Source organism: Streptomyces sp. 63XJN7_1_ISO-PGPR-S23-121 (assembly GCF_056173025.1).
In genome coordinates, this window is sequence record NZ_CM149653.1 from 4537237 (window position 1) to 4767922 (window position 230686).

The following is a 230686-nucleotide window of genomic DNA, read 5'->3' on the forward strand; positions in this document are numbered from 1 at the left end:
AGCACGTCGGTGACCGCCGTCATCGCCGCCAGCGGGGTGCGCAGCTCGTGCGAGACGTCCGCGGCGAAGCGCCGGGCCCCTGCCTCCATGCGCCGCAGTTCCGCTACCGACCCCTCCAGCGCCTCGGCGGTCTCGTTGAAGGTGCGGGAGAAGCTCGGCGAGTTCGTCGGTGCCCTGCACCGCGAGGCGGGTGTCGAGCCGTCCCTCGGCGATGCTGCGGGTCGCCCGGCGCAGCTCCCTGACGGGCCGCAGCACCCCGCGCGCGGCCAGCAGGGCGAGGACGACGGCCAGGGCGAGGGCGGGCACGGTGGCGCGTTCCGCGGCGGCGACCAGGGCGTCGACGTATCCCTGTTCCTCGGTCTGGGGCACCGTGAGGTAGACCTCGAGCCCGGACGCCGGCCGCGAGGTGACGTACGGGCCGGCGAAGGTGACGGGCATGCCGACGACCAGGGAGGACCTGCCGTCCCTCGTCACCCGCTGGAAGACCGTGGCGCGGCGCGACCGGACGGCCTCGCGCATTCCCGGGGACAGTTCGGCGAAGGCGTCGCCGGGGACGGAGGTCGCGCTCGACACCCGGTAGACGGCCAGCACCCGCCAGTTCTGGGACCGTCCGCCGCGCGCCACGTCGGCGGCGAACGACTCCAGGTCGGTCCGGTCGGGCGGGAACCGGTAGTTGGGCACCAGGGTGTTCACCCGGTCCCGGAAGTCCTCGATCACCGTGTCCTGGCTCTGCTGGAGGATGCCGGTCCGCGCCTCGCGGAAGGTCAGGGCGCCCGTGGTGACCGTGGCCACGGCGGCGACGAAGGCGAAGGCCACCACCAGCCGCACCCGCAGTCCGCCCAGCGTGCGCAGCAGCCCGACGGTCCTCACCGGGCACCGAAGCGGTAGCCGAAACCGCGCACGGTGTGGATGTGGCGCGGCCGGTCGGCGGGCTCGCCGATCTTGGACCTGAGCCGCTTGACGCAGGCGTCCACGAGCCGCGCGTCCCCGTGGTAGTTGTGCTCCCACACGGCTTCCAGGAGCTGCTGGCGGCTGAACACCTGGCCGGGCGAGGCGGACAGGGTGAGCAGCAGCCGCAGTTCGGACGGCGCGAGGGCGACGGGCCGCCCCTGGTGGGTGACGGTGAGTCCGGCGCGGTCGATGGTCAGGTCGCCGTGCTGCTCGGGGCGCGGGCCGCCGTGCTCGTCCGGCGGCCCGCCGGCGCGGCGCAGCACCGCCCGGATGCGCGCGTCCAGGACGCGTGCGCGGACGGGCTTGACCACGTAGTCGTCCGCTCCGGCCTCGAGGCCGACGACGACGTCGGCGTCGTCGCCGCGGGCGGTGGCCATGATGATGGGCACCTGGTGGCGGTCGCGGATGCGGCGGCACACCTCCAGGCCGGACATGCCGGGCAGCATCAGGTCGAGGACGACGGCGTCGGGCCGGAACGACCGCAGTTCCCGCAGTCCGTCCTCGCCGGTCGCGGCGGCGGCGACCTCGTGCCCCTGGCGGCGCAGGGCGAGGCGGACGCCCTCCCGGACGGCGCGGTCGTCTTCGATGATCAGGACCCGTGGCATGGGTCTCAGTATGCGTCGGGACGAACGGGTGTTCGCGCACGGGTGGGTGGCTGTTACAGAGCGGTCCACAAGCGGTCCACGGGCCATCACACGGCCGGGGCACGCTGCGTGATCATGAACGCGCACCGATCGACGCCCGCACCGTCCGCCGACAGGGCCCGCCGCCGCCGGCGCGCGGGACGCGCCCGCCGGCGGCGGGGCCGGAAGACACCGGCACTCTGGGCGGGACTCGCGGCCGCCGTCGTGCTGCTGCTCGCCGGGGGGCTGGCCCTGAAGGGCGGTACGTCCGCCCCCGGGCGTCCCGCCGGCGCCGCCGGACCGGTCACGACGGTCGAGGCCCTTCCGCCCGCCGGTGCCCCCTCCCCCGCCGGGCGCCCCGTGCCGGGCACGGCGGCGCAGGAGGAGGAAGAGGTCCGGCCGGAGGACTCCGGGACCCCCGGCCCGATCCCGTCGTCGGGGCCGGGGACGTTCGTCACCGCGCAGGGCGGTGGCGACCGGGTCGGCGGGAGCGGGCGCACGCTGACCTACGCGGTCCAGGTCGAGGACGGCATCGGGCTGCCGGCGGGGGACGTCGCCGCGGAGGTCGAGCGGATCCTCGCCGACGGCCGGGGCTGGACGGCCGACGGCGAGGTGGGCTTCCGCCGCGTGTCCGGCGGCGCGTCCGACTTCCGGGTGCGCCTCGCCACGGCGGGGACGGTGGACGACATCTGCGGCAGGTACGGCCTGGACACCGGCGGCGAGGTCAACTGCAACGTCGGCCAGGACGTCATGGTCAACCTCAAGCGGTGGCTGCTGGCGACGCAGTACTACGCGGACGACGTGACGTCGTACCGGGCGCTCATCGTCAACCACGAGGTCGGGCACTTCCTGGGCCACGGCCACGAGGGGTGCCCGGGCCCCGGGCGGCCCGCCCCGGTGATGATGCAGCAGATCAAGGGCCTGCACGGCTGCACCACCAACGTCTGGCCCTACGACGAGGCCGGCAGGCCGGTCACCGGCCCCGGCGTCGGCTGAGTCGACGTCGCCCGCCGGCCCGCGCGAGCCACCGCCGGCCGCTTCGGGCGCGCGCCCCGCGGGTACCCGTGGCAGGCTCCAGGGGAGGACGGGCCCCCGGGACCGAGGAACCGGACGTCACGGACGACAGGGGCGTGGAGGTACGGGCATGACCGAACAGAGCGCCGGCGCCGGCGGCCGTACGAAGCACACCCACCGGCTCTCCGGGCCGGAGCCCGACGTGGCGGCCGCGGCCGGTCATGCCGACCCCCCGCCCCGCGTCGGCTTCTTCACCGACACGTCCGTGTGCATCGGCTGCAAGGCCTGCGAGGTGGCCTGCAAGGAGTGGAACGCCGTCCCCGAGGACGGCCTGCTGCTCACCGGCATGTCCTACGACAACACGCAGGGGCTCGGCGCCGACACCTGGCGGCACGTCGCCTTCGTCGAACAGCGCAAGCCGCTCGGCGGCCAGGAGCCGGGGATCGGTCACGGGAGCGTGGACGTCTTCGAGGCCGCGCGGAGTCTCGGGCCCCCCGAGGCGGCGACGGTGACCGCCCCGCCCGTGGCACCGGACGGGCGCACCGAGCTGCGCTGGCTCATGGCCTCCGACGTGTGCAAGCACTGCACACATGCCGCGTGCCTGGACGTGTGCCCCACCGGATCCCTGTTCCGCACCGAGTTCGGCACGGTCGTCGTGCAGGAGGACATCTGCAACGGCTGCGGCTACTGCGTGCCCGCCTGCCCCTACGGCGTCATCGACCAGCGCCGGGACGACGGACGGGCCTGGAAGTGCACGCTGTGCTACGACCGGCTCGGCGTGGGCATGGAACCGGCCTGCGCCAAGGCGTGCCCGACCGACTCCATCCAGTTCGGCCCGCTGGACGAACTGCGGGAGCGGGCGGCGTCGCGGGTCGCCCGACTGCACGCGGCAGGCGTGACCGACGCCCGGCTGTACGGGGAGAGTCCGGACGACGGGGTCGGCGGCGACGGCGCCTTCTTCCTGCTGCTGGACGAGCCGGAGGTGTACGGGCTGCCGCCCGACCCGGTGGTCACCACCCGGGACCTGCCCTCGATGTGGCGGCACGCGGCGGTGGCCGCCGCCTCGCTCGCCGCGCTCGCCGCCGCCGGTTTCGCCGGGAGGTCCCGATGAGCGGTTCGGACGTCACGCGCGACGGGGTCCGGGGCGCGCGGCCCGGCCGGGACGCCCCGACGGGAGCGCACGCCGGACGCCGCCGGCGCCGCCGTGGGCGCGGCGAGCAACCGGTGGTGCCGGACGCCGAGTTCTCCTCGTACTACGGCATGCCGGTGCTGAACGAGCCGAGCTGGGCGGCCCTGGACATCGCGGGCTACCTCTGGCTGGGCGGGCTCGCGGGCGCGTCGTCGCCGCTGGCGGCCGGCGCGCACGCCACGGGGCGTCCGGCCCTGGCGCGGACGGCGAAGCTGGGAGCGGCGGGCGCCGTCTCGCTGTCGCTGGCCGCGCTGGTCCACGACCTGGGCCGGCCCGCCCGCTTCCTCAACATGCTGCGCGTGTTCAAGCCCACCTCGCCGATGAACGTGGGGTCCTGGCTGCTGGCCGGTTACGCACCGCTCGCCCTGGCCGCCGCGGCCGCCGACGTGACGGGCCGCTTCCGGCCCGCCGGGGCCGTCGCCACGGCGGCGGCCTCCGTGCTCGGCCCGGCGGTCGCCACGTACACCGCCGTGCTGCTGTCGGACACCGCGGTGCCCTCCTGGCACGGCGGCTACCGGGAGCTGCCGTTCGTCTTCGCCGGTTCCGCGGCGACCGCGGCGGCGGGGCTGGCGCTGACCGCCGTGCCGTCGGCGCAGACGGGGCCCGCGCGCCGGACGGCGGTGCTCGGGGCGGCCCTGGAACTGGGGGCGTTCCGGCTGATGAAACGGCGGATGGGACTGGTGTCCGAGCCCCTCGAGCGGGGCAGGGCGGGCCGGCTGCTGCGCGGGGCGGAGGCGCTGACGGCGGGCGGCGCGGTCCTCGCCGTCGTGGCGGGCCGGCACCGCGGCGCGGCCGCGCCGGCCGGGACCGCGCTGCTGGCGGGTTCGGTGGCCCTGCGGTTCGGGGTGTTCCACGCGGGCGTGGCCTCCGCCCGGGATCCGAAGTACACCGTCGTTCCGCAGCGGGAGCGGCTGGAGGCCCGCACGGACTGACCGGTCCGCGCGGGCCGCGGGTCCGCCGGACGACAGGAGCAGGGGATTGGACCGCCGGAACCGGGACACCCGGGGCCGGCAGAACACACCGCGAGAGGGCGGAGGGACGGCATGGGCGTGCGGACCTGGATCGACTCCTGGCCGGTCTACCGCCAGCTCAAGGGAACCGATCCCCTGGGCCGCGGAGCCGCCGCCAGGAGCGCGGCCACGGCACGGCTCACTCCCCGGGTGGCCTCGGCCGACCGGGTGGTCAAGTCCGTCTGCCCGTACTGCGCCGTGGGCTGCGGCCAGAACGTGTACGTCGAGGACGGGCGCGTCACCCAGATCGAGGGCGACCCCGACTCCCCGATCTCGCGCGGCCGGCTGTGCCCCAAGGGCTCGGCCAGCCTCCAGCTCACGACCGGCGGTGCCCGCGAGCACCACGTCCTGTACCGGCGCCCGCACGGCACCGACTGGGAGCGCCTGGACCTGGACACGGCGATGGACATGATCGCCGACCGGGTGATCGAGGCACGGCGCGCGGGCTGGCAGTGGGAGGTCGACGAGACCCGTACCCGCCGCACCCTGGGCATCGCGAGCCTCGGCGGGGCGACCCTGGACAACGAGGAGAACTACCTGATCAAGAAGCTGTTCACCGCGCTGGGTGCGGTGCAGATCGAGAATCAGGCGCGTGTTTGACACTCCTCCACCGTTCCCGGTCTGGGAACCTCGTTCGGCCGCGGCGGCGCGACCACCTTCCAGCAGGACCTGCAGAACTCGGACTGCATCGTCATCCAGGGCTCGAACATGGCCGAGTGCCATCCGGTCGGGTTCCAGTGGGTGATGGAGGCCAAGGCACGCGGCGCGAAGGTGGTCCACGTCGACCCGCGGTTCACCCGCACCAGCGCCCTGGCCGACGTGCACGTGCCGCTGCGCGCGGGCTCGGACATCGCCTTCCTCGGCGGGATCGTCAACCACGTCCTCTCCCGGGACGGGTACTTCCGCGACTACGTGGTGGCCTACACCAACGGCCCCGTGGTGCTGCGCGAGGACTTCCGCGACACCGAGGACCTCGACGGCCTCTTCTCCGGCCTCGACCCCGACAGCCGCAGCTACGACAACGGCAGCTGGCAGTACGAGGGCACGGAGATGCAGGCCGCGTCCGGTGAACGGGACCTGCAGTACGGCAAGCGCGCCGGCGGCGGCTCCTCGGTCACGGAGGCGGCGCGCGGCGAGTCCCACGGCTCGGGCGGCGCCGACATCGGCGAGGGGGAGATCGAACGGGACGAGACCATGACGCACCCGCGCTGCGTCTTCCAGGTGCTGAAGCGGCACTACGCCCGCTACACACCCGACATGGTCGAGCGCGTCTGCGGGGTGCCGCAGGACCTGTTCCGGCAGGTGTGCGAGCTGGTCACGGAGAACTCGGGCCGCGACCGGACCACCGCCTTCGCCTACGCGGTCGGCTGGACGCAGCACACGGTGGGCGTGCAGTACATTCGCGCGGCCTCCGTGCTGCAGACCCTGCTCGGCAACATCGGCCGGCCGGGCGGCGGCATCCTGGCCCTGCGCGGACACGCCTCCATCCAGGGGTCCACGGACATCCCGACCCTGTTCAACCTGCTGCCCGGATACATCCCGATGCCGCACGCGCACCAGCGGGAGGACCTGGACGCGTTCGTGCGGGCCGAGGCGGCCCGGAAGGGCTACTGGGGCAACATGCGCGCCTACCTGGTGAGCCTCCTGAAGGCCTACTGGGGCGACGCGGCGACGGCCGAGAACGACTTCTGCTTCGACTACCTGCCGCGGCTGACGGGCTCCCACTCCACGTACGAGACGGTCGTGGAGCAGATGCGGGGGACCTGCAAGGGCTACTTCCTGATGGGCGAGAACCCGGCGGTCGGCTCGGCCAACGCCAAGATGCAGCGGCTCGGCATGGCGAACCTGGACTGGCTGGTGGTGCGGGACTTCTCGCTCATCGAGTCGGCGACCTGGTGGAAGGACGGCCCGGAGATCGAGACCGGCGAGATGCGCACGGAGGACATCGGCACCGAGGTGTTCTTCCTCCCGGCCGCCGCCCACACCGAGAAGGACGGCAGCTTCACCAACACCCAGCGGCTGCTGCAGTGGCACCACCAGGCGGTCCCGCCGCCGGGCGAGGCGCGCAGCGACCTGTGGTTCACGTACCACCTGGGGCGGATCATCCGCCACAAGCTCGCCGGGTCGACCGACCCCATGGACCGGCCGCTGCTCGACCTGGCCTGGGACTATCCGGTGAAGGGTGAGCTGTCCGAGCCGGACGCGGAGGCGGTGCTGGCCGAGATCAACGGCTACGACGCCGACGGCGGACCCCTGTCCTCCTACGAGCAGCTGAGCGGCGACGGTTCCACGGTGTGCGGCTGCTGGATCTACTGCGGTGTCCACGCCGACGGCGTCAACCAGGCCGCCCGCCGCAAACCGGGTGAGCAGCAGGACTGGGTGGCGAGCGAGTGGGGCTGGGCGTGGCCCTCCAACCGCCGTGTGCTGTACAACCGCGCCTCGGCCGATCCCGACGGCAGGCCGTGGAGCGAGCGCAAGGCGCTGGTGTGGTGGGACGAGGGCCAGGAGAAGTGGGTCGGGCACGACGTCCCGGACTTCTCGCCCGGCAAGTCGCCCCACTACGTGCCCCCGCCGGACGCGACCGGGCCCGAGGCCCTGTCCGGCACGGACGCGTTCGTCATGCAGGCCGACGGCAAGGCGTGGCTGTACGCGCCCACCGGGCTCACCGACGGCCCGCTGCCCGCGCACTACGAGCCGCAGGACTCCCCCTTCCCCAACCTGCTGTACGGGCAACAGCGCAACCCCGTACGGCACTTGCTGCCACCTCACCCCGACAACCGCTACCAGCCGAGTGCGGGCGCGCCCGGCACCGAGGTGTTCCCGTACGTCGCCACCACGTACCGGCTCACCGAGCACCACACAGCGGGCGGCATGTCGCGCTGGCAGCCGTATCTCGCGGAGCTGCAACCGGAGTTCTTCTGCGAGGTCTCCCCCGAGCTGGCCGCCGAACGCGCCCTGGAGCACACCGGCTGGGCGACGATCGTCAGCGCGCGGGGCGTGATCGAGGCGCGGGTCCTGGTCACCGACCGCATGGCTCCGCTGACCGTGCACGGCCGGACCCTGCACCAGGTGGGGCTGCCCTACCACTGGGGCCCGAACGGCTACAGCACGGGCGACGCGGCCAACGAGCTGGTGCACCTGTCCCTCGACCCGAACACGCACATCCAGGAGACCAAGGCGCTCGCCGTGGACATCCGGCCGGGACGGCGCCCGAGGGGACCGGCGGCCCCGGAACTGGTGCGGGAGTACCGGGCCCGTGCGGGCATCGACGAGCACACCGGCACGGAGCTGTGACGCGCGTCCGGCGGGCGCGCACCGGTCAGCGCAGGACGACCGAGTGCGGCCCGCGGGCGACCAGTTCGCCGATCACCGGCGCCCCCGGCACCTCGCCGGCCACGAGCAGTCCGCCGGAGGTCTGGGCGTCGGCCAGCAGCAGGCGGGTGTCGGTGTCCGTCTCCCCGAAGTCGGTGAACGGCGCGACCCACTCCAGGTTGCGCCGGGTGCCACCGCTGACGTAACCGTCCCGCACCGCCTCCCGGGCGCCGTCCAGGAAGGGCACGGCCGCGGTGTCGAGCACGGCGGTCACGCCGGAGGCCCGGGCCAGCTTGTGCAGATGGCCGAGGAGACCGAAACCGGTGACGTCGGTGGCGCAGACCGCTCCGGCGTCCAGGGCCGCCGCGGCGGCGTCCCGGTTGAGGGCGACCATGGTGGCGACCGCCTGCTCGAACCGCTCACCGGTCGCCTTGTGACGGTTGTTCAGCACCCCCAGGCCGAGCGGTTTCGTCAGCGACAGCGGTACGCCGGGCCGGCCGGCGTCGTTGCGCAGCAGCCGGCCGGGGTCGGCCAGGCCGGTGACGGCCATGCCGTACTTGGGTTCGGGGTCGTCGACGCTGTGCCCGCCGCCCACGTGGCAGCCGGCCTCGGCGGCGACGTCCAGGCCGCCGCGCAGCACCTCGCGTGCCAGCTCGAAGGGCAGGACGCCGCGCGGCCAGGCCAGCAGGTTGACCGCGAGGACCGGGATGCCGCCCATCGCGTAGACGTCGGAGAGCGCGTTGGCGGCGGCGATGCGCCCCCAGTCGTAGGGGTCGTCGACGACCGGGGTGAAGAAGTCGGCCGTGGACACCACGGCCCGTGCGGGACCGCCGGGCGGTGCGGGCAGGGTGACGACGGCCGCGTCGTCGCCGGTGGCCAGTCCGACCAGGAGCGGGAAGTCGCCGGTGGCGGTCCGCGTCCGGGCCAGCGGGCCGAGTACGTCCTCGAGTTCGCCGGGCGGGATCTTGCAGGCGCAGCCGCCGCCGTGGGCGTACTGGGTCAGGCGGACGGCGGTGTCGCGCGTCGATGTCATGCCGGTGCTCCTTGGTGGTGAGGGACCCGGTGGTGACGGGACCCGGCGGGTGACGGGCCGCGGTGGTGCCGGGCCGGTGGCCGGGGGTCCGTGTAGCCTGGCCGGGCGGTGGAGGCGTGTGGGTGCCTGGTGGCCCTCCCGGTCTTCAAAACCGAGGTGTCCGAGGATCTCGGGCAGGCGGGTTCGATTCCCGTCCGCCTCCGTCCCCGCCGCTCGCGGGGGCCGGCCGGCAGCGCCGGCGCCGGTCGTCCACCCGCTCCGTCAGTCCTCGCGCGTCCAGGTGCTCCAGCAGCGGTACGGCCACCCGGCGGGTCGTGTCCAGCGCCCGGCGGGCCTCGCTGAGGGTGAACGGCTGGGGCAGCCGGGCCAATACCGCGGCGGCCTCGGTGTCCGCACCCGGCAGCAGCACGGTGTCGCCGACCCGCAGGAGCGCCCCGGCGGTGACGGCCGCGGCCAGCGCCTTGCGGGTGAGGCCGAGTTCGCCCAGCCGGTCCGCCTCGGGCGCTCGGAAGGGCGCGCGGGCCAGGTCCCGGCGTACGGCGTCGACGGCGTCGCGCAGGCCCGGCGGCACGGTGGGCCCGGTGGCGGACCCGTACAACCTCCCGTTCCTGTAGTGGACTTCGGGGCGTCCGGGGGTCCGGGCGAGGGCGTCGATCAGCGTCCGGTCGGGCAGGCCGAGCAGGCGGCGCGCGGCCTCGGCGGGCAGCCCCGGCTCCATCGGGTGCTGCCGGGCGTGCCGCTCGACCTCCTCGGCGAGGCGCGCGCGCAGCCGTGCCCAGTGGCCGGCGTCGGCCAGCCAGTCCCCGGCGACGGGCTCGGCGGGCGGGGGCACTCCCATCGCGAGCAGTTCCGCACGCCGGACGAGCCGGCGCCGCCGGAGCTCGGCCGCGCCGTCCGGGCATCCGGTCGTCGCGGCCAGCTCCTCGGCGCGGGCGCGGCCGGCGCCCCGCCGGGTCAGCGGTGGCGGACGCACGTCGAGGACGGTCACCGCGCAGGGGACGCGGGTGCCGCCCGGTTCGCGCAGGACGGCGCGGTCGCCGACGCGCAGGGGCAGCGGGCGGCTCAGCGTCAGCCTCGCGGTGTCGGCGCCCAGCGGGCGGACGGTCACCGGCACCGCGGCCGTCCCGATGTGCAGGGTCGGGTTCCGGGGCAGTTCGGCGACCGGTTCCCCGGTGACGCGGACGTCGGTCAGCGCGGTGAGCAGCCAGCGGTCCGGTGACAGCAGGACCTGGCCCCGGCGCAGGCCGGCCTCGGCGGCCCCGTGCACGTCGACGGCCACGCGGGCCACTCCGCTCACGGCGGTGCGTTCCTCGTGCAGGCACTGCAGCCCGCGCACCCGCAGCTCCCCCGTGCCGTCCCCCGTGAGCAGCCGGTCGCCGACGCGCAGGGTGCCCGCCCCGAGCGTGCCCGTCACCACCGTGCCGCGTCCGCGGACCGTGAAGGCCCGGTCCAGCCACAGCCTGACGTCCGCGTCGGCCGGCGGGACGGGCAGCGAACGGGCCATCCGCCCCAGCTCGCCGCGCAGCTCGTCGAGTCCGGTACCGGTGACCGAACTCACCGCGACAGCAGGCACCTTGCCGAGCGAGGTGGCGGCGAGGCGTTCGACAGCGTCGGCCCGTGCGGGTCCGGGGTCGGCGAGGTCGCTGCGGGTCACCGCCAGGACGGCGTGCCGTACGCCGAGGGCGTCGATGATCGCGAGGTGTTCCTGCGTCTGCTGCTGCCAGCCCTGGTCGGCGGCGACCACGAAGAGCACGGCGGGCACCGGTCCGACGCCCGCCAGCATGGTGGCGACGAACCGCTCGTGTCCGGGCACGTCGACGAAGGCGAGGTCCCCGTCGTCTTCCGTACGGGTCCAGACGAATCCCAGGTCCAGGGTGAGTCCGCGCCGGCGCTCCTCCTCGTGGCGGTCGGGCTCCATGCCGGTCAGCGCCCGCACCAGAGCGGACTTGCCGTGGTCGACGTGACCGGCGGTGGCCACCACCCGCATGGCGCTCACCTCTCCGCCGCGGCGCGCACGGCCTCGGCCAGCCGCTCGTCGTCCTCGGCCGGTACGGCGCGCAGGTCGAGCAGGCAGCGGCCGCCTTCCAGCCGCCCGACCACGGGGGTCCGCCCGGTGCGCAGCGCGGCGGCGTACGCCTCGGGCAGGGACAGCGCGGCGCTGGGCAGCGTCACACCGGGGGCCCCGCCGCCGCCCACCGTCGCGTCGCTCGGCACGGCCCGCGCGTCGACCCCGTCGGCGCCCAGGGCGGCGGCCAGCCGCTCGGCGCGCCGCGCGAGCCGCGCCGGGTCGGCGGCGAGGGCGTCGGCGGTCGGGGTGGCGGGTCCGGTCAGGGTGGCCTGCAGCGCGGCCAGGGTCAGCTTGTCCACCCGCAGAGCACGGGCGAGGGGATGCCGGGACACCGTCCGCACGAGGTCGTCGTCGCCGAGCAGCAGTCCGCACTGGGGCCCGCCGAGCAGTTTGTCGCCGCTGGCCGTCACCAGGGAGGCACCGGCCCGCAGGTGGCTCTCGGCGTCCGGTTCCTCGGGCAGCACCGGGTGGGGCGCGAGCAGTCCGGAGCCGACGTCGACGACGACCGGGACGCCCAGCGCGGCCAGTTCGGCGGTGCCGGCGGCGCGGGTGAATCCGCTGATGCGGAAGTTCGAGGGGTGCACCTTCAGGACGAAGCCCGTCTCCGGGCCGAGGGCGTCGGCGTAGTCGTCGACGGAGGTGCGGTTGGTGGTGCCGACCTCGCGCAGCCGGGCGCCGGTCGACACCAGCAGGTCGGGCAGGCGGAAGCCGTCGCCGATCTCCACCATCTCCCCCCGGCTGATGACGATCTCGCGGCCCGCGGCGAGCGCGGTCGCCGCCAGCACCAGCGCGGCGGCACCGTTATTGACGACGTGCGCGGCACCGGCCGAGGGCACCCGGGCCCGCAGCGCGGCGAGGGCGGTGCGTCCCCGGCGGGCGCGTACGCCGGTGCACAGGTCGAGTTCCACGTCCGTCGGACCGGCGGCGTCCCGCACCGCGCGGAGGGCCGCCTCGGACAGCGGGGCACGGCCGAGGTTGGTGTGCAGCAGCACCCCGGTCGCGTTGATCACCGGCCGCAGTCCGCCGGCCGTGGGCGGCAGGAGTCCGAGGGCCGTGTCCGTCACCTCCTCGGGCGGGACCGTTCCCGCCCTGGCCTGCTCCTGGGCCTGCCGGACGGCAGATCCCACCGCCTCGGGGCCGAGCCGGCGCACCGCCTCCGCGATCCTCGGGTCCCGCAGCACGGCGTCGGTGCGGGGGATGCGCCGCCGGGCGTCCGTCGCCCCGCCGCCCCGCGTGCGGGCCGGGGCCGGCCCGCGTCCCGGCGCGGCTGCCTCCCGTACGGCCCGCTGGTCCACGTGCCCTCCCTGTCCGGCCGGTCCCGTGTGTCTGCCCGGGGAACCTCCATCGTCCCTCAGCGCCCAGCGGGGACGACACGACACGCCGGGACGTTGCGACGCCCCCCTCGGCGTTCATGATGATGAACAGGAATCATGTACACATCCATTGACGCGTTCACGGCAAGCCCTTTACGGTCCCGCTTGAAAGCGCTTTCCCCCCACTGTTCCCGCTCACCGAGTCCTGGTGTGCCCCGACCCACCTGGAGACACGATGCACGTGAGACCCCTGGCCGCATGCGCCGGCCTGCTGGCCGGCACCCTCGTCGCCCTGTCCGGACCCACGGCGCAGGCCGCGTCCGTCCGCCAGGAGGCCGAGAACTCCCCGGCGGTCTGTACCGGCACCATCGACTCCGACTGGACCGGCTACTCCGGCAGCGGATTCTGCAACGGCACCAACAAGACCGGCGCCTACGCCCAGTTCACGGTCGACGCCGCCGCCGCGGGCACGGCGACGCTGAAGGTCCGCTTCGCCAACGGCACCACCGGATCACGGGCCGCGGACATCATCGTGAACGGCACCACCGTCACCTCGGCCGCCTTCGAGACCACCGGCACCTGGACGGCGTGGACGACGAAGACGCTCACCGTGCCGGTGAGGGCGGGCGGCAACACCGTACGGCTCAGCCCCACCACCTCCGCCGGCCTGCCCAACGTCGACTACCTCGACGCCGAGGTGGCGGGCGACGACACGACACCGCCGCCGGCCGGTTCCGCGCTGTACGTGTCGCCCACCGGCAGCGACGGCGCGGCCGGCACGCTGTCCGACCCCACGACGCTCACCGCCGCGATCGGCCGCGTCGCCCCCGGCGGCACGATCCACCTGCGCGGCGGGACCTACCGCTACGCACAGACCGTCACCATCCCGCAGGGTGACGACGGCACCTCCGCCGACCGCACGGAACTGTCCGCCTACCCGGGCGAGACCCCGGTGCTGAACTTCTCCGCGCAGAGCGAGGACCCGGCCAACCGCGGCCTCGCCCTGAACGCCTCGTACTGGCACATCAAGGGCCTCGTCGTCGAACACGCCGGGGACAACGGCATCTTCGTCGGCGGCAGCGGCAACGTCATCGAGCGCACCGTCACCCGCTTCAACCGCGACACCGGCCTCCAGCTCTCCCGGACGGCCTCCACGACGCCCCGCGACCAGTGGCCGTCGAACAACCTGATCCTGAGCGCGGAGTCGCACGACAACGCCGACTCCGACGGCGAGGACGCCGACGGCTTCGCCGCGAAGCTCACCGTCGGGCCGGGCAACGTCTTCCGCTACGCCGTGTCCCACAACAACATCGACGACGGCTGGGACCTCTACACCAAGACGGACACCGGCCCCATCGGCCCGGTGACCATCGAGGACTCCCTCGCCTACAGGAACGGCACCCTCTCCGACGGCACCCAGAACTCCAGCGGTGACCGCAACGGCTACAAGCTCGGCGGCGAGGACATCGAGGTCGACCACGTCGTCCGGCGCAGCATCGCCTACGCCAACGGCAAGCACGGGTTCACCTACAACAGCAACCCGGGTTCGATGACGGTGTCGGACAACGTCAGCGTCGACAACGCCCAGCGCAACTTCTCGTTCGACAAGGGCACATCGGTGTTCCGCGGCAACACCTCGTGCCGCGGCGACGACGGTTCGAACGACAAGACCGTGGGCGACGCCGACGGCACGAACCAGTTCTGGACCGGCTCGAACGGCTCCCGGTGCTCCGCCTACAGCGGTGCCCTGAAGTGGTCCTTCGCCTCGGACGGCCGCCTCGTCGTGACCTTCGGCGGCACCGCGGTGGCACCCTGACCGACCCGGGCCGCCGGCCGGGCGCCCGCTCAGCCGGCGGTCCGCTCCACCGGGATCCACACCTCCGCCTCCGCCCGGGTCCCGTCCCCGGACACACGGACACGGAGGATCTCGGGGCCCGGCCTGCTCCGGTACGGGTTCGAGGGGAACCACTGCGTGTACACGTCGCGCCACAGGTACTGGAGGGCCAGCGGGAACGGGCCGGAGCTGTCGAAGACCGCCCACGTCCCCGCGGGCACCTCGAGGACGTCCATGTCCCCGGGGGCCTCGGCCCCGGTCACCACCGCGTGGTAGTAGTCGAGTTCCGTGCCCTCGGCCCGGCTCGGGTCGAGCTGGTCGCTCACCCCCACGACGCCCTCCGGTTCCTGGTCGGACAGTTCCTCCAGGCGCCGCAGCGTCTCGGGGCCGACGCCCCGGACGAACTCGGCGATCGCCGGATTGACCCCCTCGTGGACCAGGGGCACCCGGGTCTTCCTGCCGACGACCCGGAACTCCTTCTTGTCCAGGATCCGGTACCGCATGCTGCTGCTCCCTTCGACGACGATCCGGAAGGACATCCGGGGCTGGGAGCGCAGCGCCGCACCGGTCCGCCGGGCCTCGCCGGGTCCGACACCGTGCATGGCGCGGAACGCCCGCGCTCCTTCCCTTTGGACCGCTCACGCTACGGAGCGCGCGCGGGGGCGGACCCGACATCCTGTGCCCGGTCCGGTCGGGTCGGTGGAGCCGGGGGTGCGGGGAGGGGCGGGGTGGCGAGGGAGCGGCGGCGCCCGTGCCGGCCGGGGGCGGGGGGCCGGCTGGGAGTGCCGGGCGTCACCGCGTGCCGCGCTCCTTGCGGGCCTGCTGGAAGGCGTCCGAGATGGTCTCCGCGGCCCCGGACAGGATGCCCTTGGTCGCGCCGTGGGCTCCCGACTCCTTCATGCGGCCCGGCAACTCCGCCAGCCCGGCCGGCTTGCGCGGTCCCGACTCCAGGTCGAGGCGGTTGCAGGCCTCGGCGAAGCGCAGGTAGGTGTCGACGCTGGCCACCACGATGCGTATGTCGATCTTCAGGATCTCGATGCCGACGAGGGAGACCCGTACGAAGGCGTCGATCACCAGACCCCGGTCGAGAATCAGTTCCAGCACGTCGTAGAGGCCGCTGGAGCCGCCCCCGCCGCCCTGCCGCGCCACTGTGGTCACCGCGACCAGTCCCTTCCCCAGATGGTGGGGGTCCGCCTCGGCGGCCTGCCGGCCTCCCGGTCCGCCGCGCGCGGGAGGCGGCCGCGGCCGCGGGCGCCCCACGGCTCTCGGCTGCCCGGCGGGCAGCGTCCCCCATGCGGATAACCGTTGCCCCGCCGGTCAAACAGGTGTCCGGGTCCGGGCGGAGTGCCCATCGGGACCGGCCCGACTCAGTTCTGCTCCGGATGCAGTCCCGGGCCGTCTCCGTGGCCGGTGAGCGGGGTCGGGGACAGGGCCGTCTGCTCCTCGCCGGGCTCCAGCAGGGTGTCCGCCGCACCGACGATCAGCGGATCGGGCTTGCCGACGACGTCCAGGTCCTTGGCCGGGTAGTCGCAGCGGTAGAGCAGGCTCCGCATGGCCTCGAGCCGTCCGCGGCGCTTGTCGTTGTTCTGCACCACCGTCCACGGCGCGTGCACGGTGTCCGTGGCGCGGAACATGTCGACCTTGGCGGCCGTGTAGTCGTCCCAGCGGTCCAGCGAGGCCAGGTCGGTCGGTGAGAGCTTCCAGCGGCGCACCGGGTCGACCTGCCGGATGGCGAACCGGGTGCGCTGCTCGGCGCGGGAGACGGAGAACCAGAACTTGATCAGCATGACGCCGTCGTCGGTCAGCAGTTGCTCGAACATCGGCGCCTGAGCCAGGAAGTGCCGGTACTCGGCGTCCGTGCAGAAGTTCATGACGCGTTCCACGCCGGCCCGGTTGTACCAGGAGCGGTCGAAGAAGACGATCTCCCCGCGGGCCGGCAGATGGGAGACGTACCGCTGGAAGTACCACTGCCCGGCCTCGCGCTCGGTGGGCTTCTCCAGGGCGACCACCCTGGCGCCGCGGGGGTTCAGGCGTTCGGTGAAGCGCTGGATGGTGCCGCCCTTGCCGGCCGCGTCCCGGCCCTCGCACACCACGACGACACGCCGTCCGGTCTCCTTCACCCAGCGCTGCATCTTCAGCAGTTCGATCTGGAGCACGCGCTTGGTCCGCTCGTACTCGCTCCTTCGCATCTTGCGGTCGTAGGGGTAGTTCTCCCGCCACGTCTCGACGGGACTGCCGTCGGCGTTCAGCAGGAGCGGCCGCTCCGGCCGCCGGTCGTCCACGCGCAGCCCGTCCAGCAGTTCCGACTCCGCCGTACCGTCATCGGACCCGCCGGTCCCCGTGCTCACCTTGCCGTCGTTCGCCACCGCACCGCCCTCTCTGCTCACAGCCCCAGTGCCCCGCAGGACGCCTGCGAACCGTGGCGCCGGCCCGGCGGCCGGGGCGCGCCCATGGCGTTCCCGCGCGTGACCTTCGCTGCCGCAAGACCGATACTGCCGAGAGCGGCACCCCAGCCGGGACCCGCCCGTCCGTCCGACCGCCGGAATCCGTTCCCACCGTCGCGCGCGCCGGGAGCACGACTGTCCGTGACCGCTCCGACCAGCACGAAGACTTCCCAGGAGGTACCCGTGAAGATGCTCATCAACGTCCACGAGACCGTTGTCGCGGACGCGCTGCGGGGTATGGCCGCCGCCCATCCCGAGCTGACCGTGGATGTCGAGAACCGGGTGATCGTGCGGCGGGACGCCCCCGTGGACGGGAAGGTCGCCCTGGTGTCCGGCGGCGGGTCGGGGCACGAGCCGCTGCACGGCGGGTTCGTGGGCCCGGGGATGCTGTCGGCGGCCTGTCCGGGCGAGGTGTTCACCTCGCCGGTCCCCGACCAGATGGTGCGTGCCGCGACTGCCGTGGACAGCGGGGCCGGGGTGCTGTTCGTCGTGAAGAACTACACCGGTGACGTGCTCAACTTCGACATGGCCGCCGAGCTGGCCGAGGACGAGGGCATCCGGGTCGCGAAGGTGCTGGTCAACGACGATGTGGCGGTGACGGACAGCCTGTACACGGCGGGGCGGCGCGGCACGGGCGCCACGCTGTTCGTGGAGAAGATCGCGGGCGCCGCGGCACAGGAGGGCCGTCCGCTGGAGCAGGTGGAGGAGATCGCCCGCCGGGTCAACGAGTCCTCCCGGAGTTTCGGCGTCGCGCTCAGTGCCTGCACCACGCCGGCCAAGGGCAGCCCCACCTTCGACCTGCCCGCCGGTGAGCTGGAGCTCGGCATCGGCATCCACGGCGAGCCCGGCCGGGAGCGGCGGCCGATGATGACCTCGGGCGAGATCGCCCAGGCCGCCGTGGAGGCGGTCCTGACCGACCTCGCCCCCCGCGGTCCCGTGCTGGTCCTCGTCAACGGCATGGGCGCGACGCCGCTGCTGGAGCTGTACGGCTTCAACGCCGAGGTGCAGCGGGTGCTCGCCGAGCGCGGCGTCGCCGTCGCCCGTACCCTCGTCGGCAACTACGTGACGTCCCTCGACATGGCGGGTGCCTCGGTCACCCTGTGCGAGATCGACGAGGAGCTGCTCGGGCTGTGGGACGCGCCGGTGAGCACGCCCGGGCTGAGGTGGGGCATGTGACGGTGGACGGGGAAAGGATCCTCACGTACCTACGAGGCAAGGAGACCCAGTGCTCGACGCCGACTTCTTCCGCCGCTGGATGACGGCGACCGCCGCGTCGGTCGACCGCGAGGCGGAGCGGCTCACCGCCCTCGACTCGCCCATCGGCGACGCCGACCACGGCAGCAATCTGCAACGCGGGTTCAGGGCCGTGACGGCCACGCTGGAGAAGGAGGCCCCCGGCACGCCCGGTGCGGTCCTGACGCTCGCCGGGCGGCAGCTCATCTCGACGGTCGGCGGCGCCTCGGGGCCCCTGTACGGCACGCTGCTGCGCCGCACCGGCAAGGCGCTCGGCGACGCCGCCGAGGTGAGCACGGAGCAGCTGGCCGAGGCGCTGCGGACGGGGGTGGACGCGGTCCGGGCCCTCGGAGGCGCGGCGCCGGGCGACAAGACGATGATCGATGCCCTGGTGCCGGCCGCGGAGGCACTCGGTGACTCCTTCGCCGCGGCCACCGCCGCCGCCGAGGAGGGTGCCGTGGCGACCACTCCCATGCTGGCGCGCAAGGGCAGGGCGAGTTATCTGGGCGAGCGCAGCATCGGGCACCAGGATCCCGGTGCCACGTCGGCGGCGCTGCTGATCGCGGGACTTCAGGAGGCGTCCGGTGAGTGACGAGAGGCTGGTCGGGATCGTGCTGGTGTCGCACAGCGCCGAGGTCGCCGCGTCGGTGGCCGAGCTGGCGAAGGCGTTGTCGGGCGGTGGCGTGGCGGTGCCGGTGGCGCCGGCGGGCGGCACCGCGGCCGGCGGGTTCGGTACCAGTTCCGAGCTGGTGTCCGCCGCCGCCGCGTCCGTGGACCGGGGTGCGGGCGTCGCCGTGCTGGCCGATCTGGGCAGCGCGGTGCTCACCGTCAAGGCCCTGCTGGCCGAGGGGGACGAGCTGCCGGACAACACCCGCTTGGTGGACGCCCCCTTCGTCGAGGGCGCGGTGGCCGCGGTCGTGACGGCGGCGACGGGCGCGGACGTCGCGGCGGTGGAGGCGGCGGCCGCGGAGGCGTACTCCTACCGGAAGGCGTAGCGCGCCGGGGCGGGCGGTCGTCGCCCCGGCCGCTCAGTCTCCGTCGACGAAGTGGCGGGCCAGCCGCTCCCCCGTCCGCCGGGTGGCGGCCGTGTCCTCGACGGGTCTGGTCCCGGTGTCCTTGAAGACGATGTACGTCACCCCGGAGGCGACGCCGCCGGTGCTCGGGTCGGCGGGCACGCCGAGGGCCTCGGCGGCCGCGTAGGACGCCTCGCCGATGATGTCGCGCGGGCCGACGTCGCCGACGACCGCGTAGCCCACCCGGTCCCCGTGGACGAGCGCCACGACCGAGCCGCCCTGCACCCCGTCCGCCCGGTGGTCCCAGATGCCGCTGGGCTGGGGCACGACGACGTAGGGCAGCTTCTCCGCGTCCAGCGGGCCGCCGTCGGACCGGGTCCAGGCCGTGGCGTCGGTGAAGTGCGGGTCGGTGCGGGCGTTGCAGTGCCTGCCGCGCCGGCCGTCGCAGTCGATGTCCAGGTCGGCCTGCCAGAACACAACGTCCCGGGTGCCGCAGACCGGGATGTCCGCCGGGGTGCCCGCGTCGCTGCGGTAGCGGCCGCGGGAGACGGGCGTGCAGTCCCGGGTCCTGGCCAGCAGGTCGGCGGCGCGGACGGGCTCCTCGGACGCGCCGTCCGCCGGCCGGGGACCGGCGTCGCGGCGCGGTACCGGCCGGACCCCGGAGCGGGAGCCGGCCCCGCGCTCCGGCCTGAGGCGGGAGAGAACCTCGGGCACGGACGCCGCCCGGGGACGGGGGCCGGCCTCCGGCGTGAGCCGGGTCTGCGAGTGCGGCCCCGGCCGGGACGGCAGGGGTGCGGCGGGGAACGCCGTGGGGGCGAGCAGGGCGGCGCTGGCCGCGACCAGTGTCAGCGACTGGACACGCACGTTGGGGCCTCTCCTGGGGGACATGGACGGACACTCGGCCCCATCTGTCCCCGGATCGGGCGCGCGGACCACCAGGACAGGGCCAGACGGTGCACACCCGGGATGCGTCGGGCGGCGGGCGGGCCGGCTCCGGTACCGGTCACGGCCCGCCCGGCCGCCCGTGCCGGCGCGGGATCAGCGACGACAGCGGCCCGCGCCGCCGGCCGCAACTCCCGTGTCCTCGCGGGCAGTCGGGCCGTCAGTGGGTTCAGGATACGTAACCCCTCCGGGTGATCGCTCAGGACCACCCCCTTGATGTGATCGCGTCACAGCGGCATATTGGTCCGGACCATTGCCGTCTGGCCGCCCCGGGAGGCAGAGCCGTGCGAGGCGTTCCCGTTCCCGCCGTCCACCACGTCCCGCGCGGCTCCGCTCTGCGCCGCGGTGTCCTGCTCTGCGGCGCCCTCGCGCTCGTCTCGTCCTGCGGCTGGGGCACGGGCGGAGACAGCGGGGGCGGCCGTCCGCCCGGGGCGCCGACGGGCGTCACCGCCGCGGCGGGCAGCGCGACGAGCGTGCACGTGATGTGGAACGCCGTCGGCGAGGCCGAGGCGTACGAGGTATATCGCGGCACCACCAAGGTGAAGGAGGTGCCGGCCGCCGACCGCATGACCGACGTCACCCGGCTCCGCCCGTCGACCGCCTACGTCTTCACCGTGCGGGCGCGCGACGCCGGCGGGCGGCTCGGGCCGAGCAGCGCGGAGGTCCGGGCGACGACCCCGGCGGCCGCGGCGGCAGACCGCACCGCTCCCACGGCTCCGACGGGTGCGCACGGCCGGGCGGCGGGCAGCCGGGCGGTCCAGCTCACCTGGTCCGCCGCGACGGACGACCGGGGCGTCGTCTCGTACGACGTCTACCAGGGCGGCGCGAAGGTCCACAGCGTCGGCGGCGCCCAGACCGCGGCCGTCGTCACCGGACTGCGCCCGGCCACCCGCTACGCGTTCACCGTCCGGGCGCGGGACGCCGCCGACAACGTCTCCCCCGCCAGTGCCGCGGTCCGCCTCACCACCCCGGGCTCGGACGACGGCCGCGCCACCGCGCCCACCGGCCTGCGCGCGGCGACCCACCGCGCCGACGGGGCCTACTACATCGACCTCGACTGGGTGCCGCCGCGGACGGACGGTGTGGTCACCGAGTACGAGATCCACCTGGACGGCAGCCGGGCCACCTCGCTCGTGTACGGCGGCGACGCGCCGCGCGACCGGGCCGAGTACAGCTTCTACGCCGGGCAGGAGGCCGGCGTCTCGCACCGGGTGCGGCTCCGCGCCAGGCTGCCCGACGGCACCTGGGGCGGTTTCTCGGCGGAGCGGACGGTGACGACGGGCGGGCAGCGGTGACGTCCCGCCGGCCGCCCGCACGGCCGGCGGGCGCGTCACCTGGCCGGTCCCGTTCCGCATGCGGGCCCGGCCGCCGCACTGTTGGCTGCCTCTGAGGGGCACGGGCGATCCGATCGGGCGGCGCAAGGCATGTCCCGACCGTGCCGCCGGAGGGCAGTCCACATGCGCATCCCGTCACCACTTCTCCGCTCCGGCCTGACCGTCGCGGCCGCCGCGGTGCCCGTCGCCCTGGCCACCGGGCCGGCCGCCGCGGGTCCGGGGATCTCGGTGAGCACCACCGGGAGCACGGTCTCGGTCACGACCACCGCCTGCGCACAGCTGAACGGAAGCTGGGGCACGGCCTCGCTGCTCACCGGCGGCCAGAGCAGCTTCGCCGAGGGCCGTCAGGTCGCGCTGTCGGGGAGCGCCGCGGGCCAGTCCGCCGCGTGGTCGGGCATCGCACCGGGCACCTACACGGTCGTCGTGGTGTGCTCGAACAACAGCACCGCCGGCACCCAGACGGTCATCGTGTCCTCGGCGCCCTCGCCCTCCACCTCCCCCGGCCGGTCCGCCTCCCCCTCGCCGTCCGCCTCGCGCGGAGTCCTCGGCGGTCTCGGCGGGGCCGTCCAGGACTACGGCACGGCCACCCTGGTGGCGGGCGGCGCACTGGTGGGGAGCGGGGTCATCGCGGCGGCCTGGTTCCTGCGCCGCCGCTCGAAGCCGTACCGGTTCTGAGCGCGTCCGGCGGGCGTCAGGACGGGCCGTCGCCCGGCAGTCCGGTCAGTTCCGCCAGCGCGTGCCGGAGCCACTGGGTCCAGAAGGTCTCGAGGTCGATGCCGGCGCGCAGCACCAGGTGCCGCAGCCGGTCCTCGGCGCTGTCCTTCCCGGGCGGGAAGTCACGCTTCTCGATCTCCTCGTACTCCGACAACTGCCTCTCGTGCAGCTCCAGATGGCGACGCAGGTCCGCCTCGATGCCGCTGGTGCCGACCACGGCGGCGGCCCGCAGCCGCAGCAGCATGGTGTCCCGCAGGGGGCGCGGGTCCTGCGGGGCGGCGGTCCACCGGGCCAGTTCGTCCCGGCCCGCGGGCAGGACCTCGTAGCTCTTCTTCTGTCCGCGCGCGGGTGCCTGCGCGGGCAGTGCGCGGATCAGCCCCTGGGCCTCCAGCTTTCCCAGCTCGCGATAGATCTGCTGGTGCGTCGCCGACCAGAAGTAGCCGATCGACTTGTCGAACCGGCGGGTCAGCTCCAGCCCCGACGACGGCTTTTCGACCAGGGCGGTGAGGATCGCGTGCGGGAGTGACATGGGCTCATCCTAGGGACGGCCCACGCCGCTCCCCCGCGCCTCCTACAGCGCCGCCGCCACCTCGGTGCCCTGCTTGATGGCGCGCTTGGCGTCCAGTTCGGCGGCCACGTCGGCGCCGCCGATGAGATGGGCGCTGCGCCCGGCGGCGACCAGCTCCTCGTACAGGCCGCGGCGCGGCTCCTGTCCGGTGCACAGGACGACCGTGTCGACCTCGAGCACCGTGGACTCGTCGCCGATCGTGACGTGCAGGCCGGCGTCGTCGATGCGGTCGTAGCGGACGCCCGGGACCATGGTGACGCCGCGGTGCCTGAGCTCGGTGCGGTGGATCCAGCCGGTGGTCCTGCCGAGTCCGGCGCCGACCTTGGAGGTCTTGCGCTGGAGCAGGTGGACGGTGCGCGGCGGGGCCGGGCGCTCGGGTGCGGCGAGGCCGCCGGGCGCGCGGTACTCGGTGTCGACGCCCCACAGGCGGAAGTACGTCTCGGGGTCCTCGTGCGCCTTGTCGCCGCCGTCGGTGAGGAACTCGGCGACGTCGAAGCCGATGCCACCGGCGCCGAGGATCGCGACCCGGTCGCCGACGGGGGCGCCGTCGCGCAGGACGTCCAGGTAGCCGACGACGGAGGGGTGGTCGACGCCGGGGATGTCCGGCGTGCGCGGGGTGACGCCGGTGGCGACGACGACCTCGTCGTGGCCGGTGAGGTCGTCGACTCCGACGCGGGTGTTCAGCCGTACGTCGACCCCGTGCGCGTCGAGCTGGGTACGGAAGTAGCGCAGCGTCTCGTCGAACTCCTGCTTGCCGGGGACCTTGCGGGCGACGTTCAGCTGCCCGCCGATCTCGCTCGCGGCGTCGAACAGGGTGACCTCGTGGCCGCGTTCGGCCGCGCTCACGGCACAGGCCAGCCCGGCGGGTCCGGCGCCGACGACCGCGACGCGCTTGCGCCGCCGGGTCGGGGAGAGGACCAGCTCGGTCTCGTGGCAGGCGCGCGGGTTGACCAGGCAGGAGGTGATCTGCCCGCTGAACGTGTGGTCCAGGCAGGCCTGGTTGCAGCCGATGCAGGTGTTGATGGCCTCGGGCCGGCCGGCCTCGGCCTTGGCGACGAAGTCGGGGTCGGCGAGCATCGGGCGGGCCATCGACACCATGTCCGCGGTGCCCTCGGCGAGCAACCGCTCGGCCACCTCGGGGGTGTTGATGCGGTTGGTGGTGACCAGTGGCACCGACACCTCGCCCATCAGCCGCTTGGTCACCCAGGTGTACGCGCCGCGCGGCACGGAGGTGGCGATGGTGGGGATGCGGGCCTCGTGCCAGCCGATGCCGGTGTTGATGATGGTCGCTCCGGCGGCCTCGACGGCCTTGGCGAGCGTGACGACCTCCTCCAGCGTCGAGCCGCCGGGGACCAGGTCGAGCATGGACAGCCGGTAGACGACGATGAAGTCCTCGCCGACCGCCGCGCGCACCCGGCGGACGATCTCGACGGGGAAGCGCGTGCGGTTCTCGTAGGAGCCGCCCCAGCGGTCGGTGCGCCGGTTGGTGCGCTCGGCGATGAACTCGTTGATCAGGTAACCCTCGGAGCCCATGATCTCGACGCCGTCGTAGCCGGCCTCGCGGGCGAGGCGGGCGGTGCGCACGTAGTCGTCGATCGTGCGCTCGACCTCGTCGTCGGTCAGCTCGCGGGGCACGTGCGGGCTGATCGGCGCCTGGAGCGCGCTCGGCGCGACCAGGTCGGCGTGGTAGGCGTAGCGGCCGAAGTGCAGGATCTGCATCGCGATCCGGCCGCCCTCACGGTGCACGGCCTCGGTGACGACCCGGTGCCGCGCGGCCTCCGCCTCGGTGGTGAGCCTGGCGCCGCCCTCGTAGGGCCGGCCCTCGTCGTTGGGGGCGATGCCGCCGGTGACGATGAGGCCCACCCCACCGCGGGCCCGGGCGGCGTAGAAGGCGGCCATGCGCTCGAAGCCCCGCTCGGCCTCCTCCAGGCCCACGTGCATGGAGCCCATGAGGACCCGGTTGGGCAAGGTGGTGAAGCCCAGGTCGAGCGGGCTCAGCAGGTGGGGGTAACGGCTCATCGGGCCCTCCGTGCGCGGTGTCGTGCCTCTGTTGTAGAGGACGGCCGCCTCTTTGTGCAACTAGTTGCACAAAGAGGCGGCGCACGCCACACCGCCGCGTCCGGCGGGCCTCGGTCAGCGGCTCTCCAGCCGTACGTGCAGTTCGCGCTCCTGGTCGCCGGAGGCCGTGCTCATGTCCTGCACGGTGAACAGGGAGTCGAGGGTGGTGCGGAACCGTTCGATCGCCCAGTAGCCTCCCTGCACGTCGGCCTCCACCGACGCATGGAGCCGGGTCGGACCGCACTCGCCCTGGTGGGTGTCGGCCACGTCGAAGGTGCCGAGCCACACGGTCGGGCGCACCTCGTCGTACTCCCGGGTCACGTCGCCCGCGTGCCGGTCGGACGAGAAGCACGCGCACAGGGCGTCGAACACGGTGCGGGCGTCCTCCTTGTCGCACCCGCTCAGCTCCACCGAGACGGACTCCGGATGCATTCGCTCGCCGTCCATCGTGATCGCTCCTCTCCTGGCCGCGGTGCGGTGCCGCGGGCCGCTCCACGGCGTGGACGTCCCACGGAGACCGCACCCGTACCCCCAGAAAAGCACCACCCGGGGCGGAGCACTACCGGCGCGGGCCGGCGGCCGGCTCAGCCGCGCGTGAACCGGTACGTCCTGCTGTCGGTCAGCACGCAGAAGCCCGGGGAGACGACGATCACGCGCAGGGTGCCGGTGCGGCGGTCGTAGTCGATGCCCTCCGCCTCGAAGCTGCCGGAGCAGGAGCTGCGCAGCGGCAGCTGCCGCAGGGCGGTGACGTGGCCGGTGACGTCGGCGGCGCCGGTCGGCGCGGCCGAGAGGTCGATCCTCAGCAGCGGCTTGGTGAGCCCGAAGAGCGTGCCCTCGGGGTCGTCGGAGGAGCACAGCAGGGTGGTCGCGTCGAGGAAGTCGCAGCCCTGGACGTCGCGCACGGCGTGGTCCAGGCGGACGGTGGCCGCCTGCGGGAGGTTCACGGAGGGCGAGGTGGCCGGGTTGACGCCGGGCGTCGGGAAGACCAGCAGCCGGTCCATGGTGCCCCACTCGCCGGAGAGCATCCACCGGCCGTCCGGCGAGATCGCGACCCAGGAGTTGTTCAGCGCCTCACCCGCGCTCAGCGTGTGCACGTACTCCGACCGGCGCCCGTCCGGCGCCTGCACGCGGAACAGCTTCGCGTTGCCGTCGTCGCGCTGGTACGGCTCGACGTAGTACCCGTCGTAGGACGCGTCGGGATCGCCGACGTGGTTCCAGCCCCTACCGGCGAGGCCCCAGTCGACGGTGCCGATCCCGGTGTAGCGGTTGGGACTGCCCGCCGGCACTTCCACCGAGGCCAGCCCCTGGCTCTCGGTGAGCGGATCGGCCCGGTCCGAGCCGGCCTCCGTCCAGGTGCCGGCGGCGGGGGCGGCGGCCGTGGCGGGCGGAGCGGCGAGGAAGAGGGCGAGGGCGGCGAGTCCGGTCAGGACGGCATGACGGCGCAGCCGGGCGCGCAGAGGCATGGGTCGGCTCCTCGGTGGGGGGTGGGCGGCACGCACTCGGCGCACAGTGTGACCGGCCCCCCACAGTCATGTACAGACCGAAACGCACCGGATGCGGACGTCCCGTGGAGCGGTCGCCGCCGCGCGGGGAGATGCTGGAGGCAACGGCGGATGCCTCGGAGAAGGGGCTCCGTGTGCGGTGGAACGCGGTAGAACGGGGAGTCGGTACCGGTAGGACGTGCCGCGTGGAACGGCGAAGGCGGGGCGTGGGATGAATGCGACCGGGTCTGCCGGATTCGAGGGCGCCGTGCCACCGCGCGGACCGATGCGCCCCAGTGGTCTGCTCGACGTGCTGAAAGTGGCCTCGGTGGTGCTGGACACCGAGGGCAGGATCGTCCTGTGGAGCCCGCAGGCCGAGGAGTTGTTCGGTTACTCCGCCCAGGAGGCACTGGGCGAGTACGCCGCCCGGATCATGGTCCACGAGGAGCACGTCGACCTCGCCGTGAAGCTGTTCACCGACGTGATGCGGACCGGCCGGAGCTGGGCCGGAGCCTTTCCCGTCCGCCGCAAGGACGGCGGCACCCGGCTGGTGGAGTTCCGCAACATGCGGCTGCTCGACGACCGGGGCGACGTCTACGCGCTCGGGCTCGCCGCCGACCGGTCGACCGTGCGCCGGCTGGAGCGCGACGTGGCACTGTCCGCCCGGGTGATCACGCAGTCCCCGATCGGGCTGGCCGTCCTGGACACGGAGCTGCGGTACGTGTCGGTCAACCCGGCGCTGGAGCGGATCAACGGTGTCCCCGCGGAGGCCCACATCGGCCGGACGGTCCGGGAGGTGCTGCCGCAGGTCGACACCGACGCGCTGGAGGGTGCGGCACGCGGGGTGCTGGAGACCGGGCGGCCGGTCATCGACCGGTCCGCGACCGGCCGGACCCCGGCCGACCCGGACCAGGACCACGCCTGGTCGGTCTCGCTGTACCGGCTGGAGGACGCCTTCGGTGCGGTGCTGGGCGTGGCCGTCTCGATCGTGGACGTCACCGAGCAGTACCGGGCGGGCGTGGAGGCCGAGGCCGCGCGGCGCCGGCTCGCCGCCGTCGCCGACGCCTCCGCCAGGATCGGCACCACGCTGGAGCTGGACCGCACGGCCCGTGAACTCGCCGAGGTGGCCGTGCCGGGCCTCGCCGACATAGCGGCGGTGGATCTGCTGGAGGCCGTGGTCAAGGGCCGGCGCAGCACCCTGAGCCCGGCCGAGCCGGCGGTGATCCGGGCCCTGGCCGTCCAGGCGGACGACGCCCCCGAGGCGCTGCGGGCGGCCGACCCGCCCGGACAGGTCGCCCGGTACGGGCCGGACCGCCTGGTCACCGAGTGCGTGCGCACCGCCCGGCCCGTGCTGGTGACACGGGTGACGGACGAGGACCTGGGCCGCATCGCCCGTTCCCCCGAGGCGACCGGGATGCTGCGCCGGGCCGGCGTGCACTCGTACCTGGCCGTGCCGCTGATCGCGCGCGGCGAGGTGCTCGGCGCCCTGGACCTGAAGCGGATCGGCAATCCGCTGCCGTTCGACGAGGACGACCTGCTGCTGGCCCGGGAACTGGCGTCGCGGGCGGCGGTGCAGATCGACAACGCCCGTTGGTACCAGAACGCCCGCGACGCCGCCCTCACCCTGCAGCGCAGCATGCTGCCGAGCCACCCGCGGGAGACGGGCGGTCTGGAGGTCGCCTCCCGCTACCAGCCCGCCGAGGCCACCAGCGAGGTCGGCGGCGACTGGTTCGACGTGATCCCGCTGGAGGACCGCAAGACGGCGCTCGTCGTGGGCGACGTGATGGGCAGCGGCATCGCGGCGGCGGCGTCCATGGGGCGGCTGCGCACCGCGACGAACACGCTGGCCGCCCTGGACCTGGACCCGGCGCTGCTGCTCGAACACCTCGACCGGACCACGGCGGGTCTGGACCATGCCATCGCGACCTGCCTCTACGCCGTCCACGACCCGCACGCCCGGCAGTGCCGTATCGCCAACGCCGGGCACCTGCCGCCGGTGCGGGTGCGCGCCGGCCGCCCTCCGGAGCTGCTGGACCTGCCCACCGGGGTGCCGCTCGGGGTGGGCGGCGTCGCCTTCCGCACCACCACGGTCGATCTGGACCCCGGCGACCGGCTGGTGCTCTACACCGACGGACTCGTCGAGACGCGGCAGCAGCCGATCGACGAGCGGCTGGCCGCGCTCCTGGCCGTGCTGGAGGGCCCGGACCGTCCCCTGGAGGAGGTCTGCGACCTGCTCCTGCGCACGCTGCACGAGCCGCGGAACTCCGACGACGTGGCCCTGCTGATCGCGCGGGCCACGCCGCCGGAGTAGACCCGCGCCCCGTTACCGCCCGACGCCGACCACCACATGGGCGTAGAACTCGTCGCTGACGGCGAGGCGGGTGGTCAGGCCGGCGCGGGTGAAGGCCTCGACGGCGGCCTGAGCCTGGCGTTCGCTCGTCTCGACCAGCAGGCAGCCGCCGGGGGCGAGCCAGCCGGACGCCTCGGCGGCGACCCGGCGCAGCACGTCGAGACCGTCGGAGCCGCCGTCGAGGGCGACCAGCGGTTCGTGGTCGCGGGCCTCGGCGGGCAGCAGGGCGACCTCACCGGTGGGGACGTAGGGCACGTTGGCGGCCAGTATGTCGATCCGGCCGCGCAGCGCGGCGGGCAGCGCCTCGAACAGGTCGCCGGTGTGCACCTGGCCGCCGGCGGCGGCGAGGTTGCCGCGGGCGCAGCGCACCGCGGCCGGGTCGACGTCCGCGGCGTGCACCTCGGGCCGGTCGAGGGCGGCGGCCAGGGCCGCTCCGACGGCGCCCGAGCCGCAGCACAGGTCCACCACGACGCCCGCGTCGGGCGCGTGGGCGAGGGCCTCGGCCACCAGGAACTCGGTACGGCGCCGGGGGACGAAGACGCCGGGGGCCACGGCGATGCGCAGTCCGCGGAACCCGGCCCAGCCGAGGACCAGTTCGAGGGGCAGGCCGGAGACGCGGCGGTCGACCAGGGCGGCGAGTTCGCCGGGGGTGCGGGCGGCGCCGATGATCAGCTCCGCCTCGTCCTCGGCGAAGACGCACCCCGCGGCGCGGAGCGCGGCCACGACGGAGTCACGGGAGGGGAAGGCGGAGTCGGAGGAGGACGCGGAGAAGAGTGGAGGCATGGAAGCCGGGAGCCTTTCGAGAACCGAAGGGCGCTCTCCCGGTCACCCGTTGCCGGTGACCGCGCTGCCGAGAGGTGAGAGCACCCGGGCCGACACAGCGGTAATGGGTCTCACCTCCCAGGTGTCCGGCGGCCGGGACGGTCCGCGGCCGTCGGTCACACTACCCCAACGATCAGACGCCGACGGTCTCCTCGGCCTCTTCCTCCGCCTCCTCCCGCTCCTCTTCCCCGGCCTTCTCGCCTGCTGCCGCTCCCGCCTTCTCCCCGTCCGGCCGCGCGTGCTCCGGACGGTCCGGGGCGACGGCCCGCTCGCGGAGGGCGGCGACACCGGTCACCACGAGGCCGAGCAGCAGCCAGGCGACCAGCGTCCAGACGCTGCGGCCCAGTCCGTCGCCGTCGAAGTACAGCAGGCTGCGGACGCCCTCGACGAAACCGGCGCCGTTCCAGAAGGCGTGCAGGGTGCCGAAGAAGCCGTTCTGCAGCTCGGGCCGGAACAGGCCGCCGGAGGAGGTGAAGTTGAGCATCACGAACAGCACCATCATGGCGAGGGTGGTCCACCGCTTGAGGAAGGTGTGCAGACCCACGCCGATGAACAGGATGCCCGCGGCGTAGAGCCAGGCCATGCCCCACAGGCCGGCCAGGTCGTGGTGCGCGAGGTGGAACACGGGCCCGGCGAGCAGGGCGCCGATGCCGGCGACCACGGCCGAGACGCCGAGCGTCAGCAGGGCGCGGATCCGCATCGGCAGCGCCGACCCGGCGGCGCCGAGCGCGGCCACGGAGGCGTAGGAGCCGATGCTCACCGCGATCAGCAGGAAGAACAGGCCCTGTCCGGTGGGGTCGTCGTCGACCGGGACGGCGACGTCGGTGACCTTCAGCGGGACACTCTGCCGCTCGGCGAGCGGGGTGAAGACCTTCTCCACGGCCAGGGCGCCCATGTCGGAGGCGGCGGTGGCCACGACGACCTCGGGTGCCTTCCCGCCGGGCACGTAGGCGCCGGTGATGTCACGGTGCCGGAGCAGGTCGACGGCGTCGGCCCGGGTCGGGACGGTCCGCACGTCGAGCGCGTCGCCGCCTTCGTCCTTGATCGTCTGGGCGAGCACCTTGGCCTCGGGGCCGGAGCCGACGACGGCGACCGGCAGGTGGTTCGGCTCGGGGGTGACGAAGGCCCCCATGTAGGCGAGCCCCATCCCGATGCACATCAGCAGCGGAGTGATCAGGTGGGTGAGCACGTGGCGCAGGGCGTGCGACCTCATCGGCCCGCGACCTCCAAAGGTTGGCTTATACAACTCGTCTTCAAGTTGTACTGTACAACCAACACTGCGAGGGAGGATCCGTGACGGCAGCCGACAGGCCCGACGAGACGACCGCCACCTCCGGCGCCCGTGCGGCGGACGCGGCCGTGGAGACCATCCAGCGGGAGATGACGGCCTTCGCCCGCCGTGCCCGCGCCTCGGCGGGGCGCATGCACCCCGAGCTGTCGCTGGTGTCGTACACGCTGCTGGGGCACCTGGAGGAGCGGGACGGCTGCCGGGCCACGGACCTGGCCGCCCACTACGCCCTGGACAAGTCCACCGTGAGCCGCCAGGTGGCCGCCCTGGAGCGCATCGGCCTGGTCGAGCGGCGCGTCGACCCGGACGACCACCGCGTCCAGGTCCTGCACCTGACGGACGCCGGCCGCAGCATCCTGGCCCAGGTCACCGAGAGCCGCAGGACCGCCTTCCGGGAACGGCTCGCGGACTGGCCCGCCGAGGACCTGACCCGCTTCGCCGCGTACCTGGAGCGCTACAACGCGTGGCAGCAGGCCGGGCCCGGCGAGGACCGGGACTGAGGTGCCCTCCGCGGGCACGTACCGTTGACCGCGTACGCACCGATCACGCCGACCGCGGGCCATCCTCCCCGTCGGCCGAAAGGCCCCGCCGCATGAACACCACCCGAGGCTTCACCGGGCGCGCGCGCTCCGCCCGGCCCGGGCTTCCGCCCGGCCAGTACGACGCGGGCGACGACTGGCCCGTACTGTCCGCCGAGGTCACGCCAGACCTGGCCCCCGACGACTGGTCCTTCCGCGTCGGCGGGCTGGTGGCCGGGCCCCGCACCTGGAAGTGGGCCGACCTCGACGCTCTGCCCGCCTCGGCCTACGCGGGCGACATCCACTGCGTGACCGGCTGGTCGAAGTTCGGCGTGCGGTTCGCGGGCGTGTCCCTGGACACCTTCCTGGACGCGGCCGGTCCGCTGCCGGCCGCCACGCACGCCGTCGCCTACGCCCACACCGGCTACACCGCGAACCTGCCGCTGGCGGACCTGACCGGCGGGCGCGCCTGGATCGTGCGGGAGTACGACGGGCGGCCGCTGGCCCCCGAGCACGGCGGTCCGGCGCGGCTGGTGGTGCCGCACCTGTACTTCTGGAAGAGCGTCAAGTGGATCGCGGGCCTGGAACTCCTCGACCACGACGAGCCGGGTTTCTGGGAGCAGAACGGCTACCACGCACGCGGCAATCCCTGGGAGGAGCAGCGGTACTCCGGTGACTGAGACGGTGACGACACACAGGGCACCCGCCTTCACCCCTCCGACGCGGTTCGCCGTGCCCGGGCGCATCGAGGTGGACGGCGGGGCGGCCGGGACGTGGCAGACGGCCACGCTGACGGAGATCCGCCGCGAGACGCCCCGCGCGGCCACCTTCCGGCTGGCGGTGCCCGGCTGGGCGGGCCACCTGCCCGGCCAGCACCTGATGCTGCGGCTGACCGCGCCCGACGGGTACGTGGCCCAGCGCCACTACTCCCTGGCGTCCGCGCCCGACGACTCGGGGCACATCGAGCTGACCCTCGACCACGTGGCGGACGGCGAGGTGTCGGGCTGGTTCCACACGGTGGCCCGGCCCGGTGACCGGATCGAGGTGCGGGGCCCGCTGAGCGGCTTCTTCGCCTGGCCCGGCGACCGTCCCGCACTGCTGCTCGGCGCCGGCTCCGGCGTGGTGCCGCTCATGTCGATGGTGCGCCACCGGCGGGCACGGGGACTGCGGGTGCCGGTGCGGCTGCTGGTGTCGGCGCGCAGTCCTGAGGAGCTGATCTACGCGCGGGAGTTCGGCGCGGAGACGACGCCCCTGTTCACCCGGAGCGCTCCGGAGGGGACGCCGGTGGGGCGGCTGGCGGCCACGCACCTGGCGCCCCTGCTCGCCGACCCGCCCGCCGGGGGCTGGGAGGCGTACGTCTGCGGCTCGAACTCCTTCGCGGAGCACGCCTCGCGGCTGCTGGTGGCAGCGGGACAGCCGGTGGACCGGATCCGCATCGAGCGCTTCGGCTGACCCCGCGGCGGGCCGTGTTTCCCCGGCTCTCCGGTGGGGCACTTGGGCGGCGGCACGGCCGTCCGGCGACGCGGCGCGAGCGACGCGCCGGACGGTGAGCGGGACCTGCCGGACGGGCATCCGACCTGTGCGGACACTCGCACGCGTGACGCGACGGGGACGGCGGCGGCCCACGCACGGCCACCCGTCCGGTCCTCCGGTCGCGGTGATCGCGAGGAGGTCGACATGCGAACAGGGGTGCGCGGCTGGCGCTGGCGGCGCAATCCGCTGCGGCGCCGGTCGGACGTCGTCGAGGCGTGGACCGCTCTGGTCGTCGCCGTCCTGCTGGTCGTCGGCGCCCCTCTGCTGGGTGCGGTCGCGGCCCGGTGGGCCCAGGGAACGGCGCAGGCGGTCGCGGCGCAGCAGCGCGCCGAGCGCCACCGGGTCCAGGCCACGGTGGTCGAACACCTCCCCGAGACCCTGTCGTCGGTGGAGGGCGGCGGGCAGCAGACGTACCACGCGACCGTGCGCTGGACCGCGCCGGGCGGCGACGCGCGGACCACCACGAGCCAAGTCCCGGCCGGTGCCCGGCGGGGCGACGTGGTCGCCCTGTGGCTCGACGCCCGCGGCCGGAACGTGCCGCCGCCGGCGGGCGAGTCCGCGGTCTGGGAGCACACCGTCACCGTCGGCGCGTTCACGGCGCTGGGTGCCGCCCTCACGGTCCTGCTCGGCAACTGCGTCGTGCACCGGACGGCGCTCCGGCGCCGGATGGCCGAGTGGGAGCGCGACTGGGCGCGCACGGAACCGCGGTGGACGCACCGCCGGGCATGACGCCGGCGCAGCCGCCCGCACGCCTCGGGGCGGATTCCGGCACGGGTGACCCGACGACCTGGCCCGGCCCGGCCGGGCGACCGGCGACGACGTGACCGCTCCCGCAACCGGCGCGCCCCTGTGACCAGTGACGTCGCGGGGTCACTCGGTCGCTGCACCGCGCCCGGGGCGGAGCCGGGTCCCGGCAGGACCTGGCCAGTCGTCCGACCATTCACGTACGGTGTGATCATCAGTACGGTCCGGCACTGTCTCCCCGCAAAGGCGGTTCTCGATGGCCCTGTTCGACCTCTCGCGCGAGGAACTGCGCGCGTACCGCAGCGAGTCCGCCGAGCCCGGGGACTTCGACGCGTTCTGGGGCAGGACGCTCCAGGAGGCACGCGCGCACGACCTCGACGCCCGCTTCGAACCGGTCGACACGGGACTGTCCACGGTACGGGTGCACGACGTGACGTTCGCGGGCTTCGGCGGTCACCCGGTGAAGGGCTGGCTGACCCTGCCCGCCGCGGCCGAGGAGCCGCTGCCGCTGGTCGTGGAGTTCGTCGGGTACGGCGGCGGGCGCGGGCTGCCGCACGAGCACCTGCTGTGGGCGTCCACGGGCCGGGCCCACTTCGTGATGGACACCCGCGGCCAGGGCAGCGCGTGGGGCGGCGGTGGCGGGACCGCGGACCCGGTCGGGGGCACGCCCGCGTACCCGGGCTTCATGACCCGCGGCCTCGACGCCCCGGAGAACTACTACTACCGCCGTGTCTTCACCGACGCGGTGCGCGCGGTCGAGGCGGCCCGCTCGCACCCGCTGACCGACCCGGCGCGGACCGTCGCGCTCGGCAGCAGCCAGGGCGGCGGAATCGCGATCGCGGTCGGCGGTCTGGTGCCGGACCTGACGGCCGTCGCGCCCGACGTGCCGTTCCTCTGCGACTTCCCCCGAGCGGTGACGCTCACCGACCGCCACCCGTACCGGGAGGTCGGCCTGTACCTGAAGACGCACCGCGGCCGTACCGAGGACGCCCTGCGCACGCTGTCCTACTTCGACGGCGTGCACTTCGCGGCGCGCGGCCGGGCTCCCGCCCTGTTCTCGGCGGCCCTGGAGGACCAGACCTGCCCGCCGTCGACCGTCTTCGCGGCCTTCAACGCGTGGGCGCAGGAGGACAAGGCGATCGAGGTCTACGACTTCAACGACCATGAGGGCGGCGGTCCCTACCAGGAGGCCGCGAAGCTCCGCTGGCTGCGCTCGTACGCCTGATCCCGGGCGGGCGGTGTTCGCGGGCTTCCGCCCGGTCCGACCAGTCGGTACGTTCTTCGGGCCCGGACCGTGACACGGCGGTCCGGTTCCCGGCGTACGACGGAGGGCCCATGGCAGAGCACGAGGCACCGGTTCACGGCCGCTGCGACGCCCGCTTCGCGGCGGTGCGCACCGCGTTCGAGGAGAACTTCCGGGAGCGGGGGGAGCTGGGCGCCGCCGTGACCGTCACCGTCGACGGCGCGACGGTGGTGGACCTGTGGGGCGGCTGGGCCGACGGCGCCCGCAGCCGTCCCTGGGAGCGCGACACCCTGGTGAACCTGTGGTCGACCTCCAAGGGCCCGACCGCCCTGTGCGCCCACATCCTCGCCGACCGCGGACTGCTCGACCTCGACGCGCCGGTGGCCGCCTACTGGCCCGAGTTCGCCGCGTCGGGCAAGGAGAAGGTGCTCGTACGGCATCTGCTGTCGCACCGCGCCGGACTGTCCGGCCTGCGGGAGCCGCATTCGGTGGCCGAGCTGTACGACTGGGCGGCGACCACCGCGCGCCTGGCAGCCATGGAGCCCTGGTGGGAGCCGGGCACCCGGTCCGGCTACCACGCGGTCACCTACGGTTTCCTGGTCGGCGAGGTCGTGCGGCGGGTGTCGGGGCTGCTGCCCGGCGCGTTCCTCGAGCGCGAGGTGACCGGACCGCTCGGGATCGACTTCAGCGTCGGACTGCCCGAGCGGGAGGCGGGCCGGGCGGCCGAGCTGGTGCATCCGCGCGCCGCGGCCGGCAGCGAACAGGCCGCGGTCCTCTCCCAGTTGGCTCCGGCGGCGCTCGCCGCGCTGGCCAATCCCCCGGTGGGTGCGGCGGAGGCCAACACGGCCGCGTGGCGGGCCGCCGAGATTCCGGCGGCCAACGGGCACGGTACGGCGCGCGCGGTGGCCGCGCTGTACGGGATCTTCGCGGGGCGGGGCGTGTACGGGGGCCACCGGGTGCTGTCCCCGGAGGCCGCCGAGCGGGTGCGCGAGGGGCAGGGCGCCTGCCGCGACCTGGTGCTCGGTGCCGGTTTCGCGCACGAGACGGAGATCGGGCTCGGACTGTGGCTCAGCGGCCCGAACGGCTCCTACGGACCCAACCCGCGCGCTTTCGGACATGACGGCTTCGGCGGGTCCTGCGGTCTGGCGGATCCCGAAGCCGGGGTCTCGCTGGGCTACGCGATGAACCGCATGGGGCCGCACATCGCCGACGACCCCCGGAAGATGGCGCTGGTGGAGGCCCTGTACGGCGCCCTGTGAGTGGCCCGGGAGGGGCGGGCGGCACGGTGGCGCACCCGGACGGCGTACCGTGCGGGCGGCCGGTTCCGGCCGAACCGGCGGGCCGCACTTCCCTACTGGTTTAGACCAATGGTACTTCTGGTGGCGCACCGAGCCGGCACGGCTACCGTACGTCACCCACAGGAGAGCGCGGCATGGCCCGCACCACCCCGCACGACCACTCTCTCCCCCACGCGCCGTCACCCCTGTACCGGCAGGTCGCCGGACGGCTGCTCGACGAGCTGCGGTACGCCACGCCCGGCGGACGGCTGCCCGGCGAGCGGCGGCTGGCCGAGCGGTTCGGGGTCAGCCGGGAGACGGTGCGCCAGGCGCTGGAGGTGCTGCGCCGGGACGGCCTGGTCGTCACCGACCGGCGCGGCACCCATGTCACCCTGCCGGGGCCGCCCGCCGGGAGTCCGGCGGCCCTCGCCTTCCCGGTCGGCTCCCGGGCGGCCGAGCCGTGCACCGGCGACCGGGCCGGCGTCACCTGGGAGGTCCCGCCGCCGGAGCACGCCGCGGCGCTGGGGCTGGCGCCTGGCCGGCCGACCCTGGTGCACCGCTACGTGTCCGCGGCCCCGGACGGGAACGGCCGGCGGACGGCCGTGACCTCGTTCTCCGCCGTGGCGCTGGCCGAGGTCGAGGAGCCGGCCCGCTATCGCGGCCGCGCCGGCGGCCGCGCCTGCGCGCAGCTGCGCCGGGCCTACGACTGGATGCGCGGGGCGGGGCTGACCCTGCACCACCGCGACACGATCACCCGGCTCGCGGATACCCCGGCGGTCCGGGTCACCAGGCGGGTGCACGACCAGTACGCGCGCCCCCTGGAGATCACCGATCTGGTGGTGGACGCCCGGCAGGACGCGCTCGTCTACGAGTTCGTCCTGCCGGCGGCGGGCTGATCCGGACCGTGGCCCTCACGGCAGCCGGCGGGCCGTGACCAGCCGGGCACGGGGGCTTCCGTCGGGCCGCACCCCGAAGGCGGGCAAGGCGTGCAGGTCGGCCCGGAATCCGGCGCGTGCCAGCTCGCGGCCCACGTCGCCGAGCCGGAACGTCCGGTAGTACATGACGAACGGCGGCTTCCACAGCGCGTTGCGCACGCGCATCGCCGCGTCGAAGCCCAGCAGCGTCCAGTACGCCCGGGAGCCGGGGCGGGACGGGGCGCCCACGGGGAAGGCGAAACAGCCGCCCGGCCGCAGGACGGAGCGCACCTGGGTGAACAGGCCCGGCAGTTGGCGGGGCAGGAAGTGCCCGAACGCCCCGAAGCTCACCACGAGGTCGAAGACGGGCCCGAACGGCAGGGCACGGGCGTCCCCGCGCACCCAGGAGACCTCGGGGCCCTCGGGCAGCGGGCGCCCGCGTGCGGCGGCCAGCATGCCCGCGCTGAAGTCGACACCCGTGACGCGCTCCCGGCACACCCGGCCGAGGACGCCCATGCCGGCGCCCGTGCCGCAGCACAGGTCGAGCCCGGTGCCGAACGGCCCCATCGGCTCCAGCGCCGACGCCACGGCGTCCAGCACCCGGTCCGGCGTGCGGTACGGGGTGTGGTCGAACTTCGGGGCGAGCAGGTCGTAGCCGCGCTCGACCGACGACAGCGCCTGGACGGCGAGTTCGCGCAGGGTGGGGCCTTCGGGGCTGAACATCCGGTCAGCCTAGGGGCTGTCGCGCCGACCCCGCGGGAGCGCGCCGTTCCAGCACCGCGAGGACGCGCTCGCACCAGCGGACGTTCTCCTGCTCGAAGGTGATTCCGGCGGCCAGGGTGAGGTAGGGGCCCACGCGGTCCGCGTCACGCAGGTGCTCCTCCTCCGTGCGGCCGCCGAGGAGGCGCTCGCGGACGCGTTCGTAGCGGGCGAGCTTGCCCAGGGCCCAGGACCTGCGCTCCTCGACCAGCCCACGGACCTCCGCGGGGTCGACGCCGTCCATGGCCTGGATCTTGATCAGGAACTCGTCGCGGACGGCGGTGGGACGCCTGGTCGGCGCGGCGGCGAAGGCGTTCAGCCGCTCCCGGCCGGCCCGCGTCAGCGAGAACAGGCGCTTGGTGGGCCGCCGCTCCTGCGGCACCGTCCGGGACTCGATCAGCCCCTCGGCGGCTAGGCGGTCCAGCTCCCGGTAGAGCTGCTGGGGAGTCGCGGGCCAGAAGTTGGCGAGCGAGACGTCGAAGACCTTGGACAGCTCGTAACCCGATGCCTCGCCCTCCAGCAGGGCGGCCAGGACGGCGTACTTGAGAGACATGTCGACACGCTAGCAAGAACTGGCTACCCTACTCCGCACTTATTCAAATAGTTTAATAGGGAGGAACGATGCGGGCATTCCGCGCGGCCGTCGAGGCGCACGACATGGACGCCGTCGAGGCGCTGCTGGCCGAGGACGTGGTCTTCACCAGCCCGGTCGTGTTCAAGCCGTACCGCGGCAGGGCGATCACGGCGGCGATCCTGCGCGCGGTCGAGCGCGTCTTCGAGGACTTCCGGTACGAGCGGGTCATCGGCGAGGCGGACGGCCGCGACCACGCACTGGTGTTCAGCGCGCGGGTCGGCGACCGGGAGATCGGCGGCTGCGACTTCCTGCACCTCGACGAGGCCGGCCGCATCGACGAACTGACCGTGATGGTGCGGCCGCTGTCGGGCGCCCAGGCGCTGCAGGCCGCCATGGCCGCACAGTTCGAGCGGATCGCCGAGGAGGCCGGCGGCGCCTGACGGTCGCGCACCGTCCAGGGCCCCGCCGGGCGCCGCGCCCCGGCGGGGCTTCGGCCCGCGCGGCACGGAACACGCGCGGCACCGGCCGCGTTCCCCGGGTGCGACGGTCCGGCCGTCCCGCCCTCCCACCACTCATGGTGGTACAGTGCGACGAGCACTTGTGTACGCCCCTCCCTCTTCGGGTCTCTCCGGGCGCCGGTGCGATTCTCCCTTAGGTTCGCCGACCCGCCCGTCCTGATGCGACCGGCGCGTCCGCTTCCCGGCACCACCTCGTGAGCAGGGTTCCCCCTCGAGGTCCGAGGTGCCGTTCCCCGCCGTCACCAGGGCGTCGTCCGACCCCACGCACGGCTTTCCCCTCCTCCTCCGTATGCCTTGTGCCCGCGTCCGCGTCCGCGAAAGGACCGACCACCATGACCACCACACTCGAACACCCACCTGTGCAGCAGTCCCCGGCCGGCATCGCCTCCGGTGTCCTCGACATCGACGCGGGAGGCAAGGGGCGCCTGCGCACCGGAGACCTGCTGCCCGAGCCGTCCGACCTCGCGCTCTCCCCGGCGCTGATCCGCCGTCACGGCCTGCGCAGGGGCGACCTGGTCGAGGGCGTACGCGGCGACCGCCGCGCCCTGACCGACGTCGTCCGGGTCAACGGGCGCACGCCCGCGGGACAGGGCGGCCGACGGCACTTCCGGGACCTGACCCCGCTGCACCCGCACGAGCGGCTGCTCCTGGAACACCCCGCCTCCGGCCTGACCGGACGCCTCACCGACCTGATCGCCCCGGTCGGCAAGGGCCAGCGCGGCCTGATCGTCGCCCCGCCCAAGACCGGCAAGACCGTCCTGCTCCAGCAGATCGCCGCCGCCGTCGCCGGCAACCATCCCGAGGCCCACCTGATGGTGGTGCTGCTCGACGAACGGCCCGAGGAGGTCACCGACATGCGGCGCTCCGTCCGGGGCGAGGTGTACGCCTCGACCTTCGACCTGGGCGCAAGGCAGCACATCGCGCTCGCCGAGCTGGTGATCGAGCGGGCCAAGCGGCTGGTCGAGGCCGGCGAGGACGTCGTGATCCTCCTCGACTCCCTCACCCGGCTGTGCCGGGCGCACAACAACGCCGCCGCCTCGGGCGGCCGCACGCTCAGCGGCGGTGTCGACGCCGGGGCGCTGCTCGGGCCGAAGCGGTTCTTCGGGGCCGCCCGGAAGGCGGAGGAGGGCGGGTCGCTCACCGTGCTCGCCACCGCACTGGTGGAGACGGGCTCGCGCGCGGACGACTTCTACTTCGAGGAGCTCAAGAGCACCGGCAACATGGAGCTGCGGCTCAGCCGCGAGCTCGCCTCCCGGCGTGTCTTCCCGGCCGTGGACCTGGCCGGCTCCGGCACCCGCCGCGAGGAGCTCCTGCTCACCACCACAGAGTCGACGACCGTACGGGGGCTGCGGCGGGCCCTGCAGTCCCGGGACGGGCAGTCCGGCCCGGAGGCGCTGCTCGAACGGATGCGCCAGACACCGGACAACGCCACGTTCCTGCGGCTGGTCCGGCCGACGCTGCCGGCCGACTGACGGCCCGGCGGGCGGCGCCGGCCGGGACCGGCAGGGCCATCCGGGTGCTCGCGGGCGCGGCTCGGCCCGGGCAGCGTGGCGTCGCACGGGCATATTCCTACGTTTGCGGTATGACTATCGGCTTTTCATCACGGACGACTCGGTCCACCTGCGTGCTCTGCGTCGCGGGTCTGCTGACGCTGGCGCCCGCCGCCGCGGCCGCCCGTCCGGTGCGGCCGGACGCCGGTGCGTCCGGTGGGCCGAGGGCCGCGGCACCGCAGCCGTCCCTGCTCGACCGCCCCGGTACACAGGTCCGGCTCCACCCCGGCGCACCGGCGGTCCCCGATGTCTCCGCGCTGGCCTGGGTGGTGGCCGACGCCGGCAGCGGCGACGTGCTGGCCGCGCACGACGCGCACCGCAAGCTGCCGCCCGCCAGCACCCTGAAGACCCTGTTCGCGCTCACGGTGCTCCCGGTCCTGCCGGGCGGCTTCAGCCACCGGGTGAGTACCGAGGAGCTGTCGGACATTGGCCCCGGCAGCAGTCTGGTCGGCGTCGTGGAGGGCCGCACGTACCAGGTCTCCGACCTCTGGAACGGCGTGTTCCTCAACTCCGGCAACGACGCCGTCCACGTCCTCGCCTCGCTCGTCGGCGGCTGGAGCGCCACCGCCGCCCGGATGCAGGCCGAGGCCCGTGCCCTCGGGGCCCGCGACACGCACGTCCTTTCCCCCGACGGCTACGACGCGCCGGGGCAGGTCTCCTCGGCGTACGACCTGGCGGTCTTCGGGCGCGCGGGGCTGCGTGACCCGGACTTCGCGCGGTACTGCGCCAGGATCGACGCGATGTTCCCGGACGGCGACGGGGACTCGTACGGGATCATGAACACCAACCGGCTGCTCACGGGCGCGGACGGGGTGGAGGCCTACCCGGGGCTGATCGGCATCAAGAACGGCTACACCAGGAGCGCCGGCAACACGCTCGTCGCCGCAGCCCGGCGGAGCGGGCTCACCCTGGTGGTGACCGTGATGAACCCTCAGGAAGGCGGCGGCCTCGCCGTGTACGAGGAGACCCGCTCGCTGCTCGACTGGGGGTTCGGCGCCACCGCACGGGTCGACCCGGTCGGTTCGCTGGAACCCGGCGGCATCCGGCCGCGGCCGGGCCCCGAATCCGCGCCCACGACGACAAGCGCGGAACCGGCCCCGGGCGAGCCGGGCCGGCCGGAGACCGGCGTGCTGCTGGGCACGGCGGGGCTCGGCGCGGGCGCCCTGGCACTGGCCCTGTGGCTCAGGTTCGGCCGGCTGGAGCGGGACTGACCGGCCGGCCGTCGGGCCGGGTCAGAACACCGACAGTCCCGTCAGCGTCGTGAAGCGGTCCAGGGCCGCCACCCCGGCGACCGAGTTCCCCCGCTCGTCCAGACCGGGGCTCCACACGCACAGCGTGCAGCGTCCCGGTACGACCGCGATGATGCCGCCGCCGACCCCGCTCTTGCCCGGCAGGCCCACCCGGTAGGCGAAGTCGCCGGCCGCGTCGTACGTCCCGCAGGTCAGCATCACCGCGTTGACCTGCTTGGCCTGGCTGCGGCTCAGCAGCCGGGAGCCGTCGGCGCGGACCCCGTGCCGGGCGAGGAACCCGGTGGCGAGGGCTAGGTCGGCACAGGAGGCGGCGACGGAGCACTGGCGGAAGTACTGCTCCAGCAGCACCGGTACGGGGTTGTCGATGTTGCCGTAGGACGCCATGAAGTGGCCGAGGGCGGCGTTCCGGTCGCCGTGGGCCGTCTCGGACGCGGCGACCTCCTCGTCGAAGGTCAGCTCCGGGTTGCCGCTCTCGGCGCGCAGGAAGGCGAGGAGTTCGCCCGCCGCGTCGCCGGTACGGGTGTGCAGCCGGTCGGTGACGACCAGCGCACCCGCGTTGATGAACGGGTTGCGCGGGATGCCGTTCTCGTACTCCAGCTGCACCAGCGAGTTGAACGGGTTGCCGGAAGGTTCGCGGCCGACGTGCTCCCACAACGCGTCGCCCTCGCGGGACAGGTCGAGGGCGAGGGTGAAGACCTTGGTGATGGACTGCGCGGAGAACGGCTCCCGCCACTCCCCCACGCCGTACACCGTGCCGTCCGGCTCGGCGACGGCCATGCCGAAGCGGCGGGGGTCGCAGGCGGCGAGCGCCGGGATGTAGTCGGCGGGCCGGCCGCTGCCCGGGGTGCGCTCGATCTCCTCGGCGATGCGCTCCAGGACCGGCTGGAAGGTCGTCGGCGTGCTCATGGTCACCATCTTCCCTCCGGGTGCGACCCGGCGTCCGGGAGGTGGGGCCAGCCACACCGTCCCTTCGGGGGCAGACGTCATTCTGCGGGCGGCCGGCCCGTCACATACTGAGGCGCATGGCCAATCCAACGGTGCTCATCGAGACGTCAGACCCCCGCGAGAAAGAGGAGCGACGGGAGAAGGGAAGCGACTTCGCCGAACTGTCACGGCGCATAGCCGGAGCGGGGCTGCTGCGGCGGCGCCCGCTGTATTACACGGTGCGTTTCGGTACCGTCGCCCTCGCGCTCGCCGGCGTCGTCGCGGCCTTCGCCGTCCTGGGTGACAGCTGGAGCCAGCTGGCCGTCGCCGCGTTCTCCGCCGTCGTCTTCGGTCAGCTCGGACTCGCCGCCCACGACCTCGCCCACCGGCAGGTCTTCTCGCGCCGGCGTCCGAGCGAGGCGGGCGGCCTGTTGGTGGCCAACCTGTTGCTGGGCATGAGCTACGGCTGGTGGATGAACAAGCACACCCGTCACCACGCGCATCCCAATCACGAGGAGAGGGACCCGGACGTCTCCCCCGACATCCTGGTCTGGTCACGGCGTCAGGCGAGCAGGGCCACGGGGCTTCCGCGTTTCGTCGGAAGGCATCAGGCGGCCCTGTTCCTCCCGCTGCTGACACTCGAGGGCCTGAACCTGAGTTTCAGCAGTTTCAAGGCGCTGCGCAGCCCGTCGATGAAACGACCGGTGCTGGAGGGGACACTGCTCGTCGCCCATTTCGTCCTCTACTTCGGCGGCCTCTTCACGGTCCTCTCCCCCGGCCGGGCGCTCGCCTTCGTCGCCGTGCACCAGGGCCTGTTCGGGATCTACCTCGGTTCGGTCTTCGCGCCCAACCACAAGGGCATGCCGATGATCGAGGAGGGCACGCGGCTCGACTTCCTGCGCCGGCAGGTGCTCACCTCCCGCAACGTGCGGGGCGGCGCTTTCGTCGACGCCTTCATGGGCGGTCTCAACTACCAGATCGAGCACCACCTGTTCCCCAGCATGCCCACGCCCGCCCTCGCCGAGGCCCAGGTCCTCACCGAGCGGTACTGCGCCGAGCTGGGCGTCCCGTACCACCGGACCGGACTGCTCGCCTCGCACCGGGAGGCGCTGCGTCACATGCGCAGCGTCGGCGAGCCGCTGCGCGACGCCCGCTGAGGCACCTGGCCGTCGGGGGCCCGGCGCGCGGCGGTCAGCTGTGCAGCACGCCCGTGCCGAGCAGCCCGAACAGCAGGACGCCGACCACGATCCGGTAGACGACGAAGGCGTCGAAGGAGTGCTTGGCGACGAATTTCAGCAGCCAGGCGATGGAGGCGTAGGCCACGCCGAAGGACACGAGCGTGCCGACGGCCAGCGGGGCCGCGCCCGCTCCGGTGCCGAGGGCGTCCTTCAGCTCGTACAGACCGGCGCCCGTCAGGGCGGGGATGCCGAGGAAGAAGGAGAGCCGGGTGGCGGCCACCCGGTCGAGGTCGAGCATCAGCGCGGTGGACATGGTGGCGCCGGAGCGGGAGAAGCCGGGGAAGAGCAGGGCGAGGATCTGGGATCCGCCGACCAGCATGGCGTCCTTGAACGAGGTGTCGTCCTCGCCCCGCTTGTGCCGGCCGGTCCGGTCCGCCACCCACATGACGCCGCTGCCGGCGATCAGCGAGCCCGCGACCACCCACAGCGAGGCGAGCGGGCCTTCGATCAGGGGCTTGGCCGCCAGGCCGACGACGACGATCGGAACGGTCGCGAGGATGACCCACCAGGCGAACTGGTAGTCGTGGTGGTAGCGCTCCTCGCGGTCGCGCAGGCCGCGCAGCCAGGCGGAGACGATCCGCACGATGTCCTTGGAGAAGTAGACGAGCACGGCGGCGATGGCACCGACCTGGATGACGGCCGAGAAACCCACGACGGCGTCGTCGTCGACGGGAATGCCCATCAGTCCCTCGACGATCTTGAGGTGACCGGTGGAGGAGACGGGCAGGAACTCGGTCACCCCCTCGACGGCTCCGAGGACGACGGCCTGACCGATGCTGATGACGCTCATGGGATCCAGTTCTGCTCGGGGCGGGCGCGGGGCGACAGTCGCGGACGGGCCAGTCCTACTACACGCAGGTCAACGCCACGTCTTACGCCCAGAGCGCGTCGGCCAGCGTCACCCCCGCGAAGGCCGCGCCGAGGCCGGCCGCCACACTCGCCGCCACGTTGACGGCGGCGTGCAGGCGCGCTCCCGTCCCGGTCAGCCGCAGCGTCTCGTAGGAGAAGGTCGAGTACGTCGTCAGGGCGCCGCACAGGCCGGTGCCGATCAGCAGCTGGGGGCGGGAACCGGCGGCCCCGGCCAGCACCGCGCCGGTCAGCACGCCGAGGACGAGGGATCCGGCGACGTTCACCGTGAAGGTGCCCCAGGGGAAGACCGAGTCGTGCCGGGACTGCACCGCGCGGTCGGTGAGGTAGCGGAGCGGAGCGCCGACCATGGCACCCGCGACGACCAGCAGCCAGTTCACAACGACTTCTTACCCTTCGTGTCCGTCCCGTCCGGCCCCTCGGGCGCCTGTCCGCGGCCGGTGTACCGGACGACCTCGCAGTCGTCGAGGATCACCAGGCCCTCGGTGACGAGCTCGTCGAGCTGCGGCAGGAACGCGCGTACGCGCTCCTCGGTGTCCACGACGACGACGGCCACCGGCAGGTCCTCGCTCAGGGACAGCAGCCGGGTGGTGTGGATCAGCGACGAGGCGCCAAAGCCCTCGACGCCCCGGAACACGCTCGCGCCGGCGAGGCCCGCCCGGTGGGCCCGGTGGACGATCTCCGTGTACAGGGGCCGGTGGTGCCAGGTGTCGTTCTCGCCGACGAGGACGGTCATGCGCAGGGCGTTGCCGGTGAGCCGGGTCATGGCTGCCTCCGCTCCAGGACGCGGCGGGCCGCCCATGCGGCGAGGCCCACCGCCGTGAGGGCCGCGACCGGGGTCGCGGCGAGGTAGGCCAGGCCCGTGCCGGCGTGGCCGGTGGCGAACAACTGCCTGCTGTCGACGGCGTAGGTGGAGAAGGTGGTGAAGCCGCCGAGCACGCCGGTGCCGAAGAACGGCCGGACGAGGCGGTGGGCGGCCCACACGTCGGTGATGACGACCATGAACACGCCGATCACGGCGCAGCCGGTGACGTTGACCCAGAAGGTCGCCCAGGGAAAGCCGCCGGGGTGCGCGGGCCATCCCAGCGAGACCGCGTAGCGGGCGACGGCGCCGATGCCGCCGCCGAGCGCCACGACCGCGACGACCGGTGCCTGTGCCCGTACACGCCGGCGTCGTGGTGGCGGGGCGGGGCGCGTCCGGCCGAGGCGGTCCGTCTCCGGGGCTGTCATGGTCGTACGTCTCCTACTCGCCGGGCATGGGGGTGCCCCCGTTCGCAAGTAGGGACCGTTGGCGGCCGCTGTGCCGCGGTTCGGGTACGGCGGGCCCCACCGCCGCGCCGCGCGCACCGGCGCGGCTGCCGGCCAGCCTAACGCCGGGGACCCGCCCGGGGCACCTCGGGGGCGGGGCCGGCGCCCGCGGCCACCGGCCCGGCCGGCGATGGCACGGGCGGCGTTCCTGGAGTGGACGGCCGCCCGTCGGGTAACCGGACGACGAAACAGTCCGAAAGCGGCGAAAGTGGCGAGTGCGGCAAGGAGGCCTCGCGCGGCCACCCCGCCGAGCCCGGCAGGAGGCAGCCGACATGAGCACCGACGAGCACGTCCCGCTGTGCTACGGCGAGGCTTGGGGGCAGGGCGCGGCCCGCGCCGCCGACGCCCGACGGGCCCTGCGCGTCTTCCTCGACCACGCCCCGGACGCGGGCCGCGCGGCCGTGCCGGCCGACGTGGCGATGGACGCCGAACTCGCCACCAGCGAACTGGTCACCAACGCGCTCCGGCATGCCGCGGGGCCCTGCGGAATGAACCTGCGCCTGTCCGGCGACCTGCTGACGATCACCGTGTGGGACGGCTCCACCGGCGCGCCGGCGGCCCGGAAGGCCGACCCGCGCCGCATCGGCGGGCACGGACTGCATCTGGTGCACACCGTCAGCGCCGGGGTCGCCGTGGCCTTCCGCGCCACGGGCAAGCTGATCACCGCTTACCTTTCCCTGGCGCCGCGCCACGCCGGCGGGACCGCCTCCCCGGCCGCCCCCTCGCACTGAGCGCCCGCCACCACACCGCTACCGGGTACCGCCGGCACCGGCCAGGCGGGGTGACAGGCTGCCGGGCCGCGCGCGGTCGGTCTCGTCCTGGACGAGCAGGGAGAGCAGCGCGGCGACCGACAGTCCCGCCTCCGCCGGGTGCCGCAGCACCTTGTCCGGCTCGATGCGGTAGGTGTTCGTACGTCCGTCGCGCGTGTGCGAGAGGTATCCATCCTGCTCGAGGTCGGAGATGATCCGCTGGACGGCGCGCTCGGTGAGCCGGCAGTGGGCGGCGATGTCGCGGATCCGGACGTTCGGATTGTCGGCGATGGCCGCCAGTACACGCGCGTGGTTGGTGACGAACGTCCATCCGGTGTGAGATCCAGGCACTTCAACCATGCACAGCATTCTACGGACCGCACTTGCCTGACACTGGTTACCTGACATATTTTTCGTGCAACGGATGACAGGATCCGGTGGAGCGGCACAGGAGGGACCCGAGGGTGTCTTTGGACGAAGCGGTCACGAGGTGCTCCGGCCGAGCCCGCGGGAGCCGGGCGCAGGCTCCGGACCAGACCGTGGTGGTGCAGTACGAGCGGTGCGGCGCCCGGGTCGTCGGCGCACGGGGCTCCTACGACATGTACTCGGTGCCGCCCCTGGCGGACGCGCTGGACGCCGCGGCCAGGGAGCGTCCGAAGGTGGTTCTGGACGCCTCCGGCATCACCTTCGCGGACTCGGCGCTGGTGAACCTGCTGGTCCTCACCCACCATGCGGCGGACCTGCGCATCGCCGCGCCGACGCAGCAGGTGCGGCGGCTCCTGGAGCTCACCGCGCTCGACACGGTGCTGAAGGTGCGGGCGACGGTGGAAGAGGCCGCCGCTTGCTAGGGCGACGGGCGGCGGGTGGACGGGCGGCCGAAAAAGCAGTGCGCGCCGGGGCGTGGACGCCGCGTCGCGGGGCATTCGAGTCTCTGCTTGACGCTGCCCGGTGATGAACCGCGGTCGTCAGACGCCATGGAGACAGTCACTTCCCCGCGGGCGGCGGTCCGCCGCGCGGGAAGCGATTCCGAGGGGAGAGGTAACATCATGATCCTTCCGGCGGAGAAGGAACTGCGTGCGGTGCTGGCCCGGTTCGCTCAGGCGCGCATCGAGCACGATGTCCGCCCCACCGGCTACACCAGCCGGGCGCTCGAGGACGCCACGTACACGTTGTGCGTGATGACCGGCTCCCGCACCGCCGATGAGGCCCTGCTCGCGGCGGACACCCTGCTCGCGCGGTACGGCGGCCGTACGGGCGTCTCCCGCGAGGACGAGACGCTGGCCGCCTAGGCCCGCATCCCGCGGGAAGCGGGAGCGTCCCGGCAGCGCGCGGCGTCGTCAGGCGACGAGACCCCACACGAGTGCGGCCAGGACGGTGAGCGCGGCGACGGGCAGTCTCACGTCACGCACCCGCGCCAGCCGCTCCTCGATGCCGCGCCCCCCGGCGGAGCCGGCCGGTCGCGGGCTCTGCGAGAGGTGCAGGGCGGCGCGCACCACTCGCACGGCGGTGCGGTCTCGTCCGGCCAGTGGGCTCCCGCCGCTCGGGCGTGGGCCACCTCGACCGGGTCGGTTTCCTTGAGGGGCATGCCCGGACAACGGGCGGCACGGGCGCCGGTACCGCTGTGGCGTCCTGCTGTGATGGTTTCGCGTCCGGACCGTGACCCCGGCCGGTCCGGCCGTGGGCGGAACAGAGCGTTCCTCGCATCCACAGTAGTTGCACGATCAACGACCGCCGGGTCCGGTGCTACGGTGCAGGTATGGCAGCCAAGACGGCCGGGGCGCGGCTCGAGGAGCGCTGGCGGGAGATCCTCTCGGTACACGCCCGCACGATGTGCGAGATAGACCGCGTGCTGCATCCGCACGGCCTGGGCGCGAGCGACTTCGAGGTGCTCGACATCCTGGTGGCCGAGGCGCCGGAGGAAGGCACCCAGTGCCGGGTGCAGAACCTGGTCGGCCGGGTCCATCTCAGTCAGAGCGCGTTGTCCCGCCTCATCGCCCGGCTGGAGAAGGACGGGCTGGTGGAGCGCTCCATGTGCGCTGAGGACCGGCGGGGTGTGTATGTCGCACTGACCCGCAAGGGACGCGACCTGCACTCCGAGGTGCTGCCGCTGCAGCGGTCCGTGCTGGCCCGGATGCTGGGCGACCTCTAGCCGGTAGCAGCCGGAAACGGGCCGGCCCGGTCTCCCGCGGTGGCCGTGGGCGGGCCGGCTCCCGCTTCCCTAGTGACGGGCCAGCAGTGTGCGCACGCCGTCCGACGTGAGGGTCAGTCGGTGCTCCGAGCCGGCGTCGATGGAGAGCGACAGGTCGTCGGCCGGCCACTGCGCGGCGAGCGCGCCGAGCGGCACCATGCGGTAGCGCGAGACGTACGGCAGCAGGTCGGCCATCTCCAGTTCCGAGGTGAACACGGGCACCACCTGGCGCCCGCCCTGCTGCTCCAGTACCGGCAGGGCCAGCATCCCGGGGTCGGCGTCCGGCTCGTTCGCGTCGTCCGGTACCGGGACCAGTACGTCGCTGCCTGCGAGGGTGTCGAGCGCCGCCGTGTCCTCGGTGTTCTCGGCGAGCGCGTCCAGAGCCCGCTGGGCGGGCGTGACGGGGTGGTCGTTCGCGGGTGTTTCCATGGCACATTCCCTGGTAGCGGCGGTGGGGTGGAGGCCCGCGCGGTGATCGGCACGGGCACGGTTCAGCCACGCGTACCCGATCGCCCACGGCGCAATCATGTTCGAGGAGCCGCGGCCGGACGTCGGCGTGCCCGCGGGCGGGGCCCTCGGGGAAGGTTGCAGCGCGTGGTGCGGGGTGTTTCGCTGGCGCGAGAGCCGAGTGCCGTGGCTGTCGGTGCACGTACCGCCCGAGGAAGGCATCGTCATGACCGTTGAGGCCTGTGTGGACGCCGTGCTGGCCGGGCTGGACGGCATCCGGTCCGACGTGGAGGACCTCTACCGCGACCTGCACGCCCACCCCGAGCTCGGCTTCCGGGAGCACCGCACCGCCGGGAGGGCGGCCGATGCGCTGCGGGGGTACGGCTACCAGGTGACGGCGGGCATCGGCGGCACCGGTGTGACCGGGGTCCTCGCCCGCGGGGACGGCCCCACGGTGATGCTGCGCGCGGACATGGACGCGCTGCCCGTCCCGGAGGTGACCGGCCTGCCGTACGCGTCCACCGCCACCGCGACGGACGGCGACGGCGTCGAGCGGCCCGTGATGCACGCCTGCGGTCACGACGTGCACGTGGCCTGCATGGTCGGCTTCGCCCGGCTCATGGCGGCGGCGACCGAGGCGTGGCGGGGCACGCTGATCGTGCTCTTCCAGCCGTCGGAGGAGAACGGCGACGGCGCCCGCGCGATGATCGAGGACGGCCTCACCGGGAAGGTGCCCCGGCCCGACGTGGTGCTGGCGCAGCACGTACTGCCGTATCCGGCCGGCCTGGTCGGCACCCGGGCCGGATCGTTCATGTCCGCCGCCGACAACCTGCGCGTCACCCTCCACGGTCGCGGCGGCCACGGGTCGATGCCGCAGGCGGCCGTCGACCCGGTCGTCATGGCGGCGATGTGCGTGGTGCGGCTCCAGACGGTCGTCTCGCGGGAGATCGCGGCGACCACGCCCGCCGTCGTGACGGTGGGCAGCATCCGGGCGGGGACCGGCCCGAACATCATTCCCGACCATGCCGTCCTCGAGCTGAACGTCCGCACCTACGATCCGGCCGTGCGCGAGCGCGTGTTGGCCGCGATCGAGCGGATCGTCCGCGCGGAGGCCCGGGCGTCCGGCGCCCCGGCCGAGCCGACGGTCGAGCACCTGACGTCGTTCCCGCCCACGGTCAACGACGCCACGGCCACGGCGACGGTGGCCGGCGCCTTCGCCGCCCGCTTCGGCGCCGACGCGCGGACGCTGGAACTCCAGACGGCCAGCGAGGACATGAGCGAGATCCCGGCGGCGTTCGGCGTGCCGTACACGTACTGGGGCATCGGCGGGACCGCGCCGGAGCTGTACGCCGACGCGGAGCGCCGCGGGACCGTGCAACGGGACGTGCCGCACAACCACAGCCCGGCGTTCGCCCCGGTCCTCCAGCCCACGCTGGACACGGGCGTGCGGGCGCTGACCACGGCCGCGCTCGCCTGGCTGGCGGCCGGCGGCGGCCCGGACCGGGCGTGATCCGGTACTCATCTGATCGACCGGGGGCCCACTTGATCGATCAGAGAGGCGGTCGGGTTAGCATATGAGCGCCGCCTAGCTCGAAAGATAAGAGACGTGACTGTCAACGACGACTCGTTCACCAATTGGAAGAACCGCGAGGAGATCGCGGAATCGATGATCCCGATGATCGGGAAGCTGCACCGCGAGCGGGACGTCACCGTCCTGCTGCACAGCCGCTCCCTGGTGAACAAGTCGGTGGTCAGCATCCTCAAGACGCACCGCTTCGCCCGGCAGATCGCCGGTGCGGAGCTGTCGGTCACCGAGACGCTCCCCTTCGTCCAGGCCCTCACCGCGCTCGACCTCGGTCCCTCCCAGATCGACATCGGCATGCTGGCCGCGACCTACAAGGCCGACGACCGCGGCCTGTCGGTGGCGGAGTTCACCGCCGAGGCCGTCGCCGGTGCCACCGGCGCCGACAAGATCGACCGCCGTGAGCCGCGCGACGTCGTGCTGTACGGCTTCGGCCGCATCGGCCGGCTCGTCGCCCGCCTGCTCATCGAGAAGGCCGGTTCGGGCAACGGCCTGCGGCTACGTGCCATCGTCGTCCGGGGCGGTGGCGACCAGGATCTCGTCAAGCGGGCCTCGCTGCTGCGCCGCGACTCGGTGCACGGCCAGTTCCAGGGCACGATCACCGTCGACGAGGACAGCAGCACGATCGTCGCCAACGGCAACGCGATCAAGGTGATCCACGCCGACGACCCGACGCAGGTCGACTACACGGCGTACGGCATCAAGAACGCCATCCTCATCGACAACACCGGCAAGTGGCGTGACCGCGAGGGCCTGTCGAAGCACCTGCGCCCCGGCATCGACAAGGTCGTGCTGACCGCGCCGGGCAAGGGTGACGTCCCGAACATCGTGCACGGCGTCAACCACGACACCATCAAGCCGGACGAGCAGATCCTCTCCTGCGCGTCCTGCACCACCAACGCGATCGTGCCCCCGCTGAAGGCGATGGCCGACGAGTACGGTGTGCTGCGCGGCCACGTGGAGACCGTCCACTCGTTCACCAACGACCAGAACCTGCTGGACAATTACCACAAGTCGGACCGCCGTGGCCGGTCGGCGCCGTTGAACATGGTCATCACCGAGACCGGTGCCGCCTCCGCCGTCGCCAAGGCGCTCCCGGACCTCGAGGCGAAGATCACCGGCAGCTCGATCCGCGTCCCGGTGCCGGACGTCTCGATCGCGATCCTCAACCTCCAGCTGGCCCGCGAGACGACCCGCGAGGACGTCCTCGACCACCTGCGCGAGGTGTCGCTGACCTCGCCGCTCAAGCGGCAGATCGACTTCATCAGCGCCCCCGACGCGGTCTCCAGCGACTTCATCGGCTCGCGCCACGCCTCGATCGTCGACGCCGGCGCGCTCAAGGTCGAGGGCGACAACGCCATCCTCTACCTCTGGTACGACAACGAGTTCGGCTACTCCTGCCAGGTCGTCCGCGTCGTCCAGCACGTCTCCGGGGTGGAGTACCCGACCTACCCGGCCCCGGCGGTCTGATCCACAAGCACCCCGACCGGCACGAGCACGCGCGAGGGGCGGCGGGACCCGGAGGTTCCGCCGCTCCTCGCGCGTCCCGTGCCGGGTCAGGGTGCCAGGGCCTGGGCGAAAAGCCGCGTCAGCGCGGTCGGTGCGGTGATGGCGGTGCCGACGACGACGCTGTGCGCCCCCGCCGCGAGCGCCCGGGCGGCCTGCTCGGGAGTGGCGATACGGCCCTCGGCGATCACCGGGGTGTCGAGCGCGCCGGCGAGGTCGGTCACGAGAGCCAGGTCGGGGGCGCTCTGCACCGGGGAGCCCGGCACGTAGCCGGACAGGGTGGTGCCGATGAAGTCGGCCCCCTGGTCGGCGGCCGCACGGCCCTCGCCGAGGTTCGACACGTCGGCCATGACCTGGGCGCCGGCCGCGTGCACGGCCTCGACCAGCTCCGCGAAGGTGCTGCCGTCGGGCCGCGGGCGCGCGGTCGCGTCGGCGGCGACGACGGCGGCACCGGCCTCCACCAGGGCGAGCGCGTGGCGCACGGTCGGGGTGATGAAGACGCCGCTGTCGCCGTCCTTCCACAGGCCGATCACCGGCAGGTCGACGGCCGCGACGGTGGCCGCGACGACCTCCGGGTCGTTGACGCGCACGGCCGCCGCGCCGCCGGAGCGCGCCGCCAGCGTCATGCGGACCAGTGTGCCGGTGTGGCGCATCGGGTCGCCGGGAGGTGCCTGGCAGGACACGATCAGGCGGCCCTTCCACGCGTCGGCCAGGGACAGGGGCGGGGTCATGACGGTGCTCCGGTGGTCTCGGGCTGGTGCAGGGGCAGGGTGCGGGGCAGCGCGGCCGCCCCGAGGACCGCGGCGTCGGCGCCGCCCCTCGGATGCCGCGGGCGCAGTGCCCGCAGCGGGGGCATGAGCTCGGCGGTGAAGGCCGCGCACAGGGCGTCCCAGTACAGGGCGCCGATGCGGGGCACGCCACCGGCGACGACGACACGGTGCGGGCCGAGCGCGTTGGCGAGGCCGCCCAGGGCGCGGCCCGTCGCGCGGGCGCCGAGCGTGATGGCCTCCGTCGCGTGCGGGTCGCCCTGCGCGGCGCGCTCGGCGACGGTCTGGAGGCGGTCGGCCGGTTGCCCGCCGAGCCGTGCGCAGTGCGCGGTGATGGCGGGGCCCGCCGCGATGGCCTCCAGGTGGCCGGTGGCTCCGCAGGTGCAGGGCAGCCCGTCGGCCTCGGGGCTGGGCAGGTGCCCGAGGTGCCCGGCGATTCCGGCGGCTCCGTGCAACATGCGTCCCGCGGCGGCGACGGCGCCGCCGACTCCGGTGCCGACGGCGGCGTAGATCAGCGTGCCGTCGTCGTCCGGGCCGTCCAGTTCCGTCGCGGCGGCGGCGCGTACGTCGTTGTCGCAGGCCACGGGGAGACCCGTACGGCCGGCGAGGCCCGCCGCGAGGCCGGTGCCGGCCCAGCCCCGGATCGTGTCGGTGGCGCTGGTGACGGTCCCGGTGACGGGGTCGATCACGCCGGCCGCGGCGACGCCGATCGCGGTGGCGCCGGGCGCCCACACCGCGCGGGCGGCCTCCGCCATCGTGTCCAGGACCACCCCGGCGCCCCGGGTCGCCGGGGTGGGCAGGGTGTGCCGGGCCAGTACGGTGCCGCCGGCCCCGACGAGGGCGGCGGCGATCTTCGTGCCGCCGAGATCGAGGCCGATCACCGGACCGTCGAGGTGCCGTGCGGTCATCGGACCGGCAGCAGCCCGGCGCCGCGCAGGTGCCGCTCGACGTGGGCGACGGACTCCTCGCCCAGCTGGACCTGCGAGGCGGCGGTGGTGCCGTGGGTGATCACACCGAGCAGCCGCAGCGCGTGCTTGAAGGCGCCGATGGCCGAGGAGTTGCGCCCCATCTCGCTCTCCGGGCCCGCGTCGACGAGGCCGAACAGCTCCACGAGCCGCTCCTGTTCCTTCACCGCGCCGTCCAGGTCGCCGCCGCGCACGGCGTCGTAGAGGCGGACGTAGCCGGCCGGGTCGACGTTGCCCAGTCCCGGGACGACGCCGTCGACGCCGGCCAGCAGGGCGGCGTCCACGGTCAGTTCGGAGCCGGTGAGGATGCTGAAGGAGGGGGCGGGACCGTCGGCGCGGCCGTGGCGTCCGCCCAGTTCGACGACGAGCCGGCGCAGGCCGCCCTCGTCGCCGCTGCTGTCCTTGAGGCCGGCCAGCGTGCCGTCCTCGGCGAGTTCGCGCACCAGGGCGGCGGAGAGCTTGCTGTGCACCGAGACGGGGAGGTCGTAGGCGTACAGGGGCAGGTCGACGGCGGCGCGGAGCGCGCGGAAGTGGGCGGCGATCTCGCGCGGGTGGGTGCGGGCGTAGAAGGGCGCGGTGGCCACCAGGGCGTCGGCGCCGGCCTCGCGTGCGGCCTCGGCGTGGACGAGCATCCGGGGCGTGGTCATGTCGATGACGCCCGCCAGCACGGGGACGCGGCCCGCGACGGCCTCGACGACCGTCTCCAGGGCGACGGCCCGCTGCCGGTCGGTGAGGAAGGCGACCTCGCTGCTGGAGCCCAGGGCGAACAGCCCGTGCACTCCCCCGCCGACGAGGTGCTCGACGAGTCGGGTGAGCGAGGCGGTGTCGACTTCGCCCGACGCGTCCAGAGGAGTGCAGACGGGCGGCACGACGCCGCTCAGGGGCTGGGACGAGGACATGGTGTTTCTCCTGGGCTGTGCGAGTGGTGGTACGGGTGGAACGGGCCGCCGGGTGCCGGGATGCCGGCGCCGGGCGGCCCGTGGCCGGGCTACGGCGCGGTGACGGTGAGCGTCTCGTCGCCGTAGGAGTGCCGGCTGCCGCGGACCTCGTAGGTCGCGGTCGTCGACACGGTGCCCGCGGTGGCGTTCGCGGGGACCGTGACGGGGATCTTCACGTTGGCGCCCTGGCCCGGGTTGAGCGCCGGCATGGTGACGGTGGGGGCGCTCCAGCCCGCGGGCAGCGTGAGCGAGACCGTGCCGGCCGGGAGCGCCACGTCGTTCTGGCTGACGACGCGGACGGTGACGTCGGTGGTCCGGCCGGCGGGGAGGGACGCGGGCGGGGTGACGGTGACCGGGGCGCAGACTCCGCCGAGCCACTTCAGGTCGAAGGACGAATAGGTGATGTGCTGGTAGTTGGCCCGCTCCCACAGGAGGCCCATGCCGGGGTTGCCGCCGGTGCCGTCGCTGAGCGGGGTGAGCGTCGAGTAGGCGGCCGCGCCGGACTCGACGGTCTTGCGCACCGGCCAGGTCTCCCCGTTGTCGCAGGAGAGGCGGACGGTGAGGTTGCTGCGGCTGTTGGTCGTCGCCGTGTTGCTGAACATCAGCCAGGAGGCGCGCGGGTGCGAGGCGGCCACGCCCGACGCGAAGCGGGTGATGGATCCGTTGTTCGCCGGGTCCGGCAGCTCGGTGTCCTGCTTGAAGGGGGTGTAGGTGACACCGCCGTCGGAGGAGTACGCCACCGTGCGGTACGGCGCGGAGCGGTTGTTGAGCATGATGCGGCCGTCGGACAGCTCGACGGTCTTGTTCTCGTCGCCGCCGGGGCCGACGGGGGTACCCATCCTCCAGGTGGCACCGTGGTCGTCGCTGTAGGCGCTGACCGCGTAGTTGGCCCCGTTGTCGCGGATGGCGTACTGCTGGACGAGACGGCCCTTGTGGGTGCCGTGGCGCAGCTGGATTCCCTCGCCGGAGGCGGCGAACATGCCGCCCCAGGCCGGCTTCTTGATGTCGGCGGTGATCCGCTCGTGCTTCCAGGTCACTCCGTCGTCGTCGGAGTAGCTGTAGTCGGCCTGGACGATGTTCGGGTCGCTCTCGTCGTTGCCGGTGGCCGAGCCGAAGAAGCCCTGGTTCACGGAGGCCGCGTAGAAGACGAAGACGCGGCCGGTCTCGCGGTCGACGAGCAGGCTGGGGTCGCCGTAACCCTTGGGGGCGGCGTCCTTGCGCACGACCTGCTGGGCCTGCCAGGTGGCGCCGCCGTCGGTGCTGCGCCTGAGGACGATGCCGATGTTGCCCGGCAGGTCACCGAGGGTGGGGCGGGCGTCGTACGCGGCGATCAGCGTGCCCCGGATGGTCCGGGTCAGGGCGGGGATGCGGTAGTAGGGGGATCCGGTGCCCGCCGTGGCGATGTCCTGGGAGGTGAGGGTGCCGGTGGCCTCCGCCGCCGAGGTGGCCCCGTGGGCGGCGGGGACGGTGACGGCCAGGACGGTCAGGGCCGCGGTGGCGAGGGCGAGGGTGACTCTTCGCTGCATGAACAGGCCTCTTCTCGGTTGAGGGGTCAGGCGAGTTGGGGGTCGTGCAGGGCGGAGAGAGCGGTGGGGGCCTCGGGCCGGGGTGCGCGGAGCAGCTCCCGTACCCAGGCGAGCTGCTCGCGGCGGTGGTGGCCGCCGCCGCCTTCGTGGCCGTTGAACTCGTAGACGCGCAGGTCCTTGGAGCCGCCGTAGCGGTGGTAGGCCGCGAAGCTCGTCGAGGGCGGGCAGACCTCGTCCATCATCGCGATGGAGAAGAGGGCCGGGGCGGTGGCGCGCGCGGCGAGCAGTGCCGCGTCGACGTAGGACAGGGTGGTGAAGACCGTCCCGGTTCGGTCGCGGTGCAGGCGCAGGTACTCGGCGACCTCGGTGTAGGGCGGCTGGGCCGCGATCGTCGCGCCGCGCCGGATGTCGCAGAGGAAGGGGACGTCGGGCATCACCCCGGCCAGGCCCGGCACGAGCCCGGCCACCGCGAGGGCGATGCCGCCGCCCTGGCTGATGCCGGTGACGACGACCCTGTCCGGGTCCACGGCCGGATGGGCGAGGGCCGCCTCCACGAAGCGCACGGCGTCGGTGTGGACCCGCCGGTAGTAGTGGTCGTGGGGGCTTTCGACGCCGCGGGTCAGGAAGCCGGGGACGGTGCCGTTCAGGGCGGCGGTGTCGGGGGTGTCCCCGCCTGCGGTGGACCAGCCCTGACCGCGCGTGTCCATGATGAAGTGCGCGTAGCCGGCGTTGGCCCAGAGCACCTGCTCGTGCGGCAGTCCGCGACCGCGTCCGTAGCCGAGGAACTCCACCACGCAGCCGAGGGGCCCGCTCGCCCGTGCGGGCAGGTGCAGCCAGCCCCGGACGGGCTCGCCGGCGAAGCCCGGCGCCGTGACGTCGTAGGTCGTCACCTCGGTCAGGCCGGAGTCCACGGGGGTGAAGCCGGGTGCGCCGCCGTGTTCGCGGGCCTCCCGCAGGGTCTGCTCCCAGAAGGCGTCGAGGTCGGCGGGCTCGTCGAGGTCCGGCCGCAGTGCCAGGCACTGGGCGAGGGTGAGGTCCGTCAGTGGCATGAAGGGGCCCTGGTGGGTGAGGCGTGCGCGCGGCGCAGCGCGGAGAACGGGAGGGCCGGCCGGAACCGGCCGTCACAACAACAGACGTCTGATGTCTGTTGATCGAGGACACTAGAGACCGCGGCGGCGACCGTCAAGTGTCCCGCTCCGGGGATGTCCGGCACGTCCGGAGGCGCGCACGAAAAAGGCGCCCCCTGGCGGAGGGGCGCCTCGGTCGTCGGCGGGACGGTCAGCTACGGGCGCGGGCCTCCTCGATCCGCTGACGCACCGGAGCGTAGTGTTCCGCGAGGGCCACCGCGAACTCGACCGGATCACGGTCGCGCACGGCGTTCACGATGCGCTGGTGATTGGCGATGGTGGCCGCCTCGTGCTCGCGCGTGAACACGTCCAGGTGCGGTGCGACGATGACGTAGACGTCCCAGAACGCCGTGGACAGCTGACCGATGAGGTCGTTGCCGAGCGGGGCGAGGAGCAAGGTATGGAACGCCCGGTCGGCCTCGACGAACCCGTGCCCCTCCCCCGCGCCGGCTCTGCGCATCTCGTCGACGTGCTCCGCGAGGCGGTCGATCTGCTCCTCGGCCAGGGAGGAGACGAGCCGGTCGGCCATGCCCCGCTCGAACAGCTCGCGCACCTCGATGAGGTCGCTCATCACCTGGAAGTCGTCGTCGGGACTGAGCAGACCCCGGAAGGTCAGGCTCTCCACCAGGGCGGACAGGCTCAGCCTGCCGACGTAGGTGCCGTGACCGTGCCGCACCTCGACGATGTCGAGCGCGGTGAGGATCCTGATCGCCTCCCGCACGCTGGAACGGCTCGCCCCGAGCGCCTCGCACAGGGCGGGCTCGGTCGGCAAGGGATCCCCCGGGCGCAGGTCGTTGCGCAGGATGTAGGACTTGATGCCGTCCACGACCTCCTGTCGCAACGGTTGTCGTACCGTCTTGGGCTCCGGCACTCTCTGCCGAATCGCCCTTTGCCCCACCGCCACCTCTTGACCCCTCTCATTTGCCCGGCTACGTTCCCACGTTATCAAGCATCAGACATCAGACGTCTGATGCACAGTCGGTGAGGCGCCGACCACATCCGCCTCCTCCACCTTGCTCGACATCTCTCATCTCCCGCCTGGAGGACTCCTTGTCCGCGCGCAGTGCAGCCGGCGTCGATCGCCGCACCTTCATGAGATATACCAGTGCCATCGGTGTGGCGACCGCGATCACCACGGGCCTGACGGCCTGCGGAGGCCCGGCCTCCAGTGGAGACGGTACCGGTGACTCGGGCAGTGGCGGCGACACCATCGAGGCCGGCCTCTCGTACCCGCTCTCGACCGGCTTCGACCCGATGATCACCTCGGGCGCGACCCCGTACGCCGCCAACATGCACATCTTCGAGGGGCTCGTCGACCTCGACCCCGTCACGCTCGTGGCGCGGCCGGCGCTCGCCACCGGGATGCCCAAGAAGATCAACGCCACCACCTACCGGGCCACCCTGCGCGAGGGCGCGACCTTCCACGACGGCTCGGCGGTCACCGCGGACGACGTGGTGTTCAGCTTCGAGCGCGTCCTCGACGAGAAGAACGCCTCGCTGATGGCCCAGTTCGTCCCGTTCATCGACCAGGTCACGGCTATCGACAAGTCGACGGTGGAGTTCAAGCTGAAGTACGCCTTCGCGCTCTTCCCCTCCCGCATATCCGTGGTGCGGATCGTGCCGGAGAAGATCGCGGGCGCCGACGCCAAGTCGTTCGACGCCAGGCCCGTGGGCACGGGCCCGTACAAGTTCGTGTCGGCGGTCCGCGAGGACAAGATCGTCATGGAGGCGTACGACAAGTACAACGGGCCGCGCCCGGCCAAGGCCAAGAAGATGATCTGGCGGCTGATGTCCGACCCGTCCGCGCGGGTCAGCGCGCTCAAGTCCGGCCGCGTGCAGGCCATTGAGGACGTGCCCTACATCGACGTCAAGGGCTTCACCGGCAAGGACAAGGTGGAGTCGGTCCAGTCGTTCGGGCTGCTCTTCCTGATGTTCAACTGCGCCGACAAGCGGTTCGCGGACAAGCGGGTGCGCCAGGCGCTGCACTACGCCCTGGACACCGAGAAGATCATCTCCACCGCGCTGCTGGGCAACGCGGAGGCCGCCTCCGGGTACGTCCCGGCCACCCACCCGGACTACCACAAGGCCGCCACCGTCTACACGCACGACCCGGCGAAGGCCAAGAAGCTGCTCGCCGAGGCCGGCGTGGGCAAGCTCTCCTTCACGCTGATGCTCACCGACAACGGCTGGGTCAAGGACATCGCGCCGCTGATCAAGGAGAGCTGGGCCGCGGTCGGCGTCGACGCCGAGCTGGACATCCAGCAGTCCGCCGCCCAGTACGCCGAGATCGACCAGGGCAACTTCGAGGCACTGGCCGCGCCGGGCGACCCGTCCGTCTTCGGCAACGACGCCGACCTGCTGCTGCGCTGGTTCTACTACGGCTTCTGGCCGGAGAACCGCTACGCGTGGAAGGGCAGTGACGCCTACAAGCGGACCAAGGCGCTGCTCGACAAGGCCGCGGCCGAGGCCGACGAGGCGAAGCGCAAGGAACTGTGGGGCCAGGTGACCGACCTCGTCGCCGACGAGGCCGCCCTCTACCCCATCCTGCACCGCAAGCTGCCCACCGCCTGGCGGGAAGGGACGCTGACGAACTTCAGGCCGCTGCCCACCACCGGGCTGTCCTTCATCGACGTCGGCCGGGGCTGACCCCCGCACGCCCACGCCGTCGGGCCGCCGCCGCGCCACCACGGGCTGCGGCGGCCCCCGCCCCAATCGCTAGGAACCTCACGATGGTTGCATTTCTCCGGCTCGCGCTGCGCCGCGTCGCGATGATGCCGGTGATGGTCCTCGGCATCGCGCTGCTGGTCTTCGTGGTCCTCCAGTTCTCACCGACCGACCCCGCGTACAACGCGCTGGGCGAGTCGGCGAGCCCGGAGGCGCGAGCGGCGTTCGCCGAGGCGAACGGACTCAACGACCCCCTGCCCGTGCGCTACTTCGCCTTCCTGGGCGACCTGCTGCGGGGGGACCTCGGCGTCACCATGTCGCCCAGCCAGCCCGTCACCGACCGGATCGCCACCGCGTTCCCGCTCACGCTGCAGCTGACCCTGCTCGGCCTCGCGCTGGCCGTCGTGCTGGCGCTGGTCTTCGGCGTCCTCAGCGCCGTCTACCGCGACCGCTGGCCGGACCAGGTCTTCCGGGTGCTGTCGATGGCCGGCATCGCCCTGCCCTCGTTCTGGATCGGCGTGCTGCTCATCCAGCAGTTCTCGCTGAACATGCCGATCTTCCCGACCGGCGGCTACATCAACCCGGCCGACTCCTTCTCCGGCTGGATCGAGAGCATGACGCTGCCCGCGATCTCCCTCGCCCTGCCGGTCGCCTCGTCGCTCGCCCGGCTGATCCGCACCTCGATGGTCACCGAACTCGACCGCGACTACGTGCGCACCGCCCGGGGCAGCGGCCTGCCGCCGTCCCTGATCATCCGGTCGGTGCTGCGCAACGCCCTGGTCACCCCGCTGACCGTACTCGGCGTCAAGGTCGGCTACATGCTCAGCGGCGCCGTCGTCATCGAGGCGATCTTCGACCTGCCCGGCATGGGCAAGCTGATCCTCGAAGGCGTCAACGGAGGCGACGTCGGGCTGGTCCAGGGCACCGTGCTCACCATCGCGATCGCCTTCCTCGTGGTCAACGTCGTCGTCGACCTGCTCTACCTGCTCGTCAACCCGCGCATCAGGACGGTGTGATGTTCGCTCCACGCTCCCTCGCCGGGCGCCTCGCCCGGCCCGGCACCCGCCTGCGCCGGTTGCCCGTGCCCTCCCGGATCGCCCTCGGGGTCCTCCTCGTGGTGGTGCTCGGCGCGGTGTTCGCCCCGCTGCTCACCCAGGACCCGCTCGCCACCGGCATCCCCGCCCAGGCGCCGGGCGCCGACCACTGGTTCGGCACCGACCGGGCCGGCCGCGACGTGTTCGCCCGGGTCGTGCACGGCGCCCGCTACTCCCTGGTCATCGGACTCGGCGCCACCCTGCTCGCCCTGGTCCTCGGCTCCGCCCTGGGCGCGCTGGCGGCCACCTCGCGCAAGCTCGCCGACGAGTCGGTGATGCGCACGCTCGACGTCGTCATGTCCTTCCCGCCGATCGCGCTGGCCGCCGTGCTCGTCGCGGTCTTCGGACCCAGCGTGCCGGTCATCATCTTCACCATCGCGTTCGTCTACTCACCCTCGCTCGCCCGCGTGGTGCGGGCCAACGTGCTGGAGCAGTACGGCGAGGACTACGTCGCCGCCGAACGGGTCATCGGCGCCCGCCGCGGCTACATCGTGACCCGGCACGTCGCGATCAACTGCGCGGCGCCGGTGCTGGTGTTCGCGACGGTCATGGTCGCCGACTCCATCATCTTCGAGGCGAGCCTGTCCTTCATCGGCGCCGGTGTGCAGGACCCCGACCCGAGCTGGGGCAGCGTGCTGGCCTACGGCCGGCAGATCCTGCTGTCGGGCGGCTGGTGGGCGACCCTCTTCCCCGGCCTGTGCGTGCTGGTCACGGTACTCGCGCTGAACGTTCTCTCCGAGGGCATGACGGACGCCGCCGCCTCCCCGGACAAGTCCCGCACCGGCGGCACCGACTCCGACGACAACGCCGCCGTCCCGGCGCCCGCGGCGGACGACGCCGAGGTGAACGCCGCGCTCGCCGAGCTGGCGACCCGGCTCGAGGCCATGGAGCCCGCCGTGCCGCCGCTCGCCGAGGACGCGGCCGAACTCCTGGTCGTACGCGACCTGTCCATCCGCTTCCCCGACCGCTACGGCGACACCCGCGTCGTCGACGGCATCTCCTTCACTGTCCGCGAGGGCGAGACCCTCGGCCTGGTCGGCGAGTCGGGCTGCGGCAAGTCCATCACCAGCCTCGCGATCATGGGCCTGCTGGCCCGCAACGCCGAGGCCGAGGGCGAGATCCTGTACCGGGGCCGCGACCTGCTCGAGCTCGCACCGAAGGAACGCCGGGCGCTGATGGGCCCGGAGATCGCGATGGTCTACCAGGACGCCATGTCGTCCCTGAACCCGTCCGTGCTGATCGGCACCCAGCTGAAGTGGCTCACCTCCCGCGGCGGCACCCGCACCCCCGCCGAGCTGCTCGAACTGGTCGGCCTGTCCCCCGAGCGCACCCTGCGCAGCTATCCGCACGAGCTGTCCGGCGGGCAGCGCCAGCGCGTGCTGATCGCGATGGCGCTCTCCCGCAGCCCGCGCCTGCTCATCGCCGACGAGCCGACCACGGCCCTCGACGTCACCGTGCAGGCCCAGGTGGTCGAGCTGCTGGTCCGGCTGCGCGACGAACTCGGCTTCGCGATGGTCCTCGTCTCCCACGACCTCGCCCTCGTCGGCGACCTCGCCCACCGGGTCGCGGTCATGTACGCCGGACAGGTCGCCGAGGCCGGCGGCACCCGCGCGCTGCTGACCGACCCGGCGCACCACTACAGCCGGGGGCTGCTCGGCTCGGTCGTGTCGCTGGAGTCGGGGGCCCAGCGGCTGCACCAGATCCGCGGTGTCGTGCCGGCCCCGAGGGCGTTCGGTCCCGGCTGCCGGTTCGCGTCCCGCTGCGCCGCCGCCACCGACCTGTGCGCCACCACCCCGCCGCCCGCCACCGACCGCGACGCCGGTCTCGACCACGTCTTCGCCTGCCACCACCCGGCGTCCGCCAACCGTGCGGCGAAGTCGCTGGAGAGTGCCCGATGACCGCCACCGAGGACAGCACCATGGACCCACTCGTCCGGCTCGACCGCATCCACGTACGGCACAAGGCACGCAGCGGCGGTGTCTTCCGCCGGGACGCGGTGCACGCCCTCACCGACGCCTCCCTCGAGGTCCGGCGCGGCGAGATCCTCGGGCTGGTCGGCGAGTCGGGCTGCGGCAAGTCCACGCTCGCCCGCGTGATCACCGGGCTCCAGCGCCCCACCGAGGGGCAGGTGTACTTCCGGGGGCGGGACCTGTGGACGATGGGCGCCGCCGAGCGCCGTACCGGGTTCGGGGCCGCCGTCGGCGTGGTCTTCCAGGACGCGTCGACCGCGCTGAATCCGCGGCTGCCCGTGCGCCGGATCCTGCGCGATCCGCTGGACGTCCACAAGCGCGGCACACCGGCCGAGCGGGAGAACCGGGTCGAGGAGCTGCTCGACCTGGTCGGGCTGCCCGGCCACACCCTCGAGGCGCTGCCGGGTCAGCTGTCCGGCGGGCAGCGCCAGCGCGTGGCCATCGCCCGGGCCCTGGCCCTCGAGCCGGAGCTGATCGTCGCCGACGAGCCCACCAGCGCCCTGGACGTGTCGGTGCGGGCCCAGATCCTCAACCTGCTGGTGGATCTGCGCGCCCGTCTCGGCCTGGGCATGGTGTTCATCTCCCACGACGTCCAGACGGTGCGCTACCTGGCGGACCGCATCGCGGTGCTGTACCTGGGGCGCGTCGTCGAGGAGGGCGGGGCCGCACAGGTCTCCGGTGCCTCGCGGCACCCGTACACCGAGGCGCTGCTGTCCGCGACGCCGAGCCTGCTGGAGCGGCCCGACCGGATCGTGCTGCACGGTCCGGTGCCCTCGGCCACCAACCCGCCGTCCGGCTGCCCGTTCCGCACCCGCTGCTGGAAGGCCGACGACGCGTGCGCCACCGTCTTCCCGGCGGCGACGGACGGTCCCGACGGCCATCGCTGGCACTGCGTCCATCCGCAACCCGCCGAGGCGCGCGCCACGACCACGGGGTGAACCGTTCCGGCCGTCCGGCCGTCCGGAGACCAGGAGGGCGGACAGGGGTGACCTGTCCGCCCTTCGGGGTACGAGGTACCGGACCTGCGCACGGACCCGCAGGTCACCCCGCCGGCAACCGTCGCCGCCGCGGGGGCGGAAGCGGTGGCCGGCGCGGGGCCGGCGGGAACGAGAATGGGCGCCATGGAAGGACTGGTTCGCCGCTCGGCCCGCATCCGCGTGCTGGCCTGGACCGTGGCCGTGCTGAGCCTGACCGTCCTGGCCGCGGCGGCCGTCGTGCGCAGCACCGTACTCGACCCGTCCTTCTACAGCCGGGTACTCGAGGACGAGCACGCCTACCAGCGGTTCTACGACGAGGTGCTGGTCGACCCGCACAGCACGCCGCTGGCCCAGGAGCTGCTGGACCGGCTGCCGGTTCCGCAGTCCACCATCACCTCGAACCTCAAGGTCGTGATTCCGCCGGAGACGCTGCGGAGCATGGGCGACCGGCAGATCGCCGAGGTGATCCACTACCTGGAGGGCGACCGCGACGGGCTGCGCGTCACGGTGGACCTGGAACCCGTCGTCGCGAACGTCGAGCGGCTCAGCCGGGCGTACTTCGGCGATGCCGTCGCCGCCCTGCAACAGCGTGCCGAGCCCGACTTCCAGGCCTTCGTGCTGCGCCTGTCGGAGGTGGCCGCGCAGGTGGTGGCGGGCGAGGCGCCGCTCGAGGACCTGCCGACGCTTCCGCTCTCCCCCGACCAGGCCGCCGAGGCCACCGGAGCGCTGCTGCGGCTGGTGCCGCCGGACGCGCGCCCGGGCATCCGCCCCACCGTGGAGAGCGCGCTGGACCGGGGCGACGTGGCCGCGGCGCTGGCCGCGCTCACGCCGGTCGCCCTGACCGACCAGGTCCGGGCGACCGCCGCGGAGCTGCTGCGCGAGGCCCGCGACGGCACCTGGGTCATCACCGTGCGCCTCGATCCGTCCCGGGACGAGCTGGCGCCGGTGCACCGGGCACGCGCGGTCACCCGCCTGTTCCGGGAGGTGGTGGAGCCGGTCGCCGCCCTCCTGTGCGCGGCCGCGCTCGCTCTGCTGTGGTTCTCCACGCCGTCCCCCGTCAAGCGGCGGCTGATGCCGCTGGGCTGGGTACCGGCCGCCGCCGCCTCGCTCACGGCGCTGGCGGTGTTCCTCCTCCGGCTCACGACGGGGGACGCGCTCTTCGCGGCGCCGCCGTCGTGGCCCCCGTCGGCCGCCCGCCTCCTCGCCGACGTCCAGGCCACCGCTCTCGACCGGCTGCTGACCACGGCCACGGTCGTCGCCGCGATCCTCCTCGCCGCGGGAGCGCTGCTGGTCACCGTCGCCTGGGTCTGGCAGACCAGGCCGACGGTGCCGGTGTTCACCGACCCGCGGCACGGACCGGCGCTGACCGTCGTCGTGTCGGCGTGCGCGCTGGCCGGGACGGTGTTCGCCCCCCTGGCGCTCACCGGCCCCTCCCCGCGGATCTGCCAGGGCAGCGCCGAGCTGTGCGACGTCCGCTACGACGAGGTCGCCCAGCTCGCCTCGCACAACGCGATGGCCACGACGGCGGACCGCTTCATCGGCCCCCTCCAGGATCCCGACATCGTCGGCCAGCTGGACGCCGGGGTGCGCGCCCTGCTCCTCGACACCCACCGCTGGGAACGCCCCGAGGAGGTCGCGGACCGGCTGAGCACCTCCGAGTTCTCCCCGGAGCTGCGCCGGCGGCTCACCGGGATCCTGGAGCGGGTGAACCCGCCCCACCCGGGCCTGTGGCTGTGTCACTCGGTGTGCGGGGCGGGCGCCCTGGAACTGACGCCCGCCCTGCGTCAGATCGGCGACTGGCTGCGCGCGCACCCCTCGGAGATCGTCACCCTGATCGTGCAGGACGGGGTCGACGCCGTGGCCACCCGGCAGGCCTTCGAGCGGGCCGGACTCGGTGGGCTGCTGTACGTGCCGGACGCCGATCCGGACCGTCCGTGGCCGAAGCTCGGGGACATGATCGACAGCGGCCGGCGCCTGGTGGTGTTCGCGGAGAAGGCTGACGGTCCGGCCCCGTGGTACCGCAACTTCTACCGGTACGGCATGGAGACGCCGTTCGCCTTCCGCAGCCCCGGCGCGATGACCTGCCTGCCGAACCGGGGCGGCACGGACAAGCGGCTGTTCCTGCTCAACCACTTCGTCACGGCCGGCGGGGGCAGGCGGCTGGACGCCGGCACGGTCAACTCCCGGCAGCGGGTGCTGGAGCGGGCGCACGACTGCGAGCAGCGGCGGGGCAGACCGGTCAACTTCGTCGCCGTGGACTACGCCACGATCGGAGACGCCCGGGGCGCGGTGGACGACCTCAACACCGAACGGCTCGAGGACGATCCGCGGTTTCCCGTGCGGCGGTCGCCGGAGGGGTCCACCGGTGCGGTGCCGACCGGTACCGCGGGACGGCGGGCCGGTGACCTCCGTGCGCCTCGCCGGCGTCCGCGTGACACCGCCCGGTGACCGGACGCACGATGCGGCCCTGCCGTGGGACGGCAGGGCCGCGGGCGCGGCGTCGTGCGTTCCGGGCCGGACCGGCGCCCGCTCAGGCGGTGGCGCGCACCGCGTCGAGGACGATCCGCGCGACGGCCCCGGGCTGTGAGACGGCGACGGCGTGCGAGGCGCCGTCGAGCTCGACGACGGTCGCCGCGGCACGCTCGGCGCCGAAGCGCTCCACGTCCGGGTCGATGGCCCGGTCCGCGCCGGCCACCAGGGCCCACGACGGCTTGGTCTTCCAGGCCGCCGCCGCGGCCTTCTCCTCGAACGCGCCCAGGGCGAGGGGGCGTTGCGCGGCGGCCAGGATCCTGGTGACCTCGGCGGGCACGTCGGCGGCGAAGACCGACGGGAACGCCTCCTCCTCGATGGTGACCTCGGTGGCCGTCCCGCCGTCGGCGGTGGGGTAGGTCCACTGCTTGAGGCTGCTCACCAGCGGTGAGTCGGGGAAGCGGCCCTGCAGTTCGCCGAGGCTCTCGCCCTCCTCCAGGACGTAGGCGGCGACGTACACCAGGCCGACGACGTTGTCGGTGGTCCCGGCGACGGTGATCAGGGCGCCCCCGTAGGAGTGGCCGACGAGGACGACGGGGCCGTCGATCTGGGCGGCGACGGAGGCGATGTAGGCGGCGTCGGAGGCGAGACCGCGCAGCGGGTTCGGCGGGGCCACGACGGCGACCCCTTCACGCTGGAGTTCCTCGATGACGCCGGACCAGGAGGCCGCGTCGGCGAAGGCGCCGTGCACCAGGACGACGGTGGGCGTGGAAGCGGACATGAGAGGGCTGCTCCTCGGTGGTCAGGCTGCGTGGAGGGCGGTGCGCAGGGTGGCGACCGCCTGGGCGATGGCGGCCTGGGCGGCGTGGGTCTCGCGCAGGGCGTTGAGCATCACGAAGTCGTGGATGACGCCCTGGTGGCGGACGGCGGTGACGGGGACGCCGGCCTCGCGGAGCTTGTTGGCGTAGGCCTCGCCCTCGTCGCGCAGCACGTCGGCCTCGCCGGTGATGACCAGGGCCGGGGGCAGGCCGGTGAGCTGCTCGGTGGTGGCGCGCAGCGGGGAGGCGGTGATCTGGGCGCGCTCGCTCGCGTCGGTCGTGTACTGGTCCCAGAACCACTGCATGCCGTCGCGGCGCAGGAAGTAGCCCTCGGCGAACTGGTGGTAGGAGGCGGTGTCGAAGCTCGCGTCGGTGACCGGGTAGAACAGCACCTGCTGCACCAGGGGGACGCCACCGCGCTCCTTGGCCATGAGGGTCAGCGCCGCGGTCATGTTGCCGCCCACGGAGTCGCCGGCCACGGCGATACGGGTGGCGTCCAGGTTGTTCGCGCCCTGCTCGACGATCCACCGGGCGACGGCGAAGTTCTGCTCGATGGCGACGGGGTAGCGGGCCTCGGGCGAGAGGTCGTACTCGGGGAAGACCACGGCCGCTCCGGCGCCGACGGCCAGTTCGCGGACCAGTCGGTCGTGGGTGTGGGCGTTGCCGAAGACCCAGCCGGCGCCGTGGATGTAGAGGATCACCGGCAGGGTGCCGGCGGCCCCGGCCGGCCTGACGACGCGGGCGCGGACGCTGCCCGTGGGGCCGCCGGAGACGGTGATCCACTCCTCGTCGACGTCCGGCATCCCGACCGGGCCCGACTGCACCTCGTCGACCGCCTTGCGGCCCTCCGCGGGCGGCAGTTCGAAGAGATAGGGCGGGTTCGCCGTCGCCTGCGCGAACGCCGCCGCCGCGGGCTCCAGCACCGGCCGGACCGGCTCGAAGACGTCTGACACAACAACCTCCTGGTGATGCACGGGACTCGCCGGACCGTGCCGGCGGAACCGGACCCGTGGAGCGCGTGAGGCGCTGCTGCACGAGTCCGTCCTTCGGCACGCTAGGTCCGGGAGGTGCGGGCGGATCGACCAGGAGTGCACCACCGCTGCTCCGCCCGCGAACCGCTCCGCGTCAGGCCAGTTCGCCCTTCAGCCAGTGGCGCACCTCGGGGGTGACGGGATCGGTGATGACGGCGAACTCGTCGTGGGTGCGCAGGTACTTCGCCACGTACGGGCAGACCGGCACGATCCGCATGCCCTGGGCGCGTACGTCGGCCAGCGCCCGGCGCACCAGTTCGCCGGCCAGGCCGCGGCCGCCGAAGGCGTCGTCGATTTCGGTGTGGTAGAAGACGCGCTGGTCACCGTGGTCGCGGTAGGCCGTCAGGCCCGCATGCTCGCCGTCGACGAGGATCTCGTAGTGGTGGCGGTCGTCCCTGCGTTCGACGGTCGGGGCGGTGGCGGGGGTGTTCATCCGGGTACCTTTCGCATGCGGTTCGGCGGCGCGGGTCGCGACGCGGTGTCAGGGGTGGCTCAGGCAGTGCGGGGGCGGGCGGCCGGTCTCCGGGGTGGCCCGACCCGCGCCAGCGTATCCGCACGTCAGCGACGTCCGGCACGCCTGTCGGGGAACGGACTGGCGGCATCGCTCACCCCCGAGGCGGCGACGGGGGCCGTGTGTGTCGTGGCGGGGCACCGGCGGCAGTACTGCGTGGGGAGTACCGCAAGCGCGGTAGGGAGATCGGCATAGTGCCTCCGTACGCACATCGACGCGGCGACGACTCCTCGTGAGGATTGGACTCAACGCTCAACGACTCGAGGAGAGACGATGCCGACCGAGACCCCCCGCACGGACGGAGCTCTGGCGGGGCTAGCCCGGTTCTGTTACCGGCGCCGCCGCATGGTTCTGGTGAGCTGGATCATCGGCGTGATCGCGCTGGCGTTCGTGGGCTTCCGCTTCGGAGCCGATCCGGACAACGATTTCACCGGCGGTGACTCCGGGTCGGCCAAGGCTCAGGCTCTGATCGAGAAGCACTTCCCCGAGCAGCAGGGGGACACGCTGACCCTCGCGATCAAGGCGGAGAAGGGCATCGACGACCCGGCCGCCCGGCAGAAGATCGAGAAGGTCATCGCCGAGCTGGACGCCTCCTCGGTCACCGGACCGGTGATCTCGCCGTACGACGACCGGCAGCTGGTGACCGAGGACCGCCGGATCGCCCGTACGACGATCCCGCTGACCGATCAGGACGTGAAGAAGACCGAGGTCAAGCCCCTAGTCACCACCGTCAAGGACGCCTCCGGCGACGGTGTGACCCTGGGCCTGGGCGGAGACAAGGCCGAGAAGGCCGAGACGCCTCCGCAGGGCCCCGCCGAGAGCGTGGGTGTCCTGGCGGCGGCGGTCATCCTCTTCATCGCCTTCGGGTCGCTGGTGGCCATGGGGCTGCCGATCGTGACCGCGCTGATGGCGATCCTCGGCGGAATCGCTTTCATCAAGCTGGCCGGGCACATCGTCCCCTCGCCGGACTTCACCGTGCTCGTCGCCGCGCTGATCGGACTCGGCGTCGGCATCGACTACGCCCTGTTCATCGTGACGCGGTACCGGGAGAGCCTGGCGGAGGGCGACGAGCCGGAGGCCGCCACGGTCAAGGCCATCACCACCGCCGGTCACGCCGTGCTGTTCGCCGGCACGACCGTCGTGATCGCGCTGCTGGGTCTGATCACCATGGGACAGCGGCTGATGACCGGCGTCGCCATCGGCGCGTCCGTCACCGTCTTGGTGACGATGATCGCCGCGGTGACGCTGCTGCCGGCGTTCCTGGGCTTCACCGGCTACAAGATCAACTCTCTGCGGCTGCCCCGTCGCACCTCCCGCGGGCGGAGTGCCGAGGGCGTCCCGTCGACGGAGCGTCGCACGGCCGCCGAGCGCTGGGCCGGTGCGGTGCAGCGCAAGCCCCTGCTCGCGGCGGTGCTGGCCGGAGCCGGTCTGCTGGTGCTGGCCGCCCCCGCGCTGTCGATGCGGCTGAGTCTGCCCGACGCGAGTGTCCAGCCCCGTGACCGGAGCAGCTACACCTCGTACGAGATCCTCTCCGAGGGCTTCGGCCCGGGGTACGGCGCGCCTCTGGTCTTCGCCGCCGAGGTCGATTCCCAGGGCGCCGGGCTGGGCCCGGTGGTCGAGGCGGTCAGGAAGACGGAGGGGGTCGCCTACGCCACGGAGCCGCGGGTCAGCGAGGACCAGCGGGCCGCCCTCTTCATGGCCTTCCCCGAGACGGGTTTCCAGGACGAGGCGACCGCGGACCTCGTGCACGAGCTGCGCGACGACGTGCTCCCCCAGGCGTCCGGCGGCGAGAACGTCCGCATCGGCGGCCCGAACGCCGGCGCGATCGACTTCGCCGAGGAGACCAGCACCCGGCTGCCCTGGATGGTCGCGGTGGTCATCCTGCTGTCCCTGCTGCTGCTCGTCGCGCTGGTCCGGTCGGTGACGATCGCCCTCCAGGCCGCCGTGATGAACCTCCTGTCGATCGGCGCCGCCTACGGTGTGCTCGTGGCGGTCGTGCAGTGGGGCTGGCTCGGCTCCGCCCTCGGGTTCCCGACCGAGATGCCGGTCACCACGTGGGTGCCGATGATGATGTTCCCGGTCCTGTTCGGTCTGTCGATGGACTACGAGGTCTTCCTGATCTCGCGGGTCCGCGAGGAGTACGAGCGCACCGGTGACACGCGGACCGCCGTCACCCAGGGGCTGGCGAGGACCGCCAAGGTCATCACGGCCGCGGCCGCCATCATGGTCGCCGTGTTCACGACCTCGCTGCTCGGCCACGACGTCTCGATCAAGCAGATCGGTCTGGGCATGGCCGTGGCCGTGTTCATCGACGCCACCATCATCCGGATGGTTCTCGTGCCCGCGGTGATGGAACTGTGCGGCAAGGCCAACTGGTGGATGCCCGGCAGCCGGGCCAAGAAGCCGACCCCGGTTCCCCCGGCCGGGGTCGAGGAGGAGGCCAGGGTCTGACCCTGCCTCGCATTGGTGCGGGGAACCCCTCGTGGGTTCCCCGCACTTTGTGCGGCCGTGCTCTTTGACCCTGCTTTGTCTCCGCTTTGTCCCTGCTTTGTCCCCGCTCGCTTCGACCGAGGGCCCCGTCCACCGCGGACGGGGCCCTCGGCGCGCTCCACGCATTCGCTCCCGTCCGCCGGCGGAAGCCATGACAAAACGGCGGGCCGCCCGTCAGGCATGACAAAAGTTCTATGGAAAAGCGACAGGGTTTCCCCTAGGATTTACGCCGCACTACGCCCCGCCCGGCCGACTGTCAATAGATACGGCACCTCGGGCGCGAGATTTCGCCGCTCACCTCTTATGGCGACTGAAAACATTCGGTACGATTGTCACCTGAAGGTGAAGTTGTGCTCAACGCCGGGCCGTCGCCACCTTCTGGAAATTCGGTTGACAGGTGAGCAGGGGAAGTGCGCGGTCTCGTAGTACACCGGACGACAGACGGGGGTAAGTCGAGGTCATGGTATCTGGACCGACGATCGAGAGCAGCGGACCGGTAGTCAAGCGCAACCGTACGGATTTCGGCCGGGTGATCCTGAGTCCACTGAACGAGGACGCCACCGACGAGCAGGTTCTGCGACGCATCGTAGGGAGTGCCCCCGACCGCGAACTGCTCGATTTCGCGGCCGGTGCCGGCGGGGATCACCGAATGCTGGTCGAGTTCACGCTCGGACTGCTCGAAGAGGATCTCCTCGAGATACACGGGGGCACCGCACGGCTGGCCGAACGACGGATTCCACTTCGTGTTCTGGCATTGGTGAAGCATCGGCTGGACGATCTGAGCGCGAGTTGTCGGCATTTCCTGCAGGTCGCTGCCGCGCTGGGCATGTCCTTCATGCTGGAGGACGTTTCCCGGATGCTCCACCGCTCCTCCGCCAGCCTGCTCTCACCGCTGGACGAAGCCATCATCTCGGGCATCGTCGTCGCCGACGAGTTATGGCTCTCATTCCCGAACGAATTCCTGCTCCAGGGAATTGTCGAATCAATTCCCGCTCCGGCACGCTTCGCGTTGCAGCGCGAGGCGGCGGAACATCTCACAGGGAATTTCACCGCCTACGCAAATCCATTCTCCGCCACCGAGCGTCCAGTGCCTGTTTCCGGGCATCCAGGAGCGCTTTCCGCCGGAGCCGGAAAAAGCATCGAAGACGTTTGCTCCCCCGCCCATTCCCTGATCATGGACGGACGGGCGAAGGCCGGAATCCGGGCGGCCGAGCGCATTCTCACGGATCCCGAAAGCTCGTCCGCCGCCAGGCTCGATGCCGAAGCGTCCGTCATCCTCGGCCACACGCTGCTGGGCGTGGTGGAGGACGAGGGACACGCACAGCGAATTCTTCGGCAACGCGGCGTCGAGCAGGGCGACCTCGTCACCCTGATGGCATCCACGGCGGTGTCCGACGCGCTGTGGCGTGCCGGGCAGCTGGGGGAAAGTCTCCGGCTGGGGCGGACCGCGGTGCGGTGCAGCGGCGGCGTCGACCCGGTATGGCGCATGCACGTCCAGCTGGCGCTCGCCGGGAAGCTCACGGATCTCCGCGAGTTCGAGCAGGCCGAGGCGCTGATCGACGACGCCGAAGCCGGCCTGCACGGACTGCCCACCCGGATCTGGAACGCCGCGCCCGCGGTCGTGCGCGCCCGGCTGTTCCTCCAGGCGGGACGCTTCGGCGATGCCCGCCGGGAGGCGGAGTCGGCGATCGCCGCGGCAGGGCCGCATGCCGTCCCCGTGCTGCGGCCGCTGGCCCACTCCGTGCTCAGCACGGTCGCCCTGTACATCGGGGACATGCCCACGGCGGCGGAGCACCTGCACCGGGCGCAGAGCGAGCTGGCGGCGGACCGGACCGCGCTCCCCTCCGCCCAGTACGCCTGGACGGAACTGCGCATCGCGGTGAAGAGGGACGGCCCGCGGGCGGCCGTCGACCTGTTCGCGGGCAAGTACCGGGACCTTCCCACGCAGCGGAGTCTGTACATCGAGGACCCGGTGGCCGCCCCGTTCCTGGTCCGCCTGGCGCTCGACGTGGGGGACACCGGCCTGCGGCGGAGCGTGCTCGAGACCGTGGACGCCCTGGCCGCGGACAACCCCGGGATCTCCGTCGTCGGTCTCGGCGCCCTGCACGCCAACGCGGTGGCGAACGGCGACGCGGCCGGGCTGTCGCACATCATCGCGCGGTCGCCGGACCCGATCGCCGTCGCCCTGGCGACCGAGGAACTGGCCAAGATCTACCGGTGCAAGGCTCCGGCCAGGAGGCGGGGCATCGCGTCGCTCCCCTCCGAGCCGTCGCCGGTGGGAGCCGAGGAGGTCACCGCCCCCCAGCTGAACCCCGCCTGCTGGGCAGGCCTCTCCGACATGGAACGACGGATCGCCTACCTGGTGAGCGTGGGAATGACGAACCGTCTGATCGGGCGGGAAGTGCACCTCTCCGCGCACACGGTGAACTACCACCTCCGCAAGATCTACCGGAAGCTGGGCATCAACACCCGCGTCGAACTGGCGAGCGGAGCCGCCACCTATTCGAGCAGAGCGGCGATCTACTCCACCGAGACGGAGGGGAACCCGGGCTCCGGACGGGCCGGCGGTGCGGCCGGATGAGCTGACGTCCCGGGGTGACGCCCGGCCCGCGCACGGACGAGGCCCTCGGCGGGCCGGGTGGGGACCGGAGGTCCCGACCGGCCCGCCGAGGGCCTCGCCGTTCCCTCAGCCCGCCGATCCGGGCCGGCCGAAGGCCGCGACACCGGAGGCGGCGACCTCATGGGTGAGGAAGTGCTTGGTCAGTTCGACACGGCTGTTGATGTCCAGCTTGGAGAACACACGCCGCAGATGACTGTCGACGGTGTGGGGCGACAGGAACAGGCTGCTCGCGGCCTCCCGGTTGGTCATGCCGTCCACGATCGCCCGTACGACACGCAACTCCGCGCTCGTGAGGCTCTCCCAGCCCGTCTTGGGCCGTTCGGCGGTCTGCCCCCGCTCATGGTGCACACCGAGGCGGCGCAGCTTCTTCTGCACCCGGACCGTGTCCCGCTGCGCCCCGCACTCCAGATACAGGTCCACGGCGGACTCCAGGAGCCGGACGGTGCGGGTCCTGTCGCCCATCGACTGCTCCACCAGGGCCGCGTCCTCGAGCGCGCTGCCCGCCGCCAGCGGGCGGGCGGCGTGCCGGTGGAGTTCCACGGCGCGGTGCAACGCCACCATGTCGTTGCGCAGGACTCCCTCGGCGTGTTCGGCAGCCCCCGCGAGCGATCGCACGGCCGGATTGCGGTCGGCGATGTGCCGGGCGAACGCGGCCGCCCGTTCGGCCTCCGCCGTGAGCCCCGCCTGCCCGGCCAGCCGTACCAGCGTGGCCGCCGCCGTCGGGGCCTCGGAGAAGAGCAGGGGGTCAGGTGCCACCCGGTCCTCGACGTCGATCAGCGTCCGGACCGTCATCGCCGGACGCCCGCCGGCCGCGTGGAACTGCGCGAGCACCCAGTCCAGGCGGGCCCTGTCGGCCCCGCCGTCCGGGGCCGACAGCCGCTCGGTCATGCGCAGCTGGTCGCTGGCGGTGGCGAGATCGCCCCGGTGCAGGCTGAGCCGGGCCAGCACGAGGCGCGCGGGGACGGAATCCCGCGGTGCCGACCGGTCCGCCGCCCGCAGCGCCGCCTCGGCCTCGCCCCGAGCCTCCTCGAGCCGGCCCGCCGCCGCGAGGAGTTCGGCGTGATGGCCGTACCAGAGGGTCTCCGGCCAGACGTCGCCGTAGCGCTCCGCCTCACGCCGCACGGCCTCGCAGACGGCCGCCGCTCCGTCGAACAGGTCGGCCGCGGCGAGGGCCCGGATCAGCCACGTCCACAGCGGACGCTCGCACGCGCCGCAGTGCCCCGGCGCCGGCCGGGGTGCCCCGGCGCGGAACCCGCCGGACGTGACCCGCACGCCGTGGCCGGAGTCGGCCCCCGGGGCGGTGTCGGGCGTGCCACCCGGGTGCCGGGCGGCACCGGCGAGCGCCTCGTTCAGCGCGGCACGCTCCGGCTCGCCGATGTCCTGCCGCGTCAGCGTCCGCCGCAGCAGCCCGGCCGACAGACCGGGGCGGCCGGCGTCCCGCAGTCCCTGTTCCAGCCCGAGCACCAACTGCGCCTCGGCCGCCGCCTCCACCCCGGGGCGCAGCGCGACTCGCGCGAGGCGGACGGCCTCGGTGCACCGTCCCGCTCCGGCGAGCAGACGCAGGGCGCCGGCCAGTGTCCGCGGCACCTCGTCGAACACGTCGCCCAGGGACGCCATGGCCCGGGCCGCCAGATCCTCGCAGTCGCACCCGGGTGGCTGCGGTGCCGGTGCCGCCGGGACGTCGGGCGTGAGGGCCGGTGCCGCCGGGCCCGGCTGCCGGGCGGGAGCGTCCGCCGCGCAGGCCGGGCGGCGGTGTTCGCCGGCGGGCTCCCGAGGCGGCGCCGCCGGATCCGCCTCGCCGGCGGGACGTGCGCCGACCGCCGTCGCGGCGGGCGGCCGGGCCCCGGTGGGCTCCCGCTCCCGCGCCGGCGGAAGCAGCGGCAGCGCTTCCTCGATCACCTCGTGCTCGAACGCCAGATCGCCGCCGTCCCTGCGCAGCAGTCCCGCGCACACGGCCTCCTCGACGGACGCGGACAGCTCCGTCGCCGACTCGCCGAGCGCGTCCGCCACGTCCCCGGCCGTGAACACACGGCCGATCCCGCTGCCGGACACGAGCAGGCGCCGCACCGCGGGAGACATCCCGTCCAGCAGGCGCTCGACGGCCGTGAGGACGCCCTCGGGCAGCCGCTCGGCCACCACCGAGGCCGTGCCGTCGACGACCACCACCTGCCCCGCCCGGCGGAAGGCGCCGAGCAGGTTCTCCAGCATCCAGGGGTTGCCCCCGCAGCGGTGCACCCAACGCAGCACCGAAGCATCCGGTTCGGCGCCCAGGACATCGGTGCACAGCGCGGAAGCCGCCTCGTCGTCCAGCGCTTCCAGGGGCAGCCGCAGCGCGAGTTGGTCGATCAGCCAGCCGAGGGCGTGCTGGGCGAGCGACGTGGCCGGCACCGGCCGACGGGCGAGCAGCCACAGCACCGGTGACGAGGCGAGCGACTGGACCAGCCCGCGCAGGGCCAGACCGCTGATGTCGTCGATCCGCTGGGCCTCGTCCAGGACGAACACGAGCGGCCGCCGGCGTGCCGCGCTCTCGACCAGTTCGCCGACCCGGTCCGTCAGCCAGAACGGATTGCTGTCCGGGCGTGCCAGGGCGTCGAAGTCGGCCGCGCCGGGCATCAGGTGCCGCAGTACGTTGATGAGCAGGTGGATGGGGGTCGGCTGGTCCGTCCCGCCCGCCTGCCCGGCGACCACCGTGAAGCCGCGTGCCGACGCCTCGAGGGTCGCGGCCCGCAGCAGGTGCGTCTTCCCCGTCCCGAACGGTCCCTCGACGACGAGGCAGCCGCCGGAGCCCCGCGAGACGGCGTCCATGTGACCGTTCACCACGGACAGCACGTGTTCGCGCCCGATCAAAGCCTTCACGATTACCCCCGCGTTGCTCCGGACGATCTTCCAACGCCTGCTGCGGCCCCGCGGGCGCACGCGGTGTTCGACGGCCTGTTTCGACGGGTCGAACCCCCCCTGGCAACCACGGCCACACAGGTAATACGGCGGGTAATCTACGGCCGGTTACCCCCCAAGTCCCTTGTTCGAGCGAGTGGTCGGCACTACTCGTGCGAGTAGTGGGCACGGCATCACGCCGTGGCTAATATCGGGCCGTGCCGATTCCGAGATGAGCGACGCACGGCAGTGGATTCGCTTCGCCGGGAATCGGCGTCGCTTTTCGGAGAAGCTCGCCGTATTCATCGACCGCCTTCCCGGTGTGGAGGTACGGCGGCGAGTGCGCGTTCCGAAGAGACCGGTGGACCGTGTTCCGAGCGACGTGATCTCAGCGAATTCCTGGGAGTAGCAGATGCATGCCTGTGAGCTTGATCGCCGCCTCGATCGGGAGTTGAGCGCATGACCGTGAGCCATCTCGAGGCAGTCACGGACGCGTTCGCCGTCGACGCCGCGCTCGGTGAGTTCCTGGCCGAGCGCCGGGCCGAGTCCGAGGCGCTCGGACGGGACGTCGTGGCGATGGTCGCCGAGCTGGAGAGCTTCGTGCTGAACGGCGGCAAGCGCGTGCGGCCGGTCTTCGCCTGGCTGGGCTGGATCGGCGCCGGCGGCGACCCGGACGGCCCGGACGCGGCGGCGGTGGTGAGGGCCTGCGCCGGACTGGAACTGCTGCACGCCGCGGCCCTGATCCACGACGACATCATCGACGCGTCCCGCACCCGCCGCGGCCGTCCCGCCGCCCATGTCGCCTTCGCCGGACACCATCGGACGCGGCGCTTCTCCGGCGATCCGGAAGCGTTCGGCACCGGCACCGCCCTGCTGGTCGGGGACCTCGCCCAGACCTGGGCCGACGCCGTGATCCGCGCGTCCGGGCTGCCGGTGGACGCGCAGACCCGGATCGGGCCGGTGTGGTCCGCGGTGCGCTCGGAGGTCCTCTACGGTCAGCTGCTCGACCTGGTCAACCAGGCGAGCTGCGCCGAGGACGTCGGGTCCGCGCTCCGCGTCGATCAGTACAAGACGGCCTCGTACACGGTGGAACGCCCGCTGCAGTTCGGTGCCGCGATCGCCGACGCGCGTCCGGAACTGGTGGCGGCCTACCGCGCGTTCGGCGCCGACATCGGGGTCGCGTTCCAGCTGCGGGACGACCTGCTGGGCGTGTTCGGCGACCCGGGGGTGACGGGCAAGCCGTCGGGCGACGACCTCCGCGAGGCCAAGCGGACGGTGCTGCTCGCGACGGCGCTCAGGCGCGCGGACGAACAGGATCCGGACGCGGCGCTGTTCCTCCGGTCCGTGATCGGCACCGAGCTGTCCGACGACGAACTCGGCACGGTGCGGCGCCTCCTCGTCGACGTCGGCGCGGTGGCCCACGTCGAGCGGCAGATCTCGCTGCGCACCGACCGGGCGCTCGCCGTGCTGGACGCGAGCGGGGCCACGGAGCCGGCGAAGGGCCGGCTCGCCGAGATGGCGGTCAAGGCGACGCAGAGGTCCCGCTGATGGCGGCGACCGATCCGGGCACCTTCACCGGCCGGGGCGTCCCGGCGCACGACCCGGGTGTGCCGGGAGAGCGGACCGGAGTGGGACGCGCCCACGGCAAGGCCATCCTGCTCGGCGAGCACGCCGTGGTGTACGGGGCGCCGGCGCTGGCCCTGCCCGTTCCGCAGCTGGCGGTCACGGCCGGCGCGACGGGCCACCACCGGGCGCGGGAGGGCGAGGACGAGGTCTCGTTCACGGTGACGGGACCGGGATCCGAACCGGTGGCACCGCCCACTGAGGGCCTGCGGCGTCTGGTCGCGGAGTTCAAGCGGCGGACCGGCCTGGCCGGGCGCCTGCGCGTCGAGGTGCTCGTCGACTGCGCGATCCCGCAGGGCCGCGGGCTCGGCTCCAGCGCCGCGTGCGCCCGGGCGGCCGTGCTGGCCCTCGCGGACCTCTTCGGGCGCGGGCTCGACGCCGGAACGGTCTTCGATCTCGTACAGGCGTCGGAGAACGTGGCGCACGGCAGAGCGAGCGGCATCGACGCGGTCGCCACCGGAGCGGACTCGCTGGTGCTCTTCCGCTCCGGCACCGTCCGGGAACTGCCCGTCGCACTGGCGGGCGGCGGTCCCGTGCGCCCGCACGAGCCGGCCGGCGGCCACATCGGCGGTTTCGACGGACTCTTCGTCATCGCGGACAGCGGTGTCAGCGGCAGTACCAGGGAAGCGGTGGAGCTCTTGCGACACAGATTCGAGCGCGACGCGGGCACCCGGACGAAGTTCGTCGGGCGGGTCTCGGACCTGACCGACGCCGCCGCGGCCGCCCTCGCCGACGGCCGCCCCGGCGAGCTGGGCGCGCGGATGACCGAGAACCACGGGCTGCTCCACGAGGTGGGGCTCAGCACGGACCGGATCGACGCGCTGGTCGGCGCCGCGCTCGCGGCGGGCGGGCTGGGCGCCAAGATCAGTGGCGGTGGGCTGGGGGGCTGCATGATCGCGCTGGCCGGAGATCCGGCCCACGCCGAGGACGTCGTACGGAGCCTGCGGGACACGGGTGCCGTCCGCACCTGGGTCGTACCGGTGGGGAGGTTCGCCCGTCATGCCGGCTGACCACGTGCGGGAGACGGCCGGGCCGCGGCACGGACTGCCGGACCGCGCCCCGACCGCCGTCGCCCATCCGAACATCGCGCTGATCAAGTACTGGGGCAAACGCGACGAGCGACTCGTCATCCCCCGGGTCGACAGCCTGTCGATGACGCTGGACGTCTTCCCGACCACCACCACAGTCCGGCTCGCTCCCGGGGCGCGCGGCGACGTCGTCACACTCGACGGCGCGCCCGCGGCGGACGAGCCCCGGCGGCGTGTCATCGCCTTCCTGGACCTGGTGCGGGAGTTGGCCGGGCGGGACGCGCCGGCCGTCGTCGACACCCGCAACGCCGTGCCCACCGGGGCGGGGCTGGCCTCGTCGGCGAGCGGGTTCGCGGCCCTGGCCGTCGCCGCCACCGCCGCGTACGGCCTCGACCTCGACGACACCGCGCTGTCCCGGCTCGCCCGGCGCGGGTCCGCCTCGGCCTCCCGGTCGATCTTCGGCGGCTTCGCACTGTGCCACGCGGGCCGGGGCGCCGGCGCGGCGGCGGACCTCAGCGCCCACGCCGAGCCGGTGCCCTCGGACTTCGACCCCGCGTTGGTGATCGCGCTGGTCGACTCGGGCCCCAAGGCCGTGTCGAGCCGTGCGGCCATGCGGCACACCGTCGAGACGTCGCCCCTGTACGAGGCCTGGGCGACGTCGGGCAAGGACGACCTGGCCGGCATGCGGGCGGCCCTGGCGCGGGGCGATCTCGACGCGGTGGGAGAGATCGCCGAGCGCAACGCCCTCGGCATGCACGCGACCATGCTGGCCGCCCGGCCCGCGGTGCGCTACCTGTCGCCGGCCACGCTGGCCGTCCTCGACGGCGTCCTGCGACTGCGGCGGGAGGGGACGCCGGCCTACGCGACCATGGACGCCGGACCGAACGTCAAGGTGCTCTGCCACCCCGCCGACACCGCCCGGGTGGGCGAGGCGCTGCTCGCCGCCGCGCCGGGGTGCTCGGTGGTCACGGCCCGGCGCGGGCCGGGTGCCCGCCTGCGGGCGGGGGCCGGGCGGTGACCGTGGGGCCGGCGGTGAGCCGCCGGGCGCCGGGCAAGCTGTTCGTCGCCGGCGAGTACGCGGTCATGGAGCCGGGCCACCCGGCGATCCTGGTCGCGGTCGACCGGCACGTGACCGTGACCGTGTCGGCGGCCGAGGGTGCCGACGTGGTGATCGCGTCCGACCTCCGGCCCGCCGAGGCGCGACTGCGGCGGCAGGCCGGAGGGCTCGCCGCGGAGGACGGGACGCCGGCACCCGGCGGACTCGCCCATGTGCTGTCGGCGATCGACGTGGTCGGCGCACTGCTGGCCGAACGAGGGGCGGGCCTGCCCCGCGTCCGCGTCTCGATCGGCAGTCGCCTGCACCACGACGGGACCAAGCTCGGCCTCGGGTCGAGCGGCGCGGTCACGGTCGCCACCGTGGACGCCGTGGCCGCGTACTGCGGCCTGGGCCTGTCACCCGGTACGCGGTTCCGGCTCGCGATGCTGGCGACGGCGCGGCTCGAGGCCGGTGCCTCCGGCGGCGACCTCGCCGCCGGAGTCTGGGGCGGCTGGATCGAGTACCGCGCGCCCGACCGTTCCGCCGTGCTCGACCTGGCGCGGCGCCGGGGCGTCGAGGAGACGCTCCGGGCGCCGTGGCCCGGTTTCGCGGTACGGCCGCTGCCACCGCCCCGGGGACTGGCCCTGGAGGTGGCCTGGACCGGCCGGCCGGTCCGTACCGCCTCACTGACCGGGCGCCTCGGCCGGCGCGGATGGCGGGGCAGCACGTCGCAGCGGCGTTTCCTGGCCCGCAGCGACGGCTGCGTGGGCACCGCGGTCCGCGCCCTCGAACAGGGAGACGACCACGCGTTGCTGCGGCAGGTCCGTGACGCCCGGCGGCTGCTGGCCGGTCTGGACGACGAGATCGGCCTCGGCATCTTCACCACCGGGCTGACGGCGCTGTGCGACGCCGCCGAGGCCGTGGGAGGCGCGGCGAAACCCTCCGGCGCCGGTGGCGGCGACTGCGGCATCGCGCTGCTGGACGCCACGGCCGGGGCGGAGATCCCGCTGCTGCGGGAGAAGTGGACCGCCGCGGGGCTGCTCCCCGTACCGATCGCCATCACGTCGACGAAGGAGAGCACGGAGTGATCGCCGAGCGCAAGGACGACCATGTGCGGTACGCCGCCGAGCAGCAACGCCGGCCGGGCGGACACAACCAGTTCGACGAGGTGTCGTTCGTCCACCACGCCCTGGCCGGCATCGACCGGTCCGACGTCTCGCTGACCACCCGGTTCGGCGGCATCGAGTGGCGGGCTCCGCTCTACATCAACGCGATGACCGGCGGCAGCGAGCGGACCGGTGCCATCAACCGGGACCTGGCGATCGCCGCCCGCGAGACCGGTGTCCCCATCGCCACCGGTTCCATGAGCGCGTACTTCGCCGACGCGTCCGTGGCCGACACCTTCGGCGTGATGCGCCGCGAGAACCCCGACGGGTTCGTCATGGCGAACATCAACGCGAACGCCTCGGCGGAGCAGGCGCGGCGGGCCGTCGGTCTGCTGCGGGCGGACGCCCTGCAGATCCACCTCAACGTCGTCCAGGAGACGGTGATGCCGGAGGGCGACCGGTCGTTCTCCGGCTGGGCACCGCGGATCGAGCAGATCGTGGGCGCGGTGGACGTCCCGGTGATCGTGAAGGAGGTCGGCTTCGGGCTGAGCCGCCAAACCATCGACCTGCTGCGGGAGTTGGGCGTGAGCGTGGCCGATGTGGCCGGCCGCGGCGGCACCGACTTCGCTCGGATCGAGAACGACCGGCGCCGGGACGCCGACTACGGCTACCTGGCGGGCTGGGGGCAGTCCGCTCCCGCCTGTCTGCTGGACGCCCAGGGTGCCGGGATCCCGCTGCTGGCCTCCGGCGGAGTGCGTCACCCGCTCGACGTGGCGCGCGCACTGGCGCTCGGCGCGTCCGCCGCCGGGGTGTCCGGGGGCTTCCTCCGGACCGTTCTCGACGGAGGTGTGTCCGCGCTGGTCGCCCGGATCACCACCTGGCTCGACCATCTCGCGGCCCTGATGACCGCGCTCGGCGCGCGGACCCCTTCCGAACTGACCCGGTGCGACGTGCTGCTCCACGGCGACCTGCGCGCCTTCTGCGCCGACCGGGGGATCGACACCGGCCGGCCGGCCACACGCTCCAGCACCTACGACATCACTCACGAGACGGTGGGAGGCATTCGATGAACGACACCCAGGCGATCGCCGGTGTACCGATGAAATGGGTAGGGCCGCTGAGGATCTCCGGGAACGTGGCGACGACCGAGACAAAGGTCCCCCTCGCCACGTACGAGTCGCCCCTGTGGCCCTCAGTCGGCCGGGGCGCGAAGGTCTCCATGCTGGTCGAGCGGGGCATCGTCGCCACGCTCGTCGACGAGCGGATGACGCGCTCGGTGCTCGTCACCGCCGAGGACGCGCAGACCGCGCACCTGGCGGCGCTGGAGGTCGACGCACGGTTCGACGAACTGCGCGACATCGTGCGCGGCTGCGGACGGTTCACCGAACTGATCGGGTTCCGGCACGAGATCGCGGCCAACCTGCTCTTCCTGCGGTTCGAGTTCACGACCGGCGACGCCTCCGGCCACAACATGGCGACACTGGCCGCCGACGCCCTGCTGGCGCACCTGCTGAAGTCCATTCCGGGGATCTCGTACGGCTCGATCTCGGGCAACTACTGCACCGACAAGAAGGCGACCGCGGTCAACGGCATCCTGGGCCGGGGCAAGAACGTGGTCACCGAGCTGCTGGTGCCGCGCGACATCGTCCGCGACGTGCTGCACACGACGGCCGCCGACATAGCCCGGCTGAACCTGCGCAAGAACATGATCGGCACGCTGCTCGCCGGCGGCATCCGCTCCGCCAACGCGCACTACGCCAACATGCTGCTCGGGATGTACCTGGCGACCGGCCAGGACGCGGCCAACATCGTCGAGGGCTCGCAGGGCGTGACCGTGGCCGAGGACCGGGACGGCGACCTGTACTTCTCCTGCACGCTGCCGAACCTGATCGTGGGCACGGTCGGCAACGGAAAGGGGCTCGACTTCGTCGAGGAGAACCTGACCCGTCTCGGCTGCCGGGAGGAGCGCGAACCCGGCGAGAACGCGCGCCGGCTCGCGGTGATCACGGCCGCCACGGTGCTGTGCGGCGAGCTCTCCTTGCTGGCGGCGCAGACGAACCCGGGCGAACTGATGCGTGCGCACGTCAAGTTGGAGCGACGCGAGAGCGCCACCACCAAGGTCGGAGGCTGACGATGCCCGCGGACCTCGCCGTCGGACTCGACGACCTCTCCTTCGCGACGACCCGGTTCGTCCTGACGCACGCCACCCTGGCCGCCCACAACGGCACGGACGTCGGCAAGTACCACGCGGGCATCGGCCAGCGGGGCATGAGCGTGCCGGCCGCCGACGAGGACATCGTGACGATGGCCGCCGCCGCTGCCGCGCCCGTAGTCGAACGGCACGGGGCCGACCGGATCCGGACGGTCGTCCTCGCGACCGAGTCCGCCGTCGACCAGGCCAAGGCGGCCGGCATCCACGTCCACTCACTGCTGGGGATGCCCTCGGCCACCCGGGTGGTCGAGCTCAAACAGGCCTGCTACGGCGGGACGGCGGCCCTTCAGTTCGCCCTGGGCCTCGTCCACCGTGACCCCTCCCAGCAGGTCCTGGTGATCGCCTCCGACGTCTCCAAGTACGACCTGGACAGCCCGGGCGAGGCCACCCAGGGCGCTGCCGCGGTGGCCATGCTCGTCGGCGCCGATCCCGCACTGCTGCGCATCGAGGAGCCGTCCGGTCTGTTCACCGCCGACGTCATGGACTTCTGGCGGCCCAACTACCGGGCCACCGCGCTGGTCGACGGGCAGGAGTCGGTCTTCGCGTACCTCCAGGCGGTGGCGGGGGCGTGGAAGGACTACGCCGAGCAGGGCGGCCGCGCGCTCGACGAGTTCAGGGCCTTCTGCTACCACCAGCCGTTCACGAGGATGGCGTACAAGGCGCACCGGCACCTGCTGGAGAACTGCGGGTACGAGGTCGACGAGGAGCGCATCGCCCGCGCCATCGGACTCACCACGGCCTACAACGCCGACATCGGCAACAGCTACACCGCGTCGACGTACCTGGGGCTGGCCGCCCTGCTCGACCAGGCCGACGACCTGACCGGGCAGAGCATCGGGTTCCTCAGCTACGGGTCCGGAAGCGTGGCCGAGTTCTTCGGCGGCACCGTCGTGCCCGGCTACCGGGCGCGGCTGCGGACGGCATCGCACCGCGACGCGATCAGCCGGCGCCGGCCCGTCGACTACGCCAAGTACCGGGAGCTGCACGAGTACTCCTTCCCGGTCGACGGCGGCGACCACCCGGTGCCGACGGAGACGGCCGGGCCCTACCGGCTGGCCGCGCTCTCCGGTCACAAACGCGTCTACGAACCCCGCTAGGGCCGCTGCCACGAGGAGCCGAACGCGTACGCCGACGGGCGTACGCGTGCCGCAATCAGCTCTCCCCCGCCGGGGGGCAACTGGAGGAGACATGTCCGAAACCGCCGGGGCGGCAGAACTGCGAGCGGTCGTCGAGGACTCCGCCCGGCTGCTGGGCGTAGCCTGCTCGCGCGACGCGGTCGCGCCCGTCCTGTCCGCGTACGCGGAGACGTTCGAGCACGACGCCACCGTCGTCGCCTTCCGGGTCGCGACCGGCAAACGCCACATCGGCGAACTCGACTGCCGCTTCACGACCCATCCCACGCAGCGCGATCCCTACGCCCTCGCCCTGTCGAACGGCCTGACGCCGAGGACCGACCACCCCGTCGGCGCGCTGCACTCCGCCCTGCAGGAGCGGCTGCCCGTCGACAGTCACGGGATCGACTTCGGAGTCGTGGGCGGCTTCAAGAAGATCTACTCGTTCCTCACCCCGGACGCCCTGCAGGACGTGCAGGCACTCATCGGCATCCCGTCCATGCCGCGCGGCCTGGCCGCGAACCGGGACTTCCTCACCCGTCACGGCCTGGACGACCGGGTCGGAGTCGTCGGCATCGACTACCCGCACCGCACCGTGAACGTGTACTTCAACGACGTGCCCGCGGAGTGCTTCGAACCGGGGACGATCCGCGCGATGCTCCGCGAATCCGGGTTCGTCGAGCCGAGCGAGCAGATGCTCGAACTCGGCAAGTCGGCCTTCGGACTGTACGTGACGCTGAGCTGGGACTCCGCGCGAATCGAGCGGATCTGCTATGCCGTGACCACCACGGACCTGCAGAGCCTGCCGGTACGCATCGCCCCGGAGATCGAGAAGTTCGTGAGCAGTGTTCCGCACAGCGGCGCGGACCGGAAGTTCGTCTACGGCGTCGCTCTCGCGCCCGAAGGGGAGTACTACAAGCTCGAGTCCCACTACAAGTGGAAGCCCGGGGTGATGGACTTCATCTAGCCGCCCCACGGTGCGGACGGACCCGGGGCATCCGCCTCCGGGTCCGTCGGGCTGTCAGCGCCCTCGGGGGACGACCAGGCCGGCCTCGTAGGCGAACACCACGAGCTGGGCGCGGTCGCGTGCCTGGAGCTTTATCATCGCCCGGTTGATGTGGGTCTTCGCGGTGAGCGGGCTGATCACCATGCGGTCGGCGATCTCGTCGTTGGACAGGCCCTGCGCGGCCAGCGCGACGGCCTCGCGTTCCCGGTTGGTGAGTTCCGCCAGCCCGGGCCCTACCTCCAGACTGGGCGGCTGGGCGATGTACCGGCCGATCAGCATCCTGGTGATCGTCGGCGCGAGCAGTGCGTCGCCGCGTGCGGCGACGCGCACGGAGTGCAGCAGGTCCTCGGGCTCGATGTCCTTGACGAGGAACCCCGCGGCGCCGGCGCGCAGCGCGTTGAACACGTACTCGTCGACGCCGTAGTTGGTCAGGATGACCACCCGCACGCCGGACAGGGACGGGTCCGCGGCGATCTGCCGGGTCGTCTCGATGCCGTCCATGACCGGCATCTGGACGTCGACGAGCGCGATGTCGGGCAGATGCTTCCTGGCGAGGGCGAGGCCCTCCTTGCCGTCGGCGGCCTCGGCCACCACCTCGATGTCGTCCTCGGCGTCGAGCAGCGCGCGGAAACCGCTGCGCAGGAGGGGCTGGTCGTCCAGAAGAAGTACACGGATCATGAGATGCGGGCCACCGGGATCTCGGCTTGGACAGTGAAACCACCCTCGCTGCGCGGCTCCGCCAGCAGGCGGCCGCCCAGGGCGGCGACGCGCTCGCGCATGCCCAGCAGGCCGACACCGGCCACCGGGGTGGAGCCGGGCTTCGCCCTGCCGTCGTCGTCGACGCGGATGGCGAGTGCGTCGGGGCGGTAGTCGATGCGGATGGAGGCGGTGGCGGCCGCGGCGTGGCGGGCGACGTTGGTGAGCGACTCCTGCACGATCCGGTAGGCGGTCCGGTCGACGGCGTCCGGCACGTCCTGGCGCTGCCCCTCGATGGTGAGCGTGGTCTTCAAGCCTATCCCGTGGGCGCGCTGCACCAGTTCGGGGACGCGGTCGAGGCCGTACGACGGGGACTTGGTCTCGTCCCGCAGGGTGTCCAGGGTCGCGCGCAGCTCGCGGGTGGCCTCGCGGCCGGCCCCCTGGATCGCGAGCAGCGACTCGGGGACCTCCTCGCCCCGCTTGCGTGCCAGGTGGACGGCGACCTCCGCCTGCACCTTGACGATCGAGATCTGGTGGGTCAGCGAGTCGTGCAGCTCACGCGCGATGTGCAGCCGTTCCTCGGTGGCGCGCAGCCGCGCGGTCTCCTCGCGGGTGCGTTCGGCCTCGTCGGCCCGCTGCTCGGCCTGCCGCAGCGCCTCGCCCGCGGCTCCGGCGGCGATCAGCCATGCCAGCTCCAGAACCCCACGGGCCTGCGCGAACGCGTCGGCGGCGGGGCCCTCGCCGGGAGACGCCATGACCGCGAAGGGGAGGCCGAGCAGCATCACCACGCACACCAGCACGGTCAGCGGGCCACGCCCGGACCGTACGGCGGTGTAGACCGCGAACAGGAAGGCCACCGCGGGGACTTCGAAGCCGACCGCGTTGTATCCCACCACGCACAGGCCGGTGACGACCAGGGCGACGACCGGCGCCCGGCGGCGGACGACCAGGGTCAGACCGCTCGTCACCACCAGTGCGTACCCGACAGGCGCGAGGTCGGTGGCCGCGTGGTCCCCGGACAGCGCGGTGACCAGCAGCACCGCCGCCAGGCCGATCGCGATCACGTAGTCCCCGACCTGGGCCCAGACACGGGACAGTCCTGTGCTCATAGGCGCACCATAGCCGGACCGTGCCGTCGGCGAGTCCTCCCTGTGAAGGAACGGCCGACTACCGCGTCCGCGGTACCCCTTTCGGGCCGGGCGGTCCCCCGCGCGGGCCGGCCCGGGACGGGTGTGTCCCGGGCCGGCCCTACGCGGCCCCGCCTCAGGAGGCGACGTCGCCCTTGATGTGCCGCTGCGCGAACTCGTAGCCCAGGTCGCCGAACTGGGTGCCGAACGGGATGGACTCCTCGACCGTCTTCTTGAAGTGCACCCCGCCCCGCACCCTGCTCACGGCGCACTCCCGGACGAAGTCGGTCCAGGTGGAGTAGTGCAGGTCGACGTCGCGGGCGGGTGTGATCCCCGGCTCCACGCGCGTCCTGCCGGCGGCCATGGTGAAGCCGAGGTCCAGGACGTCGTCGTCGAAGAAGCGCCGTACCGCCTGTGCCTGGGCGGCGCAGAGCGTGGTGGAACCGGACGGGTACTCGGGGTGGTCGCCCACGTTCAGGTAGCTGGTCCACTCGTTGGCGGGGATGTCCGTGACCGTGCCGCGGCCGGGTCCGCCCCAGGCGGTGACCGGACTCCTGCCGTACACGTGGCGGATCGCGCTGAAGGGCCGGACGGAGTCGTACTTGGCCTTCTGGTACCAGCAGGCGATCAGGGTGTCGAACAGGGCCACGGTGTTCGTGAAGAACAGGTGGACCCAACGGTCCAGGTCCATCCGGTCGGCGTGCGCCCGGCCCGCGGCGCCCACCGATCGGCCGATGCCCAGGAGCTTGTCGTCGAAGAACTCGACCGCCGCCTTCTGCTCGTCGGTGAGGCCGGCCGACGCCTCCAGGACCTCGTCCACCGAGCGTTTGTAGTCACGCGCCCGGGTGTGGTCGCTGTGCCGGGGAGGGGCCAGCTTGAACCGGCTCGGGTCGCGGAAGGAGTGCGGCTTGGTCAGCGCCATCTGCGGGGTGACGAAGTGCTGGACGACGAAGATGCCCTTGTCGCCCGATCCCCCGCCCAGACGGCGGCTGTGCGGTCCCCTGTTCGGCTGCCAGCGCGAGGGGTTCTCCAGCTCGTAGGCCGTGTTCACGGGCCGGTAGCCGGTGTAGTCCGCATAGGGCTGGCCGTTGTACCGGCGGCCCACGTCGCCGAGCTGGTTCATGCCGTCCCGCTCGGCGGCCGCGACGACGGCCTTGCCGGCCAGGTTGCCTATGCCGACCGGGCTGGTCCGGTTCTCCGACGTGTCGTCGGGGTCGAGGCCGACCGCGATCATCAGGTCGCGGAACGCCGTCTCCCGCCCCGGCTCGACGCCCTGCACCACTCGGTACGAGGCGTACATGCCGGCGATGTTCTTGTTCCTGTTGGTGGCGGCCTCGCCGGAGGGGCGGCGGCCGAGCCGGGAGTGCACGCCCACCGCGGTCGGGTGGTAGGGCGCCACCGCGTCGAACCAGGCGGTCGTGGACAGGTGGACGAACCGGTGCAGCACGGTCGCGTCCATGGGGGCGATGGCGCTCTCCAGCGGACTGAACCTGTAGATCAGGTCCCAGATGAAGTTGCCGGTGTCGAAGTCGAAGTCCACGGGCGCCGGCGCGGCGGAGCCGGAGGGCGTGCCGGCGGCGGCCCTGCCGCCGAGCCCCATGGTGGCCAGGGTCACGGTCGAGGCGCCGCCGAGCAGCAGCGACCTGCGCCGCGGCGCGACTGATGCGAGCGGAGAGCGTCTGGGGGTCGTCATGAAGTGATTCCTTTGTCTGGTCGTGGCAGCACGGAGGCCGGAACGGCCTGCCGGTGGCGGCCGGAAGGGGGACGCACTGTCGTGCGGGAACGGGAGGACAGGAGGTGCGGCGCCGGCTCCGGGGCGCCCTCCTGCCCGGGTTGGTCAGGTGCCGTGCGCTCCCACGCGCACGCCGGCGGGAGCGGGCACCGCGGCACCGCTCGTCTCCGCCAGCAGGGAGGTCAGCAGTTCGCCGAGGATCCGTGGTCCGTGCTGAGTGAGCACGGATTCGAGGTGGAACTGCACGGAGCGGAAGCCCGCGCCGCGCAGCGCGTGCACTTCCCCGGTCCCGGGCTGACGGCTCACCTCCACGGGCTCGCGCTGCCCCGTGCCGGGGATCGTGTCGTGCGCGGAGCGTGCCGCGTACGTGTTGTAGAAGCCCACGAGTTCGTCGCGGCCGAACAGGTTCACCCTCTTCTGCACGCCCTGGTTGGGCACCGGGCGCCGGACGATGTCCAGGCCCAGTTCGCGGGCGAGGATCTGGTGGCCCAGGCAGATGGACAGGAACGGGACGCTGCCGGTGAGCAGCTCGCGGGTGAGCGCGCGGAGCGAGCCGATGCGCGGGTCGGTGGCGTCGCGGGGGTCGCCGGGGCCGGGACCGACGACGACGAGGTCGAACTCCTCGGCCGGCAGCGGGCGGTCGAAGCGGGTGAGCGTGGTCCGCAGGCCGAGGGCGCGCAGTTGGTGGCCGAGCATCCCCGTGAAGGTGTCCTCGTTGTCGACGATGAGCACCTCGCGCCCGGTCAGCTCCGGATCGGGCGGGCTGTGCCGGGCTCCGTCGAGCCAGAAGCGCGAGAGCGTGGCGTTGCGGGACCCGAGGGCCCGGCGTACCCGGGGATCGTCGGCCGGCGACGGGCCGGCCGGTGACGGGGGCGACGCGGCGGTCCCGGTGCCGTCGCCGTCCGGCGCGAGGCCGAGCGCCTGGAGCACTCCGGCGGCCTTGGCCCGGGTCTCGGCCACCTCGGAGGCCGGGGCGGACTCACGGACGAGGGTGGCGCCGACGCCCAGTCGCAGCCGGCCGCCGTCGTCGATCTCGGCCGTGCGGATCATGATCGTCGAGTCCAGGGTGCGGCTGCCCCCGTCGTCCCGGCCGATCAGGGCGAGGACACCGCCGTAGTATCCGCGGCCCGCCGTCTCGTGCCGGGCGATGACCCGGAAGGCGTTCTCCAGGGGACTGCCGGTGACGGTCGGGGCGAGCAGGGTCTCGCGCAGCACGTCGCGCACGTCGAGTTCGCTGTGTCCGGTCAGCACGTACTCGGAATGCGTGAGCCGCGCCATTTCCTTGAGGAACGGCCCGTGCACCCGGCCGCCGAATGTGCACATTCGAGCCATCATTTTCAGTTCTTCGTCGACCACCATGTAGAGCTCATCGGCCTCTTTCCGGTCCTCGAGGAACTCGAGGATTCCGGTGATGTCCGGGCCGGCCGGCGGGTGCCGGTAGGTACCACTGATCGGGTTCATGGAGACGGTTCCGCCGGCCATGCTGACGTGCCGTTCCGGCGACGCGCCGACGAACGTGCCCGCCCCGGTGTGGAACAGGAACGTCCAGTACGACCCCAGCTCGCCGGTGAGCAGCCGCCGGAAGACGGCCAGCGCCGTGCGCACCGAGTAGTCGTCCAGCCGCGCGACGAAGGACCGCCGGATGACGAAGTTGGAACCGGCGCCCTGCCCGATCTCGTCGCGCAGCACCCGCTCGACGATCGCCGCGTACTCCTCGTCGCCGATGTCGAAGCCGGCGCCGGACGACTTCACCTCCAGGTCGGGCAGGCCGGTCAGGGCCTGTTCACGGCCGACCCGGTGCTGTTCCCGTACGCGCAGGGCGAGCAGGGGCGCGTGGTCGTCGCGGCAGGCGAAGCCGCGTTCGGTGATCTGCCGGTACGGGACCGCCACGAGCAGGTCGTGCCGCGCCCCGCCCGCCAATCCGTCCGGCAACGGCAGCTCCGAGAGACCGGGCACCTCGCAGACCTCGCCGGTCAGGACCTCCACGTGCGCGCCCTCCACCGCGCCGGGCCGGTACAGCAGGGCGAAGGCGCCCCCGTCCCGGCCGAGGGCGGCCAGGGCTTCCGGGGGGCCGGCCGTGCTCGAATCCGTCCCATGCATAGTGCTCCCCTTCACGTGAGATCGGCTGACCCCTTGCGATATTGCGGAGGAGAAAGACGCCGCACATGACGTGAAGCCGCCATCCCGCGTTTCAGCCAACGGGATGTCCTTGTGGCGTACCCGTATGGCGTGAACATCTGAAGGGGTCGGCACTACTCGGGCGGGTAGTGGGCGGGGCCGTACGGCGCACCTACTGTCGTGCCATGCCGATTCGACGAGAGCGGTGAAAAAGACTGTGGATGTGCTGGTCCAGAAATATGGCGGTACCTCTTTGCAGACGCTCGCCCGCGTTCGGCACGCCGCCCTCCGGGTCGCGGCGGCGCGGCGGCGCGGCGCCTCGGTGGCCGTGGTCGTCTCCGCACGTGGCGGAAGGACCGACGACCTGCTGCGGCTGGCGGCGGACATCGGTGCCACGTCCCCGTCCCGCGAGACGGACCAGTTGCTGGCCGTGGGCGAACAGGAGTCGGCGGCGCTCATGGCCCTCTCCCTGAACAGGCTGGGGGTGCCCGCCATCTCGCTGACCGGTCAGCAGGCCGGGATCGAGACCACCGACCGGCACGGCGAAGCGCTCATCTCACGCATCGGGGCCGGGCGGGTGCGGGCTGCCTGGGACGCCGGCCAGGTGGCCGTGGTCACCGGTTTCCAGGGCGTCGACCGCGCGGGGGACGTCGCCACGCTCGGGCGTGGCGGCTCCGACACCACCGCGGTGGCGCTGGCCGCGCGACTTCGCGCCAGGGCCTGCGAGATCTACACGGACGTGGACGGCGTGTTCAGCGCCGACCCCCGGATCCTTCCCGCGGCGCGGTGCCTGCCGTGGGTCCACCCCGGCGTCATGGCGGAGATGGCGTTCGCCGGCGCCAAGGTGCTGCACACCCGCTGCATCGAACTGGCCGCAATGGAAGGGGTCGAAGTGCACGTGCGCAACGTGTCCTCGCAGGCACCCGGAACCGTCGTCGCCGAACCGCCGGAGGACCGGCCGCTGGAGACCCGGCGGGCGGTCGTGGCGGTGACGCACGACACCGACGTGGCCCGCGTGCTCGTGCACTGCCGCGACAGCCGCCGGGACCTGGCGCCCGACGTGCTCGAGGTGCTGGCCGCACAGGGGATGGTGGTGGACCTGGTGGCCAGGTCCGGTGCCCATGAGAGCGAGTTCCGCATGGGATTCACCATCCGGCGCAGCCAGGCGGACTCCGTCCGGGGCCCCCTGCACCAGGTGACGTCCGCCTTCGGCGGCGGCGTGCACTTCGACGAGAACGTCGGCAAGGTCTCGGTCGTCGGGATGGGTCTGCTCAGCCGCCCGGAGTACACGGCCAGGCTCATGGCGGCACTCGCTGCCGCGGGGATCCCGACGAGCTGGATCTCCACCTCCCAGATGCGGTTGTCCGTGATCGTGCCGCGCGAGCGCACCGCCGACGCCGTCGAGGCCCTGCACCGCGAGTTCCACCTCGACCGGCAGGAGCCGCGCGACGTCGCGTCCGCGACCGCACCTTCCGCCATCGTTTGAGAGGCAGGACACAGTGGCAGTACACAACGCTTCGTTCGCTCGAAGTCTCCGTCTGCGACGGCTGTTCCGGCACGGCGACGGGCGCCTGCTCGTCGTGCCCCTCGACCACTCCGTCACCGACGGACCGCTGCGCCCCGGGGACCTCGACTCCCTGCTGGGCGAGCTGACCGGCACCGGCGTCGACGCCGTGGTCCTGCACAAGGGCAGTCTCCGCCACGTCGACCCCGGCCGGTTCCGCGACATGGCGCTGATCCTGCACCTCAACGCGAGCACCCGGATGGCCCCGGACCCGGACGCGAAGTACCTGGTCGCCCACGTCGAGGAGGCGCTGCGGATGGGCGCCGACGCGGTCAGCGTCCACGTCAACCTGGGGTCACGGCAGGAGGAGCGGCAGGTCGCCGATCTCGCGGCCGTCGCGGACGAGTGCGACCGCTGGAACGTTCCGCTGCTCGCCATGGTGTACGCCCGCGGACCGCGGATCAGCGATTCGCGGGCGCCGGAACTGGTGGCGCACGCCGCGACCCTGGCCGCCGACCTCGGCGCGGACGTCGTCAAGACCGACTACGTGGGTACGCCCGAGCAGTTGGCCGATGTGGTGCGGGCCTGTCCCATCCCGCTCATCGTGGCCGGCGGCGCCCGCTCGGCGGAGACCGACACCGTGCTGACCCAGGTGTCCGACGCGCTGCGCGGCGGTGCGGCCGGAGTCGCCATGGGACGCAACGTCTTCCAGGCCGACCGGCCCGGCTGGATGGCGGCCGCCGTCGCCCGGCTGGTGCACACGGCCCCCGAGGCCTCCGGCCGGGACGGCGTGTCCGACCGCCTGGCCCTCATGTCCTGACCCCTCCGATCGTCCCGAGACCCACCCCCTGTGCTGAGGAGATACTCGTGAAGCTGTGCTGGCTGGACATCCGCGGCGTCGACGGAGCCAAGGAGGCCATCGTCGAGGAAGCCGTTCACCAGCGGGTGGACGCGATCGTGGCGGCCGACCCGGCCGACCTGGAGCCGCTTCCCCCGACGGTGAAGAAGGTGCTGTTCCCGCAGCACCAGCAGCTGCCGGAGAAACTGGGGTCCGCCGACCTCGTCATCGTCGACCCTGCCCGTCACGGGGAACCCGCCGAGCTGGCGCAGCGGTACCCCGATGTGGAGTTCGGCCGGTACGTGGAGATCAAGGACGCCGACAGCCTGGAGGACGCCTGCCGTGCGGCGCGCCTGGACAAGTGGAGTCTGCTGTACTTCCGCGACCCCACCAAGATCCCGCTGGAGATCGTGCTGGCCGCCGCGGCCGGCGCGCAGGGCAGCACGATCACCCAGGTCGCCGATGTCGAGGAGGCCGAGATCGTCTTCGGTGTCCTCGAGCACGGCTCCGACGGCGTGATGCTCGCCCCCCGCGTCCCCGGCGAGGCCACGGAGCTGAAGACGGCCGCGGCCAGCAAAGCGGCGGACGTGCCGCTGGAGGAGCTGGAGGTGACCGGCATACGGCGGGTCGGCATGGGCGAGCGCGCCTGTGTCGACACCTGCACCAACTTCCGCCTCGACGAGGGGATCCTCGTCGGCTCGCACTCCACCGGCATGATCCTGTGCTGCAGTGAGACCCATCCCCTCCCGTACATGCCGACCCGGCCGTTCCGGGTCAACGCCGGCGCCCTGCACTCGTACACGCTGTCGGCGAGCGGACGGACGAACTACCTGAGCGAGCTCGTCTCGGGCGGCCGCGTCCTGGCCGTCGACTCGCAGGGGAAGTCCCGGGTCGTGACGGTGGGCCGGGTCAAGATCGAGACCCGTCCGCTGCTCGCCATCGACGCGGTGTCGGCCTCGGGTGTGAAGGTCAACCTCATCGTCCAGGACGACTGGCACGTGCGGGTGCTCGGTCCGGGCGGCACCGTGCTGAACGTCACCGAGCTGGCGCCGGGGACGAAGGTGCTCGGCTGCCTGCCCGTCGAGAAGCGGCACGTCGGCTACCCCATCGACGAGTTCTGCATCGAGAAGTGAACGATGCCGTGGACCATGCCGCGATGACCTCCCACCCCGTCCTGGACTTCCACGTCCGGCTGGCCCCGGTACCGGGGGCGGGCGAGCGGCTCCTGAGGGCGATGGACGACTGCCGGCTGGACCGTGCGGTGGTGTGCGCGGGCGGGACCATCGACCTCGACCGCCTCTCCCGCCAGCTCGTCGAGGGCGGCCACGTGGAGACCGACGCCGACAACGACGCCGTGCTCGCGGCCTGTTCGGGGAGCGACGGGCGGCTGGTGCCGTTCTTCTTCGCCAACCCGCACCGCCCGCCCGGGGTGTACCGGGACCGGGCCGCCGAGTTCCGCGGCCTGGAGATCTCGCCCGCGGTGCACGGCGTCGGCCTGGCCGACGACCGGGCCGCCGAACTCGTGCGTGTGGCAGCCGAGTTCCGCCACCCGGTATACGTGGTGTGCCTGGACCGCCCGGGCTCGGGCGTGGCCGATCTCGTCGCCCTCGCCCGCCGGTTCCGGGGGGTGGACTTCGTGCTCGGGCACAGCGGCGTCGGCAACATCGACTTCCACGCCCTCACCCTGATCCGGGACGAGCCCAACATCTCGCTGGAGACCTCCGGCGGCTACACCTGCGTGGCCGAGGCGGCCGTGGACCGCCTCGGTGCGGGGCGGGTCGTCTTCGGTTCCGAGTACCCGCTTCAGCACCCCGCCGTGGAGCTGGCCAAGTTCCAGGCCCTGCGCCTGCCGCCCGGACAGTGGCGGCAGGTCGCCTGGGACAACGCCCACCGACTGCTAGGAGAGGAAAAGCAGTGAACCGGACACGCTCGAGCCTGCCCCGGCTCGGCCAGTGGAGCGGGCTGGAGGACCTGCGGCTGCTGCAGGAGAAGCAGCTTCAGCAGACCGTCGGCTGGGCGTCCCGCTCGCCGTTCTACCGCGACCGGCTGAACCCGGCGAACCTGCCCGCGACCGTCGGCGACCTCGCCTCCCTGCCGCTGACCACGAAGCAGGACCTGCGGGACAACTACCCCTTCGGGATGCTGGCCGTCCCGAAGGAGCGGCTGGCCACATACCACGAGTCGAGCGGGACCGCGGGCCGGCCCACGCCCTCGTACTACACGGCCGACGACTGGGTCGACCTGGCCGAGCGCTTCGCCCGCAAGTGGATCGGCATCTCCGCCGAGGACGTCTTCCTGGTGCGCACCCCGTACGCGCTGCTGCTGACGGGGCATCTCGCGCACGCCGCCGGACGGCTGCACGGGGCCACCGTCGTGCCCGGTGACAACCGTTCGCTGGCCATGCCGTACGCCCGCGTGGAGCGGGTCATGCACGACCTGGGCGTCACCCTTACCTGGTCGGTGCCGACCGAATGCCTCATCTGGGCCGCCGCGGCCACCGCGGCCGGGCACCGGCCCGACGCGGACTTCCCGGCGCTGCGCGCGCTGTTCGTCGGCGGCGAGCCGCTCACCACCGCCCGCCGCGACCGGATCAGCCGGTTGTGGGGGGTGCCGGTGATCGAGGAGTACGGCTCCACCGAGACCGGCAGCCTGGCCGGCGAGTGTCCGCACGGACGGATGCACCTGTGGGCCGACCGGGCGCTGTTCGAGGTGTACGACCCGCGGACCGGCGCCGTCCGGGCCGAGGGCGAGGGCCAGCTCGTGGTCACGCCCCTGTACCGCGAGGCGATGCCCCTGCTGCGCTACAACCTCGAGGACAACGTGTCGGTCGCCTACGACGACTGCGCGTGCGGCTGGAACCTGCCCACGGTCCGGGTGCTCGGCAGGGCCGCGTTCGGGTATCGGGTCGGCGCCGCGACCGTCACCCAGCACCGGCTGGAGGAACTCGTCTTCTCGCTCCCGGACGCCTACCGGGTGGTGTTCTGGCGGGCGCGGGCGGAACCGACGGCGCTGCGCATCGAGATCGAGGTGCCCGAGGAGCACCGGGCGGCCGCGGAGGCGGAACTGGCGTCCGCGGTGCGGACCGCGCTGGGTGTCGACAGCACGGTCGCCGGACTCCCGCCGGGCACCCTGATCCCCCATGCCGCGCTGACGGCCATGCCCGACGTGGTCAAGCCGCGCAGCCTCTTCGGGCCCGACGAGGACTGGGGCAAAGCGCTCCTCTACTACTGAGAGGGACGACATGTCCGGTATGAGGGTGGTCGTGGCCGGCGCGGGAATCGCCGGCCTCGCCTTCGCCACCGCGTTGCGCCGCGCCGGGATCGACTGTCACGTCTACGAGCAGGCGGCCCGGCCCGCCGAGGTCGGAGCCGGGGTCCAACTGGCTCCCAACGCGACCCGGTTGCTGCACCGGCTGGGACTGCGGGACCGTCTGCGCACCGTGGCGGTCGCGCCGTCGGCGATCGAGATGCGCCGCTGGGACGACGGTGCGCTGCTGCAGCGCACCGTGCTGGGCGAGGCGTGCCACCGCCGCTTCGGAGCGCCCTACTACACGGTGCACCGCGCCGACCTGCACGCCGGCCTGCTCTCCCTCGTCCCGCCCGGCCAGGTGCACTTCGGTGCCCGCTGCACGGCCGTGACCCAGGACGACGGCGAAGCACGGCTGCACCTGTCCGACGGCACGACGGTCACCGCGGATCTGGTGGTGGGCGCCGACGGCATCCACTCGGTCGCACGGGAGGAGATCGTGGCCGACCGGCCGCGGTACTCCGGGCAGACCATCTACCGCGGTCTGGTGCCCGCCGAGCGGGTGCCGCACCTGCTCTCCCCGTCCGGGGTACGGCTGTGGCTCGGGCCGGACCAGCACTGTGTGTGCTACCCGGTGTCGTCCGGCCGGCAGGTGAGCTTCGGGGCGACCGTCCCCGCGTCGGACTGGCGGGAGGAGTCCTGGTCGGCGCGGGGTGACGCGGCCGAACTCGCGGCCGCGTACGCGGGCTGGCACGAGGACGTCACCCGGCTGATCGGGGCGGCCGGGACGGTCGGCCGCTGGGCACTGCACGACCGCGACGGCATCGACCGGCTCGGCGCGGGCCGGGTGACCGTGATCGGTGACGCCGCGCATCCGATGCTGCCGTTCCAGGCGCAGGGCGCGAACCAGGCGATCGAGGACGCCGTCGTGCTGGCGGCCTGCCTGGCCGGCACCGGCCCCGCCCGGCTCGGCGCCGCCCTGCGCCGCTACGAACGGATCCGCCTTCCCCGCACCGCGCGGATCCAGCGCCAGTCCCGCGACAACGCGAAGACCTTCCACCTGGCCGACGGTGCGGCGCAGCGCGACCGGGACACCACCGCGCGGACGTCCCCGGGGCTGGACCGGCACGAGTGGTTGTTCGCCTACGACGCCGAGCAGGCCGTGACCATGAGGAGTGCGTGATGGAACTGACCGGGATCGAGCAGACGGTCGCACTGGTCACCGGTGCGGCGCAGGGCATCGGCGCCGCGGTGGCGGCCACCCTGGCGGGCGCGGGAGCGCGGGTCGCCGCCGTGGACCGCAACGCCGAGGCCCTCACCGGAACCGCCGAGAAGATCCGGGCCGAGGGCGGGTCGGCCCGCGCCTACCCCGTCGACGTGTGCGACAGCGAGGCGGTGGACGCGCTCGTGCGGCGCGTCGAGGACGAACTGGGGCCCATCGGCATCCTCGTCAACGCGGCCGGCGTCCTGCACACCGGCCGGGTGGCCGAACTGTCGGACCGGCAATGGCACGAGACGTTCTCGGTCAACGCGGACGGCGTGTTCCACGTCTCCCGGGCGGTCTCCCGGCGGATGGCGGACCGTCGTCGCGGCTCGATCGTGACCGTGGCCTCCAACGCCGCCGGAGTGCCGCGCACGGAGATGGCGGCGTACGCCGCCTCGAAGGCCGCGGCCGCGCAGTTCACCCGGTGTCTCGGACTGGAACTCGCCGAGTACGGCATCCGGTGCAACATCGTCTCGCCCGGTTCGACCGACACCCCCATGCTGCACGCGATGCTCGGCGACGCCGGCCTGCAGCAGGTGATCGAGGGTTCGCCGGCCGCCTACCGGGTCGGCATCCCGCTGCGGAAGGTGGCCCGGCCGCTGGACGTGGCCGAGGCGGTCGCCTACCTCGTGTCCGACCGGGCCGGACACGTGACCCTGAACGACCTGTACGTGGACGGCGGCGCCGCCCTGCACGTATGACGCCCGCGGACGACACAGGAGGCTAACCATGGCCATGACCCAGATCCAGCCGTACCGCATGCCCGGCGCCGGCGACCTGCCGAGCGCGGCGGTGCCCTGGCGGCCGCATCCGGACCGGGCCGTCGTACTGGTGCACGACATGCAGCGGTACTTCCTGCGGGCGTTCGCGGCCGGGCAGTCCCCGCTGGCCGAGCTGGTCGCCAACGTGGCGAAGCTGCTCACGGCGGCGCGTGCGGCCGGGGTACCGGTGATGTACACGGCCCAGCCGGGGGGCATGAGCCGCGAGGACCGCGGGCTCCTGTCCGACTTCTGGGGCCCGGGCATGGACACCGGGGAGTCAGACCGCGGCATCGTCGACGAGGTCGCGCCCGAGCCGGGGGACACGGTGCTCACCAAGTGGCGCTACAGCGCGTTCCACCGCAGCGACCTCGAGGAACGGCTGCGGCAGGCGGGGCGGGACCAGCTCGTCGTCTGCGGCGTCTACGCGCACATGGGCTGTCTCGTCACCGCCGTCGACGCGTTCAGCCGCGACATCCAGCCGTTCCTGGTCGCGGACGCGCTGGCCGACCTGACGCTGGACGACCACCTCATGGCGCTGCGCTACGCCGCGGACCGCTGCGCGGTTCCGCTGACCACGGACGACGTGCTGGGCGAGCTGACGCCGTAGCCGGCGCCGTACTCCCCGAAGACAGAGCCAGCCGAGCAAGTGAGACGAAGGGAATCTCCTCCATGTCCGATCGCACCCAGGTCGTCGTCATCGGTGGAACGTCGGGAATCGGGCGGCACTTCGCCCAGACGTGCGCCGACCGGGGCCACGACGTGGTCGTCACCGGCCGCTCCGAGGAACGGACCAAGGGGGTGGCCCACGAGATCGGTGGGCGGACCCGCGGGCTGGTGCTGGACCTGGCCGAGCCGGAGCGGGTCGCGGAGGCGCTGGCCGACGTCGAACGCGCCGACTGGCTGGTGATCTCGGCCCTCGACCGGGACTTCAACACGGTGCGCGACTACCGTCCGGCCGAGGCGACGCGGCTGCTGACGGTGAAGCTCACCGGCTACACGGCGGTGCTGCACGCACTGGCCCCGCGGATGCCCGACGACAGCGCGGCCGTGCTGCTCGGCGGTCTGGCCAGCCACCGGCCCTACCCCGGCTCGACCACCGTGACGACCGCCAACGGCGGTATCAGCGCGCTGGTCAGGACGCTCGCGACGGAGCTGGCGCCGATCCGGGTCAACGCCCTGCACCCGAGCATCGTCGCCGACACGCCCTTCTGGAGCGACAAGCCGGCCGCCCGGGAGGCCGCGCAGGCGCGTGCGCTGACCGGGCGGCCGGTGACGATGGAGGACTGCACCGACGCGATCACGTTCCTGCTGCGGAACCGGTCGGTCAACGGTGTCAACCTCAGCATCGACGGCGGGGACGTGCTCATCTGACGCCCGTCGTGATCCGCCAGGGCCCCCACCGGCCGGTCGCGCCCTGCCCGTGCTCCCGCTCCGCGCGGGGGTAGCGGGTGAGGTCGCGGGCGGAGAACAGGGCCATGCCCGCGGTGAATCCGCTCACCGGGACAGGGAGTCGCGCCCAGTACAGGAGCCGGCCGTCGACGTACCACTCGGCCTGCCGGGTCTCGGCACGGTAGGCGAGGACGTAGCGGTGCTCCTGACCCGGTTCGGTCGGCACGTCCAGGACCACGCGGTGGATGTAGTGGTCCTCGGGCCGGCTGACACCGGGGAGCACCAGCCGCTCGACGACCGCGTACACGGTGTCGTTGGTCGCGGCGGTGTTGAGCACGACACCGGTCTCCAGGTCGAACAGGTTCACCGTGCCGAAGGCGTCGAGCAGGTCGTGGGGGATCTGGCCGTGGGTCCGCACCCCCATGTCGACCTCGAAGGCCAGCCGTCCCGCGGCCGGTACGGCGAAGCGCCGCACGGACCGGTACATCTGCTTGGCGTTGTTCTGCCTCGGGTCCGAGTCGTGGAAGCGGGTGAACGGCCGGACGGCCAGCTCCAGCCGGCCGTCCCCGGTGCGCACGCGTGCGTTGCGGTCCCGGTAGGAGTGGCGTTCGCCGTCGGCGCCCCTGATCGACATGACGGTCCAGCGGGCGGGGTCGAGTTCGCCGCTCGTGAAGTCGTCGTACGTCCAGGTGTCCGTCTTCGGTACTGACGTCATGGGGCCACCCTCCGCGCCGGCGCCGGCACCGGACATCACCCGTTCGCGCCGTTCGGACCGGCCGGCACGCCAACACGCCACGGCAGGCCGGGTTCCCGTGAACGAGTCATGTGCCCCGCGGGAGCGCCGGCCGAGACTGCCGTACCGACCGTCACATCAACGACGTCCTCGCTGCGACGTCCCCCGACAAGGAGTGTCATGGACACGATGGAATCGCCAGTGGGCGGTGACCCCTACGTCACCGTGCACGACAGCGCCCAGTTCAGGGAGCTGCGGCGTCGATCGAACACCTTCATCACGTGGGCGAGCGTCCTGTTCTTCGGGTGGTGGTTCGCCGGAAGCGCGCTCGCCACCTTCGCCCCGGGCTTCTTCCGTCAGGGGGTGGGCGGGCCCGTGAACGTGGGCCTGCTGTTCATGGGGCTGTCGTTCGCGATCGTGGTGACGACCGCCGGGGTGTACCTGCGCCACGCCCGCACCCGGCTGGACCCCCTCAGTGACCGGATCCGGGCGGACCTGGAAGGAGACCCCCGATGAACACGGCCCTCGCCGCTTCCTCCTCCCCGACGAGCATGATCCTCGCCGATCCGCCACCACCGGTCGACAACACCTGGGCCGCGCCCGCCATCGCCATCCCCGTGGTCCTCGCCGTCACCGTGGCGCTGTACTTCCTCGTGAGAGCGGCCCGCGGCGGCATACGCGACCAGGACGACTTCCTGCTCGCGGGCCGCAGGGTCGGCCCGGTCCGCAACGCGCTCGCCCTGTCCTCGGCGCCCCTGATGTACTCGACGCTGTTCATCATCACCGGGCACATCGCGCTGAGCGGGTACGACGCCGCCCTGCTCATGACGGCGTTCACGGTCTCCATGATGCTCGGGCTGCTGATCTTCGCCTCGCACGTGCGCAATCTCGGCGTCCACACGCTTGGCGACCTCCTCGCCCTGCGCATGCGTGAACGCGAGGCGCGGACCGCGGCGGCCGTCGTCACCATGCTGATCTACGCCATGTTCACGGTCATCCAGATGGCCGCGATCGCGTTCATCTTCAACCGGTGGTTCGGCCTCGACTCCCTCGTCGGGCTGGCTCTCATGGTCGCCGTCGTCGGCCTGGTCACCGTGCTGTTCGTGTACATCGGCGGAATGCCGGGCGTCACCAGGATCCTGGTGGTCAAGGTCACCCTGGTGCTGGGCGTCGTGGCGGTGCTGACCGTCCTGGTCCTGGCGGAGTTCAACCTGAACGTCGTGAGTCTGCTCGAGCGCGCGGAGGCCAACGCGGCGCCGGACCCCGGCGGTCACGAGCTGCTGGACCCCGGCCGCCTCTTCGGCGAGGGCGACGCCCGGTGGGTGCACCTGTCGAAGCTCTTCTGCATCGCCGTCGGCGTCGCCGCGATGCCGTTCCTCTTCATGCGCAGCTTCACGGCGACCAGCGGGCGGGACGCCCGGCGGTCGGCCGGCTGGGCCTCGATGATCATCGTCGGCGTGTACCTGTGCATGGGCGTCGTCGGCTTCGGTGCCGTCGCGGTCCTCGGCGCGGACAACATCGGCGTGATCAAGCCGCACCGTGACATCAGCCTGCCCAAGCTCGCGGACGAGCTCGGCGGTCCGGTGCTGGTCGGCGTGCTCGGCGCGGTCGCCGTCCTCACGGTCGCCGCGGTCTTCGCCGCCCTGCTGATCAACGCGGTCACCTGTGTCACCAAGGACATCAACGTGATGCGGGGCCGCCAGCCGGCCCCGGGCGACGAGCTGAAGGACGTACGACGCAACGTGGCGGTGATCGGCGTCGCCTCCGTCGTCCTGGCTGTCGCCATGCTTCCGGTGCTGACGCACATCTTCATCCCCACCTCGATCGACGTGGCCGGTGCCGCGATCCTGCCGGCCGTCGTCTACGCGCTGTTCTGGCGGCGCTACAACACCGCCGGACTGAAGTGGACCATCTACGGCGGGATCGCCCTGACCCTGTTCATGGTCGTGTTCTCCAACGGCGTGTCGGGCGCGGAGGACGCCATCTTCGCCGACTCCGACTTCAAGTTCATCGACATCGAACCCGGCCTGATCTCGGTGCCGGCCGGTTTCCTGTTCGGCTGGATAGGCACCCTCACCAGCCGCGAGCGCAACGACGCGGCCTTCGCCGAGATGCAGGTCCGAGCCCTGACGGGAGGCCTCGCTCCCGCCCGGACGGACCGTGGGCCGGGTCCCGTCGGCGGCGCCGGCCGGCCCGGACGGAAGAGCGCGGCGCCCAGCAAGGCGCCCTGAGACATCGTGAACGGTGTGGGGCGGTCGCACCGCCCCACACCCCTGTGAAGGGGCAATCGTGGATCCGGTACCGGTTCTGGTCGTGGGCGCGGGCCCAGTCGGCATGGTCGCCGCTCTGGAGCTCGCCCGCCAGGGCGTTCCCTGCGTACTCGTCGACCGAGAGTTCGAAACATCCGTTCATCCCAAGCTCGACTACGTCAACCCGCGGAGCATGGAGTTCTTCCGGCGCCTCGGCATCACCGACGACATCCGCTCCGCCGGGGTCGCCCCCGAGCACCGGGCCGACGTGATCTGGTCGACCGGGCTGGCGGGCGAGCCGATCACCACGTGGGAGCTGCCCTCGGTCGCCGAGGAGCGGCGGCGCATCGCCGAGCACAACGACGGCACCCAGCCCACCGAACCCGGCCAGCGCATCTCCCAGGTCGACCTGGAGCCGGTCCTGCGGTTCCACTGCCGGCTCAACCCGCTCATCGAGCTGCGCCGCGGCCTGCGCTTCGACTCTCTCACCCAGGACGACGACGGAGTCACCAGCCGGCTCGTCGACGTGCTGACCGACGACGAGATCCGGCTGCGCTCCCGGTACGTGATCGGGTGCGACGGCGCCTCGAGCCAGGTCCGCGCGGCGCTGGGCATCGGGGAGGAGAGCTTCGACGTCCCCGGGCTGCCGGGCGCCTTCATGGTGCACTTCAAGAGCCGCGACCTGGACACCCTGCACCGGCACGGGCGGTTCTGGCACTACTTCGCCTTCCGGTACGTCCTCATCGCCCAGGACGAGGCCGACACCTGGACCGCGCACGTCAACGGCCTGCGCCCGGACGAGTTCGACACTCCGCCGGCCGATCCGGCCGCCTTCCTGCTCGACGTCATGCGGACCGAGCTGAAGATCGACAAGGTGCTCCTGACCTCGCGCTGGCGCCCCGGCTTCATGATCGCCGACCGCTATCGCAGCGGACGGGTGCTCCTCGCCGGGGACTCCGCGCACCGCATGTTCCCGACCGGCGCCTACGGAATGAACACCGGTATCGGCGACGCGGCCGACGCCGCCTGGAAGATCGCGGCTCTCGTCAACGGCTTCGGCGGACCCGCACTGCTCGACAGCTACGAGGCGGAACGCCGCCCGGTGGGGCTGCGCACCCTGCACACCTCCCGACGCCATCTGGACGTGCACCTCCGGGCCGGGGACATGCTGCGCGGCGGCGCCTCCACGGAGGCCGTCGCCTCCTATCTGCGGGCCGAGCGGGGCGAGAACGAGTACCGGGGCATCGAACTGGGCCACCGCTACGACGACTCGCCCGTGATCTGCCACGACGACGAGCCGGAACCCCCGTACACGCCCCGCGCGTACACGCCCACGACCTGGCCCGGCGGACGCCCGCCGAGCCTCCTCCTCAAGGACGGAACCGCGCTCTACGACCACTTCGCGCCGTCCTTCACCCTCGTCGACTTCGCCGGCGACGGCAGGGGCGACGCGCTGCTCGAAGCGGCGGCCGCCCAGGGCCTGCTGGTCGGCCACACCGTGGTGCGCGACGCCCTGGTCCGGCGGGCCTGGGAACGCGACCTCGTACTGCTCAGGCCCGACCATCACGTGGCCTGGCGCGGCAACGAGGCCCCCCTGGACCCGGCTTCCGTCGTCCGGCGGGTGCGCGGCGCGGCCCGGGACGTCACGCCTCGCTGATCTCGACGGGAGCACTCATGACGCGATTCAGCTCTACGGCGGACCTCGCCCGCCCCGGACCGTGGGAGGACCTGCCCGCGGCCCAGCAACCGGACTGGCGCGATCACGCCGCCCGTCCCGCGGTCTGCGCGAGGCTGGCATCGGCCGCGCCACTGGTGACGGCCGCCGAGGTCCGGGAACTGCGGCGGACGCTGTCGGGCCTGACGACGACCGGCGGGCTCCTGCTCCAACTGGGCGACTGCGCCGAGAGCTTCTTCGAGTGCACGCCCCGGCACGTGGAGCGGAAGCTGCGCGTCGTCGACCGGCTGGCGGACAGCCTCGGCGAACTCACGGGCCGGAGTGTCGTGCGGGTCGGCCGCATGGGCGGGCAGTTCGCCAAGCCGAGGTCGCGGGCCACCGAGTCGCACGGTTCGATCGACATCCCCTCCTTCCGCGGGCACATGATCAACTCGGAGATCGCCACTCCCCTGGCCCGGCAGCCCGAGCCGCTGCGCATGGCGTGGGCCTACGACGCCGGAGCCGAGGTGCAGCGGGTGATGCGGGCGCACCGCGAGGCCGGCGCCCGTACACCGGCCGGGCTGGGCCCCTGGTCCAGCCACGAGGCCTTGGTCATCGACTACGAGTCCCCGCTGGTGCGCCACGACGCCGGGACGGACGAGCTGTACCTGTCCTCGGCGCACCTGCCCTGGGTGGGCGAGCGGACCCGTGAACCGGGCGGCGCGCATGTCACGTTGCTGTCCCGCGTGGTCAATCCGGTGGGCTGCAAGATCGGTCCTGCCGCGGACCCGGAGGAGATCCTGCGGGTGTGCGAGGCGCTCGATCCCCATCGTGAGCCCGGCCGCCTGGTGCTCATCCCGCGGATGGGACGGGACGGGATCCGGGAGGCCCTGCCGCCGATCGTGCGCCGGGTGGCGAAGGCGGGGCACCCGGTGATCTGGCTGTGCGACCCCATGCACGGCAACACGGTGACGTCCCGCGCCGGCCTGAAAACACGTCACCTCGCCGATGTGATCACCGAGGCGGTGCGATTCCGCGACATTCTCCGGGAGTGCCGCCAGCACGCCGCCGGACTCCACCTCGAGGTCGCGGCGGACGACGTGACGGAATGCGTTGGCGGCTCGGTGGAGCGCGAGGAACAAATCACCGGCCACTACACCTCCCTGTGCGATCCGCGCCTCAATCCCGAACAGGCCCTGGAACTCATCGAGGCATGGGCGAAATGAACGGTGCCGGTTCGCGAGCAGCACCCCGGCGATCCCTGCTCCGGTACGACTACTACTCGATCGAGCAGTGGACGTGCCGAAGGACGGCCGGATAGCGTCCGAGCTGATTTCCGGGAAATTGACGGAGCACGTGAATTCCGATCGAAAGGAAATTTCCGGTGACGACATTGAGGCGGCCGCGGAGCCGGCGCCTGGGATACACGGTGACCATCGCCACCGCGGCGGCCTTGGTGGGTTCGCTGACCAGTGCCGCGCCGGCGGCCCCGCGGCAGGCGGCGCCCGGAATCGACCTGGACCACGGCAACGCCCTGATCCAGGTGGTGTACCCGAAGTTCCAGCGGGTGTCACGCGACGAGAGCTCGGGACGTTCGGTGTCGCTGACGGTCGACCACGCCATCCTCATCGAGATGCCGTGGTTCGACGCCATCGCCCCGTACCACCCGACGGCGAAGGGCATCTTCTCCGACCTCGGACGCCGTCCGGAGGCGGAACGGACGACGCGCAACAAGAACATAGCCGTCATCTACGCGGCGTACACGTCGATGAGCACGGTGCTGCCGCAGTACAAGTCCCGCTGGATCGAGATGATGGAGTCGGCGGGGCTCGATCCGTACGACACCGCGGAAGACCCCACGACGCCGAGCGGCATCGGCATCCTCGCCGCCAAGAACGCCATGAAGGCGCGCCTGCACGACGGCTCCAACCGGTACGGCGACGAGGGCGGACGGCAGTACAACCGGAAGCCGTACAGCGACTACACCGGCTACAAGCCGGTCAACACCGCGGAGCAGCTCCGCGACGCCTCCCGCTGGCAGCCGGGCGTGACCTCGGTGAACAACGTCTACAGGGTCCAGCAGTTCGCGACCCCCTACTACGGCCGGGTCAGGCCGTTCACGTTCGACGACCCCAGCCGGTTCGAGGTGTCCCCGCCGGCCGCCAGCAACCACCGCAACCGCGGCGCCTACAAGCGCCAGGTCGACGAGGTGCTGAAGGCGTCGTCGCGCCTGGACGACCGCAAGAAGATGAGTGCCGAACTCTTCAACGACAAGGTCGTGACGTTCGGAACCGTGGCCGGCACTCCGGTGGTCACGCACGGCAACTACGACATCGAGAAGATGGTGCAGTACATCACCTCCTCCGATGTGGCCTTCATCGATTCCACGATCGCCACCTGGCACTTCAAGCGCAAGTTCGACTCGGTCCGGCCGGTCAGCGCCGTCCGGCACGTCTACCGGGGCAAGGAGGTCACCGCCTGGGGCGGCCCCGGCGCCGGCACGGTCGGCGACATCCCCGGGAACGAGTGGCAGGGCTACCTGAGCGGGCGTTCCGCCGACGCCCCCGAGTACCCGTCGGCCAGCTCCGCCCTCTGCCTGGCCTTCAGCCAGCAGGTGCGGCGGTTCACGGGCACGGACAAGGCCGACATCAACTATCCCGTGGCGAAGGGCTCTTCGCTCATCGAACCGGGCGTCACCCCGGCCAACGACATGACGCTGCACTGGGACAACTGGACCGACTTCGCCCGGGACTGCGGTGAGAGCAGGGTCTGGGGCGGTGAGAACTTCCCCGCCGCGGTCGAGGCCGCGAAGCAGTACGCGCCGAAGATCGGTGACATGAGCTACGCGTTCGTCCAGCGGAAGGTGAACGGGGGCTGAACCGCTCGTCTCCGACAGAGGCTGCCGCCTGCGTCCACCAGGGCGCCGGCGGCAGCCTGCTGCCGTCACTTTCGGGCAGCGGCCCGTGACGCCTTGCCAGCGGGATATGGGTAGAGGAGTCGAGGCCGGACGGGTTAAGGTCACGGCTGCGACTCGAACGCATGGTCGGGGGCTTCTTTCAATGATCTTTCACGCACCTCCAGTGAGTTCGCCTTCACCTCCTCCGGTGGCACACGGCACCGGTCCGAGTGTGCCGAGCCCGTGTCCGTCCCGCGGGGGACGCGGGGTCCGCCGGAGCCCGGCCATCACCGTCGGACACGTCCGCGAGCCGAGGTCCCACCGCATCGCGTCGACGAGGTCCCTGCCGACCGGTGGCGTCCGCCCCGGCCGCCGGGCACCCGTCCACGAAGAGTGACCCACGAGCGGGCGTCGCGCACCGGCCGGACATCAGGGGGACCCGGCCGCGGCGCCCGCGGAGTCCGACGGCCGGGACACCACCCCCTGCCCGGACAGCGGCCGGACGGCACACACGACCGGTCGCGCCGGCTCTCGATCAGGCCTTCCTTGGGGGACACTCCGATGACATCCGTCCTTCCGTGTCTCGCGGCGGCGAAGACGTGCTCCGTGCTCGTGTCCGACCCCGACCTGTCCGTCCGGGCGGTGCTGTCGGCGGTGATCGGATCCGCTCCCGGGCTGACCCTGGTCGGCGAGGCGGCGGATGCGGACGAGACGGTGGCGCGGGCCGCCCGGACCCACCCGGACCTGGTGCTCCTGGGGGCGGGGGCGGCCGGGCCGGACCTGGCCACCGTGACCGGACGCCTGCTCGCCGCCGCCGATCCCCCCAAGGTGATCGTCCTGGCCGTACCCGGACAGCGGGAGTACTGCAGGGAGGCACTGACAGCCGGCGCCTCCGGACTGCTCCTGCGGGACGCCCCCGCGGAGGAGGTGCTGTGCGCCATCTCCGCGGTCTCGTCGGGATACCTGCTCGTCGCCCCCGACTTCGCCGCCTCGGCGATCGTCGGTAACTCCGGCACGGACGCGCCGCCGGCGTCACCGGCGGGTTCGGCGGTGACGTCGTCGCGACCCCGGCGCGGGTCGGTGCGGAGGATGGCCGCGGCGGACAACCGGCTGCTCGCACAGGACGTGCACGACGTGCTCGGACGCACCCTCGCCGCGATCAACCGCAAGGGCGAGCTCGCCGTCCGGCTGCTCGCCACCCGGCCGGACCGGGCGCGCGCGGAGCTGGAGACCGTGCTGGAGCTGGCGCGTCGGTCCATGACCGAGGTCCGGGGCCTGGTCGACGGCTATCGCCCGAGCGACCTGGCCACCGAGATCGAGGGGGTGCGCTGCGACCTGGAGATCCTGGGCACGCGGGTGGAGGTCCGGCGCACCCGGGCCGCACTGCCCCGCGCCGTCCAGGAGGTGTTCGGCTGGGTGGTGCGGGAGGCGGGCGCGAACGTCATCCGGCACAGCGAGGCCGCGAGCTGCTCGATCGAGGTCTGGACCCGTGGCCGTACCGCTCATCTGCGGATCTCCAACGACGGCGTTCGGCATACCGCCTCGGCCTCCGGGAGCGGGCTCCTCGGTCTGGCGGCGCGGCTGCGGGCCGAGGGCGGCACGCTCACCCATGGCCCGGTCCCCCACGCGGCCTACCACGTCGAAGCGAGCGTACCCATCAGTCACACCGACGTCCGGAGGGAAGATGGCGATCAAGCTGGTCCTGGCCGAGGACGAGGCCCTCACCAGGGAAGCCCTCACTGAACTGCTCCGGCTGTCCGGGGACATCGACGTGATCGCCCACACCGGTCGGGGTGACAGGGTGGTCGGACTGCTGAAGGAGCATGGGGCGGACATCGCCGTGATTGACGTGCGCATGCCTGGCATGAGTGGGATCGAGGTCGCCGAGCAGTTGCACCGGGAGCGGCCGGGCTTCCCCCTGGTGATCCTCACCTGCGACGTCCGGCCCGGGCACGTGCAGCGGGCGCTGAAGGCCGGAGTGCGCGGCATCCTGACGAAGGAGACCTCGATCGGCGAGTTGAGACGGGTGATCCGTGAAGTGCACGCGGGCGGCCGGCACGTGCCGCCCGACCTGATCGCGGAGATGGTGGCCGCCGGGGACAACCCCCTCACGGTGCGCGAGGCCGAGATCCTGAAGGTGGCCGAGGACGGCCGCCCGCTCAGCGCCATCGCGTCCCAGCTGCACCTGAGCCCGGGCACGGTCCGCAACCACATCCACTCCGCCATCCACAAGCTGAAGGCGACGAACCGGGTCGGGGCCGTGCTGGCCGCGTCGCGGGCCGGCTGGATCTGATCTCCCCTCAGCCGGTGGTGGCGGGACGGAGCAGTGCCGCGACGCCGTTCCGCCGCCCCCAGGCGACCGTGACGCTGAGCAGGAGGAGGATCAACGCCAGGAGGGAGAAGTCGTCGATGACGAGGTTGGTGATCATGGCTCCGATCATCAACGCGGCCAGCCCCAGCGCGGCGAGCCCGACCAGACGCGGAACCAGAAGCCCGACCACGCCGACGAGTTCCAGGACGCCGACGAAATACCGGAGCCACTGCCCGGCTCCGATGTTGTCGAAGGCCGCCACCATCTCCGCGGCGCCGAAGAGCTTCGCGGTGCCGGCGGCGAGGAATACGATCACCAGAAGCGCGTGGCACACCCATAAGGCGATACCGGCGGCCCGTCCCGTTCCCTTACCCGGTGAATTTTCCAGTTCGCCCATCCGAGCCCCCGGCTCTCTTGGCAATTGGGATGCGGTCCGAACAACGACTTCCCGGACGATAGCCCGCGACAATTGAGCGGGTCAACAATCGCACATTGAACGGATCCGGAATCATCGCCTCGGACAAGCCCGTTCATCTACGAGGGATGGACATTTCGGATTCGCGAACACCCCTGGCGAGTGGGAGACGAGCAGGAGTGCTGCGTTCGCGGTAGTCGACTGCTCCGGCGGCAGACTCCGCCCTTCGCCGATACCGCTCCGACGGTAGGCGGAACGGATACTCCGGCATGACGAATTGCGGCCGGCCGGTTCTTAGGCTGAAGTCCGAACGCCGTCATGAGAACCGAAGGGAACCCCCATGTCCGTCCGTCGCTTGCTCATCGCCGCCGCAGCCGCTGTGACCACGGGATTCATGCTCGCCGCGCCGGCGGCCGCCAACGTCATGGCCGCCGACGGCGACGACGGTGGCTCCGGGCGGGGCCCCTCCCTCGCGGCCCTGGTCGTGGCGGTGATCGGCGTGGTGCTCGGCGTGCGGGCCCTGCGTGCGGCCGGCCGCGGTGCCGCCAACGCGCGCGGCGGAGCCCTCGCGGGAGTGGCGGTGGGGGCCCTCGGCGTGATCATCGGCGGCATCGCCCTCGCCGTCGCGGACGGCGGTGTGGGCAAGGGCTCCGGCACGGGCGGCGCCGTCGTGGCCATGGTCGTGGGGCTGGCCGGCGTGGTCCTCGGCGCGCTGGCGCTGTCCCGGTCCCGCCGCGCCGTCGCCTGACGGCCTTCGGTACTCCCCCGGCCGACCGGAAACCGCCGACACGGCGGCCCGGTCGGCCGTTCGCCGTCTCCGCGACGAACGGCGGCCCGTCCCTTCCGGGTCCCCTTCGCCTCACCCGGCGGCGGTTCCGGCCTGGCACGCCCGCCGGGTCGCCTCAGTCGCGATCGCCGTCCGGAGCCGCCGCCCTCACCGCCTCCTCGGGTCGACGCGCCCTGCCCCGCGGCTTCAACGGCGCGTTCGGCAGCTCCGGCGCGGGCAGCGAGGCCCCGTCGTACCCGTGCACCTCTCCGAAACGGGTGGTTCCCTCCATCCAGTCCTCCCGGGCCCGCACGATGTCGTCGTGCGATCGCCCGATGAAGTTCCACCACATGACGATCTCCTCGTCGAACGGGGTCCCGCCGAGCAGCACCGTGCGGGCCGGCTCGCCGGACTCGTTGCGGAGCGTCAGGGTGCCGGCGCCGGGGCGTACGTAGCCCAGTTCCGCCGGGTGCAGCAGGGTGCCGGCCAGCCGGACGTCCCCGCGGTCCACGAGGAGCCCGTGCTCGAAACCGGGGTCCACGGGCAGGGTGAGCGAGGCGTGCGGCGCGAGGGTGATCTCGGCGCCGAGCAGGGGCGTGAAGGTCGGCACCGGCGAGACGGCACCGGCCAGCCGGCCCAGGAACACGCTGATCCCGGCGCCGTCGGTACGGACGGGCTCGGGCACGTGATGCCGGAAGTCCCGCGCGGTGTGGCGGTGTTCGTCCGGGAGGGCCACCCACAGCTGCACGCCGTGCAGGACCGTGGTCCGCTCGGTGGAGACCTCGGAGTGGCTGATGCCGTGCCCGCCGGTCATGAGGTTCAGCTCGCCGGGCCGCACCAGGGCGTGGCTGCCGAGGCTGTCCCGGTGCTCGATCTCGCCGCTGAACAACCAGCTGACCGTCTGCAGTCCGGTGTGCGGATGCGGGGCGACGTCCATGCCCCCGGTGCGGGCGACGTCGTCGGGACCGTAGTGGTCGACGAAGCACCAGGCGCCGATCAGGGTCCGGGTCCGTTGCGGCAGCGTGCGCCGGACCGTCATGGCGCGCGGCCCGCCGAGCGGTACGTCGCGCGGTGTCAGTACCTCGACCTGTGCCCCTTCCGATCGCTCGTCGCCGTCCGCCGCTCCGCAGCGGACTTCTCCGGGGCTTGTTTCCACGTTGCTCACTGAGAAGCACCTCCCGTCGTCATGATATTTTCAAATTTAACTATTCGCCACTGCGGGCCGTTCCGGCCGCGTCCGAAGGAGCCCAGGTTGAGCAGCAGCACCCTGCCGATGTCCGAGGACCGACGGATCTTCATCGACAAGCAGAACCCCGAGCCGTACCAGGCGCTGGTGCGCGCGTCGGAGGCGGTCCGGGCGGCGGCCGCCGCAGCGGGCTTCGACCGGATCCTGGTGGAACTGGTCAACCTGCGCGTCTCCCAGATCAACGGCTGCGCGTACTGCCTGAACCTCCACACCCGGGCCGCCCTGCGCGCGGGCGAGACCACGCAGCGCCTCGGTGTGCTGGCCGCCTGGCGGGACACCGACCTGTTCACCCCCGTGGAACGCGCCGCGCTCGCGCTGGCCGAGGCGACCACCCGGCCCGCCGACACCGCCGCACGCGACACCGCCACGGCGGCCGCCCGCGACGTGCTCACCGACGACCAGATCTCCGCGGTGATCTGGGTGGCGATCACCATCAACGCCTTCAACCGGGTCTCCGTCATGAGCGGGCATCCGGTGCCGCCGGAGCGGTGACCGGCTTCCGGCCGGCACCGGCCGCGGCGGACGTCCGACCGCGAGGCTGGGCCCGGGCGGCGCCGGGCGTGTGCCTCGGAGCGCACGGCCGCCGTTCCCGCAGCGCACGGCCGCGCGCACGGCGGCACACCGTGCGCTCACGCACCCGGCCGTGTGCGCTGCCGGTCAACCGCCCGCCGGTCCCGGCGCCTAGCGTCCTTCGGGAACGTACGGCACAGCACCGCAGGAGGCGGCCATGACCACCAGCACCAAGCCCCCGAGCAGCCAGCCGTGGCTGCATCAGAAGGGCGCCGTCATCCAGGAGTTCGGCACCGTCAAGCTGTTCCCCCTCGGGCTGTCCCACGACGCCCGCATGTACTCCTGCCAGCGCCTGAACCAGGTCCTGGCCGACACCCAGATGCTCCACGGCCTGTACAAGAAGCACCACTGGCTCCTGCGCGGGGCGACCTTCTACCAGCTGCACCTCCTCCTGGACAAGCACGCCGGGGAGCAGCTGGAACTCGTCGACGCCGTCGCGGAGCGGGTCCAGACGCTGGGCGGGGTCGCGGTGGGGGACCCCCGGCACGCCGCGGAGATCACCTCGATCCCGCGTCCGCCGGACGGTGTGGAGGAGGTCCCCGCGATGCTCTCCCGCCTGCTCCAGGCCCACGAGACCATCCTGACCCAGGCCCACGACGCGGCCGCCCGGACCGCCGAGCTGGGTGACGACGGCACCAACGACCTGCTGGTCTCCCAGGTGATCCGCACCGGTGAGATCCAGGCGTGGTTCCTGGCCGAGCACCTGGTCGACACGCCCCTCGTACGGTCCTGACCCGGCCCGGCGGGAGTCCGGCGGAGGGGCGTTCAGGAACCGGTCGCGGTCCGCTGCGCCTGTTCCAGCGCCTCCTTCGGCGTACGCTCGCCCGTCAGCGCGGACTGGACCGCGGTGTAGATCCCGGTCGCCGCGTCGGGCCACCGGACGCCGAGCCGGCTCGTGCGGGACCGGGCCCCCTCGACGCTGTCGACGAAGGCCGCCATCGACGGGACCCGCTCCGCGTACCGGGCGGCCACCGCGGGGCGCGAGGGCACGGTGACCCGCTGCTCGGCCTGGTCGAGCATGGTCCGAGAGTCGTTCAGGCACGCGAGCACCTGCGCGGCCTTCTCCTGGCGGGCGGGGGAGGCACTGTGCGGAACGGTCCACACCTCGCCGCCGATCGGTGTGACGGGGGCCTGTCCCGCGGTGGGGACGGGGACCGGGGCCATGCCCCAGTTCAGGTCGCGGGCCTTGTTCAGGGCGGGGATCCGCCAGGGCCCGTTGATCATCATGGCCGTGCGGCCGGCGACGAACTGGTCGTGGAGGTCGGCCTGGTTCCAGTTCAGCACGGACTCCGACATGGAGCCGCCGCGCACCAGGCCGGCCCACAGCCGCAGGGCCTGCTCGGCCTGCGGGGAGTCCAGCCGCCGCTCGTCCCCGCCGTTGGACCACAGGAAGGGCAGGAACTGCCAGGCGGACTCGAAGGTGGCGTCGGCGTCGACCGCCATGCCGTAGCGCCCCGGGCGGGTCAGTGCGGCCGCCGCCGTCCTCAGCTCGTCCCAGGTCCTGGGGACGGCCACGCCGGCCTCCGCCAGGGCGTCCTTGTCGTAGAAGAGGACGACCGTGCTGACGGTCGGCGCCAGTCCGTACACCTTGCCGTCGTAGCTGCCCGCCGCGAGGATCTCCTCGCCGAAGCCGTCGAAGTCGATGCCGTACCGGTCCAGCGGTGTCAGCACCCCGGTCTCCGCGATCTGCTGCAGATCGGCGTTGTCCAGCATCAGCAGGTCGGGCAGGGTCCGCGCCGACGCCTGCCGCAGGACCGTCGGGACGAGCGACGGGCCGGGGACACTCGAGTGCTCGACCCTGACCCCGGCGGCCTTCCCGCAGGCGTCGAGCCAGCCGCTCCACTGCGCGTGCTCGGTGTCGTCGGTGTAGTAGTCGAGCGCGGTGATGGACGTGACCTCGTCCCCGGCGGCCGCCGTGCCGGCTGCGCCGCCGCACCCGGTGACGGCCGGCAGCAGGGCGAGGGCCCCGAGGAGGCCGGCGATCCGCCGTGCCGCCGGCCCGGCAGGTGAGGTCATGGTGTGTGCTCCCGCGTGCGTGCCTGTCCCGATCGCCGGTCCCGGCACGTGACGAGTGGTTTCGGGCCTGTGTGGCGACTCGGTCAGCGTAGACGCCGGGAGGGACGCGGTCGCGACCGCCCTGTGAACAGCGGGTGCGCTCCTGTCACCCGGTGCGGAGGGGCCTCGCGTGAACGTACCAGGCGCACCGTTCAGTCCTCGCGCAAGGCCATGACCACATGGGCGAGTTGCACCCGGGAGTTGACCGAGAGCTTGCGGAAGGCGGAGGTCAGGTGCGTGTTGATGGTGTGCGGGGAGACGACGAGCCGGTCGGCGGCCGACCGGTTGGTGTGCCCCTCGGCTATGAGGCGGGCGACCTTCTTCTCCGAGGCCGTCAGCGCCTCCCAGCCCTGGACGGGGCGGCCGACGACCGTCCGGGGGCCGCCCGTGTCCCCGGCCCGCCGGTCCCGCCGCAGGTGTGCCGCCGCCGCGTGCGCGCCCGACGCGGTGTAGAGGGCCCGGGCCTCCGTCAGGGGCGCGGCCGTCCCATCCGCGGCCGGGCGCGCCCGTCCGAGGTCGGCGAGGGCCGCGGCCCGGACCAGCGGGCGGGGGCCGGCCCCGAGCAGCTCCACGGCGTGTTCCAGCAGGGCGGCGTCGCCGCGGACGAGGCCGGTCACCTGGGCCGCGACGCCCGCCGCGGTGGGCACGGCCGGGTTGCGCGCCGCGTGGTCCCGGGCCTGTGCGGCCAGGTCCTCGGCGAGCGAGTGGTCCGTGCCGCGCAGGGCGATGCGTACGGCGGAGTCGACCCAGGTGCGCAGGAGTCGCCAGCGCATGAAGGGGCCGTTCTCCTGCACCTGCCGGATCCGGTCGACGGCCAGGGCGGTGTCGCCGTCGGCGTCGGCCACGACCGCCTCCAGGAACCGCACGGCGGCCGTGTTGCCCGGGTTCGGTTTGGCGGCGAGGCCCTCCCGCGCCGCGGCCAGGTGTCCCCGCGCCGCTTCCCGCTCACCGCGCAGGAGCGCGATCCGGGAGCGGATCACCCGGGAGTTGACCTGCTGCACGGGTGTCCGCAGGTCCTCCTCCAGGCGTTCCATCGTGGCGAGGTCCGCCTCGGCGTCGTCGAGCCGGCCGAGCCCGAGGTGCTGCTGCCCCTGGGCCCACAGCAGCATGGCCTGACGAGGCGAGGCCGCGTCTTCGGCCGCCCGCAGCAGCAGCCGCTCGCCGGACGCGAAGTCGTCCAGGTGCTGATGGGCGACGATCTCCTCGGGCAGGTAGGCGGGGTCGACGGCGCTGAGCGCGGCGAAGTGCCTCAGCGCCGCGGCGTTCTCGCCGGCGTTGAGGGCGATCTCGCCCAGCCCGGACAGGGCCAGGACGTGCGCCTCGCGGTCACCGGTCCGGACGGCGTCGCGCAGGGCGCCCTCGCCCGCCTCGCGGGCCGCGACGAGGTCGGATCCCCGGGACAGCGCGAGCGCACGCAGGGCGGCCAGCCGTGCCGCGACCTCGGGGGCCGCGCCGGTGACCGCGAGCGCGGTGTCGGCCCGGCGGCGCAGCTCGTCGGCGAGGTCCATGTTCCACAGGGTCCCGCCGAGCGCGGCCTGCAGACGGCCGAACACCTCGGGCGGCGGCCGCAGGGCCAGCAGCCGGTCGCCGGTCGCCAGGGCCTCCCGGTTCCGGCCGGCCCGGGTCTGGCAGACGATCGCCCGCTCGCCCACGGAGAAGGCCGACGGCCCCGCGGGCGGCACCAGCTCCAGCGCCCGGGTCATCAGGTCGGCCGCGAGGCCCGGCGTGACCGGCAGGACGTCCTCGGCGGCCCGCCGTAGCAGCGTGACGGCCTCCTCGTCGCCGGGCAGGGCGCCCTTGAGGATGTGCGGCACCGTGTCGATCGGCTGGTGCCCGGCGGCGGCCAGGTGCCGGGCGGCCTCGCGGTGCAGTGCCTTGCGGGCGGACGGCGGGATGTCGACGTAGACCGCCTGGCGCAGCAGGTCGTGCCGGAACACGAGCTGTTCGCCGTCGTCGTCCAGGAGTCCGGCGCGCACCGCCTCCTCGAGTGCGGCGATCAGCTCCGTGGGTGCCCGGCCGCACAGCGCGGCGGCCTGGGTGAAGCCGAACCCGCGTCCCAGCACCGCTCCCATCTGGAGGAAGCGCAGGGTGGCCGGCCGAAGGGACTTGAGCCGGCCGCGCACGCCGACGACCAGCCCCGGGTGCACCGGGCCGCCCTCGGCCCCGGCGGTCCGCAGTCCCGCGAGCATCTCGACGGCGAGGAACGGGTTGCCGCCGGCTCCGTTGAGCAGGCCGCGTACGCGTTCGTCGACGGCCGTGCCCAGGGTGTCGCCGGCCAGCTGCCCGATGGCCTCGCCGGTCAGCGGTGCCAGACGCACCGTGACCGTCCGGAGTTCCGGTGCGGCGGCCGCGACGATCTCCTCGGCCGGGCCGGCCGGCTCCAGTCGCCCGGTGAGCAGCCAGAGCACGGGTGAGGTGCGCAGGCGTACGGGGAGCTGCGTCAGGGCGAACCGGCTCAGCGGGTCGGCCCACTGGACGTCGTCCAGGGCGATGAGCACCGGGCCGCGGGCCGCTCGGGCCTCGATCGCCTCGGCCAGGCGTTCCAGGAGCCAGATCCGCTGGTCGTGGTGGCGGGCGAGATCGGTGAGGGCGTCGCCGGACAGCAGCGGTTCGTCGCCGTGCAGGACGCAGGAGGCCAGCGAGGACAGCGGCACGATGTGGTGGAGTTCGTCGGCCTTGCCGAGGCCCACCCAGAATCCGGCCGTCCGGCTCCCGGCGACGGCCTCGGCGAGCAGGGTGCTCTTGCCGATGCCCGGTTCCCCCTGGATCAGGGCGAGCGCGCCGCCGCCGGTGCGGGGCACCGAGGCGATCACTTCCCGCAGCTCGCCCAGTTCCCTCTCCCGGCCGCGCAGACCGCTTCGGGACAGGCTGCCGCCCTGGCTGCCCACGCGCGTCCCTCCCTGTGCTCCCGCGCCCGCCGGTGGCTCCGCGACGGTGCCGGCCGCCGGTCGCGGCCGGGCGGTCCGGGCGGACACGTACGACGCGCCCGGCGTCCACCATGGTACTGACCTGGGTGGACGCCGGGGGGCGGGCCTCCGCGCCTCAGGCCGCCGCGGCCCGGGGCACCTCGCGCCCGTCGTCCGCCGGGGCGGCCGTGGCGGGCTTGGGCAGCGCGGAGTCGCGCCACTCGCCGGGGGACATCCCGTAGGCGGCCCGGAACACGCGGCTGAAGTGGGTGGCGTTGGTGAATCCCCACCGGCGGGCCACGGCCGCGACGGTCCGGTCCGCCGCGTCCCGGCGGGCCAGCTCGCGCCGGCACTCCTGCAGCCGGCGGCGCCGCGTCCACCGCCCGACGGTGGTGCCCTCGGCCTGGAAGAGCCGGTGCAGGTACCGCACGGAGATCTGGTGGGCGGCGGCGATGGCCTCCGGGGACAGCTCCGGGTCGGTGAGGTGCCGGTCGATGTGGGCCCTGATGCGCGGCAGCCACGCCTGGGCCGCCGTCGGCTCGGCGGCCGCCGCCCCGGCCCGTCGGTCCTCGATCAGGACGGTCAGCAGGTCGACGACGCTGCGGGCCAGTGCCTCGCCCGTGTCCGGCGGGCAGGCCGCGGCCGTGTCCGCGAGCCGGGCCAGCAGGGGCGGCAGCAGCGAGCCGAGCGGGGTGTCCGCGCCGACGGGGGTCGCCGTGAGCCGTCGCAGGTCGGCCTCCCGCAGGCCCGCGAGCTGTCGCGGCAGGACGAGGGACGCCGTACGGGACGGCTGGTGGAACGTGATTCGGCTCGGGCGCGCGGAGTCGCAGAGGACGATCCCGCCGGGACGCAACCGGGTCTCGCGGCCGTCCTGCTCCACGTCGGCGACACCGTCGAGCAGGAGCAGGACGACCAGGCACCGGTCGTCGCCCCGGGCGATCAGCCGTGCGGTCCACGGTGCCGGTGTGGGGTGGCCGCCGGCCGTGACGACCCGCAGAGGACCCAGCAGGGCCGTGGTGGGGCCGGTGCCCGACGGCCGCCCGAGGGGTTGGGGTGTGAGTGGGTCCGGCAGCATGTTCTCCGCCCTGTTCGGTCAGTGTGTGCGGTACACAGCGTGCCGAGCGGGGCGGGTCCGGCGCATCGCGTGAATCCGCTGGATTCGCGCGTTTCCGCAGGCCGGGGCGGTACGCGCCGCGCCGGGGGCGCCGGGTGTCAGCGGCCGGTGACGGGGTCCAGGGCCAGCGTGGCGAAGGTCGCCAGCCAGTGGTCGGTGGTGAAGTCGCCGCGTTCCACGGCCGGCAGGCCCGCCGCGAGGTGTGCCTCGGCCGCCGTCTCCAGACGGCCGCGGGCGGGGCCGTCGGGCAGGGCCCCGGCGAGCGAGCGCAGCGCGGCCGCCCTGCTGAGGGTCAGGCCGAGCAGGTGGCCGATCTGCGGGTCGGCGTGGTCGGAGACCACCGGGACGTCCAGCAGCGCGCAGGGGGCGCCGGAGCCCAGCGCGGGCAGGAAGCCGTCGAGCCACGGGGCGAACTCCTCCCGCGGCAGCACCCTGCGCACCGCGTCGGCCTCGCTGAGGGCCGGGGACAGGAAGTCCTGTCCCGAGGGCTCCCAGTGCGCGGGCGCGTCGTGGTCGTCGGCGAACCAGGACAGCAGGCGTTCCCGTACGGCCCGGTCGGTCGTGGCCGACAGCTCCCCCGAGTCGAGTGCGAGACCGAGCGCGAAGGCGCTGTTGGGGTGGTTGCCGTGGCGTACGGGGTACGTCGCCTTCGGCAGCCAGTCGGCCAGCAGCCGGTCGACGGCGGTGACGGCGGGTTCCAGCGCCCGGGTCCAGCGGGCTCCCTCCGTGCCCCGGTACGCGCGGCACTCGGCGGCGAGGGCGAGCAGCCAGGCCCAGCCGTAGGGCCGCTCGAAGGAGGGGTGGTCGCGCAGGTAGGCGGCCTCGGCGGTGAGGTTGCCGGGGGTGAGGTGCCGGTCGAGTACGTCGACGGCGGGTCCGGTGTCCGGCAGTGCGGGCGTGCCGCCGTGGCGGCGCAGCAGCCGGACGAGCAGCCAGTGCATGTGCACCGAGGAGTGCCAGTCGTAGGCGCCGTAGAAGGCCGGGTGCAGGGTCCGGGGCTCGACGCGCTCGTCGGCGGAGAGGGTCAGGTGGGCCGGGAAGTTGGGGTACTCCCGGGTGATGTTGGCGAGGGCGAGCCGCGCGAAGGGGGCGACGTGAGTGCTGAGCGGCATCAGTGGGTGGCTCCCTCGGTCACTTTGAGGTCGTTGTCGGCCGGCGTGCGGGCGGCGGTGGCCAGCAGGGCGCGCAGGCCGTGGGCGACGGTGGCGGGCGGCAGGGACGGCGTCTGGCCGTCGGTGACCTGTTCCGGGGCCCAGGGGACGTGCACGAATCCGCCCCGGACGTGCGGGAACTCGGTGGCGATGAGGTGGCCGAGCCCGTAGGCGACGTGGTTGCACACGAAGGTGCCGGCGGTGTTTGACAGGGCGGCGGGGACTCCGGCCTCGCGCATCGCGGCGACGCAGGCCTTGACGGGGAGGGTGGAGAAGTAGGCGGCGGGGCCGTCCGGGACCACCGGTTCGTCGATGGGCTGCCGGCCCGCGTTGTCGGGGATGCGCGCGTCGTCGACGTTGATGCCGACGCGCTCGACGGTGACGCCGGGGCGTCCGCCCGCCTGCCCCAGGCAGAGCACCAGGCCGGGGGCGGTCGCGCGGACGGCGTCGCGCAGGGCGTCGAGGGACTCGCCGAACACGCAGGGCAGTTCGGCGGCGGTGACCGAGAGTCCGGCGGGCGGTTCGGCGGCCACCAGGGACGCCGCCTGCCAGGAGGGGTTCACGCGCTCGCCACCGAAGGGGGCGAAGCCGGTGATGAGGACGCGGGTCAAGGCACTTCCTTACGGTGGCGGGGCGGGCGGCTCAGAAGGCGAAGACCGCCATGATCACGGTGCAGCAGACGAGGAGCGCGAGCCCCGTGGGCAGCTGGGCCTTGATCGGTCCGTACTGGTCCTTCAGTTCGAGCAGGGTGGCCGGGACGATGTTGAAGTTGGCGGCCATCGGCGTGCAGAGCGTGCCGGCGAAGCCGGCCAGCATGCCGATCGCGAGGACGGCGGGTTCGTTGCCGTGCATCTGCTGGATGAGCACCGGCCAGCCGATCGCCGCGGTCATCACGGGGAAGGCGGCGAAGGCGTTGCCCATGATGACGGTGAACAGGAACATGCCGACGCAGTACGCGGTCACCGCGAGGTACTTGGAGTCGTCCGGCAGGACCTTGTTCACGAGGTCGCCGACCTGGTCGCCGACTCCCGCGGCGGCGAAGATCGAGCCGAGCACGGCCAGCAGCTGGGGCAGCAGCAGGGCCGAGCCCATGGCCTCCAGCATGGAGCGGCCGGAGTGGATCGGCACCGAGACCTTCTTCTCACCGGTGACGATCATGCCGACGACCAGTGCGGCGATACACCCGAGGCCGAGGCCGAGGAGGGTGGCCTTGCCCGTCTCGAAGAGGCCGGACTCGTCCAGCACGGAGGCGCAGACGATGGCGACGAGCGGGATCGTCAGGGCGGGGACGAAGATCTTGCTGCCGAGCCGGGCGGCGGAGGCCTCGCGCTGTGCGTCGGTGGTGGTGACCGGGACGCCCTTGCCGAGGAAGTTGAACCCGGCGAGCACGATCAGGGCGAGGACCGCGACGCCGAGCGGTTCGGCGGGCAGGGTCCAGCCGCCGTTGTCGGCGGTGGCGTTGGCGACGCCGGTGCCGTAGGGGAAGGTGAGTCCGAGCAGGCCCCAGAAGGCGGCGGACGTCCACCGCTTGGGGTTGCTGCGGTCGGTGGCCATCTGCACGGCCATGACGACGAAGACGAGGCCTATCAGCCAGTACAGCCATTCGACCTTGATCACTTCTCGGCCCCCTCGGGTAGCGGCAGGTCGTGTTCGGCCGCGGCGAGCGCCATCTCGCGCTCCAGCTGCCGGTCCATGAGCAGCAGGCGTGCGCCGTGGATGAGGAAGGCGCAGACGGCGAGCGGGATCGCCCACAGGGCCAGCTGGGTCGGTTCGATGTCCTGGTGGTAGGTGGAGTTCACGAAGCCGGTGATCAGCAGGATGGAGCCGATGGCGATGAAGCAGTCCTCGCCGAAGAAGACGCCCACGGTGTCGGCCGACGCGGAGTAGGAGCGCACCTTCTCCCGCAGTCGGTCGGGCAGCTTCGCCCCGGTCGTGCGCTCGGCGGCGGCCTCGGCCATGGGGGCCACGAGCGGTCGCACGGTCTGTGCCGGGCCGCCGATGCTGTTCAGGCCGAAGGCCGCGGTGACCTGCCGGACCAGCAGGTAGACGGTGAGGAACCGGCCGGCGCTGAGCCTGCCCAGGCGGCCGATGAGATGGCGTGCCTGTTCGCGCAGGCCGTAGCGCTCGAGCAGCCCGATCACGGGGAGCACGATGGCGTAGACGGTGACCGAGCGGCTGTCGGCGAAGGACCGGCCGAAGGCCGCGAGGACCTCCTGCGGGTTCATCCTGCCGAGCAGTCCGGTGGCGATGCCGGCGACGCCCACCACGAGGACGGGGTTGCGGCGCGTGACGAATCCGAGGATCACCACGACCACACCGAGGAGAACGATCATTCGGTGGCCTTCTTCAGGCATTGGGGGCGGGACACGGGCCCGGGATGTCGGAGCCGGCGCTGAGCTCGGACCATAACCCCGGATACGTGGCGGATGCACGGACACTAGACGATCGTTCAACGATCTAACAAGAGGTGACTTTCACATGCGGACGGCCACCGCACACTTCACTCGCCCCTTGTCGAATCGTTCAACAATCCATTACGTTGCGACGGTGATCGACCTCAACGCAGACCTCGGTGAAGGCTTCGGCCGATGGACCCTCACCGACGACGACGCCCTGCTCTCCGTCGTCACCAGCGCCAACGTCGCCTGCGGTTTCCACGCCGGTGACCCGGCGGTCATGCGGCGCGTCTGCGCCCTCGCCGCCGAGCGGGGGGTGCGTATCGGCGCCCAGGTGTCCTACCGCGACCTGGCCGGCTTCGGCCGGCGCGCCATGGACGTGCCCGCCGCCGAACTCGCGGCCGAGGTCGCCTACCAGATCGGGGCGCTCCGGGTCTTCGCGGAGGCGGCCGGAGCGCACGTGGCCTATGTGAAGCCGCACGGCGCCCTCTACAACCGCACGGTCCACGACAGCGAGCAGGCCGCCGCCGTCGTGGCGGGTGTGCGCCTCGCGGGCGGTGACCTGCCCCTCCTCGGCCTCCCGGGGTCACGCCTGCTCGCCGCCGCGGAGGACGCCGGCCTCACCGGCGTGGCCGAGGCCTTCGCGGACCGCGCCTACACCCCGGAGGGCACCCTCGTCCCGCGCCGCGAGGCGGACTCGGTGGTGACGGACGGGGACGCGGTGGTGCGGCGGGCGCTGGCGTTCGCCGTGGACGGCGCGGTCGAGGCGGTGGACGGTTCCACCGTCGCGGTCGCCGCCCGGTCCCTGTGCGTGCACGGCGACACCCCCGGCGCGGCCGGGATCGCGGCGCGGGTGCGCGAGGCGCTGGAGGCGGCCGGGGTCGGGGTCGGGGCGTTCGCATGATCCGGGACGCGCCGCTCGTCTGCCGCCCCGCCGGGCGGCACGCGCTCCTCGTGGAACTGCCCGACGCCGAGCGCACCGCCGCCTTCCACGCCGAGCTGCTGCGGCAGCGCGCGGAGGGGGCCCTGCCGCCGGTGGAGGAGATCGTGCCGGGCGCACGGACGGTGCTGCTGGACGGGGTGCGGGACCCCGAGGCGCTGGCCCGCCGGGTCGCCGCCTGGGACATCCCGGCGGGCGCCGCCGACGACGGGGCCGTCGTGGAGATCGCCGTCAGCTACGACGGACCCGACCTGCCCGACGTGGCCGCCCTGTGGGGAGTCGGCCCGCACGAGGTGGCGGCCCTGCATTCCGCCCTGACGTACCGCGTCGCGTTCTGCGGTTTCGCGCCGGGCTTCGGCTACCTCACCGGCCTGCCCCAGGAACTGCACGTGCCGCGCCGCGACACCCCGCGGACCCGGGTCCCGGCCGGAGCGGTCGCGCTCGCCGGCCCCTACAGCGCGGTCTACCCTCGCTCGACCCCCGGCGGCTGGCAGCTGATCGGCACCATGCCGGCCCCGCACCGCCTGTGGGATTCCGGGAGGGACCGGGCGGCACTCCTCACCCCGGGCACGCGGGTGCGTTTCGTCGCGGCGGAGGGTGCGATATGACCGCCCGGCTCACGACCGTGCGCGCCGGTGCGCTCACCACGGTGCAGGACGCGGGCCGGCGCGGCCACGCCCATCTGGGTGTTCCCCGCTCCGGCGCACTGGACGCGCACGCGGCGCGGCTCGCCAACCGGCTGGCCGGCAACGACCCCGACGCCGCCCTCCTGGAGACCACCCTGACGGGCTGCGCCCTGCGGCCCGACCGTGCCGTCACCGTCGTGGTCGGCGGTGCGCCCTGCCCGGTGACGGTGGACCGGCGGCCGGCCGCCTGGGGCGCGCCGGTGCGGGTACCGGCGGGCGCCGTGCTGGACGTGGGGGCGGTGACCGCGGGCGTGCGCTCGTACGTGGCCGTCGCCGGGGGCATCGCCGTGGAGCCGGTCCTCGGCAGCCGCTCCACCGACCTGCTCTCCGGGCTCGGTCCGGCGCCCCTGTGCGACGGGGACGTCCTCCCGGTGGGCGTGCCCGCGCGGCAGGCGCCGTCCGTCGCCGCCCCCTGGCCGGGCCCGCCCGCCGAACTGCTCCTCCCGGTGCGTTTCGGCCCCCGCGCCGACTGGTTCACCCCGGCCGCGCTGCGCACGTTCACCGCGGCGACGTTCCGCGTCTCCCCGCACAGCAACCGCATCGGGCTGCGCACCGAGGGCCCGGCGCTGCACCGGGCGTCGACGGGTGAACTGCCCAGCGAGGGCATGGTTCTGGGCGCGGTCCAGGTCCCGCCGGACGGACGTCCCGTGGTCTTCCTGCACGACCATCCGACGACGGGCGGCTACCCGGTGATCGCCGTCGTCGACGAGTCCGCCCTCGCCGCGGCGGCCCAGGCGGCGGTCGGGACACCGGTGCGCTTCACGCCCGGCTGACGCGCGGGGAGCCCACGGGGAGCCCGGCGGACGCCGGGGAGGCGCGGGTCCGGGGTGTCCCGGATGCCGTGAGGGGCGCGTCACGGTCGCGACGCGCCCCTCACGGCCGGGTCCGGGCGGACCCTGGGTGTCTACGCGTCCTGGGGGCGGCGCGCCGTGACGATCAGGTAGCCCACTTCGGGCATCTCCATGTTCTCCCCCTCCGCGGGCTTCAGCTTGGCGAAGACCTCCGGGTCGACCTTGGCGGCCAGTTCGGCCATGTTCTCGGCGAGCGCCTCGCCGAGCCGCCGGACCGACTGCCGGGTGGTGTTCTCACTGACGTCGACGATCTCGGCACAGCGCAGCCCGGCCTCGCGCAGCATGGTCGGGTACGTCTCGAACGACGCCGGCGACTGCGTGAGGTAGCGCTTGAGGATGCCCTCGATCACCGGTCGGCGTTCCGCCGAGATGGTCTCCCGCTCGTAGTTGTCCGTGAGCGCGAGCCGGCCGCCCGGCCGCAGTACCCGGGCCGCTTCCTTGAGCGCGGCCGCCCGGTCGGGCATCTGCATGACGGATTCCAGCATCCACACCGCGTCGAACGAGGCGTCGTCGAACGGCAGGTTCATCGCGTCGCCGTGCTGGAAGCTGACCTTGCCGCTCAGACCGGCCTCCTCGGCCAGCAGGTTGGCCTTGTCCACCTGCTTGCGGCTGACGCTGACACCGACCACCTCGACACCGGTGACCTGGGCCAGTCGCAGCGCCGGCCCACCGAGGCCGCAGCCGATGTCCAGCACCCGGGCGCCGGGGCGGACCTGCAGCCGCTCGATCATCATGTCCGTCAGACGGTTGGCGGCCTCCTCCAGTCCGGTGGAGTCCTCCTGGTTGTCCCAGAAACCGACGTGGATGTTCGGGCCGTACAGCGAGGCGTCGAACGCCCCCATCAGCTGGTCGTAGAACTGGCCGACCTGCTCACCGACGGGGGTGAAGTTCGAGGATGTCACTTTCTCTCCTTCGCATATCTGTCATCTGTGTTCCACGGAGGCGGAAGGAACGTGCCGGGCGCGAAGGCGCGCACGTCCTTCCGGCTTCCGTCTTTTCTCGCGACGAGCGATCCGGGGCACGGCGGGATGCCGTGCGCTCACATCACACGTTCTCCGCAAGCCAGTCGAGGACGGACGCGGCGGTGGCGCCCGCGTGGTCCTCCATCATGGTGAAGTGGTCGCCGGGCACGTCGGTCACGGTGACCCGGGGGCCCCATGCCGACTCCTCGTCGGTGGTCTGCTGCGACCCGGTGAACGTCTCCTCGGCCTTCACGGCCAGGATCGGCACGCCGACCGGGGCCGGGCCCCAGTTCGAGAAGAGCCGCAGGTAGCCGCCCATCGCGGTCAGCCTGCCCTCGTCCACCACACCGAACATCTTTTCGCGGTCGAACATCTTGCCGGACAGGTTGGTCTGGATCCACGGCAGCGCCTCGCTGCGCGGCAGATAGGTGTCCAGCATGACGACCGCCGACGGAGCGTTCCCGTCCTCCTCCAGCAGCCGCGCGACGGCCTGGGCGATCCATCCGCCCGACGACCGGCCGACGAGCACGAACGGCTCCTGTCCGGCGGCCCGCAGCGCCGCCTCGGCCTGCATCTCCACCACCGCGTCGACGCTTGCCGGCAGCAACTCGTCCCGGCCGAAACCGGGTTCGGGCAGCACGGTGACGTCACGGCGGCCCCGGAACCCCGCGGCGAACCTGGCGTACTCACGGGCTCCGGAGATCGCCACGAGGGACGGGAAGCACACCAGCCCCGGCGCGGTGCTGCCCTTCGACAGGCGGACCGGCTTGGGCCGGTCCGTCAGCTCGGCGGCCGTACGGAACGACGGGCGCAGCCGGGCCGCCGCCATCAGCAGCTGGGTGCCCGCGACGTACTCGCCGTCGGCGCACGCCTGCCGGTAGAGCGCCTCGATCGTCGAGCCGCCCGCTCCCCCGCCACCGGCCGCGGGTGCCGTCGGCCGTGCGGTGTCGCCGGTCCCGGCGGGCGTCTCCGGTTCGGGACCGGCGCCCGGCCGCAGCCGGCCGCGCAGGTACGCGGCGAGCGCGGCCGGCGTGGTGTGGTCGAACAGGAGGGTCGCCGGCAGGACGAGACCGGTGACGTGGTTGAGCCGGTTACGGATCTCCACCGCGGTGAGCGAGGTGATGCCCACCTCCAGGAAGGCGTGGTCGTCCTCGATCACGTCCGCGGAGTCGTGGCCGAGCACGGTCGCGGTGTGTTCGCGCACCAACTCGGTCAGGGCCCGCAGTTGTCCGGCGGGCGTCAGCCCGGCCAGCCGCTGTCCGAGCGGCGCCTGCCCCGGCTCGCGCCGCTCCGGACCGGAGGCCCGGTCGGCCGCCCGGCGAGCCGGAACCCGCACGAGTCCCCGCAGCAGGGCGGGTGTCCCGATCGAGGACGCCTGCGCCTGGAGGGCGGTGACGTCCAGGCGCACGGGCACCAGGAGCGGGTCCGTGCCCGTGGCCGCCTGCGCCACGGCCAGGTCGAAGAGGGCGAGCCCTTCAGCCGAGGAGAACGCGGCCACGCCGGAGCGGTTCAGTCGCTGCACGTCGTCGTCGCCCATGTGCCCGGTCATGGCGCTGCGTTCGGCCCACAGGCCCCACGCCAGGGAGGCCGCGGCCAGACCCTCGGCCCTGCGGTGCTGGGCCAGGGCGTCGAGGAACGCGTTGGCCGCCGCGTAGTTGGCCTGTCCCGCCGCGCCGAACACGCCGGCCGCCGACGAGAACAGCACGAACGCCGTCAACGGCAGGTCACGGGTCAGCTCGTGCAGGTTGACGGCCGCGTCGGTCTTGGGACGCAGTACGGTGTCCACCCGCTCCGGCGTGAGCGAGTCGAGGAGGGCGTCGTCGAGAGCGCCGGCGGCGTGTACCAGGCCGGTCAGCGGATGCTCGTCGGGCACGCTCGCCAGCAACTCCGCCAGTGCCGCACGGTCGGCCACGTCACAGGCCGCCAGCCGCACCGACGCGCCCAGGGCGGTCAGTTCGTCCGCCAGTTCGGCGGCACCGTCGGCCGCCCGGCCGCGGCGGCTGGTCAGCAGCAGATGGCGTACGCCGTGCTCCGCGACCAGGTGCCGGGCCACGAGGGACCCGAGGACGCCGGTGGCCCCGGTGATCAGCACGGTCCCTCGCGGGTCCCACACCGGGGAGGCGGCCGTGCCGTCGTCCGCCGCGTCCGGCGCGGCGGGCGCCGTCCGCGCCCGGGCGAGCCGTGCGGCGAGCGCCCGTCCGGCCCGCACCGCCAGCTGCGGCTCGTCGCCGCTCAGCACCTGCGGCAGCACCGTGAGCGAGGCGTCCTCGTCGTCCAGGTCCAGCAGGACGAACCGCTCGGGATTCTCCGACTGGGCCGCCCGCACCAGACCCCACACCGCCGCGCCGGCCGGGTCCACGACCCGTTCTCCGGCGCGGACGGCGATCGCCCTCCGGGTCACGAACACCAGGCGGGAGCCGGTGAAACGCTCGTCGCTCTGCCACTGCTGCGCCAGCGCCAGCGCCCGGTGCGTCACCGCGCGCACACCGTCGGCGGAGAGGGCGCGCCGCGCTCCGGACCCCGTTCCGGGAACGGCGTCCGGGCCGGGGCCGGCGTCCGGCTGGGGACCGAACGGCACGAACACCAGGTCCGGGACGCCGCCGCCCGCCGTGACGGACTCCGCGAGGGCGGACAGGTCCGTGAACAGCTCCGCGCCCGCGCCCGCCGCACCGGCCGACTTCAGGGCCGTCGGCAGCGACGTGGTGTCGTCGCCCAGCACCGCCCACCTGCGACGAGTGCCGGGTCCTTCGGCGACCGCCGCGGGAGTCCAGTCCATGCGGAAGAGCGACTCGTGGGACGTCCCGTGCTCCCGGCTGAGCTGCTCCCGGGAGATCGCCCGGGTGACGAGCGAGTCCACCGACAGTACCCGGCTGCCCGAGGCGTCGAGCGCGGTCACCGACACCGCGTCCGTTCCCGCCGGGGCCAGCCGCACGCGAAGCGCGGCCGCGCCCGTGGCGTGCAGCGACACGCCGTTCCAGGAGAAGGGGAGGCGGACGCGTCCGGTGTCCCCGTCCGGGGTGACCGAACCGGGCAGCCGCACGAATCCGCCGAACGCCATCGCGTGCAGCGCCGCGTCGAGCAGGGCCGGGTGCATGCCCAGGTGCCGGGCCTCGGGCCACTGCTCCTCGGGCAGCCGGACCTCTGCGAACACCTCTTCACCTCGGCGCCATACGGCCCGCAGCCCCTGGAACGAAGGCCCGTATCCGAAGCCGTTGCGCGCGAACCTCTCGTAGAGGCCCTCCACGTCGACCGCTTCCGCGTCGGCCGGCGGCCACGAGTCACCGTCGCCGGCGTCGGCTCGCGTCGTGCTTCCGCCGTCGTCGGCGAGGGTGCCGAGGGCGTGCCGCGTCCAGGAGTCGCCGTCCGTCTGCGAGTAGACGCTCACCGATCGCCGCCCGGACTCGCCGGGGCCGTCGACATGGACCTGCACGGAGACGGCGCCGTCCTGGGGAAGCACCAACGGCGCCTCCAGCGTCAGCTCCTCGACCCGGTCACAACCGACCGCGTCCCCCGCACGCAACGCCAACTCAACGAACGCCGTCCCCGGCAGCAACGCCACCCCGGCCACCGCATGATCAGCCAGCCACCCATGCGAACGCAACGACAACCGACCCGTCAACAACACCCCACCCGAAGCCGGCAACGACACCGCCGCACCCAACAACGGATGATCAGCAGACGCCAACCCCACCGACCTCACATCACCCGCACCCACCGCCTCCGACTCCAACCAGAAACGCTGACGCTGGAAGGCATACGTGGGCAGATCGACCCGGCGGGCACCCGTACCCGTGAACACTCCGGCCCAGTCGACGGCAGCGCCGCCGACGAACGCCTCCGCGACTGAGGTCAGGAAACGCGTAAGGCCGCCTTCGCCGCGGCGCAGCGAACCCACCGCCGTGACAGGGGTGTTGATGTGTTCCTCGGCCGTCTGCTCGACGCCCATCGTCAGCACCGGATGCGCACTGGACTCCACGAACAGACGGAAACCGTCGTCCAGAAGCACACGCAGGGTGTCGGCGAAACGGACCGTCTGACGCAGATTGCGATACCAGTAACCCGCGTCCAGCGACGACGTGTCCAGGACCCCGGCAGTCACCGTCGAATAGAACGGCACCGTGGACGACTGCGGAGCGATACCCGCCAGGTCCCGCAGGAGAACGTCCTCGATCTCCTCCACGTGCGCACAGTGCGAGGCGTAATCCACCGCCACACGACGAGCCCGAACACCCTCCGCCTCACAGGCCGCCAGCAACTCGTCCAAGGCGTCCGCATCACCGGACACAACCACCACAGCCGGACCGTTGACCGCCGCCACCGACAGACGACCCCCCCAAGCCGACAGCCGCTCACCGACCTCGTCAGCACTCAGGGATACGGAAACCATGCCACCCCGCCCGGACAGAGCCCGGATCGCCTTGCTACGCAGCGCCACCACCTTCGCCGCATCCTGCAACGACAGCGCACCCGCCACACACGCGGCCGCGATCTCCCCCTGCGAATGACCGATCACCGCAGCCGGCTCGACACCGTGCGAACGCCAGACCTCGGCCAGCGACACCATCACAGCCCACAACACCGGCTGCACCACATCAACCTGACCCAGCCAGGCATCGGCATCCGCCTCCCGAAGGACATCGGTCAGCGACCAGTCCACGAACGCGTCGAGGGCCATCGCGCACTCTGCCATCCGCTCCGCGAAGACGGTCGAGGACTCCAGCAGTTCGGCCGCCATACCGGCCCACTGCGAGCCCTGCCCCGGGAACACGAACACCGCCCGGCCGTCCGAGCCGCCGGCCCGCCCGCGGACCACGCCGGCAGTCTCACGGCCCTCGGCCAGCGCCCCGAGACCCTTCGCACCGTCCAGGACCACGGCCCGGTGCTCGAACACCGAACGCGTCGTCGCCAACGACAACCCGACATTCACCGGTGACAGGTCCGCCCGCTCACCCACATACTCGGCCAGACGTCCGGCCTGCGCCCGCAAGGCGGCCTCGGACTTCGCCGACACCACCCACGGCACCACCACCGGCGGCTCCGCGACCGCCGTCGGCTTCTCGTCCGCGCTGGGAGCCGGAGCCTGTTCGAGGATGATGTGGGCATTGGTGCCGCTGAGTCCGAAGGACGACACTGCCGCCCGGCGCGGTCGGCCGGTCTCGGGCCACGGTGTGGCGTCGGTGAGCAGTTCGACGGCTCCGGCCGTCCAGTCGACGTGCGGGGTGGGCTCGTCGACGTGCAGCGTCTGCGGCAGCAGCCCGTGCCGCATCGCCAGCACCATCTTCATGATGCCCGCGACACCGGCCGCGGCCTGGGTGTGCCCGATGTTCGACTTGATCGAGCCGAGCCGCAGCGGTTGGTCCTCGGGGCGGCCCTGGCCGTACGTCGCCAGCAGGGCCTGCGCCTCGATCGGGTCGCCCAGCTTCGTGCCCGTACCGTGCGCCTCCACCACGTCGACCTCGGCCGCCGGCACTCCAGCGTTCGCCAGCGCGGCCCGGATCACCCGCTGCTGCGACGGACCGTTCGGCGCCGTCAGACCATTGCTCGCACCGTCCTGGTTCACGGCCGAACCCCGGACGACGGCCAGCACCTGATGCCCGTTGCGCCGGGCGTCGGACAGCCGCTCCAGCAGCAGCATGCCCACGCCCTCACCCCAGCCGGTACCGTCCGCGCCCGCCGCGAACGGCTTGCACCGGCCGTTCGTGGCCAGACCGCGCTGACGGCTGAACTCCACGAAGGTGGCGGGGGTCGCCATCACGGTGACACCGCCCGCCAGCGCCAGGGAGCACTCACCCTGGCGCAGCGACTGGGCCGCGAGATGCAGGGCCACCAGTGACGACGAGCACGCCGTGTCGATCGTCACGGCGGGGCCTTCGAAGCCGAAGGTGTAGGAGATGCGGCCGGAAGCGATGCTGCCGGATCCACCCGTAGCGAGGTAGCCCTCGGCGCCCTCGGGGATGCTCTGCAACTGGGAGCCGTAGTCGTGGTACATGAGGCCCGCGAAGACGCCGGTGGCACTGCCCCGCAGGAGAGCGGGGTCGATGCCGGCCCGTTCGAGGGTCTCCCAGCTGGTCTCCAGCAGCAGTCGCTGCTGCGGGTCCATGGCCAGCGCCTCACGCGGCGAGATGCCGAAGAACGCGGGGTCGAAGTCACCGGCCGCGTGCAGAAAACCGCCCTCGCGGACGTAGCTCTTGCCGTCCGTGTCCGCGTCGGCGTCGTACAGTCCTTCCGCGTCCCAGCCACGGCCCTCGGGGAAGCCGGAGATGGCGTCCTCGCCCTCGGCGAGCAGGCGCCACAGTTCCTCGGGGGTGCCGACACCGCCCGGGAAGCGGCAGCCCATGGAGATGATGACCACCGGATCGTCGTCCTCGCCGCTTCGGCCGGAGGAACCGTGCACGCCGGCGGCGCCGACGGGGAGGTCGTGGCCGGTGGAGCGGGCCGGGTCCGCCAGGCCGGTGAGCTCCTCGTGGAGGTGCCGGGCCAGGGCGGCGGGGGTCGGGTAGTCGAAGACCAGGGAGGCGGGCAGGCGCAGGCCCGTGGCCGTGGTGAGCCGGTTGCGCAGTTCCACGGCCGTCAAGGAGTCGAAGCCGAAGTCCTGGAAGGCACGTGCCGGCTCAACGGCCTCCGCCTCCGCGTGTCCCAGGACCGCTGCCACGTTCCGGCGTACGAGGCCCAGCACGAGCCGTTCACCGTCGGCGGGCGAGGAGCCGGTGAGCTGTTCGCGCAGTTGCGACGAGCTGCCGTCCCGGGCTGGGCCGGCGGAGCGGTGGTTCGTGAACCGCACCAGGTCGCGCAGTACGTGCGGCACGTCCCCACCGCGGGATGCCTGCACCGGGTCCAGGCGCAGGGGGACCAGCACGGGCGTGTCCGCCGCGCAGGCGGTGTCGAACAGCGCCAGCCCCTCTTCGGGGGACAGCCCCCGCACACCTGAGTGGGCGATGCGGCGCAGGTCGGCACCGGCCAGGTCGCCGGCCATCCCGCCGTCCGTGTCCCACAGGCCCCAGGCGAGGGACAGGGCGGGCAGGCCGTCGGCGCGCCGACGCCTTGCCAGAGCGTCGAGGAACGCGTTGGCGGCGGCGTAGTTGGCCTGGCCCGCCGTGCCGAAGGTGCCCGCTGCCGAGGAGAACATGACGAACGCCGACAGGTCGAGCTCCGCGGTCAGCTCGTGGAGGTTGACCGCCGCGGTCACCTTCGGCCGCAGCACCGCGTCCACGCGTTGCGGGGTGAGCGAGTCGAGGACGCCGTCGTCGAGCACGCCGGCGGCATGCACCACCGCGCGCAGCGGACGGCCGGCCGGAATGGCCGCCAGGACCGCCGCGAGTTCCTCCCGCTCCGCCACGTCACAGGCCGCCCAGGTCACGGAGGCGCCGGCGGCCGACAGCTCCGCGGTCAGTGCGTGAGCACCGTCGGCTTCCGCGCCCCGGCGGCTCACCAGCACCAGGTGCCGGACGCCGGACGCCGTGACGAGATGGCGTGTGACCAGTCTGCCCAGGCTGCCGGCGGCGCCCGTCACCAGGACCGTGCCCTGCGGGTCCCAGGTCGCCGAGGGCTCGGGCTCCGTCGCGGTGGTGCGGACCCGGTCCAGGCGTGCGGCCAGCAGGCTCCCGTCGCGGATTTTCACCTGTGGCTCGCCGCAGGACGCTGCGGCGGACAGGAGCGACAGGTCATCGGCGGTCAGCTCCGGCGGCGCCGACCCAGCGGCGGCCGTACCGGCTTCCAGGTCGACGAGGACGAAGCGGCCGGGGTGCTCGGTCTGCGCGGTCCGCACCAGGCCCCATACTGCGGCCGCCGCGAGGTCCGCGACGTCGTGGGCGTCCTCGTCCGTCACCGCGCCACGGGTGGCGATCAGCAGCCGCGAGTCGGCCAGTCGCTGCTCCTCCAGCCAGCCCTGGATCAGGTGCAGGACCCGGTGCACGGCGTGCCGCACCTCGTCGGCGTTCACACCGGGCGCGGGCGACACCAGGCAGGCGACCAACGGGGGCACCGCCGCGCCCTCGTCGAGGGTCGCGCGCAGCGCGTCGAGGTCCTCATGGAACGAGGTCCGGTCGAGCGCTTCCTCCGCCCAGGCGTCCCGGGACGCGAGTCCGGTGCCGTTCAACAGGGCCGGCGCGGCCCCGGCATGTCCCGTGAGCGCGTCGGCACCTGGCACACGGCTCCAGCCCAGCCGGAACATCGACTGGTGCAGCATGCCGCCCGCGGCGCTGATCTGCTCGGCGGAGACGGGACGGGTCACCAGTGAACGCACCGCGGCCACCGGTTCGCCGGTCCGGTCCGTCACCTCCATGGTCAGGTCCGAGCCGTCGGCTCCGCCAGGGGTGAGGCGCACGCGCAACTCGGAGGCGCCGGTCGCGTACACCGACACACCGCTCCAGGAGAAGGGCAGCCGGACAACGGCCGTTCCGTCGGACGAGTCCGACGGGCCGGCCGCCGCTCCCATGGCGTGCAGGGCGGCGTCCAGCAGCGCCGGGTGCACGCCGAAACGGCTCGCTGCGGGTTCCGTGTCCTCCGGCAGCCGGATCTCCGCGAACACCTCGGTTCCCCGCCGCCATACAGCCCGCAGGCCCTGGAAGACGGGGCCGTACTCCAGTCCCGTCCCGGCCAGCCGCTCGTAGTACCCGTCCAGGGCGACGGCCTCGGCGTCGTGCGGCGGCCAGGTCCGGTCCCCGGGTTCCGGGTGCGGTTCGCCGGGTGCGACCCGGCCCGTCGCATGCCGGACCCATGGACCGTCCTCACCGTCCGGGCGCGAATGCACGGTCACGGCCCGGATGCCGGAGGCGTCGGCGTCGGCGTCGGCCACAGACACCCGCACCTGTACGCCGCCGTGTTCCGGCAGCACGAGGGGGGCCTCCAGCGTCAGTTCCTCGACGCGGCCGCAGCCGAAACGGGTGCCGGCGTGGAGGGCCAGGTCGACGAAGGCCGTGCCCGGCAGCAGCACGGCTCCCAGCACCGTGTGATCCGCCAGCCAGCCATGGGTCGCCAGCGACAGACGGCCGGTGAAGAGGCAACCGTCGGAGTCGGGCAGAGCAACCGCCGCACCGAGGAGAGGGTGATCTGCCGCCCCCAGACCGGCCGAGGTCACGTCACCAGCCGACGGGGCTGCCTGAAGCCAGTACCGGTCGCGTTGGAAGGCGTAGGTGGGCAGGTCCACCAGCCGGGGACGGGACGGGGCGAGGAAACCAGCCCAGTCCACCGCATGGCCCCGGACGAACACCTCCGCCAGGGCCCGCACCATCGAGTCGGCCTCATCACGGTCCTTGCGCAGGACCGGAGCGAACAGCAGCTGTGGGGCGCATTCCGCGCCCATGCCGGACAGGACACCGTCCGGGCCGAGCTCGAGGACGGCCGTCACTCCGTGCTCGGCCAGATGCGTCACCCCGTCGGCGAAGCGCACCGCCTCCCGCACGTGCTGAACCCAGTACTCCGGATCGCACACCACAGCCGCATCCGCCAGCCCACCCGTCACGTTCGACAGAACCGCCAGCTTCGGCGCCTCATACACCACCGACCGGGCGACCTCGCGGAACTCGGCCAGCATCGGCTCCATCAACGGCGAATGGAACGCACGCGAGACCCGCAGCCGACGCACCCGCCGCCCCTCACCCCGCCACAGCCCTTCCAACTCCGAGACTTCCGTCGCCGCACCGGAGACGACCACAGCAGTGGGGCCGTTGACCGCGGCGACATCCACACTCTCCCGGTCTGCCAGCGCAGCCCGGACCACCGACTCCTCAGCCTCCACCGCCAGCATCGCCCCACCCTCGGGCAACGCCTGCATCAACCGGCCACGCGCCGCCACCAGCACACACGCATCTTCGAGGGACCACACCCCGGCCACATACGCGGCAGCCAGCTCACCGATGGAATGCCCGCCCACCACATCAGGACGCACACCCCACGACGACACCAACCGGAACAACGCCACCTCGACCGCGAACAGAGCACACTGCGTGAACTCCGTCGCATCCAGCACCCCGTCGCCATCGCTGAAGACCACCTCACGCAACGACCGCTCCAACAGACCGTCGAAGCCCGCGCACACCTCGTCGAAAGCGTCCGCGAACACAGGGAAGGCCTCATACAACTCCCGGCCCATCCCCACCCGCTGACTGCCCTGACCCGAGAACAGCACCGCCAACCGACCCGGCACCACCTGCCCCCGCACCACACCCGCGGACTCACCACCCGCGGCCAGCACCCCCAAGCCGTTCAGCCCGTCCAGCACGACGGCCCGGTGCTCGAACACCGACCGCGCCGACACCAACGACCAACCCACATCAACGGAAGCCACATCCGCGCTCTCACCCACGAACGCCGCCAGTCGCCCAGCCTGCGCCCGAAGCGCCGCCTCGGACTTCCCCGACACCACCCACGGCACCACCACCGGCGAGTGCTCGCTGGTGGGTTCCTCTTCGACAGCTGGAGCCTGCTCCAGGATCACGTGCGCGTTGGTGCCGCTGATACCGAACGACGACACACCCGCCCTGCGAGGTGCCTCACCCTCAGGCCACGGAGCCACCTCGGTCAGCAGCTCGACGGCACCAGCGGACCAGTCCACCTGCGGGGAAGGCTCATCGACGTGCAGGGTGCGGGGCAGCGTGCCATGGTGCATCGCCAGCACCATCTTCATCACACCAGCGACACCCGCCGCGGCCTGGGTGTGCCCGATGTTCGACTTGACGGAGCCGAGCCGCAGCGGTCGGTCCTCCGGACGGTCCCGTCCATAAGTGGCCAGCAGCGCCTGCGCCTCGATCGGGTCACCCAGCTTCGTCCCCGTACCGTGCGCCTCCACCGCATCGACCTCAGCGGCCGACAGCCCGGCATTGGCCAGCGCGGCCCGGATCACCCGCTGCTGCGACGGACCGTTCGGCGCCGTCAGACCATTGCTCGCACCATCCTGATTGACAGCCGAACCCCGCACGACCGCCAGCACCCGGTGCCCATTGCGCCGCGCGTCCGACAGCCGCTCCAGCAACAGCATCCCGGCGCCCTCGGAGAACCCGGTGCCATCCGCACCCGACGCGAACGCCTTGCACCGGCCATCAGGAGCAAGACCCCGCTGACGGCTGAACTCCACGAACAACGCCGGCGTCGCCATCACCGTCACACCACCGGCCAACGCCAGCGAACACTCCCCCTGCCGCAGCGACTGCACCGCCAGATGCAACGCCACCAACGACGATGAACACGCCGTATCCACCGTCACCGCAGGACCCTCGAAACCGAACGTGTACGAGATCCGCCCCGAAGCGATACTGCCGGGGCTGGGCGAGCCGGGTGTGCCGTCGGGGCCCTGCAGGAGACCGTAGTCGTGGTGCATGATCCCGGCGAAGACACCGGTCTGGCTGCCGCGCACCAACGCCGGGTCGATACCCGCACGCTCCAGCGCCTCCCACGACGTCTCCAACAGCAACCGCTGCTGCGGATCCATCGCCAACGCCTCACGCGGCGAAATACCGAAGAACCCAGGATCGAAATCACCGGCGTCGTAAAGGAAACCACCCTCACGGGCATGGATCTTGCCCGGCGTCTCGGAGCCGGGTTCGTAGAGTTCCTCGATGTCCCAGCCGCGGTCGTCGGGGAAGGCGGCCATGGCATCCGTACCGCGCTCGAGAAGCCGCCACAGCTCCTCCGGCGTACGCACACCACCCGGGAAACGACAGCTCATCGCCACGATCGCGACCGGCTCGTCCACCACCGAAGCCGCCGTACGCCCCGAACCGACCGCGGGCCGCACAATCCCCGCACTGCCGTCCACCGCGCTCGCCGACACCAACTCCGCCAGCAGATGACGCGCCAGCACCACCGGCGACGGATAGTCGAACACCAACGTCGCCGGCAACCGCAGCCCCGTGGCCCCGTTCAACCGATTCCGCAACTCCACCGCCGTCAACGAGTCGAAACCCAACTCCTTGAAGGCTCGCTCGCCATCGACCGCGGTGTCGTCGGCGTGTCCCAGGACGGCGGCGACGTGCGTGCACACCAGCGTCTTCAGGGCGTCGACCCGGTCGGCCTCCGCCAGGGGCACCAGGCGCTGCCACAGCGCCGAGGTGCCGGCCGCGCCGCCGGGTGCCTCCACCGTACGGCGGGCGGGTATGCGCACGAGGTCCCGCAGCAGCGTCGGTGTGGTGCCCGTCGCGGCCTGGGCGCGCAACGCGGCCAGGTCGAGGCGTATGGGCAGCAGGACCGCGTCCACCGTGTCGGGGTCGGTCGCCGTGGTCACCGCGGCGTCGAACAGGCTCAGGCCCTCGTCGGAGGTGAGGGCGGCGATACCGGCGCGGCGCATGCGGCGTACGTCCTCGTCGGCCAGGTGGCCGGTCATCCCGCTGCGCTCGGACCAGAAACCCCAGCCGAGCGAGACCGCGGGCAGGCCGTGTGCCCGCCGATGTGCCGCCAGGGCGTCGACGAAGGCGTTCGCCGCCGCGTAGTTGCCCTGTCCGGCGCCGCCGAACGTACCGGCGGCTGAGGAGAAGAGCACGAACGCGGACAGGTCCAGGTCCCGGGTCAGCTCGTGCAGGTGCACGGCCGCGTCCACCTTCGGCCGCAGCACCGCGTCGATCTGATCGGGTGTGAGGGAGGTGATGACGCCGTCGTCCAGGACACCGGCCGCGTGCACGACAGCGGTCAGCGGATGTTCGGCGGGCACCGTCCGCACCAGGGCCGCCAGTGCCGGCCGGTCGGCGGTGTCGCAGGCCTCGATGGTCACCGAGGCACCCAGGCCGGTGAGTTCGGCGGCCAGTTCCGCGGCGCCGGTCGCCGCCCGGCCGCGACGGGACACCAGCAGCAGGTGCCGTACGCCGTGTTCCGTGACCAGGTGCCGGGCCACCAGCGCGCCCAGGGTGCCGGTGGCGCCCGTCAGGAGGACCGTGCCTTCCGGCCGCCAGGCCGGGCCGGACCCGTCCGTGGCCGGGGTTCCGGCGCGGGCGACTCTCGGGGCAAGCAGTTCGCCCGAGCGTACGGCGATCTGCGGTTCACCGGTGGCGAGCACCGCGTCGAGCACCCCGCCCGGCACCTCGTGCCCGTCCACGTCACACAGCACGAACCGCTCCGGATGCTCCGCCTGCGCGGACCGCACCAACCCCCACACGGCAGCAGCCGCCAGATCGGTCACATCCTCACCCGGCACAGCGGACACCGCACCCCGGGTCACCACCACCAGACGCGACCCGGCGAACCGCTTCTCACCCAGCCACTCCCGCAACACCTCCAGCGCACGACGCGTCACCGACCGCACCACGGCCGGATCACCCACACCGGCACCCGAACCAAAGCCGTCGTCCGCGTGCGTCGTGAAGGAGGCCAGAACGACGTCCGGCACGGCCGTCGCGCCCGCCTCCACAGCCGCTCGCAGCTCCGCCAGCTCGGGATGGGCCACGGTCGCCGGGGACGTGGCCGGGGTTTCCGTCGCGACCCTGCGCCAGGTGAGGCGGAACATCGCCTCGTCGGTGATCCGCGCCGACGCCCTCAGCTGCTCGAGCGACACGGTGCGCGTCGTCAGCGACGTCACCGCCGCGACCGGCGCTCCGGTGGTGTCCGCGACGAACACGGACACGGCTTCCGTTCCGGCCGGGGCGAGCCGTACGCGCAACGAGGTCGCGCCCGTGGCGTACAGCGAGACGCCTTTCCAGGCGAAGGGCAGGCCGGGACGCCGCTCATCGCCGTCCGGCTCGAGTTCTCCGGTTCCCGCCAGGGCGTGCAGGGCGGCGTCGAGCAGCGCGGGGTGCATGCCGAAACGGCTCGCGTCGGCTTGGTGCTCGTCGGCGAGGGCGACCTCGGCGAACACCTCGTCCCCGCGCCGCCAGGCCGCACGTACGCCCTGGAAGGCCGCGCCGTACTGGAGACCGGTGGCCGCCAGCCGCTCGTACAGGTCGTCCACCGGGACCGGCTCCGCACCGGTCGGCGGCCAGATGGCCAGTTCCGCGGAGACGGAGGTCTGCCCGCCGCCACTTGCCGGGCCTGCGGTCAGCGTGCCTGCGGCGTGCCGCGTCCACGGGCCCTCGGTCTCGCCCTCCGGCCGGGAGAACACCGCGACCGGACTCCGTCCCGCCGTGTCCGGTGCACCGACCGTCAACTGCACCTGTACAGCGGTGTCGTCGGGCAGGACCAGCGGCGCTTCCAGCGTGAGCTCCTCCAGCTGGTCGCAGCCGACCGCGTCCCCGGCGCGCAGCGCCAGCTCCACGAACGCCGTACCCGGCAGCAGCGTCGTCCCGCCCACGGCGTGATCGGCAAGCCAGGGGTGCGTGCGCAGCGACAGCCGGCCCGTCAGCAGGAAGCCTTCCGAGTCGGCCAGAGCCACGACCGCTCCCAGGAGCGGATGGTCGGCGGAGCCCAGCCCCAACCCGGAAGCCGACTTCTGGCTCACCGCAGGGCCGGTGTTCTCCAGCCAGTAGCGCTCGCGCTGGAAGGCGTAGGTAGGCAGGTCGACGCGCCGGGCACCCGTACCCCTGAACACTCCCGCCCAGTCGACGGCCGCACCGCCGACGAACGCCTCCGCGACAGAGGTCAGGAAACGCGTAAGGCCGCCCTCGCCGCGGCGCAGCGAACCCACCGCCGTGACAGGTGTGTTGATGTGTTCCTCGGCCGTCTGCTCGACGCCCATCGTCAGCACCGGGTGGGCGCTGGACTCCACGAACAGACGGAAACCGTCGTCCAGAAGCACACGCAGGGTGTCGGCGAAACGGACCGTCTGACGCAGATTGCGATACCAGTAACCCGCGTCCAAGGACGACGTGTCCAGGACCCCGGCGGTGACCGTGGAGTAGAACGGCACCGTGGACGGCTGGGGACTGATCGCGGCCAACTCCCGCAGGAGAACGTCCTCGATCTCCTCCACGTGCGCACAGTGCGAGGCGTAATCCACCGCCACACGACGAGCCCGCACACCCTCCGCCTCACAGGCCGCCAGCAACTCGTCAAGGGCGTCCGCATCACCGGACACGACCACCACAGCCGGACCGTTGACCGCCGCCACCGACAGACGACCCCCCCAAGCCGACAGACGCTCACCGACCTCGTCAGCACTCAGGGATACGGAAACCATGCCACCCCGCCCGGACAGAGCCCGGATCGCCTTGCTACGCAGCGCCACCACCTTCGCCGCATCCTGCAACGACAGCGCACCCGCCACACACGCGGCAGCGATCTCCCCCTGCGAATGACCGATCACCGCAGCCGGCTCGACACCGTGCGAACGCCAGACCTCGGCCAGCGACACCATCACAGCCCACAACACCGGCTGCACCACATCAACCTGACCCAGCCAGGCATCATCACTACCGGCGTCACGGACAAGGTCAGTCAACGACCAGTCCACATACGGCTCCAGAGCTGCCGCGCACTCGGCCATCCGCTCCGCGAAGACGGGCGAGGACCCCAGCAGTTCGGCCGCCATACCGGCCCACTGCGACCCCTGCCCCGGGAACACGAACACCGCACGGCCGTCGGTACCACCGACCCGTCCGCGGACCAGGCCGACGGTCTCACGACCCTCGGCCAGCGCTTCGAGACCAGCCAGCCCATCCAGCACGACGGCCCGATGCTCGAACACCGACCGCGTCGTCACCAACGACAGCCCGACATCCAGCGGTGACAGGTCCGCGCGCTCACCCACATGCTCGGCCAGACGTCCGGCCTGCGCTCGCAGCGCGGCCTCGGACTTCGCCGTCACCACCCACGGCACCACGACCGACGTGACGCCGGTAGAGGACTCCGCGGCCGGCTCCTCCTCGACAGCCGGTGCCTGCTCGAGAACCACGTGCGCGTTGGTGCCGCTGATACCGAACGACGACACGCCCGCCCGACGAGGTTCCTCGCTCTCCGGCCACGGCATGGCGTCCGTCAGCAGTTCGACGGCACCGGAGGACCAGTCCACGTGGGTCGACGGCTCGTCGACGTGCAGCGTCTGCGGCAGCAGCCCGTGCCGCATCGCCAGCACCATCTTCATGATGCCCGCGACACCGGCCGCGGCTTGCGTGTGCCCGATGTTCGACTTGATCGAGCCGAGCCGCAGCGGCCGGTCCTCCGGACGGTCCTGGCCGTACGTCGCCAGCAGCGCCTGCGCCTCGATCGGGTCACCCAGCGTCGTCCCCGTACCGTGGGCCTCGACCACGTCGACCTGCTTGGCGGAGATCCTGGCGTCCGCGAGGGCCGCGCGAATCACGCGTTGCTGCGAGGGGCCGTTCGGCGCCGTCAGGCCGTTGCTCGCGCCGTCCTGGTTGACGGCGGAGCCGCGGATCACGGCGAGCACCGGGTGCCCGTTGCGCCGGGCGTCGGACAGCCGCTCCAGCAGCAGCATGCCGACACCCTCGCCCCAGCCGGTGCCGTCCGCGCCCGCCGCGAACGGCTTGCACCGGCCGTCGGGGGCGAGGCCGCGCTGGCGGCTGAACTCCACGAAGGTGCCGGGGGTGGACATCACGGTGACACCGCCGGCCAGCGCGAGCGTGCACTCGCGTCGGCGGAGGGCCTGGCCGGCCCAGTGGAGAGCCACCAGGGACGACGAACAGGCCGTGTCGACGGTGACCGCCGGGCCTTCCAGGCCGAGGGTGTAGGCCACCCGGCCGGAGGCGATGCTGCCTGCCGTGCCGTTGCCGAGGTACCCCTCGACGCCCGGGGGGAGGGACTCCAGACCGGTGCCGTAGTCGTGGTACATGACCCCGGCGAAGACACCGGTGCGGGAGCCACGTACCGAGGCGGGGTCGATGCCGGCCCGTTCGAAGGTCTCCCAGCTGGTCTCCAGCAGCAGTCGCTGCTGCGGGTCCATGGCCAGCGCCTCGCGCGGAGAGATACCGAAGAACGCGGGGTCGAAGTCACCGGCCGCGTGCAGGAAGCCGCCCTCACGGGCGTAGCTCTTGCCCACGGCGCTCGGGTCGGCGTCGTACAGTCCCGCCACGTCCCAGCCGCGGTCCTCCGGGAAACCGGAGATGGCGTCGGTGCCGGCGGACACCAGCCGCCAGAGCTCCTCCGGGGAGCGCACGCCACCCGGGTAGCGGCAGCTCATCGCCACGATGGCGATCGGCTCGTGATCCGCGGTCTCCGCCTCCTGGAGGCGTTGCCGCGTCTGGTGCAGTTCGGCAATGACTCGCTTGAGGTAATCCCGGAGCTTTTCTTCGTTGCTCATCGCGCGTTTCCCATCAGAGGCAGATCAAAGGCTTTCGACGGACGGGGAGTCGACCGTGCGGGTCGCGTGTCGTCCGAGGTCGGGTCAGATGAGTCCGAGATCCTCTTCCACCATCCTGAAGAGGTCGCCGTCCGTCGCCGATTCGAGCTTGTCGACGAGAGCGGCGCTTTCCGTGCCTTCCTGCGGGTCGCCGTACTTCGCAAGCAGATCCCGTAGCCGTGAGATCACGTCGGTGCGGCCGATCTCCTCGAGGGTCATGGCCGACAGTCCGGCCTCGAGGCGGTCGATCCCCTCGGACAGGGGCACGTCGCCGCCGGTCGCACCCCGAGGGGCGAGTTCCTCGTGGAGGAATCCGGCCAGGGCCATCGGTGTCGGGTAGTCGAACACGAGGGTGGCGGGCAGCCGCAGTCCGGTGGCCGCGTTGAGCCGGTTGCGCAGTTCCACCGCGGTCAGCGAGTCGAAGCCGAAGTCCTTGAAGGCGCGTGCCGGTTCCACGGTTTCCGTGCCGCCGTGACCGAGGACGGCCGCGACGTTCCGGCGGACCGTGTCCAGCACGATGCGTTCGCCCTCCGCCGTCTGCACACCGGCCAGCCGTTCCCGCAGGCCGCCCGTTGCCGCCATCTCCGTGGTCCCTGCCGTCCGCTGCCGGGGCAGCCGGACCAGTTCCCGCAGGACGTGCGGCACTTCGCCTCCGCCGTCCCGCACGGATGCCCGTACGGCCGCCGTGTCCAGCCGCATCGGCGCCAGCACCGGCGTCCGGCCGGCGCAGCAGGCGTCGAACAGTGCCAGTCCGTCGGCCGTGGGCAGTCCGCCGAGTCCGATGCCGGCCATGCGTCGCTGGTCCGTGTCGCCCAGGCCGCCGGTCAGCGTGCTGCGCTGCTCCCACAGGCCCCAGGCCAGCGACAGGGCGGGCAGGCCCTGGGCGTGGCGCTGGGTCGCGAGTGCGTCGAGGTAGGCGTTCGCGGCGGCGTAGTTGCCCTGCCCCGCGCCGCCGAACGTGCCGGCTGCGGAGGAGAAGAGCACGAACGCCGAGAGGTCGGCTTCGGCGGTCAGTTCATGCAGGACGGCCGCCGCTTCCGCCTTCGGCCGAAGCACGGCTTCCATCCGCTGCGGTGTCAGCGACGCGATGACTCCGTCGTCCAGCACGGCGGCCGCGTGCACGACGCCCTTGAGCGGATGCTTGGCGGGAATGCCCGCCAGCACCGTACGGAGAGCGTCGCGGTCGGCCACGTCGCAGGCGGCCCAGGTCACCGAGGCACCCGCCCCGCTCAGGTCGGCCGTCAGATCAGGCGCCCCGTCGGCGTCGGCACCCCGGCGGCTGAGCAGCAGCAGATGACGTATGCCGTGCTCGGTCACCAGGTGCCGGGCCACCAGACCGGCGAGTGTGCCGCTCGCTCCGGTGATCAGCACCGTGCCCTGCGGGTCCCAGGTGGCCACGGAATGCGCCGCACCGCCGTACGTGGCAGAGGAGGCGCCGGACGGCTCGGTCCCGGCAGCCGGTCCGGCGTGTGCGACCGTACCGGCCCCGAGCGCCGCCGGGCCCTCGGGATCCGTTCCGTCCGGGGCGTCCGTCGTGGCGCGCACCAGCCTCGGAACCAGGATGCTGCCGCCGCGTACGGCCAGTTGAGGTTCGCCCGAAGTGAGCGCGGCGGCCAAGGGCGCTGCGGCTCCGGCCTCGGCCGGGCCGTCGACGTCGAGGAGGAGCAGTCGGTCGGGATGCTCGGCCTGCGCCGAGCGCACCAGGCCCCAAACGGCGGCTCCCACCGCATCGGACACGCCCTGGTCGGCGGGGCTCGCGGCGAACGCCGCGGTGTTCACCGCACCCCTGGTGACGACCACCAGACGCATGTCGAGGAACCGGTCGTCCGCCAGCCAGTCCTGTACTCGCTCCAGGGTTTCGACCACCCTCGACCGCAGACCGGCACCGCTCTCCGAGCCGGCGATCATGCCCGTCGCCGAGTACATGTCCTCGCCGTCGCGGGGGCCGGGGACGATGCCGGTTTCGCCGGGTACGTGGAGGAAGACCCACTCCGGGAGGAGCGCGTCGTCATCGCGTACCTGGGCACGGTCGCCGGTGTGGTGCTCATCCAGACCCTTCAGGGTCAGGTGCCGCGCGACGTCCCAGCCGCCCGCACGCAGGCCGGCGGCCAGGTCGTCGCTCCTCGCGCCGATCACGGCGCACCGGACGGCGGAAGGCTCCTCGGTCAACGGCAGTTGCAGACCCCGCCAGTCGAGCCGGAACAGCGACTCGCGGAGGTCGTCGCGGGCGGCGTCGATCTGCTCGGCCGTGACCGGGCGCGTCACCAGGCCGTCCACCTGGACCACCGGCCGACCGGACTCGTCCGCCACGGTCACCGACACGCCGTCGGTTCCCGCGGATGCGAGCCGCACCCGGACCCTGTCCGCGCCGGTGGCGTAGAGGGAGACGCCGTTCCAGACGAACGGCAGCGGGATGCGGTTCAGTCCCTCCTGCCCCTGCTCGACCAGGCCACCCGGCCCGGCCATGTGCAGGGCCGCGTCCAACAGCGCGGGGTGGATGCCGTAGTGCGTGGCCTGCTCCGCGTGCTCCTCCGGCAGCGCGATGTCGGCGAAGACCTCGTCGCCCCGCCGCCAGGCCGCCCGTACGCCCTGGAACACCGGCCCGTACGTCAGCCCGCCCAGCGCGAACCGCTCGTACGTGCCCTCGACGTCCAGTGCCTCGGCCCCGGCCGGTGGCCATACGGCCGGTTCGTCCGACACCGACCGCACCGTGTCCGCCGGGCTCGTGGTCAGTACGGCGCCGGCGTGACGCGCCCACGGTTGGTCCGGATCGCCGGACTCCTGACGTGCGTACACGGTGACCGGGCGCCGGCCGTCGTCGTCGGAGCCGCCGACGACGACCTGGAACTGGACCGCCCCGTTCTCCGGCAGCACGAGGGGGGCCTCCAGGACGAGGTCGTCCAGCCGCGTGCAGCCGAATCGGGCCCCGGCGTGGAGGGCCAGGTCGACGAAGGCCGTGCCCGGCAGCAGCACGGCTCCCAGCACCGTGTGATCCGCCAGCCAGCCATGGGTCGCCAGCGACAGACGGCCGGTGAAGAGACAGCCGTCGGAGTCGGGCAGAGCAACCGCCGCACCGAGGAGAGGGTGATCTGCCGCCCCCAGACCGGCCGAGGTCACGTCACCAGCCGACGGGGCTGCCTGAAGCCAGTACCGGTCGCGTTGGAAGGCGTAGGTGGGCAGGTCCACCAGCCGGGGACGGGACGGGGCGAGGAAACCAGCCCAGTCCACCGCATGGCCCCGGACGAACACCTCCGCCAGGGCCCGCACCATCGAGTCGGCCTCATCACGGTCCTTGCGCAGGACCGGAGCGAACAGCAGCTGTGGGGCGCATTCCGCGCCCATGCCGGACAGGACACCGTCCGGACCCAGCTCCAGACAGGCCGTCACTCCGTGCTCGGCCAGATGCGTCACCCCGTCGGCGAAGCGCACCGCCTCCCGCACGTGCTGAACCCAGTACTCCGGATCGCACACCACAGCCGCATCCGCCAGCCCACCCGTCACGTTCGACAGAACCGCCAGCTTCGGCGCCTCATACACCACCGACCGGGCGACCTCGCGGAACTCGGCCAGCATCGGCTCCATCAACGGCGAATGGAACGCACGCGAGACCCGCAGCCGACGCACCCGCCGCCCCTCACCCCGCCACAGCCCTTCGAGCTCTCCGACCACTTCCTCAGTACCGGAGACGACCACAGCAGTGGGGCCGTTGACCGCCGCGACATCCACACTCTCCCGGTCTGCCAGCGCAGCCCGGACCACCGACTCCTCGGCCTCCACCGCCAGCATCGCCCCACCCTCGGGCAACGCCTGCATCAACCGGCCACGCGCCGCCACCAGCACACACGCATCTTCGAGGGACCACACCCCGGCCACATACGCGGCAGCCAGCTCACCGATGGAATGCCCGCCCACCACATCAGGACGCACACCCCACGACGACACCAACCGGAACAACGCCACCTCGACCGCGAACAGAGCACACTGCGTGAACTCCGTCGCATCCAGAACCGAACTGTCCCCGCTGAAGACCACCTCACGCAACGACCGCTCCAACAGACCGTCGAAGCCCGCGCACACCTCGTCGAAAGCGTCCGCGAACACCGGGAAGGCCTCATACAACTCCCGGCCCATCCCCACCCGCTGACTGCCCTGCCCCGAGAACAGCACCGCCAACCGACCCGGCACCACCTGCCCCCGCACCACACCCGCGGACTCACCACCCGCGGCCAGCACCCCCAAGCCGTTCAGCCCGTCCAGGACGACGGCCCGGTGCTCGAACACCGACCGCGCCGACACCAACGACCAACCCACATCCACCGGCGCAAACTCGGCCTGACGCACACACTCGGCCAGTCGCCCGGCCTGCGCCCGAAGCGCCGCCTCGGACTTCCCCGACACCACCCACGGCACCACCACAGGCGACTCGGTTCCGTCACGGTCGCTCGCGACCGGTTCCGTGTCGGGCAGTTGCTCCAGGACCACGTGCGCGTTCGTGCCACTGGCGCCGAACGACGACACTCCGGCGCGGCGGAGTCGACCGTTCTCCGGCCACGGGGTGGTCTCCGTGAGCAGCTGTACAGCCCCCGCGGACCAGTCCACGTGTGAGGAGGGCTCGTCAACGTGCAGCGTCTGCGGCAGCACGCCGTGGCGCATCGCGAGCACCATCTTCATGATCCCTGCGACACCCGCCGCGGCCTGGGTGTGCCCGATGTTCGACTTGATGGAGCCGAGCCGCAGCGGCCGGTCCTCCGGGCGATCCTGTCCGTAGGTGGCCAGCAGCGCCTGCGCCTCGATCGGGTCACCCAGCTTCGTGCCCGTGCCGTGCGCCTCCACCGCATCGACCTCGGCGGCCGACAGCCCGGCATTGGCCAGCGCGGCCCGGATCACGCGCTGCTGCGACGGACCGTTCGGCGCCGTCAGACCATTGCTCGCACCGTCCTGATTGACAGCCGAACCCCGCACGACCGCCAGCACCCGGTGCCCATTGCGCCGGGCATCAGACAGCCGCTCCAGCAACAGCATCCCGGCGCCCTCGGAGAACCCGGTGCCATCCGCACCCGACGCGAACGCCTTGCACCGGCCATCAGGAGCAAGACCCCGCTGACGGCTGAACTCCACGAACAACGCCGGCGTCGCCATCACCGTCACACCACCGGCCAACGCCAGCGAACACTCCCCCTGCCGCAGCGACTGCACCGCCAGATGCAACGCCACCAACGACGACGAACACGCCGTATCCACCGTCACCGCAGGACCCTCGAAACCGAACGTGTACGAGATCCGCCCCGAAGCGATACTGCCCGCCGTACCGTTTCCGATGTAGCCCTCGACGCCGTCCGGAACCGAGAGGGAGCCGTAGTCGTGGTGCATGATCCCGGCGAAGACACCGGTCTGGCTGCCGCGCACCGACGCCGGGTCGATACCCGCACGCTCCAGCGCCTCCCAGGACGTCTCCAACAGCAACCGCTGCTGCGGATCCATCGCCAACGCCTCACGCGGCGAAATACCGAAGAACCCAGGATCGAAATCACCGGCGTCGTAAAGGAAACCACCCTCACGCGCGTACGCCGTGCCCTTGTGGTCGGGGTCCGGGTGGTAGAGCGCCTCCAGATCCCAGCCGCGGTCGTCGGGGAAGGCGGCCATGGCATCCGTACCGCGCTCGAGAAGCCGCCACAGCTCCTCCGGCGTACGCACACCACCCGGGAAACGACAGCTCATCGCCACGATCGCGACCGGCTCGTCCACCACCGAAGCCGCCGTACGCCCCGAACCGACCGCGGGCCGCACAATCCCCGCACTGCCGTCCACCGCGCTCGCCGACACCAACTCCGCCAGCAGATGACGCGCCAGCACCACCGGCGACGGATAGTCGAACACCAACGTCGCCGGCAACCGCAGCCCCGTGGCCCCGTTCAACCGATTCCGCAACTCCACCGCCGTCAACGAGTCGAAACCCAACTCCTTGAAGGCCAGGTCGGGTGCGACCTCGTCGCCCGCCGCGTATCCGAGTATGGCTCCGATGTGGGTGCGGACCAGGTCGAGGACGGTCTGTTCCCGTTCCGTCTCCGACATTCCGGCGAGGGTGCCGGCCAGTCCGTCGGCCGTGTCCGTCGCCGTCGCGGCGCGTCGCACGTGGGGACGCACCAGTCGGCGCAGCAACGGCAGTACGGGACCGTCCCCTCCTCGCAGGGCGGTGCCGGCGAACCGTACCGGGACGAGGAGTGCCTCGTCGGCAGCGGTGGCCGCGTCGAAGAGGGTCAGACCTTCCCGCGAGGACAGCGGTACGACGCCGCCGCGCGCCATCCGGGCGAGGTCGGTGTCGCCCAGGTGTCCGGTCATCTCACTGCGGTCGGCCCAGAAGCCCCAGGCCAGCGAGACGGCGGGCAGGCCGTGCGCGCGCCGGTGCGCCGCCAGGGCGTCCAGGAAGGCGTTCGCCGCGGCGTAGTTTGCCTGGCCGGCTGCGCCGAAGACCGCGGCGGCGGACGAGAAGAGCACGAACGCGGACAGGTCCAGGTCCCGGGTCAGCTCGTGCAGGAGCAGGGCCGCGTCCGCCTTCGGTCGCAGTACGCCGTCGATCCGCTCGGGTGTCAGCGCGTCCACCACGCCGTCGTCCAGGGCGCCCGCGGCGTGCACCACACCGCGCAGGGGGGCGGCGTCGGGAATACGCTCCAGAACACCGGCCAGTGCGGCGCGGTCCGTCACGTCGCAGGCCTCGAAGACCGCGTGAGCGCCCAAGGATTCCAGTTCGGTGGCCAGTTCCGAGGCTCCGGGGGCGTCCTGGCCCCGGCGGGACACCAGCACCAGGTGCCGTACGCCGTACTCGGCGGCCAGGTGGCGGGCGACCAGGCCGCCGAGTACACCGCTCGCGCCGGTGATGAGTACGGATCCCTCGGCACTCCAGGGGCCGGTCGCCGCAGCCGTCGTCGGCGCGGAAGCCCTGACCAGGCGAGGGGCGCGCAGCTCGGTCGACCGTACGGCGAGCTGAGGTTCGTCGGTGCCGAGGGCCGAGCGCAGCGTGTCGCCGGCGCCGTCCCAACTGTCGAGGTCGATCAGCCGAAACCGGTCCGGATGTTCCGTCTGCGCGGAGCGGACGAGGCCCCAGACGGCTGAGGCCGCCATGCCCGTCACGTCCTCGCCGGAGGTCGTCGCCATAGCGCCGCGCGTCAGGAAGACCAGCTTCGACCCGGCGGTGGCCGCGTTGCCGAGCCACTCCTGTACGGCGCGCAACGCGCGACTGGTCAGCTCACGCGTGTCGGCTGTGATGTCGTCCGTCGAGGAGACACACGGCAGCACCACAACTTCGGGGTACGCCTGTCCCGTCGGGGGGAACAACTCGGCGAGGGTCGGCGCCTGCCGCCCGGCCGATCCACGCAGTGCCTCGACACATGCGGGGTCCGTACCCAGCACGGCCCACTCCTGCCCGGCGGCCGGCGCGGCAACGGTCGGCACGGTCTCCCAGCTCACCCCGAACAGCGAGTCCAGCGACGGCCGGGCGGCGCTCTGAAGCAACTCCGGCGAAACGGGACGGCCCACCAGCGAGCCGACCGACGCCGCCGGTGCTCCGGTGGCGTCGGCGACCACCAGGGACACGCCGTCGGCCCCAGTCCTGGACAGGCGCACCCGAAGCAGGGAAGCACCGACGGCGTGCAGCGACACCCCGCTCCAGGCGAACGGCAGCCGCGCCGAACCGGCGTCCTCCGCCTCATCGGCGCCCGCATCCGTATCCGTCGGATGACCGACACCGGTCACGTGCAATGCCGCGTCCAGCAGCGCGGGGTGAATGCCGTAGCGCTCCGCCTCCTCACGTTGTTCCTCCGGGAGCGCCACTTCCGCAAAGAGGTCGTCGTCCTGCCGCCAGGCCGCCCGCACGCCGCGGAAGACCGGCCCGTAGTCCAGTCCCAGCGCGGCCAGTCGTTCGTACAGGTCGTCCACCGGGACCGGCGAGGCTCCCGCGGGCGGCCACACGGCCAACTGGTGCGGTTCCCTGCCGGCCTCACCCTCGGACGTGGCGAGCAGGCCCTTGGCGTGGCAGGTCCAGGGTTCGTCGTCGTCGCTCTCGGGACGGGAGTAGACCCCTATGTCGCGGCGCTCGGGATCATCCGCACCACTCACGACGACCTGTACCTGCACCGCACCCGACTCGGGCAGGACCAACGGCGCCTGGAGCGTCAGTTCCTCCAGTGTCCGGCAACCGGCCGCGTCCGCCGCACGAAGGGCCAGCTCCACGAACACCGTCCCCGGCACCACCACCCTGCCCAGTACGAGGTGGTCAGCCAGCCACGGCTGCGCCGCGAGTGACAACCGGCCGGTCAGCACCATTCCGTACGCGTCCGCCATCGACACCACTGCTCCCAGCAGCGGGTGGTCAGCCGAGCGGAGACCGACAGCCGCCACGTCACCGACGCGGGAGGCGGGCGCCTTGAGCCAGAAGTACTGGTGCTGGAAGGCGTAGGTAGGCAGGTCGACCCGGCGGGCACCCGTACCCGTGAACACTCCCGCCCAGTCGACGGCAGCGCCGCCGACGAATGCCTCCGCGACTGAGGTCAGGAAACGCGTAAGGCCGCCTTCACCACGGCGCAGCGAACCCACCGTCGTGACAGGCGTGTTGATGTGTTCCTCGGCCGTCTGCTCGACGCCCATCGTCAGCACCGGGTGGGCGCTGGACTCCACGAACAGACGGAAACCGTCGTCCAGGAGGGCGCGCAGGGTGTCGGCGAAGCGGACCGTCTGACGCAGGTTGCGATACCAGTAACCCGCGTCCAGGGATGACGTGTCCAGGACCCCGGCAGTCACCGTCGAATAGAACGGCACCGTGGACGGCTGGGGAGTGATCGCGGCCAACTCCCGCAGGAGAACGTCCTCGATCTCCTCCACGTGCGCGCAGTGCGAGGCGTAATCCACGGCCACACGGCGAGCCCGAACACCGTCCGCCTCACACGACGCCAGCAACTCGTCCAAGGCGTCCGCGTCACCGGACACGACCACCACGGCCGGGCCGTTGACCGCCGCCACCGACAGACGACCACCCCAAGCAGCAAGACGCTCCCGCACGGCTTCCACACCGAGAGAGAGCGACACCATGCCGCCCCGCCCGGACAGAGCCCGGATCGCCTTGCTGCGCAGCGCCACCACCTTCGCCGCGTCCTGCAACGACAGCGCACCCGCCACACACGCGGCCGCGATCTCACCCTGCGAATGACCGATCACCGCAGCCGGCTCAACACCATGGGAACGCCAGACCTCGGCCAGCGACACCATCACAGCCCACAACACCGGCTGCACCACATCAACCTGCCCCAGCCAGGCATCACTACCGGCGTCACGGACGACATCGGTCAACGACCACTCAACGTAAGGCTCCAGAGCCGCCGCGCACTCACCCATCCGCACCGCGAACACGGGCGAGGACTCCAGCAGTTCGGCCGCCATACCGGCCCACTGCGACCCCTGCCCCGGGAACACGAACACCGCACGGCCATCAGCACCGGCCGCACTCCCCCACACCACACCCGCGGACTCACGACCCTCGGCCAGCGCACCCAGACCGTCCGCACCGTCCAGGACCACGGCCCGATGCTCGAACACCGACCGCGTCGTCACCAACGACAACCCGACATCCACCGGCGACAGGTCCGCCCGGTCCCGGACGAACGAGGCCAGACGCCCGGCCTGCGCCCGCAACGCCGCCTCGGACTTCCCCGACACCACCCACGGCACCACCACCGGCGCGACACCCGAAGCGGACTCCGTCGCCGGCACCTCCTCGACAGCCGGAGCCTGCTCCAGGATCACGTGCGCGTTCGTACCGCTGACGCCGAAGGCCGACACACCGGCTCGGCGGGGCTCCTCACCCTCCGGCCACGGCATGGATTCCCGCAGCAGCTCGACAGCTCCGGCCGACCAGTCCACCTGCGGCGACGGCTCGTCGACGTGCAGCGTCTGCGGCAGCAGTCCGTGCCGCATGGCGAGGACCATCTTCATCACACCGGCCACACCGGCCGCGGCCTGGGTGTGCCCGAAGTTCGACTTGACCGAGCCCAGCCGCAGCGGTTGGTCCTCCGGACGGTCCTGGCCGTACGTCGCCAACAGCGCCTGCGCCTCGATCGGGTCACCCAGCGTCGTCCCCGTACCGTGCGCCTCGACGGCGTCGATCTCGGCCGCGGACAACCGGGCGTTCGCCAGTGCCTGGAGGATCACCCGCTGCTGGGAGATGCCGTTCGGTACGGTCAGGCCGCTGCTGGTGCCGTCCTGGTTGACGGCGGAACCGCGGATCACGGCGAGCACCGGGTGCCCGTTGCGCCGGGCGTCGGACAGCCGCTCCAGCAGCAGCATGCCCACGCCCTCACCCCAGCCGGTGCCGTCCGCGCCCGCCGCGAACGCCTTGCACCGGCCGTCGGGAGCGAGCCCCCGCTGGCGGCTGAACGCCACGAACAGCCCTGGGGTCGTCATCAGGGTGGCTCCGCCGGCGAAGGCGACCGAGCACTCGCCCTGGCGCAGTGACTGCACTGCCATGTGCAGGGCGACCAGCGACGCGGAACAAGCCGTGTCCACCGTCACGGCGGGGCCCTCGAACCCGAAGGCGTAGGAGAGCCGGCCGGACATCACGCTGGCCGCGCTGCTGGTGGCCAGATAGCCTTCGACGCCCTTCGGAGCCTGGCGCAGGGCCTCGACGTAGTCCTGACCATTGGTGCCTATGAAGACCCCGGCCTTGGTACCGCGCAGCGAGGCCGGGGCGACACCGGCTCGCTCCATGCTTTCCCAGCTGGTCTCCAGCAGCAGTCGCTGCTGCGGGTCCATGGCCAGCGCCTCACGCGGCGAGATACCGAAGAACGCCGGATCGAAGGCGCCCGCGTCGGAGAGGAAGGCGCCTTCCTTGACGTACGACGTGTCGGCACGGTCCGGGTCCGGGTCGTAGAGGGAGTCGAGGTCCCAGCCACGGTCGTCCGGGAACTCGGACACCGCGTCGCGGCCGGCGGCGAGCAGCTCCCACAGCTCTTCCGGGGACCGCACCCCACCGGGGAAGCGGCAGCTCATCCCGACGATCGCGATGGGCTCCTGGGCCTTCTCCTCGACGTCCCGGAGGCGGCGTTGGGTCTGACGCAGATCAGCCATGACCCGCTTCAGGTACTCGACGAGCTTCTCTTCGTTCGACACTTAGCCCTGCCCCCTCGCGGACACCAAACAGTTCTTGATCATTTCAGGCATCCCCGAGTTCTCGGTCGATCACGTCGAAGAGTTCGTCGAGTGACGCGTCTTCGAGGTCGTCGGTCACCGCATCGTCGGGTCCGACGCCCTCGGTGGACGCGGCACCCGGCTGGTCGAGCTTCGCGAGCATCGCCTGGAGTCGGACGACCGCCTTGGTCCGGGCGATGTCGTCCTGCGGCAGTGCGGTGAGAACGGCCTCGAGATGGTCGATCTCCACGGGCAACGCCTTCTCCGGTGAGGCGTCGTCCGGGGCCAGCTCCGCCAGAAGGTGGTGAGCCAGTGCCGAGGGCGACGCGTAGTCGAACAGCGTGGTGGGCCGCAACCGCAGGCCGGTGGCCGCGTTCAGCCGGTTGCGGAGCTCCACGGCGGTGAGCGAGTCGAGGCCCATCTCGAAGAAGCCGCGCTCCGCGTCGATCCCCGCATGGGTGGCGTGCCCGAGCACCATCGCCGTGTTCTTGCGGACGAGGTCGAGCAGCACCGACTCCCGCTCGGCTGCGGGAAGGGAGGCCAGGGTCTCCGCGAGCGGCTGAGTGCGCTCGGCCGAGGCGTCTTCCGAGTCGCCGACGCTCTGGTACGCCTGCCTGACTTCGGCGATCTCGCCGAACAGCGCACTGCTGCGGGAACCGCTCAGCTCCTTGGCGAAGCGTGACCAGTCGACATCGGTGATCACCGGGCAGGCATCGGAGCCGGTGAGGGCCTGCTCCATTGCCTTGACCGCGAGATCGGGCTCCATGGGCGGCAGCCCGAACCGCTCCATGCGGCCACTGACCAGGGCGCTCTGGGCAGCCATGCCGTCGTCGGCCCAGGGGCCCCACGCGATCGACGTCGCCGGCAGACCCTCAGCACACCGCGCCTCCGCCAACGCATCCAAATACGCGTTCGCCGCCGCGTAGTTGGCCTGCCCCGCCCCGCCCACCGTCGCCGAGAACGACGAGAACAACACGAACGCCGACAACCCCATACCCCGAGTCAGCTCATGCAAATGACGCGCACCCTCCGCCTTCGCCCGCAACACCGACTCGAACCGGCCCACCGACAAACCATCCAGCACACCGTCATCCAGCACACCAGCCGCATGCACCACCGCCGACAACGGCAACCCCGCCGGCACACACCCCAGCAACCCCTCCACCGCCGACCGCTCACCCACATCACACGCCACCACCGACAACCCCACACCAGCAGCAGCAAACTCCGCCCGCAACCCCTCCACACCCACAGCCCCAGACCCCCGACGCGAAGCCAGCACCACATGCTCCGCACCAGCACCCACCAGCCACCGAGCCACCCGACGACCCAAACCACCCGTGCCACCCGTCACCAGCACCGTCCCCGACACCCGCCAAGAACCAGCACCAACACCAGCAGCACCACCCGCACCACCGGCACGGATCACACGCCGCCCGAACACCCCCGCAGCACGAACAGCCACCTCACCCTCACCCGAGGCAAACACCCCCGCCAGACGCCCCACCAACCGGGCATCCACCACCCCAGGCAGATCGATCAGACCGCCCCACCGCTCGGTGCCTTCGGTCGCAGCGACTCGTCCGAGACCCCAGACCTGCGACTGTTCAAGGTCGCTGACCCGCTCCGCCCCGGACACCGCCACCGCACCCCGGGTCACACACCACAACCGGGCATCGACATTCACGTCACCCAGAGCCTGCACCAGCCCCAGCGTGAGCGCGACGGACACCGGAACCGCACCGAACTCCACATCCCGGCCCGACGCCAAAGCCAGCAACGACACCACACCAGCAAACCCATCCGGCTCACCGGCAAGCACCCCACGCAACCGCCCGGCCACCACATCACGACCGTGCTCGCGCGCATCGAGCTCCAGCACCACAGGCCGCGCACCACACCGCGCCAGACCCGCGACACACTCATCCACCCACGCGTCACCAGCAGACCCAGCCGGCACCACCACCAGCCACGCCCCCGACAACACACCAGAACCCACCGCCACCGGAGACCACACCACCCGATAACGCCAGCCCTCGACCGCCGAGAACTCACGGTCCCGCCGACGCCACGCCGACAACGCAGGCAACACCGCCCTCAGTGACGCCCCCTCAGCCGGCAACGCCAGCAGATCCGCCACCTCCGACGCATCCCCACGCTCCACCGCATCCCAGAAACCGGCCTCGACCGAGTCACGACTGTCGAGTGAGGTGTCTGCCTCGGGCTGGACAGGCTGGACCCAGTACCGGTCGCGTTGGAAGGCGTAAGTGGGCAGGTCCACCAGCCGGGGACGGGACGGAGCGAGGAAACCAGCCCAGTCCACCGCATGGCCCCGGACGAACACCTCCGCCAGGGCCCGCACCATCGAGTCGGCCTCATCACGGTCCTTGCGCAGGACCGGAGCGAACAGTATCTGCGGCACACACTCGGCGCCCATGCCGGACAGGACACCGTCCGGGCCGAGCTCGAGGACAGCCGTCACTCCGTGCTCGGCCAGATGCGTCACTCCGTCGGCGAAGCGCACCGCCTCCCGCACGTGCTGGACCCAGTACTCCGGATCGCACACCACAGCCGCATCCGCGAGTTCACCCGTCACGTTCGACAGAACCGCCAGCTTCGGCGCCTCATACGCCACCGACCGGGCGACCTCGCGGAACTCGGCCAGCATCGGCTCCATCAACGGCGAATGGAACGCATGCGAGACCCGCAGCCGACGCACCCGCCGCCCCTCACCCCGCCACAGCCCTTCGAGCTCTCCGACCACTTCCTCAGTACCGGAGACGACCACAGCAGTGGGGCCGTTGACCGCCGCGACATCCACACTCTCCCGGTCTGCCAGCGCAGCCCGGACCACCGACTCCTCAGCCTCCACCGCCAGCATCGCCCCACCCTCGGGCAACGCCTGCATCAACCGGCCACGCGCCGCCACCAGCACACACGCATCTTCGAGGGACCACACCCCGGCCACATACGCGGCAGCCAGCTCACCGATGGAATGCCCGCCCACCACATCAGGACGCACACCCCACGACGACACCAACCGGAACAACGCCACCTCGACCGCGAACAGAGCACACTGCGTGAACTCCGTCGCATCCAGAACCGAACTGTCCCCGCTGAAGACCACCTCACGCAACGACCGCTCCAACAGACCGTCGAAGCCCGCGCACACCTCGTCGAAAGCGTCCGCGAACACCGGGAAGGCCTCATACAACTCCCGGCCCATCCCCACCCGCTGACTGCCCTGCCCCGAGAACAGCACCGCCAACCGACCCGGCACCACCTGCCCCCGCACCACACCCGCGGACTCACCACCCGCGGCCAGCACCCCCAAGCCGTTCAGCCCGTCCAGGACGACGGCCCGGTGCTCGAACACCGACCGCGCCGACACCAACGACCAACCCACATCAACGGAAACCGCATCCGTGCTCTCACCCACGAACGCCGCCAGTCGCCCAGCCTGCGCCCGAAGCGCCGCCTCGGACTTCCCCGACACCACCCACGGCACCACCACCGGCGAAACACCCCAAGCGGACTCCGCAACCGGCTCCACCTCGACAGCGGGAGCCTGCTCCAGGATCACGTGCGCGTTGGTGCCGCTGATACCGAACGACGACACACCCGCCCGGCGGGGGCGGCCGGTCTCCGGCCACGCCACCGACTCCGTCAGCAACTCAACGGAACCGGCCGACCAGTCCACGTGCGCTGAAGGCTCGTCGACGTGCAGCGTCTGCGGAAGAACGCCGTGCCTCAGTGCCAGCACCATCTTCATGAGCCCCGCGACACCCGCCGCGGCCTGGGTGTGTCCGATGTTCGACTTGATCGAGCCAAGCCACAGGGGGCGGTCCTCCGGGCGATCCTGGCCATAGGCGGCCAGCAGGGCCTGCGCCTCGATCGGGTCACCCAGCTTCGTCCCCGTACCGTGCGCCTCCACCACGTCGACCTCGGCGGCCGACAGCCCGGCATTGGCCAGCGCGGCCCGGATCACGCGCTGCTGCGACGGACCGTTCGGCGCGGACAGACCGTTGCTCGCACCGTCCTGGTTGAGCGCGGAACCCCGTACCACGGCCAGCACCCGGTGCCCGTTGCGCCGGGCATCGGAGAGCCGCTCAAGGAGCAGCATGCCTACGCCCTCCGCCCAGCCGGTGCCGTCCGCGCCGGCCGCGAACGCCTTGCACCGGCCGTCGGGAGCGAGCCCTCGCTGGCGGCTGAACTCCACGAAGGCACCGGGGCTGGCCATCACCGTCGCGCCACCGGCCAGCGCCAGCGTGCACTCGCCCTGGCGCAGTGCCTGGGCCGCCCAGTGCAGGGCCACCAGCGACGACGAGCACGCCGTGTCCACCGTCACCGCGGGGCCCTCGAACCCGAACGTATAGGAGATCCGCCCCGAGGCGACGCTGCCGGCGTTGCCGGTCATCAGGTAGCCCTCCGAGGCCTCCCCGGCCTGCTGCACCAGGTCGCCGTAGTCGTGGTAGGTCAGACCGCAGAACACGCCGGTCTGGCTGCCGCGCACCGACGCCGGGTCGATACCCGCACGCTCCAGCGCCTCCCACGACGTCTCCAACAGCAACCGCTGCTGCGGATCCATCGCCAACGCCTCACGCGGCGAAATGCCGAAGAACCCAGGGTCGAAATCACCGGCGTCGTAAAGGAAACCACCCTCACGCGCGTACGCCGTGCCCTTGTGGTCGGGGTCCGGGTGGTAGAGCGCCTCCAGATCCCAGCCGCGGTTGGTGGGCAGGCCGGCCACCGCGTCGACGTCGTTGACGAGCAGGTGCCACAGGTCCTCGGGGGTCTGTACGCCGCCGGGGAAGCGGCAACCCATCCCGACGATGGCGATCGGCTCGTCCTCGGGCACGGTCCGCGGCGTCGTCGTCACCGGGTGCGGGGCGGCTGCCTGCCGGTCGTCGTCCGAGTGATCCGCTCCCAGCAGCTCGCCGAGGATGTGGCGGGCGGCAGCGACCGGGGTCGGGTAGTCGAACACGAGTGTGGCGGAGAGCTTGAGGCCGGTGGCGGCGTTGAGGCGGTTACGGAGTTCGACCGCGGTGAGCGAGTCGAAACCGAGGTCCTTGAAGGCACGCTCCACCGCGACGCCGTCCGCGTGCCCCAGGACGGCTGCCACGCTGTCGGCCACCAGCTCTTGCAGGACGTCCTCCCGCTCGCGCGGTGCGAGGCCGGCCAGGCGCCGTGCGAGGGCGGGGGTTCCGCCGTCGTCGGCCGACTCGACGACCCGGCGGGCCGGGACTCCGATGAGGTACCGAAGGATCGCGGGTACGGTTCCGGGCCGTGCGTGGGCGCGCAGCACGGCAACGTCCATACGCGTCGGCACCAGCAGGAACTCGTCCGTCGTCTGGGCCGCGTCGAACAGTGCCAGCCCCTCGTCCGCGGGGAGCGGAGTCATGCCGAAGCGCGCCATGCGGGCCATGTCGACCTCGCCCAGGTGGCCGGTCATCCCGCTGCGCTCGGCCCAGAAGCCCCAGGCCAGCGAGACGGCGGGCAGGCCGTGCGCGCGCCGGTGCGCCGCCAGGGCGTCCAGGAACATGTTGGCCGCCGCGTAGTTGCCCTGGCCGGCCGCGCCGAAGGTCGCGGCGGCCGAGGAGAACAGGACGAACGCCGTCAGGCCCATGTCCTTGGTGAGCTCGTGCAGATGCACGGCGGCATCGGCCTTGGGACGCAGTACCCGGTCCAGCCGTTCCGGCGTCAACGACTCGATGACGCCGTCGTCCAGGACTCCGGCCGCGTGGACGACTCCGCGCAGCGGACGTTCTGCGGGGATCCGCGCCAGCAGCCCGGCCAACGCGTCGCGGTCCGTCACGTCGCACGCCTCGAAGACCACGTCGGCCCCCAAAGCGTTGAGTTCCCGCTCCAGTTCGGCGGCGCCGGGCATGTCGCGTCCCCGGCGCGAGGCCAGCACCACGCACCGGATGCCGTGCTCGGCGATCAGGTGTCGCGCCACCAGGCGCCCCAGGACACCGCTCGCACCGGTGATCAGCACCGAGCCGTCGGTGTCCCACACGGAGTCGGACGTCGCCACGGAGTCCGGCGTCGCCGAAATGGCGGCGCCCGTCGCCCTGGCCAGCCGCGGGATGGACGCCCGCCCCTCGCGTACGGCGATCTGCGGTTCACCGGTGGCGAGCACCGCGTCGAGCACCCCGCCCGGCACCTCGTGCCCGTCCACGTCACACAGCACGAACCGCTCCGGATGCTCCGCCTGCGCGGACCGCACCAACCCCCACACGGCAGCAGCCGCCAGATCGGTCACATCCTCACCCGGCACAGCGGACACCGCACCCCGGGTCACCACCACCAGACGCGACCCGGCGAACCGCTCCTCACCCAGCCACTCCCGCAACACCTCCAGCGCACGACGCGTCACCGACCGCACCACCGCCGGATCACCCACACCGGCACCGGAGTCGGACGCGGAGAGGAACGGCAACAGAACGTAGTCGGGCACTTTCTCGTCGTTCGTCAGCACGTCGGAGAGACCGGCGTACACCGCGCCGTACTGGTCAGTGGCCGTTCCGGTGCCTCCGAGAAGAGTACGGAGCTCAGCCTCGCCGGTGCCTACGACGGCCCGTCGGGCACCGTCCGCCGCCATTGCGGCGGACGCCGTCGGCAGAGCCGCCCATTCCACGCGGAACAGCGACTGGTGTGGCACCTGTCCCCCAACGGCCACGTCGTCCGGCGTGACCGTCCGGGCCGTCACCACGTCCGCCGTGGCCACCACCTGGCCGGACTCGTCGGCCAGCAGCATCGCGACACCGTCCCGCGCTGTCGGCGTGAGCCGCACACGCAGCGTGGTCGCACCGACGGCGTAGAGCGAGACGCCGTTCCAGGCGTGCGGGAGCACCGCCGTGTCGCCGTCCGAGCTGAGCCCCATGCCGTCCAGGGCATGGAAGGCGGCGTCCAGCAGCACCGGATGCATCCCGTAGCGCCCGGTGTCCGCTCGCTGCTCCTCCGGCAACGTCACCTCGGCGAAGACTTCCTCGCCTCGGCGCCACGCCTGACGCACCGTACGGAAGGCCGGGCCGCGGACGAGGCCGGCACCTTCCTCATCGCCTTCGTACAACGTCTCGGCATCGACGGGGTCGGCGTCCGCCGGAGGCCACTCGCCGATACCCCGAGCGATCGCCTCCGGGTTCACCGGGGCGTCTGCCGTCAGCACACCACGCGCGTGGCAGGTCCAGGGGAGTTCCGAGGCCCCGTCCTCGGGGTGTGAGTAGACGCTCAGCGTACGGCGGCCGGAGTCGTCCGGTCCGCTCACCGCGAGCTGGAGCTGAATCGCTCCGCTGTCCGGCAGGATCAGGGGCGTCTCGGGCGTCAGCTCCTCCAGCCGACCGCAGCCGACGGCGTCCCCGGCACGCAACGCCAACTCCACGAAGGCGGAGGTCGGGAGGAGTGCCGAGCCGTAGAGGACGTGGTCCGCGAGCCAAGGGTGGGACTGTGTCGACAGCCGGCCCGTGAAGAGATGCCCGCCCGTCTCCGGCAATGTCACGGCCGCGCCCAGCATGGGGTGATCGGCGGACGAGAGACCGGCCGACGTCACGTCGCCCTGGCGGGCGATGGACGGTTCGACCCAGTAGCGCTGGTGCTGGAAGGCGTAGGTGGGCAAGACGACGCGCCGGGCACCCGTACCCGCGAACACTCCCGCCCAGTCGACGGCCGCACCGCCGACGAACGCCTCCGCGGCAGAGGTCAGGAAACGCCCCAGACCTCCTTCGCCGCGACGCAGCGAACCCACCGCCGTGACAGGCGTGTTGATGTGTTCCTCGGCAGTCTGCTCGACGCCCATCGTCAGCACCGGGTGGGCGCTGGACTCCACGAACAGACAGAAGCCGTCGTCCAGCAGAGCACGCAGGGTGTCGGCGAAACGGACCGTCTGACGCAGGTTGCGGTACCAGTAACCCGCGTTCAGGGCACTGGTGTCCAGGACACCGCCCGTCACGGTCGAGTAGAAGGGCACGTTCGCGACCCGAGGACTTATGCCCGCCAGGTCCCGCAGGAGGACGTCCTCGATCTCCTCCACGTGCGCACAGTGCGAGGCATAGTCCACCGCCACGCGACGGGCCCGAACACCGTCCGCCTCACACGACGCCAGCAGCTCGTCCAGGGCGTCCGCATCTCCGGACACGACCACCACGGCCGGGCCGTTGACCGCCGCCACCGACAGACGACCCCCCCAGGCCGACAGCCGCTCACCGACCTCCTCGGCACTCAGCGACACGGACACCATTCCGCCCCGCCCCGACAGCGCTCCGATCGCCTTGCTGCGCAGCGCCACCACCCGCGCCGCGTCCTCGAGCGACAATGCACCCGCCACACACGCGGCGGCGATCTCGCCCTGCGAGTGGCCGATCACCGCAGCCGGCTCCACGCCCACCGACCGCCAGACCTCGGCCAGCGACACCATCACAGCCCACAACACCGGTTGCACCACATCGACCTGACCCAGCCAGGCGTCAGTGTCCGTGTCCCGAAGGACATGGGTCAGCGACCAGTCCACGAACGGGTCGAGGGCCATGGCGCACTCGGCCATCCGCTCCGCGAAGACGGGGGAGGACTCCAGCAGTTCGGCGGCCATTCCGGCCCACTGCGAGCCCTGGCCCGGGAAGACGAACACCGCACGGCCGTCGACACCGGCCGCACTTCCCCGCACCACGCCCGCGGACTCCCGGCCCTCGGCCAGCGCACCCAGGCCGTTCAGCCCGTCCAGGACCACGGCCCGGTGCTCGAACACCGACCGCGTCGTCACCAGCGACAACCCGACGTCCGCCGAAGCGAGTTCGGCGCCGTCCGCGACAAACGACCTCAGTCGTTCGGCCTGAGCCCGCAGCGCCGCCTCGGACTTCGCCGACACCACCCACGGCACCACCACAGGTGCGACACTCGGCGACTCGCCGGGCGAGGACTCCGCAACCGGCTCCTCCAGGGCAGCCGGAGCCTGTTCCAGGATCACGTGCGCGTTCGTACCGCTGACGCCGAACGCCGACACACCGGCTCGGCGGGGCTCCTCCCCCTCCGTCCAGGGAGTGGCGGTCTCGGTCAGCAGCCGCACAGTGCCGGAGGACCAGTCGACGTGCGGGGAGGGTTCGTCGACGTGCAGCGTCTGCGGCAGCAGCCCGTGCCGCATCGCCAGCACCATCTTCATGATCCCCGCGACACCCGCAGCCGCCTGGGTGTGCCCGATGTTCGACTTGATCGAACCCAGCCACAGCGGGCGGTCCTCCGACCGGTCCCGACCATAGGTCGCCAGCAGCGCCTGCGCCTCGATCGGGTCACCCAGCTTGGTACCCGTGCCGTGCGCCTCCACCGCGTCCACCTGACCGGCAGACAGCCCCGCGTTGGCCAAAGCGGCCCGGATCACCCGCTGCTGCGACGGACCGTTCGGCGCCGTCAGACCATTGCTCGCACCGTCCTGGTTCACGGCCGAGCCCCGCACCACGGCCAGCACCTGGTGCCCGTTGCGTTGGGCGTCGGACAGCCGCTCCAGCAGCAGCAGGCCGACACCCTCGCCCCAGCCGGTGCCGTCCGCGCCGGCGGCGAACGCCTTGCACCGGCCGTCGGGAGCAAGCCCCCGCTGACGGCTGAACTCCACGAACCCCCGGGGCGAGACCATCAGCGAGACACCGCCGACGATCGCCCGGGAGCATTCGCCCTGGCGCAGCGACTGCGCCGCCAGGTGCAGGGCCACCAGCGACGACGAACACGCCGTGTCCACCGTGACCGCAGGGCCCTCGAGACCGAACGTGTAGGAGATGCGACCCGAGACGACACTGGCCGCGTTGCCCGTGGCGACGTAGCCCTCGGTGACGTCCGAGCCCTGGTCCACGAGGGACACGTACTCAGCGCCGTTCGTGCCGATGAACACGCCCGTTCGGCTGCCGCGCACCGACTCGGGGTCGACGCCGGCTTGTTCCCACAGCTCCCAGGCCGTCTCGAGCAGCAGTCGCTGCTGCGGGTCCATGGCCAGCGCCTCACGTGGCGAGATACCGAAGAAGTCCGCGTCGAAGCCACTGACGTCGGAGAGGAACGCGCCCTCGCGGACGTAGCTCTTGCCGAGCGCCTCCGGGTCCGCGTCGTACAGCCCGTCGAGGTCCCAGCCGCGGTCCGTCGGGAATCCGGTGAGGGCGTCCTCGCCTGCGGCGAGCAGGCTCCACAGTTCTTCCGCGGTCGCCACGCCTCCGGGGAAGCGGCAGCTCATGGCGACGATCGCCATGGGCTCGTCGGCGGCGGCCGCAGGGGCCGGGAGCGACGGGACGATCTCGTCGTCGCGCGCGTCGACCAGTTCGGTGAGCAGATGGGAGGCGAGCGCGGCCGGTGTGGGGTAGTCGAATACCAGGGTGGCCGACAGTTGCATGTCCGTGGCTTCGTTGAGCCTGTTGCGCAGGTTCACCGCGGTCAGGGAATCGAATCCGATCTCCGTGAACGCGCGGCCTGGCGCGATGGCGTCGGCCCCGGCGTGTCCGAGGACGGCGGCGACGTGCGCACGTACGAGTTCCAGCACGATCCGGTGCTGTTCGCCTTCGGGCAGCCCTGCCAGCTTGCGGACGAGAGCGGAGGCCCCTTCGGCGTGTTCCGTGTCCGCCGCTCGGGTCCCGGCCGCTTCCGCAAGCTGGGCGATCTCCGGGATTCCGCTGAGCGTGCGGGACAGCTGCCGGGCCTCGAAGGTGTCCGCGAAGCGCTGCCAGTCCGCGTCGACCAGAGCGACTGCGGCGTCGTCGAGGACCAGGGCCCTCTCCAGAGCCTTCAGCGCCTGCTCGGGATCCATCGGACGCATACCGGTGCGCCGCAGGGTACGGCTGACTTCGGCACTGCTGACGGCCATGCCGTCGTCGGCCCAGGGGCCCCACGCGATCGACGTCGCCGGCAGACCCTCAGCACACCGCGCCTCCGCCAACGCATCCAAATACGCGTTCGCCGCCGCGTAGTTGGCCTGCCCCGCCCCGCCCACCGTCGCCGAGAACGACGAGAACAACACGAACGCCGACAACCCCATACCCCGAGTCAGCTCATGCAAATGACGCGCACCCTCCGCCTTCGCCCGCAACACCGACTCGAACCGGCCCACCGACAAACCATCCAGCACACCGTCATCCAGCACACCAGCCGCATGCACCACCGCCGACAACGGCAACCCCGCCGGCACACACCCCAGCAACCCCTCCACCGCCGACCGCTCACCCACATCACACGCCACCACCGACAACCCCACACCAGCAGCAGCAAACTCCGCCCGCAACCCCTCCACACCCACAGCCCCAGACCCCCGACGCGAAGCCAGCACCACATGCTCCGCACCAGCACCCACCAGCCACCGAGCCACCCGACGACCCAAACCACCCGTGCCACCCGTCACCAGCACCGTCCCCGACACCCGCCAAGAACCAGCACCAACACCAGCAGCACCACCCGCACCACCGGCACGGATCACACGCCGCCCGAACACCCCCGCAGCACGAACAGCCACCTCACCCTCACCCGAGGCAAACACCCCCGCCAGACGCCCCACCAACCGGGCATCCACCACCCCAGGCAGATCAACCACACCACCCCACCGACCAGCCAGCTCCAAACCAGCCACCCGGCCCAAACCCCACACCTGCGCCTGATCCAGATCAGCCACCCGCTCCGCCCCGGACACCGCCACCGCACCCCGGGTCACACACCACAACCGGGCATCAACACCCACATCACCCAGAGCCTGCACCAGCCCCAACGTGAGCGCGACGGACACCGGAACCGCACCGAACTCCACATCCCGGCCCGACGCCAAAGCCAGCAACGACACCACACCAGCAAACCCATCCGGCTCACCAGCCAGCACCCCACGCAACCGCCCGGCCACCACATCACGACCGTGCTCGCGCGCATCGAGTTCCAGCACCACAGGCCGCGCACCACACCGCGCCAGACCCGCGACACACTCATCCACCCACGCGTCACCAGCAGACCCAGCCGGCACCACCACCAGCCACGCCCCCGACAACACACCAGAACCCACCGCCACCGGAGACCACACCACCCGATAACGCCAGCCCTCGACCGCCGAGAACTCACGGTCCCGCCGACGCCACGCCGACAACGCAGGCAACACCGCCGTCAGTGACGCCCCCTCAGCCGGCAACGCCAGCAGATCCGCCACCTCCGACGCATCCCCACGCTCCACCGCATCCCAGAAACCGGCCTCGACCGAGTCATGGGATTGGCCAACGACCTGAGGAGCAGACGCCATCCAGTACCGCTCTCGCTGGAAGGCGTAGGTGGGCAGGTCCACCAGCCGGGGACGGGACGGGGCGAGGAAACCAGCCCAGTCCACCGCATGGCCCCGGACGAACACCTCCGCCAGGGCCCGCACCATCGAGTCGGCCTCATCACGGTCCTTGCGCAGGACCGGAGCGAACAGTATTTGCGGCGCACACTCGGCGCCCATGCCGGACAGGACACCGTCCGGGCCGAGCTCGAGGACGGCCGTCACTCCGTGCTCGGCCAGATGCGTCACCCCGTCGGCGAAGCGCACCGCCTCCCGCACGTGCTGAACCCAGTACTCCGGATCGCACACCACAGCCGCATCCGCCAGCCCACCCGTCACGTTCGACAGGACCGCCAGCTTCGGCGCCTCATACGCCACCGACCGGGCGACCTCGCGGAACTCGGCCAGCATCGGCTCCATCAACGGCGAATGGAACGCACGCGAGACCCGCAGCCGACGCACCCGCCGCCCCTCACCCCGCCACAGCCCTTCGAGCTCTCCGACCACTTCCTCAGTACCGGAGACGACCACAGCAGTGGGGCCGTTGACCGCGGCGACATCCACACTCTCCCGGTCTGCCAGCGCAGCCCGGACCACCGACTCCTCAGCCTCCACCGCCAGCATCGCCCCACCCTCGGGCAACGCCTGCATCAACCGGCCACGCGCCGCCACCAGCACACACGCATCTTCGAGGGACCACACCCCGGCCACATACGCGGCAGCCAGCTCACCGATGGAATGCCCGCCCACCACATCAGGACGCACACCCCACGACGACACCAACCGGAACAACGCCACCTCGACCGCGAACAGAGCACACTGCGTGAACTCCGTCGCGTCCAGCACCCCGTCGCCATCGGTGAAGACCACCTCACGCAACGACCGCTCCAACAGACCGTCGAAGCCCGCGCACACCTCGTCGAAAGCGTCCGCGAACACAGGGAAGGCCTCATACAACTCCCGGCCCATCCCCACCCGCTGACTGCCCTGACCCGAGAACAGCACCGCCAACCGACCCGGCACCACCTGCCCCCGCACCACACCCGCGGACTCACCGCCCGCGGCCAGCACCCCCAAGCCGTTCAGCCCGTCCAGCACGACGGCCCGGTGCTCGAACACCGACCGCGCCGACACCAACGACCAACCCACATCAACGGAAACCGCATCCGTGCTCTCACCCACGAACGCCGCCAGTCGCCCAGCCTGCGCCCGAAGCGCCGCCTCGGACTTCCCCGACACCACCCACGGCACCACCACCGGCGAGTGCTCGCTGGTGGGTTCCTCTTCGACAGCTGGAGCCTGCTCCAGGATCACGTGCGCGTTGGTGCCGCTGATACCGAACGACGACACACCCGCCCTGCGAGGTGCCTCACCCTCAGGCCACGGAGCCACCTCGGTCAGCAGCTCGACGGCACCAGCGGACCAGTCCACCTGCGGGGAAGGCTCATCGACGTGCAGGGTGCGGGGCAGCGTGCCATGGTGCATCGCCAGCACCATCTTCATCACACCAGCGACACCCGCCGCGGCCTGGGTGTGCCCGATGTTCGACTTGACGGAGCCGAGCCGCAGCGGCCGGTCCTCCGGGCGATCCCGTCCGTAGGTGGCCAGCAGCGCCTGCGCCTCGATCGGGTCACCCAGCTTCGTCCCCGTACCGTGCGCCTCCACCGCATCGACCTCGGCGGCGGACAACCCCGCATTGGCCAGCGCGGCCCGGATCACCCGCTGCTGCGACGGACCGTTCGGCGCCGTCAGACCATTGCTCGCACCATCCTGATTGACAGCCGAACCCCGCACGACCGCCAGCACCCGGTGCCCATTGCGCCGCGCGTCCGACAGCCGCTCCAGCAACAGCACGCCGATGCCCTCGGCGAGCCCCATGCCGTCAGCGTTCGCGCCGAACGCCTTGCAGCGGCCGTCGGCGGCGAGGCCGCGCTGGCGGCTGAAGGCGATGAAGGCACTGGGCGTGGGCATGACGGCGACACCACCGGCCAGCGCCAGCGAGCACTCCCCCTGGCGCAGCGACTGGGCCGCCAGGTGCAGGGCCACCAGCGACGACGAGCACGCCGTGTCCACCGTCACCGCGGGGCCCTCGAACCCGAACGTGTAGGACACGCGGCCGGACACGACGCTGGCCGCGTTGCCCGTCATCAGGTGGCCTTCGGTGCCCTCGGGCGCCTCGTGGACGCGCGGCCCGTACTCCTGGTAGTTGACGCCCATGAAGACACCGGTGCGGCTGCCGCGCAGGGACGTGACGGGCACGCCGACGCGTTCGAAGGCCTCCCAGGAGGTCTCCAGCAGCAGGCGCTGCTGCGGGTCCGTAGCCTCCGCCTCGCGCGGCGAGATGCCGAAGAACGCGGGGTCGAAGCAGGCGGCGTCGTAGAGGAAACCGCCCTCGCGCACGTAAGTCTTGCCGGGGGCGTCGGGGTCGGGGTCGTAGAGGCCCTCGATGTCCCAGCCGCGGTCGGTGGGCAGACCGCCGATCGCGTCGTCCTCGGACAAGACGAGCTGCCACAGTTCCTCGGGGGAGGTCACTCCGCCCGGGTAGCGGCAGCTCATCGCGACGATCGCGATCGGGTCGTCGTCGGCCGGCCGGGCCTCGGTGGTGGCGCCTGAGAGGGAGACCGCGGTGCCGTCCGGAGCCGTTGCCGCCGCCGCGCCGAGGAGCTGCTCCTGGATGTATTCGGTCAGGACGGCACTGTTGGGGTAGTCGAAGATCAGGGTGGCGGGCAGTCGCAGGCCGGTGGCCGTGTTCAGGCGGTTCCGCAGTTCCACGGCGGTCAGGGAATCGAATCCGAGCTCCTTGAAGGCGCGTCCGGAGTCGAGTGTGCTCGTGTCGGCGTGGCCCAGGACGGCCGCGACCTGCTCGTGGACGAGGTCGAGGAGGGCGTGTGCGCGCTCGCCGGGCGTCAGGCCGGCCAGCCGCTGCCGCAGCGGTGCGGCCGGGTCGGTGTCCGGGTCGGCGCCGTGCGCTGCGCCGGCGGTGCTCTCCTGGCGGAGGCGGCGGGCCTCGGCGAGATCGTCCAGGAGCGGGCTGGGGCGCGCGGAGGTGAAGACCGGGAGGAAGGTGTCCCAGTCCATGTCGGCGATCGCCAGGTGAGTCTGGTCGTGGTCGAGTGTCTGCTGCAGCGCGGCGATGCCGAGGTCGATGTCCATGAAGCGCAGGCCGCGGCGGCGCAACTGGTCCAGGTCGAGGGCCTCGGGGGCGTTGTCGCCGACCGCGTTCCACACGCCCCAGGCCACGGAGGTGGCGGTCAGGCCGTTGGCCCGGCGGCGTTCGGCGAGTGCGTCGAGGTAGGCGTTGGCCGCCGCGTAGGCGCCGTGGTCGCCGACGCCCCAGACGGAGGAGACGGAGGAGAACAGGACGAACGCGTCGAGCGGGGTGTCGCCCAGCAGCGCGTCGAGGTGCGCCGCGCCCGCCGCCTTGGCGTTCATGACGTCGGCGAACTCCGCCACCGTCGTCTCGGCGAGACCGGCCAGGTCGATGTGGGCGGCGGCGTGGATGACGGCGCTGAGGGGGCAGTCCTCGGGTACGGAGGCGAGGACGCCGGCCACGGCGTCGCGGTCCGCCATGTCGCAGGCGGTGACGGTGACTCGGGTGCCGAGCTCGGCGAGTTCGGCGACCAGGGCGTCCGCGCCGGGCGCGGCGGGTCCACGGCGGCTCGTCAGGATCAGGTGCTCGGCGCCGTTGCGGGCCAGCCACCGGGCCAGGTGGGTGCCGAGGGCGCCGGTGCCGCCGGTGACGAGGACGGTGCCGCGGGGCTTCCAGGTGCGGCCGGGGCGGCTGTCGCCCAGCGGCGCGGGCTCCAGGCGTCGCAGCATGACACCGGAGGCGCGGACGGCCACCTGGTCCTCCGCGTCGGCGCCCGTGAGGACGCCGGCGAGCCGGGTGCGGGCCCGCCCGTCGAGGGTGCCCGGCAGGTCGACCAGGCCACCCCAGGTGTCCGGGTACTCCACGGCGGCGACCCTGCCCACGCCCCACACGGTGGCCTGCGCCAGGCTGGTGAGGGGGTCGGCGGTGCCGGTGGACACCGCGCCCCGCGTGGCGGACCACAGCCGGGCGCCGGTGCCGAGGTCGCCCAGGGCCTGGATCAGGCTCAGGGTGAGGACCAGGCCGGTGCCGGCGACGGGGTGTTCCGGGTAGGGGGTCTCGTCCAGCGCGAGCAGCGACAGGACACCGGACGGCGTGTGGTCCGCGGTGGCCGCGCGCAGCCGTTCGGCCAGTACGGCCCGGTCCGCTTCGTTCCCGTCCAGGGTGAGGGTCACGACCTCGGCGCCGTGCTCCTCAAGAGCCAGCCGTGCATCCGCCACCAGCGGATCGTCGGTGCACGCGCCCGGGGTGACGAGGAGCCAGGTTCCGGACAGCGAGGGGGCGGCCGTGCCGCTCGTGCGGCGCCAGGCGGTGGCGTAGCGCCACGCGTCGACGGTCGACTCCGAGCGCCGGCGGCGGCGCCACTGGGCCAGGGCGGGCAGGACGGCGTCGAACGATTCCTGCTGTTCGGCGGAGTCGAGACGGAGCGTGGCTGCCAGCGCTTCGGCGTCCTCTCGCTCGACCGCGTCCCAGAAGATGGCGTCCGTGCGGTCGCCGTCCGCCATGCCCTGAGCGAGCGGCTGCGAGGTCGCGGACTCCAGCCAGTAGCGCCGGTGCTGGAAGGCGTAGGTGGGCAGCTCGACCTGGCGGGCGCCGGTCCCCTGGAACAGGATCGCCCAGTCGACGGTCGCACCGCCGACGAAGGCCTCCGCCGCCGACGTGACGAACCGCCCCGGGCCGCCTTCGCCTCGGCGCAGTGAACCCACCGCCGTGACGGGGGTGTCGGTGTGTTCCTCGGCGGTCTGCTCGACGCCCATCGTCAGCACCGGGTGGGCGCTGGACTCCACGAACAGACGGAAGCCGTCGTCCAGCAGAGCACGGACGGTGTCGGCGAAACGGACCGTCTGACGCAGGTTGCGGTACCAGTACTCCGCGTTCAGGACACTGGTGTCCAGGACACCGCCCGTCACGGTCGAGTAGAAGGGCACGGTCGCGGCCCGGGGACTGATGTCCGCCAGGTCCCGCAGGAGGACGTCCTCGATCTCCTCCACGTGCGCGCAGTGCGAGGCGTAGTCCACCGCCACACGACGGGTCCGCACGCCGTCCGCCTCACACGACGCCAGCAGCTCGTCCAGGGCGTCCGCGTCACCGGACACGACCACCACAGCGGGGCCGTTGACCGCCGCCACCGACAGACGACCGTCCCAAGCGGAAAGACGCTCCCGCACGGCTTCGACACCGAGGGAGACGGAGACCATGCCGCCCCGACCCGACAGAGCCCGGATCGCCTTGCTGCGCAGCGCCACCACCTTCGCCGCGTCCTGGACCGACAGCGCACCCGCCACACACGCGGCGGCGATCTCACCCTGCGAATGACCGATCACCGCAGCCGGCTCCACGCCCACCGACCGCCAGACCTCGGCAAGGGACACCATCACAGCCCACAGCACCGGCTGCACCACGTCGACCTGATCCAGCCAGGCATCACTACCGGCGTCACGGACGAGATCGGTCAGCGACCAGTCCACGTAGGGCGTGAGCGCCGCCGCGCACTCGGCCATGCGCTCCGCGAACACCGGTGAGGAGTGGAGCAGTTCGGCCGCCATGCCGGCCCACTGCGAGCCCTGCCCGGGGAAGACGAAGGCGACGCCGATGCCACGCCGGACGGTGCCCTCGACGAGGGCGGTGGTGCCGCGGCCGGCGAGGTACGCCTGGAGCTCCCGCACCGCTGCCGTGGGGTCGGGGGCCAGGACGACCGCGCGGTGGTCGAAGGCGGTCCGCGTGGTGGCGAGCGAGAGGCCGGTGTCGGAGCCGGTCGTCTCGGGGTGGCCGCCGACGTGCTCCAGGAGACTTTCCGCCTGGGCGCGCAGGGCCGTGGCGGACTTCGCCGACAGTACCCAGGGGATGGTCGGCGAGACCACGGGTGCCGGGGCGGTGTCCGGGTCTTCCTGGTCGGTGTCGGCCTGCGGGGCGGGGGGCTCTTCGACGATCGCGTGTGCGTTGGTGCCACTGATGCCGAAGGAAGAGACACCGAACCGCCGAGGCTCCTCGCCCTCCGGCCACGGCGTGGCCTCGGTGAGCAGTTCGACGGTGCCGGAGGACCAGTCCACGTGCGGGGAGGGCTCGTCGACGTGCAGGGTGCGGGGCAGCAGCCCGTGCCGCATCGCCAGCACCATCTTCATCACGCCGGCCACGCCCGCGGCCGCCTGTGTGTGTCCGATGTTGGACTTCACGGAGCCGAGCAGCAGCGGCTTGTCGGCGGTGTGTTCGCTGCCGTACGTCGCCAGCAGCGCCTGCGCTTCGATGGGGTCGCCGAGCTTCGTGCCGGTACCGTGCGCCTCCACGGCGGCGACCTGGTCGGCCGTGAGTCCGGCGTCCTTCAGGGCGGCCCGGATCACGCGCTGCTGGGAGGGTCCGTTGGGTGCGGACAGTCCGCTGCTGGCGCCGTCCTGGTTGATGGCCGTACCTCGGACGACGGCCAGCACGGGGTGCCCGTTGCGGCGGGCGTCGGAGAGGCGTTCCAGGAGGAGCATGCCGGCGCCCTCGGCGGGGCCGAAGCCGTCCGCCGCGGCGGCGAAGGGCTTGCAGCGGCCGTCTCGGGCGAGTCCGCGCTGGCGGCTGAAGCCGATGAAGGTGCCGGGGGTGGCCATAACCGTGACGCCGCCGGCCAGGGCGAGGGAGCATTCGCCACGGCGCAGGGCCTGCGCGGCGAGGTGCAGGGCGACCAGGGAGGAGGAGCAGGCCGTGTCCACGGTGACGGCGGGGCCCTCGAGTCCGAGGGTGTAGGCGACGCGGCCGGACACCACGCTGATGGCGCTGCCGGTCACCAGGTGGCCCTCGACGCCGTCGGCCGCCTGGTGGACGCGGGGGCCGTAGTCGGGGGCGACGGCGCCGGCGAACACGCCGGCCTGGCTTCCCTTCAGTGAGGCCGGGTCGATGCCCGCGCGCTCGATGGCCTCCCAGGCGGTCTCCAGCAGCAGGCGCTGCTGCGGGTCCATCGCGGTCGCCTCGCGGGGCGAGATGCCGAAGAAGTCGGCGTCGAAGTCGCCGGCCTCGTGGAGGAAGCCGCCCTCGCGGGCGTAGGTGGTGCCCGGTCGGTCGGGGTCGGGGTCGTACACGGCGTCGGTGTCCCAGCCGCGGTCGGCGGGGAACGGTGTGATGGCGTCCTCCTCGCCGGACACCAGCCGCCACAGGTCCTCGGGGGTGCGCACGCCGCCGGGGAAGCGGCAGCCCATCCCGACGATCGCGATCGGCTCGTGGGCCGCCGCCTCCACTTCCTGCAAGCGGCTGCGGGTCTGATGCAGATCGGCCGTGACCCGCCGGAGGTAACCGAGGAGCTTTTCTTGTTCCGACATCAGGACCTCACGAGCTCGGGAAGCTGGGCGTTCGGGAAGAAGGACGGGGCGGAACCCGGAGGGCTCACGAGGCGGTACGAACCCGCGACGGACACGGCGGACCCGGCGGACCCGAGGAACCCGACGGAAGCTGCCGACGCGGCGTCGGCAGCCGACACGATGGGCCCGTCGTCCGCGTGGGTGGAGGCGTTCACGGCAGTGATCACGCGGACCCGAACTCCTCCGACGAGCCGAACTCCTGGTCGATGAAGGCGAACAGTTCGTCCGCCTCGGCGCTCTCCAGGTGTTCGGCGACGGTGTCGCCGTCGGCGGACGACGCTCCGCCGGGAGCCGGGGGCTCGGCCGGTTCCGCGGCGCCTTCCGCACCGTCGCCCCAGGAGGAGACCGTGGACAGGAGGTTCCTGAGACGGTCGGTGACCAGCTCGCGTGCCACGGTGTCGCCGCCGGCGGCACCGAGCACCGCGGCCTCCAGCCGTTCGAGTTCGGCGGCCAGGACGGAGTCCTCCGTGGCGGGCGCCGCGGCGGGCGCGATCTCCTCGTCCAGGTGTCCGGCGAGGGCCTCGGGGGTCGGGTAGTCGAAGATCAGCGTGGCCGGCAGTCGCAGTCCGGTGGCCGCGTTGAGCCGGTTGCGCAGTTCCACGGCGGTGAGGGAGTCGAAGCCGAGTTCGAGGAAGCCCCGGTCGGCCACGACGGACACGGCCGAGCCGTGCCCGAGCACGGTGGCTCCGTGCTCCTGGACCAGTCGCAGCAGCGTTCGCCGCCGCTCCGCCGGGGCGAGCCCGGCCAGGCGCTGCGCCAGCGACGGCTCGTCGGAGTGCCGCTGTTCCCGGGCCAGTGCGCGCCGGGCCGGCGCCTGGCGGTGCACCAGGCCGCGCAGCACGGCCGGCAGCGGGGTGGCGCCCTGTGCGGCCTGGTCGGTCAGTGCCGCGGTGTCCAGGCGGGCAGGCACCACGACGGCCTCCGCCAGGCCCCCCGCCGCGTCGAGGAGTGCCAGGCCTTCCTCCGAGGAGAAGGGCATCAGGCCGCCGCGGGCCATGCGGGAGAGATCCGTCCGGTTCAGGTGACCGGTCATGCCGGTGTTTTCGCCCCACAGGCCCCAGGCCAGGGACAGCGCGGGCAGGCCCATGGCGTGGCGGTGCTGTGCGAGGGCGTCCAGGAAGGTGTTGGACGCGGCGTAGTTCGCCTGGCCCGCGGAGCCGAAGACGCCCGCGGTCGAGGAGAACAGGGCGAAGAGGGTGAGGTCGAAGCGGCGTGTCAGCTCGTGCAGGTGCCAGGCCGCTTCCGCCTTGGCGTGCAGGACGGCTTCGACGCGTTCCGGGGTCAGGGCGGCCACCGTTCCGTCGTCCAGGATGCCCGCGGCGTGCACCACGCCGGTCAGGCCGTGCCCGTCGGGCAGGCCGGAGAGCAGCGCGGACAGCGCGTCACGGTCGGCCACGTCGCAGGCGGCGATCCGTGCCGAGGCGCCCAGCGAGGCCAGTTCCCGCTGGAGTTCCGGCATGCCTTCGGCGGCGGCCCCGCGGCGGCTGACCAGCAGCAGGCTGCGTACGCCGTGCTGTTCCACCAGGTGCCGGGCGACGAGTCTGCCGAGGGTGCCGGCGGCGCCGGTGACCAGCACCGTGCCGTCGGGGTCCGGTGCGGCGGCGGGCACGCTGAGCACCAGCTTGCCGACGTGCCGTGCCTGGCTCATGAACCGGAAGGCCTCCGGCGCCCGGCGGACGTCCCACACGCGGGTGGGCAGCAGCCGCAGCAGACCCCGCGCGAAGAGGTCCATGACCTCCGCCAGCATCGTCCCGATCCGTTCGGGTCCGGCCTCCCCGAGGTCGAAGGCCCGGTAGGTGATCCCCGGACGGCCGGCCGCGACGGCCGTGGCGTCACGCACGTCCGTCTTGCCCATCTCGACGAATCGGCCGCCGTCGCGCAGCAGCCCCAGGGAGGCGTCGACGAACTCCCCGGCCAGGGAGTTGAGGACGACGTCCACCCCGCCCGTGCCCGAGGTGGCGCCGAAGCGCCGCGCGAACTCCAGTGTGCGCGAGGACGCCAGGTGCGCGTCGTCCACGCCGAGCGCCCGCACCGCCTCCCACTTGGCCGGGCCGGCGGTGGCGAACACCTCGACGTCCCAGGCCCGTGCGAGCTGTACCGCCGCCATGCCGACCCCGCCGGCGGCGGAGTGCACCAGCAACGACTCGCCGGAGCGTACGCCGGCCAGCTCCCGCAGCGCGTACAGCGCGGTCACGTAGACCACGGGGACCGACGCAGCCTCGGTGAACGACCAGCCGTCCGGCACCCGGGCCAGCATCCGCTGGTCCGCCACGACCAGCGGGCCGAAGCCGCCGGACCAGATGCCCAGCACCCGGTCGCCCACGGCGAAGGACGAGACTCCGGGCCCGGTGGCCACGACCACGCCCGCTCCCTCCCCGCCCATCAGGGCCGGGTCGGGGTACATCCCCAGGGCGAGGAGCACGTCGCGGAAGTTCAGTCCGGCGGCACGGACGGCGATACGTACCTCGTGCTCGCCGAGTTCACGGGTCGCGTCCGGCGCCGGCCGCAGCCGCAGGCCCTCCAGCGTGCCGTCCTCGGCGGCCGTCAGTCTCCAGGCCCGTACGCCGTCCTCAGGTGTCAGCACTCCGTCGGCGGCCCCGCCGGCCAGCCGCGGCACCCGCGCCCGGCCGTCACGCACGGCCAACTGCGGTTCCCCCGTCAGCACGGCCTCGTACAGGGCGGCGAGCGTCTCCTCCGCGTCGTCCACGTCCAGCAGCACGAAGCGGCCCGGGTGCTCGGCCTGCGCGGACCGCACCAGACCCCAGGCGGCAGCCGCCGGCAGGTCGGCCGGTGCCTCCCCGGCATCCACGGCCAGTGCTCTCCGGGTCACCAGCACCAGCCGCGCCCCGTCGAGCCCGTCCGTCGCCAGCCAGGTCTGCACCAGGTCCAGCGTCCGGTGCGTGAGGTCCCGGGTGGCGGTCACGACGTCGGCCGCGGCGTCCGACACGAGGCTCACGAAGACCAGGTCGGGGGTGCCTGAACCGGAGGCCGGCTGTTCGGCGAGCGCCGCCAGCTCGGTGTGCTCCTCGAGGGCCCGGCCCGCCGTCTTCAGCGCGCCGAGCAGGCCGGTGGTGTCCGGCCCGACGACGGCACAGCGGCCGTTCGCGGCCACCGGGCCGTGTTCGGCCACGGGTAGCGGTGCCCAGTTCACTCGGTACAGCGCGTCGTTCACCCCGCCCGGTGCCGCCGCCACGACCTGCCGGCCGGTGACCTCACGTGTCACGAGGGCGTCCGCGGAGGCGACCGCCGTCCCCGCCGCGTCGGTGACCAGCACCGCCAGTCCGTCGGCTCCGGCCGGCGAGAGCCGTACCCGCAGCGCCGTGGCACCCGTCGCGTAGAGCGACATTCCGCGCCACACGAACGGCAGCCGGATGTTCCCGGAGTCCCGCTCCGCGTCCGTCAGCCATGCGTGCAGTGCCGAGTCCAGCAGGGCGGGGTGCACCCCGTACCGGCCCGCTTCCTCGGCCGCTTCCTCCGGCAGTGCCACCTCGGCGAACACCTCGTCGCCGCGTCGCCAGGCGGCGCCCAGACCCCGGAAAGTCGGCCCGTACGCCAGTCCCGTGTCCGCCAGCCGCTCGTAGAGCCCGGTGAAATCCACCGGCTCGGCGCCCGTAGGCGGCCATACGCTCAGCTCCGCGTCGGTGCCCTGGTCGAGTCCGCCTCCGGAGGCGAGGACACCCGAGGCGTGCCGTGTCCATGCCCCGTCGGGAACGCCGTCAGGGCGGGAGTAGACGCCGAGTTCCCGTCGTCCACCGTCTCCGGGTCCTTCCAGCGTCACGTGCACGGAGACGGCGCCGTCCTGGGGAAGCACCAACGGCGCCTCCAGCGTCAGCTCCTCGACCCGGTCACAACCGACCGCGTCCCCCGCACGCAACGCCAACTCAACGAACGCCGTCCCCGGCAGCAACGCCACCCCGGCCACCGCATGATCAGCCAGCCACCCATGCGAACGCAACGACAACCGACCCGTCAACAACACCCCACCCGAAGCCGGCAACGACACCGCCGCACCCAACAACGGATGATCAGCAGACGCCAACCCCACCGACCTCACATCACCCGCACCCACCGCCTCCGACTCCAACCAGAAACGCTGACGCTGGAAGGCATACGTGGGCAGATCGACCCGGCGGGCACCCGTACCCCTGAACACTCCCGCCCAGTCGACGGCCGCACCGCCGACGAACGCCTCCGCGACAGAGGTCAGGAAACGCGTAAGGCCGCCCTCGCCGCGGCGCAGCGAACCCACCGCCGTGACAGGTGTGTTGATGTGTTCCTCGGCCGTCTGCTCGACGCCCATCGTCAGCACCGGGTGGGCGCTGGACTCCACGAACAGACGGAAACCGTCGTCCAGAAGCACACGCAGGGTGTCGGCGAAACGGACCGTCTGACGCAGATTGCGATACCAGTAACCCGCGTCCAAGGACGACGTGTCCAGGACCCCGGCGGTGACCGTGGAGTAGAACGGCACCGTGGACGGCTGGGGACTGATCGCGGCCAACTCCCGCAGGAGAACGTCCTCGATCTCCTCCACGTGCGCACAGTGCGAGGCGTAATCCACCGCCACACGACGAGCCCGCACACCCTCCGCCTCACAGGCCGCCAGCAACTCGTCAAGGGCGTCCGCATCACCGGACACGACCACCACAGCCGGACCGTTGACCGCCGCCACCGACAGACGACCCCCCCAAGCCGACAGACGCTCACCGACCTCGTCAGCACTCAGGGATACGGAGACCATGCCACCCCGCCCGGACAGAGCCCGGATCGCCTTGCTACGCAGCGCCACCACCTTCGCCGCATCCTGCAACGACAGCGCACCCGCCACACACGCGGCAGCGATCTCCCCCTGCGAATGACCGATCACCGCAGCCGGCTCGACACCGTGGGAACGCCAGACCTCGGCCAGCGACACCATCACAGCCCACAACACCGGCTGCACCACATCAACCTGCCCCAGCCAGGCATCACCACCGGCGTCACGGACGAGATCGGTCAACGACCAGTCCACGAACGGCTCCAGAGCTGCCGCGCACTCCCCCATCCGCTCCGCGAACACCGGCGAGGACTCCAACAGCTCAGCGGCCATCCCGGCCCACTGCGAACCCTGCCCCGGGAACACGAACACCGTCTGACCACGGGAGCCTGCGACGCCACGCACCACACCTGGCAGCACGCGTCCGTCCGCCAACGCCTTCAGGCCGTCGCCGAGTTGCTTCCGGTCGTCGGCAAGGACCACGGCCCGGTGCTCGAACACGGACCGCGTCGTCACCAGCGACAGCCCGACGTCCGCGGAAGACAGGTCCGTCCGGTCCCGGACGAACGAGGCCAGCCGTTCGGCCTGCGACTCCAGCGCACTCTCCGAGCGACCGGACACCACCCACGGCACCACGACCGGCGGCTCGGCGGCCGCAGCCGGCTCCTCCGTCGAGGGCGAAACCGATGGTGCCTGTTCCAGCACGGCGTGGGCGTTCGTCCCGCTCATGCCGAAGGAGGAGACGCCGGCTCGGCGCGGTCGTCCCGTCTCCGGCCACGGCACGTCCTCCGTCAGCAGCCGCACCGTTCCGGAGGACCAGTCGACGTGCGGGGAGGGCTCGTCCAGGTGGAGCGTGCGCGGCAGCACCCCGTGCTGCATGGCGAGCACCATCTTGATCACACCCGCGACCCCGGCTGCGGCTTGCGTGTGCCCGATGTTCGACTTGATCGAGCCGAGCCACAGCGGCTGGTCCTGCGGCCGGTCCTGGCCGTACGTCGCCAGCAGGGCCTGCGCCTCGATCGGGTCGCCCAGCTTCGTGCCCGTACCATGCGCCTCGACCACGTCGACCTCGGCCGCCGGCACCCGGGCGTTGCTCAGCGCGGCCCTGATCACCCGCTGCTGCGACGGACCGTTCGGCGCTGTCAGGCCATTGCTCGCACCGTCCTGGTTGATGGCCGTGCCACGAATGACGGCCAGCACCTGGTGTCCGTTGCGCCGGGCATCCGACAGCCGCTCCAGCAGGAGCACGCCCACGCCCTCGGCCGGTCCGAAACCGTCGGCCGCGGCGGAGAACGGCTTGCAGCGGCCGTCGGCTGCCAGTCCTCGCTGGCGGCTGAAGCCGACGAACGTCCACGGCGTGGACATGATCGCGGAGCCACCGGCCAGGGCCAGCGGGCACTCGCCCTGCCGCAGCGACTGCACGGCCATGTGCAGGGCCACCAGCGAGGACGAGCAGGCCGTGTCGACGGCCACGGCGGGGCCTTCGAAACCGAAGGCGTAGGCGAGGCGGCCGGAGGTGACGCTCAAGGCGTTGCCGGTGACCAGGTAACCCTCGACGCCGTTCGAGGGGTCGTGGGCGCCGGTGCCGTAGCCGTGTGTGCCCGCACCCACGAAGACCCCGGTCTCGCTGCCCTTCAGGGACGCAGGGTCGATACCTGCGCGTTCGAACGCCTCCCAGCCGGTCTCCAGGAGCAGCCGTTGCTGCGGGTCCATCGCGATCGCTTCACGCGGCGAGATCCCGAAGAACGCCGGGTCGAAACCGGCCGCGTCGGCCACGAAACCGCCGTGGCGCGTGTACGTCTTCCCCGGAGCCTCGGGGTCGGGGTCGTACAGGCCGTCCACGTCCCAGCCGCGGTCATCGGGGAAGCCGGAGATCGCGTCGCGGCCTTCGGTCAGCAGCTCCCACAGTTCTTCGGGCGACCGGACGCCGCCGGGCATCCGGCAGCTCATCGCGACGATGGCGATGGGCTCCTGGTCCGACGCGGCCCGGACGGCGGGCGTGGTGGCCGCGGCGGCGTCGTCCTGTCGTCCCAGGAGTTCGACGTAGAGGTGGTCCGCGAGGGCGACGGGTGTCGGGTGGTCGAAGACCAGGGTGGCCGACAGCCGGTGCCCGGTGACGGTGTTGAGCCGGTTGCGCAGTTGTATCGCGGTGAGGGAGTCGAAGCCGTGTTCCTTGAAGGAGACTTCGGGATCTACCTCGTCCGGTGTGGCATGCCCGAGCACGCCGGCGGCCTGGTCCTGCACCAGTCGCAGCAGGATACGGCGGCGTTCCGTCTCGCCGGCGCGAAGCAGGCTTCGACGCAGGGCGGATTCGTCCGCGTCCGTGCTCGCCTGGGCCGACGCACGCCGACGCACGTTGTTCCGGGGCGTGCTCTCGGCGGCGGTGCGGAGGGCGCGGTCGGTCACCGCCGACAGCTGCTCCGCTGACACGGGCCGCGTCACCAGGGCGTCCACGGTCGCGACCGGTGTTCCCGCCGTGTCGGCGAGCGCGACGGACCACCCGTCGGCCCCGGCCGGCGCGAGCCGCACCCGCAGTGTCGAGGCACCGGTCGCGAACAGCGACACCCCGCGCCACACGAACGGCAGACGCGTGTCCCCGGCGCCCTCACCGTCCAGCGCCACCGAGCCCAGCCCCGCCTGCAGGGCCGTGTCCAGCAGCACGGGGTGCAACCCGTACCCGCCCACGTCCGCTCGTTCCGCCGGCGGCAACGTCACCTCGGCGAAGACCTCGTCCCCGCGCCGCCAGGCCGCCTCCAGCCCACGGAACACCGAGCCGTAGGACACTCCGGTCTCTGCCAACCGGTCGTAGAAGCCGTCCAGGTCGATCGCCTGGGCGTCGGCGGGCGGCCACACGCTCAGCTCACCGTCCGTCACCTTTTCCTCGGTCACGGTACGGAGCACCATGGCAGCGTGCCGCGTCCAGGGCTCCTCCCCGGAGTCCTCGGTACGGGCGTACACCTCCGCGGAACGCGCACCGTTGCCGTCCGGTCCGTCAACGACCACCTGAACCTGTACGGCACCCCGCTCGGGCAGCGCCAGGGGCGCCTCGAGCGTCAGCTCCTCCACCCGGTCACAGCCGACCGCGTCTCCGGCACGCAACGCCAACTCCACGAAGACGGACGCCGGAAGCAGCGACGTACCCCGCACCGCATGGTCGGCCAACCAGGGGTGCGTGCGCAGCGACCACCGACCGGTCAACAACACCCCGTCCGTCGCAGGCAGCGCCACGGCCGCGCCCAGCAGGGGGTGATCGGCGGACGAGAGACCGGCCGACGTCACGTCACCCTGACGGGCGGTGGACGGTTCGATCCAGTAGTGCTGCTCTTGGAAGGCATACGTGGGCAGATCGACCCGGCGGGCACCCGTACCCGTGAACACTCCCGCCCAGTCGACGGCCGCACCGCCGACGAACGCCTCCGCGACAGAGGTCAGGAAACGCGTAAGGCCGCCTTCGCCGCGGCGCAGTGAACCCACCGCCGTGACAGGCGTGTTGATGTGCTCCTCGGCCGTCTGCTCGACGCCCATCGTCAGCACCGGATGCGCACTGGACTCCACGAACAGACGGAAACCGTCGTCCAGAAGCACACGCAGGGTGTCGGCGAAACGGACCGTCTGACGCAGATTGCGATACCAGTAACCCGCGTCCAGCGACGACGTGTCCAGGACCCCGGCAGTCACCGTCGAATAGAACGGCACCGTGGACGACTGCGGAGCGATACCCGCCAGGTCCCGCAGGAGAACGTCCTCGATCTCCTCCACGTGCGCACAATGCGAGGCGTAATCCACCGCCACACGACGAGCCCGAACACCCTCCGCCTCACAGGCCGCCAGCAAATCGTCCAAGGCGTCCGCATCACCGGACACAACCACCACAGCCGGACCGTTGACCGCCGCCACCGACAGACGACCACCCCAAGCCGACAGACGCTCACCGACCTCGTCAGCACTCAGGGATACGGAAACCATGCCACCCCGCCCGGACAGAGCCCGGATCGCCTTGCTACGCAGCGCCACCACCTTCGCCGCATCCTGGACCGACAGCGCACCCGCCACACACGCGGCAGCGATCTCACCCTGCGAATGACCGATCACCGCAGCCGGCTCGACACCATGGGAACGCCAGACCTCGGCCAGCGACACCATCACAGCCCACAACACCGGCTGCACCACATCAACCTGACCCAGCCAGGCATCACCACCGGCGTCACGGACAAGGTCAGTCAACGACCAGTCCACATACGGCTCCAGAGCTGCCGCGCACTCGGCCATCCGCTCCGCGAAGACGGGCGAGGACCCCAGCAGTTCGGCCGCCATACCGGCCCACTGCGCCCCCTGCCCCGGGAACACGAACACCGCACGGCCATCAGCACCGGCCGCACTCCCCCACACCACACCCGCGGACTCACGACCCTCGGCCAGCGCACCCAGACCGTCCGCACCGTCCAGGACCACGGCCCGATGCTCGAACACCGACCGCGTCGTCACCAACGACAACCCGACATCCGCCGGCGCGAGTTCGGCACTCACCGCGACGAACGACCTCAGTCGTTCGGCCTGCCCCCGCAGCGCGGCCTCGGACTTCGCCGACACCACCCACGGCACCACCACCGGCGTGACGCCGGTAGAGGACTCCGCGGCCGGCTCCTCCTCGACGACCGGAGCCTGTTCCAGGATCACGTGCGCGTTCGTCCCACTGACGCCGAAGGACGAAACGCCTGCCCGGCGTGCATGCCCGTTCTCGGGCCACGGGATCGAGTCCGTGAGCAGTTCGACGGCTCCGGCCGTCCAGTCGACGTGCGGGGTGGGCTCGTCGACGTGCAGCGTCTGCGGCAGCAGCCCGTGCCGCATCGCCAGCACCATCTTCATGATGCCCGCGACACCGGCCGCGGCCTGGGTGTGCCCGATGTTCGACTTGATCGAGCCGAGCCGCAGCGGCCGGTCCTCCGGACGGTCCTGGCCGTACGTCGCCAGCAGGGCCTGCGCCTCGATCGGGTCACCCAGCTTCGTGCCCGTACCGTGCGCCTCCACCACGTCGACCTCGGCCGCCGGCACTCCAGCGTTCGCCAGCGCGGCCCGGATCACCCGCTGCTGCGACGGACCGTTCGGCGCCGTCAGACCATTGCTCGCACCGTCCTGATTGACGGCCGAACCCCGGACGACGGCCAGCACCTGATGCCCGTTGCGCCGGGCGTCGGACAGCCGCTCCAGCAGCAGCATGCCCACGCCCTCACCCCAGCCGGTACCGTCCGCGCCGGCGGCGAACGCCTTGCACCGGCCGTCGGGAGCAAGCCCGCGCTGACGGCTGAACTCCACGAAGAGTTCCGGGGTGGACATCACGGTGACACCGCCTGCCAGCGCCAGGGAGCACTCACCCTGGCGCAGCGACTGGGCCGCGAGATGCAGGGCCACCAGTGACGACGAGCACGCCGTGTCCACCGTGACCGCAGGGCCTTCGAGTCCGAACGTGTAGGAGATGCGCCCGGAGACAACGCTGGCGGCGCTGCCGGTCACCAGGTGGCCTTCGACGTTCTCGGCGGACGCCTCGCGCAGGCTGCGGGCGTAGTCCTGTCCATTGCTGCCGATGAAGACGCCGGTGGGGCTGCCGTGCAGGAGCGTGCCGTCGATGCCGGCCCGTTCGAAGGCCTCCCAGGACGTCTCCAGCAGCAGGCGCTGCTGGGGATCCATCGTCGTCGCCTCGCGAGGCGAGATTCCGAAGAACTTCGGGTCGAAGGCACCGGCGTCGTCGAGGAACGCGCCCTCGCTGACATAGCTCTTGCCCGTCTCGTCCGGGTCGGAGTCGAAGAGGCCGTCGAGATCCCAACCGCGTCCGGCGGGAAAATCGGTCAGCACGTCGCGTCCATCGACCAGCAGGTCCCAGAGGGCCTCGGGTGTGCGTACGCCACCCGGGAAGCGGCAGCTCATCGCGACAACGGCGATCGGTTCGTCGTCCGTCACAGCCGTTGCGACGGGCGCCGATTCGCCGTCGCCGCTCAGCCCCAGCGCCTCCTTGCGCAGCACCCGGGCCAAGGCCCTCACCGTGGGGTGGTCGAACAGAAGGGTGGTCGAGAGCCGAAGGTCCGCGGCCGCGTTGAGCCGGTTGCGCAAGGTGACGGCTGCCAGGGAGTCGAAGCCCAGTTCCTTGAAAGCCCGATCGGCGTCCACCGTGTCCGCTCGACGGTGACCGAGCACGGCGGCGACATGCGAGCGCACGAAATCGAGCACCGCCCGCTCCTGCTCCGCAGTCCCCATCCCGGCAAGCCGCTGTCGCAACGTCCCGTCGGCCTGGGCGGTACGGTCGACCGCGGTGTCCGCAGCGCTGACCCGCGTCAGCTCTTGCAGCAGCTGTGACGTATGGGCGGTGGCCCTGACCTGAGCGAGGGTGTCCCAATCGACGTCCGCGACGAGCAGTGACGCCGCCATCGGATCATTGACGACCGCCTCCAACTCCGCGATCGCCAAGTCGGGGGCCATCGCGGGCAGACCGTGTCGTTCCCAACGATCCGCTACCGCACTGGCCATGCCGTCGTCGGCCCAGGGGCCCCACGCGATCGACGTCGCCGGCAGACCCTCAGCACACCGCGCCTCCGCCAACGCATCCAAATACGCGTTCGCCGCCGCGTAGTTGGCCTGCCCCGCCCCGCCCACCGTCGCCGAGAACGACGAGAACAACACGAACGCCGACAACCCCATACCCCGAGTCAGCTCATGCAGATGACGCGCACCCTCCGCCTTCGCCCGCAACACCGACTCGAACCGGCCCACCGACAAACCATCCAGCACACCGTCATCCAGCACACCAGCCGCATGCACCACCGCCGACAACGGCAACCCCGCCGGCACACACCCCAGCAACCCCTCCACCGCCGACCGCTCACCCACATCACACGCCACCACCGACAACCCCACACCAGCAGCAGCAAACTCCGCCCGCAACCCCTCCACACCCACAGCCCCAGACCCCCGACGCGAAGCCAGCACCACATGCTCCGCACCAGCACCCACCAGCCACCGAGCCACCCGACGACCCAAACCACCCGTGCCACCCGTCACCAGCACCGTCCCCGACACCCGCCAAGAACCAGCACCAACACCAGCAGCACCACCCGCACCACCGGCACGGATCACACGCCGCCCGAACACCCCCGCAGCACGAACAGCCACCTCACCCTCACCCGAGGCAAACACCCCCGCCAGACGCCCCACCAACCGGGCATCCACCACCCCAGGCAGATCAACCACACCGCCCCACCGCTCGGTGCCTTCGGTCGCAGCGACTCGTCCGAGACCCCAGACCTGCGACTGTTCAAGGTCGCTGACCCGCTCCGCCCCGGACACCGCCACCGCACCCCGGGTCACACACCACAACCGGGCATCGACATTCACGTCACCCAGAGCCTGCACCAGCCCCAGCGTGAGCGCGACGGACACCGGAACCGCACCGAACTCCACATCCCGGCCCGACGCCAAAGCCAGCAACGACACCACACCAGCAAACCCATCCGGCTCACCAGCCAGCACCCCACGCAACCGCCCGGCCACCACATCACGACCGTGCTCGCGCGCATCGAGTTCCAGCACCACAGGCCGCGCACCACACCGCGCCAGACCCGCGACACACTCATCCACCCACGCGTCACCAGCAGACCCAGCCGGCACCACCACCAGCCACGCCCCCGACAACACACCAGAACCCACCGCCACCGGAGACCACACCACCCGATAACGCCAGGTCTCCGAGTCCAGCGAGGCACTCAACTGGGGCTTGGTGGGCTGGATCCAGTACCGCTCTCGTTGGAAGGCGTAAGTGGGCAGGTCCACCAGCCGGGGACGGGACGGAGCGAGGAAACCAGCCCAGTCCACCGCATGGCCCCGGACGAACACCTCCGCCAGGGCCCGCACCATCGAGTCGGCCTCATCACGGTCCTTGCGCAGGACCGGAGCGAACAGCAGCTGTGGGGCGCATTCCGCGCCCATGCCGGACAGGACACCGTCCGGGCCGAGCTCGAGGACAGCCGTCACTCCGTGCTCGGCCAGATGCGTCACCCCGTCGGCGAAGCGCACCGCCTCCCGCACGTGCTGAACCCAGTACTCCGGATCGCACACCACAGCCGCATCCGCGAGTTCACCCGTCACGTTCGACAGGACCGCCAGCTTCGGCGCCTCATACGCCACCGACCGGGCGACCTCGCGGAACTCGGCCAGCATCGGCTCCATCAACGGCGAATGGAACGCATGCGAGACCCGCAGCCGACGCACCCGCCGCCCCTCACCCCGCCACAGCCCTTCCAACTCCGAGACTTCCGTCGCCGCACCGGAGACGACCACAGCAGTGGGGCCGTTGACCGCGGCGACATCCACACTCTCCCGGTCTGCCAGCGCAGCCCGGACCACCGACTCCTCAGCCTCCACCGCCAGCATCGCCCCACCCTCGGGCAACGCCTGCATCAACCGGCCACGCGCCGCCACCAGCACACACGCATCTTCGAGGGACCACACCCCGGCCACATACGCGGCAGCCAGCTCACCGATGGAATGCCCGCCCACCACATCAGGACGCACACCCCACGACGACACCAACCGGAACAACGCCACCTCGACCGCGAACAGAGCACACTGCGTGAACTCCGTCGCGTCCAGCACCCCGTCGCCATCGGTGAAGACCACCTCACGCAACGACCGCTCCAACAGACCGTCGAAGCCCGCGCACACCTCGTCGAAAGCGTCCGCGAACACCGGGAAGGCCTCATACAACTCCCGGCCCATCCCCACCCGCTGACTGCCCTGACCCGAGAACAGCACCGCCAGCCGGCCCGGCACCACCTGCCCCCGCACCACACCCGCGGACTCACCGCCCGCGGCCAGCACCCCCAAGCCGTTCAGCCCGTCCAGCACGACGGCCCGGTGCTCGAACACCGACCGCGCCGACACCAACGACCAACCCACATCCACCGGCGCAAACTCGGCCTGACGCACACACTCGGCCAGTCGCCCGGCCTGCGCCCGAAGCGCCGCCTCGGACTTCCCCGACACCACCCACGGCGCCACCACCGGCGTGACTCCGGAAGCGGACTCCGTAACCGGCTCCACCTCGACAGCTGGAGCCTGCTCCAGAACCACATGCGCGTTGGTGCCGCTGATGCCGAACGACGACACACCCGCCCGACGAGGTTCCTCACCCTCCGGCCACGGCATCGCATCCGTCAGCAGTTCGACGGCGCCCGACGACCAGTCCACGTGGGTCGACGGCTCGTCGATGTGCAGGGTGCGGGGCAGCGTGCCGTGCCGCATAGCCAGCACCATCTTCATCACACCAGCGACACCCGCCGCGGCCTGGGTGTGTCCGATGTTCGACTTGAGGGAGCCAAGCCGCAGCGGCCGGTCCTCCGGGCGATCCTGTCCGTAGGTGGCCAGCAGCGCCTGCGCCTCGATCGGGTCACCCAGCTTCGTCCCCGTACCGTGCGCCTCCACCGCATCGACCTCGGCGGCCGACAACCCGGCATTCGCCAGCGCGGCCCGGATCACCCGCTGCTGCGACGGACCGTTCGGCGCCGTCAGACCATTGCTCGCACCATCCTGATTGACAGCCGAACCCCGCACCACGGCCAGCACCCGGTGCCCGTTCCGCCGAGCGTCCGACAGCCGCTCCAGCACCAGCATCCCGGCACCTTCGGCCCAGCCGGTGCCGTCCGCGCCGGCGGCGAACGCCTTGCACCGGCCGTCCGAAGCAATGCCTTGCTGGCGGCCGAACTCCACGAAGATGCCGGGACTCGCCATGACGGTCACGCCACCGGCCAACGCCAACGAGCACTCCCCCTGCCGCAGCGACTGCACCGCCAGATGCAACGCCACCAGCGACGACGAACACGCCGTGTCCACCGTCACCGCGGGACCCTCGAACCCGAACGTGTACGAGATCCGCCCCGAAGCGGCACTGACGCTGCTTCCGGTGAGGAGGTACCCCTGGAGGCCGTCCGAGGCGTCATGCATGCGGGGGCCGTAGTCCTGAGACATCGCGCCGACGAAGACTCCCGTCTCGCGCGTCCCCTGACCGTCCAGCGCGATACCGGCCCGCTCGAACGCCTCCCAGGACGTCTCCAGCAGCAACCGCTGCTGCGGATCCATCGCCAACGCCTCACGCGGCGAGATACCGAAGAACCCGGGGTCGAAGTCGCCGGCGTCGTGGAGGAAACCACCCTCACGCGCGTATGTGGAGCCCGGCCGGCCCCGGTCCGGTGAATAGAGAGCGGACAGATCCCAGCCACGGTCCCTGGGGAACTCGCCGATGGCGTCGCCGTCGGACGCGATCAACTGCCACAGGTCTTCCGGCGATTGCACGCCACCCGGGAACCGGCAGCCCATTCCCACGATCGCGATGCGTTCGTCGTGGGCCACGGTGGCCCTTGACGGGGCGCTGTTCGACCGCTCCGCGCCGAGGAAGAGTGTCTTCAGGTGGCGCGCGAGGACTGCCGGGGTGGGGTAGTCGAACAGCGCGGTGGTCTGCAGCCGCAGGCCGGTCGTGGCATTCAGCCGGTTGCGGAACTCGACGGCTCCCAGTGAGTCGAAGCCCAGCTCCTTGAAGGTCCGTCCAGCGTCTACCGCGTCGGGCCCCTCGTAACCCAGTGTCGTGGCGACCTGGGTGCGAACGAGTTCCAGGAGGAGGTCCGCCTGTTCGTCCTCACCCAGTGCGGCCAGGCGTCGCCTGAGCGGTGACGTACTGGCCTCGATGGGCTCAGTCGCTCGCTCGGCCACCCGCTCGCTCCCACGGCCAGGCTCCGCGTCCAGCCAGTGGCGACGACGCTGGAAGGCATACGTGGGCAGATCGACCCGGCGGGCACCCGTACCCGTGAACACTCCCGCCCAGTCGACGGCAGCGCCGCCGACGAAGGCCTCCGCGGCAGAGGTCAGGAAACGCCCCAGACCACCTTCACCACGACGCAGCGAACCCACGGCCGTGACTGGGGTGTTGATGTGATCCTCGGCCGTCTGCTCGACGCCCATCGTCAGCACCGGATGCGCACTGGACTCCACGAACAGACGGAAACCGTCATCCAGGAGTGCACGCAGGGTGTCGGCGAAACGGACCGTCTGACGCAGATTGCGATACCAGTAACCCGCGTCCAAGGACGACGTGTCCAGGACCCCGGCAGTCACCGTCGAATAGAACGGCACCGTGGACGACTGCGGAGCGATACCCGCCAGGTCCCGCAGGAGAACGTCCTCGATCTCCTCCACGTGCGCGCAGTGCGAGGCGTAATCCACCGCCACACGACGAGCCCGAACACCCTCCGCCTCACAGGCCGCCAGCAACTCGTCCAAGGCGTCCGCATCACCGGAGACGACCACCACGGCCGGGCCGTTGACCGCCGCCACCGACAGACGACCACCCCAAGCAGCAAGACGCTCCCGCACGGCTTCCACACCGAGAGAGAGCGACACCATGCCGCCCCGCCCGGACAAAACCCGGATCGCCTTGCTGCGCAGCGCCACCACCTTCGCCGCGTCCTGCAACGACAGCGCACCCGCCACACACGCGGCCGCGATCTCACCCTGCGAATGACCGATCACCGCAGCCGGCTCAACACCATGGGAACGCCAGACCTCGGCCAGCGACACCATCACAGCCCACAACACCGGCTGCACCACATCAACCTGACCCAGCCAGGCATCACCACCGGCGTCACGGACGACATCGGTCAACGACCACTCAACGTAAGGCTCCAGAGCCGCCGCGCACTCACCCATCCGCACCGCGAACACGGGCGAGGACTCCAGCAGTTCGGCCGCCATACCGGCCCACTGCGCCCCCTGCCCCGGGAACACGAACACCGCACGGCCATCAGCACCGGCCGCACTCCCCCACACCACACCCGCGGACTCACGACCCTCGGCCAGCGCACCCAGACCGTCCGCACCGTCCAGGACCACGGCCCGATGCTCGAACACCGACCGCGTCGTCACCAACGACAACCCGACATCCACCGGCGACAGGTCCGCCCGGTCCCGGACGAACGAGGCCAGACGCCCGGCCTGCGCCCGCAACGCCGCCTCGGACTTCCCCGACACCACCCACGGCACCACCACCGGCGCGACACCCGAAGCGGACTCCGTCGCCGGCACCTCCTCGACAGCCGGAGCCTGCTCCAGAACCACGTGGCAGTTCGTCCCACCCACGCTGATGGCGCTGACTCCCGCGGTGCGGGGTCCGTCCGTGTCCGAGTCGACGTTCCAGGCCCGTGTCTCCGTCTGGACGCGCAGGTTGAGCGCGTCCAGCGGAATGTCGGGGTTCGGGGTGCGGTAGTTGAGGCTGGGGAAGAGTTCGCCGTGTTTCAGGCCGAGGGCCGTCTTGATGAAGCCGACGATGCCCGCGGCACCCTCCAGGTGGCCGACGTTCGTCTTGGCGGAGCCGACCAGCAGCGGTGCGCCGGTGCGGCGTGCGCTGCCCAGAACGGTGCCGAGGGCCGCGGCCTCGATCGGGTCGCCGGTCTTCGTGCCGGTGCCGTGGAGTTCGACGTACTGGACTAGGGAGGGGTCCACGCCGGCCTGCTGGTAGGCGCGGCGCAGCACGTCTTCCTGGGCGGCCTGGTGGGGAGTGGTGAGGTGGGTGCCGCCGCCGTCGTTGTTGACGGCGCTGCCGCGGATGACGCAGTACACGGGGTCGCCGTCGGCGAGGGCGACCGACAGGGGCTTGAGGACGACGGCGCCGCCGCCCTCACCCCGCACGTAGCCGTTGGCGCGGGCGTCGAAGGTGTAGCTGACGCCGTCGGGTGACAGGCCGCCGAACTTGGCGACGCTGACGCTGCTTTCGGGAGCCAGGATGAGGTTGACGCCGCCTGCGACGGCGACGGTGCTCTCGCCGCGGCGCAGGCTGTCGCAGGCCAGGTGGACGGCGACGAGGGAGGAGGCCTGGCCGGCGTCGAGGGTCAGGCTGGGGCCGCGCAGTCCGAGATGGTAGGAGACGCGGTTGGCGATGAGGCTGCGGTGCAGTCCGGTGAAGCTGTGCCGGTCGATGGCGTCGACGCCGCCCCGGTGCTGCAGCGTGGCGTAGTCGTCGGCGATGACACCCATGTAGACGCCGGTGTCGGTGGCGCGGAGGCGGTCCGGGACGATGCCCGCGTCCTCCAGGGCCTCCCAGGTCAGCTCCAGTACGAGGCGTTGCTGGGGGTCCATGGCGGCCGCTTCGCGGGGCGATATGCCGAAGAAGGCCGCGTCGAAGTGGTCGATGTGATCCTGGTTCAGGAAGCCGCCGCGCCTGGTGTGGACCGTGCCGGGCCGGTCGGTGTCCTCGTCGTCCAGTTCGTCGGCGTCCCAGCGCTCACGGGGTACGTCCGTGATGGCGTCGACGCCGTCGCGCAGCAGGTTCCGGAAGGCAGTGGGGTCGGGTGCTCCGGGGAGGCGGCAGGAGAGTCCGACGACGGCGATCGGAGCGTCCGCCGGGTGTGCGACGGCGGTCTCAGAACGCTTCATGAACATGACTCCCTGAACCAGGACGTGGAAGGCCGGGCGCGACAGGATGCCGCTCCCGGTTCCGGTGGCTGACGGTGGTCGGATTGCAGTCGGGGGCGCCGCGGCCCGTCCGGAGCCGGCCGTTGGGCGCGGGTCGGCGCCCGGTGGGCTGGTGCGTCGGGCACGGGCGCCGGCGCGCGTGTGTGCCGTGCCGCCGCGTCCCGGCGGACGGAGGAGGGCGGTGCGGGGCGCTCCGGGCCACGGCAGTGGGGCCCGGAGCGCACGGCCGCGGCGCTCACTCGGTGTCGGACGGTGCGGGCCGGGGCGGGGCGGGCGTCGGCCGTGCGAAGCCCCGGCGTTCGGTCTAGTAGATCCCCTCCGGCGCGGACCGTACGACCTGGAGGGGTCGTACGTTGGCGACGCCGTCGCACGGCCAGGCGTCGCCGGTGTCGTACCGGACGGCGAGGTCGCGTTCCAGGATGTTCGGCAGGAAGAGGTCGTCGTGCAGGACGGTCAGGCGGACCTGTCCCTGTTCGCCGTAGGCGACGACCTTCGACCAGTCGTTCGTGTCGACGACCGACATCGTCACCTGCGGGTAGTTGGGCAGGTAGGGCATGAGGGTGCCGTCGTTCTCGACGGGGAGGGCGACGGTGTTGCCGAAGGTGTTGGCGTAGGTGACGACGACGAGTCCGCCGCCGATCGCCTCGTGGAACGCGCGGCGCATCGCCGGGGTGGCGTGGGTGCCGCTGAGCCGTACCCCGCTCAGCCGGGCCACCAGTTCGGGCCGGGCCTTGATGAACGCCTGGAGCAGGGCCGGGGTGGTGACGAGGTAGTCCACTGGCTGGCTCTCCAGCACGGCGGCCATCTGCTCGACGAGGTGGGTGGTGTACTCCTGGGCTTCCTTGAGTCTGCCGCCGCGCAGCAGCCGCTTGACCCAGCGGGGGTCGAAGTCGATGCCGTAGACGCGGCCGTCGTAGAGCTCCGCCAGGTCCACGGCTCCCTGACCGATGAGGTGGGGGCCGGTGGGAGTGGCCTGGAGCCAGCAGCGGCCGGGGGCGAAGCCCTCGCGTTCGATGACCCAGCGGCGCCAGGCGGCGCGCTGCACGAGCATCGGCTCGGTGTAGAAGACGCGACAGGGGCTGCCCGTGGTGCCGCCGGAGTCCCAGACACGTCCTCCCAGGGGCCGGGGGACGGCCTGCGGGACGAGGTCGGCCGGGTCGAGCGTGCGCAGTTCGCCGAGCGGCATCGGCCCGAAGGCGGCAAGGTCGTCGTACCGGGTGATGTCCGCGGGGTCGACGGCGAGTTCGGCGGCGCGCTTGAGCCAGTACGGGCTGCCCGTGTCGGGGTCGAAGTGGCGGCGGACGACGCGGCGTGTCCAGGCGTCGATGTCCTGGTCCAGCCACTCGTCGACGAGGGAGGTCATGTCCGTCATCGGGGGCTTCCCATCACTGCGTCGTCCACGGGGGGCAGTTCGATGCCAAAGTCGTAGACCGCGGTCATCGCCTCGAAGACGTGGTCCGGGGACTCCACGTGGACCACGGGGAAGCCGGCGTTCTGGAAGGTTCCGAAGGCGGCGGGGCCGAGGACCAGGCCGAGCTCGGTGCCGGCGTCCTCCAGGCCGCCGACCATGTGGGGCACGCTCACCGGGTCGGTCGGGTTGCGGCGGAACAGGTCGCGGATCTCCTCGCCCGTGGTGAGCGTCTTGCGCTCCATGCACGAGTGGACGGGCACGCGTGGGTCCCGGAAGGTCATGGACTCCAGCGTGGGTTCGATGAACTCCGTGACGTGCCGCTGCAGCGGTGAATGGAAGGCCGCTCCGTGGTCGTCGGAGACGTGCAGTGCGCCGGGCGGCAGGGTCGCGCCGAAGCCTTCGAGCGCTTCCCGATAGCCGCCGAGCAGCACCATGCGTTCGCTGCCGGCGCCGACGCGGCCGAGATCGGCGGAGAGGTGGACGTCGGCGACGTCCGCCACGAAGGCCGCGGGATCGGTTTCGAAGGGAATACGCAGCATGGCGACAGCTTGTCGCCGGGATTCCGTCGAGGAGGGTGACGGGACTTCTCTGAAGCGCATCAGCAAGGTGAAGAGATCGCGGCGTTCCACCGCTCCGGCGAGGCTTGCGGCGACAAGTGCGCCGAAACTGAGCCCGCATACCGCGGTCGGCGCTATTGCGTACTCTTCAGCGAGTACGTCGGCAATTCCGAATACGGCCGCCGCTTGCCGAATTGCGCCGACTCCTTGACGATGCTCCTGTCCCGGCTCTCTTTGTTCATGGAAAATCCGCTGAACTTCGATGCCGGTCCAGTCCGCTATCTGCGCATAGGTCCGCTGTACGCTCGGAAAGAGCTCGTACAGTTCGGCGCCGGCCCCTGGTCGGTCATTCATGCCGCCATCGAGGACATACGCAAGCGTCACCCAGAACCCCCGTTCCCACCCTTCCCGGTCAGGGAGGGTGTGCCGCAGAGCGGCTCATTGTGGTACGGCTCTCACAAGGGAGCCACCACTGCCTTGCTGGTTACATCTACCTACAGGTCGTTTAGCCGTTCGATAATCTCATCCAACCCCCGCCGACGATCTCGTGTCAAGCAACGCCCGTGCCGGGAAAAGCGCTTGACAGGCCATCAGGCAACCGTCGGCGGAGGCCGGGGCGAGGGTCAGCTACGGCTCGCGTCCGGGCCGGCCGGCAGGCGGTCGGCGCCCAGTTCCGCCCACACCTGGTCCAGCGCGTCGACGAAGCCCCGGACCTCGTCGGCCGTGTGCACGGCCCCGGGGGCGACTCGCAGGATCTCCTCGCCGACCCGCACGCTGGGCGCGTTGATCGCCTGTACGTACATCCCGTGCCGGTCCAGCAGCAGCGCGGACATTCGCTTGCACAACTCCTCATCCCGCACCAGGACGGACACGATGTGCGTCTGGTCCGAGATGAAGGGAATGCCGCGTTCGTTCAGCAGGCGGTGCATCAACTGTGCGTTTGACCACAGTCGCTCCCGCTCGGTCTCGGAGGACCTCAGATGGCGCACGGCGGCCAGGGCGCCGGCGGCCACGGCGGGCGGCAGCGCGGTGGTGAAGATGAAGGAGCGGGAGAACATGCGCACCGCTTCGATCACTTCGCGGGGGCCGGCGATGTAGCCTCCGGTGGTGCCGAAGCCCTTGGCGAGGGTGCCCATGACCACGGTGAACTCGTCGGCGATGCCCTCCCGGGCCGCGATGCCGGCGCCCTGCGGGCCGTACATGCCCACGGCGTGCACCTCGTCGATGTAGGTCATCGCCCCGTATCGCTTGGCGATGTCGGCGAGTTCCGCCAGGGGGGCGATGTCACCGTTCATCGAGTACACGGACTCGGCGACGACGAGCTTGGGCACGTCCGGGTCGGCCGCCGCGATCAGCTCTTCGAGATGCGCGGTGTCGTTGTGCCGGAAGATCTGCTTCTGGGCGCGGCTGTGGCGCAGGCCGTCGATGACGGAGGCGTGGTTGAGCGCGTCGGAGAAGACGACACAGCCCTCCATGCGGCCGGCGATGACGGACAGCGCACCGTCGTTGGCGGTGTAGCCGGAGGTGAACAGCAGGGCGTCGTCCTTGCCGTGGAGCGCGGCGAGCTCCTCCTCGAGCAGCACGTGGTAGTGGTTGGTGCCGCCGATGTTGCGCGAACCTCCGGCGCCGGCACCGTACTTGTCGACCGCCTCCTTCATGGCCGCCAGCACCGCGGGGTGCTGGCCCATGCCGAGGTAGTCGTTGCTGCACCAGACGCTGATGCTGTCCGCGTCCCCGCCGGTGCGCACACTGGCCGCGGGGAACCTCCCGGCGAGCCGTCCGATCTCCAGGAACTCTCTCTTTCCCCCGACAGAGCCCTCTATGAGGCGTGAAAAGAGGTCCAGGTATTGGGTCACGTCTACTCGCTTCGTTTCGGGCCGTCCGAGGCCACGTACAACTACAGGCGACTGCGTGGAGCTGGCTGAAACTCGCGCCGATGGCTGTTTCTCGCCCCCCGGCACGGACGCATCACGGCGGAATCGTGCGGGGCAATTGCGGCTGACCTTCCCCAATTCGAGGAGGTGCGCGAGAGTAACTCTTGTCTATCATCAGCCCACCGTCGGCGTCCAACCTACCCATGAAAGCGACGGGGCGAAACGCATAAACGGCAACCCGGACAAGTCGGGGAAGTTGACGGTAACTCATGACCTGTTGTCATACCCATGCGATCATGCAATCCTGCAGCGACCAGAATCGGGTCGATGGAGTGGAGTTTCGGTGTCATCGAACGAGAATTACGCCCGCCGGGTACTTGAGGCGCTGGCGTCCGATCCCGACCGGACCGCCCTGTGGCGCGAAGGCGAGGAGTTGACTGCGAGCCAGTTCTCCCGGGCGGTTCTCGCGGCAGCGGAACTTCTGAGCCGCAGCTTTTCGCAGGGCCCGGACCCGATCGCTGACGGTACGACTCCGATCGTAGCGGTGCTCACCGTCACCAATACCCCGGCGACCATCATCCTGCGCTATGCGGCCAACCTCGCCGGGGCCACCGTGGTGCACCTGCACTCCACGAACGCCGTGGACCCCTCCGACCAGCTGGCCGCCGCCGCCCGGCACGAGATCCTCAGCGGGACCGGCGCGACGTTCCTCGCCGTGGACAAGGAGAACCTCGACGCGGCCCGTGAACTGGCTGGCCGGCTCTCCGCGCCACCGCGGCTCGCCGCGCTCGGCGACCTCGGGCCCGACGTCCTGGACCTGTCCTCGGGCGACCCGGACGCCTTCGACCTGGAGGCCGTCGAGGCCAATCCGGAGATGCCCGCCGTGGTGCTGTTCACCAGTGGCACCAGCGGCAGGCCCAAGGGCGTCACCCTGCCGTACCGCGTGCGCAGCCTCTATCTCATGGCGGGCCTTCAGTCCCCCGAACCCATCGTGTACCTGTCGACCCTGCCGGTGAGCCACTCCAACGGCTCCGGCGTCGACCTCGCCCTCGCCTCCGGCGGAACGGTAGTCCTGCACGACGGATTCGAGCCGGGCGCGGTGCTGCGCGCGGTGGAACGGCACCGCGTCTCCGCGCTGACGCTCACCCCGCCGCAGCTGTACATGCTGGTCGACCATCCCGACATCGCCACCACCGACCGGTCGAGCATCAGGATCATCTCCTACGGCGGCTGCGCCGCCTCCCCGGCACGGCTGGCCGAGGCGATCGAGGTGTTCGGCCCGGTGCTCCTGCAGTTCTACGGCACCACGGAGACCAGCGGCATCAGCGTGCTGCTCCCCCCGGACCACTTCGACCCCGAGCTCCGCCACACCGTCGGGCGGCTGACCGCCGAGGTCCGCGTCCTCGACCCGGACGACCACAGTGACCTGCCGCCCGGGGAGATCGGCGAGGTGTGCGTGCGCACCCCGTTCAACATGCTCGGCTACTGGGGCGAGCCGGAGCTCACCGCCGAGGCCGTCCGCGACGGCTGGGTGCACACCGGCGACCTCGGCTCCGTCGACGAGAAGGGCTACCTGCGCCTGCACGGCCGGCTGGGCGAGGTGATGAAGACCAACGGCATCAAGGTCCAGCCCACGGACGTCGAGAACGCCCTGCTGTCCCACCCGGAGGTCGGGCAGGCCGCGGTCTACTGCGTGGTCGACGACGACCGCGTGGAGCACATCCACGCCGCCGTCGTGATCCGGCCGGGCGGCACCGCCGACGCCGGCACCCTGACCGGCCACGTCGCCGCCGAGTTGTCCCCGAAGCACGTTCCCGCCGCGGTCACCTTCCACGACACGCTGCCCCTGACCGGCGCGGGCAAGCCGGACAAGCAGGCTCTGGCCGCCCGGCACACCGGTGCGGCATGACGCTGACGGCCGCTTCCGTCCTCGCCGAGTCCGCCGAACGGCGCCCCGACCACCCCGCGCTCGTCTTCGGCTCAGAGCGGATCACCTACGCGCGGCTGTGGCACGCCACCCGCCGGTACGCCGCGGTGCTGCGGGACCACGGCGTACGCCCCGGTGACCGGATCGCCCTGCTGCTGCCCAACACGCCGCACTTCCCGATGGTGTACTACGGGGTACTGGCGCTCGGTGCCGTGGCGGTCCCGGTGCACGGCCTGCTGCGCGCCGACGAGATCGCCCACGTGCTCCGCGACTCCGAGGCGAGGGCCCTGGTGTGCGCGGGCCCGATGCTGACGGAGGGCGCCAAGGCAGCGGAGATGACCGGTGTCGAACTGCTCACGGTCATGGCTGAGGGCGGCACGGACGGCGTCGACGGCCCGCCACGCCTGGACGTCCTCGCCGAACACGCCGACCCGCTGGACCGCCTGACGCCGCGGTCGCCCGACGACCTGGCCCTGGTGCTGTACACCTCGGGCACCACCGGCCGGCCCAAGGGCGCGATGATCACCCACCTCAATCTGGTGATGAACATCAGCACGACGATGCGCTCGCCGTTCGACCTGACCCCCGACGACGTGCTGCTGGGCTGCCTGCCCCTGTTCCACACCTTCGGCCAGACCTGCGGCATGAGCGCCTGCTTCCTCGCCGGCGGCACCCTGGTCCTGATGAGCCGCTTCGACGGGCGCGGCGCGCTCGACCTCATGGTCACCGAGGGCTGCACGGTCTTCATGGGCGTCCCGACCATGTACCTGGCCCTCCTGGACGCCGCCGCCGAGGACTCCCGCCGTCCCGCCCTCGACCGCGCCTTCTCCGGCGGTTCGGCGTTGCCGGTCAAGGTCCTGGAGGACTTCCAGGAGGTCTTCGGCTGCCCTATCTACGAGGGGTACGGTCTCACCGAGACGTCACCGGTGGTGGCGTACAACCAGAAGGCGTGGCCGCGCAGGCCCGGCACGGTGGGCCGCCCCATCTGGGGTGTCGAGGCGGAGATCGCCGCGGCCGGCGTCGAGGACCGCGTCGAGCTGCTGCCGTCCGGGGAGGTGGGCGAGATCGTCGTCCGCGGCCACAATGTGATGGCCGGCTACCTCAACCGGCCGGAGGCCACCGCGGCCGTGCTGGTCGACGGCTGGTTCCGCACGGGTGACCTGGGGACCAAGGACGCCGACGGCTACCTGACGCTCGTCGACCGCAAGAAGGACATGGTGCTGCGCGGCGGCTACAACGTCTATCCCCGCGAGGTGGAGGACGTGCTGATGCGCCATCCGGCCATCGCCCAGGTCGCCGTCATCGGCGTGCCCGACGACAGGTACGGCGAGGAGGTGTGCGCCGTGGTGCGGACACGGCCGGGCACGGTGCCCGACCCGGTGCTCGCCGCCGGCATCGTGTCCTGGAGCCGGGAACGGATGGCCGCGCACAAGTACCCGCGACGGGTGGAGTTCGTGACGGACTTCCCCCTGGGGCCCAGCGGCAAGGTGCTGAAGCGGGAACTCGTCGCCCGCTACGCCGTCGTGGACTGATCCCCCGCCGGCCCGCCGGTCCCCTGTGCACGCGCCGTCGCGGACGGCGCGTGCACCTTTCTCGCCCGTGACGGCGGATCAGGACCCGCCGTCGCTCCGGGGCCCCTTGCGGAAGTCCGCCAGGTCCTCCCGCAGGGCGGCGATCACCTGTTCGCTCTGCTCGGCGAGGTAGAAGTGCCCGCCGGTGAAGGTGCGGATCCGGAAGTCGGCACGCGTGTGCTCGACCCACCCCTTCGCCTCGTCGTCGCGCACCTGCGGGTCGGCGTCACCGGTGTACACGTACAGCGGGCAGCTCAGCGCCGGTCCGGGGCGGTACGCGTACCGCTCCACCGCGGTGTAGTCGGCGCGGAGGGCGGGCATGATCATCCGCACCACGTCCTCGTCGTCCAGCAGCGTCGAGTCGGTCCCCTGGAGCTTGCGTATCTGCTCGATCAACCCCGCGTCGTCCATCAGATGCACCTTGTCCTGGCGCCGGCTGCCGGGTGACCTGCGCCCGGAGACGACCAGTCCCAGCAACCTGCCCCGGGACTCGGCCTCCAGGCGCCGGGCGGTCTCGAAGGCGAGCGTGCCGCCCATGCTGTGCCCGAAGAACACGAGCGGCCGGTCGGCGTAGTCGCGCAGCGCCTCGGTGATCCCGTCCACCAGCGCGTCGACGCTGGTGAGAGCAGGCTCGGACCGCCTGTCCTGACGTCCCGGGTACTGCAGGGACAGCACCTCGGCCCGGGGTGCCAGCCGGGCCGACACCGGCAGGAAGTAGCTGGCCGATCCGCCCGCGTGCGGGAAGCAGACCACCGTGACCTCACTGTCCTGCGAGGGGTGGAACCGCCTGATCCAGCGTTGCCTCTGCTCGTGCGAGTCAGCCATGTACTCCGTCCGTTCTGTTCGCCCTGCGAACGCGTTCCGGTGAGGACGCACTCGTGGCCCCACCCTTCCCGACCCGCGTCCGACACTCAAGGTTTTCGCTGTGGGATGAACTGGGGCGCCCCGATTGAGCTGCGCTTTTCCGGTTCCGGGGCGTGCTCCCGCCCCTGCCCGCGCCGGGAGCGGGGAGCCACCGGCCGGGCCGGGCGGCTGATGCCCGGGCAGTGCCGTCCGGACAGTGGGCCGGGCGTCTCGTGGAGGACCTCTCGATATCCGCGCCGCCGCCCCATGGTGGATGCATGCACACCCGCACCCAGAACTGTGGTGTCCCACCACATACGCGTCCGACGGGCCCGTTCCTACGGTGTGGCGACACGCAAACGTCCCCGTCACACGCAGGAAGTGGTGCCGATGCCGTCGCCCGCAGCCGCTCCACCAGCTCCGAACAGTCTCAAGCGCATCGTCGCCGCGTCCCTCATCCGCACCACGATCGAGTGGTACGACAACTCATCCGATCAGGGCTAGGAGCTGCGGTTTTCCATGATTCCGGCCTTCGAAGTCAGCATGGAACCAGCACGGGGCTCGTGGCATGCCGACTCAGTGCCGGCCGACCTGCGTCGCAGCGCGCTCCACGGCCCCCCAACGGCCTCCGAACACGGTTGCCCAGTGTCAACAGCGGGTCTGTCCAGCCAGTGGGGTAACTCGATTGTTGGATTTCAGTGGTTGGTCATGCCGACGGTGAGCCGGCCGCCGAACGCAATGTCGAAGGCGTTGAGGGCGGGCTTCCACCTCCGTGTCCACGCCTCCGTGATCGCGGAGATGGTCTGCTTCGACACCTCCGCGCCGTAGACCTCCTGGAGATGGGCGGAGATCTCCCCGTGGGTCAGGCCCTTGGCCGACAGCGACAACACCATCTCGTCCACCCCGATCAGACGCCGCTGCCGCTTGCGCACCAACTGCGGATCGAACGAGCCGTTGCGGTCCCTGGGCACCTTGATCTCCACCGGCCCGACCTCGGTCGTCACCGTCTTCGCGCGATGCCCGTTGCGGTAGTTCCCGCTGCGGCCCTCGTCGGCCCGCTCCCCGCTCTCCCGCCCAAGGTGATTGGTGAGCTCACCCTCCGGAGCTCCCTCGACCACGAGCTTCGTCAACTGCGCCAGCAGGCCGCCTTCACCGGTCATCCGGATCTCGTCGGCCTTCGCCTGGGCCACCCGCCTACCCACGAGAGCCCGGGCCAGCTCTGCCTCAACGGCCTCGGCCGCCGACTCACTCGAACGCGCATTCTACTTCATGATGTTCCTCCCCGGGAGATTCACCAGCCTTAATTGTGCCATCTCATGACATCGGTTCCTCGCTGTCAGGCTTGGCGGGCGTAGGACGCGAGGCGATCGGCGAGCTCGATGACGAGGTCGCGAAGTTCATCGGGGCGTTCGATGACGAACGGCCGGTCGAGTGAGGCGAGTACCGGAGGCACCCAGTCGAGCCGCTCCGCCCGCAGCTCGACGCGCAGCCAGCGCTCGGTTGCCCGGTCCTCGCCTACCGCGGGCTCGTGCTCCTCCAGGCTCGCGATGCCGGCGGGCAGGTGGGCGCGGATCTGCTCGACTGTCCCGTGGATCCGCAAGGTCACCTCATGCCAGTAGTCAGCCGTGGCGAAGCCTGACAACACGCGCTGTGCCGGATAGGGGCCCGCCGGCGCTTCGAATGAGCCGGGCAGGGTCCGCGCGTCCGCGATGCGGTCGAGCCGGAAGGTGCGGTCCTCGCCGATCCCGGCGTCCTTGCCCGTGACGTACCACCGGCCCGCGTGCGCGACGATCCCGTACGCGTGCAGCGTGCGTTCGCTGCGCCGCCCGTCGCGGTCGGTGTAGCGGATCGAGACCGGTCGGCGGTGGCGCACCGCGTCGGCGATGGCGAGCAGGACGCCGGAGTCCGGGGTGTCGGACGTTCCGGGCTGTTCCGTGAAGGCGAGGGATTCCAGGAGTGTGTCGAGCCGGCGGGCGATGTTCTTGGGCAGCACCCGCCGGATCTTCGCCGATGCCGTCTCGTTCGCCGTGCGCTGCGCCGGCGTCAGTCCTGTGCGGCGGCCGGCGACCAGGCCGAGCAGCACGGCCAGCGCCTCGTCGTCGGTGAGCATGAGCGGAGGCAGGCGGTAGCCGGGAGCGAGCCGGTACCCGCCGTAGCGGCCGCGCACCGATTCCACGGGCACGTCCAGGTCGATCAGCTGGTCCACATACCGCCGCACGGTGCGCGACCGGCTCGGCGACCTGGTCCACGTCGACGTCAAGAAACTCGGACGTATCCCGACCGGCGGCGGCTGGCGGATACACGGCGTCAGCACCGAGTCCGCCCGCGCTTCCAAACGCACCGGTCCCGACACCGGCAAGGTCGGATACACGTACCTGCATTCGGCGCTCGACGACCACTCCCGGCTCGCCTACACCGAGGCCCTGGACAATAAAAAGGCCGTCACCGCGGTCGCCTTCTGGCACCGTGCCGTTGCCTTCTTCGCCGCCCACGGCATCACGCCGATCCGCCGCCGCCTCACCGACAACGGTGCGTGCTACCGGTCTACGACCTGGGCTGACGCGCTCGCCGCGACCGGTACGAAGCACAAGCGGACCAGGCCGTACACGCCGCGCACGAACGGGAAGGTGGAGAGGTATGACGGGACGCTCTCCCGCAAGTGGGCGTACGTCCGCGGTTACACGACCGAGCGTGAACGACGCGTCGCACTGGTGGAGTTCGTGAACTACTACAACCACGAGCGGCCGCACGCCGCGCTCGGCGGCCGACCGCCCATCAGCCGGACTGCCGGGAGCGACTACCGGATCGTCTTTGACCAGCCGCCCGAACCACTCACGGACATCCCGCAGCAGCTCACCTTCGAGGACTTCGTGCAACCAAGGTCCCGAGACACCACACTTAGACCGTGTCCTACATGGTCAGTTTGAGGAATCGTTTGTAGCAGCAGAGAGCTGCTGCCAGCCCGAGAAAGGCCAGGTAGTTGCCTGGTTTGTTTCCGCTCGTAGCGGTGGTTGAGTCTGCGGTAGCCAGTCAGCCAGGACATCGTCCGCTCGATGACCCAGCGGCGGCGGCCCAAGCGTTCGCTGGACTCGATGCCCTTGCGGGCGATGCGCACTCCGATCCGCTTGCCGCGAAGCCATTTACGCAGGTGGGGGACGTCGTAGGCTTTGTCGGCGTGGAGACGCTGAGGTTTGAAGTGGCGGCCGCGGTGGGGGTCGTGTCTCGTTTGGTGACCCGCCACCATGGGCTTCAGTCCTTCACTGTCGTGGACGGTGGCGGCCGAGATCCCGACGACCAGGGGCAGTCCGTTCGCGTCCGACAGCACGTGCATCTTGGAACCCGGCTTGCCGCGGTCCACGGGGCTCGGACCTGTGTGTTCGCCCCTTTTTTAGCGCGTACGTGAGCAGAGTCGAGAACCACGCGGGAGACATCCACGAGGCCGGCGTCGTCGAGCCGGTGCAGGACGGCTTCGTGGAGGCGGCCCCAGACGCCGGCCCGCGACCAGATCATGAAGCGGCGGTGTGCGGTCGACTTCGATATCCCGAAACACGGCGGCAGAGCCCGCCAGGCGCACCCGCTGACCAGTACGTAGATGATCGCCGCGAACAGCGTCTCATCAGGCGTGTTCTGCTTCCCGCCGCCCTGCGGCCGCACCCGGTCCTCCGGGATCAGCGGCTTGGCGATCTCCCACAAGCCGTCCGGAACAATCCAACTCCACGTACCCCGCCCCATGAACGTACCAACGAGCCACCGCCACGTAGGACACGGTCTTAGAAGCCATCTCATTTGGGCTGACTCGGTATTCTGTGAGTCATGGTGGGGATCGTTGAGCGGTTGGTGCCGGACGAGTTGTGGGAGTTGTTCCAGCGGGTGGTACCGGAGGCGCCGTCGCGGCCGCAGGGCGGTGGTCGGCGTCGGCACGGCGACCGGGAAGTGCTGGCCGCGATCGTCTTCGTGGCCACGTCGGGTTGTACCTGGCAGCAGCTGCCTTCGGCGTCGTTCGGCCCGTCTGGAGCGACCGCCCACAGGCGGTTCTCGGAGTGGTCGAAGGCCAGGGTGTGGGCCAAGCTCCACCGTCTGGTCCTCGACGAACTCGGTGCCCGTGGCGAGCTGGACTGGTCGCGGTGCGCGATCGACTCGGTGAACATGTGGGCCCTGAAAAGGGGGACCTGACAGGTCCGAATCCTGTCGACCGGGGCAAGTACGGGTCGAAGATCCACCTGATCACGGAACGGTCTGGTCTGCCCATATCCGTCGGCATTTCTGGGGCCAACCTGCACGACAGCCAGGCCCTCATCCCGCTTGTGAAGGCCATCCCGCCGATCTGTTCGCGCCGCGGGCGCCGACGGCGCAAGCCCGGCAAACTCCACGCGGACAAGGGTTACGACTACGCCCACCTGCGGCGATGGTTACGCGAACGCGGCATCACCCATCGCATCGCCCGCAAGGGAGTCGAGTCCTCGCAGCGGCTGGGCCGCCACCGTTGGACCGTGGAACGCACCATGGCCTGGCTCGCCGGCTGCCGACGCCTGCACCGACGCTACGAACGCAAAGCCGACCACTTCCTCGCCTTCACCAGCATCGCCTGCACCCTCATCTGTTACCGCAGACTCAAGACGACTCCAGGCATCGTGAAAGCTGCGCCATGATGGTCCGCGTGATCGAAGAGACTGCTTTTGAGACCGTGTCACGCCTGTACCAAGAGTTCATGAAACTGCCGTTTCCTCCCAGATTGGCTGGAGCGGACCGGGCTGGCTTCGACCTGGTGATGCTGGACTCGGACACCGCAGGCTGCATTTTCACGTGGATCAATGGCGGCGGCGAGCTCGAAGCGCGGGGCCGAAACACTCTGCTTCGCTGCGTCACCCGCCTGGACCGGGTCATACCTGTGCTAGGCGAAGCGGATGCCACTGAGTACTGGCACCGCCTGCGCGAGATGGCTCAACTTGTCGCCAATTCCCCGCACGTAGCCACCAAATGAGATGGCCTCTTAGACCGTGTCCTACGTGGCGGTGACTCGTTGGTCCGTTCATGGGGCGGGGTACGTGGAGTTGGATTGTTCCGGACGGGTTGTGGGAGATCGCGAGGCCGTTGATCCCGCCGTCGAGGGTGCGGCCGCAGGGCGGGGGAACGCAGGACACGCCTGATGAGACGCTGTTCGCCGCGATCATCTATGGCCTGGTGTCCGGCTGCGCCTGGCGTGCGTTGCCGCCGTGCTTCGGCGTCTCGAAGTCGACCGCTCATCGGCGGTTCCTCATCTGGTCCAGAGCCGGTGTCTGGGGCCGGCTGCACGAGGCCGTGCTGCACCAACTCCACGACGCCGGCCTCATCGACGTCACCCGCGTCGTCCTGGACACCGCCCACGTCCGCGCTAAAAAGGGGGCGAACACACAGGTCCGAGCCCCGTGGACCGGGGCAAGCCGGGTTCCAAGATGCACATCCTGTCGGACGCGAACGGACTGCCCCTCCTCGTCGGCGTCTCGGCAGGCAACACCCACGACAGCGAAGGGCTGAAGCCGATGGTGGAGGGTCACCAAACGAGACACGACCCCCACCGCGGCCGCCACTTCAAGCCCCAGCGACTGCACGCAGACAAAGCCTACGACCGGGCTGATCTGCGCAGATGGCTCCGCGGGAAGCGCATCGGAGTACGCATCGCCCGCAAGGGAATCGAGTCCAGCGAGCGATTAGGGCGACGCCGCTGGGTCATCGAGCGCACCATGTCGTGGCTCTCCGGCTACCGTCGTCTCAGCCCCCGCTACGAACGCGATCCCCGCAACTACCTGGCCTTTCTCGGACTCGCCGCCGCCCTGTGCTGCTACAAGCGACTCGTTCGCCTCACCACGTAGGACACGGTCTTAGACCGTGTCCTACGTGGCGGTGACTCGTTGGTCCGTTCATGGGGCGGGGTACGTGGAGTTGGATTGTTCCGGACGGGTTGTGGGAGATCGCGAGGCCGTTGATCCCGCCGTCGAGGGTGCGGCCGCAGGGCGGGGGAACGCAGGACACGCCTGATGAGACGCTGTTCGCCGCGATCATCTATGTCCTGGTGTCCGGCTGCGCCTGGCGTGCGTTGCCGCCGTGCTTCGGCGTCTCGAAGTCGACCGCTCATCGGCGGTTCCTCATCTGGTCCAGAGCCGGTGTCTGGGGCCGGCTGCACGAGGCCGTGCTGCACCAACTCCACGACGCCGGCCTCATCGACGTCACCCGCGTCGTCCTGGACACCGCCCACGTCCGCGCTAAAAAGGGGGCGAACACACAGGTCCGAGCCCCGTGGACCGGGGCAAGCCGGGTTCCAAGATGCACATCCTGTCGGACGCGAACGGACTGCCCCTCCTCGTCGGCGTCTCGGCAGGCAACACCCACGACAGCGAAGGGCTGAAGCCGATGGTGGAGGGTCACCAAACGAGACACGACCCCCACCGCGGCCGCCACTTCAAGCCCCAGCGACTGCACGCAGACAAAGCCTACGACCGGGCTGATCTGCGCAGATGGCTCCGCGGGAAGCGCATCGGAGTACGCATCGCCCGCAAGGGAATCGAGTCCAGCGAGCGATTAGGGCGACGCCGCTGGGTCATCGAGCGCACCATGTCGTGGCTCTCCGGCTACCGTCGTCTCAGCCCCCGCTACGAACGCGATCCCCGCAACTACCTGGCCTTTCTCGGACTCGCCGCCGCCCTGTGCTGCTACAAGCGACTCGTTCGCCTCACCACGTAGGACACGGTCTTAACTGGCTCTTCCTGTCTGGAAGTTACACCACTCACCGTACAGACCCGCACTCCTTCACAGTCCCGCACCGCCTCACTGTGTGGGGCCGGTCAGGCGGCCGGCACGGTGCCGGGCTGGTCATGCACGTTTGCTGCCGCGTTGATCTGATCTGTGCCCGCCTGGGTGAGGAAGACCCACGTCCCGTAGACGCCCCACATGAGGCCGAGCAGCGAACTCGCGGCGTAGAAGCCCATTCCGTTGGTGGAGCCGACGGTGGCGAACAGTCCGGCGGCGGCGATACCTGCCGCGAACACGACGAGCGCGGCGACGAGGATGGTCCGCGCATGCTGGGACGTGCCACGGCGGGCTGCGTGGTCGAGCACCGAGAGCAGACGGGGCCTCCCCCTGAGTGGTGGACACGCTGATACTGGATCTGCTTGATCCGGAGGAAGCGAGAAGACCGCCGATGGCGATGAAGGACTACTCGGACCAGTTCAAGGCCGATGCCGTGGCCCTGTACGAGTCCACCCCCGGGGCGACGTACAAGAGCATCGCCGCCGACCTGGGCATCAACCGGGCCACCCTGCGCGAGTGGGTGCTGCGGGACCGGGAACGCCGGGGTGCCGGCCCGGCCGCCGCCCGGGCCGGGCAGACAGCCGCCCGAGCCACGCAGGCGGCGCCGTCCGCGGACCCGGACGAGCGGATCCGGCAGCTCGAGGCGAGGGTGGCCGAGCTCGAGGCGAATGAGCGCAAGCTCGCGACCGAGCGGGACATACTCCGCAAGGCGGCCAAGTATTTCGCCGGGGAGACGAACTGGTGAGGAGCCGCTTCCAGTTCGTCGACGACCACCGGGACGCCTTCGAGGTGAAGCGGCTCTGCGAGGTCCTGGACCTCAACCGGTCCAGCTACTACAAGTGGCTCTCCGGCCGGGAGGCCAGGCAGGTCCGGCAGCGGGCCGACGAGCGCCTGGCCGCGAGGATCCGTGAGGTCCACGTGCATTCCGGCGGCGCCTACGGCTCTCCGCGGGTGACCGCCGAGCTCCGCGACCAGGGCCTGCACGTCAACGAGAAACGCATCGCCCGCGTCATGCGGACCTTTGCCATCACCGGCGTCCGCCTGCGCAGACGCGTCCGCACCACCGTCCCGGATCCGGCGGCCTCCCAGGTCCCGGACCTCTTCCAGCGGGACTTCACCGCCGCCGAGCCGGGCCGCAAATACATGGGCGACATCACCTATCTGCCCCTCGCGGATGGCGGGTTCCTCTACCTCGCCACAGTCCTGGACTGCTTCAGCCGCAAGGTCGTCGGCTGGTCCATCGCCGACCACATGCGCACCGACCTGGTCGCCGACGCGCTGCTGATGACCGCCCGCACCCGCGGCGGCCTGGAAGGCTCCACCTTCCACTCCGACCACGGAGCCCAATACGGCTCCAGAGCCTTCGCCCGCCTCTGCGACCAGCTCCAGGTCACCCGGTCGATGGGCGCGGTCGGCTCCAGCGCGGACAACGCCGCCTGCGAGAGCTTCCACGCGTCACTCAAACGCGAGACCCTCCAGGGAGCCCACGACTACGGCGACGCCGCCACCTGCAGAAGGACGGTCTTCGCCTGGCTGACCCGCTACAACACCCGCCGCCGGCACTCCGCCTGCGGCCACCTCAGCCCCAACGAATACGAACGACGACACCACACCGCTAAGCTCACGCTCGCCGCGTGATCAACGAAGCGTGTCCACCATCACGGGGGAAGGCCCGACTTGCGCTTGCTGCTGCGGCGACCAACAGTTCGACCCCGAGCGCCCAGGTCGGTTGCGGCAGGGTGACCAGCGATGCGGTGACTGTGGTTGTCAGGAACAGGGAGACGGTTTGCGCGGCGCGGTTGCGGTATTCCTGGGAGGTGGCGACGACGTCGAAGCGGAAGGCGACAACGATGAAGGTGAGGCCGGTGAGGCCGGCGGCGCTTCCGCCGACGGTTGCAGCGAACGTGGTCCACATGGCGGTTGCTCCTGTGCGATCCGTGCTGGGGTGGAAGGTCGCGGTGCGATGAAGTGCGGTGGGCGGCGGCCGTCGCGCCGCCGCCCACCGCGCGGAACTACCTCGTTTCGACCTGGGCCATCGGGTCTTCACCGTTCTCCAGGGCGTTCACCGCGTTCTTCCAGGACGGGTCGGCCGAGTAGAGCTGGCTGCGCAAGTAGGCCCACACGAGAGCCCGCAGAGTCGCCACGCGCTCGGGATTCTCGTCGTCCGTCTCTGCCGCGTCGTATCCGGATATGCCACCGAATATGTGACCAGCGCCGTACATGGTCACCATGGTTTTGTTGCCGCCGGGGCTGGCCGAGTAAGCGTCAGCACGGTAGCTGAGCCGATTGGAGAAGTTGGGGTTGAGGTCCTGATCGCCCACGATGATCAGGCCGGTGCCTGTCATCTGCTCGAAGTCGGTGTAATACAGCACCGGGTAGTTCGTCTTGGCCCACTCGGCGAAGTGCTCGTCGTTGCCGATACCTGGAGCTCCGATGAGCACTCCCGCCTTGACACGAGAGTCGGAGAGGTCCTTCGGCCGGTCGTCGTCCGGGTCCAGCATCTGGGCTCCGAGGAGGAGGGAGACGGTGTTGCCGCCCAGGGAGTGTCCTACGGCACCGACACGGTCCCTGTCGATCCGCCGTTCGGCAAGACCAGGGACGGCGGCCTCGATGTCGTCGAGGCGGTCGAGGATGTTGTGCATGTCGGTAGCGCGGTCACGCCAGAACAGGGGCGCGTCCTTGAGGTCGGTGTCGCGCAGACCGAGGGCCGTCGAGTCCAGGTGGGTCGGCTGGATGACCGCGAACCCGTGGGCGGCGAAGAAGTTCGCCAGCGGCCCGTAGCCGTTGTAGGAGGACAGAAAGTTCGCCGGCCCGTGCCCGTGGGACAGGAGGATGAGCGGCAGGTCGGTGCCGGTCGCGGGGATCGACACCTTGACCTCCAGCGGCACGGGCCGGCCGGGAACGTCGAGAGTGACCGGATGGTAGGTGAGGACGGGTTGCGACGCGTTGACCGGGATGTTGGCGGCGTCGCTGTACGGCTTGCTCATCGGAGCCCTTTCAGGATCGGTGTCGACATAGCGCCTGTCGTAACTGGCGGTAGGCATGGAACTGGCGGTCGTGGCCGCGAGCCTGATGGGCCAGGAACGGCCGCCCGGCACCTGGGTTGGTGTGGACGGTGATCTCCGCAACGGTGCACAGATCTCGTCAGGTGTTCGTCCCGCGGTCTGACGGCAGGGGAGGGCGACTGGCTCAACCATCGACTGTCATACCTCCCTGGCCCGACGGATGCGCTTGTCCTGCCGGGAACTGTAAGATCAATCGAACAAGCCGAACTAGGGCGAAAATGACATGGCTGAGTCCGCGATCGAAGGGCGTCGCAGAAGAGCACGGTTCGGAGTCGAAAGCCTGGCTGTGCGCGTTGCCGAGGGTGACTTCCCGACCGTTGTGAACAGCGGGTACACCGTCAAGATCACGCATGGCGGCTCCGCGCCCCCTTTTCAGTACCTCGGGCGGACCCAGGGTCCCCCTGTTCCTGGCGCGGTGACGGTGATCGAGCCCCATGAGGTCGTGAGCTGCCTCGCTCAGGACAAAGCCGCCGCTGACGGCCAGGCCGTTGTGCAACTGATGTTCATCGACGCCGATCTCATGCCAGTCGGCACAGGCCGGCCGCGCTTCCATGAGGTGACCTATCCAGACCGCAGCCTCTTCAACGGCATTGCCGCGCTGCACAGGGGTTTGGCGGACAGCGAGGACGAGTTGGATCTCGAGTCGTCGCTGATCCACTTGCTGAACGTCCTGCTCGCCAGGCATGCGGATGCTCCCGGCGCAGCGAGTCCGACACTTCGTCCTCGAGCGCTTCGTCAAGTACGGGAGATGCTCCACAGCCAACTGAACTCCAACATCAAGCTCGACGACCTCGCGGCAGTCGCCGGTTGCAGCAAACGCCACTTGATCAGGAGTTTCCGGCAGGCTTACGGGGTTCCACCGCACCATTACCGGACCCTGTTGCGCTTGGCACGCGCCAAGTCCATGCTGGCAGCGGGACGATCCGTGGCAGAGACCGCCGCCGAGCTTGGTTACTGTGACCAGAGCCAGCTCAATCGGCACTTCCGACGGGAATTCGGCATGAGCGCAGGTGGCTATGCCAGAACCGTGCGGTAGGTAGACCTGCGATGTCTTGGCTCAACTGCCACCTTGCCGGCCCCATGGGAAAGCGCTGACCGGTGGGCCGGGTCACGTCCGCTCCGCACAGGCGGAGGTGAACCGTTCTGCGATGCGCGGCAGCGTCGAGTCACGTCCGCTGGAGTGGTGTATCGACGGCCCACTCGGTGATCTCGGTCTGAGGCTATGCGGTGAGTTCGGTGGGCAGGGCGGGGTCGTCGTTTTCTGACTCGATCGGGTGGAGTCGGGCTTTGGCGAGGAGTTCGCTGCCCATGTAGCAGCGGGCTTCGGTCTACTCGTCGTTCTGCTCGGCCAGGACCGCCCCGACGAGCCTGATGACGGCGGTGCGGTCGGGGAAGATGCCGACCACGTCGGTGCGGCTGGGGGCACCTCCCGCGGCGCAGCCGTGGGGGAGGATCTCATTGTTCAGCCGTTCCTGTCGGCGTACCTGGGAAAGTGCCCAGGTAAGTACAGATGAACGTGCTCAGTCTGTTGTTCGCCTGGGTGCTCGTGAGAGTTGAGCGCATGCGACGATCGTGGTGTGGAGAGTCCCGATCCTTCGTTCCGCCAGCGCCTGCTGATCGAGTCGCTGACCGTGTTGTCGGCTGATGCCCAGACGGGACTGCTGCATGATCGGGTGACACCTGACCTGGCTTGCTGAGAAGCAGCCTGGAAGGATGTTGCAGTGCCCAAGCCGTATCCGAAGGAGTTCCGCGAAGACGTCGTGCGGGTCGCGCGCAACCGCGAGCCCGGCGTCACGCTGGAACAGATCGCCGCCGACTTCGGCGTCCACCCGATCACGCTGTCGAAGTGGCTGCGTCGCGCCGACACCGACGAGGGCGCCAGGCCCGCAACGACATCGGGTGAGTCCGCTGAGCTGCGCGAGGCCCGCAAGCGGATCCGGTTGCTGGAGCAGGAGAACGAGGTACTCAGGAGGGCTGCGGCATATCTGTCGCAGGCGAACCTGCCGGCAAAATGATGTACCCGCTCGTCCGCGAGCTGGCCGCCGCCGATGCCCCTCACAGGGTGCCGGTGGCGGTGACGTGCCGGGTGCTCGGGCTGGCCCGCCAGCCCTACTACTGAGGTTGAACTCGTGATGTCGTGCCGTTGCTCAGGTGGGCGTGATGGTCAGGCCGGTCTCGGCGAGGCAGCCGTCTATGAGGTCGCTGCGGTACTGGATGTGCCGTAGGCCGCGTCGGATGCGCTGAACGAGGTGTTCGGGGGTGTGGAAGGCGACGTTGGAGAGCCAGCCGCGCCGCAGCAGTGACCAGATCCCTTCGACGGGGTTGAGGTCGGGTGCGTAGGGCGGCAGGTAGTAGATGGTCAGCCAGTCCCGGGCTTCGGCGAACTTCCGCAGGTCGGCGGCCTTGTGGACGTTGAGGTTGTCCCAGACGAGCACGATCGGGCCGCCGAGTTGCTGGTGGGCGGCGATCAGCAGGTCCCGGTAGTCACGCCAGGAGAAACTCTTGCGGCCGTCGCGGTTGCCGTCGTCACGGCGGGGCCGGTAGATCAGCCGGGACCGGTGGCCGGGTTTGTAGCAGGTCAGCGCGGCGATGGACACCCGTCTGCGGGAACGGCCCCGCACCCGCACCACCGGGGTCCGGCCGCGCTGGGACCAGGTCCTGGCCTGCGGCGGCGTCATGGAGAATCCGGCCTCGTCCTCGAAGACGAGCCAGGCTCCACGGGCCGCCGCGGGCCTTCCGCGCAGGGCCACACCTCCTTCACCCATCCGGCCACCGCGTCGTCGTCCCGCTCCATGGCACGTCGGGCCGGGACCTGGCAGGACCAGCCGCCTCGCACCAGCAGTTTCCGCACGCCCTGGATGGTGTAGGTCAGGTGGAAGCGCCGGCCGATCACCGTCTTGATCCGCGCGAGCGTCCAGCGTTGGTCCTCCCAGCCGTGCGCGGCCGGCCCCTTGGCCAGCTCCGCCTCCAGCTGGGCGAACTGCTTCTGGCTCAGCCTCGGCAGCGACGCCGGCCCCTGTGACCGCAGAGCCCGCGGACCGCCCTCATCCCACATCCGCCGCCATCGCTGCACCGAGCGGACGCTGACCCGCAGGTCCTTGGCGATCACCGAGCTCGCCTCGCCCTGGGCGAACCTCTCGGCCGCCTTGAGCCGTAACTCCTCGCGGAACTGCTGCCGTTCGACGGTCAGTCCGCCCCCTTGTGGATACCGCATGCCCCCGTGATACCGCACGGGCGACGAGCCGTCAGCCCCTACGACACCGCGAGTTCAACCACAGTACCGGTGGCTGGCCTCTCCGGTCACCGACGCCGAACTGACCGAGGCATACCGGGCAGGCGCCCTGTTCGACGCTCACCGCGACGATCCCGAGTTCGGTCACCGCTTCCTCCTCGACGAGGCCCGCGCGGCCGGTGAGGCGATGGCCGAGCGGACCGCCTGGCGGATCTGCCGCGACAACCGCTGGTGGAGCGTCTTCGGTAAGCGCAGGGGCCGCGGCAAGAACGCCAAGGCCGGACCGCCGGTCCACGACGACCGGGTGCGCCGCAACTTCACCGCCGACGGGCCGAACCGGCTGTGGCTCACGGACATCACCGAGCACGCGACCGGCGAGGGCAAGCTGTATCTGTGTGCGGTCAAGGACGTGTACTCCGGCCGCATCGTGGGCTATTCCATCGACGCCCGGATGAAGTCCCGCCTCGCAGTGGCCGCGCTGGAGTCCGCCGTCGCCCGCCGCGGCCCGGCTGCGGGTTGCATCGTGCATTCCGACCGCGGCTCGCAATTCCGGTCCCGGAAGGTCGCTGACGTACTCACCCGGCACGGCCTGGTCGGCTCGATGGGCCGGGTCGGGGCCGCCGGTGACAACGCCGCGATGGAGAGCTTCTTCGCCCTGCTGCAGAAGAACGTCCTCGACCGCCGCACCTGGGCCACCCGCCAGGAGTTGCGGATCGCGATCGTCACCTGGATCGAGCGGACCTACCACCGGCGCCGGCGCCAGAAGCGCCTGGGCCGATTGACCCCCGTCGAGTACGAGACCATCATGACCCCACCCGCAGCCCTGGCTGCATAAACCCCGCTGTCACCCGATCATGCAGCAGTCCCTGTTGATCTTTTGTGCATCGACGAGCTCGGCTACATGGAGCTCGACCGCCGCGGCGCTGAACTCCTCTTCCAGGTCCTGACCGAACGCGAGGAGAAGAACAGCGTGGCCATCGCCTCGAACGAGTCGTTCGGCGGTTGGACCAAGAAGTTCACCGACCCCCGCCTCTGCGCGGCCATCGTCGACCGCCTCACCTTCAACGGAACGATCATCGAGACCGGCACCGACTCCTACCGTCTCGCCAGCACCCGAGCCCGCGCCGAGGAGGTGGCCAAGGCCGGCTGACCGCTGCAGGCTCCCCCGATTCAGCCTCCGCACTCCGGACGGAGGCTGGATCGAAGTTGGCCCGGCTCCCACCCACCCCATGCTGAGCCCTCCGATATGTTCTTCCGAACCCGCGCTTGCGGGTCACACACGTATTTGAGGGGGAAACGTGCCAGGTGAGCGGCTTGACGCGGAGTGGGTCCGGTCCTGGTGGAAGCAGGCCGATGCGGCGCTGACGAAGCTTATGCAGTCCTTCCTCCCGACGCACGGCTTCCCACCCGGCCACAACTCCGTGATGCTCGCAACCGACGACAGCCACCAGGCGACGGACGCACTCGTGGACCTGACGCCGATCCCCTCCGACCTGACCACGCTCTACTGGGTGATCAGCGAGGCTTCCCTGCCCGATGTCGACATCGGGTACTTCATCCACTCACCCGCGACGGCGGCAGAGCACTTCCGCGAGTACGGCCCCGCTCCGATCGACGGCGAATCGATCGCACTGGTCTTCGCCAGCGACGGCGGGGGTCATCTGTTCGCGATCGGAGACAGCGGACAAGTCTGGAAGTCCACCACGGCTTCCTGGCTTGACGACTTCGAGGTTGCCGCGGCCAGCTTGCAGGAGTTCCTCGAACAGTTCGGCCGACGGATCGCGAACCAGCACTGATTACGGCCGGGACGCAAACCAGCACCACGTCCCACGGAGACGATCTCGCCCTCCGAGGGTGGGAACCTTGAGCGGCGCGGCCAACACCACTCCCCATCACCGCCGGGTGACGTCATCTCCGGTGAACATCCGGAGCACTCAAGATCGCCAACTGCTGCCCAAAGCGGTGACCAATCGCTGCTACTTCACGTGAACGAAGCCAACTGGCCGACATCCTCAGTGAGCCACTTCCAGAGCATCCTGCCGACGGCCAGCGCGATGACCGCATACAGCAGGAACTTCAGCAGCGGGTCGAGCGACCCGTCCTCGTCGAACACCACACCTCCAGACGTCTTGGGCAGCGATCACGATCTTTGCCAGTCATGCCGCACGCCTGGATCGGCTCGGGCGGGAGCGCGCGGACAATCCGAGGAGCTCGGGCAGAGCGGCACCGTCCTCGGCCCAGCGCCGTAGCTTTTCCCGGTCGATCCAGTGGACGCCGTGCCGGTCGCCCCACGCCATGGCATCGCGGGTGAAGGCTCCGTTGGTAACGACGACAGCGTGATCGGCTTTGTGGACCGGCCCGGCCGTCCCCTTCACCGCGTACATCACAGCTGAGCCCACCTTCCCGCAGACGCGGGTGTGCTTGGCCTGCACCACGATCCGGCCGCGCTGCGGATGGTCACCGATGACGTCGGCGGCCTGGTCGCCGCCGCCACCCACTCTGCGGGCCGGCCAGTCGTCGCGGACCAGCAGATCCCGTAGGGCGTACTCGAAGCGACGGTCGTCCATGGTGTCGAACTCCGCGAGCGTGATCCGCAGAGTGGCCAGCCGCTCCTTCTCCCGACGCCGCATCGTGGTCGCCTGCCTGATCCGCCACGCCGCGACGGCTCCCGTGAACAGAGCGAGAGCCAGCAGAGCAGGCCAGGCCGCCTTCAGTGCGCCGACCGCCGTGGCCGCCGTCCGCGCCACCAGGACGAGCACAGCCAGGGCGACCAGAGCCGCTGCGACCAGTTCCGCGGCACCGCGAGGGCGCCGCAGACGTATCCGTCGCATCAGCGGTCGGCCGTCGCGCTGGCCGCCGGCTTCGGATCCGTCGGCGGTGTCGTGGCGGTGGACTCACTGAACCCGAACACCTGCCCCCACAGCCACACGCCGGCCAGTAAGCCGGAAATCATCCAACCGCTCATGCGCTTGGCGCTCCTGGGCTTCGGATTGCGACGGATGTGTCCGCGTACCCGGTGGAACCCGTCCGGCACCTTCGACATGTTTCCCCCTCCCGTCGGTGGGCCGCGGAGCGCGGCTCATCCCAACAAAAGGGTGTAGCAGTGGGCACTGACAGCAGCTGATGGGTCATCACGGCGCTACGCCCCGGTCGAGTCGCCATCAGGTCAGGAGGGCCCACACCGTCAGCCCATTCACGGGACAGCGAGCCTGAGGCAGCTCAGCTGGGCGAATGCCCTTCTCAGCTCCCAAGTGGTTCACCATGGCCCTTTCCGCCAGCCCTCACGCGGCGCGTGACCGTCCGTATCTCACCTGCGGAAACAGCCCCAGTCACGCCAAGCGGAGCTCTGCCGACGAATGGCGAAAAGCAGCGGAAGCGCACTCACAGCCATAGTGCACCGGCGCCGCCCCGTCGAACCGTGGTTCTGCGACCATGACCCGGGGGCGTCACAGGGCCTGGAGGCACTGGTAGGCACTGATCAACCCGCCGCCGCGACGCCTCGGCCAACCGAACCCCCACGGGACGAATTCTCAACGCGGTGTCGTCGCGGTCCTGCAAGGACAGCGCCACGGTTGTAGGGCCGAGCCGAATGAAACCGCCGCTGGCCTCCGCCAGCGCCGGATCCAGCCTTGGTGCAGCCCGGTCAGGACAGTCTTTTGCGGTCCGTCGTCGCCTCTCGAAGCAGTGCCGAGGCCGTCATCGTCGTACGAGCGCAACATGCGAGCAGCGCTCATCACCACGAACCTTCGAACCAAGATCCGGACCATACCCGGACCAGCCGTCCGCAGCTTGTGGCGACCAGAGCTGTTTTCGCTGGTCAAACTGCATCTGAGCCGTGTACCACCAGCAGACGAAGAACCTCCTGGCATCAACGTGCACCGCGCCCAGGCACAGCGCCTTGGCCAGTGCCGACGGCGGCTGAGCGGCAAGGCCGGACTTGGTTTCTCAGTCCGGCCACCTGCCACGCAACGACTCTGAGTCGATCAATCCCAGATGCCCGAGTTCAACGAAGCGTAGTCAGCACCAAACCAGCACGGGAGTCAGCACCGCACCGTCAAATCCCCCTGAACCACGCGTCTCGGACGGCACTCGTTTCGACCACCACCGATCCCCTGAGAGGCCTTTCCATGAACTGGCATGGTGGCCACACCATAACCAACCCCCGAACTATGTAGCCCCGCCACATGTGCGCCTGACCAGCACGTTCCTACGGTGTGGCGACACGCAAACGTCCCCGTCACACGCAGGAAGTGGTGCCGATGTCGTCGCCCGCAGCCGCTCCACCAGCTCCGAACAGTCTCAAGCGCATCGTCGCCGCGTCCCTCATCGGCACCACGATCGAGTGGTACGACTTCTTCCTCTACGGTTCCGCCGCCGCCCTCGTCTTCAACAAGCTGTTCTTCCCGGACTCCGACCCGCTGGTCGGCACCCTGCTGTCGTTCCTGACCTACGCCGTCGGCTTCGCCGCCCGCCCGCTCGGCGCGTTGGTCTTCGGTCACTACGGTGACCGGCTCGGACGCAAGAAGCTCCTGGTGCTGAGCCTGTTGATGATGGGCGGGGCCACCTTCGCGATCGGGCTGCTGCCGACGCACGCGACCGTCGGCACGGCCGCTCCCGTGCTGCTGACCGTGCTGCGGCTCGTCCAGGGATTCGCGCTCGGCGGTGAGTGGGGCGGTGCCGTGCTGCTGGTGTCCGAACACGGGGACGCCAAGCGCCGCGGGTTCTGGGCCTCGTGGCCGCAGACCGGGGCGCCGGCCGGCCAGTTGCTGGCGACCGGTGTGCTGTCGCTGCTGACGGCGGTGCTGTCGGACGCCGCGTTCAACAGCTGGGGCTGGCGGATACCGTTCCTGCTCTCCGGCGTCCTGGTCATGGTCGGCCTGTGGATTCGCCTGTCCGTCGACGAATCCCCCGTCTTCAAGCGGGCGTTGGCGCAGGCGGAGGCCCGCAAGGCGGACGCCGAACCGCTCCCGCTGGTCGCCGTGCTGCGCCACCACTGGCGTGACGTGCTGATCGCCATGGGCGCGCGGATGGCGGAGAACATCAGCTACTACGTCATCACGGCCTTCATCCTCGTCTACGCCACCACCGCGGCCGACGTCTCCAAGCAGACCGCGCTCAACGCGGTGCTGATCGCCTCGGCCGTGCACTTCGCGGTCATCCCGGCCTGGGGCGCGCTGTCGGACCGGATCGGCCGCCGCCCCGTCTACCTGCTGGGAGCCGCCGGCATCGGGCTGTGGATGTTCCCGTTCTTCATGCTCATCGACTCCGGGAACTTCGGCAGCCTCCTCCTCGCGGTGACCGTGGGCCTGGTGCTGCACGGCGCGATGTACGCACCCCAGGCGGCGTTCTTCTCCGAGATGTTCGCGACCCGCATGCGCTACTCCGGTGCCTCCATCGGCGCCCAGTTCGCGTCGGTCGCGGCGGGCGCTCCCGCACCGCTGATCGCCACCGCGCTGCTGTCCGAGTACGACAGCTCGACGCCGATCTCCCTCTACGTCATCGCCTCGGTCCTGCTCACGCTGGTCGCCGTCGGCGTGGCCAAGGAGACCCGCCACCGGGACCTCACCGAGGTGACGGCCACGCAGGAGGACGCGGAGGAGGAGCCGGCCGACTCCCGCCCCGCCGGTGCGCGTACCGCCTGACCGTCGCGCCACTGACCCCCGTACGCCCCCCGCGTACGGGGGTCAGTGCTGTGCCGGGGCCGACAACCGGTGCAGCCGCAGGGCCAGTTGGATCTCCAGCGTGCGGGCGGGGCTCTGCCAGTCGTCGCCGAGGAGACGGGCCACGCGCTCCAGCCGCTGCGCGACCGTGTTCACGTGGACGTGGAGCTCGTCCTTGGTGCGCGCGGGGCTCATGCCGCAGGCGAAGTACGCGTCGAGGGTGCGCAGCAGTTCGGTGCCGCGTCGCTCGTCGTAGGCCACGACCTGGCCGATGGTGCGGTCGACGAAGCCGGCTATGTCGCGGTCGCCGGCCAGGAGCAGTCCCAGGAACCCGAAGTCCTCGGCGGCGGCGCCGTCCCCCGAGCGGCTCAGCAGCCGCAGGGCGTCCAGGCAGCGTCTGGCCTCGGTGTAGGCGGCGGCCACGGTCTCGGGGCGGGCGGCGAGGTCCTCGACGGGGGCCGAGGCGCCGACGGTGACGGCCTCGTGGACGGCGGTGCCCAGGTCCCGTGCGGTGCGGCGGGCCAGCTCCGTGGCGCCGTCCCGGGCGTCGAGGGGCAGCAGCAGGACGGTGCCGCCGTCGCGGGCGGCGGCCAGGCCGTGCCGGGTCGCGGCGAGGTGGGAGGCCGCGGCCCACAGGCGCCGGCGGGCGTCCGCCTCCTGGTCGGCGTCGGGCGCGGGGGCGTCGAGGCGGGCGGCGAGGACGACGTGCCTGGCGTCGAGGTCGGCGTGCAGCCGCCGGGCGCGTTCGCGCAGCAGGCGCGGATCCCGGTCGCGGGCGTCGAGCAGGTCGTCCAGCAGTTCGCCGCGCACCCGCTGTTCGGCCTCGGCGGCGGAGCGCCGGGCGAGCAGCAGCAGGGAGGTGACCATCGCGGCCCGCTCCAGGGTGAGCTGGTCCACGGGGTCGAGGCCGGGGTGGCCGCGCAGGACGAGCGCGCCGAGCAGCTCGCCGCCGGCGGCGACGGCGGCGATCCAGTCGTCCTCGTGCCGCACCGCGTGCCCTTCGGCGCGGGAGGACTCCAGGGCCCGGGCGGGTGCCGCCGCCGCCTCGGCGAACTCGACGGTGCCGGCCAGGACCTGGGAGACCGCGGCCGCCACGTCGTGGACACCGCCGCCGCGCAGCACCAGCTCGGTGAGCCGGTCGTGGACGTCGGAGGCGCGTTCGATGACTCCGCTGCGGTCCTTGATGATCTCGTTGGCCCGTTCCAGCTCGGCGAGGGCCGAGCGGGTCTCCGCGAGCAGGTTCGCGGTGTCGATGGCCGCGGCCGCCAGGGCCGCGAAGGAACCGAGCAGGGCGATCTGCTCCCGCTCGAAGACCCGGGCGCGCCGGTCCGCAGCGAACAGCACCCCGATGACGTGGTGCCCGAGCATCAGGGGCACGCCGAGGATCGCGACGAGTCCCTCGTCGCGTACGCCCGTGTCGATGGTTCGGGTGTGCTGGAAGCGGGCGTCCTTGAAGTAGTCGTCGGTGACGTAGGGCCGGGCGGTCTGGGCGACGAGACCGCCGAGCCCTTCCCCCATGCCGAGCCTCAGCTGCTGGAAGCGTGCTGCCACCGACCCCTCGGTGACACGCATGTAGGTGTCGCCGCGAGCGGGGTCGTTGAGGCTGAGGTAGGCCACGTCGGTGCCGAGCAGCGAGCGGGCCCGCTGCACGATCGCGCGCAGGACGGCGTCCAGGTCGCGCAGTCCGGCGAGATCGTGGGCCGTCTCGAACAGGGCCGACAGTTCGGCCTCCCGCCTGCGCCGGCCCTCCAGCTCGGAGCGGACGCGCAGCGCGAGGAACTTGGCCCGCTCGAGCGCGGTGATCCACTCGGCCGGTCCGCCGTCCGCGCGGGCGAGGAGCACCGGCTGCTCGTAGGCGTCGGCGGAGGCTCCCCGGGCCAGCAGCTCCAGGAAGGGCGTCTCGGCACCGGCGGGCGGTGCGGGGAGAACCGGCGCTCCGGCATCGTGGACGGGGCGCTCGGCGGACTGCGCGTGATCGCGGGACATGCTCACAGGATTCCCCATCGCACGGTCGGCCCGGCAGCCCTGTGGAAAACCCCGGCCGCCGGGGGCGTCCCCCTGGCGGGCACGCGCGTGGTGCGCCCGCCCCGCGCCCGCGTCCTCCCCCGCCGCACGCGGGCGGTCACCGGGCTCAGTGGGCGGTCCAGCCGCCGTCCAGGACGAGGGAGGTGCCGGTGACGAAGGACGCCTGCGGGCCGCACAGGTACGCCACCGCCTCGGCGACCTCCTCCGGTTCGATGAGCCGGCGCAGCGCGCTGTCCCGGAGCAGCACCTCGGACAGCACCTGCTCCTCGGGGATGCCGTGCGCGCGGGCCTGGTCCGCGATCTGCTTCTCCACGAGCGGGGTGCGCACGTAGGAGGGGTTCACGCAGTTGGAGGTGACACCGTGGGCGGCGCCCTCCAGGGCGGCCGTCTTGGACAGCCCCTCCAGTCCGTGCTTGGCGGACACATAGGCCGCCTTGTAGGCGGAGGCGCGCAGACCGTGCACGGACGAGACGTTCACGATGCGGCCCCAGCCCTGCCCGTACATGTGGGGCAGTGCGCCGCGGATCAGCCGGAAGGGGGCCTCCAGCATGACGGTGAGCACCGTGTGGAAGACGTCCGGCGGGAACTCCTCCAGCGGTCGCACCATCTGCAGCCCGGCGTTGTTGACGAGGACGTCGGTACCGGCGGCCGCGTGCTCGGCGGCGTCCAGGTCAGTCAGGTCCAGGACGTGCGCCTCGACGGTGCCCGCGAGGTCCACGGCCAGCTCGGTGAGCGCGTCCAGTCCCCCGGCGTCCCGGTCGACCGCTCTGACCTTGGCGCCGGCGGCGGCCAGCCGTAGCGCGCAGGCGCGTCCGATACCGCCGGCGGCGCCGGTGACGAGCGCGGTGCGGCCGCCGAGGTCGAGTGGGGAGGCGTGGGGAGCCGGGAGGACACTGGGCGAGGTCATGTCCCGACCCTAGGCAGGGCCCATCCCGGGCCCCATGTGGGCACGCCCCATAGTTCAGACGGATCCAGTGGAGTCGAACCATGTGGGTGCGTCGGACAGTGCCTGCTTGATCCGGAACTGCCCGAACTCCCCGAGGTCCGGCAGTGAGTCCACCGAGAACCAGCCCACGTCCAGCGACTCGTCGTCGTTGACCCGGGCCTCGCCGCCGACCGCCCGGCAGCGGAACGTGACGTCCATGAACTGGCAGACGTCGCCGTTCTCGTACGTGACCGGTTCGAGTGCCTGGACGAGGAGGAGTCGCTCGACGACGCACCGGACGGCGGTCTCCTCCTCCACCTCGCGCACGGCACACGCGGCGGGCTGCTCCCCGGGCTCCGGGATGCCGCCGATCAGCGACCAGCGCCGGTTGTCGGCCCGCCGGCCCAGCAGCACCCTCCCCTGCTCGTCGAAGACGACGGCGGTGACCCCGGGGAGCCACAGCAGCTGGTGTCCGGAAGAGGCGCGCAGGTCGCGGATGAAGTCGGGAGTAGCCATGCGCCCGACCCTAGCGGGCCGGGCGGGCCGCTCCCGCCCGCTTCGCGGGGCGTGCGGTGGGCGGACGGTCACACATCACGGGCGCGTCGCCCGCGCACAGCGGCGCCGACGGCCTGGCCGAGGCCGACGGCCGCGACGAGCACGAGCGCGATCTCCGGCCACACACCCAGCCGGGTGGCGGGGGTCTCGGAGGAGCGCAGCGGCACCTCCTGGACCAGGGAGTCCGCCACGAACATGCCGGTCCTCTGGGTGATCCGGCCGTCCGGCATGACGATCGCGCTGACACCGCTGGTCACCGGCACGGTCACGGTCCGGCTGTGCTCGACGGCGCGGATGCGGGACATGGCGAGCTGCTGGTAGGTCATCTCGCTGCGGTCGAAGGTCGCGTTGTTGCTGGGCACGGAGATCATCTGGGCGCCGTCGGTGACCTCGGAGCGCACGGCCCAGTCGAAGGCGGCCTCGTAGCAGGTGACGAGGCCGACCGGGGTGCCGGCCATGGTGAAGACGCCGGGCTCGGTGCCGCGGCTGAAGTCACGGGCGACCATGGAGGTCCACTCCTCGTTGATCGCCCCGATCATCGAGCGCAGCGGCAGGTACTCGCCGAAGGGCTGGATCTGCCGTTTGTCGTAGGTGTCGACGGGACCCTTGTCCGGGTCCCAGAGGATCTGCTCGTTGAGCAGCCTGCCGTCGCGTTCGACGACGCCGCCGACGGAGATGGGGGCGCCGATCGCCTTGGCGGCCCGGTCGATGACGTAGCGCGCGTCGGCGTTGGCGAACGGGTCGATGTCGGAGGAGTTCTCCGGCCACAGCACGAAGTCGGGGCGCTCGATCCTGCCCGCCGCGACCTCGGCGGCCAGGCGTTCCGTCTCGCGCGCGTGGTAGTCGAGCACGGCCCGGCGCTGGGCGTTGAAGTCGAGGCCGGCGCGCGGCACGTTGCCCTGGATGACGGCGACGGTCGCGGTGCCCTCCTCCGCCTCGTCGGTGACCAGCGGCCGGGCGGCCACGGCGCCCACGACGGGCACGGCCACGCAGAGCAGGGCCGCCGCCGCCACGCCCCGCCGCGGCGCACCGGCGCTTCGTGCCCCGACGGCCAGGCGGACGGCCTCGGCGAGGCCGAAGCCGCACAGGACGACGGCGAAGCCGAGCACCGGGGTGCCGCCGAGCGCGGCGAGCGGCAGGAACACGCCGTCGGCCTGCCCGAAGGCGATCTTGCCCCAGGGGAAGCCGTGGAAGGGGACGCGCGCGCGTGCGGCCTCTCCGGCGATCCACACGGCCGCCGCCCACACCGGCCAGGCCGGCAGTGCCGACACCGCGGCGACGCCCGCCCCGACCAGCGCGACGAAGACCGCTTCGATCACGACCAGGGCGATCCAGGGGCCGGGACCGACCTCCACACCGGTCCACACCAGCAGGGGCAGCAGGAAGCCGAGGCCGAACAGGTAGCCGAGGCCGAGCCCCGCCTTCCAGCTCCGGCCGCGCAGCACGGCGCCGAAGACAGCGAAGGCGGGCAGGGCGAGCCACCACAGGGTGCGCGGCGGGAAGCTGACGTAGAGCAGCACTCCGGAGAGCGCGGCTGCGGCGGCCGGGAACAGGCGCGTGAGCCGCGCGGCGAGACGCGAGGCGGGGGTGGCCTGCGGCTTCAGCCGGTCCGGCTCGCCGACGGTGGTTGCGGTGACGGTCACCCCCCGGAGTGTACGGCGCGGGTCCTGGCCGCCGGCAGCACGGTGCGAGGGGCCGGGTGGGGCGTGGACGGCGGGTGCCGCATCGTTTCGGCGCCACCGGCCGCCGTGCCGTCCACGATCCGCCGGCCGGCCGGTGCGGTCTCAGTGCGCCGCCGGGCCCGGGGTCCTCGGGCGGAGGCGGTCCTTGATGACCTGGACGGCCGCTTCCGCGTCGTCGACGGTGATGGTGAAGGTGTGGCCGTCCCACAGCCGCAGCACCACTCCCTCGCCGCGCCGCACGACGACGGCGGTGCCCTTCTCCGGCCGCCAGCGGTAGCCCCAGCCGCCCCAGTGACGCGGGGTGACGTGCGGGATGAACTCGGCGCCGACGACATGGGAGAGGGGGATCCGCCGGCGGGGCACGCCGATGTGGCCGCAGCGCACTTCGAGGCACTCGTCGTCGACTCTCAGCGCGACGTGCACGAAGGCCACGGTGCCGAAGAGGACGAGCAGTCCCGCCGCGATGCAGCCGACGACGGCCATGGCCAGCGGGGCGATGCCGGACTCCCAGGCCGAGTCGACGGCCAGCGCGATACCGAGAGCCACGCAGGCGACACCGATGAGCGCCAGGAACCACTGGACGCGATTGGTGGCACGTCCGGTCCAGACGTCCGGTGCGGGGGTGCTCTCGCCGGGGCGATGCCTCATGGATATGAGACTACTCAGATTTCGCTGCGCGGGCGCCTCGTCGCACAGGGTGACTGGGCCGAGCGGGCGTGCGCCCGTCCGTCAGCCGGCGGGGGCGGCCGTGCGCAGCAGCCGGCCTTCCTCGTACGCCGTCGCGGCCGCGGGCAGGGCGCCCTCGCGTCCGCTCAGCAGCACGGTGAGGGTGCCCGTGGCCGGGGCACCGGGGTCGGGGCGGGCGCCGATCCTGCGCAGGGCCTGCGCCGCGACCGCTCCGGCGGAGCCGTGCAGGACGAGGCGCGGGGCACCGGGGCGCTGCACGGCGTCGCGGATGCGTTCGGCCACGAGTTCGTAGTGGGTGCAGCCCAGGACGACGGTCGTCACGTCCTCGGGCGTGAGCGCGGCGGCGGAGGTCACGGCGGCGGTGATCGCCGTCTCGTCCGCGTGCTCGACGGCTTCGGCGAGTCCGTGGCACGGCACCTCGGTGACGGGCGTGCCGGCGGCGAAGTCCTCGATGAGTCCGCGCTGGTAGGGGCTGCCGGTGGTGGCGGGCGTCGCCCAGATCGCGACGGGGCCGCCGCCGGCCGCGGCGGGCTTGATCGCCGGGACGGTGCCGACGACCGGCAGGCCGGGTTCGAAACGGGCACGGAGCGTGGGCAGCGCGTGCACGGTGGCGGTGTTGCAGCCGACGATCAGGGCCTCGGGCCGGTGCGCTGCGGCGGCCTCGGCGACGGCCAGGGCCCGGTCCGTGAGGTCTTGTGGCGTCCGCGGGCCCCAGGGCATGCCGTCGGGGTCCATGGAGAGGATGAGATCGGCGTCCGGCCGCAGGCGCCGTACCGCAGCGGTGGCCGCCAGCAGACCGATTCCGGAGTCCATGAGCGCGATCTTCACCAGGCCACGATAGACGATGGGCCTTCGCGCGCCGCCTCGTGGGGCAGACTGCGCACGTGAGCGCCGATGCGTGGACTTCCGTCGTGACCGCCGTATCCGCCGTGTCCCTCGCCGCCTGGCTGTGGCTGCTGCTCGCCCAGGGATTCTTCTGGCGCACGGACGTCAGGCTGCCGCGCCGCGCGGAACCGGAGGAGTGGCCGCCCGTGTGCGTCGTCGTGCCGGCCCGCGACGAGGCGGCGGTCCTGCCGGCGAGCCTGCCGTCACTGCTCGCCCAGGACTATCCGGGGCGGGCGGAGGTCTTCCTGATCGACGACGGAAGTACGGACGGCACCGGCGACCTGGCGCGCGAGCTGGCCCGGCACCAGGACGGCCTGGCGCTCACGGTGGCCTCGCCCGGCGAGCCGCCGGCGGGCTGGACGGGCAAGCTGTGGGCGGTGCGGCACGGCATCGCCCTGGCACGCGCGCGTGACCCCGAGTTCCTGCTGCTGACGGACGCCGACATCGCCCACGCACCGGACAGCCTGCGGCAGCTGGTGGCCGCGGCCCGCACCGGCGGTTTCGACGTCGTCTCGCAGATGGCCCGGCTGCGGGTCGAGAGCGCCTGGGAGCGCCTCGTGGTGCCGGCCTTCGTCTACTTCTTCGCGCAGCTCTACCCGTTCCGGCGGATCGGCGGGGGCCGGAACGGGAGGAGGGCGACTCGGACGGCGGCCGCGGCGGGCGGCTGTGTGCTGCTGCGCGCCGACGCCGCCGAGCGGGCACGGATCCCGGACGCCATCCGGCACGCGGTCATCGACGACGTGGCCCTCGCCCGGGCGGTCAAGGGCAGTGGCGGCCGGGTGTGGCTGGGGCTGGCCGACGGCGTGGAGAGTGTGCGTCCCTACCCGCGGCTGCGCGACCTGTGGCGGATGGTCTCGCGCAGCGCCTACGCGCAGTTGCGGCACAGTCCGCTGCTGCTCGCCGGCACGGTCGCGGGCCTGGTGCTGGTGTATCTGGTGCCGCCGGCGGCAGCGGTCGCGGGCACGGTGGTCGGCGGTGGTGGGACGGCGCTGTGCGGAGCGACCGCGTGGTTGGTGATGACGGGGACGTACGTACCGATGCTGCGCTACTACCGGCAGCCGTCGTGGCTCGCTCCGCTGCTGCCGTTCACCGCGTTCCTGTACCTCCTGATGACGGTGGACTCCGCGGTGCAGCACTACCGGGGGCGCGGTGCGGCCTGGAAGGGCCGCACCTACGCCCGTCCGGGCGCCCTGCCCGACGAGGGCTGAGGACCCCCGCCGGGCCGGTTCACTTGCGGCCCGGGGTCCAGTTCATGCCCCACCCGTAGGCGTAGTCGACCGTCCGCTGGGGGCTCACGCCGCGCTCGGGCACCAGGTAGCGGGCCTCGCGCTGGACGACGAGGTCGTCGCCGGTGTTGGTGATCAGGGCGAGGGCGCACACCGTCGAGGGGACCGTGCACTCGTCGAGCGAGAAGTCGATCGGGGCGCCGTACTGCGGCTGGAGGGTGACGGTGGCGTGCAGGTCGGCGAAGGAGCGCGCTCCCTCGTAGATGGTGACGAAGACGAGGATGCGCCGGAAGTGCTTCCGGTGGTCGAGGTTGACGGTCAGGTTCTCGCCGGTCGTCACGGCGCCGGTGCGGTCGTCGCCGTCGAGGTGGATGAACGGCGGCTGGTGCAGGGACCCGAAGGCGTTGCCGAGGGCCTGGACCACGCCCTTGCTGCCGTCGCCGAGTTCGTACAGGCAGCACAGGTCGAGGTCGAGGTCGTCGTGCATGGCGACCGGGCGGCCCAGCTTGCGGGCCCAGCCGGAGAACTGCTTGCGCACCTGCCAGTTGAGGTTCACGCGCATGGCGCCCGAGGTGCCGCCCTGCTTGGTCAGGGAGACGGAGGGCGCCGCCTTGGTGAGGGTGACCTTGGTCAGGCGGACCGGCTCCGGGGAGGGCGCCGCGGCCGGGGGCGGCGGCGTGCCCGCGGGCCGCGTCACGGGCGGGGGCGGCACGGTGGCCGGGACGGGCGTGGGTGTGGAGGCCGCGGGGGCCTGCTGGGGCTCGTCGACCGTGATGCCGTAGTCGGTGGCCAGCCCCTCCAGGCCGCTGCCGTAGCCCTGGCCGACGGCGCGGAACTTCCAGGCGCCCTGACGGCGGTAGAACTCGCCCAGCACGAAGGCCGTTTCGACCGTGGCGCCCGGATTGTCGAAGCGAGCGACGACGGTGTTCGCCGCATCGCGCACCTCGATGTACAGGTCCGGGACCCGGCCGAAGGATCCGCCGTCCGAGGAGGCGGCTACGATCACCGTCTCGATCGCGGGCTCCACGCGGGCGAGGTCGACCAGCAGGCTGTCGGTGACCCTGCCGCCGGCGTCCCGCTTGCCCTCGTGCCGGACGGCCCCGGAGGAGTGCGCCGGCTGGTTGTAGAAGACGAAGTCCGCGTCTGAGCGGACCTTTCCCGCCACCAGGAGCAGCGCCGAGGCGTCCGCGTCGGGCACGCCGGGGCCGGATCGCCAGCCCAGTTCGACCCGCAGCGCCGTGGCCGGCACCGGGGTGTTCGAGCCTTTAGACATGGACATGTCCGCCCCCATCACGTGTCAGCGCGCCGGGCCGCGCCCCGGCGGTTCGTCTGGTTTTCCGCGCCCAACCTATTCCCCCCGCCCGCCGGCCGCCCACGAGGAGGGCGCGAGGCCCGTGGGCCAACCGCCGGTAACCCGCCCGGAACTTGGCCTTTACCCCAAGATCGCGCCCCACGCTGCCCCATTTTGCCGATTTCGCTCGGATTGGGGATCCCAGGGCACCGCGAGCGCGGAAAACAACCCTCTTATCGGTCTCCCCAACCAGCACATCGTGGGCTTAACTTATGTGCCATGACCTCCCCCCGCTCCACTTATGGCGGCGGCTACTACTCCGCCTCCTTCCCGGACACCCCGATCTACGACTCGCTCGTCGCCGAGCGGGGCACCCCGCAGATCGCCCCGATCCGGGTTCCGGCCGCGTACGACGCGCCGGGCAGCCACCTGCCGGCGCTGTCGTCGGCCCTGCCCGCCCTTCCGGCGGCACCTTCCCAGCCCTCCTACGGCTATCCGCAGCAGATGCAGCAGCCCGCCCCGCTGCAGCAGGCGCCCGCCGCGTACATCCCGCAGCAGGCGAGCGCCCCGCGCGGATACCCCGGTCCCCAGCAGCCGCAGCCGCCCCGCCCGGTCGCGCCCGGCCCCGCGGGGTACGAGGCCATGCGCCCCGCGGCACCGCGGCCCGCCCCGGCGCCCTACCAGGACCCGTACAACAGCCAGCAGTACCGCGGCTACTGAGCCGTATCCCCCGGCGACCGGTGCCGCCTGGCACCATGACCCCATGGGGAACGCGCGACTGCGGTCGATCCACGTCCATCCGGTCAAGGCTTTCCGGGGCCTCGCGTCCCGGGAGGCCCTCGTGGAGCCCTGGGGGCTGGCCGGGGACCGCCGCTGGATGCTGGTCGACGACGGGGGAAAGGTCGTCACACAACGCGAGCAGCCGCGCCTCGCCCTGGCCGCCGCCGAGCTCCTGCCCGGCGGCGGCGTCCGGCTGTCCGCGCCCGGCCGCAGCCCGCTGACCGTCCCGGTCCCGCAGGCGGTGAGCACCGTCCCGGTGCAGCTCTTCGGCGACAAGGTCGAGGCGGTGCCGGCGCGGGACGACGCCGCGCACGCCTGGTGCAGCGCCCTTCTCGGAACCGGCGTGCGGCTGGTGCACCTGGACGATCCCGCCACGCGCCGGCCCGTCGACCCCGAGTACGCGCTGCCGGGCGAGACCGTCTCCTTCGCCGACGGATTCCCGCTGCTGCTCACCACGACGGCCTCCCTCGACGCCCTCAACTCCCGGATCGCGTGCGGGGAGTACGCGGCGGAGGGCCCGCTCCCCATGAGCCGCTTCCGGCCGAACCTGGTCGTCACCGGCACCGAGGCGTGGGCCGAGGACGGCTGGTCGCGCATCGCGGTCGGCGAGGTCGGCTTCCGCGTCGCCA

Annotated in this window: 149 protein-coding genes, 1 tRNA gene and 10 pseudogenes (2 of these 160 running past the window's edge); 83 read left to right on the forward strand and 77 right to left on the reverse strand. The window is 72.0% G+C overall.

Annotation, left to right across the window (positions count from 1 at the left end):
• Window positions 1-855 (reverse strand): annotated as a pseudogene (locus AC0VYN_RS20435) (sensor histidine kinase); it reaches 640 nt to the left of the window's first position.
• 11 nt (window positions 856-866) lie between these two features.
• Complete coding sequence (locus AC0VYN_RS20440; protein ID WP_475532116.1) at window positions 867-1556, reverse strand: response regulator; 690 nt, start codon at window positions 1554-1556, stop codon at window positions 867-869.
• A gap of 114 nt (window positions 1557-1670) precedes the next feature.
• Here AC0VYN_RS20440 and AC0VYN_RS20445 point away from each other — a divergent pair, with 114 nt between their 5' ends.
• From AC0VYN_RS20445 to fdh, 4 genes are all read left to right on the forward strand, one after another.
• On the forward strand, window positions 1671-2570 hold the full coding sequence (locus AC0VYN_RS20445) for a DUF3152 domain-containing protein (protein WP_475532117.1): 900 nt from the start codon (window positions 1671-1673) through the stop codon (window positions 2568-2570).
• A 148-nt stretch (window positions 2571-2718) separates the two neighbouring features.
• Window positions 2719-3699 (forward strand): 4Fe-4S dicluster domain-containing protein, encoded by a 981-nt coding sequence (locus AC0VYN_RS20450; RefSeq protein ID WP_475532118.1) that lies wholly within the window; start codon window positions 2719-2721, stop codon window positions 3697-3699.
• Window positions 3696-4709: an NrfD/PsrC family molybdoenzyme membrane anchor subunit gene (gene nrfD, locus AC0VYN_RS20455; RefSeq protein ID WP_475532119.1), complete on the forward strand. Its 1014-nt coding sequence runs from the start codon at window positions 3696-3698 to the stop codon at window positions 4707-4709. Before AC0VYN_RS20450 ends, nrfD begins: the two co-directional genes overlap by 4 nt.
• 111 nt (window positions 4710-4820) lie before the next feature.
• Entirely contained in the window at window positions 4821-8081 is a 3261-nt protein-coding gene (gene fdh, locus AC0VYN_RS20460) for a formate dehydrogenase (RefSeq protein ID WP_475532120.1), read from the forward strand.
• A 25-nt stretch (window positions 8082-8106) separates the two neighbouring features.
• On the opposite strand, the gene selD is transcribed toward fdh, so the two are convergent.
• Complete coding sequence (gene selD, locus AC0VYN_RS20465; protein WP_475532121.1) at window positions 8107-9132, reverse strand: selenide, water dikinase SelD; 1026 nt, start codon at window positions 9130-9132, stop codon at window positions 8107-8109.
• Between the two features lie 110 nt (window positions 9133-9242).
• On the opposite strand from selD, the gene AC0VYN_RS20470 reads away from it, so the two are divergent.
• Window positions 9243-9335, forward strand: a tRNA-Sec gene (locus AC0VYN_RS20470).
• 92 nt (window positions 9336-9427) lie between these two features.
• On the opposite strand, the pseudogene AC0VYN_RS20475 reads toward AC0VYN_RS20470, so the two are convergent.
• Both AC0VYN_RS20475 and selA read right to left on the reverse strand, forming a co-directional pair.
• Window positions 9428-11119, reverse strand: a pseudogene (locus tag AC0VYN_RS20475) (GTP-binding protein); the annotation flags it as partial.
• Window positions 11120-11124: 5 nt separating this feature from the next.
• The gene (selA, locus tag AC0VYN_RS20480) at window positions 11125-12495 is read right to left on the reverse strand and encodes an L-seryl-tRNA(Sec) selenium transferase (RefSeq protein ID WP_475532122.1); all 1371 of its coding nucleotides are present in this window, start codon (window positions 12493-12495) and stop codon (window positions 11125-11127) included.
• A 253-nt stretch (window positions 12496-12748) separates the two neighbouring features.
• On the opposite strand from selA, the gene AC0VYN_RS20485 reads away from it, so the two are divergent.
• Window positions 12749-14329, forward strand: coding sequence for a carbohydrate-binding protein (locus tag AC0VYN_RS20485; protein WP_475532123.1), 1581 nt, complete (start codon window positions 12749-12751; stop codon window positions 14327-14329).
• 29 nt (window positions 14330-14358) lie between these two features.
• On the opposite strand, the pseudogene AC0VYN_RS20490 reads toward AC0VYN_RS20485, so the two are convergent.
• The 3 genes and pseudogenes from AC0VYN_RS20490 to ppk2 all read right to left on the reverse strand — a co-directional run.
• A pseudogene (locus AC0VYN_RS20490) lies at window positions 14359-14967 on the reverse strand (GyrI-like domain-containing protein); the annotation flags it as partial.
• Window positions 14968-15139: 172 nt separating this feature from the next.
• Window positions 15140-15505 carry a gas vesicle protein GvpJ gene (gvpJ, locus tag AC0VYN_RS20495; RefSeq protein ID WP_475532124.1) on the reverse strand — a complete coding sequence of 122 codons (366 nt, stop codon included), beginning with the start codon at window positions 15503-15505 and terminating at the stop codon, window positions 15140-15142.
• Window positions 15506-15714: 209 nt separating this feature from the next.
• Window positions 15715-16695 (reverse strand): polyphosphate kinase 2, encoded by a 981-nt coding sequence (gene ppk2 / locus AC0VYN_RS20500; protein ID WP_475536938.1) that lies wholly within the window; start codon window positions 16693-16695, stop codon window positions 15715-15717.
• A gap of 279 nt (window positions 16696-16974) precedes the next feature.
• Between ppk2 and dhaK the strand changes: the two genes are divergently transcribed.
• The 3 genes from dhaK to AC0VYN_RS20515 are packed head-to-tail and all read left to right on the forward strand — an operon-like array spanning window position 16975 to window position 19019.
• Complete coding sequence (gene dhaK, locus AC0VYN_RS20505; protein WP_475532125.1) at window positions 16975-17967, forward strand: dihydroxyacetone kinase subunit DhaK; 993 nt, start codon at window positions 16975-16977, stop codon at window positions 17965-17967.
• Between the two features lie 49 nt (window positions 17968-18016).
• The gene (dhaL, locus tag AC0VYN_RS20510; protein ID WP_475532126.1) at window positions 18017-18616 is read left to right on the forward strand and encodes a dihydroxyacetone kinase subunit DhaL; all 600 of its coding nucleotides are present in this window, start codon (window positions 18017-18019) and stop codon (window positions 18614-18616) included.
• A complete protein-coding gene (locus AC0VYN_RS20515; RefSeq protein WP_475532127.1) occupies window positions 18609-19019 on the forward strand; it encodes a PTS-dependent dihydroxyacetone kinase phosphotransferase subunit DhaM in 411 nt (136 codons plus the stop codon). The genes dhaL and AC0VYN_RS20515 overlap by 8 nt, the downstream gene beginning before the upstream one ends.
• A 33-nt stretch (window positions 19020-19052) precedes the next feature.
• On the opposite strand, the gene AC0VYN_RS20520 is transcribed toward AC0VYN_RS20515, so the two are convergent.
• On the reverse strand, window positions 19053-19901 hold the full coding sequence (locus AC0VYN_RS20520) for a glycoside hydrolase family 75 protein (protein WP_475532128.1): 849 nt from the start codon (window positions 19899-19901) through the stop codon (window positions 19053-19055).
• 362 nt (window positions 19902-20263) lie between these two features.
• Here AC0VYN_RS20520 and AC0VYN_RS20525 point away from each other — a divergent pair, with 362 nt between their 5' ends.
• The gene (locus AC0VYN_RS20525) at window positions 20264-21274 is read left to right on the forward strand and encodes a fibronectin type III domain-containing protein (RefSeq protein WP_475532129.1); all 1011 of its coding nucleotides are present in this window, start codon (window positions 20264-20266) and stop codon (window positions 21272-21274) included.
• 162 nt (window positions 21275-21436) lie between these two features.
• Complete coding sequence (locus tag AC0VYN_RS20530) at window positions 21437-21988, forward strand: hypothetical protein (protein WP_475532130.1); 552 nt, start codon at window positions 21437-21439, stop codon at window positions 21986-21988.
• Window positions 21989-22004: 16 nt separating this feature from the next.
• Here the strand turns inward: AC0VYN_RS20530 and AC0VYN_RS20535 are convergent, their stop codons facing one another.
• The 4 genes from AC0VYN_RS20535 to AC0VYN_RS20550 all read right to left on the reverse strand — a co-directional run bounded on the left by AC0VYN_RS20535 (window position 22005) and on the right by AC0VYN_RS20550 (window position 26116).
• Window positions 22005-22556 carry a PadR family transcriptional regulator gene (locus AC0VYN_RS20535; RefSeq protein ID WP_451689927.1) on the reverse strand — a complete coding sequence of 184 codons (552 nt, stop codon included), beginning with the start codon at window positions 22554-22556 and terminating at the stop codon, window positions 22005-22007.
• A gap of 42 nt (window positions 22557-22598) precedes the next feature.
• The gene (locus AC0VYN_RS20540) at window positions 22599-24614 is read right to left on the reverse strand and encodes an FAD-dependent oxidoreductase (protein WP_475532131.1); all 2016 of its coding nucleotides are present in this window, start codon (window positions 24612-24614) and stop codon (window positions 22599-22601) included.
• Between the two features lie 114 nt (window positions 24615-24728).
• On the reverse strand, window positions 24729-25100 hold the full coding sequence (locus AC0VYN_RS20545; protein ID WP_385461667.1) for a hypothetical protein: 372 nt from the start codon (window positions 25098-25100) through the stop codon (window positions 24729-24731).
• Between the two features lie 137 nt (window positions 25101-25237).
• Window positions 25238-26116: a hypothetical protein gene (locus AC0VYN_RS20550; protein ID WP_475532132.1), complete on the reverse strand. Its 879-nt coding sequence runs from the start codon at window positions 26114-26116 to the stop codon at window positions 25238-25240.
• Between the two features lie 250 nt (window positions 26117-26366).
• Between AC0VYN_RS20550 and AC0VYN_RS20555 the strand changes: the two genes are divergently transcribed.
• The gene (locus AC0VYN_RS20555) at window positions 26367-28445 is read left to right on the forward strand and encodes a SpoIIE family protein phosphatase (protein ID WP_475532133.1); all 2079 of its coding nucleotides are present in this window, start codon (window positions 26367-26369) and stop codon (window positions 28443-28445) included.
• A 12-nt stretch (window positions 28446-28457) separates the two neighbouring features.
• On the opposite strand, the gene AC0VYN_RS20560 is transcribed toward AC0VYN_RS20555, so the two are convergent.
• Entirely contained in the window at window positions 28458-29267 is an 810-nt protein-coding gene (locus AC0VYN_RS20560; RefSeq protein WP_475532134.1) for a putative protein N(5)-glutamine methyltransferase, read from the reverse strand.
• A 172-nt stretch (window positions 29268-29439) separates the two neighbouring features.
• Window positions 29440-30519 (reverse strand): hypothetical protein, encoded by a 1080-nt coding sequence (locus tag AC0VYN_RS20565; protein ID WP_475532135.1) that lies wholly within the window; start codon window positions 30517-30519, stop codon window positions 29440-29442.
• A gap of 80 nt (window positions 30520-30599) precedes the next feature.
• Here AC0VYN_RS20565 and AC0VYN_RS20570 point away from each other — a divergent pair, with 80 nt between their 5' ends.
• From AC0VYN_RS20570 to AC0VYN_RS20600, 7 genes are all read left to right on the forward strand, one after another.
• Complete coding sequence (locus AC0VYN_RS20570) at window positions 30600-31094, forward strand: MarR family winged helix-turn-helix transcriptional regulator (protein ID WP_475532136.1); 495 nt, start codon at window positions 30600-30602, stop codon at window positions 31092-31094.
• 92 nt (window positions 31095-31186) lie between these two features.
• On the forward strand, window positions 31187-31792 hold the full coding sequence (locus AC0VYN_RS20575) for a sulfite oxidase-like oxidoreductase (protein WP_451689921.1): 606 nt from the start codon (window positions 31187-31189) through the stop codon (window positions 31790-31792).
• Between the two features lie 52 nt (window positions 31793-31844).
• A complete protein-coding gene (locus AC0VYN_RS20580) occupies window positions 31845-32564 on the forward strand; it encodes a ferredoxin reductase (protein ID WP_386923578.1) in 720 nt (239 codons plus the stop codon).
• A 225-nt stretch (window positions 32565-32789) separates the two neighbouring features.
• Window positions 32790-33374 carry an Rv1733c family protein gene (locus AC0VYN_RS20585; protein WP_475532137.1) on the forward strand — a complete coding sequence of 195 codons (585 nt, stop codon included), beginning with the start codon at window positions 32790-32792 and terminating at the stop codon, window positions 33372-33374.
• Window positions 33375-33645: 271 nt separating this feature from the next.
• A complete protein-coding gene (locus AC0VYN_RS20590; RefSeq protein ID WP_475532138.1) occupies window positions 33646-34614 on the forward strand; it encodes an acetylxylan esterase in 969 nt (322 codons plus the stop codon).
• A 110-nt stretch (window positions 34615-34724) separates the two neighbouring features.
• A complete protein-coding gene (locus tag AC0VYN_RS20595) occupies window positions 34725-35891 on the forward strand; it encodes a serine hydrolase domain-containing protein (protein ID WP_475532139.1) in 1167 nt (388 codons plus the stop codon).
• Window positions 35892-36064: 173 nt separating this feature from the next.
• Window positions 36065-36805 carry a GntR family transcriptional regulator gene (locus AC0VYN_RS20600; RefSeq protein ID WP_475532140.1) on the forward strand — a complete coding sequence of 247 codons (741 nt, stop codon included), beginning with the start codon at window positions 36065-36067 and terminating at the stop codon, window positions 36803-36805.
• A 15-nt stretch (window positions 36806-36820) separates the two neighbouring features.
• Here the strand turns inward: AC0VYN_RS20600 and AC0VYN_RS20605 are convergent, their stop codons facing one another.
• On the reverse strand, window positions 36821-37546 hold the full coding sequence (locus tag AC0VYN_RS20605; RefSeq protein WP_475532141.1) for a class I SAM-dependent methyltransferase: 726 nt from the start codon (window positions 37544-37546) through the stop codon (window positions 36821-36823).
• Window positions 37547-37550: 4 nt separating this feature from the next.
• On the reverse strand, window positions 37551-38135 hold the full coding sequence (locus tag AC0VYN_RS20610; RefSeq protein ID WP_475532142.1) for a PadR family transcriptional regulator: 585 nt from the start codon (window positions 38133-38135) through the stop codon (window positions 37551-37553).
• 68 nt (window positions 38136-38203) lie between these two features.
• Between AC0VYN_RS20610 and AC0VYN_RS20615 the strand changes: the two genes are divergently transcribed.
• The 3 genes from AC0VYN_RS20615 (at window position 38204) to AC0VYN_RS20625 (ending at window position 41435) form a co-directional block, all read left to right on the forward strand.
• Window positions 38204-38596 (forward strand): nuclear transport factor 2 family protein, encoded by a 393-nt coding sequence (locus AC0VYN_RS20615; RefSeq protein ID WP_475532143.1) that lies wholly within the window; start codon window positions 38204-38206, stop codon window positions 38594-38596.
• Between the two features lie 410 nt (window positions 38597-39006).
• Window positions 39007-40146 carry a transcription termination factor Rho gene (rho, locus tag AC0VYN_RS20620; protein WP_475532144.1) on the forward strand — a complete coding sequence of 380 codons (1140 nt, stop codon included), beginning with the start codon at window positions 39007-39009 and terminating at the stop codon, window positions 40144-40146.
• Window positions 40147-40256: 110 nt separating this feature from the next.
• Window positions 40257-41435, forward strand: a complete 1179-nt coding sequence (locus AC0VYN_RS20625) for a D-alanyl-D-alanine carboxypeptidase family protein (RefSeq protein WP_475532145.1) — start codon at window positions 40257-40259, stop codon at window positions 41433-41435.
• 21 nt (window positions 41436-41456) lie between these two features.
• On the opposite strand, the gene AC0VYN_RS20630 is transcribed toward AC0VYN_RS20625, so the two are convergent.
• Complete coding sequence (locus AC0VYN_RS20630; RefSeq protein ID WP_451628479.1) at window positions 41457-42380, reverse strand: glutaminase; 924 nt, start codon at window positions 42378-42380, stop codon at window positions 41457-41459.
• A gap of 116 nt (window positions 42381-42496) precedes the next feature.
• On the opposite strand from AC0VYN_RS20630, the gene AC0VYN_RS20635 reads away from it, so the two are divergent.
• Window positions 42497-43555 carry a fatty acid desaturase family protein gene (locus tag AC0VYN_RS20635; protein ID WP_475532146.1) on the forward strand — a complete coding sequence of 353 codons (1059 nt, stop codon included), beginning with the start codon at window positions 42497-42499 and terminating at the stop codon, window positions 43553-43555.
• Between the two features lie 34 nt (window positions 43556-43589).
• Here AC0VYN_RS20635 and AC0VYN_RS20640 read toward each other — a convergent pair whose 3' ends face one another.
• From AC0VYN_RS20640 to crcB (AC0VYN_RS20655), 4 genes are all read right to left on the reverse strand, one after another.
• Window positions 43590-44426, reverse strand: a complete 837-nt coding sequence (locus AC0VYN_RS20640) for an undecaprenyl-diphosphate phosphatase (RefSeq protein WP_475532147.1) — start codon at window positions 44424-44426, stop codon at window positions 43590-43592.
• A gap of 82 nt (window positions 44427-44508) precedes the next feature.
• Window positions 44509-44883, reverse strand: a complete 375-nt coding sequence (gene crcB, locus AC0VYN_RS20645) for a fluoride efflux transporter CrcB (RefSeq protein WP_475532148.1) — start codon at window positions 44881-44883, stop codon at window positions 44509-44511.
• Window positions 44880-45269 (reverse strand): DUF190 domain-containing protein, encoded by a 390-nt coding sequence (locus AC0VYN_RS20650; RefSeq protein ID WP_451689909.1) that lies wholly within the window; start codon window positions 45267-45269, stop codon window positions 44880-44882. Before AC0VYN_RS20650 ends, crcB (AC0VYN_RS20645) begins: the two co-directional genes overlap by 4 nt.
• On the reverse strand, window positions 45266-45733 hold the full coding sequence (gene crcB, locus AC0VYN_RS20655; protein WP_475532149.1) for a fluoride efflux transporter CrcB: 468 nt from the start codon (window positions 45731-45733) through the stop codon (window positions 45266-45268). The genes AC0VYN_RS20650 and crcB (AC0VYN_RS20655) overlap by 4 nt, the downstream gene beginning before the upstream one ends.
• Before the next feature lie 350 nt (window positions 45734-46083).
• On the opposite strand from crcB (AC0VYN_RS20655), the gene AC0VYN_RS20660 reads away from it, so the two are divergent.
• The gene (locus AC0VYN_RS20660; RefSeq protein WP_475532150.1) at window positions 46084-46542 is read left to right on the forward strand and encodes an ATP-binding protein; all 459 of its coding nucleotides are present in this window, start codon (window positions 46084-46086) and stop codon (window positions 46540-46542) included.
• A gap of 18 nt (window positions 46543-46560) precedes the next feature.
• On the opposite strand, the gene AC0VYN_RS20665 is transcribed toward AC0VYN_RS20660, so the two are convergent.
• Window positions 46561-46920, reverse strand: coding sequence for a helix-turn-helix transcriptional regulator (locus tag AC0VYN_RS20665; RefSeq protein WP_475532151.1), 360 nt, complete (start codon window positions 46918-46920; stop codon window positions 46561-46563).
• 179 nt (window positions 46921-47099) lie between these two features.
• On the opposite strand from AC0VYN_RS20665, the gene AC0VYN_RS20670 reads away from it, so the two are divergent.
• Window positions 47100-47408: an STAS domain-containing protein gene (locus AC0VYN_RS20670; protein ID WP_475532152.1), complete on the forward strand. Its 309-nt coding sequence runs from the start codon at window positions 47100-47102 to the stop codon at window positions 47406-47408.
• Between the two features lie 198 nt (window positions 47409-47606).
• Window positions 47607-47849, forward strand: a complete 243-nt coding sequence (locus AC0VYN_RS20675; protein ID WP_385473364.1) for a DUF5133 domain-containing protein — start codon at window positions 47607-47609, stop codon at window positions 47847-47849.
• A 48-nt stretch (window positions 47850-47897) separates the two neighbouring features.
• Here the strand turns inward: AC0VYN_RS20675 and AC0VYN_RS20680 are convergent, their stop codons facing one another.
• Window positions 47898-48062, reverse strand: a complete 165-nt coding sequence (locus AC0VYN_RS20680) for a hypothetical protein (protein WP_475532153.1) — start codon at window positions 48060-48062, stop codon at window positions 47898-47900.
• A gap of 254 nt (window positions 48063-48316) precedes the next feature.
• Here AC0VYN_RS20680 and AC0VYN_RS20685 point away from each other — a divergent pair, with 254 nt between their 5' ends.
• Window positions 48317-48709 (forward strand): MarR family winged helix-turn-helix transcriptional regulator, encoded by a 393-nt coding sequence (locus AC0VYN_RS20685; protein ID WP_385473358.1) that lies wholly within the window; start codon window positions 48317-48319, stop codon window positions 48707-48709.
• A gap of 69 nt (window positions 48710-48778) precedes the next feature.
• Here the strand turns inward: AC0VYN_RS20685 and AC0VYN_RS20690 are convergent, their stop codons facing one another.
• The gene (locus tag AC0VYN_RS20690) at window positions 48779-49177 is read right to left on the reverse strand and encodes an SseB family protein (RefSeq protein ID WP_385473355.1); all 399 of its coding nucleotides are present in this window, start codon (window positions 49175-49177) and stop codon (window positions 48779-48781) included.
• 244 nt (window positions 49178-49421) lie between these two features.
• Between AC0VYN_RS20690 and AC0VYN_RS20695 the strand changes: the two genes are divergently transcribed.
• Both AC0VYN_RS20695 and AC0VYN_RS20700 read left to right on the forward strand, forming a co-directional pair.
• Window positions 49422-50705, forward strand: a complete 1284-nt coding sequence (locus AC0VYN_RS20695; RefSeq protein WP_475532154.1) for an amidohydrolase — start codon at window positions 49422-49424, stop codon at window positions 50703-50705.
• 96 nt (window positions 50706-50801) lie between these two features.
• Complete coding sequence (locus tag AC0VYN_RS20700) at window positions 50802-52247, forward strand: glyceraldehyde-3-phosphate dehydrogenase (protein WP_475532155.1); 1446 nt, start codon at window positions 50802-50804, stop codon at window positions 52245-52247.
• Window positions 52248-52333: 86 nt separating this feature from the next.
• Here AC0VYN_RS20700 and AC0VYN_RS20705 read toward each other — a convergent pair whose 3' ends face one another.
• The 6 genes from AC0VYN_RS20705 to AC0VYN_RS20730 form a co-directional block, all read right to left on the reverse strand.
• Window positions 52334-53014, reverse strand: coding sequence for an N-acetylmannosamine-6-phosphate 2-epimerase (locus AC0VYN_RS20705; protein ID WP_475532156.1), 681 nt, complete (start codon window positions 53012-53014; stop codon window positions 52334-52336).
• Window positions 53011-53958, reverse strand: a complete 948-nt coding sequence (locus AC0VYN_RS20710; RefSeq protein ID WP_475532157.1) for an ROK family protein — start codon at window positions 53956-53958, stop codon at window positions 53011-53013. Before AC0VYN_RS20710 ends, AC0VYN_RS20705 begins: the two co-directional genes overlap by 4 nt.
• Entirely contained in the window at window positions 53955-54914 is a 960-nt protein-coding gene (locus tag AC0VYN_RS20715) for a dihydrodipicolinate synthase family protein (RefSeq protein WP_475532158.1), read from the reverse strand. Before AC0VYN_RS20715 ends, AC0VYN_RS20710 begins: the two co-directional genes overlap by 4 nt.
• Before the next feature lie 89 nt (window positions 54915-55003).
• Window positions 55004-56479, reverse strand: a complete 1476-nt coding sequence (locus tag AC0VYN_RS20720; RefSeq protein WP_475532159.1) for an exo-alpha-sialidase — start codon at window positions 56477-56479, stop codon at window positions 55004-55006.
• Window positions 56480-56505: 26 nt separating this feature from the next.
• Window positions 56506-57528 (reverse strand): acetylxylan esterase, encoded by a 1023-nt coding sequence (locus AC0VYN_RS20725; protein ID WP_475532160.1) that lies wholly within the window; start codon window positions 57526-57528, stop codon window positions 56506-56508.
• Between the two features lie 229 nt (window positions 57529-57757).
• Window positions 57758-58510 carry a FadR/GntR family transcriptional regulator gene (locus AC0VYN_RS20730; RefSeq protein WP_475532161.1) on the reverse strand — a complete coding sequence of 251 codons (753 nt, stop codon included), beginning with the start codon at window positions 58508-58510 and terminating at the stop codon, window positions 57758-57760.
• Between the two features lie 188 nt (window positions 58511-58698).
• Between AC0VYN_RS20730 and AC0VYN_RS20735 the strand changes: the two genes are divergently transcribed.
• The 5 genes from AC0VYN_RS20735 to AC0VYN_RS20755 all read left to right on the forward strand — a co-directional run bounded on the left by AC0VYN_RS20735 (window position 58699) and on the right by AC0VYN_RS20755 (window position 66759).
• Entirely contained in the window at window positions 58699-60252 is a 1554-nt protein-coding gene (locus AC0VYN_RS20735) for an ABC transporter substrate-binding protein (RefSeq protein WP_475532162.1), read from the forward strand.
• A gap of 83 nt (window positions 60253-60335) precedes the next feature.
• Window positions 60336-61286 (forward strand): ABC transporter permease, encoded by a 951-nt coding sequence (locus tag AC0VYN_RS20740; RefSeq protein WP_475532163.1) that lies wholly within the window; start codon window positions 60336-60338, stop codon window positions 61284-61286.
• Entirely contained in the window at window positions 61286-63262 is a 1977-nt protein-coding gene (locus AC0VYN_RS20745; protein WP_475532164.1) for a dipeptide/oligopeptide/nickel ABC transporter permease/ATP-binding protein, read from the forward strand. The genes AC0VYN_RS20740 and AC0VYN_RS20745 overlap by 1 nt, the downstream gene beginning before the upstream one ends.
• Entirely contained in the window at window positions 63259-64272 is a 1014-nt protein-coding gene (locus AC0VYN_RS20750) for an oligopeptide/dipeptide ABC transporter ATP-binding protein (protein ID WP_475532165.1), read from the forward strand. The genes AC0VYN_RS20745 and AC0VYN_RS20750 overlap by 4 nt, the downstream gene beginning before the upstream one ends.
• Before the next feature lie 183 nt (window positions 64273-64455).
• A complete protein-coding gene (locus AC0VYN_RS20755) occupies window positions 64456-66759 on the forward strand; it encodes a PI-PLC domain-containing protein (protein WP_475532166.1) in 2304 nt (767 codons plus the stop codon).
• 82 nt (window positions 66760-66841) lie between these two features.
• On the opposite strand, the gene AC0VYN_RS20760 is transcribed toward AC0VYN_RS20755, so the two are convergent.
• From AC0VYN_RS20760 to AC0VYN_RS20770, 3 genes are all read right to left on the reverse strand, one after another.
• On the reverse strand, window positions 66842-67561 hold the full coding sequence (locus tag AC0VYN_RS20760; protein ID WP_385469723.1) for an alpha/beta fold hydrolase: 720 nt from the start codon (window positions 67559-67561) through the stop codon (window positions 66842-66844).
• 21 nt (window positions 67562-67582) lie between these two features.
• Window positions 67583-68551 carry an alpha/beta hydrolase gene (locus tag AC0VYN_RS20765; protein ID WP_475532167.1) on the reverse strand — a complete coding sequence of 323 codons (969 nt, stop codon included), beginning with the start codon at window positions 68549-68551 and terminating at the stop codon, window positions 67583-67585.
• A gap of 172 nt (window positions 68552-68723) precedes the next feature.
• Window positions 68724-69062: a GNAT family N-acetyltransferase gene (locus AC0VYN_RS20770; protein WP_475532168.1), complete on the reverse strand. Its 339-nt coding sequence runs from the start codon at window positions 69060-69062 to the stop codon at window positions 68724-68726.
• 351 nt (window positions 69063-69413) lie between these two features.
• On the opposite strand from AC0VYN_RS20770, the gene AC0VYN_RS20775 reads away from it, so the two are divergent.
• Together AC0VYN_RS20775 and AC0VYN_RS20780 are read left to right on the forward strand one after the other, a co-directional pair.
• Window positions 69414-71591 (forward strand): MMPL family transporter, encoded by a 2178-nt coding sequence (locus AC0VYN_RS20775; protein ID WP_475532169.1) that lies wholly within the window; start codon window positions 69414-69416, stop codon window positions 71589-71591.
• 499 nt (window positions 71592-72090) lie between these two features.
• Complete coding sequence (locus AC0VYN_RS20780) at window positions 72091-74211, forward strand: LuxR C-terminal-related transcriptional regulator (protein ID WP_475532170.1); 2121 nt, start codon at window positions 72091-72093, stop codon at window positions 74209-74211.
• Between the two features lie 105 nt (window positions 74212-74316).
• On the opposite strand, the gene AC0VYN_RS20785 is transcribed toward AC0VYN_RS20780, so the two are convergent.
• A complete protein-coding gene (locus AC0VYN_RS20785; RefSeq protein WP_475532171.1) occupies window positions 74317-77106 on the reverse strand; it encodes a BREX system ATP-binding domain-containing protein in 2790 nt (929 codons plus the stop codon).
• Between the two features lie 477 nt (window positions 77107-77583).
• Here AC0VYN_RS20785 and AC0VYN_RS20790 point away from each other — a divergent pair, with 477 nt between their 5' ends.
• The 8 genes from AC0VYN_RS20790 (at window position 77584) to AC0VYN_RS20825 (ending at window position 86208) form a co-directional block, all read left to right on the forward strand.
• The gene (locus tag AC0VYN_RS20790) at window positions 77584-78672 is read left to right on the forward strand and encodes a polyprenyl synthetase family protein (protein WP_475532172.1); all 1089 of its coding nucleotides are present in this window, start codon (window positions 77584-77586) and stop codon (window positions 78670-78672) included.
• The gene (mvk, locus tag AC0VYN_RS20795) at window positions 78672-79757 is read left to right on the forward strand and encodes a mevalonate kinase (protein WP_475532173.1); all 1086 of its coding nucleotides are present in this window, start codon (window positions 78672-78674) and stop codon (window positions 79755-79757) included. The genes AC0VYN_RS20790 and mvk overlap by 1 nt, the downstream gene beginning before the upstream one ends.
• Window positions 79747-80793 (forward strand): diphosphomevalonate decarboxylase, encoded by a 1047-nt coding sequence (gene mvaD, locus AC0VYN_RS20800; RefSeq protein ID WP_475532174.1) that lies wholly within the window; start codon window positions 79747-79749, stop codon window positions 80791-80793. The genes mvk and mvaD overlap by 11 nt, the downstream gene beginning before the upstream one ends.
• On the forward strand, window positions 80790-81899 hold the full coding sequence (locus AC0VYN_RS20805) for a phosphomevalonate kinase (protein WP_475532175.1): 1110 nt from the start codon (window positions 80790-80792) through the stop codon (window positions 81897-81899). Before mvaD ends, AC0VYN_RS20805 begins: the two co-directional genes overlap by 4 nt.
• Window positions 81896-82987: a type 2 isopentenyl-diphosphate Delta-isomerase gene (gene fni / locus AC0VYN_RS20810; protein ID WP_475532176.1), complete on the forward strand. Its 1092-nt coding sequence runs from the start codon at window positions 81896-81898 to the stop codon at window positions 82985-82987. Before AC0VYN_RS20805 ends, fni begins: the two co-directional genes overlap by 4 nt.
• Window positions 82984-84048 carry a hydroxymethylglutaryl-CoA reductase gene (locus tag AC0VYN_RS20815; RefSeq protein ID WP_475532177.1) on the forward strand — a complete coding sequence of 355 codons (1065 nt, stop codon included), beginning with the start codon at window positions 82984-82986 and terminating at the stop codon, window positions 84046-84048. Before fni ends, AC0VYN_RS20815 begins: the two co-directional genes overlap by 4 nt.
• A 2-nt stretch (window positions 84049-84050) precedes the next feature.
• Window positions 84051-85226: a hydroxymethylglutaryl-CoA synthase gene (locus AC0VYN_RS20820; RefSeq protein ID WP_475532178.1), complete on the forward strand. Its 1176-nt coding sequence runs from the start codon at window positions 84051-84053 to the stop codon at window positions 85224-85226.
• A 91-nt stretch (window positions 85227-85317) separates the two neighbouring features.
• Entirely contained in the window at window positions 85318-86208 is an 891-nt protein-coding gene (locus AC0VYN_RS20825; RefSeq protein WP_475532179.1) for an aromatic prenyltransferase, read from the forward strand.
• 54 nt (window positions 86209-86262) lie between these two features.
• Here AC0VYN_RS20825 and AC0VYN_RS20830 read toward each other — a convergent pair whose 3' ends face one another.
• The 4 genes from AC0VYN_RS20830 to AC0VYN_RS20845 all read right to left on the reverse strand — a co-directional run bounded on the left by AC0VYN_RS20830 (window position 86263) and on the right by AC0VYN_RS20845 (window position 91902).
• Window positions 86263-86925, reverse strand: coding sequence for a response regulator (locus AC0VYN_RS20830; RefSeq protein ID WP_385467050.1), 663 nt, complete (start codon window positions 86923-86925; stop codon window positions 86263-86265).
• The gene (locus AC0VYN_RS20835) at window positions 86922-88052 is read right to left on the reverse strand and encodes a sensor histidine kinase (RefSeq protein WP_475532180.1); all 1131 of its coding nucleotides are present in this window, start codon (window positions 88050-88052) and stop codon (window positions 86922-86924) included. The genes AC0VYN_RS20830 and AC0VYN_RS20835 overlap by 4 nt, the downstream gene beginning before the upstream one ends.
• 154 nt (window positions 88053-88206) lie before the next feature.
• The gene (locus AC0VYN_RS20840) at window positions 88207-89763 is read right to left on the reverse strand and encodes a vanadium-dependent haloperoxidase (RefSeq protein ID WP_475532181.1); all 1557 of its coding nucleotides are present in this window, start codon (window positions 89761-89763) and stop codon (window positions 88207-88209) included.
• Window positions 89764-89907: 144 nt separating this feature from the next.
• Window positions 89908-91902, reverse strand: coding sequence for an anthranilate synthase family protein (locus AC0VYN_RS20845; protein WP_475532182.1), 1995 nt, complete (start codon window positions 91900-91902; stop codon window positions 89908-89910).
• 223 nt (window positions 91903-92125) lie between these two features.
• Between AC0VYN_RS20845 and AC0VYN_RS20850 the strand changes: the two genes are divergently transcribed.
• From AC0VYN_RS20850 to AC0VYN_RS20890, 9 genes are all read left to right on the forward strand, one after another.
• On the forward strand, window positions 92126-93406 hold the full coding sequence (locus AC0VYN_RS20850) for an aspartate kinase (protein WP_475532183.1): 1281 nt from the start codon (window positions 92126-92128) through the stop codon (window positions 93404-93406).
• A gap of 13 nt (window positions 93407-93419) precedes the next feature.
• On the forward strand, window positions 93420-94244 hold the full coding sequence (locus tag AC0VYN_RS20855; protein WP_385467035.1) for a 2-amino-3,7-dideoxy-D-threo-hept-6-ulosonate synthase: 825 nt from the start codon (window positions 93420-93422) through the stop codon (window positions 94242-94244).
• 47 nt (window positions 94245-94291) lie between these two features.
• The gene (locus AC0VYN_RS20860) at window positions 94292-95395 is read left to right on the forward strand and encodes a 3-dehydroquinate synthase II family protein (RefSeq protein WP_385467032.1); all 1104 of its coding nucleotides are present in this window, start codon (window positions 94292-94294) and stop codon (window positions 95393-95395) included.
• A 23-nt stretch (window positions 95396-95418) separates the two neighbouring features.
• On the forward strand, window positions 95419-96180 hold the full coding sequence (locus tag AC0VYN_RS20865) for an amidohydrolase family protein (RefSeq protein WP_475532184.1): 762 nt from the start codon (window positions 95419-95421) through the stop codon (window positions 96178-96180).
• Entirely contained in the window at window positions 96177-97493 is a 1317-nt protein-coding gene (locus AC0VYN_RS20870) for a phenylacetate--CoA ligase family protein (RefSeq protein ID WP_475532185.1), read from the forward strand. Before AC0VYN_RS20865 ends, AC0VYN_RS20870 begins: the two co-directional genes overlap by 4 nt.
• Before the next feature lie 10 nt (window positions 97494-97503).
• Window positions 97504-98691 (forward strand): FAD-dependent monooxygenase, encoded by a 1188-nt coding sequence (locus AC0VYN_RS20875; RefSeq protein ID WP_475532186.1) that lies wholly within the window; start codon window positions 97504-97506, stop codon window positions 98689-98691.
• Window positions 98691-99473, forward strand: coding sequence for a 2,3-dihydro-2,3-dihydroxybenzoate dehydrogenase (locus AC0VYN_RS20880; RefSeq protein WP_385467016.1), 783 nt, complete (start codon window positions 98691-98693; stop codon window positions 99471-99473). The genes AC0VYN_RS20875 and AC0VYN_RS20880 overlap by 1 nt, the downstream gene beginning before the upstream one ends.
• A 28-nt stretch (window positions 99474-99501) precedes the next feature.
• Window positions 99502-100140 carry an isochorismatase family protein gene (locus tag AC0VYN_RS20885; RefSeq protein ID WP_475532187.1) on the forward strand — a complete coding sequence of 213 codons (639 nt, stop codon included), beginning with the start codon at window positions 99502-99504 and terminating at the stop codon, window positions 100138-100140.
• 62 nt (window positions 100141-100202) lie between these two features.
• Complete coding sequence (locus AC0VYN_RS20890) at window positions 100203-100904, forward strand: SDR family NAD(P)-dependent oxidoreductase (RefSeq protein WP_475532188.1); 702 nt, start codon at window positions 100203-100205, stop codon at window positions 100902-100904.
• On the opposite strand, the gene AC0VYN_RS20895 is transcribed toward AC0VYN_RS20890, so the two are convergent.
• A complete protein-coding gene (locus tag AC0VYN_RS20895) occupies window positions 100897-101637 on the reverse strand; it encodes a DUF6081 family protein (protein ID WP_475532189.1) in 741 nt (246 codons plus the stop codon). The two genes, AC0VYN_RS20890 and AC0VYN_RS20895, sit on opposite strands and share 8 nt — an antisense overlap.
• 198 nt (window positions 101638-101835) lie before the next feature.
• Between AC0VYN_RS20895 and AC0VYN_RS20900 the strand changes: the two genes are divergently transcribed.
• The 7 genes from AC0VYN_RS20900 (at window position 101836) to AC0VYN_RS20930 (ending at window position 110747) form a co-directional block, all read left to right on the forward strand.
• Entirely contained in the window at window positions 101836-102171 is a 336-nt protein-coding gene (locus tag AC0VYN_RS20900) for a DUF485 domain-containing protein (RefSeq protein ID WP_475532190.1), read from the forward strand.
• Entirely contained in the window at window positions 102168-103886 is a 1719-nt protein-coding gene (locus tag AC0VYN_RS20905; RefSeq protein ID WP_475532191.1) for a solute symporter family protein, read from the forward strand. The genes AC0VYN_RS20900 and AC0VYN_RS20905 overlap by 4 nt, the downstream gene beginning before the upstream one ends.
• A 58-nt stretch (window positions 103887-103944) precedes the next feature.
• The gene (locus AC0VYN_RS20910; RefSeq protein ID WP_475532192.1) at window positions 103945-105561 is read left to right on the forward strand and encodes an FAD-dependent monooxygenase; all 1617 of its coding nucleotides are present in this window, start codon (window positions 103945-103947) and stop codon (window positions 105559-105561) included.
• A gap of 17 nt (window positions 105562-105578) precedes the next feature.
• Window positions 105579-106784, forward strand: coding sequence for a 3-deoxy-7-phosphoheptulonate synthase (locus tag AC0VYN_RS20915; RefSeq protein ID WP_475532193.1), 1206 nt, complete (start codon window positions 105579-105581; stop codon window positions 106782-106784).
• Window positions 106785-106987: 203 nt separating this feature from the next.
• Window positions 106988-108436, forward strand: coding sequence for a DUF6851 domain-containing protein (locus AC0VYN_RS20920; RefSeq protein WP_475532194.1), 1449 nt, complete (start codon window positions 106988-106990; stop codon window positions 108434-108436).
• Between the two features lie 579 nt (window positions 108437-109015).
• Window positions 109016-110197, forward strand: a complete 1182-nt coding sequence (locus tag AC0VYN_RS20925; protein ID WP_475532195.1) for a histidine kinase — start codon at window positions 109016-109018, stop codon at window positions 110195-110197.
• Window positions 110139-110747: a response regulator gene (locus tag AC0VYN_RS20930; protein WP_475532196.1), complete on the forward strand. Its 609-nt coding sequence runs from the start codon at window positions 110139-110141 to the stop codon at window positions 110745-110747. The genes AC0VYN_RS20925 and AC0VYN_RS20930 overlap by 59 nt, the downstream gene beginning before the upstream one ends.
• 7 nt (window positions 110748-110754) lie before the next feature.
• On the opposite strand, the gene AC0VYN_RS20935 is transcribed toward AC0VYN_RS20930, so the two are convergent.
• Complete coding sequence (locus tag AC0VYN_RS20935) at window positions 110755-111081, reverse strand: DoxX family protein (RefSeq protein WP_475532197.1); 327 nt, start codon at window positions 111079-111081, stop codon at window positions 110755-110757.
• Window positions 111082-111520: 439 nt separating this feature from the next.
• Here AC0VYN_RS20935 and AC0VYN_RS20940 point away from each other — a divergent pair, with 439 nt between their 5' ends.
• Window positions 111521-111928: a DUF6223 family protein gene (locus tag AC0VYN_RS20940; protein WP_385473511.1), complete on the forward strand. Its 408-nt coding sequence runs from the start codon at window positions 111521-111523 to the stop codon at window positions 111926-111928.
• Between the two features lie 154 nt (window positions 111929-112082).
• Here AC0VYN_RS20940 and AC0VYN_RS20945 read toward each other — a convergent pair whose 3' ends face one another.
• Window positions 112083-113111, reverse strand: coding sequence for a pirin family protein (locus tag AC0VYN_RS20945; RefSeq protein WP_475532198.1), 1029 nt, complete (start codon window positions 113109-113111; stop codon window positions 112083-112085).
• A gap of 108 nt (window positions 113112-113219) precedes the next feature.
• Here AC0VYN_RS20945 and AC0VYN_RS20950 point away from each other — a divergent pair, with 108 nt between their 5' ends.
• Both AC0VYN_RS20950 and AC0VYN_RS20955 read left to right on the forward strand, forming a co-directional pair.
• Window positions 113220-113684: a carboxymuconolactone decarboxylase family protein gene (locus AC0VYN_RS20950; protein WP_475536939.1), complete on the forward strand. Its 465-nt coding sequence runs from the start codon at window positions 113220-113222 to the stop codon at window positions 113682-113684.
• A 235-nt stretch (window positions 113685-113919) separates the two neighbouring features.
• On the forward strand, window positions 113920-114495 hold the full coding sequence (locus AC0VYN_RS20955; RefSeq protein WP_385469882.1) for a Dps family protein: 576 nt from the start codon (window positions 113920-113922) through the stop codon (window positions 114493-114495).
• Window positions 114496-114527: 32 nt separating this feature from the next.
• On the opposite strand, the gene AC0VYN_RS20960 is transcribed toward AC0VYN_RS20955, so the two are convergent.
• The 7 genes from AC0VYN_RS20960 to AC0VYN_RS20990 all read right to left on the reverse strand — a co-directional run bounded on the left by AC0VYN_RS20960 (window position 114528) and on the right by AC0VYN_RS20990 (window position 123321).
• Entirely contained in the window at window positions 114528-115778 is a 1251-nt protein-coding gene (locus AC0VYN_RS20960; RefSeq protein WP_475532199.1) for an extracellular solute-binding protein, read from the reverse strand.
• 191 nt (window positions 115779-115969) lie between these two features.
• A complete protein-coding gene (locus AC0VYN_RS20965) occupies window positions 115970-118705 on the reverse strand; it encodes a helix-turn-helix transcriptional regulator (protein ID WP_475532200.1) in 2736 nt (911 codons plus the stop codon).
• Window positions 118706-118859: 154 nt separating this feature from the next.
• Window positions 118860-119798 carry a helix-turn-helix domain-containing protein gene (locus tag AC0VYN_RS20970; protein ID WP_475532201.1) on the reverse strand — a complete coding sequence of 313 codons (939 nt, stop codon included), beginning with the start codon at window positions 119796-119798 and terminating at the stop codon, window positions 118860-118862.
• Window positions 119799-119935: 137 nt separating this feature from the next.
• Complete coding sequence (locus tag AC0VYN_RS20975; protein WP_475532202.1) at window positions 119936-120949, reverse strand: DUF2891 domain-containing protein; 1014 nt, start codon at window positions 120947-120949, stop codon at window positions 119936-119938.
• Entirely contained in the window at window positions 120949-121599 is a 651-nt protein-coding gene (gene pcp, locus AC0VYN_RS20980; protein ID WP_475532203.1) for a pyroglutamyl-peptidase I, read from the reverse strand. Before pcp ends, AC0VYN_RS20975 begins: the two co-directional genes overlap by 1 nt.
• 31 nt (window positions 121600-121630) lie before the next feature.
• Entirely contained in the window at window positions 121631-122605 is a 975-nt protein-coding gene (locus AC0VYN_RS20985) for a DUF979 domain-containing protein (protein ID WP_475532204.1), read from the reverse strand.
• Window positions 122602-123321 (reverse strand): DUF969 domain-containing protein, encoded by a 720-nt coding sequence (locus AC0VYN_RS20990; protein WP_475532205.1) that lies wholly within the window; start codon window positions 123319-123321, stop codon window positions 122602-122604. Before AC0VYN_RS20990 ends, AC0VYN_RS20985 begins: the two co-directional genes overlap by 4 nt.
• A gap of 214 nt (window positions 123322-123535) precedes the next feature.
• Here AC0VYN_RS20990 and AC0VYN_RS20995 point away from each other — a divergent pair, with 214 nt between their 5' ends.
• The 3 genes from AC0VYN_RS20995 to AC0VYN_RS21005 are packed head-to-tail and all read left to right on the forward strand — an operon-like array spanning window position 123536 to window position 125783.
• Window positions 123536-124288, forward strand: coding sequence for a LamB/YcsF family protein (locus AC0VYN_RS20995; protein WP_475532206.1), 753 nt, complete (start codon window positions 123536-123538; stop codon window positions 124286-124288).
• Entirely contained in the window at window positions 124285-124932 is a 648-nt protein-coding gene (locus AC0VYN_RS21000) for a 5-oxoprolinase subunit B family protein (RefSeq protein ID WP_475532207.1), read from the forward strand. Before AC0VYN_RS20995 ends, AC0VYN_RS21000 begins: the two co-directional genes overlap by 4 nt.
• Window positions 124929-125783, forward strand: coding sequence for a 5-oxoprolinase subunit C family protein (locus tag AC0VYN_RS21005; protein ID WP_475532208.1), 855 nt, complete (start codon window positions 124929-124931; stop codon window positions 125781-125783). The genes AC0VYN_RS21000 and AC0VYN_RS21005 overlap by 4 nt, the downstream gene beginning before the upstream one ends.
• 131 nt (window positions 125784-125914) lie before the next feature.
• Here the strand turns inward: AC0VYN_RS21005 and AC0VYN_RS21010 are convergent, their stop codons facing one another.
• From AC0VYN_RS21010 to hemA, 9 genes are all read right to left on the reverse strand, one after another.
• Window positions 125915-126763: an SAM-dependent methyltransferase gene (locus tag AC0VYN_RS21010; protein WP_475532209.1), complete on the reverse strand. Its 849-nt coding sequence runs from the start codon at window positions 126761-126763 to the stop codon at window positions 125915-125917.
• Between the two features lie 142 nt (window positions 126764-126905).
• Window positions 126906-143933: a type I polyketide synthase gene (locus AC0VYN_RS21015; RefSeq protein WP_475532210.1), complete on the reverse strand. Its 17028-nt coding sequence runs from the start codon at window positions 143931-143933 to the stop codon at window positions 126906-126908.
• Window positions 143934-144017: 84 nt separating this feature from the next.
• Complete coding sequence (locus AC0VYN_RS21020; RefSeq protein ID WP_475532211.1) at window positions 144018-155126, reverse strand: type I polyketide synthase; 11109 nt, start codon at window positions 155124-155126, stop codon at window positions 144018-144020.
• 43 nt (window positions 155127-155169) lie between these two features.
• Window positions 155170-174780 (reverse strand): type I polyketide synthase, encoded by a 19611-nt coding sequence (locus tag AC0VYN_RS21025; protein WP_475532212.1) that lies wholly within the window; start codon window positions 174778-174780, stop codon window positions 155170-155172.
• Window positions 174780-174986 (reverse strand): hypothetical protein, encoded by a 207-nt coding sequence (locus AC0VYN_RS21030; protein WP_475532213.1) that lies wholly within the window; start codon window positions 174984-174986, stop codon window positions 174780-174782. The genes AC0VYN_RS21025 and AC0VYN_RS21030 overlap by 1 nt, the downstream gene beginning before the upstream one ends.
• Complete coding sequence (locus tag AC0VYN_RS21035; protein WP_475532214.1) at window positions 174983-193039, reverse strand: SDR family NAD(P)-dependent oxidoreductase; 18057 nt, start codon at window positions 193037-193039, stop codon at window positions 174983-174985. The genes AC0VYN_RS21030 and AC0VYN_RS21035 overlap by 4 nt, the downstream gene beginning before the upstream one ends.
• A gap of 343 nt (window positions 193040-193382) precedes the next feature.
• On the reverse strand, window positions 193383-194450 hold the full coding sequence (locus AC0VYN_RS21040; RefSeq protein ID WP_475532215.1) for an acyl-CoA synthetase family protein: 1068 nt from the start codon (window positions 194448-194450) through the stop codon (window positions 193383-193385).
• The gene (locus tag AC0VYN_RS21045) at window positions 194447-195430 is read right to left on the reverse strand and encodes an ACP S-malonyltransferase (RefSeq protein WP_475532216.1); all 984 of its coding nucleotides are present in this window, start codon (window positions 195428-195430) and stop codon (window positions 194447-194449) included. The genes AC0VYN_RS21040 and AC0VYN_RS21045 overlap by 4 nt, the downstream gene beginning before the upstream one ends.
• A gap of 239 nt (window positions 195431-195669) precedes the next feature.
• A complete protein-coding gene (gene hemA / locus AC0VYN_RS21050; RefSeq protein WP_475532217.1) occupies window positions 195670-196902 on the reverse strand; it encodes a 5-aminolevulinate synthase in 1233 nt (410 codons plus the stop codon).
• A gap of 361 nt (window positions 196903-197263) precedes the next feature.
• Here hemA and AC0VYN_RS21055 point away from each other — a divergent pair, with 361 nt between their 5' ends.
• On the forward strand, window positions 197264-198829 hold the full coding sequence (locus tag AC0VYN_RS21055; protein ID WP_475532218.1) for an AMP-binding protein: 1566 nt from the start codon (window positions 197264-197266) through the stop codon (window positions 198827-198829).
• On the forward strand, window positions 198826-200379 hold the full coding sequence (locus AC0VYN_RS21060) for a long-chain-fatty-acid--CoA ligase (protein ID WP_475532219.1): 1554 nt from the start codon (window positions 198826-198828) through the stop codon (window positions 200377-200379). The genes AC0VYN_RS21055 and AC0VYN_RS21060 overlap by 4 nt, the downstream gene beginning before the upstream one ends.
• 78 nt (window positions 200380-200457) lie before the next feature.
• Here the strand turns inward: AC0VYN_RS21060 and AC0VYN_RS21065 are convergent, their stop codons facing one another.
• The 3 genes and pseudogenes from AC0VYN_RS21065 to AC0VYN_RS21075 form a co-directional block, all read right to left on the reverse strand.
• The gene (locus tag AC0VYN_RS21065) at window positions 200458-201243 is read right to left on the reverse strand and encodes a thioesterase II family protein (protein WP_475532220.1); all 786 of its coding nucleotides are present in this window, start codon (window positions 201241-201243) and stop codon (window positions 200458-200460) included.
• An 800-nt stretch (window positions 201244-202043) separates the two neighbouring features.
• Window positions 202044-202478 (reverse strand): annotated as a pseudogene (locus tag AC0VYN_RS21070) (transposase); the annotation flags it as partial.
• A 119-nt stretch (window positions 202479-202597) separates the two neighbouring features.
• Window positions 202598-203485, reverse strand: a pseudogene (locus AC0VYN_RS21075) (helix-turn-helix transcriptional regulator); the annotation flags it as partial.
• Here AC0VYN_RS21075 and AC0VYN_RS21080 point away from each other — a divergent pair.
• Complete coding sequence (locus AC0VYN_RS21080) at window positions 203481-204188, forward strand: integrase core domain-containing protein (protein ID WP_475532221.1); 708 nt, start codon at window positions 203481-203483, stop codon at window positions 204186-204188. The pseudogene AC0VYN_RS21075 and the gene AC0VYN_RS21080 overlap by 5 nt on opposite strands.
• Here the strand turns inward: AC0VYN_RS21080 and AC0VYN_RS21085 are convergent.
• Window positions 204172-204993, reverse strand: a pseudogene (locus tag AC0VYN_RS21085) (IS5 family transposase). The gene AC0VYN_RS21080 and the pseudogene AC0VYN_RS21085 overlap by 17 nt on opposite strands.
• Before the next feature lie 81 nt (window positions 204994-205074).
• Between AC0VYN_RS21085 and AC0VYN_RS21090 the strand changes: the two are divergent.
• From AC0VYN_RS21090 to AC0VYN_RS21105, 4 genes are all read left to right on the forward strand, one after another.
• Window positions 205075-205910 (forward strand): IS5 family transposase gene (locus AC0VYN_RS21090; RefSeq protein WP_475532222.1). Its coding sequence is split into 2 segments (ribosomal slippage): window positions 205075-205423 and window positions 205423-205910, totalling 837 coding nucleotides; the frame shifts between segments, so codons are not numbered across the junction.
• Between the two features lie 8 nt (window positions 205911-205918).
• Entirely contained in the window at window positions 205919-206242 is a 324-nt protein-coding gene (locus tag AC0VYN_RS21095) for a hypothetical protein (protein ID WP_475532223.1), read from the forward strand.
• A 50-nt stretch (window positions 206243-206292) separates the two neighbouring features.
• Window positions 206293-207110 (forward strand): IS5 family transposase gene (locus AC0VYN_RS21100; protein ID WP_475532224.1). Its coding sequence is split into 2 segments (ribosomal slippage): window positions 206293-206635 and window positions 206635-207110, totalling 819 coding nucleotides; the frame shifts between segments, so codons are not numbered across the junction.
• A gap of 50 nt (window positions 207111-207160) precedes the next feature.
• Window positions 207161-207978, forward strand: a protein-coding gene (locus tag AC0VYN_RS21105) for an IS5 family transposase (protein WP_475532225.1) whose coding sequence is annotated in 2 segments (ribosomal slippage) — window positions 207161-207503 and window positions 207503-207978 — 819 coding nt in all. Because the reading frame shifts where the segments join, the coding sequence is not laid out codon by codon here.
• A 101-nt stretch (window positions 207979-208079) separates the two neighbouring features.
• Here the strand turns inward: AC0VYN_RS21105 and AC0VYN_RS21110 are convergent.
• Window positions 208080-208352: a hypothetical protein gene (locus tag AC0VYN_RS21110; protein ID WP_475532226.1), complete on the reverse strand. Its 273-nt coding sequence runs from the start codon at window positions 208350-208352 to the stop codon at window positions 208080-208082.
• 83 nt (window positions 208353-208435) lie between these two features.
• Between AC0VYN_RS21110 and AC0VYN_RS21115 the strand changes: the two genes are divergently transcribed.
• Window positions 208436-209682, forward strand: a protein-coding gene (locus tag AC0VYN_RS21115) for an IS3 family transposase (RefSeq protein ID WP_475532227.1) whose coding sequence is annotated in 2 segments (ribosomal slippage) — window positions 208436-208769 and window positions 208769-209682 — 1248 coding nt in all. Because the reading frame shifts where the segments join, the coding sequence is not laid out codon by codon here.
• Here AC0VYN_RS21115 and AC0VYN_RS21120 read toward each other — a convergent pair.
• Window positions 209666-209959, reverse strand: coding sequence for a hypothetical protein (locus tag AC0VYN_RS21120; protein WP_475532228.1), 294 nt, complete (start codon window positions 209957-209959; stop codon window positions 209666-209668). The genes AC0VYN_RS21115 and AC0VYN_RS21120 overlap by 17 nt on opposite strands.
• Window positions 209960-210056: 97 nt before the next feature.
• Complete coding sequence (locus AC0VYN_RS21125) at window positions 210057-211031, reverse strand: alpha/beta hydrolase family protein (RefSeq protein WP_475536940.1); 975 nt, start codon at window positions 211029-211031, stop codon at window positions 210057-210059.
• A gap of 301 nt (window positions 211032-211332) precedes the next feature.
• On the opposite strand from AC0VYN_RS21125, the gene AC0VYN_RS21130 reads away from it, so the two are divergent.
• Window positions 211333-212145, forward strand: a complete 813-nt coding sequence (locus AC0VYN_RS21130; RefSeq protein ID WP_475532229.1) for a helix-turn-helix domain-containing protein — start codon at window positions 211333-211335, stop codon at window positions 212143-212145.
• 184 nt (window positions 212146-212329) lie between these two features.
• Here AC0VYN_RS21130 and AC0VYN_RS21135 read toward each other — a convergent pair.
• Window positions 212330-212584, reverse strand: a pseudogene (locus AC0VYN_RS21135) (transposase); the annotation flags it as partial.
• Window positions 212585-212830: 246 nt separating this feature from the next.
• On the opposite strand from AC0VYN_RS21135, the pseudogene AC0VYN_RS21140 reads away from it, so the two are divergent.
• Window positions 212831-213225 (forward strand): annotated as a pseudogene (locus tag AC0VYN_RS21140) (transposase); the annotation flags it as partial.
• Window positions 213226-213256: 31 nt separating this feature from the next.
• Here the strand turns inward: AC0VYN_RS21140 and AC0VYN_RS21145 are convergent.
• Window positions 213257-214323 (reverse strand): IS630 family transposase gene (locus AC0VYN_RS21145; RefSeq protein ID WP_475532230.1). Its coding sequence is split into 2 segments (ribosomal slippage): window positions 213257-213877 and window positions 213880-214323, totalling 1065 coding nucleotides; the frame shifts between segments, so codons are not numbered across the junction.
• Between the two features lie 55 nt (window positions 214324-214378).
• On the opposite strand from AC0VYN_RS21145, the pseudogene AC0VYN_RS21150 reads away from it, so the two are divergent.
• The 3 genes and pseudogenes from AC0VYN_RS21150 to AC0VYN_RS21160 all read left to right on the forward strand — a co-directional run.
• A pseudogene (locus AC0VYN_RS21150) lies at window positions 214379-215176 on the forward strand (IS3 family transposase); the annotation flags it as partial.
• Between the two features lie 33 nt (window positions 215177-215209).
• Window positions 215210-215491: pseudogene (locus AC0VYN_RS21155) on the forward strand (ATP-binding protein); the annotation flags it as partial.
• Window positions 215492-215639: 148 nt separating this feature from the next.
• Window positions 215640-216137, forward strand: coding sequence for a hypothetical protein (locus AC0VYN_RS21160; protein ID WP_475532231.1), 498 nt, complete (start codon window positions 215640-215642; stop codon window positions 216135-216137).
• Between the two features lie 185 nt (window positions 216138-216322).
• On the opposite strand, the gene AC0VYN_RS21165 is transcribed toward AC0VYN_RS21160, so the two are convergent.
• Genes AC0VYN_RS21165 through AC0VYN_RS21175 form a run of 3 tightly spaced genes read right to left on the reverse strand, consistent with a single transcriptional unit; the run spans window position 216323 to window position 217384 of the window.
• Complete coding sequence (locus tag AC0VYN_RS21165; RefSeq protein ID WP_475532232.1) at window positions 216323-216454, reverse strand: hypothetical protein; 132 nt, start codon at window positions 216452-216454, stop codon at window positions 216323-216325.
• Between the two features lie 43 nt (window positions 216455-216497).
• Complete coding sequence (locus tag AC0VYN_RS21170; protein ID WP_475532233.1) at window positions 216498-217172, reverse strand: restriction endonuclease; 675 nt, start codon at window positions 217170-217172, stop codon at window positions 216498-216500.
• The gene (locus AC0VYN_RS21175; protein ID WP_475532234.1) at window positions 217172-217384 is read right to left on the reverse strand and encodes a hypothetical protein; all 213 of its coding nucleotides are present in this window, start codon (window positions 217382-217384) and stop codon (window positions 217172-217174) included. Before AC0VYN_RS21175 ends, AC0VYN_RS21170 begins: the two co-directional genes overlap by 1 nt.
• 1216 nt (window positions 217385-218600) lie before the next feature.
• On the opposite strand from AC0VYN_RS21175, the gene AC0VYN_RS21180 reads away from it, so the two are divergent.
• The gene (locus AC0VYN_RS21180) at window positions 218601-219983 is read left to right on the forward strand and encodes an MFS transporter (RefSeq protein ID WP_475532235.1); all 1383 of its coding nucleotides are present in this window, start codon (window positions 218601-218603) and stop codon (window positions 219981-219983) included.
• 42 nt (window positions 219984-220025) lie between these two features.
• On the opposite strand, the gene AC0VYN_RS21185 is transcribed toward AC0VYN_RS21180, so the two are convergent.
• From AC0VYN_RS21185 to AC0VYN_RS21210, 6 genes are all read right to left on the reverse strand, one after another.
• A complete protein-coding gene (locus tag AC0VYN_RS21185) occupies window positions 220026-221987 on the reverse strand; it encodes a helix-turn-helix domain-containing protein (RefSeq protein WP_475532236.1) in 1962 nt (653 codons plus the stop codon).
• 145 nt (window positions 221988-222132) lie between these two features.
• Window positions 222133-222933, reverse strand: coding sequence for a 3-hydroxybutyrate dehydrogenase (locus tag AC0VYN_RS21190; RefSeq protein WP_385468843.1), 801 nt, complete (start codon window positions 222931-222933; stop codon window positions 222133-222135).
• 54 nt (window positions 222934-222987) lie between these two features.
• Entirely contained in the window at window positions 222988-223467 is a 480-nt protein-coding gene (locus AC0VYN_RS21195; RefSeq protein ID WP_475532237.1) for an NUDIX hydrolase, read from the reverse strand.
• Window positions 223468-223535: 68 nt separating this feature from the next.
• Entirely contained in the window at window positions 223536-225149 is a 1614-nt protein-coding gene (gene lnt / locus AC0VYN_RS21200; RefSeq protein ID WP_475532238.1) for an apolipoprotein N-acyltransferase, read from the reverse strand.
• Between the two features lie 141 nt (window positions 225150-225290).
• The gene (locus AC0VYN_RS21205; RefSeq protein WP_475532239.1) at window positions 225291-225836 is read right to left on the reverse strand and encodes a hypothetical protein; all 546 of its coding nucleotides are present in this window, start codon (window positions 225834-225836) and stop codon (window positions 225291-225293) included.
• Window positions 225837-225917: 81 nt separating this feature from the next.
• Window positions 225918-226703, reverse strand: a complete 786-nt coding sequence (locus AC0VYN_RS21210) for a glutamate racemase (RefSeq protein WP_475532240.1) — start codon at window positions 226701-226703, stop codon at window positions 225918-225920.
• A gap of 38 nt (window positions 226704-226741) precedes the next feature.
• Between AC0VYN_RS21210 and AC0VYN_RS21215 the strand changes: the two genes are divergently transcribed.
• Window positions 226742-227968 (forward strand): glycosyltransferase, encoded by a 1227-nt coding sequence (locus AC0VYN_RS21215; RefSeq protein WP_475532241.1) that lies wholly within the window; start codon window positions 226742-226744, stop codon window positions 227966-227968.
• 19 nt (window positions 227969-227987) lie between these two features.
• Here the strand turns inward: AC0VYN_RS21215 and AC0VYN_RS21220 are convergent, their stop codons facing one another.
• Window positions 227988-229259 (reverse strand): TerD family protein, encoded by a 1272-nt coding sequence (locus AC0VYN_RS21220; protein ID WP_475532242.1) that lies wholly within the window; start codon window positions 229257-229259, stop codon window positions 227988-227990.
• Between the two features lie 297 nt (window positions 229260-229556).
• Between AC0VYN_RS21220 and AC0VYN_RS21225 the strand changes: the two genes are divergently transcribed.
• Entirely contained in the window at window positions 229557-229997 is a 441-nt protein-coding gene (locus tag AC0VYN_RS21225) for a DUF6643 family protein (RefSeq protein ID WP_475532243.1), read from the forward strand.
• A 43-nt stretch (window positions 229998-230040) separates the two neighbouring features.
• A protein-coding gene (locus AC0VYN_RS21230; protein ID WP_475532244.1) for an MOSC domain-containing protein crosses the window boundary here: on the forward strand, window positions 230041-230686 show its 5' portion. Its footprint extends 182 nt past the window's final position; only the first 646 of its 828 coding nucleotides appear in the window; the start codon lies at window positions 230041-230043; its stop codon lies beyond the right edge, outside the window.

What these genes read in the sequence shown, in the direction of transcription:
- AC0VYN_RS20440 (WP_475532116.1), bottom strand. Translation starts at nt 1,556, where the DNA reads ATGCCACGGGTCCTGATCATCGAAGACGACCGCGCCGTCCGGGAGGGC.
- AC0VYN_RS20445 (WP_475532117.1), top strand. Translation starts at nt 1,671, where the DNA reads ATGAACGCGCACCGATCGACGCCCGCACCGTCCGCCGACAGGGCCCGC.
- AC0VYN_RS20450 (WP_475532118.1), top strand. Translation starts at nt 2,719, where the DNA reads ATGACCGAACAGAGCGCCGGCGCCGGCGGCCGTACGAAGCACACCCAC.
- nrfD (WP_475532119.1), top strand. Translation starts at nt 3,696, where the DNA reads ATGAGCGGTTCGGACGTCACGCGCGACGGGGTCCGGGGCGCGCGGCCC.
- selD (WP_475532121.1), bottom strand. Translation starts at nt 9,132, where the DNA reads ATGACATCGACGCGCGACACCGCCGTCCGCCTGACCCAGTACGCCCAC.
- AC0VYN_RS20485 (WP_475532123.1), top strand. Translation starts at nt 12,749, where the DNA reads ATGCACGTGAGACCCCTGGCCGCATGCGCCGGCCTGCTGGCCGGCACC.
- AC0VYN_RS20530 (WP_475532130.1), top strand. Translation starts at nt 21,437, where the DNA reads ATGCGCATCCCGTCACCACTTCTCCGCTCCGGCCTGACCGTCGCGGCC.
- AC0VYN_RS20535 (WP_451689927.1), bottom strand. Translation starts at nt 22,556, where the DNA reads ATGTCACTCCCGCACGCGATCCTCACCGCCCTGGTCGAAAAGCCGTCG.
- AC0VYN_RS20540 (WP_475532131.1), bottom strand. Translation starts at nt 24,614, where the DNA reads ATGAGCCGTTACCCCCACCTGCTGAGCCCGCTCGACCTGGGCTTCACC.
- AC0VYN_RS20545 (WP_385461667.1), bottom strand. Translation starts at nt 25,100, where the DNA reads ATGGACGGCGAGCGAATGCATCCGGAGTCCGTCTCGGTGGAGCTGAGC.
- AC0VYN_RS20550 (WP_475532132.1), bottom strand. Translation starts at nt 26,116, where the DNA reads ATGCCTCTGCGCGCCCGGCTGCGCCGTCATGCCGTCCTGACCGGACTC.
- AC0VYN_RS20555 (WP_475532133.1), top strand. Translation starts at nt 26,367, where the DNA reads ATGAATGCGACCGGGTCTGCCGGATTCGAGGGCGCCGTGCCACCGCGC.
- AC0VYN_RS20560 (WP_475532134.1), bottom strand. Translation starts at nt 29,267, where the DNA reads ATGCCTCCACTCTTCTCCGCGTCCTCCTCCGACTCCGCCTTCCCCTCC.
- AC0VYN_RS20565 (WP_475532135.1), bottom strand. Translation starts at nt 30,519, where the DNA reads ATGAGGTCGCACGCCCTGCGCCACGTGCTCACCCACCTGATCACTCCG.
- AC0VYN_RS20575 (WP_451689921.1), top strand. Translation starts at nt 31,187, where the DNA reads ATGAACACCACCCGAGGCTTCACCGGGCGCGCGCGCTCCGCCCGGCCC.
- AC0VYN_RS20585 (WP_475532137.1), top strand. Translation starts at nt 32,790, where the DNA reads ATGCGAACAGGGGTGCGCGGCTGGCGCTGGCGGCGCAATCCGCTGCGG.
- AC0VYN_RS20590 (WP_475532138.1), top strand. Translation starts at nt 33,646, where the DNA reads ATGGCCCTGTTCGACCTCTCGCGCGAGGAACTGCGCGCGTACCGCAGC.
- AC0VYN_RS20595 (WP_475532139.1), top strand. Translation starts at nt 34,725, where the DNA reads ATGGCAGAGCACGAGGCACCGGTTCACGGCCGCTGCGACGCCCGCTTC.
- AC0VYN_RS20600 (WP_475532140.1), top strand. Translation starts at nt 36,065, where the DNA reads ATGGCCCGCACCACCCCGCACGACCACTCTCTCCCCCACGCGCCGTCA.
- AC0VYN_RS20605 (WP_475532141.1), bottom strand. Translation starts at nt 37,546, where the DNA reads ATGTTCAGCCCCGAAGGCCCCACCCTGCGCGAACTCGCCGTCCAGGCG.
- AC0VYN_RS20610 (WP_475532142.1), bottom strand. Translation starts at nt 38,135, where the DNA reads ATGTCTCTCAAGTACGCCGTCCTGGCCGCCCTGCTGGAGGGCGAGGCA.
- AC0VYN_RS20615 (WP_475532143.1), top strand. Translation starts at nt 38,204, where the DNA reads ATGCGGGCATTCCGCGCGGCCGTCGAGGCGCACGACATGGACGCCGTC.
- rho (WP_475532144.1), top strand. Translation starts at nt 39,007, where the DNA reads ATGACCACCACACTCGAACACCCACCTGTGCAGCAGTCCCCGGCCGGC.
- AC0VYN_RS20625 (WP_475532145.1), top strand. Translation starts at nt 40,257, where the DNA reads ATGACTATCGGCTTTTCATCACGGACGACTCGGTCCACCTGCGTGCTC.
- AC0VYN_RS20630 (WP_451628479.1), bottom strand. Translation starts at nt 42,380, where the DNA reads ATGAGCACGCCGACGACCTTCCAGCCGGTCCTGGAGCGCATCGCCGAG.
- AC0VYN_RS20635 (WP_475532146.1), top strand. Translation starts at nt 42,497, where the DNA reads ATGGCCAATCCAACGGTGCTCATCGAGACGTCAGACCCCCGCGAGAAA.
- AC0VYN_RS20640 (WP_475532147.1), bottom strand. Translation starts at nt 44,426, where the DNA reads ATGAGCGTCATCAGCATCGGTCAGGCCGTCGTCCTCGGAGCCGTCGAG.
- AC0VYN_RS20650 (WP_451689909.1), bottom strand. Translation starts at nt 45,269, where the DNA reads ATGACCCGGCTCACCGGCAACGCCCTGCGCATGACCGTCCTCGTCGGC.
- crcB (WP_475532149.1), bottom strand. Translation starts at nt 45,733, where the DNA reads ATGACAGCCCCGGAGACGGACCGCCTCGGCCGGACGCGCCCCGCCCCG.
- AC0VYN_RS20660 (WP_475532150.1), top strand. Translation starts at nt 46,084, where the DNA reads ATGAGCACCGACGAGCACGTCCCGCTGTGCTACGGCGAGGCTTGGGGG.
- AC0VYN_RS20665 (WP_475532151.1), bottom strand. Translation starts at nt 46,920, where the DNA reads ATGGTTGAAGTGCCTGGATCTCACACCGGATGGACGTTCGTCACCAAC.
- AC0VYN_RS20675 (WP_385473364.1), top strand. Translation starts at nt 47,607, where the DNA reads ATGATCCTTCCGGCGGAGAAGGAACTGCGTGCGGTGCTGGCCCGGTTC.
- AC0VYN_RS20685 (WP_385473358.1), top strand. Translation starts at nt 48,317, where the DNA reads ATGGCAGCCAAGACGGCCGGGGCGCGGCTCGAGGAGCGCTGGCGGGAG.
- AC0VYN_RS20690 (WP_385473355.1), bottom strand. Translation starts at nt 49,177, where the DNA reads ATGGAAACACCCGCGAACGACCACCCCGTCACGCCCGCCCAGCGGGCT.
- AC0VYN_RS20695 (WP_475532154.1), top strand. Translation starts at nt 49,422, where the DNA reads ATGACCGTTGAGGCCTGTGTGGACGCCGTGCTGGCCGGGCTGGACGGC.
- AC0VYN_RS20705 (WP_475532156.1), bottom strand. Translation starts at nt 53,014, where the DNA reads ATGACCCCGCCCCTGTCCCTGGCCGACGCGTGGAAGGGCCGCCTGATC.
- AC0VYN_RS20710 (WP_475532157.1), bottom strand. Translation starts at nt 53,958, where the DNA reads ATGACCGCACGGCACCTCGACGGTCCGGTGATCGGCCTCGATCTCGGC.
- AC0VYN_RS20715 (WP_475532158.1), bottom strand. Translation starts at nt 54,914, where the DNA reads ATGTCCTCGTCCCAGCCCCTGAGCGGCGTCGTGCCGCCCGTCTGCACT.
- AC0VYN_RS20720 (WP_475532159.1), bottom strand. Translation starts at nt 56,479, where the DNA reads ATGCAGCGAAGAGTCACCCTCGCCCTCGCCACCGCGGCCCTGACCGTC.
- AC0VYN_RS20725 (WP_475532160.1), bottom strand. Translation starts at nt 57,528, where the DNA reads ATGCCACTGACGGACCTCACCCTCGCCCAGTGCCTGGCACTGCGGCCG.
- AC0VYN_RS20735 (WP_475532162.1), top strand. Translation starts at nt 58,699, where the DNA reads ATGAGATATACCAGTGCCATCGGTGTGGCGACCGCGATCACCACGGGC.
- AC0VYN_RS20740 (WP_475532163.1), top strand. Translation starts at nt 60,336, where the DNA reads ATGGTTGCATTTCTCCGGCTCGCGCTGCGCCGCGTCGCGATGATGCCG.
- AC0VYN_RS20745 (WP_475532164.1), top strand. Translation starts at nt 61,286, where the DNA reads ATGTTCGCTCCACGCTCCCTCGCCGGGCGCCTCGCCCGGCCCGGCACC.
- AC0VYN_RS20750 (WP_475532165.1), top strand. Translation starts at nt 63,259, where the DNA reads ATGACCGCCACCGAGGACAGCACCATGGACCCACTCGTCCGGCTCGAC.
- AC0VYN_RS20755 (WP_475532166.1), top strand. Translation starts at nt 64,456, where the DNA reads ATGGAAGGACTGGTTCGCCGCTCGGCCCGCATCCGCGTGCTGGCCTGG.
- AC0VYN_RS20760 (WP_385469723.1), bottom strand. Translation starts at nt 67,561, where the DNA reads ATGTCCGCTTCCACGCCCACCGTCGTCCTGGTGCACGGCGCCTTCGCC.
- AC0VYN_RS20770 (WP_475532168.1), bottom strand. Translation starts at nt 69,062, where the DNA reads ATGAACACCCCCGCCACCGCCCCGACCGTCGAACGCAGGGACGACCGC.
- AC0VYN_RS20775 (WP_475532169.1), top strand. Translation starts at nt 69,414, where the DNA reads ATGCCGACCGAGACCCCCCGCACGGACGGAGCTCTGGCGGGGCTAGCC.
- AC0VYN_RS20780 (WP_475532170.1), top strand. Translation starts at nt 72,091, where the DNA reads ATGGTATCTGGACCGACGATCGAGAGCAGCGGACCGGTAGTCAAGCGC.
- AC0VYN_RS20790 (WP_475532172.1), top strand. Translation starts at nt 77,584, where the DNA reads ATGACCGTGAGCCATCTCGAGGCAGTCACGGACGCGTTCGCCGTCGAC.
- mvk (WP_475532173.1), top strand. Translation starts at nt 78,672, where the DNA reads ATGGCGGCGACCGATCCGGGCACCTTCACCGGCCGGGGCGTCCCGGCG.
- mvaD (WP_475532174.1), top strand. Translation starts at nt 79,747, where the DNA reads ATGCCGGCTGACCACGTGCGGGAGACGGCCGGGCCGCGGCACGGACTG.
- AC0VYN_RS20815 (WP_475532177.1), top strand. Translation starts at nt 82,984, where the DNA reads ATGAACGACACCCAGGCGATCGCCGGTGTACCGATGAAATGGGTAGGG.
- AC0VYN_RS20820 (WP_475532178.1), top strand. Translation starts at nt 84,051, where the DNA reads ATGCCCGCGGACCTCGCCGTCGGACTCGACGACCTCTCCTTCGCGACG.
- AC0VYN_RS20825 (WP_475532179.1), top strand. Translation starts at nt 85,318, where the DNA reads ATGTCCGAAACCGCCGGGGCGGCAGAACTGCGAGCGGTCGTCGAGGAC.
- AC0VYN_RS20830 (WP_385467050.1), bottom strand. Translation starts at nt 86,925, where the DNA reads ATGATCCGTGTACTTCTTCTGGACGACCAGCCCCTCCTGCGCAGCGGT.
- AC0VYN_RS20835 (WP_475532180.1), bottom strand. Translation starts at nt 88,052, where the DNA reads ATGAGCACAGGACTGTCCCGTGTCTGGGCCCAGGTCGGGGACTACGTG.
- AC0VYN_RS20840 (WP_475532181.1), bottom strand. Translation starts at nt 89,763, where the DNA reads ATGACGACCCCCAGACGCTCTCCGCTCGCATCAGTCGCGCCGCGGCGC.
- AC0VYN_RS20845 (WP_475532182.1), bottom strand. Translation starts at nt 91,902, where the DNA reads ATGCATGGGACGGATTCGAGCACGGCCGGCCCCCCGGAAGCCCTGGCC.
- AC0VYN_RS20865 (WP_475532184.1), top strand. Translation starts at nt 95,419, where the DNA reads ATGACCTCCCACCCCGTCCTGGACTTCCACGTCCGGCTGGCCCCGGTA.
- AC0VYN_RS20875 (WP_475532186.1), top strand. Translation starts at nt 97,504, where the DNA reads ATGTCCGGTATGAGGGTGGTCGTGGCCGGCGCGGGAATCGCCGGCCTC.
- AC0VYN_RS20880 (WP_385467016.1), top strand. Translation starts at nt 98,691, where the DNA reads ATGGAACTGACCGGGATCGAGCAGACGGTCGCACTGGTCACCGGTGCG.
- AC0VYN_RS20885 (WP_475532187.1), top strand. Translation starts at nt 99,502, where the DNA reads ATGGCCATGACCCAGATCCAGCCGTACCGCATGCCCGGCGCCGGCGAC.
- AC0VYN_RS20890 (WP_475532188.1), top strand. Translation starts at nt 100,203, where the DNA reads ATGTCCGATCGCACCCAGGTCGTCGTCATCGGTGGAACGTCGGGAATC.
- AC0VYN_RS20895 (WP_475532189.1), bottom strand. Translation starts at nt 101,637, where the DNA reads ATGACGTCAGTACCGAAGACGGACACCTGGACGTACGACGACTTCACG.
- AC0VYN_RS20900 (WP_475532190.1), top strand. Translation starts at nt 101,836, where the DNA reads ATGGACACGATGGAATCGCCAGTGGGCGGTGACCCCTACGTCACCGTG.
- AC0VYN_RS20905 (WP_475532191.1), top strand. Translation starts at nt 102,168, where the DNA reads ATGAACACGGCCCTCGCCGCTTCCTCCTCCCCGACGAGCATGATCCTC.
- AC0VYN_RS20915 (WP_475532193.1), top strand. Translation starts at nt 105,579, where the DNA reads ATGACGCGATTCAGCTCTACGGCGGACCTCGCCCGCCCCGGACCGTGG.
- AC0VYN_RS20925 (WP_475532195.1), top strand. Translation starts at nt 109,016, where the DNA reads ATGACATCCGTCCTTCCGTGTCTCGCGGCGGCGAAGACGTGCTCCGTG.
- AC0VYN_RS20930 (WP_475532196.1), top strand. Translation starts at nt 110,139, where the DNA reads ATGGCGATCAAGCTGGTCCTGGCCGAGGACGAGGCCCTCACCAGGGAA.
- AC0VYN_RS20940 (WP_385473511.1), top strand. Translation starts at nt 111,521, where the DNA reads ATGTCCGTCCGTCGCTTGCTCATCGCCGCCGCAGCCGCTGTGACCACG.
- AC0VYN_RS20950 (WP_475536939.1), top strand. Translation starts at nt 113,220, where the DNA reads ATGTCCGAGGACCGACGGATCTTCATCGACAAGCAGAACCCCGAGCCG.
- AC0VYN_RS20955 (WP_385469882.1), top strand. Translation starts at nt 113,920, where the DNA reads ATGACCACCAGCACCAAGCCCCCGAGCAGCCAGCCGTGGCTGCATCAG.
- AC0VYN_RS20960 (WP_475532199.1), bottom strand. Translation starts at nt 115,778, where the DNA reads ATGACCTCACCTGCCGGGCCGGCGGCACGGCGGATCGCCGGCCTCCTC.
- AC0VYN_RS20970 (WP_475532201.1), bottom strand. Translation starts at nt 119,798, where the DNA reads ATGCTGCCGGACCCACTCACACCCCAACCCCTCGGGCGGCCGTCGGGC.
- AC0VYN_RS20975 (WP_475532202.1), bottom strand. Translation starts at nt 120,949, where the DNA reads ATGCCGCTCAGCACTCACGTCGCCCCCTTCGCGCGGCTCGCCCTCGCC.
- AC0VYN_RS20990 (WP_475532205.1), bottom strand. Translation starts at nt 123,321, where the DNA reads ATGATCGTTCTCCTCGGTGTGGTCGTGGTGATCCTCGGATTCGTCACG.
- AC0VYN_RS21000 (WP_475532207.1), top strand. Translation starts at nt 124,285, where the DNA reads ATGATCCGGGACGCGCCGCTCGTCTGCCGCCCCGCCGGGCGGCACGCG.
- AC0VYN_RS21005 (WP_475532208.1), top strand. Translation starts at nt 124,929, where the DNA reads ATGACCGCCCGGCTCACGACCGTGCGCGCCGGTGCGCTCACCACGGTG.
- AC0VYN_RS21015 (WP_475532210.1), bottom strand. Translation starts at nt 143,933, where the DNA reads ATGAGCAACGAAGAAAAGCTCCGGGATTACCTCAAGCGAGTCATTGCC.
- AC0VYN_RS21025 (WP_475532212.1), bottom strand. Translation starts at nt 174,780, where the DNA reads ATGTCGGAACAAGAAAAGCTCCTCGGTTACCTCCGGCGGGTCACGGCC.
- AC0VYN_RS21035 (WP_475532214.1), bottom strand. Translation starts at nt 193,039, where the DNA reads ATGAAGCGTTCTGAGACCGCCGTCGCACACCCGGCGGACGCTCCGATC.
- AC0VYN_RS21040 (WP_475532215.1), bottom strand. Translation starts at nt 194,450, where the DNA reads ATGACGGACATGACCTCCCTCGTCGACGAGTGGCTGGACCAGGACATC.
- AC0VYN_RS21060 (WP_475532219.1), top strand. Translation starts at nt 198,826, where the DNA reads ATGACGCTGACGGCCGCTTCCGTCCTCGCCGAGTCCGCCGAACGGCGC.
- AC0VYN_RS21065 (WP_475532220.1), bottom strand. Translation starts at nt 201,243, where the DNA reads ATGGCTGACTCGCACGAGCAGAGGCAACGCTGGATCAGGCGGTTCCAC.
- AC0VYN_RS21120 (WP_475532228.1), bottom strand. Translation starts at nt 209,959, where the DNA reads ATGTGGACCACGTTCGCTGCAACCGTCGGCGGAAGCGCCGCCGGCCTC.
- AC0VYN_RS21125 (WP_475536940.1), bottom strand. Translation starts at nt 211,031, where the DNA reads ATGAGCAAGCCGTACAGCGACGCCGCCAACATCCCGGTCAACGCGTCG.
- AC0VYN_RS21130 (WP_475532229.1), top strand. Translation starts at nt 211,333, where the DNA reads ATGGCTGAGTCCGCGATCGAAGGGCGTCGCAGAAGAGCACGGTTCGGA.
- AC0VYN_RS21170 (WP_475532233.1), bottom strand. Translation starts at nt 217,172, where the DNA reads ATGCGACGGATACGTCTGCGGCGCCCTCGCGGTGCCGCGGAACTGGTC.
- AC0VYN_RS21175 (WP_475532234.1), bottom strand. Translation starts at nt 217,384, where the DNA reads ATGTCGAAGGTGCCGGACGGGTTCCACCGGGTACGCGGACACATCCGT.
- AC0VYN_RS21180 (WP_475532235.1), top strand. Translation starts at nt 218,601, where the DNA reads ATGTCGTCGCCCGCAGCCGCTCCACCAGCTCCGAACAGTCTCAAGCGC.
- AC0VYN_RS21185 (WP_475532236.1), bottom strand. Translation starts at nt 221,987, where the DNA reads ATGTCCCGCGATCACGCGCAGTCCGCCGAGCGCCCCGTCCACGATGCC.
- AC0VYN_RS21190 (WP_385468843.1), bottom strand. Translation starts at nt 222,933, where the DNA reads ATGACCTCGCCCAGTGTCCTCCCGGCTCCCCACGCCTCCCCACTCGAC.
- AC0VYN_RS21195 (WP_475532237.1), bottom strand. Translation starts at nt 223,467, where the DNA reads ATGGCTACTCCCGACTTCATCCGCGACCTGCGCGCCTCTTCCGGACAC.
- AC0VYN_RS21205 (WP_475532239.1), bottom strand. Translation starts at nt 225,836, where the DNA reads ATGAGGCATCGCCCCGGCGAGAGCACCCCCGCACCGGACGTCTGGACC.
- AC0VYN_RS21220 (WP_475532242.1), bottom strand. Translation starts at nt 229,259, where the DNA reads ATGTCTAAAGGCTCGAACACCCCGGTGCCGGCCACGGCGCTGCGGGTC.
- AC0VYN_RS21225 (WP_475532243.1), top strand. Translation starts at nt 229,557, where the DNA reads ATGACCTCCCCCCGCTCCACTTATGGCGGCGGCTACTACTCCGCCTCC.